At 38.6% G+C, this 230,686-nt stretch carries 191 protein-coding genes, 2 tRNA genes, 1 other RNA gene and 1 pseudogene (2 of these 195 running past the window's edge); 109 read left to right on the top strand and 86 right to left on the bottom strand.

The window, feature by feature from the left end; all coding sequences use genetic code 11:
- From mtgA to I8T81_RS14065, 3 genes are all read left to right on the top strand, one after another.
- A protein-coding gene (gene mtgA / locus I8T81_RS14075) for a monofunctional biosynthetic peptidoglycan transglycosylase (RefSeq protein WP_004703111.1) crosses the window boundary here: on the top strand, positions 1-72 show its final stretch. The gene continues 606 nt to the left of window position 1, outside the view; 72 of the gene's 678 nt are visible here — the last part of the coding sequence; its start codon lies beyond the left edge, outside the window; it ends in the stop codon at positions 70-72.
- Positions 73-176: 104 nt separating this feature from the next.
- Complete coding sequence (gene ppk1, locus I8T81_RS14070) at positions 177-2,255, top strand: polyphosphate kinase 1 (protein WP_198071485.1); 2,079 nt, start codon at positions 177-179, stop codon at positions 2,253-2,255.
- Between the two features lie 238 nt (positions 2,256-2,493).
- A complete protein-coding gene (locus I8T81_RS14065; RefSeq protein ID WP_025469181.1) occupies positions 2,494-3,084 on the top strand; it encodes an SPOR domain-containing protein in 591 nt (196 codons plus the stop codon).
- Positions 3,085-3,113: 29 nt separating this feature from the next.
- Here I8T81_RS14065 and oxyR read toward each other — a convergent pair whose 3' ends face one another.
- From oxyR to rubA, 4 genes are all read right to left on the bottom strand, one after another.
- Positions 3,114-4,022 (bottom strand): LysR family transcriptional regulator OxyR, encoded by a 909-nt coding sequence (gene oxyR / locus I8T81_RS14060; RefSeq protein WP_004703104.1) that lies wholly within the window; start codon positions 4,020-4,022, stop codon positions 3,114-3,116.
- Positions 4,023-4,028: 6 nt separating this feature from the next.
- Positions 4,029-4,973, bottom strand: coding sequence for an esterase EstB (gene estB, locus I8T81_RS14055; protein ID WP_004703103.1), 945 nt, complete (start codon positions 4,971-4,973; stop codon positions 4,029-4,031).
- A 52-nt stretch (positions 4,974-5,025) separates the two neighbouring features.
- Positions 5,026-6,207, bottom strand: a complete 1,182-nt coding sequence (rubB, locus tag I8T81_RS14050) for a rubredoxin reductase RubB (RefSeq protein ID WP_198071484.1) — start codon at positions 6,205-6,207, stop codon at positions 5,026-5,028.
- 92 nt (positions 6,208-6,299) lie between these two features.
- Positions 6,300-6,464, bottom strand: a complete 165-nt coding sequence (gene rubA, locus I8T81_RS14045; RefSeq protein ID WP_000760495.1) for a rubredoxin RubA — start codon at positions 6,462-6,464, stop codon at positions 6,300-6,302.
- Between the two features lie 442 nt (positions 6,465-6,906).
- Between rubA and I8T81_RS14040 the strand changes: the two genes are divergently transcribed.
- Entirely contained in the window at positions 6,907-7,347 is a 441-nt protein-coding gene (locus tag I8T81_RS14040; protein ID WP_049065778.1) for an SRPBCC family protein, read from the top strand.
- Between the two features lie 22 nt (positions 7,348-7,369).
- Here I8T81_RS14040 and I8T81_RS14035 read toward each other — a convergent pair whose 3' ends face one another.
- On the bottom strand, positions 7,370-7,858 hold the full coding sequence (locus tag I8T81_RS14035) for a YqiA/YcfP family alpha/beta fold hydrolase (protein ID WP_004703099.1): 489 nt from the start codon (positions 7,856-7,858) through the stop codon (positions 7,370-7,372).
- Between the two features lie 256 nt (positions 7,859-8,114).
- Between I8T81_RS14035 and lysS the strand changes: the two genes are divergently transcribed.
- The 5 genes from lysS to cysN all read left to right on the top strand — a co-directional run bounded on the left by lysS (position 8,115) and on the right by cysN (position 14,226).
- Entirely contained in the window at positions 8,115-9,644 is a 1,530-nt protein-coding gene (gene lysS, locus I8T81_RS14030) for a lysine--tRNA ligase (protein WP_004703097.1), read from the top strand.
- A gap of 190 nt (positions 9,645-9,834) precedes the next feature.
- A complete protein-coding gene (locus I8T81_RS14025) occupies positions 9,835-11,292 on the top strand; it encodes a capsule assembly Wzi family protein (protein ID WP_198071483.1) in 1,458 nt (485 codons plus the stop codon).
- Between the two features lie 257 nt (positions 11,293-11,549).
- A complete protein-coding gene (locus I8T81_RS14020; RefSeq protein ID WP_002054314.1) occupies positions 11,550-11,681 on the top strand; it encodes a hypothetical protein in 132 nt (43 codons plus the stop codon).
- Complete coding sequence (gene cysD, locus I8T81_RS14015; RefSeq protein ID WP_000140408.1) at positions 11,674-12,582, top strand: sulfate adenylyltransferase subunit CysD; 909 nt, start codon at positions 11,674-11,676, stop codon at positions 12,580-12,582. Before I8T81_RS14020 ends, cysD begins: the two co-directional genes overlap by 8 nt.
- Positions 12,583-12,612: 30 nt before the next feature.
- Positions 12,613-14,226 (top strand): sulfate adenylyltransferase subunit CysN, encoded by a 1,614-nt coding sequence (gene cysN, locus I8T81_RS14010; protein ID WP_198071482.1) that lies wholly within the window; start codon positions 12,613-12,615, stop codon positions 14,224-14,226.
- Positions 14,227-14,279: 53 nt separating this feature from the next.
- Here the strand turns inward: cysN and I8T81_RS14005 are convergent, their stop codons facing one another.
- Positions 14,280-14,837, bottom strand: a complete 558-nt coding sequence (locus I8T81_RS14005; RefSeq protein ID WP_198071481.1) for a DUF2239 family protein — start codon at positions 14,835-14,837, stop codon at positions 14,280-14,282.
- A 213-nt stretch (positions 14,838-15,050) separates the two neighbouring features.
- On the opposite strand from I8T81_RS14005, the gene I8T81_RS14000 reads away from it, so the two are divergent.
- Complete coding sequence (locus tag I8T81_RS14000; RefSeq protein ID WP_191012783.1) at positions 15,051-15,563, top strand: hypothetical protein; 513 nt, start codon at positions 15,051-15,053, stop codon at positions 15,561-15,563.
- Between the two features lie 48 nt (positions 15,564-15,611).
- On the opposite strand, the gene I8T81_RS13995 is transcribed toward I8T81_RS14000, so the two are convergent.
- The 3 genes from I8T81_RS13995 to I8T81_RS13985 form a co-directional block, all read right to left on the bottom strand.
- Positions 15,612-16,949: a CitMHS family transporter gene (locus tag I8T81_RS13995; protein ID WP_004703084.1), complete on the bottom strand. Its 1,338-nt coding sequence runs from the start codon at positions 16,947-16,949 to the stop codon at positions 15,612-15,614.
- Positions 16,950-17,500: 551 nt separating this feature from the next.
- The gene (locus I8T81_RS13990) at positions 17,501-18,826 is read right to left on the bottom strand and encodes a hemolysin family protein (RefSeq protein WP_019456855.1); all 1,326 of its coding nucleotides are present in this window, start codon (positions 18,824-18,826) and stop codon (positions 17,501-17,503) included.
- A 123-nt stretch (positions 18,827-18,949) separates the two neighbouring features.
- Complete coding sequence (locus tag I8T81_RS13985) at positions 18,950-19,939, bottom strand: LysR family transcriptional regulator (protein WP_004703082.1); 990 nt, start codon at positions 19,937-19,939, stop codon at positions 18,950-18,952.
- A 588-nt stretch (positions 19,940-20,527) separates the two neighbouring features.
- Here I8T81_RS13985 and I8T81_RS13980 point away from each other — a divergent pair.
- Positions 20,528-22,132, top strand: a complete 1,605-nt coding sequence (locus tag I8T81_RS13980) for an isocitrate lyase (RefSeq protein ID WP_004703081.1) — start codon at positions 20,528-20,530, stop codon at positions 22,130-22,132.
- Between the two features lie 57 nt (positions 22,133-22,189).
- Here I8T81_RS13980 and I8T81_RS13975 read toward each other — a convergent pair whose 3' ends face one another.
- Together I8T81_RS13975 and I8T81_RS13970 are read right to left on the bottom strand one after the other, a co-directional pair.
- Positions 22,190-22,669, bottom strand: a complete 480-nt coding sequence (locus I8T81_RS13975; RefSeq protein WP_086496318.1) for a copper resistance protein NlpE — start codon at positions 22,667-22,669, stop codon at positions 22,190-22,192.
- A gap of 201 nt (positions 22,670-22,870) precedes the next feature.
- Positions 22,871-23,194 (bottom strand): hypothetical protein, encoded by a 324-nt coding sequence (locus I8T81_RS13970; protein WP_198071480.1) that lies wholly within the window; start codon positions 23,192-23,194, stop codon positions 22,871-22,873.
- Between the two features lie 196 nt (positions 23,195-23,390).
- Here I8T81_RS13970 and I8T81_RS13965 point away from each other — a divergent pair, with 196 nt between their 5' ends.
- The 9 genes from I8T81_RS13965 to I8T81_RS13925 all read left to right on the top strand — a co-directional run bounded on the left by I8T81_RS13965 (position 23,391) and on the right by I8T81_RS13925 (position 29,663).
- Positions 23,391-24,266, top strand: a complete 876-nt coding sequence (locus tag I8T81_RS13965; protein ID WP_019456857.1) for an urease accessory protein UreD — start codon at positions 23,391-23,393, stop codon at positions 24,264-24,266.
- 100 nt (positions 24,267-24,366) lie between these two features.
- Positions 24,367-24,669, top strand: coding sequence for an urease subunit gamma (ureA, locus tag I8T81_RS13960; protein WP_002054385.1), 303 nt, complete (start codon positions 24,367-24,369; stop codon positions 24,667-24,669).
- 11 nt (positions 24,670-24,680) lie between these two features.
- Positions 24,681-24,989 carry an urease subunit beta gene (locus I8T81_RS13955; protein ID WP_019456858.1) on the top strand — a complete coding sequence of 103 codons (309 nt, stop codon included), beginning with the start codon at positions 24,681-24,683 and terminating at the stop codon, positions 24,987-24,989.
- Positions 24,990-25,026: 37 nt separating this feature from the next.
- The gene (ureC, locus tag I8T81_RS13950) at positions 25,027-26,727 is read left to right on the top strand and encodes an urease subunit alpha (RefSeq protein ID WP_151740841.1); all 1,701 of its coding nucleotides are present in this window, start codon (positions 25,027-25,029) and stop codon (positions 26,725-26,727) included.
- 70 nt (positions 26,728-26,797) lie between these two features.
- A complete protein-coding gene (gene ureE / locus I8T81_RS13945; RefSeq protein WP_198071479.1) occupies positions 26,798-27,280 on the top strand; it encodes an urease accessory protein UreE in 483 nt (160 codons plus the stop codon).
- Positions 27,267-27,932: an urease accessory protein UreF gene (locus I8T81_RS13940; protein WP_077163548.1), complete on the top strand. Its 666-nt coding sequence runs from the start codon at positions 27,267-27,269 to the stop codon at positions 27,930-27,932. Before ureE ends, I8T81_RS13940 begins: the two co-directional genes overlap by 14 nt.
- 24 nt (positions 27,933-27,956) lie before the next feature.
- Positions 27,957-28,571, top strand: coding sequence for an urease accessory protein UreG (gene ureG, locus I8T81_RS13935; protein ID WP_039248672.1), 615 nt, complete (start codon positions 27,957-27,959; stop codon positions 28,569-28,571).
- Positions 28,572-28,580: 9 nt separating this feature from the next.
- Positions 28,581-29,150, top strand: coding sequence for a HupE/UreJ family protein (locus I8T81_RS13930; protein WP_151740838.1), 570 nt, complete (start codon positions 28,581-28,583; stop codon positions 29,148-29,150).
- Between the two features lie 57 nt (positions 29,151-29,207).
- Positions 29,208-29,663, top strand: a complete 456-nt coding sequence (locus tag I8T81_RS13925) for a hypothetical protein (protein ID WP_151740892.1) — start codon at positions 29,208-29,210, stop codon at positions 29,661-29,663.
- A gap of 72 nt (positions 29,664-29,735) precedes the next feature.
- On the opposite strand, the gene rsmD is transcribed toward I8T81_RS13925, so the two are convergent.
- Together rsmD and mrdA are read right to left on the bottom strand one after the other, a co-directional pair.
- Complete coding sequence (gene rsmD / locus I8T81_RS13920) at positions 29,736-30,281, bottom strand: 16S rRNA (guanine(966)-N(2))-methyltransferase RsmD (RefSeq protein WP_151740837.1); 546 nt, start codon at positions 30,279-30,281, stop codon at positions 29,736-29,738.
- On the bottom strand, positions 30,281-32,293 hold the full coding sequence (mrdA, locus tag I8T81_RS13915; RefSeq protein ID WP_198071478.1) for a penicillin-binding protein 2: 2,013 nt from the start codon (positions 32,291-32,293) through the stop codon (positions 30,281-30,283). Before mrdA ends, rsmD begins: the two co-directional genes overlap by 1 nt.
- Positions 32,294-32,529: 236 nt before the next feature.
- Here mrdA and I8T81_RS13910 point away from each other — a divergent pair, with 236 nt between their 5' ends.
- The 4 genes from I8T81_RS13910 (at position 32,530) to I8T81_RS13895 (ending at position 35,412) form a co-directional block, all read left to right on the top strand.
- Positions 32,530-33,048, top strand: a complete 519-nt coding sequence (locus I8T81_RS13910) for a hypothetical protein (RefSeq protein WP_004703061.1) — start codon at positions 32,530-32,532, stop codon at positions 33,046-33,048.
- A 61-nt stretch (positions 33,049-33,109) separates the two neighbouring features.
- Complete coding sequence (locus tag I8T81_RS13905) at positions 33,110-34,423, top strand: hypothetical protein (RefSeq protein ID WP_004703059.1); 1,314 nt, start codon at positions 33,110-33,112, stop codon at positions 34,421-34,423.
- An 84-nt stretch (positions 34,424-34,507) separates the two neighbouring features.
- Positions 34,508-35,161, top strand: coding sequence for an adenylate kinase (gene adk / locus I8T81_RS13900; protein ID WP_002117671.1), 654 nt, complete (start codon positions 34,508-34,510; stop codon positions 35,159-35,161).
- A gap of 71 nt (positions 35,162-35,232) precedes the next feature.
- Positions 35,233-35,412, top strand: coding sequence for a hypothetical protein (locus I8T81_RS13895; protein ID WP_004703056.1), 180 nt, complete (start codon positions 35,233-35,235; stop codon positions 35,410-35,412).
- Here I8T81_RS13895 and nth read toward each other — a convergent pair.
- Both nth and I8T81_RS13885 read right to left on the bottom strand, forming a co-directional pair.
- Positions 35,409-36,095: an endonuclease III gene (nth, locus tag I8T81_RS13890; RefSeq protein WP_004703053.1), complete on the bottom strand. Its 687-nt coding sequence runs from the start codon at positions 36,093-36,095 to the stop codon at positions 35,409-35,411. The two genes, I8T81_RS13895 and nth, sit on opposite strands and share 4 nt — an antisense overlap.
- Positions 36,096-36,887, bottom strand: coding sequence for an RnfABCDGE type electron transport complex subunit B (locus I8T81_RS13885; protein WP_198071477.1), 792 nt, complete (start codon positions 36,885-36,887; stop codon positions 36,096-36,098). It lies immediately after the preceding gene.
- 271 nt (positions 36,888-37,158) lie between these two features.
- Here I8T81_RS13885 and gdhA point away from each other — a divergent pair, with 271 nt between their 5' ends.
- The gene (gdhA, locus tag I8T81_RS13880; protein ID WP_198071476.1) at positions 37,159-38,562 is read left to right on the top strand and encodes an NADP-specific glutamate dehydrogenase; all 1,404 of its coding nucleotides are present in this window, start codon (positions 37,159-37,161) and stop codon (positions 38,560-38,562) included.
- 54 nt (positions 38,563-38,616) lie between these two features.
- Here gdhA and I8T81_RS13875 read toward each other — a convergent pair whose 3' ends face one another.
- The 4 genes from I8T81_RS13875 to lon all read right to left on the bottom strand — a co-directional run bounded on the left by I8T81_RS13875 (position 38,617) and on the right by lon (position 43,994).
- Positions 38,617-39,726 carry an META and DUF4377 domain-containing protein gene (locus I8T81_RS13875; protein ID WP_198071475.1) on the bottom strand — a complete coding sequence of 370 codons (1,110 nt, stop codon included), beginning with the start codon at positions 39,724-39,726 and terminating at the stop codon, positions 38,617-38,619.
- 169 nt (positions 39,727-39,895) lie between these two features.
- Positions 39,896-40,672, bottom strand: coding sequence for a dioxygenase family protein (locus I8T81_RS13870; protein ID WP_198071474.1), 777 nt, complete (start codon positions 40,670-40,672; stop codon positions 39,896-39,898).
- 112 nt (positions 40,673-40,784) lie between these two features.
- Entirely contained in the window at positions 40,785-41,264 is a 480-nt protein-coding gene (gene rlmH / locus I8T81_RS13865) for a 23S rRNA (pseudouridine(1915)-N(3))-methyltransferase RlmH (protein ID WP_004703042.1), read from the bottom strand.
- 300 nt (positions 41,265-41,564) lie between these two features.
- Positions 41,565-43,994 (bottom strand): endopeptidase La, encoded by a 2,430-nt coding sequence (gene lon, locus I8T81_RS13860; RefSeq protein ID WP_004703041.1) that lies wholly within the window; start codon positions 43,992-43,994, stop codon positions 41,565-41,567.
- Positions 43,995-44,782: 788 nt separating this feature from the next.
- On the opposite strand from lon, the gene ata reads away from it, so the two are divergent.
- The 6 genes and pseudogenes from ata to tpgA (I8T81_RS13830) all read left to right on the top strand — a co-directional run bounded on the left by ata (position 44,783) and on the right by tpgA (I8T81_RS13830) (position 73,087).
- Positions 44,783-52,030, top strand: coding sequence for a trimeric autotransporter adhesin Ata (gene ata / locus I8T81_RS13855; RefSeq protein WP_198071473.1), 7,248 nt, complete (start codon positions 44,783-44,785; stop codon positions 52,028-52,030).
- A 60-nt stretch (positions 52,031-52,090) separates the two neighbouring features.
- On the top strand, positions 52,091-52,870 hold the full coding sequence (gene tpgA / locus I8T81_RS13850; RefSeq protein WP_077163554.1) for a trimeric autotransporter adhesin/peptidogylcan-associated protein TpgA: 780 nt from the start codon (positions 52,091-52,093) through the stop codon (positions 52,868-52,870).
- 561 nt (positions 52,871-53,431) lie between these two features.
- Positions 53,432-62,092, top strand: a complete 8,661-nt coding sequence (locus I8T81_RS13845) for an ESPR-type extended signal peptide-containing protein (RefSeq protein WP_198071472.1) — start codon at positions 53,432-53,434, stop codon at positions 62,090-62,092.
- Between the two features lie 55 nt (positions 62,093-62,147).
- Positions 62,148-62,914 (top strand): annotated as a pseudogene (gene tpgA / locus I8T81_RS13840) (trimeric autotransporter adhesin/peptidogylcan-associated protein TpgA).
- Positions 62,915-63,565: 651 nt separating this feature from the next.
- Positions 63,566-72,247: an ESPR-type extended signal peptide-containing protein gene (locus I8T81_RS13835; protein ID WP_198071471.1), complete on the top strand. Its 8,682-nt coding sequence runs from the start codon at positions 63,566-63,568 to the stop codon at positions 72,245-72,247.
- Positions 72,248-72,304: 57 nt separating this feature from the next.
- Entirely contained in the window at positions 72,305-73,087 is a 783-nt protein-coding gene (gene tpgA / locus I8T81_RS13830) for a trimeric autotransporter adhesin/peptidogylcan-associated protein TpgA (RefSeq protein WP_198071470.1), read from the top strand.
- Positions 73,088-73,204: 117 nt separating this feature from the next.
- Here the strand turns inward: tpgA (I8T81_RS13830) and I8T81_RS13825 are convergent, their stop codons facing one another.
- Positions 73,205-73,789 (bottom strand): 5-formyltetrahydrofolate cyclo-ligase, encoded by a 585-nt coding sequence (locus tag I8T81_RS13825; protein WP_198071469.1) that lies wholly within the window; start codon positions 73,787-73,789, stop codon positions 73,205-73,207.
- A gap of 236 nt (positions 73,790-74,025) precedes the next feature.
- On the opposite strand from I8T81_RS13825, the gene I8T81_RS13820 reads away from it, so the two are divergent.
- The 3 genes from I8T81_RS13820 (at position 74,026) to I8T81_RS13815 (ending at position 74,983) form a co-directional block, all read left to right on the top strand.
- Positions 74,026-74,367, top strand: a complete 342-nt coding sequence (locus I8T81_RS13820) for a hypothetical protein (protein WP_004703025.1) — start codon at positions 74,026-74,028, stop codon at positions 74,365-74,367.
- Positions 74,368-74,474: 107 nt separating this feature from the next.
- The gene (locus I8T81_RS18960; RefSeq protein ID WP_077162674.1) at positions 74,475-74,588 is read left to right on the top strand and encodes a hypothetical protein; all 114 of its coding nucleotides are present in this window, start codon (positions 74,475-74,477) and stop codon (positions 74,586-74,588) included.
- A gap of 74 nt (positions 74,589-74,662) precedes the next feature.
- The gene (locus tag I8T81_RS13815) at positions 74,663-74,983 is read left to right on the top strand and encodes a hypothetical protein (protein ID WP_039250276.1); all 321 of its coding nucleotides are present in this window, start codon (positions 74,663-74,665) and stop codon (positions 74,981-74,983) included.
- A gap of 121 nt (positions 74,984-75,104) precedes the next feature.
- On the opposite strand, the gene ssrS is transcribed toward I8T81_RS13815, so the two are convergent.
- The 3 genes from ssrS to I8T81_RS13800 form a co-directional block, all read right to left on the bottom strand.
- Positions 75,105-75,289: non-coding RNA, 6S RNA (ssrS, locus tag I8T81_RS13810), on the bottom strand.
- Positions 75,290-75,480: 191 nt separating this feature from the next.
- Complete coding sequence (locus tag I8T81_RS13805; RefSeq protein WP_004703022.1) at positions 75,481-75,765, bottom strand: cell division protein ZapA; 285 nt, start codon at positions 75,763-75,765, stop codon at positions 75,481-75,483.
- Positions 75,762-76,322, bottom strand: coding sequence for a hypothetical protein (locus tag I8T81_RS13800; RefSeq protein WP_198071468.1), 561 nt, complete (start codon positions 76,320-76,322; stop codon positions 75,762-75,764). The genes I8T81_RS13805 and I8T81_RS13800 overlap by 4 nt, the downstream gene beginning before the upstream one ends.
- A 64-nt stretch (positions 76,323-76,386) precedes the next feature.
- Here I8T81_RS13800 and I8T81_RS13795 point away from each other — a divergent pair, with 64 nt between their 5' ends.
- From I8T81_RS13795 to I8T81_RS13775, 5 genes are all read left to right on the top strand, one after another.
- The gene (locus I8T81_RS13795) at positions 76,387-77,019 is read left to right on the top strand and encodes a UPF0149 family protein (RefSeq protein ID WP_004703017.1); all 633 of its coding nucleotides are present in this window, start codon (positions 76,387-76,389) and stop codon (positions 77,017-77,019) included.
- 67 nt (positions 77,020-77,086) lie between these two features.
- Positions 77,087-78,409: a Xaa-Pro aminopeptidase gene (pepP, locus tag I8T81_RS13790; RefSeq protein WP_198071467.1), complete on the top strand. Its 1,323-nt coding sequence runs from the start codon at positions 77,087-77,089 to the stop codon at positions 78,407-78,409.
- 30 nt (positions 78,410-78,439) lie between these two features.
- Complete coding sequence (gene ubiH / locus I8T81_RS13785) at positions 78,440-79,648, top strand: 2-octaprenyl-6-methoxyphenyl hydroxylase (protein WP_198071466.1); 1,209 nt, start codon at positions 78,440-78,442, stop codon at positions 79,646-79,648.
- Positions 79,645-80,877 (top strand): FAD-dependent monooxygenase, encoded by a 1,233-nt coding sequence (locus I8T81_RS13780; protein ID WP_114271979.1) that lies wholly within the window; start codon positions 79,645-79,647, stop codon positions 80,875-80,877. The genes ubiH and I8T81_RS13780 overlap by 4 nt, the downstream gene beginning before the upstream one ends.
- 209 nt (positions 80,878-81,086) lie before the next feature.
- On the top strand, positions 81,087-81,338 hold the full coding sequence (locus I8T81_RS13775; RefSeq protein ID WP_004703010.1) for a hypothetical protein: 252 nt from the start codon (positions 81,087-81,089) through the stop codon (positions 81,336-81,338).
- Between the two features lie 52 nt (positions 81,339-81,390).
- On the opposite strand, the gene I8T81_RS13770 is transcribed toward I8T81_RS13775, so the two are convergent.
- Positions 81,391-81,792, bottom strand: a complete 402-nt coding sequence (locus I8T81_RS13770) for a MerR family transcriptional regulator (RefSeq protein WP_019458262.1) — start codon at positions 81,790-81,792, stop codon at positions 81,391-81,393.
- Positions 81,793-81,857: 65 nt separating this feature from the next.
- Between I8T81_RS13770 and I8T81_RS13765 the strand changes: the two genes are divergently transcribed.
- On the top strand, positions 81,858-82,499 hold the full coding sequence (locus tag I8T81_RS13765) for a cation transporter (protein WP_019458261.1): 642 nt from the start codon (positions 81,858-81,860) through the stop codon (positions 82,497-82,499).
- A 60-nt stretch (positions 82,500-82,559) separates the two neighbouring features.
- Here I8T81_RS13765 and I8T81_RS13760 read toward each other — a convergent pair whose 3' ends face one another.
- On the bottom strand, positions 82,560-83,162 hold the full coding sequence (locus I8T81_RS13760) for a LysE/ArgO family amino acid transporter (RefSeq protein ID WP_077162691.1): 603 nt from the start codon (positions 83,160-83,162) through the stop codon (positions 82,560-82,562).
- A 107-nt stretch (positions 83,163-83,269) separates the two neighbouring features.
- Here I8T81_RS13760 and I8T81_RS13755 point away from each other — a divergent pair, with 107 nt between their 5' ends.
- A complete protein-coding gene (locus I8T81_RS13755) occupies positions 83,270-84,160 on the top strand; it encodes a LysR family transcriptional regulator ArgP (RefSeq protein WP_198071465.1) in 891 nt (296 codons plus the stop codon).
- Between the two features lie 2 nt (positions 84,161-84,162).
- Here the strand turns inward: I8T81_RS13755 and I8T81_RS13750 are convergent, their stop codons facing one another.
- Both I8T81_RS13750 and rsmI read right to left on the bottom strand, forming a co-directional pair.
- On the bottom strand, positions 84,163-84,549 hold the full coding sequence (locus I8T81_RS13750) for a hemin receptor (protein ID WP_198071464.1): 387 nt from the start codon (positions 84,547-84,549) through the stop codon (positions 84,163-84,165).
- Positions 84,550-84,640: 91 nt separating this feature from the next.
- Complete coding sequence (rsmI, locus tag I8T81_RS13745; RefSeq protein ID WP_198071463.1) at positions 84,641-85,477, bottom strand: 16S rRNA (cytidine(1402)-2'-O)-methyltransferase; 837 nt, start codon at positions 85,475-85,477, stop codon at positions 84,641-84,643.
- A 188-nt stretch (positions 85,478-85,665) separates the two neighbouring features.
- Between rsmI and I8T81_RS13740 the strand changes: the two genes are divergently transcribed.
- The 3 genes from I8T81_RS13740 to I8T81_RS13730 all read left to right on the top strand — a co-directional run bounded on the left by I8T81_RS13740 (position 85,666) and on the right by I8T81_RS13730 (position 87,723).
- Complete coding sequence (locus I8T81_RS13740) at positions 85,666-86,067, top strand: YraN family protein (protein WP_198071462.1); 402 nt, start codon at positions 85,666-85,668, stop codon at positions 86,065-86,067.
- Positions 86,068-86,145: 78 nt separating this feature from the next.
- Entirely contained in the window at positions 86,146-86,856 is a 711-nt protein-coding gene (locus I8T81_RS13735; RefSeq protein WP_191000528.1) for a BON domain-containing protein, read from the top strand.
- 3 nt (positions 86,857-86,859) lie between these two features.
- Complete coding sequence (locus I8T81_RS13730) at positions 86,860-87,723, top strand: alpha/beta hydrolase (RefSeq protein ID WP_198071461.1); 864 nt, start codon at positions 86,860-86,862, stop codon at positions 87,721-87,723.
- Positions 87,724-87,749: 26 nt separating this feature from the next.
- Here I8T81_RS13730 and nudC read toward each other — a convergent pair whose 3' ends face one another.
- The 3 genes from nudC to dnaQ all read right to left on the bottom strand — a co-directional run bounded on the left by nudC (position 87,750) and on the right by dnaQ (position 91,649).
- Entirely contained in the window at positions 87,750-88,493 is a 744-nt protein-coding gene (nudC, locus tag I8T81_RS13725) for an NAD(+) diphosphatase (protein WP_198071460.1), read from the bottom strand.
- The gene (locus I8T81_RS13720; protein WP_198071459.1) at positions 88,493-90,136 is read right to left on the bottom strand and encodes a chemotaxis protein; all 1,644 of its coding nucleotides are present in this window, start codon (positions 90,134-90,136) and stop codon (positions 88,493-88,495) included. Before I8T81_RS13720 ends, nudC begins: the two co-directional genes overlap by 1 nt.
- 133 nt (positions 90,137-90,269) lie before the next feature.
- Positions 90,270-91,649, bottom strand: a complete 1,380-nt coding sequence (dnaQ, locus tag I8T81_RS13715; protein WP_191028545.1) for a DNA polymerase III subunit epsilon — start codon at positions 91,647-91,649, stop codon at positions 90,270-90,272.
- A 232-nt stretch (positions 91,650-91,881) separates the two neighbouring features.
- On the opposite strand from dnaQ, the gene I8T81_RS13710 reads away from it, so the two are divergent.
- From I8T81_RS13710 to I8T81_RS13685, 6 genes are all read left to right on the top strand, one after another.
- Positions 91,882-95,097, top strand: coding sequence for a lytic transglycosylase (locus tag I8T81_RS13710; protein ID WP_191028544.1), 3,216 nt, complete (start codon positions 91,882-91,884; stop codon positions 95,095-95,097).
- 15 nt (positions 95,098-95,112) lie between these two features.
- A complete protein-coding gene (locus I8T81_RS13705; RefSeq protein WP_198071458.1) occupies positions 95,113-96,948 on the top strand; it encodes an extracellular solute-binding protein in 1,836 nt (611 codons plus the stop codon).
- A 29-nt stretch (positions 96,949-96,977) separates the two neighbouring features.
- Positions 96,978-98,030, top strand: a complete 1,053-nt coding sequence (gene yejB / locus I8T81_RS13700) for a microcin C ABC transporter permease YejB (RefSeq protein ID WP_198071457.1) — start codon at positions 96,978-96,980, stop codon at positions 98,028-98,030.
- Positions 98,030-99,040 (top strand): ABC transporter permease, encoded by a 1,011-nt coding sequence (locus tag I8T81_RS13695; RefSeq protein ID WP_198071456.1) that lies wholly within the window; start codon positions 98,030-98,032, stop codon positions 99,038-99,040. Before yejB ends, I8T81_RS13695 begins: the two co-directional genes overlap by 1 nt.
- Positions 99,018-100,607, top strand: coding sequence for an ABC transporter ATP-binding protein (locus tag I8T81_RS13690; protein WP_198071455.1), 1,590 nt, complete (start codon positions 99,018-99,020; stop codon positions 100,605-100,607). Before I8T81_RS13695 ends, I8T81_RS13690 begins: the two co-directional genes overlap by 23 nt.
- Before the next feature lie 185 nt (positions 100,608-100,792).
- Positions 100,793-102,037: an NADH:flavin oxidoreductase/NADH oxidase family protein gene (locus tag I8T81_RS13685; RefSeq protein ID WP_032051500.1), complete on the top strand. Its 1,245-nt coding sequence runs from the start codon at positions 100,793-100,795 to the stop codon at positions 102,035-102,037.
- 5 nt (positions 102,038-102,042) lie between these two features.
- Here the strand turns inward: I8T81_RS13685 and I8T81_RS13680 are convergent, their stop codons facing one another.
- A complete protein-coding gene (locus I8T81_RS13680) occupies positions 102,043-102,726 on the bottom strand; it encodes a glutathione S-transferase N-terminal domain-containing protein (protein WP_198071454.1) in 684 nt (227 codons plus the stop codon).
- A 327-nt stretch (positions 102,727-103,053) separates the two neighbouring features.
- Here I8T81_RS13680 and I8T81_RS13675 point away from each other — a divergent pair, with 327 nt between their 5' ends.
- A complete protein-coding gene (locus I8T81_RS13675) occupies positions 103,054-103,641 on the top strand; it encodes a DUF2726 domain-containing protein (RefSeq protein WP_077162654.1) in 588 nt (195 codons plus the stop codon).
- Positions 103,642-103,726: 85 nt separating this feature from the next.
- Here I8T81_RS13675 and I8T81_RS13670 read toward each other — a convergent pair.
- From I8T81_RS13670 to pyrC, 3 genes are all read right to left on the bottom strand, one after another.
- Positions 103,727-103,802, bottom strand: a tRNA-Glu gene (locus I8T81_RS13670).
- Positions 103,803-103,820: 18 nt separating this feature from the next.
- Positions 103,821-104,483 (bottom strand): ribonuclease T, encoded by a 663-nt coding sequence (rnt, locus tag I8T81_RS13665; protein WP_004702976.1) that lies wholly within the window; start codon positions 104,481-104,483, stop codon positions 103,821-103,823.
- Positions 104,468-105,502, bottom strand: coding sequence for a dihydroorotase (pyrC, locus tag I8T81_RS13660; protein ID WP_039250233.1), 1,035 nt, complete (start codon positions 105,500-105,502; stop codon positions 104,468-104,470). Before pyrC ends, rnt begins: the two co-directional genes overlap by 16 nt.
- Before the next feature lie 149 nt (positions 105,503-105,651).
- Between pyrC and I8T81_RS13655 the strand changes: the two genes are divergently transcribed.
- Positions 105,652-106,914 (top strand): diguanylate cyclase, encoded by a 1,263-nt coding sequence (locus I8T81_RS13655; protein WP_019458244.1) that lies wholly within the window; start codon positions 105,652-105,654, stop codon positions 106,912-106,914.
- A 60-nt stretch (positions 106,915-106,974) separates the two neighbouring features.
- Here the strand turns inward: I8T81_RS13655 and argG are convergent, their stop codons facing one another.
- Positions 106,975-108,333 (bottom strand): argininosuccinate synthase, encoded by a 1,359-nt coding sequence (argG, locus tag I8T81_RS13650; protein ID WP_086496291.1) that lies wholly within the window; start codon positions 108,331-108,333, stop codon positions 106,975-106,977.
- A 261-nt stretch (positions 108,334-108,594) separates the two neighbouring features.
- Between argG and I8T81_RS13645 the strand changes: the two genes are divergently transcribed.
- From I8T81_RS13645 to I8T81_RS13635, 3 genes are all read left to right on the top strand, one after another.
- Complete coding sequence (locus tag I8T81_RS13645; RefSeq protein WP_151683198.1) at positions 108,595-110,625, top strand: NADPH-dependent 2,4-dienoyl-CoA reductase; 2,031 nt, start codon at positions 108,595-108,597, stop codon at positions 110,623-110,625.
- An 85-nt stretch (positions 110,626-110,710) separates the two neighbouring features.
- A tRNA-Ser gene (locus tag I8T81_RS13640) sits at positions 110,711-110,800 on the top strand.
- 114 nt (positions 110,801-110,914) lie between these two features.
- Complete coding sequence (locus I8T81_RS13635; protein ID WP_198071453.1) at positions 110,915-111,508, top strand: hypothetical protein; 594 nt, start codon at positions 110,915-110,917, stop codon at positions 111,506-111,508.
- Positions 111,509-111,869: 361 nt separating this feature from the next.
- Here the strand turns inward: I8T81_RS13635 and I8T81_RS13630 are convergent, their stop codons facing one another.
- The 3 genes from I8T81_RS13630 to I8T81_RS13620 all read right to left on the bottom strand — a co-directional run bounded on the left by I8T81_RS13630 (position 111,870) and on the right by I8T81_RS13620 (position 114,431).
- Positions 111,870-112,229 (bottom strand): RidA family protein, encoded by a 360-nt coding sequence (locus I8T81_RS13630; RefSeq protein WP_134262777.1) that lies wholly within the window; start codon positions 112,227-112,229, stop codon positions 111,870-111,872.
- Between the two features lies 1 nt (position 112,230).
- On the bottom strand, positions 112,231-113,472 hold the full coding sequence (locus tag I8T81_RS13625; RefSeq protein WP_198071452.1) for a D-amino acid dehydrogenase: 1,242 nt from the start codon (positions 113,470-113,472) through the stop codon (positions 112,231-112,233).
- An 89-nt stretch (positions 113,473-113,561) separates the two neighbouring features.
- On the bottom strand, positions 113,562-114,431 hold the full coding sequence (locus I8T81_RS13620) for a LysR family transcriptional regulator (protein WP_198071451.1): 870 nt from the start codon (positions 114,429-114,431) through the stop codon (positions 113,562-113,564).
- Between the two features lie 114 nt (positions 114,432-114,545).
- Between I8T81_RS13620 and I8T81_RS13615 the strand changes: the two genes are divergently transcribed.
- From I8T81_RS13615 to I8T81_RS13600, 4 genes are all read left to right on the top strand, one after another.
- Positions 114,546-115,973 (top strand): Na+/H+ antiporter NhaC family protein, encoded by a 1,428-nt coding sequence (locus tag I8T81_RS13615; RefSeq protein WP_151741662.1) that lies wholly within the window; start codon positions 114,546-114,548, stop codon positions 115,971-115,973.
- A 680-nt stretch (positions 115,974-116,653) separates the two neighbouring features.
- Positions 116,654-118,402 carry an FAD-dependent oxidoreductase gene (locus I8T81_RS13610; RefSeq protein ID WP_198071450.1) on the top strand — a complete coding sequence of 583 codons (1,749 nt, stop codon included), beginning with the start codon at positions 116,654-116,656 and terminating at the stop codon, positions 118,400-118,402.
- Positions 118,403-118,768: 366 nt separating this feature from the next.
- Positions 118,769-119,113 carry a DUF3969 family protein gene (locus I8T81_RS13605; protein ID WP_019458231.1) on the top strand — a complete coding sequence of 115 codons (345 nt, stop codon included), beginning with the start codon at positions 118,769-118,771 and terminating at the stop codon, positions 119,111-119,113.
- 540 nt (positions 119,114-119,653) lie between these two features.
- Positions 119,654-120,532 carry a MetQ/NlpA family ABC transporter substrate-binding protein gene (locus I8T81_RS13600; RefSeq protein ID WP_004702956.1) on the top strand — a complete coding sequence of 293 codons (879 nt, stop codon included), beginning with the start codon at positions 119,654-119,656 and terminating at the stop codon, positions 120,530-120,532.
- Between the two features lie 157 nt (positions 120,533-120,689).
- On the opposite strand, the gene I8T81_RS13595 is transcribed toward I8T81_RS13600, so the two are convergent.
- The 3 genes from I8T81_RS13595 to I8T81_RS13585 form a co-directional block, all read right to left on the bottom strand.
- Positions 120,690-121,433 carry a TSUP family transporter gene (locus I8T81_RS13595; protein WP_198072780.1) on the bottom strand — a complete coding sequence of 248 codons (744 nt, stop codon included), beginning with the start codon at positions 121,431-121,433 and terminating at the stop codon, positions 120,690-120,692.
- A 43-nt stretch (positions 121,434-121,476) separates the two neighbouring features.
- Positions 121,477-122,541, bottom strand: coding sequence for a hypothetical protein (locus I8T81_RS13590; protein ID WP_019458229.1), 1,065 nt, complete (start codon positions 122,539-122,541; stop codon positions 121,477-121,479).
- Between the two features lie 67 nt (positions 122,542-122,608).
- Positions 122,609-123,427, bottom strand: a complete 819-nt coding sequence (locus I8T81_RS13585) for an alpha/beta fold hydrolase (RefSeq protein WP_077162643.1) — start codon at positions 123,425-123,427, stop codon at positions 122,609-122,611.
- 425 nt (positions 123,428-123,852) lie between these two features.
- Between I8T81_RS13585 and I8T81_RS13580 the strand changes: the two genes are divergently transcribed.
- The 9 genes from I8T81_RS13580 to I8T81_RS13540 all read left to right on the top strand — a co-directional run bounded on the left by I8T81_RS13580 (position 123,853) and on the right by I8T81_RS13540 (position 130,433).
- Positions 123,853-124,236, top strand: coding sequence for a hypothetical protein (locus I8T81_RS13580; protein WP_198071449.1), 384 nt, complete (start codon positions 123,853-123,855; stop codon positions 124,234-124,236).
- Positions 124,237-124,409: 173 nt separating this feature from the next.
- Positions 124,410-124,856: a DUF6334 family protein gene (locus I8T81_RS13575; RefSeq protein ID WP_077162641.1), complete on the top strand. Its 447-nt coding sequence runs from the start codon at positions 124,410-124,412 to the stop codon at positions 124,854-124,856.
- 90 nt (positions 124,857-124,946) lie between these two features.
- A complete protein-coding gene (locus I8T81_RS13570) occupies positions 124,947-125,717 on the top strand; it encodes a hypothetical protein (RefSeq protein ID WP_077162689.1) in 771 nt (256 codons plus the stop codon).
- A gap of 48 nt (positions 125,718-125,765) precedes the next feature.
- Complete coding sequence (locus tag I8T81_RS13565; protein ID WP_077162640.1) at positions 125,766-126,518, top strand: barstar family protein; 753 nt, start codon at positions 125,766-125,768, stop codon at positions 126,516-126,518.
- Between the two features lie 27 nt (positions 126,519-126,545).
- Positions 126,546-126,923: a hypothetical protein gene (locus I8T81_RS13560; protein WP_198071448.1), complete on the top strand. Its 378-nt coding sequence runs from the start codon at positions 126,546-126,548 to the stop codon at positions 126,921-126,923.
- Between the two features lie 172 nt (positions 126,924-127,095).
- Entirely contained in the window at positions 127,096-127,428 is a 333-nt protein-coding gene (locus I8T81_RS13555) for a hypothetical protein (protein ID WP_077162638.1), read from the top strand.
- Between the two features lie 39 nt (positions 127,429-127,467).
- Positions 127,468-127,743 carry a hypothetical protein gene (locus I8T81_RS13550; RefSeq protein WP_198071447.1) on the top strand — a complete coding sequence of 92 codons (276 nt, stop codon included), beginning with the start codon at positions 127,468-127,470 and terminating at the stop codon, positions 127,741-127,743.
- Between the two features lie 95 nt (positions 127,744-127,838).
- Positions 127,839-129,098, top strand: a complete 1,260-nt coding sequence (locus I8T81_RS13545) for a ParB/Srx family N-terminal domain-containing protein (protein WP_198071446.1) — start codon at positions 127,839-127,841, stop codon at positions 129,096-129,098.
- Between the two features lie 777 nt (positions 129,099-129,875).
- Positions 129,876-130,433, top strand: a complete 558-nt coding sequence (locus I8T81_RS13540; protein ID WP_198071445.1) for a TetR/AcrR family transcriptional regulator — start codon at positions 129,876-129,878, stop codon at positions 130,431-130,433.
- A 184-nt stretch (positions 130,434-130,617) separates the two neighbouring features.
- Here the strand turns inward: I8T81_RS13540 and I8T81_RS13535 are convergent, their stop codons facing one another.
- Positions 130,618-131,040: a MarR family winged helix-turn-helix transcriptional regulator gene (locus I8T81_RS13535; RefSeq protein WP_004702909.1), complete on the bottom strand. Its 423-nt coding sequence runs from the start codon at positions 131,038-131,040 to the stop codon at positions 130,618-130,620.
- Positions 131,041-131,451: 411 nt separating this feature from the next.
- Between I8T81_RS13535 and I8T81_RS13530 the strand changes: the two genes are divergently transcribed.
- Complete coding sequence (locus tag I8T81_RS13530) at positions 131,452-132,282, top strand: alpha/beta fold hydrolase (RefSeq protein ID WP_004702907.1); 831 nt, start codon at positions 131,452-131,454, stop codon at positions 132,280-132,282.
- Positions 132,283-132,370: 88 nt separating this feature from the next.
- Here the strand turns inward: I8T81_RS13530 and I8T81_RS13525 are convergent, their stop codons facing one another.
- Positions 132,371-132,841, bottom strand: a complete 471-nt coding sequence (locus I8T81_RS13525) for a hypothetical protein (protein WP_198071444.1) — start codon at positions 132,839-132,841, stop codon at positions 132,371-132,373.
- A 294-nt stretch (positions 132,842-133,135) separates the two neighbouring features.
- Between I8T81_RS13525 and I8T81_RS13520 the strand changes: the two genes are divergently transcribed.
- Genes I8T81_RS13520 through I8T81_RS13510 form a run of 3 tightly spaced genes read left to right on the top strand, consistent with a single transcriptional unit; the run spans position 133,136 to position 134,867 of the window.
- A complete protein-coding gene (locus I8T81_RS13520; protein WP_002048002.1) occupies positions 133,136-133,807 on the top strand; it encodes a CsgG/HfaB family protein in 672 nt (223 codons plus the stop codon).
- Between the two features lie 17 nt (positions 133,808-133,824).
- Complete coding sequence (locus I8T81_RS13515; RefSeq protein WP_198071443.1) at positions 133,825-134,193, top strand: DUF4810 domain-containing protein; 369 nt, start codon at positions 133,825-133,827, stop codon at positions 134,191-134,193.
- Positions 134,190-134,867 carry a DUF799 domain-containing protein gene (locus I8T81_RS13510; RefSeq protein WP_114272002.1) on the top strand — a complete coding sequence of 226 codons (678 nt, stop codon included), beginning with the start codon at positions 134,190-134,192 and terminating at the stop codon, positions 134,865-134,867. Before I8T81_RS13515 ends, I8T81_RS13510 begins: the two co-directional genes overlap by 4 nt.
- Positions 134,868-135,008: 141 nt before the next feature.
- Here the strand turns inward: I8T81_RS13510 and I8T81_RS13505 are convergent, their stop codons facing one another.
- The 9 genes from I8T81_RS13505 to I8T81_RS13465 form a co-directional block, all read right to left on the bottom strand.
- Positions 135,009-135,368 carry a hypothetical protein gene (locus tag I8T81_RS13505; protein ID WP_000416091.1) on the bottom strand — a complete coding sequence of 120 codons (360 nt, stop codon included), beginning with the start codon at positions 135,366-135,368 and terminating at the stop codon, positions 135,009-135,011.
- A 378-nt stretch (positions 135,369-135,746) separates the two neighbouring features.
- Complete coding sequence (locus tag I8T81_RS13500; RefSeq protein WP_080961340.1) at positions 135,747-137,105, bottom strand: amino acid permease; 1,359 nt, start codon at positions 137,103-137,105, stop codon at positions 135,747-135,749.
- Between the two features lie 143 nt (positions 137,106-137,248).
- Positions 137,249-138,694: an NAD(P)/FAD-dependent oxidoreductase gene (locus I8T81_RS13495; RefSeq protein WP_198071442.1), complete on the bottom strand. Its 1,446-nt coding sequence runs from the start codon at positions 138,692-138,694 to the stop codon at positions 137,249-137,251.
- Between the two features lie 19 nt (positions 138,695-138,713).
- Positions 138,714-140,045 carry an APC family permease gene (locus I8T81_RS13490; RefSeq protein ID WP_198071441.1) on the bottom strand — a complete coding sequence of 444 codons (1,332 nt, stop codon included), beginning with the start codon at positions 140,043-140,045 and terminating at the stop codon, positions 138,714-138,716.
- 195 nt (positions 140,046-140,240) lie between these two features.
- Positions 140,241-140,954, bottom strand: a complete 714-nt coding sequence (locus I8T81_RS13485) for a cache domain-containing protein (protein ID WP_198071440.1) — start codon at positions 140,952-140,954, stop codon at positions 140,241-140,243.
- A 65-nt stretch (positions 140,955-141,019) separates the two neighbouring features.
- A complete protein-coding gene (locus I8T81_RS13480; protein WP_151761772.1) occupies positions 141,020-141,739 on the bottom strand; it encodes a FadR/GntR family transcriptional regulator in 720 nt (239 codons plus the stop codon).
- A gap of 59 nt (positions 141,740-141,798) precedes the next feature.
- Positions 141,799-142,569, bottom strand: a complete 771-nt coding sequence (locus tag I8T81_RS13475; protein WP_198071439.1) for a nuclear transport factor 2 family protein — start codon at positions 142,567-142,569, stop codon at positions 141,799-141,801.
- A gap of 28 nt (positions 142,570-142,597) precedes the next feature.
- Entirely contained in the window at positions 142,598-144,028 is a 1,431-nt protein-coding gene (locus I8T81_RS13470; protein WP_198071438.1) for a gamma-aminobutyraldehyde dehydrogenase, read from the bottom strand.
- 318 nt (positions 144,029-144,346) lie between these two features.
- The gene (locus I8T81_RS13465) at positions 144,347-144,769 is read right to left on the bottom strand and encodes an Lrp/AsnC family transcriptional regulator (protein ID WP_198071437.1); all 423 of its coding nucleotides are present in this window, start codon (positions 144,767-144,769) and stop codon (positions 144,347-144,349) included.
- Between the two features lie 135 nt (positions 144,770-144,904).
- On the opposite strand from I8T81_RS13465, the gene I8T81_RS13460 reads away from it, so the two are divergent.
- The 3 genes from I8T81_RS13460 (at position 144,905) to I8T81_RS13450 (ending at position 149,026) form a co-directional block, all read left to right on the top strand.
- Entirely contained in the window at positions 144,905-146,140 is a 1,236-nt protein-coding gene (locus I8T81_RS13460) for an aspartate aminotransferase family protein (protein WP_198071436.1), read from the top strand.
- Positions 146,137-147,231, top strand: coding sequence for an arginine N-succinyltransferase (astA, locus tag I8T81_RS13455; RefSeq protein ID WP_198071435.1), 1,095 nt, complete (start codon positions 146,137-146,139; stop codon positions 147,229-147,231). The genes I8T81_RS13460 and astA overlap by 4 nt, the downstream gene beginning before the upstream one ends.
- 331 nt (positions 147,232-147,562) lie before the next feature.
- A complete protein-coding gene (locus I8T81_RS13450; protein ID WP_198071434.1) occupies positions 147,563-149,026 on the top strand; it encodes an amino acid permease in 1,464 nt (487 codons plus the stop codon).
- A gap of 83 nt (positions 149,027-149,109) precedes the next feature.
- Here the strand turns inward: I8T81_RS13450 and I8T81_RS13445 are convergent, their stop codons facing one another.
- Entirely contained in the window at positions 149,110-150,570 is a 1,461-nt protein-coding gene (locus tag I8T81_RS13445) for a coniferyl aldehyde dehydrogenase (protein ID WP_198071433.1), read from the bottom strand.
- Between the two features lie 129 nt (positions 150,571-150,699).
- Between I8T81_RS13445 and I8T81_RS13440 the strand changes: the two genes are divergently transcribed.
- Both I8T81_RS13440 and I8T81_RS13435 read left to right on the top strand, forming a co-directional pair.
- Positions 150,700-151,770: an AraC family transcriptional regulator gene (locus I8T81_RS13440; protein ID WP_198071432.1), complete on the top strand. Its 1,071-nt coding sequence runs from the start codon at positions 150,700-150,702 to the stop codon at positions 151,768-151,770.
- Positions 151,771-151,790: 20 nt separating this feature from the next.
- Positions 151,791-152,231, top strand: a complete 441-nt coding sequence (locus I8T81_RS13435) for a hypothetical protein (RefSeq protein WP_198071431.1) — start codon at positions 151,791-151,793, stop codon at positions 152,229-152,231.
- 41 nt (positions 152,232-152,272) lie between these two features.
- Here the strand turns inward: I8T81_RS13435 and I8T81_RS13430 are convergent, their stop codons facing one another.
- The 9 genes from I8T81_RS13430 to I8T81_RS13390 form a co-directional block, all read right to left on the bottom strand.
- Positions 152,273-153,172: a DMT family transporter gene (locus I8T81_RS13430; RefSeq protein ID WP_198071430.1), complete on the bottom strand. Its 900-nt coding sequence runs from the start codon at positions 153,170-153,172 to the stop codon at positions 152,273-152,275.
- A 144-nt stretch (positions 153,173-153,316) separates the two neighbouring features.
- Positions 153,317-155,068 (bottom strand): tannase/feruloyl esterase family alpha/beta hydrolase, encoded by a 1,752-nt coding sequence (locus I8T81_RS13425; protein ID WP_198071429.1) that lies wholly within the window; start codon positions 155,066-155,068, stop codon positions 153,317-153,319.
- Between the two features lie 33 nt (positions 155,069-155,101).
- The gene (locus tag I8T81_RS13420; protein ID WP_198071428.1) at positions 155,102-155,491 is read right to left on the bottom strand and encodes a PaaI family thioesterase; all 390 of its coding nucleotides are present in this window, start codon (positions 155,489-155,491) and stop codon (positions 155,102-155,104) included.
- Between the two features lie 40 nt (positions 155,492-155,531).
- Positions 155,532-156,068 (bottom strand): DUF3237 domain-containing protein, encoded by a 537-nt coding sequence (locus I8T81_RS13415; protein ID WP_004702853.1) that lies wholly within the window; start codon positions 156,066-156,068, stop codon positions 155,532-155,534.
- Positions 156,069-156,126: 58 nt separating this feature from the next.
- Positions 156,127-157,377 carry an OprD family porin gene (locus I8T81_RS13410; protein WP_198071427.1) on the bottom strand — a complete coding sequence of 417 codons (1,251 nt, stop codon included), beginning with the start codon at positions 157,375-157,377 and terminating at the stop codon, positions 156,127-156,129.
- An 82-nt stretch (positions 157,378-157,459) separates the two neighbouring features.
- Complete coding sequence (locus I8T81_RS13405) at positions 157,460-158,599, bottom strand: acyl-CoA dehydrogenase family protein (RefSeq protein WP_198071426.1); 1,140 nt, start codon at positions 158,597-158,599, stop codon at positions 157,460-157,462.
- Positions 158,600-158,674: 75 nt separating this feature from the next.
- Complete coding sequence (locus tag I8T81_RS13400; protein ID WP_198071425.1) at positions 158,675-160,561, bottom strand: feruloyl-CoA synthase; 1,887 nt, start codon at positions 160,559-160,561, stop codon at positions 158,675-158,677.
- A gap of 82 nt (positions 160,562-160,643) precedes the next feature.
- Positions 160,644-162,095, bottom strand: a complete 1,452-nt coding sequence (locus tag I8T81_RS13395) for an aldehyde dehydrogenase (protein WP_198071424.1) — start codon at positions 162,093-162,095, stop codon at positions 160,644-160,646.
- A 37-nt stretch (positions 162,096-162,132) separates the two neighbouring features.
- Positions 162,133-162,972: a p-hydroxycinnamoyl CoA hydratase/lyase gene (locus tag I8T81_RS13390; RefSeq protein WP_169538806.1), complete on the bottom strand. Its 840-nt coding sequence runs from the start codon at positions 162,970-162,972 to the stop codon at positions 162,133-162,135.
- A gap of 248 nt (positions 162,973-163,220) precedes the next feature.
- Between I8T81_RS13390 and mhpT the strand changes: the two genes are divergently transcribed.
- From mhpT to I8T81_RS13375, 3 genes are all read left to right on the top strand, one after another.
- On the top strand, positions 163,221-164,453 hold the full coding sequence (mhpT, locus tag I8T81_RS13385) for a 3-(3-hydroxy-phenyl)propionate transporter MhpT (protein WP_174742927.1): 1,233 nt from the start codon (positions 163,221-163,223) through the stop codon (positions 164,451-164,453).
- Between the two features lie 69 nt (positions 164,454-164,522).
- Entirely contained in the window at positions 164,523-164,978 is a 456-nt protein-coding gene (locus tag I8T81_RS13380; protein ID WP_107973148.1) for a MarR family winged helix-turn-helix transcriptional regulator, read from the top strand.
- Between the two features lie 123 nt (positions 164,979-165,101).
- Positions 165,102-165,794 carry a GntR family transcriptional regulator gene (locus I8T81_RS13375; RefSeq protein ID WP_198071423.1) on the top strand — a complete coding sequence of 231 codons (693 nt, stop codon included), beginning with the start codon at positions 165,102-165,104 and terminating at the stop codon, positions 165,792-165,794.
- A 43-nt stretch (positions 165,795-165,837) separates the two neighbouring features.
- Here I8T81_RS13375 and I8T81_RS13370 read toward each other — a convergent pair whose 3' ends face one another.
- The 5 genes from I8T81_RS13370 to I8T81_RS13350 all read right to left on the bottom strand — a co-directional run bounded on the left by I8T81_RS13370 (position 165,838) and on the right by I8T81_RS13350 (position 171,971).
- On the bottom strand, positions 165,838-166,782 hold the full coding sequence (locus tag I8T81_RS13370) for a PDR/VanB family oxidoreductase (protein WP_198071422.1): 945 nt from the start codon (positions 166,780-166,782) through the stop codon (positions 165,838-165,840).
- Positions 166,783-166,794: 12 nt separating this feature from the next.
- A complete protein-coding gene (locus tag I8T81_RS13365) occupies positions 166,795-167,871 on the bottom strand; it encodes an aromatic ring-hydroxylating dioxygenase subunit alpha (protein ID WP_198071421.1) in 1,077 nt (358 codons plus the stop codon).
- Between the two features lie 235 nt (positions 167,872-168,106).
- Positions 168,107-169,294 (bottom strand): OprD family outer membrane porin, encoded by a 1,188-nt coding sequence (locus tag I8T81_RS13360; RefSeq protein WP_198071420.1) that lies wholly within the window; start codon positions 169,292-169,294, stop codon positions 168,107-168,109.
- Between the two features lie 12 nt (positions 169,295-169,306).
- Positions 169,307-170,260, bottom strand: coding sequence for a formylglycine-generating enzyme family protein (locus tag I8T81_RS13355; RefSeq protein WP_198072779.1), 954 nt, complete (start codon positions 170,258-170,260; stop codon positions 169,307-169,309).
- Between the two features lie 25 nt (positions 170,261-170,285).
- Positions 170,286-171,971, bottom strand: a complete 1,686-nt coding sequence (locus tag I8T81_RS13350; RefSeq protein ID WP_198071419.1) for an arylsulfatase — start codon at positions 171,969-171,971, stop codon at positions 170,286-170,288.
- Between the two features lie 370 nt (positions 171,972-172,341).
- Here I8T81_RS13350 and I8T81_RS13345 point away from each other — a divergent pair, with 370 nt between their 5' ends.
- The 3 genes from I8T81_RS13345 to I8T81_RS13335 all read left to right on the top strand — a co-directional run bounded on the left by I8T81_RS13345 (position 172,342) and on the right by I8T81_RS13335 (position 177,450).
- A complete protein-coding gene (locus I8T81_RS13345) occupies positions 172,342-173,688 on the top strand; it encodes an MFS transporter (protein WP_198071418.1) in 1,347 nt (448 codons plus the stop codon).
- A gap of 31 nt (positions 173,689-173,719) precedes the next feature.
- Positions 173,720-175,000: an OprD family outer membrane porin gene (locus I8T81_RS13340; RefSeq protein ID WP_198071417.1), complete on the top strand. Its 1,281-nt coding sequence runs from the start codon at positions 173,720-173,722 to the stop codon at positions 174,998-175,000.
- 251 nt (positions 175,001-175,251) lie between these two features.
- Complete coding sequence (locus tag I8T81_RS13335; protein WP_107973620.1) at positions 175,252-177,450, top strand: OsmC domain/YcaO domain-containing protein; 2,199 nt, start codon at positions 175,252-175,254, stop codon at positions 177,448-177,450.
- A gap of 65 nt (positions 177,451-177,515) precedes the next feature.
- Here the strand turns inward: I8T81_RS13335 and I8T81_RS13330 are convergent, their stop codons facing one another.
- From I8T81_RS13330 to I8T81_RS13315, 4 genes are all read right to left on the bottom strand, one after another.
- Positions 177,516-179,186 carry a GMC family oxidoreductase gene (locus tag I8T81_RS13330; protein ID WP_198071416.1) on the bottom strand — a complete coding sequence of 557 codons (1,671 nt, stop codon included), beginning with the start codon at positions 179,184-179,186 and terminating at the stop codon, positions 177,516-177,518.
- A 27-nt stretch (positions 179,187-179,213) separates the two neighbouring features.
- Positions 179,214-180,107, bottom strand: a complete 894-nt coding sequence (locus I8T81_RS13325) for an alpha/beta hydrolase (RefSeq protein ID WP_198071415.1) — start codon at positions 180,105-180,107, stop codon at positions 179,214-179,216.
- A 70-nt stretch (positions 180,108-180,177) separates the two neighbouring features.
- The gene (locus I8T81_RS13320; protein ID WP_198071414.1) at positions 180,178-181,032 is read right to left on the bottom strand and encodes an SDR family NAD(P)-dependent oxidoreductase; all 855 of its coding nucleotides are present in this window, start codon (positions 181,030-181,032) and stop codon (positions 180,178-180,180) included.
- A gap of 44 nt (positions 181,033-181,076) precedes the next feature.
- Positions 181,077-182,564, bottom strand: a complete 1,488-nt coding sequence (locus I8T81_RS13315; protein WP_198071413.1) for a flavin-containing monooxygenase — start codon at positions 182,562-182,564, stop codon at positions 181,077-181,079.
- A gap of 134 nt (positions 182,565-182,698) precedes the next feature.
- Here I8T81_RS13315 and I8T81_RS13310 point away from each other — a divergent pair, with 134 nt between their 5' ends.
- Positions 182,699-183,712 (top strand): AraC family transcriptional regulator, encoded by a 1,014-nt coding sequence (locus tag I8T81_RS13310; RefSeq protein ID WP_198071412.1) that lies wholly within the window; start codon positions 182,699-182,701, stop codon positions 183,710-183,712.
- Positions 183,713-183,720: 8 nt separating this feature from the next.
- Here the strand turns inward: I8T81_RS13310 and I8T81_RS13305 are convergent, their stop codons facing one another.
- The 4 genes from I8T81_RS13305 to I8T81_RS13290 form a co-directional block, all read right to left on the bottom strand.
- Positions 183,721-184,596 (bottom strand): class I SAM-dependent methyltransferase, encoded by an 876-nt coding sequence (locus I8T81_RS13305; protein WP_198071411.1) that lies wholly within the window; start codon positions 184,594-184,596, stop codon positions 183,721-183,723.
- A gap of 111 nt (positions 184,597-184,707) precedes the next feature.
- A complete protein-coding gene (locus I8T81_RS13300; protein WP_068934834.1) occupies positions 184,708-186,231 on the bottom strand; it encodes a flavin-containing monooxygenase in 1,524 nt (507 codons plus the stop codon).
- 22 nt (positions 186,232-186,253) lie between these two features.
- On the bottom strand, positions 186,254-187,087 hold the full coding sequence (locus I8T81_RS13295; RefSeq protein ID WP_198071410.1) for an SDR family NAD(P)-dependent oxidoreductase: 834 nt from the start codon (positions 187,085-187,087) through the stop codon (positions 186,254-186,256).
- Between the two features lie 62 nt (positions 187,088-187,149).
- Positions 187,150-188,109: a metal-dependent hydrolase gene (locus tag I8T81_RS13290; protein ID WP_004702813.1), complete on the bottom strand. Its 960-nt coding sequence runs from the start codon at positions 188,107-188,109 to the stop codon at positions 187,150-187,152.
- A gap of 524 nt (positions 188,110-188,633) precedes the next feature.
- Between I8T81_RS13290 and I8T81_RS13285 the strand changes: the two genes are divergently transcribed.
- On the top strand, positions 188,634-189,257 hold the full coding sequence (locus I8T81_RS13285) for a TetR/AcrR family transcriptional regulator (RefSeq protein ID WP_002156858.1): 624 nt from the start codon (positions 188,634-188,636) through the stop codon (positions 189,255-189,257).
- Positions 189,258-189,315: 58 nt separating this feature from the next.
- Here the strand turns inward: I8T81_RS13285 and I8T81_RS13280 are convergent, their stop codons facing one another.
- Entirely contained in the window at positions 189,316-190,038 is a 723-nt protein-coding gene (locus tag I8T81_RS13280; RefSeq protein WP_198071409.1) for a pirin family protein, read from the bottom strand.
- 557 nt (positions 190,039-190,595) lie between these two features.
- On the opposite strand from I8T81_RS13280, the gene I8T81_RS13275 reads away from it, so the two are divergent.
- The 6 genes from I8T81_RS13275 to I8T81_RS13250 all read left to right on the top strand — a co-directional run bounded on the left by I8T81_RS13275 (position 190,596) and on the right by I8T81_RS13250 (position 197,333).
- A complete protein-coding gene (locus I8T81_RS13275) occupies positions 190,596-191,513 on the top strand; it encodes a metal-dependent hydrolase (protein ID WP_227602171.1) in 918 nt (305 codons plus the stop codon).
- Positions 191,514-191,578: 65 nt separating this feature from the next.
- Entirely contained in the window at positions 191,579-192,409 is an 831-nt protein-coding gene (locus I8T81_RS13270) for an SDR family NAD(P)-dependent oxidoreductase (RefSeq protein WP_198071407.1), read from the top strand.
- 23 nt (positions 192,410-192,432) lie between these two features.
- A complete protein-coding gene (locus tag I8T81_RS13265) occupies positions 192,433-193,983 on the top strand; it encodes a flavin-containing monooxygenase (RefSeq protein WP_198071406.1) in 1,551 nt (516 codons plus the stop codon).
- Positions 193,984-194,351: 368 nt separating this feature from the next.
- A complete protein-coding gene (locus I8T81_RS13260) occupies positions 194,352-194,579 on the top strand; it encodes a hypothetical protein (RefSeq protein WP_004702801.1) in 228 nt (75 codons plus the stop codon).
- A 323-nt stretch (positions 194,580-194,902) separates the two neighbouring features.
- Positions 194,903-196,222, top strand: coding sequence for an NCS2 family permease (locus I8T81_RS13255; protein ID WP_198071405.1), 1,320 nt, complete (start codon positions 194,903-194,905; stop codon positions 196,220-196,222).
- A gap of 112 nt (positions 196,223-196,334) precedes the next feature.
- On the top strand, positions 196,335-197,333 hold the full coding sequence (locus tag I8T81_RS13250) for an adenosine deaminase (RefSeq protein ID WP_198071404.1): 999 nt from the start codon (positions 196,335-196,337) through the stop codon (positions 197,331-197,333).
- A 43-nt stretch (positions 197,334-197,376) separates the two neighbouring features.
- Here I8T81_RS13250 and I8T81_RS13245 read toward each other — a convergent pair whose 3' ends face one another.
- A complete protein-coding gene (locus tag I8T81_RS13245; protein WP_086496971.1) occupies positions 197,377-197,934 on the bottom strand; it encodes a cytochrome b in 558 nt (185 codons plus the stop codon).
- Positions 197,935-198,172: 238 nt separating this feature from the next.
- On the opposite strand from I8T81_RS13245, the gene I8T81_RS13240 reads away from it, so the two are divergent.
- Together I8T81_RS13240 and rnhB are read left to right on the top strand one after the other, a co-directional pair.
- The gene (locus I8T81_RS13240; protein WP_004702793.1) at positions 198,173-198,550 is read left to right on the top strand and encodes a hypothetical protein; all 378 of its coding nucleotides are present in this window, start codon (positions 198,173-198,175) and stop codon (positions 198,548-198,550) included.
- A gap of 67 nt (positions 198,551-198,617) precedes the next feature.
- Complete coding sequence (gene rnhB / locus I8T81_RS13235; protein ID WP_004702791.1) at positions 198,618-199,184, top strand: ribonuclease HII; 567 nt, start codon at positions 198,618-198,620, stop codon at positions 199,182-199,184.
- Positions 199,185-199,253: 69 nt separating this feature from the next.
- Here rnhB and csrA read toward each other — a convergent pair whose 3' ends face one another.
- The 3 genes from csrA to alaS form a co-directional block, all read right to left on the bottom strand.
- Entirely contained in the window at positions 199,254-199,508 is a 255-nt protein-coding gene (gene csrA, locus I8T81_RS13230; protein WP_000906487.1) for a carbon storage regulator CsrA, read from the bottom strand.
- A 245-nt stretch (positions 199,509-199,753) separates the two neighbouring features.
- Positions 199,754-201,034 carry an aspartate kinase gene (locus I8T81_RS13225; protein ID WP_004702788.1) on the bottom strand — a complete coding sequence of 427 codons (1,281 nt, stop codon included), beginning with the start codon at positions 201,032-201,034 and terminating at the stop codon, positions 199,754-199,756.
- Positions 201,035-201,099: 65 nt separating this feature from the next.
- Entirely contained in the window at positions 201,100-203,736 is a 2,637-nt protein-coding gene (gene alaS, locus I8T81_RS13220; protein WP_025465194.1) for an alanine--tRNA ligase, read from the bottom strand.
- Positions 203,737-204,005: 269 nt separating this feature from the next.
- Between alaS and I8T81_RS13215 the strand changes: the two genes are divergently transcribed.
- The 6 genes from I8T81_RS13215 to I8T81_RS13190 all read left to right on the top strand — a co-directional run bounded on the left by I8T81_RS13215 (position 204,006) and on the right by I8T81_RS13190 (position 210,357).
- A complete protein-coding gene (locus tag I8T81_RS13215; RefSeq protein ID WP_004702784.1) occupies positions 204,006-205,025 on the top strand; it encodes a type I glyceraldehyde-3-phosphate dehydrogenase in 1,020 nt (339 codons plus the stop codon).
- 172 nt (positions 205,026-205,197) lie between these two features.
- Positions 205,198-206,286: a hypothetical protein gene (locus I8T81_RS13210; RefSeq protein WP_198071403.1), complete on the top strand. Its 1,089-nt coding sequence runs from the start codon at positions 205,198-205,200 to the stop codon at positions 206,284-206,286.
- Between the two features lie 183 nt (positions 206,287-206,469).
- Positions 206,470-207,636: an ATP phosphoribosyltransferase regulatory subunit gene (locus I8T81_RS13205; protein WP_019458153.1), complete on the top strand. Its 1,167-nt coding sequence runs from the start codon at positions 206,470-206,472 to the stop codon at positions 207,634-207,636.
- Positions 207,637-207,696: 60 nt separating this feature from the next.
- Positions 207,697-209,016, top strand: coding sequence for an adenylosuccinate synthase (locus tag I8T81_RS13200; protein WP_004702779.1), 1,320 nt, complete (start codon positions 207,697-207,699; stop codon positions 209,014-209,016).
- 126 nt (positions 209,017-209,142) lie between these two features.
- Positions 209,143-209,460, top strand: a complete 318-nt coding sequence (locus tag I8T81_RS13195; RefSeq protein WP_004702777.1) for a hypothetical protein — start codon at positions 209,143-209,145, stop codon at positions 209,458-209,460.
- A 117-nt stretch (positions 209,461-209,577) separates the two neighbouring features.
- Positions 209,578-210,357 (top strand): M48 family metallopeptidase, encoded by a 780-nt coding sequence (locus I8T81_RS13190; protein ID WP_019458152.1) that lies wholly within the window; start codon positions 209,578-209,580, stop codon positions 210,355-210,357.
- A 55-nt stretch (positions 210,358-210,412) separates the two neighbouring features.
- Here the strand turns inward: I8T81_RS13190 and I8T81_RS13185 are convergent, their stop codons facing one another.
- Positions 210,413-211,462, bottom strand: a complete 1,050-nt coding sequence (locus I8T81_RS13185; RefSeq protein WP_019458151.1) for an NADP(H)-dependent aldo-keto reductase — start codon at positions 211,460-211,462, stop codon at positions 210,413-210,415.
- A gap of 159 nt (positions 211,463-211,621) precedes the next feature.
- The gene (gene crp, locus I8T81_RS13180) at positions 211,622-212,329 is read right to left on the bottom strand and encodes a cAMP-activated global transcriptional regulator CRP (protein WP_004702771.1); all 708 of its coding nucleotides are present in this window, start codon (positions 212,327-212,329) and stop codon (positions 211,622-211,624) included.
- A 439-nt stretch (positions 212,330-212,768) separates the two neighbouring features.
- Between crp and I8T81_RS13175 the strand changes: the two genes are divergently transcribed.
- Both I8T81_RS13175 and I8T81_RS13170 read left to right on the top strand, forming a co-directional pair.
- Positions 212,769-213,191, top strand: coding sequence for an OsmC family protein (locus I8T81_RS13175; protein ID WP_039253874.1), 423 nt, complete (start codon positions 212,769-212,771; stop codon positions 213,189-213,191).
- A 92-nt stretch (positions 213,192-213,283) separates the two neighbouring features.
- The gene (locus I8T81_RS13170; RefSeq protein WP_198071402.1) at positions 213,284-213,712 is read left to right on the top strand and encodes a GNAT family N-acetyltransferase; all 429 of its coding nucleotides are present in this window, start codon (positions 213,284-213,286) and stop codon (positions 213,710-213,712) included.
- On the opposite strand, the gene I8T81_RS13165 is transcribed toward I8T81_RS13170, so the two are convergent.
- Positions 213,706-214,515 (bottom strand): peptidoglycan DD-metalloendopeptidase family protein, encoded by an 810-nt coding sequence (locus I8T81_RS13165; RefSeq protein WP_198071401.1) that lies wholly within the window; start codon positions 214,513-214,515, stop codon positions 213,706-213,708. The two genes, I8T81_RS13170 and I8T81_RS13165, sit on opposite strands and share 7 nt — an antisense overlap.
- A 345-nt stretch (positions 214,516-214,860) precedes the next feature.
- Between I8T81_RS13165 and I8T81_RS13160 the strand changes: the two genes are divergently transcribed.
- Complete coding sequence (locus tag I8T81_RS13160) at positions 214,861-218,769, top strand: Dyp-type peroxidase (protein WP_198071400.1); 3,909 nt, start codon at positions 214,861-214,863, stop codon at positions 218,767-218,769.
- Between the two features lie 322 nt (positions 218,770-219,091).
- Positions 219,092-221,671, top strand: a complete 2,580-nt coding sequence (gene clpB / locus I8T81_RS13155; protein ID WP_019458146.1) for an ATP-dependent chaperone ClpB — start codon at positions 219,092-219,094, stop codon at positions 221,669-221,671.
- Positions 221,672-221,727: 56 nt separating this feature from the next.
- Here the strand turns inward: clpB and I8T81_RS13150 are convergent, their stop codons facing one another.
- Entirely contained in the window at positions 221,728-222,216 is a 489-nt protein-coding gene (locus I8T81_RS13150; protein WP_198071399.1) for a CinA family protein, read from the bottom strand.
- A gap of 266 nt (positions 222,217-222,482) precedes the next feature.
- On the opposite strand from I8T81_RS13150, the gene I8T81_RS13145 reads away from it, so the two are divergent.
- Positions 222,483-222,899, top strand: a complete 417-nt coding sequence (locus I8T81_RS13145; RefSeq protein WP_004702759.1) for a hypothetical protein — start codon at positions 222,483-222,485, stop codon at positions 222,897-222,899.
- A gap of 24 nt (positions 222,900-222,923) precedes the next feature.
- Here I8T81_RS13145 and rlmKL read toward each other — a convergent pair whose 3' ends face one another.
- Positions 222,924-225,128 carry a bifunctional 23S rRNA (guanine(2069)-N(7))-methyltransferase RlmK/23S rRNA (guanine(2445)-N(2))-methyltransferase RlmL gene (rlmKL, locus tag I8T81_RS13140; protein WP_019458144.1) on the bottom strand — a complete coding sequence of 735 codons (2,205 nt, stop codon included), beginning with the start codon at positions 225,126-225,128 and terminating at the stop codon, positions 222,924-222,926.
- Between the two features lie 228 nt (positions 225,129-225,356).
- Here rlmKL and I8T81_RS13135 point away from each other — a divergent pair, with 228 nt between their 5' ends.
- From I8T81_RS13135 to I8T81_RS13115, 5 genes are all read left to right on the top strand, one after another.
- Positions 225,357-225,701, top strand: coding sequence for a hypothetical protein (locus I8T81_RS13135; RefSeq protein WP_151741674.1), 345 nt, complete (start codon positions 225,357-225,359; stop codon positions 225,699-225,701).
- A 123-nt stretch (positions 225,702-225,824) separates the two neighbouring features.
- Positions 225,825-226,841, top strand: a complete 1,017-nt coding sequence (locus I8T81_RS13130) for an aspartate carbamoyltransferase catalytic subunit (protein ID WP_004702756.1) — start codon at positions 225,825-225,827, stop codon at positions 226,839-226,841.
- Between the two features lie 12 nt (positions 226,842-226,853).
- Entirely contained in the window at positions 226,854-228,089 is a 1,236-nt protein-coding gene (locus tag I8T81_RS13125; protein WP_068935954.1) for a dihydroorotase, read from the top strand.
- Positions 228,090-228,302: 213 nt separating this feature from the next.
- Positions 228,303-229,721 carry an OmpA family protein gene (locus I8T81_RS13120; protein ID WP_198071398.1) on the top strand — a complete coding sequence of 473 codons (1,419 nt, stop codon included), beginning with the start codon at positions 228,303-228,305 and terminating at the stop codon, positions 229,719-229,721.
- A 102-nt stretch (positions 229,722-229,823) separates the two neighbouring features.
- Positions 229,824-230,603, top strand: a complete 780-nt coding sequence (locus I8T81_RS13115; RefSeq protein ID WP_198071397.1) for a Rossmann-like and DUF2520 domain-containing protein — start codon at positions 229,824-229,826, stop codon at positions 230,601-230,603.
- Between the two features lie 14 nt (positions 230,604-230,617).
- Here I8T81_RS13115 and I8T81_RS13110 read toward each other — a convergent pair whose 3' ends face one another.
- A protein-coding gene (locus I8T81_RS13110) for a glutathione S-transferase family protein (RefSeq protein ID WP_004702752.1) crosses the window boundary here: on the bottom strand, positions 230,618-230,686 show its final stretch. The gene runs 558 nt beyond the window's last position; only the last 69 of its 627 coding nucleotides appear in the window; its start codon lies off the right edge, out of view; it ends in the stop codon at positions 230,618-230,620.

Here is a 230,686-nt window from a genome sequence, read left to right as displayed (position 1 = left end):
AATGACCATAAACTACAATATCGAAAACGCGTTATTTTACGTTATATGAATAGCACCCAGATTCCTGAATAACTTTGTCTTAAAGATGTGTTATTTTTTTAGTTTTTATCAAATTGACATAATTTTGCAGCATACTATTTTGCAGAGATTTTGGTTGGAAAGAGATTAAGTTAGACATGAATACAGCGATTACAGCAACGACCCCAACAGAATATAGTTATAACGACCGTTATATTAATCGTGAATTGTCTATTCTTGACTTTCATTTGCGCGTATTGGAACAGGCAGTTGACCCTTTACATCCATTACTTGAACGAATGAATTTCTTACTTATTTTTTCACGTAATTTAGATGAGTTTTTTGAAATTCGTGTAGCTGGTGTCATGGAGCAATATGCTTTAGGCAATGAAAGTCGAAGTCCAGATGGTTTAACACCTAGACAAGTCTTACAAAAAATCTCTGAGACTGCTCATGCTGCAATTGAACGTCAATATCGTATTTTAAATGAAGAAATCTTGCCTAAACTCCGTGAAGAAGACATTTGTTTCTTGCGTCGTGGGGAATTAACGCCAGCTCAATCAGCTTGGGTTAAAAAATATTTTCAGGAACAAGTTGCGCCTGTTCTAACACCAATTAGTCTAGATCCAGCTCATCCATTTCCGCGTTTAGTCAATAAAAGCCTGAACTTTATTGTGACCTTAGAAGGTAAAGATGCATTTGGTCGTCAAATTGATTTAGCCGTTGTACCAGCACCACGCTCATTACCTCGGGTTGTACGATTACCAGATGAGTTGACAGGCGGTAAAGAGCATCATGTCATGCTGTCTGCCATTATTCATGAACATGTATCAGACTTGTTCCCAGGCATGACAGCAACGGGTTGTTACCAATTCCGTGTAACCCGTAATGCCGATTTGGCGCTTAATGAAGACGTTGAAGATTTAGCTAAAGCTTTAAAAGGTGAGTTAAGTTCACGCCGTTTTGGTCGTGCAGTTCGCTTAGAAGTGACTCATAACTGTCCACAGCATATTTATGAATATTTATTAGAAGAATTCGATTTAACCGATGAGCAACTATACAAAGTTGATGGTCCTGTAAACTTGGCACGTCTGGTTTCAAACTTTAAACGTCCTCATTTGCGTTATGACTCGCATACACCGGTCGTACCAAAAGTATTTAAAAAGACTGAGAGTATTTTCTCGGCTATGCAAAAGCAGGATATTTTGCTTCATCACCCATTTGAATCTTTTGCTCCAGTTATTCAGTTACTCCGCGAAGCAGCACGTGATCCACAAGTACTTGCAATTAAACAAACGCTTTACCGTAGTGGTGTTGATTCGGAAATTGTACAAGTCTTGGCCGAAGCTGCACGTAATGGAAAAGAAGTAACGGCAGTTATTGAGTTACGTGCCCGTTTTGATGAAGAATCAAATATTGAAGTGGCGAATGTACTTCAAGAAGCAGGAGCGGTAGTCGTTTATGGCATTGTGGGTTATAAAACTCATGCCAAAATGATTATGGTAGTACGCCGTGAAAATAATAAATTGGTACGTTATGTTCATTTAGGAACAGGTAACTACCATGCGATGAATGCCCGTATTTATACTGATTATGGTCTTATGACGACCGATAAAGACTTATGTGAAGACGTACATCGTATCTTCCAAGAGTTAACAGGTATGGGAAAAATGGCAAAACTGAAAAAGTTGCTCCATGCACCTTTTACTTTGCATGCTCAGCTCATCAACTTTATTGATGAAGAAATTGCCAATGCTAAGGCTGGTCGTAAAGCCCAAATTATTGTGAAAGTAAATGCTTTAACTGAAGTTCAGTTAATCAATAAATTGTATGAAGGTTCTCAAGCAGGGGTGCAGGTAGATCTGATTATTCGTTCGATTTGTTGCTTACGTCCAGGATTACCGAATTTATCGGAAAACATTCGAGTACGTTCAATCGTAGGGCGCTTCCTTGAGCATACGCGTGTTTATTACTTTAGTAATAACGGCGATGCACGTATTTACTGTTCAAGTGCAGACTGGATGGATCGTAACCTATTTAATCGTGTTGAAGCATGTTTCCCAATTGAAGACCCAGCATTGAAGAAACGAATTTATCAACAAGGTCTTCTTAATTATTTGCAAGATAATCAGCAAGCTTGGTTATTACAAGGTGATGGTACTTGGGTTCGTGCCCAACCTGCTGAAGGTGAAAAATTGCATAATGCTCAAAGGGAATTATTAGAAACATTTAAATAAAACTTAATATTAGAAAACCGACTTTATGTCGGTTTTTTTAATTATATGAAATTCAAAGTATTTTAGTCTGAATACTTAAATGGTTGCAGGATATACAATAATAATTTGAATTAACGCAAGATGTTTAAAAAATATGTGATTCTTTGCATAAAACTTTGAATATTAAAAATATACAAATCACGAGAAATCTACTTTAATACGCCGCATTAAATATACTTAACTTTGGTAAGTGAATAATATGCAATGCTTTATTAAAAGTTTATTTATTAGAATATTTTTAGGGGTAATGCCAGTGACTGCTTATGCAGATCAAAAGTGCTATGGAGATATTATTGTATTTCATAAATATGATGATCAAATGATATATCCCTATTTTGTACAGCCGCCTAGGGAAAAAAATAAGAAGAATGAAACACAAAATAAATCTATAAACATTCAAAAAAGAAAAACGACTCAAGATGAGCAGTTAACACAAAAGAAGGCCGAAGAGACTCAATCAAAAAAAATAGAAGAAAAGAAAACTCTTGAGAATAAAAAACAGCTTGATGCAGCAGTGGCTAAAGAAATTTTAGAAAATGGTGAAAAAAAATGGATGGTACAAGTCGCATTAGCACCTAATCAAAATAAAGCAAATATGCTCCAGTCACAATTGCACGCTAAAGGATATAAGGTTGTGACTAGTCCAACCACAAAAGGAATACGTGTCATGATAGACCCAGCCAATGATTATGCGATTGCACAAATCATTCGAGAAAAAATCATTTCAGATGAGAATTTAGATTTGAAATCAGCTTGGGTTTTCAAATGGGCATCTTTAACAGCGCAGTAAAAGAAAAAGGAGTCCGAAGACTCCTTTTTTTATTCATGTAAATTTGTTGTGATTTTCTGCATGATTTGCAGGAGTACATCAAATTCGCTTTGTAGTGGTGTACTTTTACGTGTAACGAGTGCCAGAGTACGACTTGGTGCATCTTCAATTGGTTTTGCAGTAATCTGATCATTAAACTTGATCATACTATTTTCAATTGCGATTTCTGGTAAAAGCGTAAAACCTAAATTAGAAGACACCATCTCAACTAAGGTAGGTAATGAACTTGCTTTTAAACGGTTATCGTTTTTACGCTCACCAATTGGACACGCACTTAATACGTGGTCACGTAAGCAATGGCCTTCTTCAAGTAAAATCAGTCGTGACAAATCGAGGTCATCTAGAGAGTTTGCTTGAAGCGCATTTGTATCTTGTTTACTGCAAACGAGATACAAATTTTCTTTTGAAATTTCAGCTACTTTTAGACTTCTTGTGTCAAAAGGTAGTGCAAGAACGATCATGTCCAAATTACCATGCTCTAATCGCTCTACAATTTTCTCGCTTTGAGCTTCATGTAAATGCAACTGAATTTTTGGTAATTGGTGATGCACTTCATCAAGTAACCGTGTCAGGATAAAAGGTGCAATGGTTGGAATAACACCCAAATGAAGATCACCAGTTAATGGTTCACTCATTTCACGGCTTAAACGCATTAAATCCTGAGCATCTGCTAGCAATACACGGGCTCGAGCAACGACTTGCTCACCTAATGGCGTTAAACGCACATTCTGACGGTCACGTTCAACCAGAACGCCACCTAGTAGCCTTTCTAGCTCCATAATGCCGCCCGATAAAGTCGATTGGGTAACAAAAGAGCGACGTGCTGCTTCAGTAAAATGCAAAGTTTCCGACAACGTAACTAAATATGATAGCTGTCTTAGTGAGGGTAATGCAGCCATAGTGTCCTAGTATGATGATTTAAAATGATGCGCAAATAAACCGCTAAGCTGTGGAATAAAATGGGCAGGGATATCATGCCCCATTCCATCAATTAATTCAAACTTAGCACCGGAAATTGCTTTTGCTACAGCCTTACCGTGGCTCGGTGGAAGTAAGCGATCACGAGAGCCATGTAAGACTATTGTGGGTTGCTTAATTTCACGGTCCAGTTGCAGTAAGGAACCTGTACATAATATTGCTAAAAACTGTTGAAGTACACCAGCAGGATAATAGCTACGTTGATAAAGTTTTCGTGCGGTTTGAACGGCTTCAATATGGTTAATATAACCAGGAGAACCAATTAACTGGAATAATTTTAAGCTGTGATTAACAATCCCTTCTTCATCACGTGATTCTGGTTTGCCAATCAAACTTAAAAGCTGTTTAGGAAACGGTGGGGGTAAAAACGGTTGATTGTTACTTGTAAACATCAAACCTAACTTTTCTACTTTTTCTGGATATTTTGCAGCAAGAATTTGGGCAATCATACCGCCCATTGATGCACCGACTACATGAGTCTTACTTACGCCTAAACGGTCAAGAAGCATCGATACGTCGTCAGCCATATCATACAATGTATAAGGTGCGCCCTGATTACTTAACCCTAAAGCAAAACGTCCCATCAACTTCATGGTATTTAAACGTTTACCCTGATGACGTACTTTTGAAGAAAGGCCAATATCACGGTTATCAAAACGAATAACACGAAAACCTTGATCAATGAGCGATTTACAGAAAAAGTCCGGCCAAAATAGCATTTGAGCACCTAAGCCCATAATCAGCAAAATGGTCGGGTGTTCTGGTTTTCCACCTACTTCTACATGCAATTCAATACCGTTGCCTAAATTGACTTTGGTTTCCTGCATAAAAGGAGTGTAGGGTGAAATACTAAATTGTAAGGCGCTATTCATGTTATTCATACCTTAAAGGAATACTCTTTAACGAGTATTCCTAATTTAAACTTTATGCTTGGGCAGGAATAAGATCTGGAACAAGCTTAGTTAAATTTAAACGTTGCTTGCCTGCTGTCGCACCTAACAATACGAAACCACGTAATGTTCCGTCATTATCAAGTGCTTTGGCAAGCATACCATCGTCGAATTCTTCAGTTTCCCAATTTACATCGACATCAACTGGTGCCGGTAAAACTGTAAGTGGTGCAGCCGGGGTTTTTACCGCAACTGGCATTGCAGGGTAATGTACATTTGTCTGTTGACCGCTTAATGTTTTTGCTAAAGCACGCGCTTGCTGCATAATTGGCATTACATAAGGAAGTAGGGTACCGTTAACTTCTGCACAGTCACCAATTGCATAAATATCTGCTTGATTCGTTTCAAGCAAGCTATTGGTAATTACACCACGGCTGGTTTGAATATTTGCGCTTTGAGCAAGAGAAATATTTGGTTGTAGGCCAATTGCTGAAAGTACGATATCAGCAACTAAAGTTTGACCATTTGCTAATGTAACGGCGTAATCATCCCCGTTATTGATTTTACTTACTTTTTCAACGGTTGTGCCTAATGCAAATTTAACCCCAGCTTCTTCAAGATTTTCTTGGAAAGCTGAAGCAATGTGTGACGGTAATAAACGACCCAATGGTTGAGGCGCTAAATCAATTACCGTTACATCATATTCACTATGAAGTAAGTCATTGGCAAATTCACAACCGATTAAACCAGCACCCAAAATTACAACACGTTTATCTTTACGTTGAGCAAGGTTTTCGCGGAAGGTACGATAGTCAATTAGTGAGTTCACTACATGAATGTCATCACTGCCATCTCCTGCAATTGCAAGACGAATCGGGTTGGCACCAATAGCCAAAATTAATTTTGAATAGGGTTGTTGAGAAACAACACCATCTTTTTCTAGAACAAGCTCATGACGCTCAGCTAAAATTTCTTTCACCCATGTAAAAGGTTCAATACGCATATTGAGCTGTGCACTCATTTTTGCAGCATCACCTAACGGAATTTGTTCCGGAGCCTTTTTACCTGCAAAGGCATTAGATAACGTTGGTTTTGCATAGTTCACCGCATCATCCGCACAAATCATTACAAGTTCTTGCTCTGGGTTAAGCTTACGGAACTCACGTGCTAAGGTATAACCCGCCATGCCTGATCCGATAATGACGATTGGATGCATTTTTTTCTCCAGAATTAGAATTGTTCATTTAATACGGTGATTGATGATATATAAAAAAGACCATGTAAATCATGGCCTTTTCATTTAAGACATTAGATTTCGATCATTTCAAAGTCAGCTTTTGAAACGCCACAATCAGGGCAAGTCCAATCATCAGGGATATCTTCCCATTTTGTTCCAGCTGCAATGCCGTCTTGTGGCCAACCTTCTGCTTCATCGTAAATCCATCCACAAACGATACATTGATATTTTTTCATGAGACTCTCCGCACTGATAAGTTTGCTCAAAGCTGCCTTTCAGTAAAACTATTTCATCTATTAATAATGTAACTACGATCCGTTCAATAATAACTAATGTAGCTTTGATCGGGTATCAAATTTTTACGCAGTTCTACATTTAAAGTAAAGCACATAAGGGAGTTTAATCATTCGTAAGCAAAGATGAATGGCATATCGAGACAAATAACTGGTTATTTAGGCAAAACTTCAACATAAACACATAATAAATCATATTTTTTTATTCACTTATTGATCTAATAAGGTTTTAAGTGATATGAAGGGTTACAAAAAGAACAAAGCATTTATATAAATAAAGTTCTTAAAAACATAAGCTGATTAATAAATAGACAGATAAATTGATATTTATATAAAGCGATAAAGTTTGTTGAATACTTGAGTAACAGAGATAAGGAAGTTGAGTATGGAAATTCTAGTATATGAAGTAGAGATTAACGCGCCTATAGAAAAAGTATGGAACGTACTCTGGAATAGCGAGACATATAATGCGTGGACGAAATTCTTTGCGCCGGATTCTTCAATGCGCACTGACTGGAAAATTGGTGGTAAAACATATTTTCTAGACGGAGAAGGAAATGGAATGGTTTCGACCATTGAAGAAATGAACAAGCCTGAAGTGCTAATTTTTAAACATTTAGGAATGATTAAAGAGGGTAAGGAAGACTTAGAAAGTGAAGAGGTGAAGGGCTGGAGTGGTTCGCTAGAAAAATATTTTTTAAGCCAAAATGGGAATACTACAACTTTAAAAGTTGAATTGGCCACCTTACCTGAATATATCGGTATGTTAAAAAGTGGCTTTATTCAAGGTTTTGAAGTTGTAAAACATATTGCTGAAGGGAGCTAGTTCATCTTACTCAGTTCGTTGTTTAGGCAAAGTATTTTTTATGAATTTTAGAAATCAGATCATTGAGACGAGAAGGATAAGCAAGACGATGATGGCCTCCGTCATATGTTTCTACTGTCATATAAGGTGAAAGCTTTTCCTGTACTTGATACATATCAAGTTGCTCGTCTCCTAACTCTAAATAAGCCATTTTAGGATGAGAGTGATCAAGATCTTCATCACAAAGGTGAGGATAATCATTACGAAAACTAGGATTAAGGCTTGGGTTAGCAACAATCACCGCTAATTTATGTTGAGCGGCTGTTTTCAATGCCCAGTAGCCGCCAAGACTATGTCCAACCAATAAGTCAGGTTTAATTGTTTCGATCGCTTGGTGATAAAAATCTTTAACTGAAGAGTAGCTTAGGTTTCGATAATCAACATCAATACAAAATTTTTCAGGATGCAAGATGGCATGGAACTTTGTTGATTCACGAGAAGAATCCAAGCCATGTAAAAATAGAATTTTCATTATTTACTACACAATCTCATGGATAAAATAAAAGGCAAAAAAAGCCTTTTAATATCGAGGTCATTTGGATTTTTTTATATTTTACTTAAAGCAAAAAAAAATGATCTTAGCGATTGGTCTAAGTAATTTTCGTCATTGAATACTGATTTAGTGTGAATGGTTTGACTTTTTTCATTTTTGTTTTGTTGAAATCTTTCGAAAAACTCCTGCAATCTGTTAGGATATAGCACTTAATTTTTACTTAATCGAGGCAGAGATGACGCAACAAAACGCTCAATCGACTTCTGAACCAACTATTTCCGAAAACGATTTAATCGCACAGCGTCATGCCAAATTAAAGCAAATCCAAGATGTTGCAAAGGATACTGGAAAGAGTCCTTGGCCAAATACATTTAAACGTGAACACTACGCTGCCGATTTACAAGAACAATTTAAAGATCAGTCGAAAGAACAAATTGAAAGCGCTGAACATGTCTATGTAAAAGTTGCTGGCCGTGTCATGTTAAACCGTGGTTCTTTCATGGTGATTCAAGATATGACTGGGCGTATCCAGTTATATGTTGACCGTAAAGGTTTACCAAAAGATATTCTTGAGACCATTAAGGGTTTGGACCTAGGCGATATTATTGCTGCTGAAGGTTATATTGGTCGTTCTGGCAAAGGTGACTTATATGTACACCTTGAAAGCTTTGAACTTCTTACAAAATCGCTTCGTCCATTACCAGATAAATTTCATGGTTTGAACGATACAGAAGTTAAGTACCGTAAGCGTTACCTCGACTTAATCGTGAATGAAGAAACTCGTAAGACTTTTGAAATTCGTGCCAAAGTTGTTGCAGGTATTCGTGCATTTTTAACAAATGAGCGTTTCATGGAAGTCGAAACGCCAATGATGCATGTAATTCCGGGTGGTGCATCTGCACGTCCGTTTGAAACGCATCACAATGCTTTAGATATGCCGCTATTCTTGCGTATCGCACCTGAGCTTTACTTAAAGCGTTTGGTTGTTGGTGGTTTTGAGCGTGTGTTTGAAATTAACCGTAACTTCCGTAATGAAGGGGTGTCAACACGTCATAACCCTGAATTTACAATGATCGAGTTTTATCAGGCATATGCTGATTATAAAGACTTGATGGCTTTGACTGAAAACATGCTTGAAAAGCTAGCCCTTGATATTTTAGGTACGACTGATGTGCCTTACCAAGGTGAAGTGTTTAGCTTTAAAGGGCCATTCAAGAAAATCTCTATGTTTGATGCCATTTTAGAGAATAACCCTCAATTTACGCCAGAAAATGTAGGTGACCGCGAATTCCTTGCAAAATTTGTGCGTGAGGAATTAAAAGAGCAAGTTAAACCTGGTTTTGGTTTAGGTAAACTTCAAACAATCGTATTTGAAGAAACAGTGGAAACTAAACTGCGTCAACCTACCTTTATCACTGAATATCCAGCGGAAACGTCTCCACTTGCTCGTCGTAATGATGATAATCCGCACATTACCGATCGTTTTGAGTTTTTCATCGGCGGACGTGAATTGGCAAATGGCTTTAGCGAGTTAAATGACCCAATTGATCAGGCAGAGCGTTTCCAAGCTCAGGTTGCTGAAAAAGATGCGGGCGATGACGAAGCAATGCATTACGATGCAGAGTTTGTTGAAGCGCTTGAATACGGTTTACCTCCAACAGCTGGTGAAGGTATTGGTATTGACCGTTTGGTTATGCTTTTTGCTGATGCGCCAAGTATTCGTGATGTAATTTTATTCCCGCATATGCGTCGTAAAGAAGGTTAATTTAATCTTCAAAGAACAAAAAGGCAGTTTATACTGCCTTTTTTTATTCACTCTTTATATATAAAAAACACTAAAATTATAGAAAACTTAAGACCACGTTAAAAAATGTAATTGCACAGTTTAACAATTGCAAATTTGTGATAAAAAAATTAATGTGTTGCTCATAAATAACTTTGAGAATTGTGCTGACATGTTTTTAAGAAAAACACTTTCAATTGCATTATTAACAGCTGCCTCTTCAGCTGTTTTTGCCCAAGGTTTGGTGCTTAATAATGATGATTTGCGTACAGATTTAAATTGGTTGAATCAACAAGGTGTTATTAACATCAGCACTTCTACTTGGCCTTTAAGCGGTGATGAAATTCAGCGCGCACTCTCTCAGGCTAAAGTAACTCATCCAGCTCAACAAAAAGTTATTAATTCAGTTCTTAATGCATTAAAAGCAGATAACGATACAGTTAAAGTAGGTGCTTTTGTAGGAACAGATATCAAAGATATTCCTCAAGCATTTGGAAATAATCATAAATCACAGTATGAAGGGTCTGTAGAGTTTAATGCGGGCGGTGAAAACTGGGACGCAAAAATTCGTGTAAACGCTGAAAAAGATCCACAAATTGATAGTGGGCATGATGCGAATGTAGAAGGTTCGTATGTTGCTGGCAAGCTCTGGAATCAATGGGTTGTTGCAGGTCAAATTCCAACGTGGTGGGGACCTGGACATGATGGCAGCTTAATCCGTGGTGATGCGAGTCGTCCCGTTTATGGGGTAACCATGCAACGAGCTGTACAAGATGCATTTGAAAATAAATGGTTGTCTTGGATTGGGCCTTGGCAATACCAATTATTTGCAGGTCAGTTAGATGACTATAAGGCTGTTCCTAATGCTAAATTATTGGGGATGCGTGTAACTGCACGTCCAGTTCCAGCTTTGGAGTTAGGTGCTTCACGTACACTTCAGATTGGTGGTGATGGGCAACCAAACAGCTTCAAGGCATATTGGAATGCAATTATTGGTAAAGATAATGGCTGTACAAACACTGATTGTATTGGTGTAGATAATCCGTCTAACCAGTTAGCTGGTTTTGATGCTCGCTTACACCTACAACCTTTATTTAATATTCCAGTCAGTGTTTATGGACAATACATTGGTGAAGACGAAGCAGGTTACTTACCATCGAAAAAAATGTATTTAGCTGGTGCTGATTATTCTTCAATTGTTAAAAATATGCCTTACCAACTTTATGCTGAATGGGCAGATACGCGTACTAATGGCGATGTAAAAGGCATTTCATATAGTCATCATCAATATACTGACGGTTATTATCAGCATGGTTTCCCTCTAGGGCATGCAATTGGTGGTGATGGTCAAATGTACTCTGTCGGTGGTGATATTCGCTTTGACACGATGAATCGCTTAAGTGGCCGTGCAATGGTTGTGAAGGTAAATGAATCTAACTTGGCAATCAATAAAGCCTTCCCTAAAGAAGATAAAATCAAAGCACTTGATTTAACTTGGACGCATTACATCAAACCAGATCTTCCATTAAAAATTAATGGTTGGATTAGCGACTCTGACCTAGAAGGTAATGATTCAGGTGCATCTATTGGTATTGAAATTCCATTAGAACGTAAAATGTTTGGTTTCTAATTAATTAAATAGTGCTATAGCAAGAGAGAAGCTAAAATGGCTTCTCTTTTTTATTGTATTTAAAGAAATCTAAAGATGAGATCGTGATTTGCTTCAGCTAATAATGCGAGCTACGATAGACAGGTTAGCTATGCAAATCAGTATTTTACATTTATATGATGAATTTGAATATCAATATGAAAAAACAAGCAAAAGAAAACAGTTTTAAATCACTATAATGCATAACTAATGCTATAAGCCTCATAAAGGGCTTGTGGTTGGATTATTTATCACAAAAAATTGGAGTTGTTATGGCACTCGTTCCTCCACATGGTCTTCTAAGTGGTGGTTTAATACCACTTCTAGATTTTATGGGCAAAATGGATAGAGAAGGGCGTGTTCATGACTGAATCAAGACTTACACATCTCAAGCAACTTGAAGCTGAAAGTATTCATATTATCCGTGAAGTTGCAGCAGAATTTGAAAATCCAGTCATGCTTTACTCAATTGGTAAAGATTCGGCTGTGATGCTTCATCTTGCATTAAAAGCATTTTATCCTGCGAAACTTCCTTTTCCTTTATTACATGTTGATACGGGTTGGAAGTTTAAAGACATGATCGCGTTTCGCGATAACATGGCAAAAACCCATGGCTTTGATTTAATTGTTCATCAAAATAAAGAAGGCCGTGAAGCAGGGATTAATCCATTTGATCACGGTAGCTCAAAATATACAGATATTATGAAAACCCAAGCTTTAAAACAGGCTTTGGATAAATATCAATTTGATGCTGCTTTTGGTGGTGCGCGCCGTGACGAAGAAAAATCGCGTGCGAAAGAGCGTGTGTATTCATTCCGTGATAGTAAGCATCGTTGGGACCCTAAAAACCAACGTCCTGAACTTTGGAACCTTTACAACGGTAAAGTAAACAAAGGCGAAAGTATTCGTGTATTCCCTTTATCTAACTGGACAGAGTTAGATATCTGGCAATATATCTATTTAGAAAATATTCAAATTGTTCCTCTTTATTTCTCTGCTGTTCGTCCAGTAGTTGAGCGTAGTGGCACGCTCATTATGGTGGATGATGAACGCATGCGCTTAAAAGAGGGTGAAGTTCCACAAATGAAGTCTGTACGTTTCCGTACACTAGGCTGTTATCCATTAACAGGGGCAGTCGAGTCTGAAGCTGATACATTGCCAGAAATTATTCAGGAAATGTTATTGGCAACAAGTTCTGAGCGTCAAGGTCGTATGATTGACCATGATGAAGCAGGCTCAATGGAAAAGAAAAAGCAAGAAGGCTATTTCTAAGACAGTTTCTAAATTTGTGGAGTTTGAGCAATGTCTCATCAATCAGACTTAATCAGCCAAGACATTCTGGCTTATTTAAAACAGCATGAACAAAAAGACCTTTTGCGTTTTTTGACTTGCGGTAACGTAGATGATGGTAAAAGTACCTTAATTGGCCGTTTACTTTACGATTCAAAATTGATTTATGAAGATCAATTACAAGCTGTAACACGTGACAGTAAAAAAGTAGGTACGACGGGTGATGCACCAGATTTGGCGTTGCTTGTAGATGGTTTGCAGGCTGAGCGTGAGCAAGGTATTACTATTGATGTAGCTTATCGCTATTTCTCGACTGAAAAGCGTAAGTTTATTATTGCCGATACACCGGGACATGAACAATATACCCGCAACATGGCTACTGGTGCATCGACTGCTGATCTTGCAATTATTTTGATTGATGCGCGCTATGGTGTTCAAACTCAAACGCGTCGTCATACATTTATTGCTAGTTTGCTTGGTATTAAAAATATTGTTGTTGCCATTAATAAAATGGACTTGGTTGAATATTCACCTGAGCGTTTTAATGAGATTCAGATTGAATATGATGCGTTCGTGAGCCAGTTAGGTGAGCGTCGCCCAGCTAATATCTTATTTGTTCCGATTTCTGCTTTAAATGGCGATAACGTTGTAAATCCATCTGCTCATACTCCTTGGTACAAGGGTCAAACCTTGATGAGTATTCTTGAGTCTGTGGAAATTAGCCGCGAATCAAACAAACACGAATTCCGTTTCCCTGTTCAGTATGTGAACCGTCCAAACCTCGACTTCCGTGGTTTTGCGGGTACTGTAGCTTTAGGTGAAATTAAAGTCGGTGACGAAATTGTAGCGTTACCTTCTGGTAAGCGTTCTACGGTTAAAGAAATCGTTACTTTTGACGGTAACCTTGAGCAAGCAGTGGCTGGTCAAGCAGTTACATTAACGTTAAACGATGAAATTGATATTAGCCGTGGTAACGTGCTGGTACGTGCAGGTGAGGAACCATTAATTTCACGTAGCGTTCGTGCTTCTGTGGTATGGATGAATGAGCACCCGCTTGTAAAAGGTAAGTTGTACAACATTAAGATTGGTACACAAACCGTTCCAGCAAAAGTGACGAACATTCACTACCGTGTGAATGTAAATACACTTGAGCATACTCAAGTAGAAGAGCTTGAGTTAAATGCAATTGCCGATGTGGTAGTTGAGTTCGATGCTCCAGTGGTATGTGACCAATATCAAGACTCTCGTTACACAGGTTCATTTATTTTTATTGACCGTTTAAGTAACGTGACTGTTGGCGCGGGCATGGTAGAAGCTGCTGTAGAGTGGACTGCTCATAACAATGCTGTTACTGCCGAAGACCGTGCTGCTCGTTTAGGTCAAAAACCTGCTGCTATTGGTGTTTCTGCACAATTAATTGAAAAAGCTCAAGTCTTAGAAAGTTTGCTGATTCAGCAAGGTGTAGTTGCGATCGCGAAAGCAAGTTTAACAGCTGAGCAATTGGTTCTGTTACGTGAGACAGGTGTTGTAACTATTACAACTTCTGTGGATGGTACAGATACTGAGATAACTGCTGAAACAGTAGAAGAAGCAGTAGAAAAAATCGTGGAATTGGTTCGTCTTTAATAGATTGAAAATGAGTTCCAAAAAACCCGCGTAAGCGGGTTTTTTTATTGAGTTTATAAAATACTTTGAGTTTTTAAAGTTAAATATTCTCTTAAATCTTTAGGGTAGTTCTGAATCATCTTTAAGAATGTATCTCGATCACCTTGATATAAGGCGCGTGTTGCTTCCTCGTAATTTGGCATATTGCCTAACATAGCAGACATAAAACGGTCGATGGCTTGTTTGGCAAGCATAATATTGCCTTCAGAATTTGGATTATTTAACTCTTTATCAATTAACTTACGAATTACTGCTGATGCACTCGCACTTTGTTGATCTAACCAATCCCAATGTTTTTTCTGTAAAGTGATTTCACGCGAAATTACGCCAAGTTTAGGTCGACCAACTTTTTTAATTTCTTCAGGTTCAGCATAACGTTGTTGAAAATCTTGTTCTGAACCAGAAAGATCAAGATCAATTTGTTGACCTGTTTGATCATTAAAAATCAGAATATTTTCCGTTGTTTTAGGAAGATGTTTTAGTTTTTTTGCAAGTTCAACAAGGGAGTCGCTTGCAATAAGTGTGCTTCCAGTAAAAGCGGTATAGGTGATTGTTATATTCATTTTTGCCACATATTTTTATCAGGGTAAAATAATATTATCAGGGTAAAACTAATTTGGCAAACATTAAAATTTATAACCAAAGAATTATCTGATTTTATGAGTAGTATCTCTGAAATTAAGGCTATAAAAATAGTCAAGGTAAGAGGCTATTTAAAATTTTGTTCTGCTTTAATATCGCTTTTATGAGAGAATGTGCCTTTAGTTGTATGTATAAGGACTCCTATGTTTGAGCAATCTCCTGAATCTTTAAGCGATATCGAAATTTTAGACATTTTACAGTCGATGAAAAAAGATAAGCTGGATACGGAAGCAAATGAGATTATCCGTAGCGGGGGAAAAGCAGGACGTCAGGAAGCGCATAAACAGGCTTTGGTGGCACTAAATTCAAATTTTGAAGAGAAGTTTGTAGAGGCAGTGACTCTTGCACTAGGTTTAAATGCAGCTCAAGCTAAAAAAATTCGCTATAAAAAAGATCGAATTCGTATTTTAAAAGCGCGTGGTATTGATTATTTAGCTATTGATGGGGCAGAAACAGCGCAAGTTTTGGCACAAATTTCACAAGCAATTGTTCGTGAAGATGCAATAGTTACCCATGACTTACATGATATCTTCCCATTTTGGAAAGAAGGTTGGCCAATGGTGCAATTTGATAATGCCTATAAAATTTTAGAAGAAGATATTACCTTGCACTTTCATGCGTTCTTAGATGCGATGATTGAGTACGTAAATAAATAAAAAATAAAAGCCCCAATTGGGGCTTTTATTTTTTATAGCAGAGTAGAGTTAGATCGCACTAAAAAGTGGAAAAACACCAATCACCAAAGCTGTACCCATTAACACCATACAAGTAATAAATGCCCACTTAAAAGTGAACTTTTGATGATCTGCAAAATCGACTTTAGCAAGACCACATAGTAAGTATGTTGAAGGAACAAGTGGTGATAATAAGTGTACAGGTTGGCCTACAATTGATGCACGAGCAATCGCTTCTGGACTAATACCATAATGTGAAGCAGCTTCAGCAAGAATAGGTAATACACCATAGAAGAATGCATCATTTGACATAAAGAACGTCAAAGGCATGCTTACCAACGCTGTAATTGGTGCCAGATATGGACCCATACTTGCAGGAATCATTGCGACAAACTCTTTAGACATCGCTTCAACCATGCCTGTGCCAGATAAAATACCTGTAAAAATACCAGCCGCAAAAATTAAACCTACCACAGCCAAGATACTATCAGCATGCATAGCGATACGTTTCTTCTGCATATCAACATCTGGATAGTTGATAAGCATCGCAATACAGAACGCAAGCATGAATAACACTGACATTGGTAAAATACCTTTGATCAACGCAATCATAAGAATAATGGTGAGTACCATATTTACTTTACGTAAATGTGGACGAGTCGCTTCTGGATCTTTTGAAACAGTAATATTGTCACCATGATGGCTTTCAAGCTCAATCACGCCTAAACGTTTTTGCTCATAGCGACCATATAAATATGCCAAGAAGAATAACCAGCCAATACTAATAATCATTGGAAGAATCATTGGTACAAAAATATGGCTTGGGTCGACTTGAAGTGCACTCGCTGCGCGGGCAGTAGGTCCACCCCATGGTGTAAGGTTCATTACACCGCTACATAACAACATAAGTGCTGTCATGATCAGTGTATTCATACCAAGTCGCTGATAGAGAGGAAGCATCGCTGCGACACAAATCATATATGTCGTTGAACCATCACCATCAAGAGAAACTAATGTCGTTAAAAAAACGGTCCCTAATGTAATTTTTAGAGGATCGCCTTTAACCTTTTTTAAAATCCATTTAACTGGGGGATCGAAAAGACCTGCATCGATCATTAAGGCAAAATATAAAATTGCAAATAATAGCATTACACCAGTAGGTGCAAGTTTTTTGATGCCTTCTAGCATCATCTCGCTGAGACCTTTAAGCTCAATATGACTTAAGCTTTCAAAGTAGTGACCTAGGCCCCAAGCAATAAGAGAAAAAATAAATGGGATAAGAATTAAAGCAATAATAGGGCTTAAACGTTTGGACATGATTAAGTACATGAAGCACAAAATCATGCCAACACCAAGTAATGTCAGCATACAATCAATCCTTTGCCTTTAGTTTTACTGAACAAGTTTATTCCAAACTTTGACTTTTATTATTCTTATGAATTTTTATTAAAAAAACAAATAATATATTTAGTTTATTTGGTTAATATATATTCAATTAAAAAGGTATATTCTCAGGAAATACTGAACATATATATTAATGGCTTAGTTTATTTATTATATATAGTAGCTTTTATATTTATATAAAGGTTTTATCATATTTAAAATTATCATATATTTTGAAGAATTATACTTGCTTTGAGCGTTGAGATGAGAAGAAGATCCATTTACAAGGCTTGTAATGTCTACGTTACCTAAGGCTGATGGGGTTGTAAATGCTTTATTCGCAAATTTTCATTTCAATTGAACTTAATTTTTTTATTTTAATTAAGAGGTTAATCTTTATATTTATAAATATGATTAGCATAATTAATTAAACTTTTAATAATGAAGAATATTAAATGAAAGCGTGAATTTAATAATTACTTATTCATATTAAAAAAATATCCTGCATTTGGCAGGATATTTTGCACCAAAATAAATCAATTTTCGTCAGGCGGGGAATGTAATTCAGATTTTTCTAATACGCGAGTAACTAATAGTTGATCGATTTTAAAATGATCCACATCGACAACTTCAAATTTATAACCACCAAATTCGACAAAATCGGCTGGACGAGGAATTTTGCGTAAACGATACATCATAAAACCTGCTAGCGTTTCATAATTCTCTTCATCGGGCATTTCGTCAATTTCGAGAGCATGTCTCAGGTCATCAATTGGTGTGCTGCCATCAATTAACCAAGAGTTATTGTCACGTTTAATGATTTGCTGTTCTTCTTCAATTGGGGTGACCCAGTCACCCATTACGGTAATCATGATATCGCTTAAGGTGATAACACCAACTACAAGCGCATATTCATTAATTACAACAGCGAACTTTTCTTTTGTTGATCGGAAGCGATCAAGTAATTCAGAAAGCGTTAATGTGTCAGGAATAATCAGAACATTACGAATAGTAGACTCATTTAATTGAGTGGGTGATTGGTTATTTAAAATACGAACAAGAAAATCTTTGGCATCTACATACCCAATAACCTGATCAATATTTTCATTACACACTAAAAATTTAGAATAAGGATATTCTGCTAATTTTTGTCGAATACTGTCTTCATGTTCGTTTAAAGTGAAATAAACAACATTTTCACGCGTTGTCATACTCGATGGTACGTTGCGTTCCTCTAGTTCAAAAACATTTTCAATAAAATGATGTTCTTGTTTTTGAAGTACACCTGCTTGGGCACCTGCATCCATAACAGCTGAGATATCGTCAAAAGTAATATTGTCTTCGCGAGTTGTATTTACTTTGAATAAGCGGAATAACAGGTTCGCGATGGCATTAATTCCCCAAGCTAAAGGTTTGCAAACTTTAATAAAAACCTGAATTGGATTGATAACACTAATTGCAATTTTTTCTGGGGCAATCATAGCCAAGCGTTTTGGCATAAGATCGGCAAATAAAATAAATAGCGATGTTACTAAAGTAAAAGATAGAGCAAAACCAATTGTTTGCGACCAGGGACCTACATAGAAGCGGTCAACTAAAGTCACAAAAAAAGGACGGAAAGCAGCTTCGCCTAAAATACCGCCTAAAATTGCAACAGCATTTAGTCCAATTTGGGATGCTGCAAAAAAGTCTGCAGATTGTTCTTGTAAATCAAGTACCTGTTGAGCACGTTCCTCACCAGCTTCAGCTAAAATTTTTAACTTCACTTTTCTGGCGCCAGCCAGTGCAATTTCAGTTAAAGATAAAAAGCCTGCTGCGATGATGAGCAGTACGATGATAATGATATTTTGAAAGAGACTCACAAATCACCCGAGGTTCATCATTATTATGACTATGTTTTAACACAAAAAAGCGCTGAGGTAATCAGATTGATTGCTCAGCGCTTAAAGATAATGTTTGAAAGAGACAATTAAATTAAAATTTATTTAATAGTGAGAAAATTGTGAATTGTTGGTAAGAAATTCACGATTTTCTTCTTCGATCATTTGGCGAGCAACGAATAGAATAAGTTGGCGTAACCAGCGATGAGCAGGGTGATGGTGTAATAGTGGGCACCAAGCCATTTTAAGTTCAAATTCTGGAATATAAAAAGGAGGATCCTTTATAACCAGTTTTGGATTTTGAGTTTGTAGGCGCGCCATTCGAGTTGGAAGCGTTGCAATGAGGTCAACATTTTGAGCAAGCAATGCTGGCATTTGGTAGTGGCGAGTAAATACTGAAATTTTACGGCGTTGACCAATACGTTCTAATGCTTGATCAATCCAGCCTAAACCACCTTGTTTATCTGGGTTTACGCCAAAACCAACACCCATACCTGTTTTAGATACCCAAATATGCTGTGCATCTAGGTAACTTTTAAGATTTAAATGAGTAACAGCAGGGTGTTTGTCATTCAAAATACAGCTGAAACTATCACGCCAAACTAACACTTGGTGGAAACTTTGCGGTATTTCATTAAATCTATTAATTGCCAGATCAACTTTACCTTGTTCCATGTCTCTATATGACACATCACTTGGGGTAAGAAAGTCGAGCACTACATTTGGAGCTTCAGAACGTAAAGCTTTTACAAGACGAGGGACCAGAGTAGCTTCTGCATAATCAGAAGTCATAATGCGAAAAACGCGATTGCTGGTATAAGGGCGGAATTCGGTACGCGGTTCCAAAATCATGGAAAGATCAGAAAGGGCATCGCGAATACGTGGTTGTAATTCGAGTGCGCGTTCTGTCGGTGTCATTCCTTCCGATGAACGGATTAGAAGAGGGTCGTTAAATAAATTACGCAAGCGACGTAAAATATTACTCATGGCTGGTTGAGTAACGCCAAGCTGTTCTGCTGCGCGTGTAACATTTTTTTCACGAAGAAGAACATCAAGATATATTAATAGATTAAGATCTACCCGTTCCAGATTCATAAAAAAAATACCGAAAATAAAACCCTAAAATTGTTTCAAATTATGCCATATTTAAAGAACATTGTGTGAAAAAATGATGAGAAAAACAACATTTTTTGTTGAAATTAAGTATGCTTGAAAAGGACCTCAAATGCTCGATTTTATTATCTTTGATCTGTTTTTGACTTTATGTTTATAGACGTAAAATTTTTCTCTTATATTTAACCATGTTCTATCATTAAAATTGACTTTTTACATTGGCAAAAGTCGCCTAATTTACAATTGACTTTTGACACTAAAAATGAATGGAAAAATCTCAAAAATTGTATAAAAATAAAACTTGGAGAGTTTTTTGATCAAAATACTATACTCCTTTAGGATTATTTTGTTTTTATAAACAAAGTGTTATGTTTTTTAGTTTTACTTATAATATCGATTTATTGGTATATTTTTTAAATAAATACTGAAGATTAACGAAGGATATTGGATTAATTGATTGGCTAAGTCTAAGCTGTGTTCATGAGGAAGCAGCTGGTGTCATAAGAAATTTAAGTAACGTGACTCTAGGCTTCAATCGATGAAATCCTAAAATGAATACAGGACAATATCATGACTACATATCAAACAGCGATTGATGCAGTACGTCAATTAAAAGCAAAATTTGGCAACACTTGGGCAGACATTAGCCCAGAAGATGCTGCTCGTATGCAACTTCAAAACCGTTTCAAAACTGGTTTAGATATTGCTAAGTATACAGCTGCGATTATGCGTCGTGATATGGCTGAATACGATGCTGACTCAAGCAAATACACTCAATCATTAGGTTGCTGGCATGGTTTCATCGCACAACAAAAAATGATTGCGAACAAAAAATACTTCGGTACTACAAGCAAACGTTATATCTACCTTTCTGGTTGGATGGTTGCTGCTCTTCGTTCAGAGTTCGGTCCACTTCCTGACCAATCTATGCACGAAAAAACTTCTGTTCCTGCTTTGATCGAAGAAATTTACACTTTCTTACGTCAAGCTGACGCAAAAGAATTAAACGATTTATTCCGTGCCCTTAAAAAAGCACAAGAAGCTGGTGATACTGCTAAAGCAGCTGAAATCACAGCTCAAATCGACAACTTTGAAACTCACGTTGTGCCAATTATTGCTGACATCGATGCTGGTTTCGGTAACGAAGAAGCAACTTACTTACTTGCTAAGAAAATGATCGAAGCTGGTGCTTGTGCGCTTCAAATCGAAAACCAAGTATCTGATGCTAAACAATGTGGTCACCAAGCTGGTAAAGTAACTGTTCCACACGAAGACTTTATTGCTAAGATCCATGCATTACGTTATGCATTCTTAGAAATGGGTCTTGAAGAAGGTATCATTGTTGCGCGTACTGACTCTGAAGGCGCTGACTTGACTCAAAAAATCCCAGTGGTTAAAGAGCCAGGTGACATCGCTTCTCAATACATCAGCTACTTAGATACTCAAGAAATTGACATTGCTGATGCGCAAGAAGATGAAATTTTAATCAAGCGTGATGGTAAGTTACACCGTCCTAAACGTTTACCTTCAGGTTTATATCAGTTCCGTGCTGACACTCAAATTGACCGTGTTGTACTTGACTGTGTATCTAGCCTTCAAAATGGTGCTGACCTTCTTTGGATCGAAACTGCGACTCCAAACGTAGAAGAAATCGCACACATGGTTAACCGTGTTAAAGAAGTTGTTCCAAATGCTAAGCTTGTTTATAACAACAGCCCATCATTTAACTGGACTTTAAACTTCCGTCAACAAGCTTACGACCGTTGGGTTGCTGAAGGTAAAGATGTTTCTGCATATGACCGCGCTAAATTAATGAGTGCTGAATATGACAATACTGAATTAGCTGCTGATGCTGATGACAAGATCCGTACATTCCAAGCAGATGCTTCCCGTGAAGCAGGTGTGTTCCATCACTTGATCACACTTCCGACTTACCACACTGCTGCTCTTTCTACTCATGAGCTTGCACAAGGTTACTTCGGTTCAGAAGGTATGTTGGCTTATGTTGCTGGCGTACAACGTAAAGAAATCCGTGGTGGTATCGCTTGTGTGAAACACCAAGCAATGGCGGGTTCTGACATCGGTGATGATCACAAAGAAATCTTCTCTGGTGATAACGCTCTTAAAGCACATGACGATGCTAAAAACACAATGAACCAATTCGCAGCTAACTAAGAATTGATTCCATAAAAAACCCGCTCAAATGAGCGGGTTTTTTATATTAAAACTTTATTAATCTTCTTTTTTCAACACATAGTGCTCTGCCAAAGAACCTTCAATTTTTTTACCTTCCATATCTAAAGCAGTTGCAGTATTTTCGCCAATAAAGAATTTACGATTTTCAGCTTTATTATCTAAGGTAATGATAGAAGTGTTGTCTTTATCGAAAGCAAACTTACCATGAGTTTCAAATGGTTTTGTATCACCTTTGCCTAAGTAAGTTTCAGTCAATTCATAAGTTTTATCATCTTTTAATTTTAGTTCTGTTTTGATGCCTTCACAGTCTGCACATGGAAGGGTACCTGTATATTTACCATTCCAATCTAAAGAATTTTCTGCTGTGTGCTCAGTATCTACAGCAACAGCACTACTTGCTTCACTTGTTTGTACAGGGGCAGAAGCATCAGAAGTTGTTTCTGTTTTATTTTCATGTTTGTTACATGCGACAAGAAGAGTACTCATAAGTGCAATTGCTAATAATGATTTTTTCATGATTAAGAAAACCTCAAAAATAAAAATAAAAAGTCTTTAAAGCCTAGAAAAAGATCATAAAAAATAAAAGCGTTTGTATGTAGTCAAAATTTAACAAAAGGTAAAGTGTATATTTTTTTGTTCATTTAAACGATTTTTATTGAAATATATAACGAGTAAAAAAAGTATCCACTAACTGAGTTAATGGATACATCTAAAAAATTATAGATGAGCAGAAACTCCACCTAGAGAATCACACGCTGATTTATAGAGTTCATATTGTTTTTTTACTACCTCGTCTAAAGGCATTGCAAATAATTCCTCACCATCTTTATAACTTTCTACATAAGAGGTCGCTTTTTCTTTACTTACTGCTAAAGTTTGTTGGTAATAAGAATTAATTGAGCTATTTGAAATCTCCCTAGTTTCTACGTTTTTACATTGGAAATTATTTAGAAGTTTTTCTGCGCGTTTGACCTCACTAGATTGGCCAAAAATACACCCAGTTAAAAATACAAAAGGTACTAACACGAAAAAGATTTTCATGGAAAAAAATTTATAAGAGCGAGGATGGGCGCTATTGTATAAATAATTCCATGCTTTACTGTGGTTTTATGTTAGACATTGATGATTTTTTAACTCATTAAAATAAAAAAATTGTTTCCAAGTTTGTAATGACCTCTTTTTGTATATGGTGCATATTTTGCTTATTAAATAAAGCCATTAATAAAAATGAGCCAAAATGAATCGGATTCAACAATTTTCTCATACTTCTTTAGCACCATTTTGGTATGCGCAATTAGAACTAGGTTTTTGTTTTAAAGAAAGTCGCACCATAATGAATCATAGAAAACATTATGGCCCTGTTCGGGTGCAAAAAATGCTCTGGCCTGAAAAAACTGGAGTTTGCCACGCTATTATTGTTCATCCACCAGCTGGCATTGCAGGAGGCGACCATCTTACTTTTCAAATTGAAACAGCTGAACAGGCGCATGCCGTTATTACCACGCCTGGGGCTGGAAAATGGTATAGAACAAATGGTAAACAGGCTTTTCAACATATTTATTTGACTGTAAAAAATGACTCTATTCTAGAGTGGATGCCTCAAGAGACGATGTTGTTTGATGGTGCTGTAGCGCACTCAGAAACACATATTCACCTTGAACAAACAGCAAGTTTCATTGGTTGGGATATGCTGGTATTGGGACGGCAAGCTCGAGCTGAAAATTTTGTTCAGGGCAGTTATCACAACCAGTTTAAGTTATGGCGTGAAAATAAATTATTAGTTGCCGATACATTATATTTTGAGGGAGGAGATCGCTGGTTAAGCTCATGTTTAGGAATGAATAATCAGGCTGTAATGGCAAGTTTCTGGGCTGTACCGCCTGAAAAATTTCGCTCTCCATTTTATTTAGAACAACATGTTGAACTTGTCCGTGAGTTAATCATGCGTATGGATGCTCCGGTTACTTTGACTTTATTGGAAGATGTGCTCTGTGCACGTTTTTTAGGGAATGATGTACGGCATTGTCATGATGCATTTGCGGCCATACGCGCAAGATTAAGACGTTATTGGTTTGATTTAGATGAAGAATTTCCAAGAATTTGGAAAACCTAACTTACGTTAAATTGCGTATTTTAAAAACGATTAGAACAAGTATGCTGCTTTTGAGCACGCATTTTGCTTAAAGAAAACTAGATGCTATTAGGAAAGAGATATGGAACTCAATCCAACAGAGAAAGATAAGTTACTCATTTTTACCGCAGGCTTGGTGGCTGAGCGTCGTAAAGCACGAGGTTTAAAGCTGAATTATCCGGAAGCAGTTGCCTTTATTTCAGCCGCCTTACTTGAAGGTGCACGAGATGGAATGACAGTGAGTGAACTCATGCACTTTGGAACGACTTTGTTAAAGCGTGAAGATGTTATGGATGGTGTAGCGGAAATGATTGCTGAGGTTCAGGTCGAAGCAACTTTTCCGGATGGTTCGAAATTAGTCACTGTTCATCAGCCAATCGTATAAAAGGAGCAGTTATGATCCCCGGCGAAATCATTACTCCAGAGACTGACATTGAGCTAAATGTTGGGCGTGAAACTTTAAAAGTTATGGTGGCTAATGTTGGTGATCGACCTATTCAGGTAGGTTCGCATTTTCATTTTTATGAAGCCAATGATGCACTACAGTTCGACCGTGAAGCTGCAAAGGGTTTTCGGTTAAATATTGCGGCGGGCACAGCAATCCGTTTTGAACCGGGCCAAAGCCGAGAAGTGGAACTTGTCGCTTTAGCTGGTAAGCGAGAAGTATATGGTTTTGCAGGCCGAGTCATGGGTAAGTTGGATTAAACATAACAACTATAATGAAAGATATGAGTAAAAAATTATGAAAATGTCACGTCGTGCATATGCTGAGATGTTTGGTCCAACGGTCGGAGATCGTATTCGTCTAGCTGATACAGAGCTCTTTATTGAAGTTGAGCAAGATTTAACGACTTATGGTGAAGAAGTTAAGTTCGGTGGTGGTAAAGTCATTCGTGATGGCATGGGACAATCTCAACTTTTAGCTGATGAAGTTGCTGACACGGTCATTACCAATGCTTTAATTGTAGATTGGTGGGGAATTGTAAAAGCTGATGTTGGCTTAAAAAATGGCCGAATCTGGAAAATAGGAAAAGCCGGCAACCCCGATATTCAACCTGACATTACCATTCCTCTAGGTGCAGCAACAGAAGTGATTGCGGGTGAAGGGCAAATTTTAACAGCAGGTGGTATTGATACCCACATTCACTGGATTTGTCCTCAACAAGTTGAAACCGCGCTGATGTCTGGTACAACAACAATGGTGGGCGGCGGTACAGGACCAGCAGCAGGAACTTCGGCAACCACAGTGACTCCAGGTCCTTGGCATATTGCGACCATGTTGCAGGCGATAGATGATTTACCTATGAATATTGGTCTGTTAGGTAAAGGTAACCTGAGTTTGCCAGACCCAATTCGTGAGCAAATTAAGGCTGGGGTAATTGGGCTAAAACTGCATGAAGACTGGGGTTCAACACCAGCAGCGATTGATAACTGTTTGAGTGTGGCAGATGAGTTTGATGTTCAGGTCGCTATTCATACGGATACATTAAATGAGGGCGGCTTTTTAGAAGAAACACTGGCCGCATTTAAAGACCGTACCATTCATACGTACCATACAGAAGGTGCGGGTGGTGGACATGCTCCAGACATTTTAAAAGCAATTGGACAAAGTAACGTGTTGCCATCTTCAACGAATCCAACGCGACCTTATACCATTAATACTATTGATGAGCATTTAGATATGCTCATGGTTTGTCACCATTTAGACCCTGCAATTGCTGAAGATATTGCTTTTGCAGAAAGTCGTATTCGCCGTGAAACCATTGCTGCCGAAGATATTCTGCAAGACCTAGGTGCAATTGCCATGATGTCTTCTGATTCTCAGGCGATGGGGCGCGTGGGTGAGGTGATTTTACGAACTTGGCAAACTGCACACAAAATGAAAATTCAACGTGGCCCTCTAGAGGGTGACAACGAGTTTCATGATAACAATCGCGTTAAACGTTACATTGCTAAATATACAATTAACCCAGCCATTACCCATGGTTTAAGTCATGAAATTGGTTCGATTGAGGTCGGAAAACTTGCTGATCTGGTGTTATGGAAGCCGGCTTTTTTTGGTGTAAAACCTTCCATGATTATTAAAGGCGGTATGATCGCGGCGGCGCCGATGGGTGACATTAATGCCTCCATTCCGACACCTCAACCAGTTCATTATCGTCCAATGTTTGGCGCCTATCCGCGTGGTGTGCATAACACTTGTATTACCTTTTTATCTCAAGCAGCCATTGATGAAAAAGTTGCTGAAAAATTAAACCTCAAGAAGTTAATTAGTCCGTGTAAAAACACACGCGAAATTAGCAAAACTGACATGAAACACAACACATATTGCCCTGTTATGCATGTACATCCCGAAACTTACGAGGTACGAGCTGATGGTGAACTATTAACCTGTGAACCTGCTGACGTATTACCAATGGCTCAGCGTTATTTCTTGTTTTGATAAGTTTTATTGAAATGATTTTGTTTTATGAATTTATACATATGAACTGAATAAAGGAGAGAAAAATTAAATGAAAATCTATACCCAACGTCTTGAAGATATTTCTCCTGATCAGGCATTTGAAACGGTTGAACTAACTTTTGATACCCGTCAAAAATCACGTTTTCGAGCGGCCTTGGCAAGTGGCGTAGATATTGGAGTTGATTTGCCACGTACTGGAATTTTGCGTAGTGGTTCATATATTGCAACCCAAGAGGGTGATGTATTACGTGTTGACGCAAAACCTGAACGTTTAATGCAAGTTAGTGCTAAAACCGATTTTGATTTACTTAAAGCTGCCTATCACTTAGGTAATAGACATGTACCATTAATGCTCACACCTACAGCTTTGTATTTTGAGCCTGATCATGTGCTTGCAGAAATGGTAGAAGGATTGGGGCTTATAGTGACTGAAACAGATCATCCTTTTGAACCTGAAAGCGGTGCCTATGCTCAGCATAGTCATGACCATCGCTTAAGCCCAATCAAAGCTTTACACCATGTCCATTCATAATGCTGCGCAATTACTGCAATTGCTGACACTGTCTTCAACGGCACTGCCAGTTGGAGCGTATTGTTATTCACAAGGTGTGGAAACAGCCATCGATATTGGCTTAATACACGATGAAAGCTCGGCAATTGCTTACTTTGAAGAAGTTCTTGAAATGCTGTTAGTACGGTTTGAGCTACCGGTACTCAAACGTCTTATGCAACATTATGATGAACCAGATGAGTTCCTGATTTGGGCAAATTTATATAAGGCGAGTCGAGAAAGTAAAGAACTTTTGGCTGAATCGCAGCAGTTGGCATTTTCTTTGAATGCATGGATTAAAGATGTTTTAAAAAAAACGGTTGAGGTTAAAAAGCAGTTTGGTTTTGTGCCTGTCTATGCGCAGCTTTGTGGGCGTTTAGAGCTTAAAGAAGAGGATGTGCTTACCGCTTATACTTTTACTGTTTTAGAAAATCAGGTTTTGGCAGCAGTAAAAACGGTTCCATTGGGACAAATGGCTGGGCAAAGAATTTTATGGCACTTGCATGGTTTAGTACCAGAGGCAGTACAGAAAGCTTTGAAACTTAATGATGAACAATTAAGCAGCGCTTTACCTCGTTATGCCATGTTGAGTATGAAACACGAAACACAATATTCACGGTTATTCAGATCTTAAGTTTAGGAAAAAAGGATAAAAATCATGACAGAACGTAGCCCGTTAAGAGTTGGGATTGGTGGACCAGTAGGTTCGGGTAAAACAGCACTTACGCTTAACTTATGCCGTGCCTTGCGTGATAAATACAATATGGCTGTAGTGACAAATGATATTTATACCAAAGAAGACTCAAACTTTTTAACCCGTAATGAAGCGATGTCGCCAGATCGTATTGTGGGTGTGGAAACAGGTGGTTGCCCACACACAGCAATTCGTGAAGATGCCTCAATTAACTTGGCTGCGATTGATGATCTATGCGAAAAATTTGATGGCTTAGAGCTTATTATTATTGAAAGTGGTGGTGATAATTTAGCCGCGACATTTAGCCCAGAGCTCTCTGATTTAACTTTGTATGTTATTGATGTGGCAGGTGGAGAAAAAATCCCTCGTAAAGGCGGGCCGGGTATTACCAAGTCAGATTTACTGATTATTAATAAAACTGACCTTGCACCAATGGTCGGTGCAAACCTTGATGTCATGGACCAAGATGCGAAACGCATGCGCGGTGAAAAGCCATTTTTATTTTCAAACATGAAAACACAAGATGGTCTTGAACAAATTATTCAATTTATTGAGAAACAAGGGCTGTTTAAGGCTTAAGGAGTAACTATGAACTTCATTAAGAAATGGGGCATTGGGCTCCTTAGCATGTTACCGGCATTAGCCATGGCACATCCGGGACATGATCATGCACATTCAGGGTTTATGGCAGGTTTTATTCACCCTTTTACTGGGCTTGATCATTTAGTCATGGCTTTAGGTTTTGGTATCTTGTTATGGTCAGCCGCTAAACAATGGAAAATTGCTGGTGTCATTACACTAAGCATTACTTTGATTGTAGGTTTTTTAGTAGGTGCTCAAGGTTTAGTGCCAGCCAGTATTGCTGAATACGGCATTATTGCTTCTTTGATTGTTACAGCGATTGCACTATGGACAAAATCAAATCGAATTTTGCCTATTGCTGCCGCATTACTCGCAAGCTTTCATGGTATAGCGCATGGTGTTGAACTCGCACATGCGGGACATATTGCTGCATTAGTAGCTGGTATGGTTACTGGTATGGCACTTATCTATTGCTGTGGCTTAGCACTAGGTGCATTGTTTACGCGATATGTTCCTTATGGCAAAAAAATTATGGGTACTTGCGCAGCAATTGTTGCAGTAATTGGTTTAAGTTAATTAAACCCTTGCAAAAAAAGGTAGCTTTAAGCTACCTTTTTGGATTTGCAAAATAAAATGTGTGTGCATAAAAATATTTATCCTGTTTTTACAGCGCTGATTATCTTTTACAGTGGATATGTTCAGGCCTATGATTTTTTTCAACCAGAAAGTGATTCTACTTTACTAGATACAGAGCAGTTATTAGATCAATCAGATTTAAACTTGGAACAAAGGCGGTTAGCCATTGAGCATGATGATGAAGTTAATAACTATAATGTGCTCAAAAACGAGTTTTATTCAAATGAGCGTTGGGTAATTTATAATTATACGGCCTATGATACCGGGCAACTTCAGAACAAAAACAGTAATGGTTTAACGAATCATTTTAATATTCAAGATTTATCTATTTCAGTTGGATATGGAGTTAATTATAGTGTTAATCCAAGACTGAAAATTGGTTATGAATATATTTCGAGTTTTCCTTATGATCGAGGTCAACTCATACGATTTTTTACGATCTATTTATTCTGAAATAAAAAAATAAAATAATCTAATTCAAATAAATAGATCAGGTAAATTAATTCTTTATAAAATTCTACATGTTTAAATTTTCTGATAAAGCCCTGCGTGGACAGTACCTGCTTTAGTGGTTTTCACTTGTTGCCATGATGCAGGAAGATGAAGCTGGGATAAATCTCGGTCAGCTTCAATATAAATGTATCCATTATTTTTGATATGTGAATCTGCCAATTGAGCGAGCTCTTGCCATAGATCGAGACTATAAGGCGGATCTAAAAAAACGACATCAAATTGTTCTTTTAAGCGCGGTAATGCTTGCTGAGCAGTTGCGTTGAATAAATGACAATTCTGCGCTTTTAAAAGCTGGATATTCTCTTTTAAAAATCGTGCTTGAGTCTTATCAGGTTCAATCATATAAACAGATGCGGCACCGCGTGAAAGTGCTTCAAAGCCTAATGCACCAGAACCTGTACAGATATCGAGAACCTGAGCATTTTGAATGTCCCACATGAGCCAATTAAATAACGTTTCACGAACACGATCTGGGGTGGGTCTTAAACCTTCAATACTTGCGAATGGTAAAACTCGTCTTTTCCATTCGCCCCCAATAATGCGTAATTGATTTTTCATTATTCATCGATCTCATTTGTAGCAGGGCGAGCAGGAGTAGCTTGTGGAGCAGATGCTGCGGTAGTTGTAGCAGGTGCAGGCGTAGAGCTAGCAGTTTCGCCGCCACTTGGAAGCTCACCCGGTTTAATTCCTGCTGTCATAAGGCCACCATTAATTTGATGGTTGGCTGGACGAATCGGATTTTTATTGCGGGTTAATAACCAGTAATCAAATATCGGCTTAGCAAGTTGAGCTGCGGAACCACCATGACGACCATTTTCCCAAATCACCGCAATAGCAATTTCAGGTTTGTCAGCAGGTGCAAACCCAACGAATAAACCATGGTCAAGTTGGCGTTCACTAAGCGCAGCTTCGTTATAACGTTTACCCTGTGCAATACTTTTAACCTGTGCTGTACCTGTTTTTCCGGCAATTTGATAAAGCGATGTACGGATACCACGTCCAGTACCTGATTGAATTACATCAATCATGGCTTCTCGCATTTTTACCCAGTCTTCGTCTGTACCGTTGAAATTAATTTTTCCATCAGGCGCATTACGGACTGTAAAAGGTTTTGCACCATGCGATGCACGTAAAACATGTGGAACTACATGAGAGCCGTGATTCGCTGTAATAGCAGTTGCCATTGCAAGTTGTAATGGAGTTGCAGTAAATGCACCTTGACCAATACTGACTGAAATTGTTTCACCTTTCATCCATTTAGTTTTGCGTGTACGCATTTTCCATTCTGGACTTGGGTATAAACCTTCACTTTCACTTGGTAAGTCGACACCTGTTTTTTGACCAAAGCCAAATTGGCGCATCCATTGGTTCATCTGGTCGATGCCCATTTGATTTGCCAAAATATAAAAATAGGTATCGCAAGACATGATAATGGCTTTGTGCATGTTCACGATGCCATGACCAGTTTTTTTCCAGTCACGGAATTTGTGAGAGTCACCAGGTAAATGGAAGTAACCTGGGTCAGAAATAGCAGTAGACCAGTCGACAATACCATAATGTAAACCGCCCATCGCTTCCATTGGTTTAATGGTCGAACCAGGAGGGTATGCCCCTTGAACAGCACGGTTATAAAGAGGTTGGTCGATGTTATCACGTAGAGAGCTATAATCTTTATGATTAATACCCGTCACAAATAAGTTTGGGTTAAAGCTTGGGCTTGAAACCAATGCAAGAATTTCGCCAGTACGTGGGTCTATTGCAACAATTGCACCACGGCGACCAGCAAGTTGCTGTGATGCTACAACTTGTAAACCATAATCTAATGATAAATAGAGATCATTACCACGAGTTGGATCTTTACGTCCTAAATGACGCAATACATTACTATGTGCATCGGCTTCTACAGATTCATAACCCGGTGTTCCATGAAGTAAATCTTCATAGCTTTTCTCTACGCCAATTTTACCAATCAGGTTTGTTCCAGCATATAAATCTTTATCAATACTTTTTAATTCTTTATCGTTAATACGGCCAACATATCCAATCACATGAGCAAACAACTCACCATGCGGATAATAGCGCGTCATTTGGGTTTCAATTCTCACCCCAGGGAATTTGTATTTAACTTCACTAAACTTGGCAATATTTGTCTCGGTCAAATTTAGTTTAATGGCAACACGTTCAGTTTTACGCGCCGTTTTAATACGACTTTTAAAACGGTCTACATCTTCTTGAGTAAGTTCTAAAATTGGTTGTAATTGTTCAATAACGGCATCAGGATCTTCAACGTCTGCCTTACTTAATGTTGCGGTAAAAACAGGATAGTTATCTGCTAATAAAACGCCATTACGGTCATAAATATAACCACGAGCAGGGGGGAGAGGTTGTAAGCGAATACGGTTTTTATCCGATGCGGTCGAGAACTCATCGTAATGAAAAATTTGCAGATAAGCGTATCGGCTGGCTAGTACCAATAGACAGATAATCACAAGACCTACGGCAAAAAATATACGACCTCGATAAATGCGCTTTTCTTGCTGGATATCTTTTAAAGGAAAGTGCTGTTTCATACGGATCGACTTAATGACATAGGGTGAGAAAAATAGCTGCTTATTCTAACGCAAGCGCAGTTAAAATATCGCATAATTTTCAAAGTTTCAGTGAAGAGGAAAATTGGCTTTTTTGACTTTGTAGACAACAAAATTGTAGAGTCTTGTATATAAGAAGCAAAATAATTCTGTTAAAGTCTTTCATTCAATAGAATAGGGTTATTCTCACTATACGATTAGGGAAAATGGAGAAAATAATGAGAAAAATTTATCCCTTACTTGCAGTTTTGACAGTAAGCAGTTGGGCGAATGCTCAAGATTATTCATTTCTTCCAGAAGCAAAATTAGCAGATCACAAAGCGTCTACTTGGAATGTAGGTGCAGGTTTTACTCAAAAATTGTTACATCTTAACGGTGAGTGGGTAAATCCTTATGGTATTGCCTATGCCAAGGTTGGTGCATTTTTAAATGGTGATAAAACGGCTGGTGGACAGGTTGGATTTCGCTATCCTTACTATCTGACTGGAACAGATAAAAATGGCTACTATATTGGCTTTTATGCTGGACACCTTGATAGCAAGCCGGTAGATGGAGAGTATAAATCTCGTTTAGGTGCTGGTGTCGATTTGGCATATGTATTGTTGAATTCAGAAAGAATTAGTACTTTTAGTGTCGGTATTGGTGCAGCTGAAAAACTAACTGACCAGAACGGAGCAGTTGCTGCGAAGACTAAACCACAAATTCAATTTTCTTATTCTCTAAGTTTTGGTTTATAAAACAAAGCAGTTTATCGTTAACTCGCCATAAGCAGAGCACAAATAAATACGAGAGTCTTACATGTTAGAGTACGTCAGCGGATTGTGGCAGACCTTTTTACACAGACCTGATTTTTGGGCCGTTTTAAGTATCATCCCAGTTACTGCCTTTGTCACATGGGCACATGTGTGGATGGCGTTAAAAATGGTATTTTACCCAATCAAATTTTGGGGATTCCATTTAGGTCCATTACCAGTAGGTTGGCAAGGTATTGTGCCACGTAAAGCTGGACGTATCTCGGGTATTATTACCGACAATACATTATCTAAGTTAGGTTCATTGCGTGAATTTTTAGAAGCAATGGACCCTGAAGATATGGCACGCATTATTGGTGAGCAGGTTGGATTTGAACTTGAACATCTGATTGATGAAGTCATGATCGATCGTAATGCCGTACTTTGGGAAAATTTACCTTATTCAATTAAACGCCGTATTTATGCACAGGCGCATAAACAATTACCCGGTGTATTAAGAGAATTAGTGACTGAGCTGACTATGAACGTCGAGTCACTGGTGAATATGCGTGAAATGGTCGTGAGCCAGATGGAAGGTGATCGCCGTTTAATGGTACGTATGTTTTTAAAAGTAGGCCAAAAAGAGATCAACTTTATTTGGCATATTAGTGCTTTAATCGGGATGTTCTTTGGTATTTTCCAAATGGTTGTCTGGTTCGTTGTACCTTGGCACTGGACTGTTCCGTTTTGGGCTTCAATTTGGGGTTTTTTAACCAACTGGATTGCAATCTGGATGGTATTTAATCCAATTGAACCAAATTATATTCGTTACCCACAGATTTTTAGATTAACAAAAGACCGTAAGTTCCCTTGGATTGTGCCAGTTCTTCGAATTGGGACGTATAATTTCCAAGGTGCTTTCATGAAGCGTCAAGAAGAAGTCTCTGATGTGTTCTCAAGTGTAGTTACAGAAGATCTGATCACCTTAAAATCGATTATGACTGAAATGATGTATGGGCCGCGTAAAGATAAGACGCGCCGTATCGTGAAGCGTCATATTAACGAAATTATGGAAACACCACTTGTTCGTACATCTTTACAGCTTTCTTTAGGGCCAAGAGAGTACGCAAGATTAAAGACGGACTTGATTGATCGTTCAATTGAAATTACGATGGGACCCGTATGTGACCCTGCACTAAATGCAAGCCGGGCACAGAAGATTTTTCAAATGTTTAAAGAGCGTATTCGTGAACTAACACCAAAAGAGTTTCAGAATTTATTACGTCCTGCATTTCAAGAGGACGAGTGGATTCTTATTGTATTAGGTGGGGTAACCGGATTTATTGCTGGTACAATACATTTGTTTGTAGCTTTCTTATAATTCGACGTCGGGCAGGATCTATTGAAGATTAATGAGACTTTTTCTGCCAGACTTCATTCATTGTTTTAAATGAGGATGTTTTTTATGCGCATTATCTTACTCGGACCACCTGGGGCAGGCAAAGGTACTCAGGCTCAGTTGATCTGTAAGCGCTACAATGTCCCACAAATTTCAACCGGTGATATGCTCCGTGCTGCGATTCGTGAAGGTACTGAACTTGGTCTAAAAGCTAAAAGCGTAATGGAATCTGGCGGTTTAGTTTCAGATGAACTTATTATCGGTTTAGTAAAAGAACGTATTGCTCAACCTGACTGTGCAAATGGCTGCATTTTCGATGGTTTCCCACGTACTATTCCTCAAGCAGAAGCATTGGAAAAAGAAGGCATCAGCATTGATCACGTGATTGAAATTGATGTGCCTGACGAAGAAATCGTAAAACGTCTTTCTGGCCGCCGTCAGCACCCAGCTTCTGGTCGTGTTTACCACACTGTATACAATCCACCTAAAGTGGAAGGTAAAGATGACGAAACTGGTGAAGATCTTGTTCAACGTCCAGATGACCAAGAAGAAACAATCCGTAAGCGTCTAGCGTCTTATCATACTGAAACAGAGCAATTAGTTGGTTTCTATCAAGGCCGTGCTGCTTCTGGTGAAAATGCGCCAACTTATGACAAGCTTGATGGCTTGCGTACAATTGAAGATGTACAAAAAGATTTGTTCAACATCTTAGACAAATAATTTAATATTATCTGTGATAAAGAGCCCTCTTTGTGAGGGCTCTTTTCTTTCATCAAGTGCGGGAGAACGATATGAAAATCATTTTGATTTTAGTGGTATTGCTGAGTCTGGCACTATTGTTATTTTTACTATATCAAAGTCAAAAAATGCTACGTCATGTGCAGAAACAACAGGCTTTGGAAAATAAAAAGAACGGACGAGAACGTCAACTACATCCCAAATTGCAGCAGATTAAAAAACCTCAGGATTAACTGAGGTTCTTTGTTGGAATTGCTTTTATAGCACCAAATTCAAAGCGGTCTGGCCAGTTACATACATCGGCAACCACACACTCTGAGCATTTCGGTTTACGGGCAATACAGCAGTAACGGCCATGTAATATCAACCAATGATGTGCATCTATAATAAATTCTTTCGGAATCACCTTAACTAAACGGTGTTCAACCTCAAGTACATTTTTGCCTACTGCTAAGCCGGTACGGTTTCCCACACGAAAAATGTGCGTGTCGACAGCCATAGTTGGTTGTCCGAAAGCAGTATTTAAAACCACATTGGCTGTTTTACGTCCAACACCCGGTAAAGCTTCCAAGTCTTTTCTATTGCTTGGAACCTCACCGTTAAATTGTTCCATTAAAATCTTACAGGTCTTAATGACATTTTCAGCTTTCGCGTTATAAAGGCCAATGGTCTTTATATATTCTTTTAAACCGTCTACACCTAAGTTATAGATTTTTTCAGCAGTATTAGCGACAGGATAAAGCTTATCAGTGGCTTTGTTTACGCTAACGTCAGTTGCTTGAGCCGATAACATGACAGCAATTAATAATTCGAATGGAGATGAATATTTTAATTCGGTCTCAGGAGAAGGTCTTTGTTCACGAAGGCGTTCAAAGAAAATTTGAATCTGCTTTTTCGTCATATTTTTGACGGCCATTCAGATCTCCTGTAATTGAGTGAGTTGCTGTTGTAGTTCATCAAGTTGAAGACGTTTTTTTGCATCTTCTCGAACACTGAGCTGTTTTTCCAACTTTTTAATTTGTGTGCGAATTTTAGCTAATTCAATAGTCGTTTTTGCGTCATTTACAATTACTTCTTTCGGCTTCTCAATGATTTGAATTGAAGGCAGATCATCAAGTGCTTGAGAGAACTTTGCAAAAAGTTGTGTGTCAATTTCAGCGCGTACGACAGGGCCTTTGCGATGTATACGACGTTTCTCTTCACGTTGAATATGCGCATAGTAACGTTGTCTTAAATCATTTTGTTCTGCAATTCTTTGCTGTTCATTTGGTAAAGCTTGAGTGTCTTCGACCAGATCAATACAGTCAACTGGGCAGGGTGGAATACATAACTCACAACCTGTGCATAGATCAGTCAAAATGGTATGCATGAGCTTACCACTACCAATAATGGCATCTACAGGGCAGGCATTAATGCATTTTGTACATCCGATACATTCGTCTTCACGAATAATCGCTTTCATACGTTGTGGGCGTCCATCTGCTTGTAGAGGCCAGACACTTGTTTCAGCAGGCAATGACGAACGATTTAATAGTTGTGCGAGCGCATCGGCCACTGGCTGTCCACCAGGAACACATTTATTTGCATCTTCACCTTCAGCAATGGACTTTGCGTAAGGTAGACAACCGTCACGGTGTCCACATAAACCACATTGTGTTTGTGGCAATAACGCATCGATCTCGCGTATGAGAGAAATAGATGGATTCATAGAGGAAAATAGCTTGTTTAAAACGATGCGATAATGAAGAAAAACCTAAGTAAGGTCAATGGATTTTAACGAATTTATAGGCTTTTTGATTGACCTAAAATGTAGCTAATATTGCACAATAATAGATCAAAAAAATTGAAATGATAAATGACTATTATTGATTTTTAGATAGTTTTTCTAAAATTAACTTTATGATAATTAAGAAAAATAAAATAATTTAAAATAACTATTGTTAAAATTGATGGAAAGGGATTTAATATTTTGCTGCTAAATGATGCATTTTAAAATGTATTGCACCAATTTAATTCATTACTATGCTGAGGACCGTGCATTGAAATATAACAACCTGAATGAATTCCTGAATTACGTGCAAGCGCGTGATCCGCATCAACCTGAGTTTTTACAAGCTGTCGAAGAAGTCATGACAAGCTTGTGGCCATTTATTGAAAAAAATCCGGAATATGCAGAGCATGGATTGTTAGAGCGTTTGGTTGAACCAGAGCGTGTAATTCAATTTCGTGTTTCATGGATGGATGATCAAGGCCAGACTCAAGTGAACCGTGCTTTTCGTGTTCAATATAATTCAGCAATTGGTCCATTTAAGGGTGGAATGCGTTTCCATCCATCGGTCAACCTATCTATTTTGAAATTTTTAGGTTTTGAGCAAACTTTTAAAAACTCACTGACCACTTTACCAATGGGTGGTGGGAAAGGTGGTTCAGATTTTAACCCTAAAGGTAAATCTGATGCTGAAATTATGCGATTCTGTCAGGCTCTGATGATTGAGCTTTACCGTCATTTAGGTCCAAATACCGATATCCCTGCTGGAGATATTGGTGTGGGTGCGCGTGAAGTAGGCTACATGGCTGGCATGATGAAAAAACTCAGTAATGACACTGCATGTGTATTTACTGGTAAAGGAATTTCATTTGGCGGTAGCTTAATGCGTCCGGAGGCTACAGGCTATGGTACGGTTTATTTTGCAGAAGAAATGCTAAAAACACGTGGGCTATCTTTTGCTGGTAAAACTGTTTCGGTCTCTGGTTCTGGTAACGTTGCTCAATATGCTGCGGAAAAGGCAATGTTCTTGGGCGCAAAAGTGGTCAGCTTATCGGACTCTAATGGTACTGTTTATCTAAAAAATGGTTTTACAGATGAGTTGCTGGCTGAAGTTATGGAGTTGAAAAACGTTAAACGTGGACGTATTTCAGAGTTTGCTTCTAAGCATGGCTTTGAATATTTTGAAGGTAAAACACCTTGGCATATTCCTGTAGATATTGCTTTACCATGTGCAACACAAAATGAATTAACCGATGAAGATGCTAAAACACTGATCGCTAATGGTGTCATTTGTGTAGCTGAAGGCGCTAACATGCCATCTACACTTGAAGCTGTTGAACATTTTATTGAAGCTAAGATTTTATATGCTCCGGGTAAAGCATCTAATGCGGGTGGGGTAGCAACTTCTGGTTTAGAAATGTCTCAAAATGCAATTCGTTTGGGCTGGACACATGCTGAGGTTGATGAACGCTTACATGCAATCATGAAAGACATCCATGCCAATTGTGTTAGATACGGTACTAAAGAAGACGGTACTGTGAACTATGTAGATGGTGCCAATATTGCAGGCTTTGTAAAAGTTGCTGATGCGATGCTTGCACAAGGTGTTTATTAAAATATAGAAATAAAAAATCCGATGCAAAAGCATCGGATTTTTTTAGTCTAAAAATTATTTTTTAGGCTTTTTAACCATTTCTTGTTCTACAACCATATCTAACACATCTGCTTGGCTAGATTGATCTGCTGCTGGGTTTTTCACTTCAAAACGTTTTACACGTAAAATTACGCGTTGGTTTGGATTGTGTTCAAAACCTTCGATTTGACCATAATATAATGACCAGTTTTTGTCGGCATAAGTTTTAACGCCTTTGTCATCATATTTAACTTCACGAACTTGCAAGCAAGTTTGTGGCGCAACACCCGTACAAGATTTAGTCTCTGGCGCTACTTCAAGAAAAATAGTTTTACCTTCAGACTGGTATTTTGCTTCAGGTGTCATTTTACCTGTGAACGTATATTTCTGACCTTGAGCATCAACGATTGTCAATGTTGGTTGATCGGCATTTGATGTATTAAGTTCAAATGGAATCGCACGTTTTTGGAACAGGCTGCTAGAGAATTGTTCCTGTTTCATTAATGCAGGTTCACACGCCATCATAGTCGACATTACATCAGCAGTTACGATGGTATTGTTTTCAACTTTCCAAGTAGTACCTTGGCGGTTACAACCTGTTGCTATAGACAAACGGTCGTTTGTGAAGTTAAGAACAATCGGCTTTTTAGTATTTTCAGGTTGGTATGACCATGAATAATCAGTTAAAGCTTGAGTATTAGTTGCTTTTACGCCTTGGAAAATATGCTTTTGACCTGCTTTGTCTGTCACGCTTAAGATTACCTGACCATTGCTGTTACTAATTTCAATTGGTAATTTTGCTTCACTAAAGATGCTATTAGACAATTGTTCTTGTTTCATTAAATCGTCTTGGCAAGCCATCATTGTTGATGCAAGTGGAGAGGTTACAAGCTGGTTACCTTCAACTTTCCAAGTACCACCTTGACCATTACAACCTGTGTTAATTGCTAATTTGCCGTCTGCATTAAAGTTAAGAACAAGTGGCTTAGATGCTTTTACATTTTGGTAAGTCCAAGTATATTCACTTAGAGTTGCTGCAAGATTTTGTTGTTGCTCAGATACAATTGGAGCTTGAGTATGTGAAACTGTTTGACACGCCATCAAAGAAAAAGGTAATAACGCAAGAATTAAATATTTAATTTTCATTTAAAAACTTCAAGTAAAAAAACAACAGCACTAAGCTTAAAACATTCTTAAAAAAAGAAAATGTAAACATATGATTGTTTCGGTTTTTAAAATGTATAAGTTTGTAAATTATTCGAATTTTTAATAAAAATAATGCTATACCCCGCGAAAACGGGGTATTTCCTAAAAATTAATCAAAACGATATATATCCATACCTAATGAACCCATTGTGAAGCTGCTATGAACAATCGTAAAACGATGACCAGTTCCCATAGCGAAAAATAACGGTGCAAAATGTTCAAGAGTTGGATGATTACGTTTTATATAAGGCAGTGATTGCCATTCCAACACGCCATCGTAATCTTGATGTGAAAGCTTATTAACGACAGTATTTCTAAAAGTTGAAGCCCATTCAGGAACATTTGAATTGTCACCTTGCCAAGACAACTCAGCAAGATTATGGGTAATACTTCCAGAACCAATCAATAAGATTTGCTTTTCACGTAAAGGCGCAAGCGTTTGTCCAATTCGATAAATTTCTTGAGCGCTTAAGGTCATCGGTAAAGAAATTTCAACAACGGGAATGTCTGCATCTGGATACATGTGTAAAAGAGGCATCCATACACCGTGGTCGCGAGGACGAGTACTATTGGCATGTGCAACAAAATGAGCGTCTGCTAATAACTTCAATATTTCTTCGGCAAGTTCGGGTTGACCAGGTGCACTATAGCGAATCTCGTATAACTCGGGCGGGAATCCACGGAAGTCATGCCATGTTTCTGGTCGTGTCGAACTACTTACTTCAACTGCTTTACTTTCCCAATGAGCAGACATCACGATGATTGCTTTTGGAGTTGGTAGATTTATACCAAGACGGTGTAAAGCAGGACCCACTTGTTCTGGATCAAGTGCAAGCATGGGTGAACCATGTGAAATAAACAGTCCGGGAAGGGTTTGTAGTTCCATTTCATTACACCTGAGTTGAAAAGCAGAATAGTATTCATTATGCCAAAATCAAGACATGTTAAAAGTATCTAGATTTCAACGGATTGTTCTTTAAATGAAACGCTTGTTCCATTTATGCGCGGTGATACGGATGGTTGTGATTAATACTCATTGCTCGGTATAACTGCTCAATTAATAAAACACGCACCAAAGGGTGAGGCATAGTTAGTTTTGAGAGTGACCAATGCCAAGCAGCAGCTTTACGTACCTGATCTGATAAGCCATCTGGACCGCCAATAGCCAGTACCACATCATTTCCTTCAAGCATCCATTGTTTCATGGTGTCAGCTAGCTTTTCTGTGCTGAGTTCGCGGCCACCCACCTCTAAAGCGATGAGTGTCTCGTTTGGTTTTAACGCATTTAAAATACTTTCACCTTCAATTTGACAGTATTTTAAAATATCCGCTTCCGAGTCATTTTTACCGCGTTTTGCCATTGGAAGTTCAATCACTTGAGTCTGGACAAAAGGCTGGATGCGTTTGAAATAATCTTCAAAACCAGTAAGTACCCAAGCAGGCATTTTTTGACCAATGGTCAGAATACGAATTTTCATGTGGTCTATTCAGTCAAAACAGCTGACACATTATACCTGAGGAGATGATAACCGCGGGGTGCAACTGGGCATAAAAAACGCAGTCCAAAAAATGGTGTTGGACTGCGATCAAATGATCATCTGTCTGGAGTTCAGATGACCATAGAGAATAAAAACAAGGCTATCTGTAACATAAGATAGATAAGAGTAAATAATAAAATTAATCACTCTTACTTCTTATTATGAGGATGGTTGGATATTTTTCAATCAAATTATGTAACAAAAAAAGAGAGCCGAAGCTCTCTTTTTTTTATTTTTCAATTAGTGACGCGCTGCTTTTGAACCTTCCACCGGTTTTACAATCGGTGTTTTGGGTAAAGGCTTTGGCATTGCAGTTAATGCTAAAGGTAAGATTTCATCAATGCTTTTCACAGGTTTGATTTCTAATCCTTCTTTAACATTGTCAGGAATCTCTGCCAAATCACGAACGTTATCTTGAGGAATAAAGACAAGCTTAATTCCACCACGATGTGCAGCAAGAAGTTTCTCTTTCAAGCCACCGATACGCATCGCACGACCACCAAGACTTGTTTCACCTGTCATTGCGATGTCTGGACGAATCGCAATACCAGTAAATGCTGATACAAGTGCAGTTGTTAATGCCAAACCAGCAGATGGTCCATCTTTTGGAGTTGCACCTTCAGGTAAGTGAACGTGTACATCAGTTTCTTCAAACCGAGACGCTTCAATACCAAGTTCATCAGCACGTGTACGTACTACAGTCATTGCTGCAGTAATCGATTCTTTCATTACGTCACCGAGTGAACCGGTTGTAATAAATTTACCTTTACCTTTAACAGCTGCAACTTCAATAGTAAGTAACTCGCCACCTACAGAAGTCCATGCCAAGCCATTTACACGGCCTACTTGTGCTTCATCTTCAGCAATACCAAAGTCAAACTTATGTGGACCTAGATATTCAGGAAGATTGGCAGAGGTAATGTCAAGCTGTAAGTTTTTAGACTTTTTACTTACTGCTTCTTTTACCACTTTACGCGCAATTTTAGAAACTTCACGTTCTAAACTACGAACACCAGCTTCACGTGTATAGCGTTGAACAATGTCACGAATCGCTTCTTCATGAATTGTTAACTCTTTTGCACGTAAACCGTTGTTCTTTATTGCTTTAGGAACAAGGTAACGTTCAGCAATGTTTACTTTTTCATCTTCGGTATAACCTGGTAGACGAATGACTTCCATACGGTCCAGTAACGCTTCTGGAATATTCATACTGTTTGCAGTACAGATGAACATGACTTCAGAAAGGTCAAGATCAAGATCTAAATAGTGATCGTTGAACTTACTGTTTTGTGATGGGTCAAGTACTTCAAGTAATGCAGAAGCTGGGTCACCACGATAGTCTTGTGCCATCTTGTCAATTTCGTCGAGTAAGAACAATGGGTTCTTCACGCCAACTTTTGTTAAAGACTGCACAATTTTACCCGGCATCGCACCTATATAAGTACGACGGTGTCCACGAATTTCTGCTTCATCACGTACGCCACCAAGCGCCATCCGAACAAATTCACGACCTGTTGCTTTAGCTACTGATTCACCGAGAGAAGTTTTACCAACCCCTGGAGGACCTACTAAACAGAGGATAGGGCCTTTGAGTTTTTTCACACGTGATTGAACAGCTAAATATTCAACAATACGGTCTTTGACATCATCAAGACCATAGTGGTCAGCATCAAGAATCTCTTGTGCTTTTGCTAAGTTAATACTGACTTTGCTCGCTTTGTTCCACGGCGTATCTAAAATTACTTCTAGATAGTTACGTACAACGGCAGCTTCACTAGATGCTGGCTGCATTGCTTTAAGTTTACGGAACTCAGCTTCAGCTTTTTTGCGTACGTGTTCAGGTAAATCAGCTTCAGCAAGACGTTTCTCTATTTCAGCTACGTCATCTTCAGCACCGCCATTCATATCGGAAAGTTCACGTTGAATGACTTTCATTTTTTCATTTAGAAAGTATTCACGTTGGTTCTTTTCCATTTGGCGTTTTACGCTGTCATGTAAAGTTTGCTCAATTTGCTGTTCAGCAGATTGATTCATCAAGTAGTTCATTAACTCTTGCAAATGTGCTTCAAACTCATCGTGCTCTAAAAACTTCTGTTTAATTTCAATATTTAGAGGTACACGAGTTGCTACGAAGAACATAAGTTGCAATAAGTCTTCGATTTTATTGGCAGCAGCAACAAGTTCACGTGCATTACGTAATTTTGCTTCTGCATATTGAGCAAATAAGTTACGTAACTCTTGTAAACGAGTTTCTTGAGTTGCCTTATCTACATTAATAGTCATTGGACTTAGATCATGTTCAGCAGTCAAATAACTATCTTCATCGATAATTTTTGTGAGCTTAGAACGATGTAAGCCTTCAATAAGTACTTTAATGCAGTTTTCATCATTTTCATGATTAACTACTTGTACAATCTTAGCGACTGTACCGTACTGATATAAATTGTCGTGATCAATTTCTTCTGTAAGCGAATCTTTTTGCGCAACTACAAATACTAAATTGTCACTGTTACGAGCCACATCAACTGCATTGATCGATTTTTCACGACCCACGAATAGCGCAATTTGCATGTGTGGATAAACCACGACATCACGTAAGGCTAATAGTGGTAATACACTTGGAACCTGAGGCTCTAAGTCAGTTTTTTCATTCATAATAAGTTCAGACATGGGCACTCCTAATGAGTGACAACGAGGTTGCCATGTTTTTTATAGTGATGTGTATTTCAAAAATTACAAGGGCATGACAATAGAAAATGTTGAAAAAATGACTAATTTAGTCAACTTTTTTTTAAAAATGTTATGAATCAATAGATTAATTCTTAAGAAGAATAAAATTTTGTAGTCAAGCTAAGCATTTTTACTTAATAATTAGTCTTTGCTGTACAAGTAAGGAAATCAGTTTTCGAAACAAATGTTTTGTTCAGTTTTATTTTATAATAAGTTTTTTTGTTAAGTATATTTAAAAATTTATTTATTTTATAATTTATTGTGAGTAGAATAAACATACTATTATTTATAATATACAGCTGTATTTTAAATGGATAATTATTGCTGAATAATTATATTAATAATGATATTTATTTTAGAGTTAATATTCTATTTTTATAATATACAGATGTATTTTAAAATGTATCTGTTTTTATTAATTTTATAAAAATTAATCATATATTTAGAGTTATTATTCTATTTTAAAATAAGTTTACTTATTTTTAACAAAAACAAAACACTTTGTCGTTAATTAATTTTTTATTTATTAAATTCAGTAAATTAAAATTAATTATAAAAATATAATTTGTGATTAAAATCACAATTTTTCTTCTCGTTATTTTGTTTTTATATTTACCCTTTAGATTTATTCAATTAGGATGCCGCCTCTTTTTTTGGGCCGAAAATTTTAAAAATGTATTTGTACATTTTTATTGGTCTTTGAGTTTGGTATTTGTCTGAGAAGTTTTATGAATAAAGTTTATAAGGTCATTTGGAATGCTTCAATTGGAGCATGGGTTGCAACATCTGAAATTGCAAAAGGTAAAACAAAGACTAAATCAAAAACTTTAAATGCATCAGCGATTATTTTAACTAGTTTAATTAGTTTTACGCCAAATGCTTTCGCAGGGACAAATACCGAGGGTGGAGCAGGCCAAGGAACATCTATTTCAGGAACAACTTCTTGTCGTGAAGGAAATGCGAGTACTGCCAATGAAAAAGATGTTGCTATTGGTTGTGGAGCCCAAACTCAAGACCGAACAGGCTCTAACATCGCAAACCGTAACAATCCTTATAATAATTCTACTGGTGCTTATGCTGGTGCAATGAAACAAGGTGGAGCAATCAGTGTCGGTACTGGCGCTGTAGTTGAGAAAGGTTTAGGTACTGCAATTGGTTCTTATGCTACAACTCAAGGTATTTCAGGTGTAGCAATTGGTACAGGTGCTTTATCTTCTGGAAATACTGCTCTTGCGGTTGGGCGCCAATCTGCCGCGACTGCCGATTTTTCTCAAGCCATTGGTAATGTTGCAGCAGCTACAGGTAAAGGCTCTTTAGCAATTGGTCACTCGGCAACGGCAGAAGGTTACCGTTCAATTGCAATTGGTTCACCAGATATTGAAAACGCTGACCCAGTTGCGGGGCAAGCAGGTGCTGCTTATCAACCTAAAATGGCAACAAAAGCAACCGGTAAAGACTCGATTGCTTTTGGTGGTGGCGCAGTGGCCACTGAGGAAAATGCTTTAGCGATTGGTGCATTTTCAGAATCTAAAGGTAAAAAATCTGTTGCAATTGGTACAGGCGCAAAAGCACAAAAAGATAATGCCGTTGTGATTGGAGACCAAGCTGAAGCTACTTTTGATGGTGGTGTCGCAATTGGTAAAGGTGCACGTTCAGAAGCTGAAAATAGTATTGCTGTAGGTAAAGATTCAAAAGCAGTGCAAGCTACAGGTGAAAGTTTCTTAACTAAACAATCAGCTCCAATTGGTGTTTTATCAATTGGTGATGTGGGAAGTGAGCGTCGTATTCAAAATGTAGCAGACGGTTCAGCAGATTCGGATGCTGCCACCATACGTCAGTTAAAAGCGGCTCGTACTCACTATGTCAGTATCAATGATAATGGTCAGCAAGGTGGCAACTTTGAAAATGATGGGGCGACTGGACGTAATGCAATTGCTGTGGGGATGAATACTTCTGCTACTGCTCGTGATGCAATGGCGATTGGTGGATATGCACGAGCAACGGGAATTGGTGCAATTTCAATGGGTAGTAGCAGCCAAACGGTTGGTAGTGGGGATGTTGCGATTGGCCGTAATGCTTCGACAAAAGGTGCAGAAGGGACACCGTCTGGTTATAGCAACCAATCAATTGCGATTGGTGACCAGACCAAAGCGATTGGAGATCAATCGATTGCGATTGGTGCCGATGTTATTGCAAGAGGAAACTCTTCTGTTGCCATTGGTGGTGATGATGTAGATAAAATCGCACAAGATGCTGAGCTGAGTAAAACCTATACAGAAATTACGGGAGGGATACTTAAAGCAGGTAAGTATCCAACAACTGAAGCGAATCACGGCTCAACTGCTGTAGGTACTCAAGCTGTAGGTACTGGTGCATTTTCTTCGGCTTTTGGTATGACTTCTAAAGCTACGGGTGATGCTTCATCTGCTTTTGGCGTCATGTCAAATGCTTCAGGTAAAGGTGCCGCTGCATTTGGTGCGGTTGCTCAAGCAACAGGTGATGGTGCATCGGCAATGGGTATTAACTCATTGGCATCGGGTACAAATTCAACAGCAATTGGTTCTGGTAACAAACCTGGTGAAGGTGCAAAAGCAACTGGAAACAGTGCTGCTGCGATTGGTAGCGGTGCCCAAGCAACAGGCGATAACTCGGCTGCAATTGGTAAAGGGGCTGAGGCTACCAATGAAAATGCTGCAGCTGTAGGCGGCGGTGCAAAAGCAGCGGGTAAAAATGCTGCAGCCATTGGTGGTGGTGCAATTGCCGACCAAGAAAATGCTGTTGCAGTTGGTCAAGGTGCCCAGTCTTTAGTTGAAGGTGGTGTCGCTTTAGGTGCACGTAGTAAAGTAGAAGCTAAAAATAGTGTTGCTTTAGGCCAAGATGCTGTAGCAACCGAAGCGACAGGAAGCTCTTTTCTGACCAATCGTGATGCTTCTAAATCTAATGGTGTTATTTCTGTTGGGGCGGCTGGAAAAGAACGCCGTATTACCAATGTTGAAGATGGCTCAGCTGACTCAGATGCGGTAACAGTACGCCAGCTTAAGAATGTGGATGGACGTGTAAATCAAAATGCGAGCAATATTAGTAAAAACGCTCAGAATATTACTAATCTTAATCAAAAGTTAGATGATACAAAAACTGAATTTGGTAACCAGATTACTGATACCAACACTAAGTTAAATAACACTAAAGATCAGTTAACAACTCAGATTAACGATACCAAGACCGAGTTAAACAACACGATTGGTAACACGAAAACTGAACTGAATACCAAAATTGACAACACCAAAACCGAGCTTGAAAACAAAGGCTTGAACTTTGCTGGCAACAGTGGAGCAGATGTCCACCGTAAACTTGGCGAGAAGCTCAATATTGTAGGTGGTGCAGCTGCCTCAACACCAGCTGCGAAAACAAGCGGTGAAAATGTCATTACCCGTACTACTCAAGATGGCATCCAGATTGAGTTATTAAAAGACTCGAAGTTTGACAGTGTGACTACCGGTAACACGACTATAAATAACAATGGTTTAACTATTAAAGATGGTCCAAGCATTACCAAAGAAGGCATTAATGCGGGCGGTAAACAGATTACCAATGTGGCAGATGGTGTAAATGCTAAAGATGCAGTGAATGTTGATCAGCTAAGCAAAGTAAAAGAGAGCTTAAATGGCAAAATCACTGATACGAATAATCATTTAAATGATGCGAAAAACGATTTAGGTAATCAGATCGCTGATACCAACACCAAATTAGACACTACTAAAGATCAGTTAACGACTCAGATTAACGATACCAAGACTGAGTTAAACAACACGATTGGTAATACGAAAACTGAACTGAATACCAAAATTGACAACACCAAAACCGAGCTTGAAAACAAAGGCTTGAACTTTGCTGGCAACAGTGGAGCAGATGTCCACCGTAAACTTAGCGAGAAGCTCAATATTGTGGGTGGTGCGGCTGCTTCAACGCCAGCTGCGAAAACAAGTGGTGAAAATGTTATTACCCGTACCACTCAAGATGGTATCCAGATTGAGTTATTAAAAGACTCGAAGTTTGACAGTGTAACTACTGGCAATACCACTTTAAACAATAATGGTCTGACGATTAAAGACGGTCCAAGCATTACTAAAGAAGGTATTAATGCTGGTGGTAAACAAATTACGAATGTTGCAGATGGTGTAAATGCTAAAGATGCAGTGAATGTTGATCAGCTCACCAAAGTAAAAGATAACTTAAATGGCAAAATCACTGATACCAATAATCAGTTAAATGATGCGAAAAAAGATTTAGGTAATCAGATCGTTGATACCAACAAGAATTTAAATGATGCTAAAAATGATCTTGGTAATCAGATTACCGATACCAATACCAAGTTAAACAATGCCAAAGATCAGTTAACGACTCAGATTAACGACACTAAAACTGAGTTAAACAACACGATTGGTAACACCAAAACTGAACTAAATACCAAAATCGACAATACCAAAACCGAGCTTGAAAACAAAGGTTTGAACTTTGCTGGTAACAGTGGAGCAGATGTCCACCGTAAACTTGGTGAGAGGCTCAATATTGTAGGTGGTGCAGCTGCTTCAACTCCAGCAGGCAAGACTAGTGGTGAAAATGTTATTACCCGTACTACTCAAGATGGTATTCAGATAGAACTGTTAAAAGACTCGAAGTTTGACAGTGTGACTACTGGCAATACCACTTTGAACAATAACGGTTTGACGATTAAAGAAGGTCCAAGCATTACTAAAGAAGGTATTAATGCTGGTGGTAAACAAATTACGAATGTTGCAGATGGTGTAAACGCTAAAGATGCAGTGAATAAAGGTCAGTTAGATGATCTTGCTGCCAAGCAAAATGCAACTGATGATGCTGCGGTGAAATACGATGATGCCAAAATTAAAGATAAAGTTACCTTAAAAGGTAAAGACGGTACGGTTTTAGATAATGTGAAAGCAGGCAACATTTCATCAACTTCAAAAGAAGCAGTAAATGGTAGCCAGATTCATAATATTTCAAACAGTATTAAAAACAGCATTGGTGGAAATACAGTTGTAAATCCAGATGGTAGCCTGACGACCAATAACATTGGCGGCACGGGTAAAAACAACATCAATGATGCAATTAATGAAGTAAAACATACTGCGACTAAAGCAAAAACGACCGTAACTGAAGGCGATAATGTCGTTGTAAAAGAAACTGTTAATAAAGATGGTAGTACTAACTACGAAGTATCGACTAAAAAAGATCTGACATTAAACAGCGTAACTTCAGGCGATAGCGTACTTACTAATAATGGCTTAACTATTAAAGATGGTCCAAGCATGACTAAAGAAGGTATTAATGGAGGTGGTAAACAAATTACCAATGTGGCAGATGGTGTAAATGCTAAAGATGCAGTGAATGTTGATCAACTAACTAAAATCAAAGACAGCTTAAATGGCAAAATCACTGATACCAATACCAAGCTAGACACGACCAAAGATCAGTTAACGACTCAGATTAAGGATACCAAGACTGAGTTAAACAACACGATTGGTAACACCAAAACTGAACTAAATACCAAAATCGACAATACCAAAACCGAGCTTGAAAACAAAGGCTTGAACTTTGCTGGTAACAGTGGAGCAGATGTCCACCGTAAACTTGGTGATAAGCTCAATATTGTAGGTGGTGCAACTGCTTCAACTCCAGCAGGCAAGACTAGTGGTGAAAATGTTATTACCCGTACGACTCAAGATGGTATTCAGATAGAACTGTTAAAAGACTCGAAGTTTGACAGTGTGACTACTGGTAACACGACTATAAGCAACAATGGTTTAACTATTAAAGAAGGTCCAAGCATTACTAAAGACGGTATTAATGCTGGTGGTAAACAAATTACCAATGTAGCTGATGGTGTAAATGCTAAAGATGCAGTCAATAAAGGTCAGTTAGATGATCTTGCTACTAAACAGAACGCAACTGATGATGCTGCGGTGAAATATGATGATTCCAAAACCAAAGACAAAGTTACCTTAAAAGGTAAGGATGGTACGGTTTTAGATAACATGAAAGCAGGTAACATTTCATCGACTTCAAAAGAAGCGATAAATGGTAGCCAGATTCACAATATTTCAAACAGTATTAAAAACAGCATTGGTGGAAATACAGTTGTAAATCCAGATGGTAGTTTGACTACGAATAACATTGGTGGAACGGGCAAAAACAACATCAATGATGCAATTAGTGAAGTGAAAAATACTGCAACTAAAGCAAAAACGACTGTAACTGAAGGTGACAACATTGTAGTAAAAGAAACTGTAAATAAAGATGGCAGTACTAACTACGAAGTATCAACCAAAAAAGATCTGACACTAGACAGCGTAACTGCGGGCGATAGCGTACTTAATCATAATGGTTTGACTATTAAAGATGGTCCAAGCATGACGAAAGATGGCATTAATGCTGGCGGTAAGAAAATTACTGATGTCGCGAACGGTGTGATTGCACAAAACTCTAAAGATGCTGTAAATGGCGGTCAGGTTCATAACATTTCGACGAGTATTAAAAACAGTATTGGTGGCAATACTGTTGTAAACCCAGACGGTAGCCTGACGACCAATAACATTGGTGGAACGGGTAAAAATAACATCAATGATGCAATCAAATCGGTAGATGACAAAGTCACAAATGGTGTAAATGACTTGACCCAAAAAGGGCTGAATTTTGGTGCAAATGACCAGAAAGCAACTCAGGGTAAAGCTGTTCATCGTAAGCTCGGTGACACCGTTAATATTGTAGGTGGTGCTAATCCAGAAACTGCTGAAGATAAAACCAGTGGCGAAAACATTATTACTCGTACCACAGAAGATGGCGTCAAAATTGAGATGCTAAAAGATGTGAAATTCGACAGTGTAAATGTTGGTGGTCATATCTTGAATCAGCAAGGTCTCATCATTAAAGGCGGTCCAAGCATCACAATTAATGGTATTGATGCTGGAAGTAAGCAAATCACCAATGTTGCAGATGGGGTTAATGCAAAAGACGCAGTCAATAAAGGCCAGTTAGATAAGCAAATTAATGAAGTTAAAGATCAAATTGGTAAAGATATTGGCAAACTTTCTGATCATGCTGTGCAGTATGACAAAGATAAAAATGGCAATGTCGACAAGAACTCAGTCACTTTAGGTGGGGGAGATAAAGGTACAAACCTGAAAAATGTAGCTGATGGTAAAGTTGCTGAAGGCTCTAAAGACGCCGTAAATGGAGGACAATTGTGGAATGTTCAAAATCAGGTCGATAAGAATTCGAATGATATTAAGAACATTCAGAACAACATTGACAACATTTCTAATGGTAAAGCAGGTTTAGTTCAACAGCAAAAACCAAATGGTGAAATCACGGTCGGTAAAGACACGGGTGGTACTAGCGTAAATATGGCTGGTAAAGACGGTGATCGAGTTGTCCAAGGTGTCAAAGATGGCGAGATTAAAGCTGGTTCAAACCAAGCCGTAAATGGTGGTCAGATTCACAATATTTCAGACAGTATTAAAAACAGTATTGGTGGAAATACATCAGTAAATAGTGATGGTTCAATCACGACTAAGAATATTGGTGGAACGGGTAAAGACAATATTAATGATGCCATTGGTACGTTAAATCAGTCGAACCAAGAATTAGGCAACAAAATTACCAATCTGGGAGATCAGTTACAACAAGTGTTTTATGACACCAATAAACGTATTGATGACGTTGAGAAAAAAGCCAATGCGGGTATTGCTGCTGCGATGGCTTTAGAAAATGCGCCGTTTGTAGCAGGTAAATATACCTATGCTGTGGGTGCTGCATATCATGGTGGTGAAAATGCTGTCGGTGTGACCTTACGTAAAACCTCTGATAATGGTCGTTGGTCAATCACAGGTGGTGTAGCAGCTGCTTCTCAAGGTGAGCCAAGCGTTCGTATTGGTATTAGTGGTGTTATTAACTAAGAAACTGGTTAGGAGAGTAGCAATGCTCTCCTTGCTCGACAGATTAAAGAGATTATAGAAATGAATAAAACAATCCAAAGCTTGGTCGTAGCAGCTTTTGCTGGTTTCGCGGTAACAACTTATGCAAATGAACCAGCTCAGCCACAGGAAATTCATTTTCCAGCGATTGAAAAAAGTTATTTGAAACAAGTAAAACGCTATGAATACCAAGATGTTGCTCGTTTAGACCAAGGACTAAATAAAGACCAAATTCGAGCTTTACTAGGCAATCCACAATTTAGTGAAGGACTTTTTGCAGTAAAAGTTTGGAACTATGTATTAGATATCCGTGTTCCTAACACAAACCAGTACCAACGTTGTCAGTTACGTGTTGATTTTGATAAACGCTATTTAGCAGAACGTTTATCTTGGAAAGGTGAGGCGTGTGAAGGTTTGGTTGCTTGGGGAGAAAATAATCAGGCAACAGCACATAGCACTGTAATTGCAGATCGTACAGCGAGTGTCTTATTTGCCTTTGATCGATTCGATGTTAATGCTATTGAAGAGGGTACTGACAGCATTACTAAAATTGCCGAGCAGATTAAGAAAAGTGAAACAACGAGCCCTATTATTGTTTCAGGCTTTACGGATCGGTTAGGTAAATTTAGCTATAACCAACAATTGTCTTCACAACGTGCTAATACTGTTGCCAAATTATTGGTGCAACAGGGCATTGTAGCAAGTCGAATCCAAATACAGGCAAATAGTCAGACCGACTTATATAAGCAGTGTAGCGATAACAATAGTTCACAACTTATTCAATGTTTAGCACCAAATAGACGTGTTAATATCAATTGGTGAAGCGGTCTGTCAGGTAAAAGTAACCACTTTTAAAGTGGTTACTTTTATTCTTTTAGTAAACTGAAAAATAAATCAATCAGCTACATTTTGAGTCATATAATCCTTCAATTGCCTATAAAATCATAAACCGAAAGTGATGTTAGAACTCCACCGAATATTGACTCTAGCTTTAATCTTTAAATAAACGCTTCTAAACAATCAGTCTTTAAAAATGATTATTTATCAAAAATAATTAAACTTTTTTAATAAAAATAAAACGATAGTTTTTAACTATAAATTCAAATTCAACATTTTGTTTTTATTAACTTTTTAATCTAAAATAGTCTGATTTTACCTGCAAAGTTTTATTTAGAGAAAAAAATCATAATATCTTTTATATATTTATTTGATTATATATTGTTCTTTTCCTTGTTTTTCATCGCATTACAAGTTTTTTTTGTGATTTACCTCTCATTTTTTCTTTGATATATTTCGCGAAATTTGCCAAACCTTTTGTTTTTTGAAACTTTATGTAACTTAAGGTAAGCATTGTCTATTTTTTGTAAAAATGCGAGTAAGTATATGAATAAAATATACAAAGTAATTTGGAACGCTTCATTAGGAATTTGGGTTGCTGTTTCAGAAATTGCAAAGGGTCATTCAAAAACTCGTAGTCAAAGAACAAATAATGCTTTGATGCCTTCTACTGAAGCCACCGATTTTCTACAGTCCTCAACTTCAATTAATTTTAAAATTAAACCACTTACTTGGGGAATATTAACTGTACTCGTTCCATCTATTACTTTTGGTGAGGTTGGAGTGTCAGGAGGTTTTGCTACTGGAAATAATGCCACGGCAATTTCTGCATGTACTGGAACAGGAGTGGGGGGAACTGGAGACAGAGCTACTGCAGGAGGAGAACGTGCATTAGCAATAGGTTGTGGTGCAGTAACAGATTCAGATAGAGATATTGCAATAGGTAGTCAAGCTTCTACTGCAAATCCAGCAAATGCTACAGGAACTTATAATGAGTCGATAGCTATTGGTGCTGAATCTAGAGCAAGTGGATCTCAGGCTCTTGCAATAGGTGGTCAGGCGACAGCAACAGGTAATTCATCTGTAGCGATCGGTGCTGACGATATGGATAAAGTTGCTAGTACAAACCCGCCAGCTTATAACTACACACCAACTGCCGGAGATAACGCTCTATATAATAATACTGCTACAGCGGCTGCATATAAAAATTTGACAGGCGATTACTTAGTTGACTTTGAAAAAACAAATGGCGGTGCATCTGGGGTAGGAAATCGTTATACCAGAGTACAAACAGGTGAAGCTGCAGTTGCGGTAGGCCCTAAGGCTACAGCTACTGATTTGGGTACAGCTTTGGGTCCTGTAGCGACAGCTGGGTCAATCGCTTCAGTTGCGGTAGGCGTAAAAGCAGAAGCACGTGGACAAGGTAGTTTATCTATTGGTTCACTAGCTTATACCGCAAATACAGGTGATGTTGCTGTAGGTATTAACTCTGCTGCTACAGGAGGTGATTCGATTGCTATTGGTGCTGGAAGTGACTTAAAAGGTACTCCCTATGTTCAATCAGGTGCATCAGCGAGTAAAAAGGGTGCCAGTGCGTCTGGGGTAAATTCGATATCAATAGGTACTAACACTGCGGCGACTGGCACAAATGCAGTAGTTGTAGGTACGCAATCATCCGCTTCAAATTTGGCTGTAGCGGTTGGTTCGGTTGCCACAGCTGGAGACCAAAGCGTTTCTATTGGTTCAAATAGTGCGGCTTCCTCTCAAACATCTGTAGCAATTGGTGCAAGAGCACAAGCCTTACAAGCTAACTCTGTTGCTCTAGGTAGTGATTCAGTGTCTGATCGAGCTTCAGGTTCATTCGGATATGACCCTTTAACTGAAACGAGCACTACAAGTACGAATAGTACCTGGAAGGCGACAGATGCTGCTGTTTCAGTTGGAAATGGAACGACACGAACTCGTCAGATTACTAGTGTTGCGGCTGGAACAAATGATACAGATGCAGCCAACGTTGCACAGTTAAAAAAAGCAACTTCTAAAGTTTTAGCCGGAACAGGTACAACTGTTGCTCAGGGAACTGATAGTAACGGTATAACGACTTATACTGTAAATGCGAATACATTTACAGTACGTCAAGGAACAACAAATAAAGCAACTATTGGCGATAGTACCACTGATAAAGTTAGCTTTATCAATGGTAAAAATACTGTTGCTAAAGTAGCGGACGAATTAAATAGCAATACTGATGTTACTTTTGATTTAGCCGATGATATTTCATTAAATAGTGTAACAACTGGTAATACGACCCTGAATAGTTCAGGAGTTACAGTTAATGGTGGAGCGAATGGTCCAGTAAAATTAACAAATACTGGGCTAGATAATGGTGGAAATAAAATCACCAATGTCGCAGCAGGAACAGTTTCTTCTACCTCTACAGATGCAGTGAATGGTAGCCAGTTAAATACCACGAACCAGAATGTAACCACTGCTCAGAATACTGCAAACACAGCAGTCACCAATGCATCTGCTGCCCAAGCGACAGCAGACAAAGGCCTGAACTTTAGTGTGAATGGCGGTACGGCTGACAATGTGAAGCTGGGTGAAACGGTTAACTTTGCCAATGGCACCAACACCACAGCAGTTTATGACCCTGCAACCAATACTTATAAATACAATGTAAATGACAATATTGCATTAACCAATGCGGGTAGCTTAACAGTTGGGAATAGCAAAGTTGATAACAGTGGTTTAACCATTACCGGTGGTCCAAGTGTAACGACTGCAGGGATTAATGCGGGTAATCAGAAAATTACCAATGTTAAAGCAGGCACTAATGCGACTGATGCAGTCAATTTTGGCCAGTTAAATGCAACCAACCAGAATGTAACCACTGCACAAAACACAGCAAATACCGCATTGAACAATGCAGCAGCAGCGCAAGCGACGGCAGATAAAGGCCTGAACTTTAGTGTGAATGGTGGTACAACTGACAATGTGAAGTTAGGTGAAACGGTTAACTTTGCAGATGGGACGAACACAACAGCAGAGTATGACCCTGCAACCAATACCTATAAATACAGTGTCAATGACAACATTGCATTAACCAATGCGGGCAGTTTAACGGTCGGTAACACTAAGGTTGATGACAGTGGCTTAACCATTACAGGCGGTCCAAGTATAACGACTGCGGGTATCAATGCTGCTAACCAGAAGATTACTAATGTCGCAGCAGGAACAGTTTCTTCTACCTCTACAGATGCAGTAAACGGTAGCCAGTTAAATGCAACCAACCAGAATGTAACGACTGCTCAGAACACCGCAAACACAGCGGTGACGAATGCAGCAGCAGCCCAAAATACGGCAAACACGGCAGTCACCAATGCAGCTGCTGCCCAAGCGACAGCAGACAAAGGTCTGAACTTTAGTGTCAATGGTGGCACAGCTGACAATGTGAAGTTGGGTGAAACGGTTAACTTTGCCAATGGAACCAACACCACAGCAACCTATGACCCTGCAACCAATACCTATAAATACAGTGTCAATGACAACATTGCATTAACCAATGCAGGTAGCTTAACAGTAGGAAATACTAAAGTTGATAACAGTGGATTAAGCATTACTGGTGGCCCAAGTGTAACCACAGCAGGGATTAATGCGGGTAATCAGAAAATTACCAATGTTAAAGCAGGCACTAATGCGACTGATGCAGTCAATTTTAGCCAGTTAAATGCAACCAACCAGAATGTAACCACTGCACAAAACACAGCAAATACCGCATTGACCAATGCAACAGCAGCCCAAGCGACGGCAGATAAAGGCCTGAACTTTAGTGTGAATGGTGGTACAACTGACAACGTGAAGTTAGGTGAAACGGTTAACTTTGCAGATGGGACGAACACAACAGTAGAGTATGACCCTGCAACCAATACCTATAAATATAATGTGAATGACAACATTGCATTAACCAATGCGGGTAGCTTAACGGTCGGTAACACCAAGGTTGATAACAGCGGATTAAGCATTACTGGTGGCCCAAGTGTAACAACTGCGGGTATCAATGCTGCTAACCAGAAAGTGACTAACGTTGCAGCAGGCACCATTTCATCTACATCCACAGATGCAGTGAATGGTAGTCAGTTAGATGCGACCAACCAGAATGTAACGACTGCCCAAAATACTGCAAACACAGCGGTGACCAATGCAGCAGCAGCACAAGCGACGGCAGACAAAGGTCTGAACTTTAGTGTGAATGGCGGTACAGCTGACAACGTGAAGTTGGGTGAAACGGTTAACTTTGCAGATGGCACCAATACGACAGCAGTGTATGACCCTGCCACCAATACCTATAAATACAATGTGAATGACAACATTGCATTAACCAATGCAGGTAGCTTAAGGGTCGGTAACACCAAGGTTGATAACAGTGGTTTAACCATTACTGGTGGCCCAAGTGTAACAACTGCAGGTATTAATGCTGCTAACCAGAAGATTACCAATGTCGCAGCAGGAACGAATGCAACTGATGCTGTTAATGTAAGCCAGTTGGGTGCAGTAACTACAGCAGCGAATACCAAGACAGATGCTTTAGGTATCAGTACCGCGAGTAACTTGGGTGGTGGCGCAGTTTATAATCCGGTTACAGGCGCAGTCAGTTCACCAGTCTATAGTGTGAATGGCAACAACGTGAATAACGTTGGTGACGCGATCATAGCACTGGATAAAGGCTGGACCTTGCAAAGTAATGGTGTCAATGCAGGTGCAGTGAAAGCTGGCGATACCGTAGATATTGGTACGGTTGCAGGCGAAAGCAACCTCAAAGTAACCAAGACTGGTAACAATATCCAGTATGGTTTAAACCGTGATCTGAATATTGACAGTGTAACGGCAGCTGACAGCAAGCTAGACACCAATGGTCTTACCATTGCTGGTGGTCCAAGTGTAACCAAGTCTGGTATTGATGCAGCTAACCAGAAAATTACTAACGTTGGTGCAGGTAGTATTTCTGCTACATCAACAGATGCAGTGAATGGTAGCCAGTTAAATGCGACCAACCAGAATGTAACGACTGCCCAGAACACTGCAAACACAGCAGTCAGCAATGCAGCAGCAGCCCAAGCCACAGCAGACAAAGGTCTGAACTTTAGTGTCAATGGTGGTACGACAAACAATGTGAAGTTAGGTGAAACAGTTAACTTTGCAGATGGTACCAACACCACAGCAGTGTATGACCCAGCAACCAATACCTATAAATACAATGTGAATGACAACATTGCATTAACCAATGCGGGCAGTTTAACGGTCGGTAACACCAAGGTTGATAACAGTGGCCTAACCATTACTGGTGGCCCAAGTGTAACAACTGCAGGTATTAATGCTGCTAACCAGAAGGTTACCAATGTCGCAGCAGGAACCAATGCGACTGATGCTGTAAATGTTAGCCAATTGGGTGCTATTACTACAGCAGCGAATAGTAAGACAGATGCTTTAGGTACCAGTACCGCGAGTAACTTAGGTGGCGGAGCAGTTTATAATCCAGTTACAGGCGCAGTCAGTTCACCAGTCTATAGCGTGAATGGCAACAACGTGAATAACGTTGGTGACGCGATCATAGCACTGGATAAAGGCTGGACCTTGCAAAGCAATGGTGCCAATGCAGGTGCAGTGAAAGCTGGTGATACAGTTGACATTGGTACGGTTGCAGGCGAAAGCAACCTGAAAGTAACCAAGACTGGTAACAAGATCCAATATGGACTGAACCGTGATCTTAATATTGATAGTGTAACGGCAGGCGACAGCAAGTTAGACACCAATGGTTTAATCATTGCAGGTGGCCCAAGTGTAACCAAGTCTGGTATTGATGCAGCTAACCAGAAAATTACTAACGTTGGTGCAGGTAGTATTTCTGCTACATCAACAGATGCAGTGAATGGTAGCCAGTTAAATGCGACCAACCAGAATGTAACGACTGCCCAGAACACTGCAAACACGGCTGTGACCAGTGCAGCAGCAGCACAAGCGACGGCAGACAAGGGTCTGAACTTTAGTGTCAATGGTGGTACGGCTAAGAACGTGAAGCTGGGTGAAACGGTTAACTTCGCAGATGGTACCAACACCACAGCAGTGTATGACCCAGCAACCAATACCTATAAATACAATGTGAATGACAACATTGCATTAACCAATGCGGGCAGTTTAACGGTCGGCAACACTAAAGTTGATAACAGTGGTTTAACCATTACTGGTGGCCCAAGTGTAACGACTGCTGGAATTAATGCAGGTAACCAAAAGATTACCAATGTTGCAGCAGGGACAAATGCGACTGATGCTGTAAATGTTAGCCAATTGGGTGCTATTACTACAGCAGCGAATAGTAAGACAGATGCTTTAGGTACCAGTACCGCGAGTAACTTAGGTGGCGGAGCAGTTTATAATCCAGTTACAGGCGCAGTCAGTTCACCAGTCTATAGCGTGAATGGCAACAACGTGAATAACGTTGGTGACGCGATCATAGCACTGGATAAAGGCTGGACCTTGCAAAGCAATGGTGCCAATGCAGGTGCAGTGAAAGCTGGTGATACAGTTGACATTGGTACGGTTGCAGGCGAAAGCAACCTGAAAGTAACCAAGACTGGTAACAAGATCCAATATGGACTGAACCGTGATCTTAATATTGATAGTGTAACGGCAGGCGACAGCAAGTTAGACACCAATGGTTTAATCATTGCAGGTGGCCCAAGTGTAACCAAGTCTGGTATTGATGCAGCTAACCAGAAAATTACTAACGTTGGTGCAGGTAGTATTTCTGCTACATCAACAGATGCAGTGAATGGTAGCCAGTTAAATGCGACCAACCAGAATGTAACGACTGCCCAGAACACTGCAAACACAGCAGTCAGCAATGCAGCAGCAGCCCAAGCCACAGCAGACAAAGGTCTGAACTTTAGTGTCAATGGTGGTACGACAAACAATGTGAAGTTAGGTGAAACAGTTAACTTTGCAGATGGTACCAACACCACAGCAGTGTATGACCCAGCAACCAATACCTATAAATACAATGTGAATGACAACATTGCATTAACCAATGCGGGCAGTTTAACGGTCGGTAACACCAAGGTTGATAACAGTGGCCTAACCATTACTGGTGGCCCAAGTGTAACAACTGCAGGTATTAATGCTGCTAACCAGAAGGTTACCAATGTCGCAGCAGGAACCAATGCGACTGATGCTGTAAATGTTAGCCAATTGGGTGCTATTACTACAGCAGCGAATAGTAAGACAGATGCTTTAGGTACCAGTACCGCGAGTAACTTAGGTGGCGGAGCAGTTTATAATCCAGTTACAGGCGCAGTCAGTTCACCAGTCTATAGCGTGAATGGCAACAACGTGAATAACGTTGGTGACGCGATCATAGCACTGGATAAAGGCTGGACCTTACAAAGCAATGGTGCCAATGCAGGTGCAGTGAAAGCTGGCGATACCGTAGATATTGGTACGGCTACAGGTGAAGCCAACCTGAAAGTCACCAAAACTGGAAACAAGATTCAGTATGGTTTAAACCGTGACCTGAATGTGGATAGCGTAACGGCAGGCGACAGCAAGCTAGACACTAATGGTTTAACCATTGCTGGCGGTCCAAGTGTAAGCCAATCTGGTATTGATGCAGCTAACCAGAAGATTACTAACGTAGCAGCAGGGACTATTTCTGCGACCTCTACAGATGCAGTAAATGGTAGTCAGTTACATACTCTCGATAGTCGTGTAACTAAGAATGGTGATTCTACAGCCAATATTTTTGGTGGTGGTGCCAAAGCTAATCCAGATGGTTCGATTTCTAACCCGACTTATACTGTTGCAGGTACAAGTGCAAACAATGTAGGCGATGCTTTAATAGCACTTGATAAAGCAGTCAATGATGCAGGTACAGCAGCAAATGCGGGCTGGACAGTTTCAGCTAATGGTGATGCAGCGACTGCTAAAAAGATTAAACCAAATGGCAAAGTTAACTTTACAGGTGATGATAACTTAACTGTTGCTCAAAGCAGTGAAACTGATAATGAAGGTAATATCAAAGTTGCGTTGAACAAAAATTTGAAAGTTGATAGCGTCACGACTGGTAATACAGTTATCGATACGACTGGAGTAAAAGTTGGCGATAACGTTCAGTTGGGATCAACAGGTCTAATCATTGCTGGTGGTCCTAGTATCACTGCTTCTGGAATCAATGCAGGCAATAAGGTTATTACCAATGTAGCTGCTGGCGTTAACACGACAGATGCAGTGAACAAAGGCCAACTTGATAGTGTAATCACTAACATTAATAACAATGTTGGTGCTTTGGCTAATAGTGCAGTTCAGTATGACAAAAATGCAGATGGTACAGTCAATAAAGACTCTGTCACTTTAGCAGGTGGTGCTAATGGTACAGCACTTAAGAATGTCGCAAATGGTACTGTAGCAGAAAGTTCTAAAGATGCTGTAAATGGAGGCCAGTTGTGGAGTGTTCAACAACAGGTTGACAAAAATACGGGTGATATCTCGAACCTTCAAAATAACATTAACAATGGTAAAACTGGTCTAGTTCAACAAGCGGATAAAGATGCTGCGATTACTGTTGGTAAAGACACGGGTGGTACACAAGTTAATGTTGCTGGAACAGCAGGTGACCGCACGGTGACTGGCGTTAAAGCGGGTGCAGTGACTGCATCTTCAAAAGATGCAGTAAATGGTTCTCAGCTTAATACCACAAACCAAGCACTTGTAAACTACTTAGGTGGTGGAGCTGGTTATAACAATATTACCGAAAGCTTCTCAAACCCGACCTATAACGTGGCTGATAAGTCCTACAACAATGTCGGTGATGCATTAGGTGCATTAAATCAAGCTGATCAAACATTAAATACCAAAATTGACAATGTGAACAACAAACTTGAGCAAGCGTTCTATGCAACAAATCAGCGTATCGACAACTTGGAAGAAAAAATGTCTGCGGGTATTGCTGCAAATGCTGCACTTGAAAATGCGCCATTTATTGCAGGGAAAGTTACCATGGCTGTTGGTGCAGCTTACTATAATCAGCAAAATGCTGTAGGTGTGACTTTACGTAAAACAGCTGACAACGGCCGCTGGTCACTTACAACAGGTGCAGCGCTTGGTAGTCAGGGTAGTCCATTAGTTCGTGTTGGCGTAAGTACAGTAATTGACTGAGTGCCTAACTAAGGAGAGTTTATCTCTCCTTTAAAGTAATATTGTGAGTATGAAAATGAAACAAAATATTCAAATTTTGGTAATGGGCATCTTGGTAAGTTTAAGTATTACTGGATTTACGGATACTGACGTAGCAATTCAACGGAATGAGGTAAAATTTCCAGCAATTGAAAAGAGTTATCTTAAACAAATAAAACGTTATGAGTATGACGACGTTGCTCGTTTGGATAAAGGATTGGATAAAAATCAAATTCGAGCTTTACTAGGAAATCCACAATTTAGTGAAGGGGTTTTTGCAGTAAAAGTATGGAATTATGTATTAGATATCCGTGTTCCTAACACAAACCAATATCAACGCTGTCAATTACGCATTGATTTTAATGAAAAATATTTAGCTGAACATTTATCTTGGAAGGGTGAGGTGTGCGAAGGTTTGGTCGCTTGGGGTGAGAATAATCAGTCGCCAGAGCATAGCACTGTAATTGCAGATCGTACAGCGAGTGTCTTATTTGCGTTTGATCGATTTGATGCGAGTGGGAGCATTACCAAAATTGCTGAGCAGATTAAAAAAGTCAAATAACGAATCCTATTGTTGTTTCAGGCTTTACAGATCGGTTAGGCAAATTTAGCTATAACCAACAATTGTCTTCACAACGTGCTAATACGGTAGCCAAATTATTGGTACAACAAGGCATTGAATCAAGCCGGATACAGATACAGGCGAATAGCCAGACTGATCTATACAAGCAGTGTTCAGGGAAAAATAGCTCGCAACTTATCGAATGTTTAGCGCCAAATAGACGCGTTAATATTATTTGGTAAAACGGTCTGTCATGAAAAAAGTAATCATCCCTAAGATGGTTACTTTTTTTCATTTTAAGGATCTAAAAACAATTTAAGATATAAGTAAGGTATTGATTAATAATAATTTATTTAATGTTGTTTAGCTCTTTACGTATAAATCTTTCAATCGCTGATTTCTAAAAGCTTATTTTAGTATATTAATACATAAAATTGATTAAATAATAATCAAAAAAATTGCAAATTACTGTACGTTTAAGCTGATTTTTTTAAGTAGCACGATATTTTTATTTTAAATTTATTCTAATGAAAATGGATTTTATATATTAAATATTAATAACTTAAGTTTAATTAAAACTAATTTCTTAATTTTTGTGAAATATATCTAATAAATCGAAATGACGAAAAATCTTTATTCGTAAAAAAATGTAACAAAGCTCGATTGAAAATAGACCGTTAAGAAAAATTAAAAAATTGATAAATCTGTTATTTTTTAATTGATTTTTGAAATTATTATCTTTATTGAATTCTAATGTGAATTGGTTTGATTTTAATATTTATAAATGTGATTTACTTCTCGAAATAAAAGCGATATTTTTACAAAAAATAAGCAATTTAAATATTTGATTGCAAATCTTTACAAATGTAAGCGGGAAGTTTACGGGTGGAAATATGAATAAGATATACAAAGTGGTTTGGAATGCTTCTATTGGTACATGGACTGTTGTATCAGAATTAGCTAAAAGCAAAACGAGAACAGGTTCTGTTTCATCTTCCACTGAATCGAGTGGTCAACAAAACGAGATAGTTTCTAGAGAAAAAAGATTTAGACCTAAGGCTCTTGTATTATCTATCATTTCCTGTTTAGCCGTATCTCATGTGTGGGCTGACTACACAAACTTGTATGGTTCAATTATTGATACAAGTCCAACCATTAGTAATGGTATCGCAATAGGAGCAAATACGGGTACTCCTGCTACTGCAAATGATTCTAATGGATTAGCCGTGGGATCAAGAGCAAATGCCAGCGCAGCAGATTCAACTGCATTAGGAAATTATGTAAATGCGACAGGGGTAAACTCAACAGTAGTTGGTGGACAAGCTAGTGCTGCTGGTGCGCAATCAATTGCACTTCAAAATAACAGTGATGCAGATCTTGTTGCAGAGGGGTTGGCAACAGGGTCATCTTTTACAGCAGTTGATAGTGCTTCTAGCTACAGTGTTGCAATTGGTGCGATGAGTCAAGTCGTTGGTTCAACAGCTGCAATGGCAATAGGAAAAAATGCTCAAGTTAACAGTGGTGCAAATAATGCTACTGCCATTGGTAATACAGCGACTGTAGACACAAATGCAGTTGATGGTGTTGCTATAGGTACTAACAGCTTAACCTCTGCAGCAAATAGCATAGCTCTCGGACCAAGATCAACTGCGAATGTAACAAATTCAGTTGCTTTGGGTGCAGGATCAACAACTACGGTACAAAGTGGCAACTCATATATAACGAATGTTGCAGCATCTACGACAAATGGTGTTGTTTCAGTGGGTTCAGCCACAAATACTCGACGTATTCAAAACGTAGCCGATGGTGCTGCCGATTCAGATGCGGTTACGGTTGCTCAGTTAAAGGATGTAAATAATCGTGCTGTAGGTAATACAACAGCATTAGGTGGTGGCGCAGCATATAATCCTGCAACAGACGTATATACACCTCCAAGTTATACAATAACAAAAACAGATGGAACAACTTATACTCCTGTTAATACCGTGTCTGGTGCACTAACTAATTTAAATAATGAAGTTGTAAAACCTATTACTTTTGCTGGTAATACAGGGAGTTCAGCAAATAATTTAGGTACAACACTTAATATCACTGGAGGAGGTTCAACTGCTGGAACCTATTCTGGAAATAACTTAAAAACGGCTGTGACTGGTAATACAGTTAATATTCAGATGGCTGATGCACCTGTATTTTCTGGTACTGTCACAGCGGGTAACTTAACGACTGGCGGCTCATTAAATGTTACTGGTGCAAGTAACTTAAACGGTGGTGCTAACCTTAATAATCAGAAAATTACTAATTTAGCAGCAGGTACTATTTCTGCAAGTTCTACAGATGCAGTGAATGGTAGCCAATTAAATACCACGAACCAGAATGTAACCACTGCTCAGAACACCGCAAACACAGCGGTTACGAATGCAGCGGCAGCACAAAATACGGCAAATACAGCGGTAACGAATGCAGCAGCAGCTCAAAATACGGCAAACACGGCAGTCACCAATGCAGCTGCTGCCCAGGCGACAGCAGACAAAGGCCTGAACTTTAGTGTGAATGGCGGTACGGCTGACAATGTGAAGCTGGGTGAAACGGTTAACTTTGCCAATGGCACCAACACCACAGCAGTTTATGACCCTGCAACCAATACTTATAAATACAATGTGAATGACAACATTAGCTTAACGAACGCAGGCAGTTTAACGGTTGGGAATAGCAAGGTTGATAACAGTGGATTAACCATTACAGGTGGTCCAAGTGTAACGACTGCAGGAATTAATGCTGCTAACCAGAAGATTACCAATGTTGCTGCAGGTACTATTTCTGCAAGTTCTACAGATGCAGTGAATGGTAGCCAATTAAATACCACGAATCAGAATGTAACCACTGCTCAGAACACCGCAAACACAGCGGTAACGAATGCAGCGGCAGCACAAAATACGGCAAATACAGCGGTAACGAATGCAGCAGCAGCTCAAAATACGGCAAACACGGCAGTCACCAATGCAGCTGCTGCCCAGGCGACAGCAGACAAAGGCCTGAACTTTACTGTCAATGGTGGCACGGCAGACAATGTGAAGCTGGGTGAAACGGTTAACTTTGCCAATGGCACCAACACCACAGCAGTTTATGACCCTGCCACTAATACCTATAAATACAATGTAAATGACAACATTAGTTTAACGAACGCAGGCAGTTTAACGGTTGGGAATAGCAAAGTTGATAACAGTGGTTTGACGATTACAGGTGGTCCAAGTGTCACAACTGCAGGTATTAACGCGGGCAACCAGAAGATTACCAATGTGGCGGCTGGAACTATTTCTGCAAGTTCTACAGACGCAGTGAATGGTAGCCAGTTAAATACCACAAATCAGAATGTAACCACTGCTCAGAACACAGCAAACACAGCGGTAACGAATGCAGCAGCAGCTCAAAATACTGCAAACACAGCAGTCACCAATGCTGCTGCTGCCCAAGCGACAGCAGACAAAGGCCTGAACTTTAGTGTGAATGGCGGTACGGCTGACAATGTGAAGCTGGGCGAAACGGTTAACTTTGCCAATGGTACCAACACCACAGCAGTTTATGACCCTGCCACCAATACCTATAAATACAATGTAAATGACAACATTGCATTGACCAATGCGGGTAGCTTAACGGTTGGCAATAGTAAGGTAGATAACAATGGATTAACCATTACTGGTGGTCCAAGTGTAACCACAGCCGGTATTAATGCGGCTAACCAGAAGATTACCAATGTTGCCGCAGGAACTATTTCTGCGAGTTCTACAGACGCAGTGAATGGTAGTCAGTTAAATACCACGAACCAGAATGTAACCACTGCTCAAAATACTGCTAATACAGCGGTAACGAATGCGGCAGCAGCACAAAATACGGCAAATACAGCGGTAACGAATGCAGCAGCAGCTCAAAATACGGCAAACACGGCAGTCACCAATGCAGCTGCTGCCCAGGCGACAGCAGACAAAGGCCTGAACTTTAGTGCGAATGGCGGTACGGCTGACAATGTGAAGCTGGGTGAAACGGTTAACTTTGCCAATGGCACCAACACCACAGCAGTGTATGACCCTGCCACCAACACCTATAAATACAATGTAAATGACAACATTGCATTAACCAATGCGGGTAGCTTAACAGTTGGGAATAGCAAAGTTGATAACAGTGGTTTAACCATTACTGGTGGTCCAAGTGTAACGACTGCAGGTATTAATGCGGCTAACCAGAAGATTACGAATGTCGCGGCAGGAACTAATTCGACTGATGCTGTCAATGTTAGTCAGCTTGAGGCATTAAGCACGTCAAGCAACAACAAGACTGATGCCTTGGGCAACAGCACAGCTAACAATCTGGGTGGTGGATCAAGCTATGACAGCACAACAGGTGCTGTAAGTTCACCAACCTATGTCACCACCAAAACTGACGGTACAACAGTTAATGCCAGCAATGTGGGTGACGCTTTAACTAACCTGAACAATGAAGTGGTTAAACCGATTACCTTTGCAGGTAACAGTGGCAGTGTTGACCGTAAGTTGGGTGAAACTCTGAATATCACAGGTGGTCTGACAGCGTCAGGTTCGAACTCGAATGTGAAGACGGTGATCAGTGGCAATACGGTTGACATTCAACTTGCAGATGCGCCTGTATTTGCAGGGAAGTTGACAGCAAACGGACTGGATGCCAATGGTGAGAAAGTTACCAATGTCGGTGCGGGCACAGCAGCCACTGATGCAGTGAACAAAGGCCAGCTTGATGCATTAAGCACGTCAAGCAATAACAAGACCGATGCTTTGGGCAACAGCACAGCCAACAATCTGGGTGGTGGATCAAGCTATGACAGCACTACCGGTGCAGTCAGCTCGCCAACCTATACCGTAAATGGCAACAACGTCAATAACGTGGGCGATGCGATCACGGCATTAGACAAAGGCTGGACTTTACAAAGTAATGGATCAAATGCGGCTGCAGTCAAAGCTGGCGATACGGTAGATATTGGTACAGTTGCGGGTGAAACCAACCTGAAAGTGACCAAGACCGGCAATACGATTCAGTATGGACTGAATCGTGATCTGGATCTGGACAGCGTAACCACAGGTGACAGCAAGCTGGATAGCAATGGTTTAACTATCGCTGGTGGACCAAGTGTGACCAAGACCGGTATTGATGCTGCTGGGAACACCATCAGTAACGTAGCAGCGGGCACCAATGCTACCGATGCAGTGAACAAAGGCCAGCTTGATGCATTAAGCACGTCAAGCAACAACAAGACTGATGCCTTGGGCAACAGCACAGCCAACAATCTGGGTGGTGGTGCAAGCTATGACAGCACAACAGGTGCTGTAAGTTCACCAACCTATGTCACCACCAAAACTGACGGTACAACAGTTAATGCCAGCAATGTGGGTGACGCTTTAACTAACCTGAACAATGAAGTGGTTAAACCGATTACCTTTGCAGGTAACAGTGGCAGTGTTGACCGTAAGTTGGGTGAAACTCTGAATATCACAGGTGGTCTGACAGCGTCAGGTTCGAACTCGAATGTGAAGACGGTGATCAGTGGCAATACGGTTGACATTCAACTTGCAGATGCGCCTGTATTTGCAGGGAAGTTGACAGCAAACGGACTGGATGCCAATGGTGAGAAAGTTACCAATGTCGGTGCGGGCACAGCAGCCACTGATGCAGTGAACAAAGGCCAGCTTGATGCATTAAGCACGTCAAGCAATAACAAGACCGATGCTTTGGGCAACAGCACAGCCAACAATCTGGGTGGTGGATCAAGCTATGACAGCACTACCGGTGCAGTCAGCTCGCCAACCTATACCGTAAATGGCAACAACGTCAATAACGTGGGCGATGCGATCACGGCATTAGACAAAGGCTGGACTTTACAAAGTAATGGATCAAATGCGGCTGCAGTCAAAGCTGGCGATACGGTAGATATTGGTACAGTTGCGGGTGAAACCAACCTGAAAGTGACCAAGACCGGCAATACGATTCAGTATGGACTGAATCGTGATCTGGATCTGGACAGCGTAACCACAGGTGACAGCAAGCTGGATAGCAATGGTTTAACTATCGCTGGTGGACCAAGTGTGACCAAGACCGGTATTGATGCTGCTGGGAACACCATCAGTAACGTAGCAGCGGGCACCAATGCTACCGATGCAGTGAACAAAGGCCAGCTTGATGCATTAAGCACGTCAAGCAACAACAAGACTGATGCCTTGGGCAACAGCACAGCCAACAATCTGGGTGGTGGTGCAAGCTATGACAGCACAACAGGTGCTGTAAGTTCACCAACCTATGTCACCACCAAAACTGACGGTACAACAGTTAATGCCAGCAATGTGGGTGACGCTTTAACTAACCTGAACAATGAAGTGGTTAAACCGATTACCTTTGCAGGTAACAGTGGCAGTGTTGACCGTAAGTTGGGTGAAACTCTGAATATCACAGGTGGTCTGACAGCGTCAGGTTCGAACTCGAATGTGAAGACGGTGATCAGTGGCAATACGGTTGACATTCAACTTGCAGATGCGCCTGTATTTGCAGGGAAGTTGACAGCAAACGGACTGGATGCCAATGGTGAGAAAGTTACCAATGTCGGTGCGGGCACAGCAGCCACTGATGCAGTGAACAAAGGCCAGCTTGATGCATTAAGCACGTCAAGCAATAACAAGACCGATGCTTTGGGCAACAGCACAGCCAACAATCTGGGTGGTGGATCAAGCTATGACAGCACTACCGGTGCAGTCAGCTCGCCAACCTATACCGTAAATGGCAACAACGTCAATAACGTGGGCGATGCGATCACGGCATTAGACAAAGGCTGGACTTTACAAAGTAATGGATCAAATGCGGCTGCAGTCAAAGCTGGCGATACGGTAGATATTGGTACAGTTGCGGGTGAAACCAACCTGAAAGTGACCAAGACCGGCAATACGATTCAGTATGGACTGAATCGTGATCTGGATCTGGACAGCGTAACCACAGGTGACAGCAAGCTGGATAGCAATGGTTTAACTATCGCTGGTGGACCAAGTGTGACCAAGACCGGTATTGATGCTGCTGGGAACACCATCAGTAACGTAGCAGCGGGCACCAATGCTACCGATGCAGTGAACAAAGGCCAGCTTGATGCATTAAGCACGTCAAGCAACAACAAGACTGATGCCTTGGGCAACAGCACAGCCAACAATCTGGGTGGTGGTGCAAGCTATGACAGCACAACAGGTGCTGTAAGTTCACCAACCTATGTCACCACCAAAACTGACGGTACAACAGTTAATGCCAGCAATGTGGGTGACGCTTTAACTAACCTGAACAATGAAGTGGTTAAACCGATTACCTTTGCAGGTAACAGTGGCAGTGTTGACCGTAAGTTGGGTGAAACTCTGAATATCACAGGTGGTCTGACAGCGTCAGGTTCGAACTCGAATGTGAAGACGGTGATCAGTGGCAATACGGTTGACATTCAACTTGCAGATGCGCCTGTATTTGCAGGGAAGTTGACAGCAAACGGACTGGATGCCAATGGTGAGAAAGTTACCAATGTCGGTGCGGGCACAGCAGCCACTGATGCAGTGAACAAAGGCCAGCTTGATGCATTAAGCACGTCAAGCAATAACAAGACCGATGCTTTGGGCAACAGCACAGCCAACAATCTGGGTGGTGGATCAAGCTATGACAGCACTACCGGTGCAGTCAGCTCGCCAACCTATACCGTAAATGGCAACAACGTCAATAACGTGGGCGATGCGATCACGGCATTAGACAAAGGCTGGACTTTACAAAGTAATGGATCAAATGCGGCTGCAGTCAAAGCTGGCGATACGGTTGATATTGGTACAGTTGCGGGTGAAACCAACCTGAAAGTGACCAAGACCGGCAATACGATTCAGTATGGACTGAATCGTGATCTGGATCTGGACAGCGTAACCACAGGTGACAGCAAGCTGGATAGCAATGGTTTAACCATCGCTGGTGGACCAAGTGTGACCAAGACAGGTATTGATGCTGCTGGGAACACCATCAGTAACGTAGCAGCGGGCACCAATGCTACCGATGCAGTGAACAAAGGCCAGCTTGATCATGTAGATAATCGTGTAACACAGGTTACAAATACAACTGCAAGTATTTTTGGCGGTGGTGCTAAAGCTAATACAGATGGTTCAATTTCTAACCCGACTTATAATGTTGCAGGTACAAGTGCAAATAATGTCGGTGACGCTTTAACAGCCTTGGATAAAGCAGTCACTGATGCAGGTAATGCAGCAAATGCAGGCTGGACAGTTTCAGCTAATGGTGATGGTGCGACTGCTAAAAACATCAAGCCAAATGGTAAAGTGAACTTTACTGGTGATGATAACTTAACTGTTGCTCAAACTAGTGAGACGGACAACGAAGGCAATATTAAAGTTGCACTAAACAAAAACCTGAAGGTTGATAGTGTCACGACTGGTAATACGGTTATCGATACGACTGGCGTAAAAGTTGGTGATAATGTTCAGTTAGGATCAACAGGCTTAATTATTGCTGGCGGTCCGAGTATCACTACTTCTGGAATTAGTGCTGGTAATAAAACGATAACTAATGTAGCAGCAGGTGTTTCTTCTACAGATGCCGTAAACAAAGGACAACTAGATAGCGCAATAAGTAGCATAAACAATAACGTTGGTGCTCTTGCTAATAGTGCTGTGCAATACGATAAAAATAGTGATGGATCAGTTAACAAAGACTCTATTACTTTAGCTGGCGGTACTAATGGTACAACCATTAAAAATGTAGCAAACGGTACTATAGCAGAAGGTTCTAAAGATGCTGTTAATGGAGGTCAGTTATGGACTGTTCAACAACAGGTCAATAAGAATACGGGGGATATTTCGAATCTCCAGACAGACATCAGCAATATTAACAATGGTAAATCAGGTTTAGTTCAGCAAGCTGATAAAGATGCAGTGATTACTGTTGGTAAAGATACTGGTGGTACTCAGGTTAATGTTGCTGGAACAGCAGGTGACCGTACGGTAACTGGTGTTAAAGCGGGAGCCGTTACGACGACTTCAAAAGATGCAGTAAATGGTTCTCAACTTAATACCACAAATCAGGCACTTGTAAACTACTTAGGTGGTGGAGCTGGTTATGACAATATTACCCAAAGCTTCTCAAATCCAACATATAACGTAGGTGATAAATCTTACAACAATGTTGGTGATGCGATAGGTGCATTGAATCAAGCGGACCAAACATTAAATACCAAAATTGATAATGTAAGTAACAAGCTTGAACAAGCATTCTATGCGACAAACCAACGTATTGACGATGTTGAGAAAAGAGCGAATGCAGGTATTGCCGCTGCGATGGCATTAGAAAATGCACCATTTGTAGCTGGTAAATACACTTATGCTGTTGGCGCTGCTTATCATGGTGGTGAGAATGCTGTCGGTGTGACTTTACGTAAAACTGCTGATAATGGACGTTGGTCACTAACTGGTGGTGTAGCTGCAGCTTCTCAAGGTGATCCAAGTGTTCGTATCGGTATTAGTGGTGTAATTGACTAATTTCGCTAGGCGAGGAAGGCATAGTCCTTCCTCATTCTCCATTTCGAGAGTAAAAATATGAAAAATACAGTTAAAGCGTTATTTATTGCTGTTCTTTCTGGCCTAGCAATGGTTAGTTATGCACAAGAAGAAGCAGTATCTCAAAAAAATGTCACGTTTCCTAAAGTATCAGATAGTTATCTTAAGCAAGTAAAACGTTATGAGTATGATGACGTTGCGCGTTTAGATTTAGGGCTGAATAAAGACCAGATTCGAGCTTTACTCGGCAATCCACAATTTAGTGAAGGACTTTTTGCAGTAAAAGTCTGGAACTATGTACTAGATATACGTGTACCAAATAGTAATCAATACCAACGTTGTCAGTTACGCATTGATTTTAATAAAAAACATTTGGCTGAACGTTTATCTTGGAAAGGTGAATCATGTGAAGGATTGATGGCTTGGGGTGAAAATAATCAGCCTCCTGCAAGTAGTACTGCGGTTAATGGACGTACAGCGAGTGTTTTATTTGCTTTTGATCGATCTGATGCTAGTGCAATACAGCAAGGTCTAAACAATATAGACAACGTTGTCGATCAGATTAAGCAAATCCCATCAACAACACCTATTATTGTTTCTGGATTCGCAGATCCATTAGGTAAATTTAGTTATAACCAAGAGTTATCATCTAAACGAGCGAATACAGTTGCCAAATTACTTGTAAAACAAGGGATAGACCCAAACCGTATTCAAATACAAGCGAATAGCCAGACTGATTTATATCAGCAATGTTCAGGTGGTAATAATTCTCAAGTTATTCAATGTTTAGCGCCGAATAGACGTGTTAATATAAGCTGGTAAACAGCCTGTCACGAAAAAGTAATCATCCCTAGGATGGTTACTTTTTTCGTTTTAAGGGATTAACAAATTAAAAGGATATATTTAAAGTTATTAAGTTTTATAAATTTTATATAAAAATCATCTTTTAAAATAATAAAAGTGCTGTGGTGTGAGTAAACCATCTAAGGGCTGATCCCAGGTTTGACGTTCTAAAGTATGTTCAATAAATTGAAATTGATGAGCCAGCCCTAAACGGTAAGGTTTATGATTAGCACTTGCCAATGTACGATCATAATAACCACCTCCCATACCAATACGTGTCCCGTAGTGATCACAAGCTAAAAGCGGCATAAGCAGTAAATCAAGCTCTGAGACATGTTTTCCTCGCGTTGCCATAGGTTCTTTCATACCGAGTGGATGATGAGAAAAACGTCGACTTAAATATTGGTTTTTATTGATCTTTACCCATACTAAACGTTGATTCATTGAGCAGATCATTGGTAAATAGACTTGTTTATTCTTTTTAAAACATAATTTGATAAGAAGGTCGGTATGAATTTCACCGAAAGCATGTAGATATAAGCCAATTTTTTTTGAGGAGTGAAAAATAGGAAGTCTATTTAGGTAATGTAAAACGTTAAGTTGAGCCTGTTTTTGCTCAAATTGGGTTAAAGAACGTCTTTTAGATCTTAAATTTTTTCTAATAAAACTTAGTTCGTTCATGTATAAATCTAATAAAGATTTGAAATCAGTCGTCCAAAATTATACCTATTTTTCTATAGTTTTACCGAAATTTAAGTACTATAAAAAACAATATAGTTTAATCGATAACATAAAAATTACTTTTCTCTAGAAAAGGCATCTATATAAGTTTTTTAGCTTTTTTACGTATCTACAGTATTTATTTACATGTAATCAGGATAAGTATATTTAAAGATGAATATGAAACCGTGAAGGCTATGAAGTTAAAAATTTTAACGATGATGATGTGTACTGCTTTACTGAGTGCCTGTACCAAACAGGCAGACTCAGAAGCTCCTCAAGTTGACTATAAAGCTCAATTTGAAGAATCTGACCGAAAAATTGGTGAGTATTTAGATCAATTGGATAATCCTAAAACACCACAGGAAGTTAAGGTGAAAATTTTATGTCACGACTATCCTGATCTGTACAAAAAACAGTACATGCCCGCCTTAATCAAAATTTCACCAAAGCCCTATACTGAAGAGAAACTACTTTCAGATTTGAAAAGTGCAACGGATTACTATAAAGGAAGTTTAGGAATAAAATGCGATAATTAAAAATTGTATAGTGTCACGTAAAAATTTATAATTGTGAATTGATTGGCATTATTTAGATATGCTAAATTTATTGATGTTCATTATTTAAATTTTTCATTGGACTTGAAATGCAAATCATAAAACTTTTGCAGAGTTTTAATACGATTGGTACCTATTTAATACTTGCTTCTATCTTGTTAGGGGTCATGATGATTTACTTTTATGTCATCAATCCTGCATGAACATTTAAAGAAAAATCGTTTTTATCTATTGGTTATCTTAAATGGAAGTTGAATAATTAATACAAGGTAGGGTTATGAAATTTAAAATATTATTAATAAGTTTTATTGCAACGGGTTGCTATGCTAATGAGAATACAGATGATCCAGATATTTGTAATATCGTGAAAAAAGTTGCTTACAACGTAATGGAAGCTCGACAGAAAAAAGTACCAGCGCAGGAATTGCAACAAATTGCTGATAGTCTTACAGATCAAAAAGCAAAGCAGTTTTATCAAGACTTAATTAACTCAGCTTATGCTGCAAAAGTATTCAAAACGAGTTTTTTTAAACGGAAAGCTATCGAAGATTTTCAAACAGGTTGGTATCAAGAATGTTTGAAAAGAAATGCACAATAATTAATAAATGATAATTCACTAATTTTTAAGTTTAACTAATAAATGAATACTAGACTGACAGGTCTGTATACAGACTTTAATTTGAAATAAAAATTATATTTATACTTATTTTCTAGAAAATAAATACTCCGAAGATGCCGCTGCATGTGTCGTTACCCTGAACCCGATGAGTTCAAGGTGGACGCGACGTATACTTGCTGGGTTTCCTACTCGAAGGTAGGCATACACTCTAAATATACAGAACACAATCCATAAGTTTAAGTATCGGCAGGGGAATAGACCCGCTGGCGAACATCCCAGAGATAGCTTAATTATAAACGATCTTATTCAGTTGGCAATCGTCTGAGTTTATTGAACTGTAAAGTTAGTCTTCATTTGATGAAGCTTTGTACACTAAAAGTACATATAGTAATCATGAGACACACGAGGTAACTTCAATAAAAAATGCCTTGCTCTATTAACTTATAGCGCAAAGCATTTTTGTTGAAAGATGTTAATTAAACAGTTTGTTCAACATCTTCTAAAATCGCCTGTAGTAGACGTTCACAGTGTGTATATTCTTGCAAAGATTTATTCAAGCTTAATACTTCTTGGGTGAGCTGTAGGGCAACCATAATGACCAGTTTGTTGTGCTCAACACGGGGAGCACTGCGACGCATTTCGTTAAATTTCTCATTGAGAAGTTCAGCTGCACGCTCAAGTTCTTCTCTTTTATCAGAGGTAGTCGCAAGTCTAAAAGTTTGCTCAATAAGCCGAAGCTCTACCATGACTTGTTCACTCATGATTGCGTCTCCTCGCCAGTTTCAGCATTTGGGTGAGCAAGTTGCTGAATTTCTTGTGTATTTTGATCTTGAGCTGTACCTAAAATTGCTAAACGTTGAATAATCGCTTCAACTTTGGCTTTGGCAAGTTCATTTTTTTGTAACAAACGGTCACGATCTTGCTGTAAATCATGCAACTCTTGTTGAGTCTGTCGTTGATGTGACTGAAGTTTTTCTTTGGTTACACGTAACTCATTACGTTCTGCCAAAATTTCTTGAAAACGATTTTTTAAATCAGTGGTACTTTTTTCTAGACGGCTATAACGTTCAGCAAGTGTATTAGCATCTTGATTCAATTGTTGAAATTGGCCTTGTAACTGAGTCAATTGCTCAGTTAATGTCTCAATTTCCTCTTGTTTTTTAGTAATGATGCTATTTTTTTGCACAACTTGTGCGTGATGCTCTGTCTCAGCCAGTTCTTTAGCTTCCGAGAGAGTAGAATTTTCACTCTCTAGATGATGTAAGCGTGTTTTTAAAACGCCAATATGCGCTTGTAGCCGCTGTAATTGTTCTAACATAACGAGGTCGCACAGAATTGCAATCAAAGGTAATATATACGAAGTATAGAGATTGGATAAACGAATGCAAGACGATATTTCAGGCTGGACAGAATGGAACGCTCATTTTGAAGGAATTGAAGAAATTTCAAGCCCTAGTGAGTTACATGGTTTACTAACAGGTATTGTTTGTGTGACAGAAGCACCAACGCGTGAAGAATGGACACAAATTTTAACAACTCTTAATGTACCTGATTTAAATGAAGAAGCTTTAGCGCTTTTAACTGATGAAACAGAAGATGTAGCTCATGCTTTATCGGAAGATGAATTGGACTATTTACCAATGCTTCCAGATGATGAGCATACCCTACAAGATCGCGTACAAGCATTATCAGACTGGTGTGCGGGTGTTGTTCTTGGCTTTGGTTTGGCATCGGGTCATGTCCGTGCTGATGAGCGCGAATTGATTGAACATCTACAAGATGTCGCAGCAGTAGAGTTTGAAGACTCTGATAACGACGAAGAAGGCGAAAGCAGTTACGAAGAATTGTACGAATTTGTACGCCTTATTCCTGTAAGTTTATCTATTGGCAGAAAGAAAGTAACAGTTGCTGAAAGTTCATTATTGAAAAACTTTTATGCAAAAAGTAAAACTTCTGCTGTAGGCACTACAGATCAAAATATTGTAGAAATGTTTACACCACATCGCCCAAGTTAATTGAGGCGATGTGTTATTGGCTGTGTTTAATTTTTTGACTTTAAAATTCTAAATCAAGTAGATCATTATGAAATTGCCTCAAGCTGATTTTCAACATCGCAGAAACCGTCTAGCAGAAAAAATGGGTCCAAACAGCATTGCGATTATTGCAACGCGTGAGGAAATGTACCGTAATCGTGATGCGGATTATAAATTCCGTGCCGATAGTAGTTTTTTCTATTTGACTGGTTTTGCAGAGCCTGAGGCAGTAGCTGTTATAGAAACCTTTGATGACGTTACTGACTATAGCTATAGTCTCTTTTGCCGTGAGCGTAACCGTGAGATGGAAATCTGGAATGGTTATCGTGCGGGAATCGATGGCGCAATTGAAGAGTACGAAGCAGATGAAGCTTATGCAATTGATCTGCTTGATGAAGAAATTATTGAAAAATTATTAAATAAAGAACGCCTTTATTATCGAATCGGACACAATGCTGCATTTGACGCCAGAGTAAGCCAATGGATTAAAAAAGCAAATGCAGAGCACCGTCATGAAGCTGCTCCAGCCCAGTTAATTCAACTTGATCGCATTATTGATGAAATGCGGTTAATTAAATCACCGCAAGAAATTGAGCTGATGCAAATTGCCTCAAAAATTAGTGCTAAAGCACATACCCGTGCGATGCAAACTGTTCGCCCTGGCATGATGGAATATGCACTAGAAGCCGAGCTCAATTATATATTTGGGCAAAACGGCTGTGTGCCTTCATATAACAGTATTGTTGGTGGTGGGGTTAACGCTTGCATTTTGCACTATGTTGAAAATAATCAGCCACTCAAAGATGGTGATTTAGTTTTAATTGATGCTGCTTGTGAATATGAATTTTATGCATCGGACATTACCCGTACTTTTCCAGTGAACGGAAAATTTAGTCCAGAACAAAAAGCATTATATGAAGTGGTACTGGCCTCTCAATATGCTGCGATTGATTCAGTACGTATTGGTAATGCGTACCGTGAGCCTCATGAGGTTGCGGTCAAAATTTTAACTGAAGGCTTAGTTGATTTAGGTTTGCTCAAAGGTAATGTGAGCGAATTGATTGAAAATGAAGCATATCGACAGTTTTATATGCATGGTACAGGCCACTGGTTGGGTATGGATGTGCATGATGTCGGTTCTTATAAAAAAGATGACGAGTGGCGCCAATATGAAGAGGGCATGGTTGTTACTGTTGAACCAGGTTTATATATTGCACCAGATGACGAAACTGTAGATAAAAAATGGCGTGGTATTGGTATTCGTATTGAAGATGATGTGGTCGCAACGTCAAAAGGCCCACGAGTTTTAACTGCTGACGTAGTTAAAGATATTGCAGATATTGAACATTTAATGGCGCAAGCTAAAGCATAATTAAACGTATTCGCCAAAGGAGCAAATTCGATGCAACAACAAGTGATTATTGTAGGTGGGGGTATGGTGGGTTTGAGCCTTTCCCTGATGCTGGCGAAGGCTAATATCGCAGTCAAGCTATTAGAAGCTGTGAAATACCCAAACTATGATGATCAGAATGTTGCCCCTTACCATTCCAGTTTCGATGCACGTAATACGGCTTTATCGCGTCGTAGCGTACAGATTTATCAGAAGCTGGGGTTATGGGATGCATTACAACAACATGCCACTCCAATTTTGCAAGTTCACATTACTGAGCAAGGCAGTTTTGGTAAAGCACGTTTAGTTGCAGAACAAGAAAAAGTCGAAAGCTTTGGACAAGTCATTGAGAATGCGTGGCTCGGTCGTGTTTTATTAACTCAAGTACGCCAACAACCTTTGATTGAGCTAATTGATGGCGTACAAGTCACTGCTTTAACTCAAGATGCTGAACAGGTACATATCGAAGCTCAGCGTGGTGATGAAGTCTTAAAGCTTGAGCCAAAATTATTAATTGCAGCAGATGGGCGTGATTCTTTCTGTCGTCAAGCAATTGGTGTGGGTGTTGATGTCCACGACTATGATCAGGTTGCGATCGTTACGACTGTTCAGACTTCAAAACCGCATGAGCAGGTAGGGTTTGAGCGTTTTAGTGCATTAGGACCTTTAGCTTTATTGCCGTTACCGGGTGAATATCGTCGCTCAGTGGTATGGCCTGTTAAAAAGGGTACTGAAGATGAGTGGTTAGGTGAAGAAAACGACCAGCATTTTTTAAGTGCCTTGCAACAAACCTATGGTGACAGAGCAGGTAAATTTGAAAAAACAGGCAAACGTTTTAGCTATCCGCTTTCACAAGTGCTTGCGCATAAACAAGCGGTTGGGCGCGTTATTTTAATGGGTAATGCAGCGCACACCATTCATCCAGTTGCAGGGCAAGGTTTTAATTTATGCCTGCGTGATGCAGATGTGTTGCTACGTTATTTGGTAAATCAGCTAAGTGCATCTGATGATATTGGTAACCCAGATAATTTGCTTGCCTATGAACAAGCACGTTTATCAGACCAACAGCGAGTAATTAAGTTCTGCGATACTGTTGTTCGCGGTTTTAGTAACCAAAACCCATTATTAAAATTAATCCGTAATACGGGATTAATTGCATTTGATGTGATTCCAGGTGTTAAGCCACTGGTAGCGAACTATGCAATGGGGCTAAAAGCATGAGTGAAGTCTTAGATGTCGTTATTGTTGGTGGTGGGCTAGTTGGTGGCTTAACTGCTTTATTACTTGCACAAGGTGGAGTACAGCCTACTGTGCTGGATGCTGCTCCTGTACTGGATGTTGAAAAAACATTAAGTGTGATGAACCCACGTGTTTTAGCACTTAGCCAAGCGACCATTCATTTACTTAAAACAGTCAAGGTTTGGGATCATTTAGCACGTCAAATGCCTTATACCGGCATGCAGGTGTGGAATCTAAATGGCTATGGTGAAATTAATTTTGGCCATGAGTCTGTACAAAGACCAATGCCAGAGCAAGCCTTGGGTTCTATGGTTGAGCCGAGTGTATTGAATGTTGCCATTCAGCAAAAAATGCTAGAGCAGTTAACCGATTATCGTACTCAAGTGCGCGTGACACGTATTGAGCAAGGTGTTGGGTGCTGGCATATTCAATTGGCAGATGGCACGACACTTAAAACTAAACTGCTTATTGGCGCAGATGGCGCCAATTCATTTGTACGTGAGCAAGCTTTTATTGACCTCGATGTACTAGATTACAAACAAGCAGCCATCAGCTGTGCAATTAAAACGTCTAAGCCCCATCACTATGTTGCTCGTCAAATCTTCTTACCTACAGGGCCTTTAGCATATTTGCCGATGGCGAGTCTTGAAGAAAGTGAAAACGGCTACTGGCAGTCAATTGTCTGGACACTGCCAGATGATTATGCCGATGAATATTCGGCTTTAAGTGATGTTGAATTTATGCAGCTTCTAACTCGCGAAAGCCAGCATATGTTGGGTGAAGTGCTCGATGTTCGTTCAAGAGCACAGTTCCCACTTAAGGCTCGTGCTGCAAAACAATATGTTAAGGCGGGTTTAGCCCTAATCGGTGATGCCGCTCATGTTATCCATCCGCTTGCTGGACAAGGGGTAAATATTGGCTGTTTAGATGCCGCTGTACTCTGTGATGCGCTACTGCATGATTTAGGCCGTGGTGTGTGGGCGCATGAACAAACATTAAGACGTTATGAACACCGTCGTAAAGGACAAAACGATGCGATGATGCATAGTATGTCTGCGATTGGTTGGCTAGAAAGTTCTGAGTTGTTCCCATTTATTTTGGCTCGAAATGCAGGACTTAAGCAGGTTGAACAAATTTCGTTCTTAAAAGAGCGTTTTATGCAACAAGCGAACGGTTTAGGGGCTTTACAAAACACCCTGTATAGTCGTTAAAATAATTACGAAGTTTATGCTCTACTGGTCTAAATAAATATCAGTAGATATTTTTTAAACAATCATTTATATATCATTACCAATTCGGTCAGAAAAGATACGGATTTGACCAATTTGGCTCTTTGCTAAATGCAAAGAGATTGCTAAATTTCTGAGGTCTCAAAGGCCATAGCGATGATGCAATACAAATCATTGTGGGGAGTGTAAATATGACAGATATCAATGATTATGAAGATGCAGAAGATTCTGCTGTAGATGAAGATGAAGCCAAAGCGGCTGAGAGCGGCGCGGCTGATGAAGAAGCAGGCAACTTAACAGATGCCGATCTTGCAGAAGCAGAAACGCTTACCGTAACTGCGAAACAAAAACAGCGCCAAGCATTGGAAGATGAGGTTGCTGCGTTTTTAGCTCGCGGTGGGAGAATTACTGAAGTTCCGCCAGACGAACATAGCGACCATTAATATTAAAAAAGCATCACATGAGTGATGCTTTTTTATTGGCTTCTAAATTGAGTTAAAGGTTATTTTGCAGTTCTTTTAAAATACCGCATTCGTCTACTGTGCGGTCGGTAGAGCAGTGCTGTTTTAAATCGATGAGTGTTTCTTTTAAAAGCAAAAGTCGTTCAATTTTTTCCGATACTTCGATCAAATATTTATTCACCAAATTATCAACTTCCGTACAAGCCTGTTTCGGCTGAGCTTTCATCTGTTTTAGCGTTTTAATGTCGTTAAGGGAAATATCTAATTCGCGGCAATGTTTAATAAATAATAGGTCTGCGAGCGTTTGATCTGTGTAAATACGATAATTATTTTCTGAGCGCTGAATACGGTCCAGCACACCTACTTTTTCGTAATAACGAATAGTATCGATAGGAATATCCGCTTTTTTTGATAATTGGCCAATAGAAAGACTCATAAGACTTGACTCTGGAGCTACTCAAGGGTTTTTAATCACTATAAAAGAGTTTTTGAGGAAATAAAATGGCCGGATGTGGATGTGCTTCAACATGTTCCCCTACAAAGAAAGTCAGCCCACGTTTTAGAAAGGCGTTGTGGATTGCACTTGTGATTAATGCACTCATGTTTGTGGTTGAAATAGTAGGCGGTTATAAAGCCCAATCTGTTTCATTGTGGGCAGATGCACTCGATTTTGCAGGAGATTCAGCAAATTATGCTTTGTCTTTAGTTGTACTTTCGATGAGCCTTTACTGGCGCGCAACCGCAGCACTGGTTAAAGGATTAACCATGGCAGCTTTTGGTTTCTTCGTCATTGCAAAAGTCGTATGGTCATTTTTTCATGGCGTTTCACCTGAACCGATGGTCATGGGCACAATTGGGGTAATCGCCTTAATTGCTAACGTTTCTGTTGCGCTTATGCTTTATGCATTTAGGGATGGTGATGCCAATATGCGCTCTGTTTGGCTGTGTAGTCGAAATGACTCTATTGCGAACATTGCTGTTATTTTTGCTGCTGTAGGTGTGTTTGGAACAGGCACCGTATTTCCGGATTTATTGGTAGCCTTTGTGATTGCATACTTAGGTGTATCTTCCGGCTATGCTGTGATTAAGCAATCATTACAGGAAAGAAAACAGTCAAAAGTGATGTTAGGTTCAGAAGCTTAATTGTGATTGCATAAATAAAAAGTACCATTCAATCATGGTACTTTTTAATGGTTGAATGCATTAGATGAGAAGAGAAATCGCAATACTCCACATAACGCAACCAATAAGAAAGTCTAAAATTTTCCAAGCTTTTGGATTGGTAAATAACGGTTTTAGTAATCTTGCACCATAACCTAAACTGAAAAAGAAAATCCAAGAAGCAAGAATACTGCCTAAAGCAAAACTAAGTTTGTCTTCTAGCTGGGTTGCAACCGAACCCATCAGCACAATGGTGTCTAAATAGACATGTGGATTTAACCAAGTAAAGGCAAGGCAGGTCACTAGTGCTTGGGTTAAAGTTTGTTTTGGGCTGCCTCCAAGTTCCATGCCTTGGTTCGTTTTAAACGCTGCATAGAATGCTTTTGCACCGTAGACGAATAAAAACGTTGCCCCTAAATATTTAGCGACCGAGATTAAGATGGGTGATGCAGTCATAATTTCGGCAAAACCTAATACACCGCAAGCAATTAAAATCGAGTCAGACAAGGCACAGATTAAACATAGCCAAAATACATATTGCTGTTTAAGTCCTTGCTTTAGAACAAAAGCGTTTTGGGCACCAATCGCTACGATTAGGCCGCTACCAATACCTAAACCTTTAAAAAACACACTCAGAGAAAGCATAACCATTAAGCAGAAAAAATCAGATGCAGGAATTATCTGACTTTTTATTGGGAAATAAGTAAAATTAAGAATATTTAGGTTTGGCTAAAAATAATTTAGGTTTGTATATGTTAGATAGTAAGCAATCTGAAGCTTTTCTCGCAGTTGCAGAAGTCGGGAGTTTCGATGCAGCAGGAGAGCATTTATGTATAACTCCTTCTGCTGTATCACTACGTGTACAAGCACTAGAAAAATATTTGGGTCAGATTTTAATTATACGGGGCCGCCCTTGTGTACTCACACAAGCAGGACAAACCTTGCTCCAGCATTTACGTCATACAAGGTTAATGGAGCAAAATCTTTTACAAGGTTTAATGGGCAAATCTTCTGAATCGGAATTTTATAAAATTGCTTTAGCTTCAAATGCAGACTCATTAGCAACTTGGCTTTTACCAACTATTCAGCAAACATTGTTTAAAGAAAAAATAGTGTTAGAGCTAAAAATTGATGATCAATCACACACGCATACTTTGCTAGAAACGGGCCAGGTTAATGCATGTATCACAGCAGAAGAGCAGGTTATGGCGGGTTGCTTAGCTCAGCCTCTTGGTAAAATGCGCTATAAAATGCTGGCATCGGCCGAATTTGTAAACCAGTGGTTTAGTGGTGGAATTAACCGAGAAAATTTAAGAAAAACACCAGCAGTTATTTTTAATCATAAAGATTTAATGCATTCGGAAGTTTTATTAAAAGGATACGGTTTACCGATGCAGAGTTATCCTTATAGTTTTATTCCGGCAACAGATGCTTTCGTTAAAGCAATTCAGCTGGGTTTAGGTTACGGAATGGTGCCAGAGCTTCAAGTTCAACCATTACTCGAAAACGGAACACTTATTGATATTATGCCTGAGGCTCAACTTGATGTTCCTTTGTATTGGCACCACTGGAAAAGACAGTCGAAACAACTTGATGTACTGACCGAAACAATTGTTCAATCAGCAAGACATATCTTGAGATAAACTCAAGAACGAGAACGTGCATAAAAGTTTGAAACGTGTTGAATGTAAAACTCTATGTCTTGCGCTGAATAACCTAAAAGTTGTCCGATTCTACGGTCTAATGCTAAGCGGTCTTCAAGTTGAGTTTCTTTTATTGATTTTTCAATACATAACACGAGTTCATTCAAATCTGCTAAAGAGGCATCTTTATAGATCAGCATAATTGAAAAAGGTACGGGTAAAGATGTTTCAATATCTTTACTGAGCATAGTTAAAGTACCTTGCTCAAGGTGCTTTACAAATTCAGTAGGTAATAAGTCATAAAATAAAGCAATCGATTTATGACCAGACAATAATAATTCTAGTTCTTGCCCTTCATGAGGGCCAAGTTTCCCAAGCTGTTCAGCCATATCAATACTCTTGTTTTTATGATTAATATTATTATGCAAAATTCATGCACGGTGATGACAAATTGTTAGTCATCACCGTGTTGTTAAAAAATTAAGATTGTGTCAGCTCAAGTGCACGTTGATAAGCAACTTTTTTCTTAATACCCGTTAAATCGGCTGCAAGTTGAGATGCCGCTTTAACAGATAAGTCTTGAAGTAAACGCTTTAGAAGTTCGTCTAGTTTTTCTTGTTCCAGATCTGTCTTTTCTGGTGCACCGCCAACTACCAGAACAATTTCACCTTTTTCTTGATTGTGGTCATTTTCAATAAAACTGACCAAGTCTTTTAAAGTCATTTTTTTGATGGTTTCAAAAGTTTTGGTAATTTCACGTGCGAAACCCACAGGGCGGTTTTCACCAAATACTTCAGTCATATTTTTTACGCATTCTAAAATACGGTGAGGTGCTTCATAAAAAATTAACGTTTGAGTTTCATTTTTAAGCTTTTCAAGTTGCGTAATACGTTGAGAAGCTTTTGATGGTAAAAAGCCTTCAAAACTAAAACGGTCACTTGGTAAGCCCACCGCACTTAACGCAGCAATTGCAGCACATGCACCGGGTACAGGTACAACTCTAATACCATGTTCTTGTGCAGCTCGAACCAGTTTAAAACCGGGATCACTAATAAGCGGCGTACCTGCATCGCTAATCAAAGCAATATTTTCACCAGCAAGTAACTTTTGAACTAACTGTTCAATTTTATTGCTTTCGTTGTGGTCATGGCATGCTGTAAGTGGAGTAGATATATTATAGTGCTTAAATAATTGAGCTGACTGGCGTGTATCTTCGGCAGCCACAATAGAAACTGATTTTAAGATATCAATTGCACGGAAAGTCATATCATCTAAGTGCCCGATAGGGGTGGCTACAACAAATAACTGAGCACTCATTTGGTTTTTACTCCGTACAGATAAACAATTTTAATCGGTTAGTGTACCCGAAATTATCTTTTTGGCGTGAACAATGTCATTGGGCTTTTTTACTTTTTAAGACATCTGCTTTTGATTTGCTCAATTGAAAAAATTAAAAATGTATAGAGCAAGCATTGAGAGTATTTACATTTCTAATGGGGAAAATTATGTTAGTCGCGCAGCAGCTCGGGCAATGGGCTGAACGAACAGCTTTAAAACTTTTAAAAGAACAAAATTATGAATGGGTCGCCAGTAATTATCATTCACGCCGTGGAGAGGTTGATCTGATTGTAAAACGCGGTAACGAATTGATTTTTGTTGAGGTAAAAGCGCGTGGACAGGGCAATTATGGACAAGCTAGTGAAATGGTCACTGTGAGCAAACAGAAAAAAATAATTAAAACGGCGATGAGGTTTTTACAGCGCTACCCATCTTATCAGGATTTTTATTGTCGTTTTGATGTGATTTGTTTTGATTTTCCACAGAAAATTGCAAAAACAGTACAGCAAGACTTTTCGAAATTCCATTATGATCTGCAATGGATCGAAAATGCATTTACTTTGGATTAAGAGTTCATTACTCTTTTGAGCAAATTAAAACCGATGTTTATGATCAAGCCAAGAAGAGATTGATAGGAGTCTGGTGGAGTGTTGAAACGTATTGCTGTAACAGCGCTTTGTGTCGCAAGTTTGTCAGGTTGCGCAAGTTTTATTTCTGGTGGAACAGGTACAGCTCCAGTTGGAACAGATAGTGGTGTACGTAGCTTAGGTCAGGTATTCATTGACTCTTCAATTAAACGTACAGCGAATATTAACCTCTATAAGCTTGATCAGCGTTTTAAACAATCTCGTATTAACATCGAAAGCTTTCATAGCACAGTATTGTTAACTGGTCAGGTACCAGACCCATACTTGAAACAGCTGGCAGAAGATAATGTTAAAGCGATGAGCGATGTGAAAGCCGTACATAACTATATTACGGTAGGTAACAAAGTAAGCTATAACACGATCATGCAAGATGCTGGTGTAACTGCAAATACACGTGCTCTATTAATGAAAGCACCAGTTGTATCGGACAGTAAAGTACTCGTTCATACCGAAGATGGTGTTTTATATGTGATGGGCCGTTTAAATACTGCTGAAATTAATGATTTAAACAGTGTGCTTCAAAATGTGGGTAACGTGACCAAAATTGTGACGCTTATTGATAACATTGATTTAATGCCTGCTCCAGCAGCATCGACTGGCAACGCAACGACTACGCCAGTGATAAATAATGTTCTTGCTCAACCAACAGTTCAAACTCCTGTTGCAATTGATCCGGACCAAGCAGATCCAGCATCATCTACTGCACAATAAAATATGAACTTGATTGAACAATTACAAAGCAAAATTGAGCAGGCGAGAACTCTTTATAAAGAGTTCCGTCTGTATGATTTGGGGAGCTTTGCTTTAAACCGTTTTACACCAAAAGATGGTTTCGAGCAGGTTTTAAATGTGCGTTATGGCTTAAAGCCTCGCCATCGTCTAGATATTTATCGTTCTACTAAGCGCTTAGCTCATCGACCACTCATTGTTTTTGTACATGGTGGTGCTTGGCAACATGGTAATAAACGAGACTATTTATTTGTTGGTGAAGCTTTTGCAAAAGAAGGTTATGACGTTGCTGTCATTAACTATCAGCTTGCGCCAAAGAATATTTTTCCAAGTTATGTAGAGGACTTAACGCAAGCGTTAAATTATTTGCATCAAAATCAGGAAAAATTAGAAATCTCGACAGAGAATACTGTGCTTATGGGACATTCGGCAGGTGCATTTAATGTAATGTCGGCTGTTTATCACCCTGACTCAACTAAGATTGAATGTTTAGGGAAAATTAAGGCAATAGTTGGATTAGCTGGACCATATCATTTTGATTATAAAGGTGATCCGCTTGCTGAAGATGCTTTTGACCAAGGTATCTCTTATAAAGAAGTAATGCCTTATTATTTTGTAAATCAAAATAATATTAAGCATTATCTACTCATGGCTGAAAATGATCAGCTCGTAAAGCAACATAATACTTTGGATATGGATCAAGCTCTTAGGGAGAAGGGGAATCATAGTCATATTGCTATTATCCCTAAAACTGGCCATATCACGATTTTGGCCAGTCTATCGAGTTTTGTAAGTCACTACTTCAGAACAAAACGAACCATTTTGCATTTTCTTGATGAAGTATTTTAAAACCATTGAGTTTTAGAAAGCGCAGATTACTTTGCTTGAGTAATCTGCGTAATCATTGCGTGTGCAATACTGCCTTTAAATGGAATTTCAGGAAGCTGATCAAATTTAAAGAATTGTGCATCGGCAATTTCATCTTCTTGCAAAGAAATCTCGCCTGACTCATATTCAGCTTTAAATGCAATCATAAGATTACTTGGAAATGGCCAAGGCTGGCTTGACATATATTGAATATTTTTAAGTTTAAGGCCCACTTCTTCTAAAGCTTCGCGTTGAACAGCCTCTTCAAGAGTTTCCCCAACTTCTACAAAACCTGCAATCAAACCATACATGTTGGTTTTATTGTGAATTGATTTTGCTAATAAGATTTCATCATCACCTTTAGTAATGATGGTAATGATGCAGGGGTTTACACGAGGGTACTGGTGATAACCACAAGCAGGACATACCATCGCATATTCACTTGAGTGTACTTCGGTGGCATGTCCACAGTGGCTGCAAAACTTGTGGTTACGTCGCCATTCGAGCAACTGTACAGCACGACTCGCCTGTAAAAATTGCTCTTTTGACCAGTTAGAAATAAGTTGACGAATTGGAACGAGTTGCAGACCTTCTGGTATAGCTTCTTCACTCAGCAGGTCACGTGCAATGACCTGTTCATCATGAGTGAAAAGCAGATCACTTGCTAACTTTTCGACTTTGGGTAATTGAAAGTTTTGGTCAACCAATAGTTGTTGGTGATGAAAAATATAAGCAAGTGATAATTCAGACATTAAGCTGCCTTTTTTTGAAGTTGTTGACTACTTAGCAATGCTACATCAAACATGGATTGTAGAACAGGCTGTTTATTTTTTAAATTGTCAACTAACATATCTAGTCCAGCTAATACGTTAAAAATACAGTGAATCTGATCATGACTAAAAGCTTGGTTCTGATCGATTTGCTGCTGTACAAATTTAGCAGTTTCAAGCAGAGCATTTTGTTGAACCGTACTTCCTAAAAATTCAGCCGCACCAGCCAATTCTTTTAATGAGCCTGCAATTGCTTCAATATTTTGGGTTTGATCGTTGGCATATAAAGTCAAACTTTGACATACAAAATCGATTAAATTTTTTGTTTCATTTAATAATGTTTCATGTGCTTCATCTAAACGATCTAAAGAAATATTAGTGTTGTTCACACGAATTTGTAGACGGTTAGATGAGTAATGACGTACCAAAATACCAATTGCGTTCATGGCAGATAAAATGCTCTTCATGAGCTGCTGAGCGTAGTTTTCATTACTCAATATATTGATTTGACTTAAGCTGCTTGCTTGATGAGAAAGCTCGGCTGCTGCTTCATTTAAATTAAGTAATTTAAATGTATGTGCGAGTTGCATAAGGCTGTTTTGTAATTGCTGTGCCTTTTCTGGTGACATGTTTTGGTAGTTGTATTCAATATCATTACGAACTTTATTCATTTCGTTTAAGATCAATTGGCTTACCGTTTCCATGGTGTCAAAGTCTGGACCATACAAATGCTGACTTAAGGCTTTAAGCTGAGCATCGGTGAGAAATTCATAACCAATATTCAGTTGCTTACGAATTTGCTTTGCAAGTTGATCTTCTTGTCCAATCACAATACTAATTATATCTGCTAGGGCATTTGAATCTGCTTCAAAGCTTTCAGGTGCTGCTAAAAATAGACTTATAGAATTTTCAAGATTAATCAATACACGTAAGCGAGCATCATTTAAAACAAGTTCATCAATGTGATTAAAGGCAGAATTAACCAATTGCCAATATTGTTGACTTGGTTGGCCATGCGCCATGCTGACTAAATAACTACCAATCAGTTTAAATGCTTGGAAATCTTGAGTAGTTTCAGTTTTATTTAAAAATTTAAGCAAAGACAACTTATAAAGCTGATGAATAAACTGAGTCTTTTCATTAATAACTACCTCGGATAAAGGTAAATCAAGTGAAGCTACTGTAAGATTTGCAGAAATCTGTTGTCCAGATGATGTTAATGGCTTGTTTAAAGCTTTTTCTAAATTGTTTAGAGTGTCCAAAAGAAACTGTGGTACTTCAACTTCGCGTAAACAGATAAATTCGATATAGCGTTTAACCATGGTAGTGCCTTCACTGAGAGCAACCACCTCATTGGTATTGATGTGCTCTGGCTTGGCCATAATCTTTTGCATTAATTCTGTCGAATACTGTGTGATCTTTGCCAAATAAGGGATATCAATGAGGCGTAATACCTGAGTGCATTGTTTAAATTGTTCTAATGCATCATCAATACCAAAAGGGAGAGCCTGTTCTTCAATTAACGTACTTACAGCGCCTTCCACAAGTTTTATTGAGTTATCAATTTCATTCTTGATGATAAGCAACGCTGTCGGATCAAATTGAATCGAATTATGCTCAGACATAAAAATTCCCCTTTGCAAAAAAAATCAATTGTTATATTCGTCATGGCTCAATATTTTGAGCTAAAAATCTATACGACTAATATAACTTAACTTGCAAAAGGGGAAACCAAAAAAACACTAGAGAATCAAAAATTTATTTTGCAAAAAGGCAAGGTTCTCCATGTTTTTTCTCAAATTCTTTGACCCAAGTCTCATGTGTGCTTAACTCTTCATCTGAAGGGTAAATGACGGGTAAATCAATTTGAACTCTAGTTCTTGTTGTATTTTGCTGATCTTTTTCACTTTGCGATAGTGCATCCATATCAAACGATACTTGACCACCTGTCATTGCCAAGTAAACATCAGACAGAATTTCAGCATCAAGTAACGCACCATGGAAGGTACGGTCACGCGCTGGAATTTCATAACGTCTGACTAGGGCATCGAGTGAGTTTTTCTGTCCTGGATGCTTGTTTTTTGCAAGTGCTAAAGTATCCGTAACTTCACAAACTTCGGAAAGAGCAGGTAACCCAACACGTCTAAACTCCATATCCAAGAAGTTCATATCGAAGGTCGCGTTATGAGCGATAATTTCTGCGCCTTTTAGATACTCAAATAAAGTATCTGCGATGTCTGCATAGAGGGGTTTATCTTTTAAGAAATCATCACTGATACCGTGAATGTTTTCTGAATCGCCCACTGGTTTTTCAGGGTTAATATAAATGTGAATTGAACTACCCGTAAGCTTACGGTTAATCATTTCGATTGCGCCGACTTCAATAATGCGGTCGCCATCTTGGAAATAGAAACCAGTCGTTTCAGTATCGAGAATGAGCTGACGAGGGCCTTGCAATTTAAGCTTTGCTTCTGTCACCACAATCTGTGGATGAATGTTGCTAATTTGCTGCTTAGTTTCTTGCTCTACAGCTTCAACTTCATTTACTTGCTCGTCTACAGTAATCATCTCAACTTCTTGTGATGGTTCAAGAGCGATATCTTCATCATCGGTTGTTTCAACCAGATCAAATCCAAAAGGGTCGTCTAGCAACCAGTCCTGTTCAGGCTTTTTTATATCTTGCGGTGCAGCAACAGGCTGTGGTTGCTTGAGTTCTTGAGCAGTCTTGTCTGCACCTAAATTGGCAAGTTGGTCTGCCATTTCATTGCCCGCATGTCCTGCGTGGCCTTTAATCCAATTCCACTCAATATTTCTGCCTGCGCAAACAGCATCAAGTTTTTGCCATAGGTCAGGGTTTTTAACATCTTTCCAATTTTTCTTTTTCCAGCCATGAATCCACTCTGTAATACCTTGTTTTACATAGTTTGAGTCGGTCCAGATAATTAATTGTGCATCGGGTGGGCAAAAAGAAACACCTTCAATTGCCGCAGTAAGTTCCATACGATTATTGGTTGTATCGGGTTCACCGCCAAATAATTTATGTTCACCCTGTTCGGTAATGACATATGCACCCCAACCGCCTAAACCGGGATTGCCACGACATGCACCATCAACATACAGTGTGATTGTTTGAGACATAAATCGAAACCTAAACTGAAAGAAAAAGAGCTGAATATGGTGTATTGTATACGCAAAAAGTTCGGTTCCATCGTTACAAAGCAAGCTTTTTTTAATTTCTTGTAACATTTCCATGCAAATGACATTAAATTATTGCCTTGTCTATCTTGCATGCTTTACTACAATGGCATCGAAGACCTAGGGTTTGTGGGCAGACCCCAAGAAATATTACGCGAGTTGTTTGGAAGTTTTTATGTATAAACCAACCACATTTGTGTGGCAGCCATCTGCAGCATCATTATTCAAAATTACAGTCCTTAGCTCTGCTTTAGCTGCGTTGGGTATTACAACTGGCTGTTCTTCGACTCCGCAATCTGCAAAAACCTCGAAAACAAAACAGGTTAGTGGAGCAGGTTATCTTGATGCAAGCAGTCTAGACTCGTTAGAAGATTTACTTTCAGCAACAGATATGCGTGCTGTAGAGGGTGACCGTCTACTTATCTTAAAACACGGTGACGTTTGGAAACGTATGGCTGTCGGCTTTAAAATGGATTTAAACCATTGGGACTCTCGTATTGAAGCGCAGCGTAGTTGGTTTATTTCACGTCAGCCCTACCTTGACCGTTTAAGTGCTCGCGCAAGTCGTTATTTATATCATACTGTTAAAGAAGCAGAACGCCGTGGTCTTCCAACTGAACTTGCGTTATTACCAGTAATTGAAAGCTCGTATGACCCTGCTGCAACAAGTAGTGCAGCAGCAGCAGGTTTATGGCAGTTTATTCCAAGTACCGGCCGTATTTATGGTTTACAACAAACGGGCATGTATGATGGTCGTCGTGACGTTGTTGAGTCTACACGTGCTGCATATGAGTTTTTAGGTAGCTTATATAACCAGTTTGGTTCGTGGGAATTGGCTTTGGCAGCTTATAACGCTGGTCCGGGTCGTATCCAACAGGCGATTAACCGTAACCAAGCTGCGGGTTTACCAACTGACTACTGGTCATTAAAACTTCCACAAGAAACCATGAACTATGTTCCTCGTTTCTTGGCAGTTGCTCAAATTATTAAAAATCCTCGTGCTTACGGGGTTTCATTACCACCAATTGCGAACAGACCCCATTTCCGTGAAGTGACATTGTCTGCGCCGTTGTCTTTAAATGAGATTGCTTCGGTCAGTGGTCTTAGCCGCGCCGAGTTATATGCATTAAACCCAGGCTATCGTGGTGAAACAGTAGACCCTGCAAGTCCAATGCGTATTTTAATTCCGGCTGATGTAAGTCCATCAGTTGATAATAAATTGAAAGGAATGAAAGCGGGTGGTGGTTCAGGTTGGTGGGCAAATGTCACATCGCCATCTAAGCCAACTACAACGACTTCAACCTCGGTCACTGTTAAAACATCACCAGCGACTCAAGTTCAGCCTGTAAGACCAACAACACCTGCTAAAACGACCAGCAGTTCTGTAACTGTAAAAAGTTCAACACCGCGTGGTTCTGATGCTTTAGCTGCTTTTGCAGCCTCAGCTGATGTGCCAAGTGCACCTCGTATTCCAGTTGCAGTAACGCCTGCAACCAATGTTAAGCCCGTAAGAACAGAACCGCCAATTTCAGCAGTTGAGCGTGAGAAAATTTTAGCGGCGGTTCGTGCTGAAGGTGAGAAAGAAACTGTTGAGCAAGCTTTACAGCCACAGGCTACTCAAGCTGAAAAAGACCAAGTGGTTGCTGAGTTAAAGGCAATTGCACCACAAGGTACCGAAATTGTTGACCCTTATGATGGCAAAATTAAGTTAACTGCGATTCAGACAAGTCAATCCGTTGCTGAACAGCAAGGTAAAGAGTTAAGTAAGGGCTTTGCTTATCCAAAAACGTTAACTGAAGATGCAAGTGTTGCAAATTCTGAAGAAGCACAGCGTAATAAAGATAAGCCTTACATTAAAACCGATACTGATGTTGTTGTTGTACAACCTAAAGGCAAGCGTAGTACCTATACCGTACAGCCGGGCGATACATTAGCAATTATTGCAATGAAAAATGGAGTCAACTGGCGTGATGTTGCCAAGTGGAATCAGATTGATCCAGAAAAGACGCTGTTTGTAGGAACTAGCCTGTATTTATACGATGCTAAACCACAAGAGGTTGAGTCTACGGCTAAATCAACAGTTAAACCTGATGTTTACGTTGTTCAGGCAAATGACAGTTTAACAGGTGTGGCAAATCAATTTAATTTGTCTGTGAAACAGCTTGCTGAATATAACGATTTATCTGTAAGTGATGGTCTATTTGTTGGTCAGAAGTTGCATTTGAAAGAGCCTAAAGGTAACCGTAATTCTGCTAAGGCAGAGCCTAAAACTATTCAGGCAAGTACACGTCGTATTGCAACAAAGAGCTATACGGTTAAACGTGGCGAATACTTAAAGTTAATTGCAGATCGTTATGCATTATCTAATCAGGAATTGGCAGAGTTAACACCAGGGTTATCAGCTGGTAGTAATTTAATGGCTGGTCAGAAAATTAATGTACCTGCAAAAGAAGTTGCTGTTGATGAATCTGATGACAACAAAGCTTCTGGCAAGTATGAAAAACTTGCAGCAGGGCCGTCGTATAAGACTGAAAGCTATAAAGTGCAACGCGGTGATACATTATCAAGCATTGCGACCAAGTCTAAAATTAGCTTAGCTGAACTTGCAGAACTGAATAACTTAAAAGCCAGTAGCCATGTCCAGCTTGGCCAAAACTTGAAAGTACCTGCGGGTGTAAGTGTTCCTGAACACTATGTTGTGCAGTCTGGTGATAGCTTACATGCGATTGCAGCTAAATATAACTTACAAACAAGTTATTTGGCCGATTTAAACGGATTATCACGTACAGCAGGTGTTCGTGCTGGTCAGCGTTTAAAATTGACAGGTGAGGTTGAAACACCGAGCAAGGCTGCTACTAAAAATGCTAAAGATGAAACACCAGATACTTACACCGTTAAGTCTGGTGATAACTTACGAAGCATCGCTAGCCGTTATCATTTACAGTTAGATTATCTAACTGCATTAAATGGATTGTCTCGTAACAGTACTGTACGTGTTGGTCAGCATTTAAAACTAACAGGTGATGTGCCTGTAGAAACAGCGAAAGCTGATACCGCAAAATCATCGGCTAAACCTGTTGCAGCAGGTAAGAATACTGAAAAGTATACGGTTAAAGCGGGCGAGTCGTTAAATGCGATTGCGAGTCGTGCAGGTATTTCAGTTCGTGAACTTGCTGAAATGAATGCATTAAAAGCAAATGCTAGTCTACAGCGCGGTCAAAATATTGTGATTCCAAAAACTGTAGTGGAATACAAAGTTAAACGTGGCGATACCTTAATTGGTCTTGCAAGCAAATATGGTCTAGAAACCAGTTTACTCGCGGAGCTCAATAACCTAACACCGTCGACGCAATTGCGTATTGGCGATATCATAAAAGTGCCTAATTTATAGAATAATTAGAACTTTATGCAAAAGTTATATTGTCAACTGAGCCTGCTAGTCGGGCTCAGTGTTTTTTCAGAAGTTGTATTCTCTGCACAGCAAATCACGCCTTATATCGCAATTCATTCTAAGGCTAAATACCTTGCAATGGCTGCTATGCCTTATGCCAACCCAAATGCACCTAAGGGTGGATTGTTGAGTCAGGCCGCGCAAGGGACATTTGATAATTTAAATAGCATGAATGGTAAGGGGAACGCGACAGAAGGGGTAAATTATCTTTTTGATACTTTAATGACTCAGTCACTCAATGAAGTTGGGGTTTTATACCCACTTTTAGCCGATAAAGTTTCGTATGACCCAGAAAGAACTCAATCCGTTACTTTTTATTTAAATCCTAAAGCTCGTTTTAATAATGGTCAGCCCTTAACAGCAGCAGACGTAAAATTTAGCTTTGATGTCTATCAAACTAAATCTAATTTTGGTCTACAAATGTATCTTGCTGACTTGGCAAAAACAGAAGTGATCAACCCACATCAAGTTAAATTCACTTTTAAGTCTAGTCATAATCCCAAAATGCCTTTTGTTGTGGCGAGCTTACCGATTTACTCAAAAGCAGATTGGCAGAACCGTGATTTTACCCGTATTACCTTGCAACCCATAGTAGGTTCAGGGCCGTATGTTGTTGAAAAAATTGATGCTGGACGTAGTATTAGCTATAAACGAAATCCGAATTATTGGGCAAAAGATTTGCCTATTAATAAAGGGCGCTATAACTTCGACCATTTAAAATATGTTTATTACCGCAATTGGAATATTGCATTCGAAGGTTTTAAATCTGGGCAATATACCTTGCATGAAGAAACTAATCCTAAAAAATGGGTCACTGATTACAAGTTTCCAGCGGTAAAAGCAGGTTTAGTCACTCTATATAAATTTAGACACCATAACCCGATTGCAACTGAAAGTTATGTGTTTAATACACGACGAAAACCTTTAAACGATATTCGCTTTAGACAAGCTTTAACCTATGCCTATGATTTTGAATGGCAGAACAAAGCTTTGTTTTATGGACAATATCAACGACTACAAAGTTATTTTGAAAATAGTGAGTTGGTAGCAACAGGTCGTCCTTCAAACAGTGAGCTCACGATATTAAAACCACTTTTACCAAAGCTTTCACCAGTTATGCAAAAAACTGTTTTGGCAGACTGGAAATATCCAGTTTCGGACGCCAGTGGTTTTAACCGTCAAAATTTATTAATCGCAAGACAATTACTCATTCAGGCCGGTTATAAAATTAAAGAAGGACAGTTATATACGCCTGAAGGCAAGCCTGTACAAATTGAGTTTCTTATTCAGCAAGATGGCAAACAACGAACACTCATGCCATTTGTAAGAAATTTAAAAAAATTAGGAATTAATATTAATTTACGGCAAGTCGATGCACCGCAATATTTAGAACGTACACGCCGTTATGATTTTGACATGACCACCATGAACTTGCCGCAATCTTTAAATCCGGGCAATGAACAGGCTCAGTTCTGGGGCAGCGCAGCAGCCATTCAAGATGGCAACTATAACTACGCTGGTATTCGTAATCCGGTTATTGATGAAGTCATTTCAAAACTGGTCACTGCTAAAGACCGTGAACAGCAAATTACCTATACTCATGTTCTTGATCGATTACTTCGCGCAGGGTATTACCAAATTCCGACTTATGGAAAAGGTGATTATTGGTATGCATACTGGAATATGTATCAGCAACCTAAAGTGAAACCTGTGCTCTCAGCCGGTATAGAGTATTGGTGGATTAATCCAAACCAAGCCAAAAAAGTTGCCCAATATTTACATCAACAATAAAAGCACGTACCTAAAGGAAATCCTGTTATATGGGTTCATATATTCTGAAGCGACTTCTTTTAATGATTCCAACGTTGTTCATTATTTTATTGATCAACTTTGTGGTCGTGCAAATTGCGCCGGGTGGACCTGTAGAACAAGCAATCCATGAGGTAGAAAGTGGCGTAGGAGCAGGGCGGATATTAGGTACTGAAATGTACTATCAAGGTGCTAAAGGATTAAGCCCCGAAATGGTAGAGCAAATTAAAGCACAATACGGTTTTGACCATCCTCCAGTAGAACGTTTCTTGTTGATGTTAAAAGGTTATTTAACTCTAGACTTTGGACAAAGCTTTTTTAAAGATAAACCAGTAGTTGAGTTGCTTTGGGAAAAAATGCCTGTGTCGATCTCGATTGGGCTATGGAGCACTTTGCTGATTTATCTTATTTCAATTCCGCTGGGTATTAAAAAAGCCAAACAACAAGGTTCTTGGTTTGACCGTTCTACTTCACTGTTACTGGTAGTGGGTTATGCGGTGCCAAGTTTTGTTTTTGCTATCTTACTTATTGTTTTCTTCGCAGGTGGGTCATATTTTCACTGGTTTCCATTGCAAAATCTTGTGTCGGATAATTTTCATCAATTAAGTTTTTTTGAAAAAATTACAGACTACTTATGGCACATGACTTTGCCGCTTATTACCATGGTGTTTGGTGGTTTTGCCAGCCTAACTTATCTAACCAAATATTCATTTTTAGAAGAGCTTAATAAACCTTATGTCTTGGCAGCTTATGCAAAAGGTTTAAATAGCCAGCAAGTTTTATATAAACATGTATTTCGTAATGCCATTTTAGTGGTTCTTGCTGGATTGCCAGAGGCTTTAGCAGGCATTTTCTTTGTGGGAAATCTTTTTATTGAAATTATTTTTCATCTAGATGGTGTCGGTTTATTAGGCTTTGAAGCCATTGTTCAGCGAGACTATCCAGTTATTTTTGGCGTATTGTTTTTCTTCACGCTGTTTAGTCTGCTTTTACGACTTATTTGCGATGTGCTGTATCAATGGATTGATCCGCGTATTCACTTTGATGCACAAGGAGGCAAATAATGTCTTTGATTGTGCGGTCACGACTGCAAAAGTTTAGGAAACATAGACTTGGTTGGATAAGCTTTATCTTGTTTAGCCTTATTTTGATGATTTCTTTAGCTGCTGAACTCATTGCTAACGACAAACCATTGTTGGTGAAATATGAGGACGCTTATTATTTACCTGTTTTTAAGGCATATCCCGAAACTACTTTTGGTGGTGTATTTGAAACAGAAGCAGATTATAAAGACCCTGCTGTACAAGAGCTAATTAATCATAAAGGTTGGGCGGTTTGGCCGCTCATTCAGTTTTCTTATCAGACACCTAATTTAGATTTAGCTGTACCTGTGCCTTCGCCACCTTCCAAGCAGAATTGGTTAGGAACAGATGACCAAGGGCGAGATGTGCTGGCACGTATTCTCTATGGGCTAAGAGTCTCATTACTTTTCGGCTTGGCTTTAACAGCTTGTGCAGCACTACTTGGGATTTTTGTAGGTGCTATACAAGGCTACTATGGTGGCTGGGTCGATTTGTTAGGGCAACGACTGGTAGAAGTCTGGAATGGTTTACCCATGCTGTTTATGGTCATGATTTTGGTCAGCATGTTTACCCCAAATGTATATTGGCTATTTTTTATTATGTTGTTCTTTAGCTGGACTGTGCTTGTGGGAATTGTCCGTGCTGAATTTCTAAAAGCGCGTCAACTTGACTATGTCCATGCAGCTCAGGCTTTGGGTGTAAATGATCGCGGAATTATTTTTAAGCACATTCTGCCAAATGCTATAAGCTCTAGCCTATCGCAATTACCTTTTATTTTGACCACCAATATTGTTGCTTTAACCGCACTCGATTTTTTGGGCTATGGCTTACCGCCAGATGCAGCTTCTTTAGGTGAATTATTGCTACAAGGCAAAAATAACTTAGATGCACCTTGGTTGGCTTTATCTGGGTTTTTTAGCTTAGCTTTTGTGTTGTCATTATTAATTTATATTGGGGAGGCTGCACGCGATGCATTTGACCCAAGAAAATAAATTGAACTCAGATACTACCTTGCTAAAAATAGAAAACCTTTCAATTTCTACGCAAGATCAGACTTTATTGGAGGGTCTCAGTCTACACTTACAAGCTGGAGATACGCTTGCAATTGTAGGTGAAAGTGGTTCAGGTAAAACAATAAGCTGTTTGGCGATGATGGGGTTATTACCAGAAAAATTAAAAACATCTGGTCGTATTATTATTGATTCAAAAAATATTTTAGACGCAGACGAAAAGACTAGAACTTATTTACGTGGCCATCATATTGCCATGATTTTTCAGGAGCCTTCTACGGCTTTAAACCCATTGCATCAGGTTGAGAAAATTGTTGGTGAAAATTTTATTTTACAAGGTTGGTCAAAATCGAAAGCTCAGCCGCAAGTGATTCAATTATTAAAAGATGTAGGAATTGCTAATCCTGAGCACATTTTAAAGCGTTATCCGCATGAGCTTTCAGGTGGACAAAAGCAAAGGGTTATGATTGCAGCTGCGCTTGCACTTCAACCTAAGATTTTAATTGCAGATGAACCAACTACCGCGCTTGATGTCATTTTACAGACGCAAATTTTAGAATTATTAAAATCTTTGCAAAACAAATATGGCATGGCGCTGATTTTAATTAGCCATGATTTAAATTTGGTGCGCCGTTATGCCAATGAACTCATTGTATTGCACGAGGGGCAAGTTGTAGAGCAAGGTCAGCTTGAACAGATCTTTGAAAATCCTGTATCAATTTATACTAAGCAATTGTTAGAACATGACCTTGGTTTTACTCAGCCACTTTCCTCCAGTTATAAAATTTTATCTGTTCAACAACTCAATGTTAAATATCCAATTCGGAGTGGTATTTTTAACCGAATTCAAAGCTATACCACTGCTATTGAAAATATAACTTTTGAGCTTACTCAAGGCGAAGCGTTAGGTGTTGTAGGTGAAAGTGGTTCAGGTAAAACCTCATTGGCTTTAGCGCTGGTTCGATTACTCAAAAGTGATGGGCAAATTATCTTTTTAGGGCAAGACATAAACCGCTTAGAACAAAAAGCTTTGCGTAAGATTAGGTCAGACTTACAAATTGTTTTCCAAGACCCATTTGGTAGTTTAAACCCGCGTATGACGGTAGGGCAGATTATTGCTGAAGGCTTAAAAGTGAAAGCTGTAGCTGATAGTGAGATACAGCGACAAGTTGAATCAGTCTTGGTAAAAGTTGAGTTGGCTGAAGACTTTCAACATCGCTATCCGCACGAGCTTTCGGGTGGACAACGTCAGCGCGTTGGTCTAGCACGAGCTTTAGTGGTTCAACCTAAACTTTTAATTTTAGATGAACCAACATCTGCCTTGGACCAAACCACGCAAAAAGCCATGATTCAATTATTGCGACGTTTACAGCAAACAGAGCATCTAAGCTATATTTTTATTAGTCATGATTTAAATGTGGTCAAAGCACTGTGTCATAAAGTGATGGTATTACGACATGCAAAAGTTGTTGAATATCAGCCGACTGAACAGTTATTTAATGATCCTCAAACTGAATATACCATGCAATTAATTAGGGCGAGTCTTTAATTTATTTAAATAAAATTATGTTTTATAAGCATAAATATAATTTAAATTTTCAATGCAAAAAGTTGCATTTCTCTATACTTTTTAAATTTGACATGTGCTATTGTCAGTTATCGATTTTCCCTTGACATGACCTATAACTCATCTAAATTAGAGTAATTGCTCTAAAATATTAAAAGAGGTTAACCATGAGCCAGATTGCACAACCAATCACGATTCGAAATACCACATTTAAAAACCGAATTATTAAAGGTGCAATGAGTGAGGCACTTGCAAACTATGAGGGACAGCCAAATGACTTACATTTAGGCCTGTACGGTGCATGGGCTAAAGGTGGTTTAGGCTGTGCGATTACTGGTAATGTGATGGTCAATTTCGAAGCCAAAAACGAACCAGGCGTGGTGGTGATTGAAACTGAGCGTGACCTAGAGCGTTTAAAAGAATGGGCAGCGGTTGGTAAACAATATGGAATGGTACAGCTTATTCAATTGTCTCACCCAGGTCGTCAGTGCCCTAAAGGCTTAAATAAAGAAACAGTCGCACCTTCAGCAGTTCCTTTTAGTCCAGCTTTAGCGACGATGTTTGGCACTCCACGTGCGCTTACACATGAAGAAATTTTGGATATTATTAAACGCTTTGCAACAGCTGCCAGCATTTGTGAGAAAGCTGGTTTTGAAGGGGTACAGTTACATGGTGCACACGGCTATTTAATTAGCCAGTTTTTATCGCCATTAACCAATAAACGTACAGATCAGTGGGGTGGTTCAGTTGAAAACCGTACTCGCTTTTTACTAGAAGTTTATAAAGCGGTACGTGAAGCAACTTCAGAGAATTTTATTATTTCAGTTAAGCTCAACTCTGCCGACTTCCAGCGCGGTGGTATTAGCGAAGAAGATGTGATTTCGGTATTTAAAGCAGTTGATGAAGCTGGGATTGACTTAATTGAAATTTCAGGTGGTACTTATGAAGCACCTGCAATGGCTGGCGCTAAAGCTGATAAACGTAAAGCAAGTACCATTGCACGTGAAGCATACTTCTTAGACTTCGCTGAAAAAATCCGTCAGCATGTAAAATGTAAACTTATGGTGACAGGTGGCTTCCGTACTGTAGAAGGCATGAATGCTGCTCTCGCAAGTGGGGCATGCGACTTTATTGGTATTGCTCGTCCACTTGCTGTTGAAACAGATTTGACTGACCGTTTAATCGCAGGCCAAGATGTTCGCTATGCCGTGAAACCAATTAAAACAGGTTTACCTTTTGTTGACAAAATGGCGATTATGGAAATTATTTGGTACGCAGCACAATTTAAAGCTATTGGGCAGGGCAAAAAGCCAAATCCAAAGCTATCGCCTTTAATTGTGTTTTTAAATTACGCGAAGGGCAATATTAAGGCCGTTGTTCAAGGGCGTGTGAATTCACGTAAATCTGCATAAATAAATTACCAAGCAATAGCCCAGTAAGTCTGAAACGTAGAAGCAGACCATTGACCTTTAATTAAAGCATTTTTAAAGGCTGGTCTGTTTTCTATTTGAGCCAGATAACGCTGTATATGTTTAAACTGGCTGTAATTTGGTGAGCAAGCCAATAACGGAAACCACATCAAAATATCAGCAGTAGTAAACTGATCTCCAGCAAACCATAAGTGGTGCTTTAAATGTTTATCGATCATGCTCATGTGTTGTTGTAATGATTGATTGAGATATCCTTGATCGAATGCATATTTTAAAAGCTTTGGAATGAAACGTACTGGAAAAGGCGTACGCTCAGCAATTTGTTGAAAGATTTGTTTGAGTACCAGATCGGGAATGAATGTCGCCTCACAGTAATTTTTCCAATAATAAAAATTTTTTAGTTGCTGATTTCCTAAATTATTCTGTCCCAATTGTGGGTGTAAATGAGATAAATAATCTAGGATTGCTGAAGTTTCGGCCAAAATTGAAGATTGCTCGTGTTCAATAATTTCGAGGGTTGGAAATTTTGATAACTGATGCGGCGAGTTATTATTTTTGTCTTCGTCCGAATGATATTTAGTGATGAGCTCATAGTTGAGTCCTAATTCTTCTAAAAACCAAATAATGCGTTGAGAGCGTGAATTTTGTAAATGAAATAATCGAATTTGCATGTCATGTTCAAATTATAGTTTTGATTTAATTTTAGTATAGGGTAGAAAAGAATTTAAGTATAATAAAATATTTATAAATCATAAATTTATAATGTTTTTGAGAGGTTTGGCATAGAAATTACTGCTGGTAAAGTTATGGGTCTTAAAACCGATTAGATCTTGATCACCGAAGTTGCTAACATGCGTTATACTGCTGGCTCAAATATGTACAATTATGTTTTAGCCTGCTAAAAGAATAAAATCGTTTCACAGCAGATGATATAACTAACGGTTTTTAATTGTATTTTAAAATCAAAATAGTTTTTATACTTATTTAGGGGAAATTCGATGTTTGCGATAGTTGGCATATTTTTAATAGCCATAATGGTATTAGCGATTTTAAGTGTTTTAAAGAAAGGGGAAAGCAAAAATAGAAATGCAAAACGTAACCCAATCAAGGGAAAGCGTATCATTACTATGAATGAACAACCTACTTTTATGAAACTAAAGGAAGCTTTGCCTGAATATACTATTTTGGCGCAAGTCGCTTTCAGTGCTTTTATGACAGCGCAAGGATACGCGACGCGTAATTTATTTAATCGAAAAGTTGCTGATTTTGTTGTGTTGGATAAAGCATTTAATATCGTTGCTATTGTTGAACTAGATGATTCTAGCCACAAAGGGAAAGAAAAGTTCGATGCAGAGCGAGATACTTTAATTCAAGAAGCAGGTTTTAAAGTCATACGTTATAAACGAACACCAGAACTGGCACAAATACATCGTGATTTTAATATTACATCAAGTTCATTAGCTCAAGTTTCAATAGAACCAGATTTAACAAAAACAAAGTTAGTAGCTGATGCAATAATTATTGAGAAAGATGATCCAACTATGCAACCTGCACAACACATTGATGAAGTAAAGTTGAAGTCTTGATTTTGAAAATAAGAAATTTATCTCATGGATGAAATTTGAAGTGAGATAAAATAATTTGAAGCGATGATTCTTTATAGAAAGAATATGGCGTCCCTACGGGGATTCGAACCCCGGTTACCGCCGTGAAAGGGCGATGTCCTAGGCCTCTAGACGATAGGGACGTTGAGGATGGCGGTATCTTAAGAAGCCGCCACTAAACTGTCAAGTAGGTAAGGAGACAGTTTGTTCAAAATATAGCAAAACAGTTCAGCAGTCTTCTGAGTATCGTATAAAGCAGAGTGTGCTTCTTTACCATCGAACTCAATTCCAGCTTGAATACATGCTTTAGCAAGCACGGTTTGTCCAAACATAACAGCACTTAAAGTAACCGTATCCATGACTGAGAAACTATGAAATGGGTTTTGGTTTTTCGTGCTTGTACGTGCAATTGCTGCTTGTAAAAAACCAAGGTCAAAATGCGCGTTGTGACCTACAAGTACCGCATGAGTACAGTGTTGCTGTTTACGAACTTCATTGACCGATTTAAAAATACGACGTAGCGCAGTTCTCTCGTCTTCAGCCATTGCTATACGCATTGGATTGAATGGATCAATACCAATAAAGTCGAGCGAACGGCGATCGAGGTTTGCACCTTCAAACGGGTTAATATGTGCATGAAATGCAGGACCAGGGACAAATTGTCCCTGAGCATCATACACAATTGGAATGCACGCGATTTCTAGCAATGCATCTGTCTGGGCATTAAAACCTGCCGTTTCAACATCGACAACAACAGGTAAGAAGCCACGAAAACGTTGGCCAATGACCGGGACAGAATTTTCTTGTGTCACACTTTTCTCCATTGCAGCGTTTTCCCGGCATGCAGCGGGATAATTTTCTGATCATCTAAATAATCAAAAGATTCGGGAACGAGGTTGTCTTCTTTAACCAAAGTAATGGTAGAAGTATTACGTGGTAGACCGTAGAAGTCTGCACCAAAGTGACTTGCAAAACCTTCTAAACGCTCTAATTTACCAACTTGATCAAAAGCTTGTGCATAAAGCTCAATTGCATTAGGAGCACTATAGCAGCCTGCACAGCCACAAGCATTCTCTTTTGCGTTTTGTGCATGAGGGGCACTGTCTGTACCTAAGAAAAACTTAGGATTACCGCTTGTCGCAACTTCAAGTAAAGTCGTTTGATGTGTTTGACGTTTTAAAATTGGCAAACAGTAGAAATGCGGTTTAACACCACCAACCAACATATCATTACGGTTAAATAATAAATGCTGAGGAGTGATTGTTGCTGCAACATTACGGTCTTGTTCTAAAACAAAGTGTGCTGCATCACTTGTCGTAATGTGTTCAAGCACAACTTTAAGTTTCGGGAACTGTTTCAATAATGGTGATAATACCTCATCTAGGAAGCGTTTTTCACGATCAAAAATATCTACATGATTGTGAGTCACTTCACCATGAAGCAATAACGGCACTTGATGCTCTTCTAGTTGCTCAATGACTGCATAAACCTTACGAATGTCACTCACGCCATTGTCGGAATTTGTGGTCGCACCCGCAGGGTAAAGTTTAATTGCATTTACATGTTCTGATTCTTTAATTTTACGAACTTCATCTGGTGAAGTGTGATCAGTAAAATAAAGCACCATGCGAGGGTCAAAATTATTGCCTTCTGGAACATGTGCAAGAATACGTTCGCGATAAGCTAAAGCTTCATCTACTGTTTTTACAGGCGGTACAAGGTTAGGCATACAAATCGCGCGAGCGAATTGTTTAGCCAAATCTGGAACAGTACGTTTTAATGCTAAACCATCACGTAAATGTGCATGCCAATCATCTGGCTGGAGCAGGGTAATAGAGTTCAAGGCAGTTCAAACTTCGAAATAAAACAAATGATAATCGATAAAGTGTGAAAATGGTAACGAGAATTACGGACAAATGGCAAAATAAAGCGCAGGGAGCTTTAAAAAATAATGTTATATTTTGTTAACGCGGAATATGTGGGAATCGACTAGTGGCAAATAGGGGAAATGTACATCAATTACTCAAATCTAAAGAAGAAATCGAGTATTTGGTTACTCTACATACCCATCGTTATGCCAATATGCCTTTGCCAAAACAACTTGAAAAAAAATTCTGGCTTTTAAACCTCGATCGAACTCGGCAAAACATCTCAAAATTTTTAGCAAGTGGTGTACTCACTTATATCATTTTTATTTTACTGGTGTTGCCTACAGACTACTTTGTAATCGGGGTGCCTTATATAACTTTAGATTTCGTCTACTGTTTGTTAAGTGCAATGAATATTGCATTTGCACTTTTAGTATTTTGGGTATTTGCTAGGTTTAAAAAACTCTCTAAGCATTTTTATTTTGCTGCCTGTAGCATTGTTTTTTTATCCATTATTACAAGTGCCATGCTGTTGCTCAGTGTTGGAAATATGGCTCTTAAAAATCAGTCGATGTTGCTTCTTTCATTTTTATATATGCTTGGGTTTATTTTGAGCGGCATAAAACCTTTACATATGCTTTATGTTGGCTTATCGGCGGCAATATTGGTTTTTGTGTTACTCATTTTATTAAATGTGAACTGTGACTATATTGCACTTGGGCGTGCTTTGTTTGGTAGTTGTATTTTGGGTTTTTCTATAAGTACCATGCTTATTTCAAGAGAGCGCAGTCTTTTTTTAAGTAATCAGCTTGCTGAAATTAATGAACAAATTTTACGTATTGAAGCATCTGAATTGCTTCAATTGAGCCAGCAAGATGCGCTGACTCAAATTTCAAACCGTCGTACTTTTGACGAAATGTTTGATTTTTACTATTACCGTGCGAATCAAGAAAAACGTCCTTTAGCTGTCTTATTTATTGATATTGATTTTTTTAAAAACTATAACGATTTTTATGGGCATCAGATGGGGGATAAGGTTATTTCATCTATTGCTTCTGCAATTAAAAACTCAATTCGCCATGTCGACTTTGTCGCACGCTATGGAGGTGAAGAGTTTGTCGTACTTTTACCTGAAACACCGGCACAGGGTGCTTATTCAGTGGCAGCAAATATTTATAAAGCGATAGAGCGCCAAGCTATTCCGCATGCTGCTTCCTTAGTCTCGAAATATGTCACCATCAGTCTAGGTTTTACTGTATATACAGGTGGGCTAAAAATGGGGCAAGATGAATTAATTCATGCCGCAGATCAGGCTTTATATCGAGCAAAGCAGCTTGGTCGTAACCAAATTTATTATCAACCCTTACAAATCGTAGAAACTGCCTGAATTAATTTTAAATATAAAAAAGCCACCTCTATAGGTGGCTTTTTTGACGTCATAAGAAAATTATTTTTTCTTACTGTCTAATTGAGGAATAGCAGAACCTTGACCGATTGAAAGTAAACCAGCATCTGTATAGATACCAAGTTTTGCACGTGTATCGGTAATATCGAGATTACGCATAGTCAACTGACCAATACGGTCCATTGGCGTAAACATTGAATCGCCTTTTTCCATTGTTAAACGTTCAGCTTCGTACGTTAAGTTTGGAGATTCAGTGTTCATGATGGTGTAGTCATTACCACGACGAAGTTCAAGCGTCACTTCACCAGTAATCGCTTTAGCAACCCAACGTTGTGCAGTTTCACGCAACATAAGTGCTTGAGAGTCGAACCAACGACCTTGGTAAAGTAAACGACCTAAACGTAAACCATTAATACGGTATTGTTCGATCGTATCTTCGTTATGAATACCAGTAACCAAACGCTCGTAAGCAATATGAAGAAGGGCCATACCCGGTGCTTCATAAATACCACGAGATTTCGCTTCGATAATACGGTTTTCGATTTGGTCAGACATACCTAAACCATGGCGACCACCAATACGGTTTGCTTCAAGAATAAGTTCAACCGGATTGTTAAAAGTTTGACCGTTTAACGCAACAGGTACACCTTCTTCAAAACGTACAGTGACTTCTTCTGGTTTGATTTCAACTTCTTCTTTCCAGAAAGCAACGCCCATAATTGGGTCAACGATTTTGATACCAGCATTTAGGTATTCAAGATCTTTTGCTTCGTGAGTCGCGCCCAACATATTTGAGTCAGTTGAGTACGCTTTTTCTTTTGACATTTTATAGTCAAAACCGTTGTCGATGAGGAACTGTGACATTTCTGCACGGCCACCAAGCTCATCAATAAAGTTTTGATCTAACCAAGGCTTATAAATTTTAAGATTTGGGTTAGTCAACAAACCATAACGATAGAAACGTTCAATATCGTTACCTTTATAAGTTGAACCGTCACCCCAGATGTTTACATCATCTTCTTTCATTGCAGTAACGAGCATAGTACCTGTTACTGCGCGACCGAGTGGAGTCGTATTGAAATAAGGAACGCCACCTGTACTGATATGGAATGCACCACACTGAATTGCAGCAATACCTTCAAGCGCCAATTGTAAGCGGCAGTCAATTAAGCGAGCTTTTACAGCGCCGTATTGTTCTGCTTTCTTTGGAATTGCATCGTAGTCATCTTCATCTGGCTGGCCTAAGTTTGCAGTATATGCATAAGGCTCAGCGCCTTTTTGTTTCATCCACAATAAAGCAGCTGAAGTGTCTAGACCACCGGAGAAGGCAATCCCAACTTTTTTGCCTACTGGTACATGCTGCAAGATAGTTGCATTATCAGTCATTGCTAATCCTAACATTTATGAAAAAGACCCCGTTGAGGTGGTCTCGAGAATTCTGAATGGCGGCTATTGTAGCACTATTCATGGTGCTTTTTTGGCAAAAAAAGCATTAATTCACTTGTTATGATTGGTATTTATTATTTAATAAAATATGGGATTGTCATCTATATAGGTAGATTGACCATAATCTCAAATAAAAAATAATTCTTGGTCATCCAAAATTATTAAAAAAGTATTAAAGTACTATGCAACAAGTTGCAAAAACTATTGGGACGCAGCATGACAAGTTACGCCAATTTATTAAAACCATTACATTTAGGCTTCACTACCATTAAAAACCGTGTGGTGATGGGTTCTATGCATACGGGACTTGAAGATCGTTTTTTTAATTACCCAAAACTCGCAGCTTATTTTGAAGAGCGTGCAAAAGGTGGGGTTGGTCTGATTGTGACGGGAGGTATTTCTCCGAACCGTCAAGGCTGGTTGGCTCCAGCTGGCGGTACTATGAATAGCTTATTTGATATTCCTCAGCATCGCTTAGTGACTCACGCTGTCCATAAACATGGTTCAAAAATTTTAATGCAAATTTTGCATGCAGGACGTTATGGTTATCAGCCATTTGTTGTGTCTTCAACAGCAATTAAATCGCCAATTTCACCATTTAAACCGCGTCAACTTTCTGAAAAAAATATTCTCAGCACCATTGAAGACTACGCACAGTGCGCTGACATTGCTAAAAAAGCAGGCTACGACGGCGTTGAAATTATGGGGTCGGAAGGATATCTGATTAACCAATTTTTAAGTCGCCATGTAAACCAGCGTACTGACCGTTGGGGCGGTGAAATCGAAAACCGTATGCGCTTTCCGATTGAAATTGTCAAAGCGATCCGTGCAAAAGTAGGCGAAAAATTTATTATTTGCTTCCGTTTATCGCTACTTGACCTTGTGCATGATGGTAATACCATGCAAGAAGTGGTAATTGTTGCCAAGGCTTTAGAAAAAGCAGGTGTAACCTTATTAAATACGGGTATTGGTTGGCATGAAGCACGTGTACCAACTATTGTAACCTCTGTACCACGTGCAGCGTTTGTCGATTACACAGCTCATGTAAAACAACATATTTCAATTCCAGTCATTGCATCTAACCGTATTAACATGCCTGAAACTGCCGAAGAGATTTTGGCAAAAGGCAAGGCAGATATGATTCAAATGGCTCGTCCTTTATTGGCCGATGCTTTTTGGGTAAATAAAACTGCGACCAACCGTGTAGATGAAATTAATACTTGTATTGCCTGTAACCAGGCGTGTTTAGACCATGCATTTAAAAATAAACGTGTGTCTTGTTTAGTCAACCCACGTGCAGGCCATGAAACAGAACTGGTCTATTTAAAAACTAAACAGCCTAAGCGTATTGCAGTTGTTGGTGGTGGTGTGGCAGGTATGTCTGCTGCAACTGTTGCCGCAAGCCGTGGTCATGCAGTGACTTTGTTTGAAGCTAATAAAGATGTAGGTGGTCAGTTTAACTTTGCCAAGGTTGTACCAGGTAAAGAGGAATTCCACGAGACGATTCGCTACTTTAAAGTACAGCTTCAAAAAACAGGTGTAGATGTACGCTTAAATACGCGTGTAAATCGTGAGCAACTTGAGCGTGAAGGTTTTGACGAAGTTATTGTGGCAACGGGTGTAATACCACGTGCTTTAAAAATTGAAGGAAGTAATGCACCACAAGTTCTTTCCTATGCTCAAGTTTTACAAGGTGCAGAAGTGGGACAAAAAGTTGCAGTGATTGGGGCAGGTGGTATTGGTTTTGATGTATCAGAGTTCTTACTTAAACCACCACATCAGCCACAGCCTCAACCTTTGGCTGAATGGCAACGTGAATGGGGTGTAGATCCAGATCCGAACTATATTTCTGAAGGTGGTATGCAACCACCAGTAGTTGAACCAGCAATCCGCGAGATTTATTTACTGCAACGTAAAACAACACCGCTCGGTATTGGTCTTGGTAAGACTTCGGGGTGGGTACATCGCGCTCAGCTTAAAAAGCATGGTGTACGCATGTTGCGTGGTGTGCAATATAAAGCAGTTACCGATGAAGGACTGTGGATTGAGCATAATGGTCAAGACCAGCTTTTACGCGTAGACACTGTTGTGGTGTGTGCAGGCCAAGAGTCGGTAAAAGACTTAATGCCAAAAGAAGGTGAATCGACTATAGCAAATTACTATATTATTGGTGGTGCAAAGCTTGCAGCAGAGCTAGATGCGAAGCGTGCGATCAAAGAAGGAGCAGAATTAGCGGCTCAACTGTAAAATTGATGAAACAATATGCACTTGAACACAAAGCGATGATATTTTTCTTGAATAAAATGAATAAGCTTTGTATTCTTACGCACATGGAAGCGTGGCAGAGCGGTTTAATGCACCGGTCTTGAAAACCGACGAGGGTGTGAGTCCTCCGTGAGTTCGAATCTCACCGCTTCCGCCAAATTCGAAAAGCCCCTGTTAATAGCAGGGGCTTTTTTTATCTATGCTTTTACCCCTCAAATACCCCACATCAAAATCTAGGTGCATTAATTCTTAGTTTATTAAAGGTGGAAAAATGAAAATAAAAAACTACACACCATCTAAAGGTTTTATATGGACTTTGCTTTTACTAGTTTTTATAGCTTGGATTGTATATAAGTGTGTTCCTTTAACAAAAGAGGAACAGGAGGGAGAAATTCGGCTACTGATGGAGGCGCAGAATAGAAGATTGGCTCGGGAATTTGATGCTATTACAGATGCAGATAGAGCAAGATTGCCCAAATATGACTCACGTAAATTTAATTTGATAAAACGTAATAAACGCTTTTGGTTAGTCCCTAAAGAATATTATGGAGGTGATGGGTTAAATGTAATTTGGCCTGATACTGTAAATGATCTGCTAAAAAGAAAATGGAAAAATGAATTTGGTCCTGGAACTTTTTTTAAGATATTTATGTATTCAAAACAATATTACGATGATGGGGAATTGAATGCATTTAATCATGCTTCATGTACTTCTAAAATGAATCGATTTAAATGGAATGGGATTCTTATTAGGATTTATAATGCTCATTTTATTAATATTACAGATGAACAATATCAGGATGTTTGTTTAACCACTTTAAAAATATTAAACGAAAAAATAAAGGAATTACATTTTGTTAATTAATATAATTTAATTTTTAGTAAATTTCATCTAAAAAATTATTTGAATATATTGTATTTTCTCATCAAATTATTACAGTAGATATTGTTAGGCTCTAATTTTTTACTATTTCAGGCTCAGTGGTTTTTACTAGACCCATTTCAAGTTTTTGGAATGGTTTTTTATTTTAAAAATATCTTTTGAAAATTTATTTTGTCTCAGCCTAACTAGCTGGTCAGATTAAAATCAATTCGTAAACTATTTAGTAAGGATAAGGTGATCAGCGTTAACTATAAATATATGTAACATCGAGTTGACGACTGATTATATTTGAAGATGAAATTAATAAAACCAGTAAATTCACTGGCTTTATTTAAGGCAAATATTATTTAACACTCGCCGTAACCATTACTTCTACTAATACTTGCGGACGAGCCAAATCTGCTTGAATAGCCGCACGTGCTGGTGCTGCTCCATCTGGCAACCACGCTTCCCAACATTCATTGAATACTGCGAAATCTTCGGCAATATTTTTAATCCAAATTTGTGCAGTTAAAATACGGCTTTTATCACTACCGGCTTGTTGCAGTAAAGCATCAATTTTTGCCAGAACTTCTAAAGTTTGCTGCTTAGCGTCAGCATCTAAAGTTGTTGGAACTTGGCCCGAAACATACACTAAACCGTTATGAAGGACACAACCTGATAAACGTGCATTTGTGTCAATACGTTGAATATCATGACTCATTTTATTTCTCCAGAGATAAACCATCTAATGTAATTGGTGAGGTTGCTTGGCTAATTAATTGACTAATGACCATGGCACAACCAGCAGCCAATGTGAAACCTAAACTACCTTGGCCAATATTTGCCCATAAATTCAAATATTTCGTACGACCCAAAATGGGTAAACCTGTAGGGGTGGATGGACGTAAACCACTCCATTCTTGTGCTGTATTTACCCCCAATAAATCAGGAAATGTTTTTCGTACCATATCTTTCAATGCATTTATACGTTCTTTTCGAATGTAGATATCTTGATAGCCAATATCGACCATTGCGGCAATACGAAGCTGATTCCCTAATTTTGCATATACAATTTTATTCGCATAATCGGTTACGCTTATATTGGGTACAATATTGGCTTTTTCTGGGAATGGTAAAGTCAGGCTATATCCTTTTAATGGATAAACTGGGACTGAAATACCCACCATTTTAAAAATTGCAGTACTACCATTGCCCGCAGCAACGACAAATTCATCTGCTTCTATACGCCCTTGATTTGTTTCAATTGCAGTAATTTGATTATTTTCCGCAAAAAAATCTGTCACTTCATGTGCATATAAACATCTGAAGTTTTTACTCTCTTTTAGTGCTTTATACAGTGCTAAACAAAATTTGTAGCAATCTGCTGTTTCATCATCAGGTGTATAAATTGAACCCACTAATGTAGATTCAATACCTCTTAATGCGGGTTCAAGTTGAACGGTTTCTTCTGGTGACAGCACTTTTTGTACAGTTGGATCTATCGCTAATGCTGCTTTTTTAAATGCTTTTTCATTGCGATGAATAATCATTTTTCCCGATTTTACCCAGTCAAAATTATCAATTTCATCACGCCATTTAGACATAATACTTTGACTATATAGGGACAACCGTAAAATATGATTTCCATTCACAATGTTATCTTTGCGATTACATGCCATGAGGAATTGGAATAACCAAGACCATTGAAGAGGTGAAAAGTTCAATTTAAAGTTTAAAGGCGAGTGGGCTTTTCCTAACCATTGCAGTGCCTGAAATGGAACGCCTGCATCCGCTAAAGGTGCAACATAGCGATAACTGAGTTGACCACCATTTGCAAAACTTGTTTGGCAGCCAATCTGGTCTTTTTCTTCGACTATTGTAACTTTATGGCCTGCTTGAATAAGTGCATAGGCTGTACTTAAACCAATGACTCCACCACCAATGACAACGACATGTTTTTTCATTCTTCCATGCTATATCTGCAACACACATTTGCATTAAAGAAGAAGATAAAACGTTAAACAAATGAGTTTTTAGATACTACTCATAACTTTTAGTTAATCGATGGCGTCATCGAAGCAATTTCTCTTTTAATTAATTCAATAAAATCTTCAGTCGCTTTGGTCGTGCTCACATTGGCATTTTCTAAAATATAAATTGTGGTAGATAAACTTGGTTTTATTTCGTGAATCATATGATTTGGTAAGGAGTGTGCAGCAGTATAAATATCGGTAATGCTACATCCCAAACCTTCGCGTACCAGTTCACTCGCCATATAATAGGTTTGTACATTCACTATACTTTTATTAAATGTTCTGTACTTTTTTACAACTTGCATCAGGGAGTCTGAGTAGGGTTGAATCCATCTATTTTCATCAATTGAGTGAATATCTTGTTTTGCATCAATAGGCTGAGAGTCGATGTAAACCAAAGGAATATCCAGAATAGGCGTAGCAATAATTCCATGTTGAGTATGAGGTTGGAATGTCACTGCAATATCAATTTCACGTCTTAATAATTTCTGCTCTAATGCTTGAGTATGATCTGTACCAATATTGACAAAAACATCAGGATATTTTTTTAGAAATTTTGCAGTTAATTTGGGAATGAGACTCAAACCTAAACTGGGCAAACACCCGAGTGTGATTTGACCTTGAGTACTTCTTGCTAAGTTATCCGTTAATTTATTTAATTCATTTATTTTTTCATAAATTGGCTTAATTTCATCATATAAGATATAGGCCTCTTTTGTTGGCTGTAATTTACCTTTGACTCGCTTAAATAGAGAAAAACCAAGTCGTTGTTCCGCATGTTTGAGTAGTTTACTTGCCGCAGGCTGTGAAATACATAACGATGATGCCGCCTCTGTGAGTGAACCAAAAAGCATGACTAAATAGAAGATTTCTAGGTGTCGAAGATTCATAAATGAGCACATAACTAATAGTTATAGGTAATCTATTAGAATTCATTATTTAATGTCAATAAACCCTTGTAAATTGGTGTGAAATTCAATGCCAATGATCAAGGAGTGATACATATGTCAGTTGAGCAATCTTCTATAACAATACCTAATATCAGGACACCTAAAAATATTGTCCTTATTGCAATTATTATTCTTAGCTTTGTTTTAGCATTTTATGCAAAAGGCTTACCCATAGAGGAGGTCGGTTTAATTGGGTTATTGCCTATTTTTGCCTTAGCACTCTTAACTGTTATCGGTCTAGATATTGTGCTTGCAGTGATTATTGCGATTATTATCAGTGTGATAATGACATCTACCAGTGTATTTGAATTAGGTGGAATTCTTGCAAAGTCTACAGGTTCATTTATTGCAACTGTCGGTCTTATTATTATGTTGGGTGCTGGGGTTGGTGAAGTCGCCAACCGAACAGGTGCAGCGAAAGAGTTGGTCAAATTTATTGTCAATAAAGTTGGGCTTTCAAGTATTCCTCGCGTGAAACTTGGCATCATGATTTCATCAGTTGTTATTTGTGGTTCATTGGGGACTATGGCAGGTGGTAATGCCATTATTGTTGCTGTCATTATTCCCATTGCAGCAGCTGTTGGTTTAACGCCACCCACCGTTGCATTACTGTTGATGACAGCAGGTTCGGTCGGTCTTTTTATAGGACCATTTACACCAAGTACAGTGACTATTTTAGAGTTGGGAGGCTTGACTTACCCGCAATACTTAAGTGCTTGTGCCATTCCTATGAGTGTTGTCACACTTCTTACAGGTTGGTTCATGTCTGGCTATATACAAAAGTGGACTTTTGGAAAATATACCTATAATGAAAACTTCTTAGAGCCTTCTGAAAAAATAGAAAGTGCCTCCGAATTGAAAAGAAGTAAACGTGCGGCGATTGTATTTATTGGCACAATTATCGTGATGGCAATTCTTGGAATTATTTTTAAAGCAGGTTTTAGTTTTGCAATTATTGTGATGCTCACTGTTGCCACATTAACTGGGTTAGTTGCGGGGTTTAGTCCTAAACAAATTTTGGAAGCACTCTACGAGGGATGCGGTAAATTAGTCTGGATGTTTATTCTTTACTGGTTATACAATCCTATTTTAGTTCTTGTTGAAAAACTCAATGCTTATCAAACACTGTTAGATAATGCGACACCGTATTTGGTTGACTTAAGTCCTGCGATGCTCTGTTTTGGTATTTTCTTATTTAATATTGTGGGGCATATTCCAGGGGCAGCTGTTGCACAAATGACCTTTACCAATAAAATTTTTGGACCAATTTTACTGGCAAATGGCGTTCCACCTGTTGCGGTTACAGCAGTTCTATTATCAAGTTCCCAAGTAGACTGGTTTGGCCCTTTCCCATCTTCTGATATGTTTGGTCAAATGGGCTTAGCACGCTCAAGTCAACTTAAATACATGCTATATGGTGGTTGGGCCATAGTGATCGCAAATATTCTACTTTTTGCAGTATTGTTCCAGATTTTGAATTAGCTCCTACAAATTAAAAGTATTTCTTATTTAAATGAATATTAAAAGCCTTTTAAACTAAAAAGTTTAAAAGGCTTTATTTTGTACTGCATAATTGATAGGTCTTTTTAAAATAAAATAGTTTTTTTATTTTGCTAATTTACTTCATAAGTACCAAAGTTGTGTGTAAAAATAATTTTAATTTTCAATAGATTTATTATTTTTTTAGTTTATATATTGAGAAATCTTTTGGATTGGAAATAGTATTGTAAAATATCTATCTATAATCGATAATATTGTTTTCTTTTTTATGGTTCATATTTCTATTGATGGTGTAAAATATTTGTTTTGTAATTTTATTTTTAAAGGTATGGCTCATATAATTTTAATAAATAAAAAATCCTGCTTAAAAAATATAAATTTAATCGGAGATTTAGGTGTGTCTAAAAGATATATTGTGTAGGGATTTGCCAATGTAACCAATAAAATCAAATGTTATATTTATGCAAATGATAGACCTGTGAATATGTGGAAATTTATTTTATCTATTTTATAAATCTATTGGAAAATTAATATAGTGAAGCTTTTATTTCCAATTGGTCTTAAAGAGTTTTTGAAGCAATATTATGTTTAAGATAGTTATTTGCTTTAAATATGTGTAATAACTATTTAGATGCTAAAAATATGTAAGTAATAGGATAAAAATGTTAGAAACTGATGTTTTAATTGTTGGGAGTGGTCCAGCTGGTTCTTCGGCTGCACTTATGTTAAGTACTTATGGAATTAGAAATATCATAATAACTAAATATAGATGGCTAGCAAACAGTCCTCGTGCCCATTATATCAGTCAAAGAACAATGGAAGTTGTCCGAGACTTAGGCATCTCAGATGAAGTAATCGCAAAAGCAGCACCAAAAGAAGTTATGGGAGATGTGGTTTATTGCACATCTTTAACTAGTGATGAAATTGGACGTTTTCCTTATGGAATGAATCATCCAGAAAGAATGTCTGAGTATGCTAAAGCGAGCCCTTGTGAACAGTGTGATCTTCCTCAACACCTATTTGAACCTATTTTGCTTTCAAATGCGGCATCACGAGGAAGCCATCCAAGATTTGATACGGAATATCTATCTCATGTGCAAGATGAAGATGGTGTAACAGTCACTGTTTTAGATAGATTAACTAAACAAACATACTTAATCCGATGTAAGTATCTAATCGGAGCTGATGGTGCAAGCAGCCAAGTGGTAAAAGATTTAGATTTACCTATGGCTGGTAAAATGGGGAAAAGTGGCAGTATCAGCATTATTTTTAAAGCCGATTTAACAAAATATGTTTCGCATCGACCTGGATACCTCTGGTGGATTATACAACCCGGAGCAAACATTGGAGGGATTGGGTTAGGCTTACTGCGAATGGTCAGACCTTGGAATGAATGGCAGATTGTTTGGGGTTACGACATTGAAAAGGAAGAGCCATCTCTTACCGATAATGAGGCGATTGCGATTTGCAAACAGCTTATTGGCGATAACGACATTGAAATAAATATAAGTAGTAAATCATTGTGGACAGTCAATGAAATGTATGCAGAGCAATATTCGAAAGGTCGAGTTTTCTGTATTGGTGATGCTATCCATCGCCATCCACCTTCTAATGGACTCGGTTCAAACTCATCTATACAAGATGCTTATAACTTATGTTGGAAATTAGCATTTGTATTAAATGGCAAAGCGAGTAGAGGTTTATTAGACAGTTTTAATGAAGAAAGAGCACCTGTTGGTGAGCGAATTGTTAAACGAGCGAATCAAAGTGTTAGAGAGTTCTCTACTATATTTTCTGCTTTAGAGTTAGATGGAAAGTACAGTACAGAGACAATGCAAAAAAGCATTAATGCTTTAAGTGAGAGTAATGAAAAAGGTGCTGTTAAACGCCGTGATTTAAGATCTGCAATTGAATATAAAGCTTATGAATTTGCTGCTTTAGGTGTAGAAACTAATGTGCGATATCATTCATCTGCAATTATTGGAGCAGTATATCATAATGAAAATAAAATAGATTCTTGTCGAGATGAAGATCTTTATTACTATCCCTCATTTACTTCTGGCCATAAACTTCCTCATGTATGGTTAGTCAAAAATCATAGAAAAATCTCAACTTTGGATTTAATTGGCAATGGAAAATTTACGCTTTTCTGTTGGTTGCAAGTTGATAAATGGAAGCTTGCTGTAGATCATATTAATAGACAGCTTAACTTGGATATTAAAGTTATACAGGTAGGGCCAAAAAGAGATGTTGAAGACTCTTATGGAGAGCTTTCACGCTGTTGGACTAATGATGAAAATGAATGCATGCTGATTAGACCAGATGGCTATATTGCTTGGATAAGCAATGAAATTGAAAATGCAGAAGATGAATTGTATAGAGCTATATCATCCATACTTAGTTTGAGCTAACTGCTCACCAAGGAAATAAACTTTAATAAAATCTATTGAGAAGTATTTTACTGAACTTGGATTTCATCGTATCCATCAAATTTTGAAAGCCTCTGTTACAAGCAGGGGCTTTTTTATTTCTATAACATAAATTGATTCAGTTGAAACAACATATGGCCTTGATGTCAGTGGCTATCATACTTATTCCGTAGTTTTATAAATACATCTAACAGACTCAAAAAGTACCTAACTATTCTGTAAAATTTTAAATAGTTCAAAAAAGAAAAATTTAATATAGTGACTCGGATGTGAAGTGAATATATCCATTATTACTAAAGAACTTTTGTTTAGGTTTTTGAAGCTAAGATAGGATTTTTGGAGGGAAAAATGAATAAATCAGGAAAAACTGATTTGGAAAAGTTAATTTTACTAGTTAATCTCGGGCTTTTGCATTCTTTAAAAAATAATTATATAGATATAAATGAAGCTGAACATTTTTTGTATACACCATATATGCTTAGACTTTTGAAAGAAAATAATTGTTCTATGGACTTAATTAATATAATTCATAGAGGGACTGAGCTAGAAGATTTAGAAGGATTTAATATTGATTTTAAAGATGAAGTCGAAAAAATGTTTAAGGAAAGTGAGGACATGATCAAAAAATTGCCTGTAACCAGTTTTGAATTTGAAAAGTGGTATGATCAAAAATTATTCGATAAATATGATTAAAATATTTGTAATATATAAAAATATTGCTGATATCTCAGATGTGGCTTTACATCTGGTGATAAATGTAAGAAATGAAAACCTATCTGTTTTGCATTAATTAAAATCGCATATTGCTCAAATGAAAGTTTATGAGATACGTTGTCTAACTTAAGCACATGATTAACGAACAAATTAAATCTATATTTAGCTTAAATATTGATAACAAATCCTGAAAATTTCATATAAATCAAATATGTATGTGGTATTTAAAAAATGTTTATGTTTTCAATATGTTGCTGTGAGCATGACTATATATCAGAATTGAACAAGTTATTTGTAGAATATTCACTTGTTGATATATGATGATCCCATATTTAGAGGCTGTTTCAAAACATAATTCTATTGTTTAGCGAGCAAGTTCAAGGAATGAATAGTGCTGAATTCAGGCTTCTAAACCCTATATCTGGAAATTATTTCCGGCCAAATATTGCATTTCGACCCAATGGTTGGAAATGTCTCACTCTTTTGTAGGGTAGGCGTTTCCTATTTTAGGATGTACCTATGAAAAAATTATTTAGTGTATTGTTCAGCGCATCTGTACTAACACTGACTGCATGTAATAAACAACCTGCACAAACTGAAAATACTGCAACAACCAAAGACAAAACTGAGTCTGTTCGAACAATTAAACTGGTTTCAACAGGTTCAGATACGGATGTATGGAAATATGTTGCAACGCTTCCTGAGACTAAAGAAGCGGGTATTAAACTTCAAGTTACCAATTTGACTGACTATGTTGTGCTCAATACATCTGTCGCAAATGGTGAGCAAGATGTAAATGCGTTCCAGTCATTTAACTATTTGGCAGCTTACAATGCTTCAAATACAGCGAAAGTTGCAGCTATTGCGACAACTTACTTGGAACCAATGGGTATTTATGCAGATAAAATTAAAACTGTTGAAGAGTTCCCACAAGGCGCGACGATTGCAATTCCAAACGATACTGCTAACGAAGCTCGTGCATTAACATTATTACAATCTGCTAAACTGATTAAACTTAAACCAAACTTTGATCCTATAAAAGGGACTACGAACGACATTGCTGAAAACCCTAAAAATTTACAATTAAAACCAATTCAAATGACTACAGCAGTTCGTGTTAAAAACGATGTAGATGCAATTGTACTTGGTAATACATTGGCACTTGAGGGTGGTCTTAATGTAATGAAAGACGCTATCTTCCGTGAGCCTGTTGACCAGTCTACTAAGCTTTATGTCAATTTATTGGGCGTAGCTGAAGCAAACAAAAATGACCCGATCTATACGAAACTTGGTGAACTTTACCACTTACCGAAAGTGCAAAAATTCGTAAGTGAAAAATTCGGTGGTACAAAAGTCGAAGTGAACAAACCTGTTTCTGAATTTGCAGACATCAAATAAGTAATTTTTAAATTAGAATTACTTTTTAAAAGCTAAGCCCCGCTAATCGGGGCTTAGCTTTTTTTATAATATGTATTTTTGAGAGTGGTAAGCTTTTAACAAATATAAGAGCTGTTAGAAAACAAACTATTGAGATGCAGACAAATTAATAAATAGACTAAAAGAAATGGCTTAAATATATAAAAATTGGGTTTTTAGAGTCTAATAGTAACTTTAAAGCCATACATAAGCTGATGATTATGAGTAAGGGCTTGATCACTCTTGAGCCAAATCTTACTGCAAATTTTGCGCCTATCGAGGCACCAATAAAAGCTCCACCAGCCATCACAAAAGCTATTGGAAAAATGACGTATCCTTTAATGATAAATATAGATAACGAACCTAGGTTACAAGCCACATTTGCTAACTTGGTATAAGATAAAGCGCTTACTAACTTAAATCCTAATAACAGTACAAATGCAACGATGAAAAATGAACCAACCCCGGGACCAAAAACGCCATCATAGAACCCTAGTAACGGCGCCACTAGAAGTGCAAATAAAAAATAAGGAATAAGAGGTTTTTTATCAACATCACTGAGCTTTGGTGAAAAAATAAAATATAAAGCAACCAAAATTAAAAGTATTGGTACGATAGTTAAAAGAACATTTTTAGGCATCAGGGTAACTGAAAGTGCCCCTAATGTTCCCCCTAAAAAAGACATACAAGCGATAGGGATTGCCTTACGCCACTCGATAAGCCCTTTTCTTGCAAAACTAATAGTTGCTGAAAGTGTTGCGGAGGCTGCTTGTAATTTATTGGTTGCTATTGCAGATACGGGAGGGACACCTGATAAGAGCAATGCAGGTAGAGTGATTAAACCTCCTCCACCTGCAATAGCGTCAATAAATCCAGCTACCATAGCCACTAAGCCTAAGATAAGGAGGAGTTCAAAATTCAATTTATTAGCCTTTCACAATAAGTGGATTTTTTTGCAGCACAATATAATCAAGATTTTTTCTATAACCAAATAATCGAACTAATGTTCTACGGTTATCTTTAATAATATCTCGGCAATGTAAGCATAAACTATTATTAATAATTAAAACTGTATTAGGATTTAAATTAATTGAATCAACAATATGAGCTTGTCGAACAATTGATTCAAATTTATAAAAAGCATTTTTAATTTTTAAAGAAGCATTTTCATTTGGAGTGAATCTATAGGAATTATATTTCATGGCTATATAACCATGTTTATCTACTTCTAAAATAGAAACGTTTTCTCCACCAGATCCTTGGCCTTCATTAAAAGTTTCACTTCTAGTAAAGTTAAAACTTTCTGTTGTTAAAGCCATTGTCTCTTCAAGAGTTAATTGACTTAATATTCTTGAGATTGGAATTAAACTAGTAGGTTCATTTAAGGGATTCCATCTTGCTGTTAAAATTAAAGAAGAGGGAGCAGGTGAATGATTATTAACAACTTTAGTCACTGTATGATAGGGAGCTTCGGTGTGTGCAGTTAGTGCTATACCTGAATGTGAACTCTTGTCAGGATTCTCATTTTCAATTTTTGTGATTCCACCACCTTTTAAGTTTGCAACAACTCTAACGATTTTGCCTAAATTATCTATATCAAATGCGAAAGCATCTTCCTCGAGCAGTGCCAATATGATTTGTTCAGAAGAAGCGAGTGTTAATATATCTATATCTGTTTCAAGTAATTCAAGTGACGGTAATTGTGTTGATTGAGTAATATCAATTTTACTACGATCTAACTTTTTAATATTGAGTCCTTCAAGAACGAGATAAGGTATTTCTCTACGAATATATTTTTCAATAATACTTTTTTCATATGAGTTTAACTTTGCAATTAGTATTTCTTTAAAAGCTAGAATTTTATCTTGAACATGTAAAGAATCAGGGCCTCCTAGTAAAGCCAGTTCATATGACATTTCACTAATTAAATGAGAAATTTCGGGAGAAAGATAAAGATGATAAGTGTCTAAGTTTTTAACTATTTGATTCATGGCTAGTTTATTGTGATTAAAATTCAGCTAAAGACTAGAGCGTCTCTTTTAAAAAATCAATATTTTTTTAAATATTATATTTTCTTATATTTTTTATTAAATAATGATCTTTGTCTTTCTCAATTATTAAATTGAAGTTTGCTTTTCGCATAGAAATTGTTTTGAAAGTTTGAACTATTTCATACGGAATAGGAGAGTACTTCGTAACTTCATTAATCTCATAAAATCCTTTTGACTTACCATTGTTAGTTTTTACCCCATCCAGTTCACCATAAATAATTAATACATTTTTTCTATAACTCATTAAGAAGTTCCAAATTGATGAATAATAAAAACTATAAGGTTTTGAAATTTCATTTTTAAAATCTGGCCCATACATTTTATTTATTGCCAGATCTGAATATATGGCTGGGCATAATAAAATTAATTCATCTATTTGAAATTTTTTTGCTAAATGAATTGCAATATAACCACCCAAACTATATCCAATAACAATATCTACTTTTTTTAAAAGACTATAAAAAGTCATACTTTCATTTATGTTTTGAGATAACGATGACTTTGTTTCGCTTGTATTATTTAAACCGCTTAAGTTAAAGGAAAGTGTTGCAATATTTTTACTTCTAAGAAGCTCTTCTAAAGGGGTTAAAGAGCTTAGATCAGAGTTACCCCCATGTATAAGTAATGCTACTTTCTGTGGGGAACCCTCGCAATAACTAAATTTAGCCTCTAACTCATAAGTACCAAAGTCATGAGTAAAAAAGAACGAATTTACATTTTCGGCTGTGTTGTAATTTTTCAGCTCATGTGTGGGCAAGCTTGTTACTTTTGAAATAGTATTAGAAAGATATCTATGAGCAATTGATAAGTTATCTTGCTTTTCCATGACTTATTATTCCTGTTAGAACTGTAAAAACTTTGTTATATAAAATAAAATTTAAATAATAATGAGCTTAAATTTTTATATTCTATTTGAATAAATATTATTTGGATAGATATATTGAACTCAATATATTTTTTCCAAGTAGCAAATAATATCTAGATTCAGTTGTACTAGGCAAAGTAGCGGCTGTTGAGAATAGTGTCAATGTAATAAAAAATTTTAACGACCGTGAGCTTGTTGCAGAGTTTACAAAGCTCTACAACATGCAACATTTAGTAGGATAGTTGATACTAAGCCTATGATTGGAAAGATAGAATGTATCCATATGGATTAAAAATTTGGGGCACAAAAGCCAAGGATAGTGCCGATATTCTTGTTATAATTGATGATCATAGTTTGATTCATTTTACGAACAGGAGCAAACATTGGTGCTGCAAATAGATAAAGAATTAAAGAAAATTTTCACTGAAGATATTGTGTTTAACGATGCAAAAAAGCACCTACAGTCTTTTGTTAAAAGCTCAGAAAATTTAGTATTAATTTATGATGATATTGGCGAAAAAGAGTTAGATACTTTGGGTGGTTTAGGTGATATCACCTTAAAAATTGAAGCAATTGTATATCAGTATAATGTATTATTGGGGTATAGCACAGTTCGTGTTTATTTATCATTAGGTGATTGTTTTGTTGATAAAGCTACAGGTACAGTTTCTTCAAAATTAGGGAATTTAATTTTATATTATAGTATGGAGAGTGTAGGTGAAGGGGAAATATTTGCTTATTCTTCAGATCTTATCTATCAATATTTGTAATTCAAAAATTTAATGTGTTTTGCATGGATGTTTTTATTAGTCATATGAATATTTAATTTTAGTATGAAATATTGATTAAGCATAGTAGAGAATATTAATTAATTGAATTTATGAATAGATTTTTTTGTTGAAAATAATTGAAAAGACGATAATAAGATACATGAGGTAAGAATATGATACAAAGCGATATTTTTGATGCAATTAAAAATATTGATGAAGTTCGGAAAATAGATGATCTTTATTTAGTTGTAGATGAAAATTCAAATTCTGAAGACCCAGTCGAAACTATAATATTTGAAATTAATAAAAAGTTTTGGGTTATTACAGTTAATCATAATTTTGATGAAATTGAATTAAAGGTCTACTCTTGCTTACCAGAGAAGACGATTCAACAGCGATGTTCGAATAATTTATCAAGTCTAAAAGGATTAGAAATTGGAACAATGTTCGCTATAGTCAATGAAAGAGGATATACAGATGGCATTAAGCTTATGCTTTACGATCATTCATTGAAAGAATCTAAGACGAATCCATTTTTTGCTGTATTAACGATTGTTGCTTTGGCTTCTGGATTGCAATATGAGTTAAGAGAATCAGGAGTTGATACATATCTGATTTAGTTCATGCATGTATCCATAAAAATTATTCAATATTAGGTATATATGATAAGATATTTAACAAATATATCTGAAAATTGGGGCAATCGGAAATTGTTTGAACTAAACTTATGTAAGTACATTTATGAAGAAGAAAAAAAAGAAATTATTGATGAAATTTATTTTGAAAAAATATGCGTTGATAATAATAAAGTTGTAGTAAGTAATTTTAATGATTTGCAACAGGTTGAAAAGTCTTTGGAGATTTTTAATAGTTATCTTGGAAAAAATAATTATTGCTATTGTTATATAATGATTGAATCTCGGCATAAGCTCACTACAGAATTAAAAGAAAATAATATAGCAAATCGTTTAATTCTTTCGGAAAACTTTACTTTTAATGGTGAAGAACTCTCTATTGAATTTGATCCAGATTTTGATCTTATAGCAAAAAACAACTTAGAAGATTTTGAAAAATTTAAAGAGAAAGAAGAGCTATTGATTCGTCTTTCAAATGAAACTATAGGGAAAAAGAGATGGCTAAATTTTACAAAGCTAGAAAAAAAATGCTGGTTAGATTTTGCTTATTTTAGAATGAACGAAAGAGGGGAACCTTTATCATTAAATATAACAGTTGATGGTAAATACCTACTGTGTGAAGAAGATGTGTATTGTTATTTTGGAGAGGAGGTTTATGGGGTATTAGGATACTTAGGTTATAACTTTAATGCATTTGCTGATGTACTGTGGGATTTGCCTTTAAAAGTTAAATGGATAAATTTTCAGTACTCTAAAGATAATTTTGAGTCGAAAGAAGATTTTTCTGATTTAGATGATTTTATTGAAGTTTTAAAAAAATACTCGTCATTAGAAATTTCATATTAGTAACCAATCAAAATTTAAAAATAAAGCAGAGATAGAGGAAAATATTATATGAGTTCTGAACTTACAGAAGAGTATATTTTTTATATTGAAATAAGTGAATTTAGTGAGTTTGATGATGATGTAACTATTTGGAGCGGATATCTTTCAGAAAATTGTGTAATCACTGATACTCAAGTTGTTTTTCATGGTTTTTTTGGTGAGGGTGAAATAAATAAAGATAAAAAAAGTAAAAAATATAAGTATGATATCTATGGCATTAATTTATTCTTCTTAAAAGAAAATAACGAATATTTCGGTGTTTTAGGTTCTAGTATTGAATCTTTTGAAGTGAAAGATAATAAATTGATATTAAATTTATGCGAAGAGGAGACTTATTTTGATGAGTTTAAATTTGATTTAATTAAGAAATATCGAAAAAATCAGCTTAAATTACAAGATTGGTGCAATTTAAACGAAGAACAGAAAAAGAAGTGGATGAAAGTTTCGAATTGGATTCAACAGTACAAGCCTACAAACTTAGTAAGTTCAATAGTTATAGATGGTAGAAATATTAAGTCCTTTAATGATTTCTTATGCTGTATAGGTGAGGAAGTGAATGGATTGATGGGCTACTTTGGTTCTAGTTTTGGTGGTTTGTCTGATAGTCTCACTGGTGGGATTGGTTGTATAACTATACCTTTGAACATTACTTGGAAGTACTTTGAAGAAACCAAGTATTCTTTTAATAACTATGATAACCCTGATGATTTTGAGTACTTGATTGAGCTTTTAAATGAGAAAGCTACTTTAAATATTACGTAAAGCTAGATTGAAGGTATTGGATATAATATGGATGCTAAAACATTAATTAATAGCTATTTGAATTCTGCAGTTACTCTCTTAAGTGAGTGTGATATAACATTCAAAGATTTCGATTATGATGCTATTGATATTACTAAAAGAAGATTAAATGGTTGTATAGTTAGTAAAGATAGAGAAGATGCTTTATATTGGTATTGGAATTATATTGATGAACGAAAAGCTCCTATGGAATTCTATAATAAAGATATCTTAAGAGTAAGATTGGGTATTTGTTTGCTAGCTAAAGATATAGACCAAGTTGAAGATTTTAATGAGCATGTTTCTTGGTTTGTAACCTTAATGAAAAATTATGGAGTTAGTGATGATAAACTTCAAATTTTAACCAATTTATATTTAAAAAAATGAGTAAATACATCAGTTTCTAAATCTATGATCAAAGTGAAGGGTATTTGAAATTCACATGAATATGTCCTATAGATTTAACTTTGAATATAGCAAAGTAAATATAATTTATTTTATTTGTGCTTAAAAACTGATCTTTATTGTTATTTTAATAATACAATCTTAGGGTTATAAAATGCTTACTTATGAGTGTTCCGAATTTAAACTATTGGTTATGCATGAATTGGATAATTTTAATGTGGCTGAGCAAAATATAGACTTTAATGTTACTGTAGATAATATTAAATATGCTGGAACAGCAGTAACGCTTAAAAATATTGAATATTTAATGGAAAAATTTAGAACAAGTGGTGATTGTCATTTTGGTCGTTATTTTTTGCAATCTAACATGCTAATTTTAGAGGAAATGACGATTGATTGTTTGCGTGATGCATTATTAGATATTGTTAAAGATAAGACACTAAATACTCTTGATGATATGTTTTATAGAATCAATTGTGATAGTTGAAATTGGAGTAAATAGATTGTTAATATAAGGAAATATGAAATGAATAATATTTTCATTGAAAGCATTTCAATAGAAAAGTTAAAAAAGCTTCTTAATGAAAATAATGCTCATGATTTAGATATATTTGAAGATGTTAATTCTCTAGTTTTTAAATTAGATAGTATTAGTCTAGAAACTGATCTATATGAAGTATTGGTCTATGTTTGTAAGATAGATATTTTATCAATGCATAATTTGAAAATAGCCTATTACAAGAATATTTTTGATATGGACTATAATATTATTGACGATTTTTTCGTTACTCTAATCGATTGATCTATAACTATATTCATCAAAATGACATCGATTGGTCATATAAATGAAATCCTGCTGTACAAAAATAATGCAATTTATTGGGGTAAATTCCAGTCATGCAGAAAAAATCTTATAAAGTTCTAAGTTTGGTATTTCTTGTTGCGAGCATGATGGCTATAACTGCTTGCAATGATAGTAATGAACAGCAATCTACGGCAGTTTCTCCAACACCTACAGATACCCGTGACCAGCGTTTTCTTACAGTCAAAACCAATGATGTAATTCAAGTTACGATTGCTGATTTGATCCCAACGCAGGGTGCAATTGGTTATGATCAAATTTATTATAAATTAGGGCGTTGGCAAGGTGATTTGCAGCGCCCAACTTGGCAAGCAGATCCAGTCAATCAATTAGTTTATTTAAATAAAACCATTGGTAAGAAGTTTAGCGATTATTGTGAAGCGATTGGTGCAAAAGGTCGTGATGATTTTACAAGTCTGCAAGACCTACAAAAGGCCAATTTAAAACAATTGGAGACATTTAACTGTCAAGAACAGCCGGGCACTGAAACAGCTGATTTGAAAACAGTTGTTGTTGGTTATGATGGGCGCCTTTATTTGACCGATGGTCATCATACAATGACCGAATTCCGTGAGCTGCCTGATGGCGGTGGTCAACTTAAAGTATGGGTGAAAGTTGTTGGGAATTATAGTGATAGTAAAACTGCGGATGAGTTTTGGGCGAAAATGCTTGCCAATGGCCAAGCATGGTTAAGAGATGGAAAAAACCAACCGATTTCATATCAACAATTACCTAAAAACTTAGGCCTGAAATCTGCAACTAACCCTGACGGTATGCAAAATAATCCATATCGTTCACTGGTCTATTTCACACGTGATATTGGTTATAGCAAAGTTGCTAATGCAACGGACTATACTGAGTTTTTATGGGAAGATTGGTTTAACAAGCAAATCGCTAATAATCTGGTTCATCCTTTAAGTTTTTATCATACCGATGCGAGTGTGTATGGTGCTGCAGATGTATTGGCAACTACTGAAATAAAAAGTGACTTAACTGTATCGGGCAGTGTAACAGGCTATCAGGCAGCGGTTGCTGATTATTCCTTACTGATGGGAAGTACCAAACCGACTGATATTATTTATGGTACTTCAACTGCCGCAGATTTGGGCGCATTACAGCTTATGAAAAATGCCGCTAAAGGTTCTGTTACGGCGATTTCAATTTCTAATCTTGCAGATTTGACCCGTGACGAAATTAAGAAAGATAAAACACCGCGTACAGGTGGAAGTATTTGGTATGCGGTAAACTACAAGTTATGTGGAAAACCGGCTACAGGAACGTGCTGGGGTTGGTAATTCACGAATATTTAATAAGAAAGGGGTGAGTAAATTCACTCCTTTTTTGTATGGATAAATCATTAGCGTTTGATCAGAATAGAATTAATTATTTAAAAATAAAAAAATATAACTTGCTCTCACTTAAATCCTAAACACCTCACCTTGCACACGTTATTAAGATTTTTTCTATTTTTATAAACCTCAAATTAACAATAACTTGTCAATTATTTATCCTTACTTTTTAATGATCTAATTTAAAACAAATGTCATTTTGTGTGCTTGACTGTAAGAGGGTTGGGCACTATTCTTTGCCTGCTGGCCACATTGCCAGTCGGTCGTCGCAGACCGGGAAAACAAAGTCGATATGCAAAATGCTTATTTTGTGTGTCGGGAACTCGTTCGCCCCCTTTTTCTCTACGGTAGGGCGGAAGGGGGACACCTTCGGGTGTGCTGGTTCCTTTGTTTCCAGTCTGCGAACCCCCTTTCGTTCTGCCACCATAATTTTAATGTCTTGGCAGAACTCCCTATAAAAAGGAGTTGGCTTTGCACATCCATTATTTCTTGGCAGCCTTTGCCAAAAGCTATAACGACACAACTTAAATCATCTTTAAACAGTTTGTTGGCCTTTAAGGTTCTCAGGCTTTAAGTCATTACGGCTCAAAAAATTGTATCAACAATAAAACTTGAGATGTGCCAAGCACAGTCTTTATGGCTTTGCTGTGCCTTTTTTTCTCCCAAAAAGGGCACAGGCTTTTTTCTCGTTTAGAAACAACAAGAATTTATAACGGTAAAACTATGTCAAATGATTTAGAAATCTCTTCCAAAAAATTACACATTATTCGAACAGCTATTGGTCTATTTACAATCTACGGGTTTCATACAGCAGGTGTAGACCTGATTACCAAAGAGTGCGACGTTCCAAAAGCTACGCTATATAACTATTTTCGCTCAAAAGAAGGTTTGATTGAAATGTGCATTGCCTTTCAAAAAAGCCTGCTTAAAGAAGAGGTGCTCGCCATTATTTACTCAAGTCATTACCGCACACCAACTGATAAAATCAAAGAAATTGTAGTTTTACATGTCAATTACAACAGTCTGTATCACTTATTACTTAAAGCTTTTTTTGAAATTAAAGTGACTTACCCTCAGGCTTACCGTATGGCAATTGAGTATAGAAAATGGCTGACTAGAGAACTTTTTGATTTGGTATTTTCTCTAGAAACTCGTGATTTAAGACCAAGTGCTGACATGGTTTTAAACTTAATAGATGGCTTAATGTTTGAGTTTTTAAGTACAAATAATTTGGACGAAAGAGATAAGGTTGTGGAGCGGTTTTTTAATACTTTGCGTTAAATTACATCTAAGTTCTATGCGTGGATGTGACAAACAACAGAATTTATCATTTTATAAATTTCAGCATAAATATTGGATAATGATTTAATTAATTTCTTTGTTAATGTTATGCAAGTAAATGCGATAAATATAGATCATTAAAGGCGTTACATCTTTAATGATCTTTTATGAATGAAGGATCAATTTATAAGTCAACCAGTAATTTCTTTGATAAGTGTATGATTAGATCTAATTCTTCGTCATTCATGCTCATTGAGCATCGAATTTTATCTGGAATATCAATAATCTGTTCTTTTAAATCAGCTGCCTTTTGTGTAAGGACAACTTTTTTCATTCTTTCATCTTCAGGTACGGGTATTCTCTTTAAAAAGTCGTTTGCTTCTAATTTTTGGACTAAAGGTGTGAGCGTACCTGCATCTATTAAAGTATTCTCACTTAACTCTTTAAGTGAAATATTATCCTTATCGTATAAGCTCAATAAAACAATAAATTGAGGGTAAGTTAAATCGAACTCTTTAAGATAAGGGCGGTATTTACGAGTCAATGCATTCGCAACTGTGTATAGCGAAAAACAAAGCTGACTATCTAAAGTACGGTTTTTATTCATATTGTGAAAAATGATTTCAGGCTTCAAGTAGTTAGTATAAAAAATATTTGACTTAATTAATAATGTATGCAAATAATAATTATACAAATAGTTTGATATCAAATTATTTGAGATAAAACTAAATTATCTCTATTTAAAAATAGGTTTGATATAAGAAAACTATCTCTTTCAATAGCTAAATGTTGCTCGCGGTAGTTGTATCAAGTCAGGCAATTAGTACTTCTAGTTGACGGTAGAGATAAATAAGTTTTTGAAAACTCTAACGAGTTGAGGGTAAATTTGTTACGCCTTCTTAAAAAACATCAACATGAAATTTAGTGTTGATATTCCTAGGTTGTAGGTTAGCAATTTGCAGCTTATAGCTTTCAATTGAATGAATTAAAAGTGATAACTTCTATTTAGGAGCATAAAATGGGCTATGTAACTACAAAAGATAATGTAGAAATTTTTTATAAAGATTGGGGGCCGAAAGATGCTCCTGTTATTTTCTTCCATCATGGCTGGCCACTAAGCTCAGATGATTGGGATGCACAATTACTTTTCTTTCTTAAAGAAGGTTTCCGCGTCGTTGCTCATGATCGACGTGGTCACGGTCGATCATCTCAAGTTTGGGATGGTCATGATATGGACCATTATGCTTCTGATGTTGCCGCAGTAGTTGATCATCTCGGTGTTCATGGAGCAGTGCACGTTGGCCATTCTACAGGAGGGGGAGAAGTAGCACATTATGTTGCTAATTATCAAAATGATCCAGTTGCTAAAGCTGTGCTTATTAGTGCAGTTCCTCCGCTAATGGTTAAAACTGAGAATAATCCAAATGGTTTACCAAAAGAGGTTTTTGACGATCTTCAAAATCAACTTTTTAAAAATCGTTCTCAGTTTTATTACGATGTGCCAGCAGGTCCTTTCTATGGGTACAACCGTCCAGGTGCAAAAGTATCAGAGCCAGTTATCTTAAATTGGTGGCGCCAAGGAATGATGGGTGGAGCTAAAGCTCATTATGATGGAATTGTTGCGTTTTCTCAGACTGATTTCACCGAAGATTTAAAGAAAATTAAGATTCCTGTTCTTGTTATGCATGGTGAAGATGATCAAATTGTTCCTATTGAAATTTCGGGTAAATTATCTGCAGAGCTTGTTCAAAATGGTAAGTTAATTACTTATCCAGGATTCCCTCATGGAATGCCGACTACTGAAGCAGAAACAATTAATAAAGATCTGTTGGAATTCATTAGATCTTAGTTTTAATAAGAAAGACAGACAAAGATATTTGTCTGTCTTTCTCAGAGATTTTAAAAACTATTATTTATTTTCAGATTTTAATTTTAATTCATTCAGACTGAGCTAAGTTACGTTCACGGCAAGATAATTCATAATAATTACCTTTTGGTAGAGAACGAATTTTAAAGCCATAGTAAGTACTATCGGTTTCTATTGGAGTAATATTACATTGATTCTTTTTTGCAAATTTCTCAATCAATTTCAAATTAGAAGTTTGCTTAAATACAGCTCCCCAACCTTCACTCACACAACAGCCAACATATTCAGACATATATTCATCTGAAATGAGTACAACATTTTGTCCCATAAACTCATAAGGCTTTTTGAGTTTGTATATATCGTTATAGTCTGCTCGTGAAATATTAGGTTTTTTTGCTAAAAAGCCTTTTTGTTTGAGTATTTGGAACTTTAGGAAATCCTGCGGTCCAGTACCAAGTCCTCTATAAACCGAATTATTATCTTCTGCAAAGCTATACGAGCTAAACATACTGACTAAACTTAAAAATAATATTTTTCTCATTTTAAATTTCAAAAGTTATATAAGGCCGTAATTCTTTCATATCTAATAAGTAGCGTAAAGTAAGTAGCTGATTTTGAATTTCTCTAACTGACTTCGTAGGTATATACAGCTCATTTGAGTGACTATTTATATGATTCTTATGATTAACTATTCATAAAATAATAAGTAGGTTACTTAAAAGTTTTAATTTAATTGATTAGATTTTTGCTCTTAGATTAATTTAGAAGCTCATTTGATAGCCTTTTTGTATATAATATGTATTCTTTGTATTTTAGTTATCTTTATAGAGTAAACATGAAAAAAATATTAATCATTACTATGGCGAGTTCTTTTGGTTTAATCGCATGTTCAACCACTGAAACATCAAGAACGATACAAAGTCCTCAAGTAACAGCAGCTACTTCTGCAATTAAATATAATGGGGTAAAAGCTCCTGTTTCCATTGGTAAGTTTGATAACCGCTCTAGTTATATGAGAGGAGTTTTCTCAGATAATGTAGACCGTTTAGGTGGCCAAGCGAAAACGATTCTTGAGACACATTTACAGCAAACTGGTTATTTCTCAGTTTTAAATCGCGACAATTTATCTGAAATTAAACAAGAAGTAGGTTATAGCAATACTGCTCAATCTATTAAAGGTGCTCGTTATGTGATTACTGGCGATGTATCTGAGTTTGGCCGTAAAGAAGTTGGTGATCAGCAACTATTTGGTATTTTAGGCCGCGGTAAACAGCAAGTTGCTTATGCAAAAGTTAATTTAAATATTATTGATGTAAAAACTTCAGAAGTTGTGCACTCAGTACAAGGTGCTGGTGAATATGCATTAGGCGCACGTGAAGTTTTAGGCTTTGGTTCTACTGCCTCTTATGATTCTACTTTAAATGGTAAAGTGCTCGATTTAGCTGTTCGTGAAGCAGTAAATAATCTTGTAACAGATATTCAAAATAACCGTTGGTCAATTCAATAATTTTGGATATGTGTTAGATGAAAAAAATTGTTTTAAGTAGTGTTCTTGCTTTGGGATTGGTGGGCTGTGCCACTGGTCCTCAATCTTTATATAATTGGGGAAGTTATCCGCATCAAACTTATTTGATGTATACCGCACCTGAAAAAGCGACACCAAGTGCACAAATAACGACATTAGAAGCTGAGATTCAAAAAACTAAAGGTAAGGGCCTAGCTGTTCCGCCGGGGTTATATGCGCATTTAGGGTTATTGTATTTACAAGAAGATAATTCTCAAAAAGCAATCGAGTATTTCCAGCTTGAACGTCAAGTCTATCCAGAGTCTACAGTTTTAATGGATCGCTTATTGCAAAAAATGAATGCGAATGGTGGGAATACAAAATCATGATTAAGAAGTTGCTAATTGCTGGTTTGGTTATTTCTAGCATTACATTTACTGGATGTGCAGTTACTCCAGCACCGAATAAAGACATAACCGCTTATAAAGCTCATATGCCAAAGTCAATTTTGGTATTGCCACCAGTCAATGATTCACCGGATGTAAAAGCGACTTACAGTTATTGGCCAACCGTAATCGCACCTGTAGCAGAAGCTGGCTATTATGTTTTTCCCATCTCTGTTGTAGACAACATGTTTAAAGAGAATGGTGTCACCAATGGCAGTGATGCGCAGTCTATTGCTCCTCAAAAATTACAAGAGATTTTTGGTGCAGATGCCGCTTTATACATTCGAATTAAAGAATATGGCTCTAAATATCAAGTGATCCAAAGTGTTGCTACAGTAAGTGCAGATGCAAAACTTGTAGATTTAAAAACAGGCGATGTGATTTGGACTGGTGAGAAAAAATTATCCCAATCAAGTAGTGATAATAACTCTGGTTTACTTGGTGCTGTAGTCGGTGCTTTGGTTGAACAGATCTCTAGCAACTTTAATGATCGCGCTTATCCAATAGCAAGTATGGTAAATGCTCAACTGTTTACCCCGACTCCTTATAGTCCGGGTACAGGCTTATTATATGGCCCACGCTCACCTCAGTACCAACAGGATGGAATTGCGAAGTAAATTAAAATCTAAATTTAGGTTTTAATTTATTAGACAAGTTGCTTCATATCTTTATGATTTGGAGCACTTTATAAAATTTGAGTTTAAGCAGGAGAGTCAGTTGAAAATTGATTTTACCTGCTTAATTCAATTGAAATTAGTTTATTTCTTTACTTTAAAACGGTATTTGCATTTTAGGCAGCGGTAGTCCTGAAATATATTTTTATCGATCATTACACCTGCTTTTTTACCAAAAATATTACCCACTACACCGCCAGTAATACCTGCACTGATTGCACCGACAAATGTGCCTACAGTACCGCCAACAATTACACCTAATGGTCCCGCTACAGTACCAATCGCTGCTCCTATAGAAGCACCTGTTGCAGCACCACCTACGGTACCCGCTGTAGTCCCTGCAGCTGTTAGTAAAACACCGCCAGTGGTTTTAAGTAGTTTGTCATGGTCACGTGTTTCAATTTCTGTAGAACCACACTTTGGGCATTGCAGCGTTTTTTCCATAAAATTTTTCCTGTCTTTCATCATTAAGCGACGCAGTGAATGGAGCAAAATCAGTAAAGTGGATAAAAGAGCTATTTATGAAGCGTCTTTTCCTGATTGATGATCGCGATATATCTGGTCAGCCACGATTTTAGCTGAACATTGACACAAATATTTATAGATCATGTAAACACTTGTACCTTAATAATCATCTCTTAAAAATGTCTTAAGCACTATTTTTAAATGGATAGCATATAACTAAAAACTACTAAGTGATGGATGATTGATCAGACGAGATGCAGATATTTGGTCTGATCAGATTTGTAAAGAGGTGAGACTTGTTTACAGCCGCTTAAAACAATAAAGGCTTATTCTGTTTGAATAAGCCTTTTAGAACGTTCAGAGTGATTTATCTAACCTTAAAACTTTATATAAACCAAGCATTAAAGTAATCCAGATTGGAATTAAAATTACTGATTCTTTAAAGCCTTGAGTCCACATAATGTATAAAATCATGCCGATAAAAATGAGCACGACATAGTTACTCAAAGGCGAAAATAGAGCAGGGAATTTGGCAACTTTTCCATCTAGTTTCATAGCTTGCTTAAACTTTAAATGGGTAAAGCTAATAATCGCCCAGTTCAAAACCAAAGCTGCAACAGCCATATACATAAGATGGCTTAAAGCTTCTTCGGGTACAAAGTAGTTGAGTAAAACACACCCAAAAATCAGGATAGAAGAGAAGACGACAGCAGCTGTGGGTACACCTTGTTTGCTTACTTTGGCAAAGACTTTAGGGGCATTGCCTTGTACTGCCAGTCCATACAACATTCGGCTGTTGGCATACATGCCGCTGTTATAAACTGAAAGTGCAGCAGTCAAAATAATAAAGTTAAGTAAATGTGCCGCCCAACCAATGCCAAGCTGACTAAAAATCATGACAAAGGGGCTTTTATCTAAACCACCAAGGTCCAGTTGGTTCCATGGAATAAGCGACATAATAATTGCGAGCGAGGCCACGTAAAAAACCAAAATTCGAAAAATAACTTGGTTGATCGCTTGTGGAATACTTTTTTCAGGATTTTCTGCTTCAGCAGCGGTCATTCCAATCAGTTCAATACCGCCAAATGCAAACATTAAAAAGGCGAGCATATAGAACAAACCCGAAAAGCCATGCGGGAAAAATCCGCCATGCTGCCACAGGTTTGAAAAGCTCGCTATAGAATCATTGCCTGCTGTAAGCAATAAATATAAGCCAAACACAATCATTGAAATGACTGCGGTAACTTTAATAATGGCTAACCAAAATTCAGATTCGCCATAAAATTTAACATTGCCTAAGTTCAAGCACGTGACCAGCACAAAGAAAAATAAAACCGAAACCCATGCTGGGATATGAGGCCACCAATAATGTACATATTTAGCCACGGCGGTAAGCTCAGTCATCGCAACTAAAATGTACACAACCCAATAGTTCCAGCCCGATAAAAAACCGGGAAATCTTCCCCAATACTTTTGTGCAAAGTAGCTAAAAGAGCCAACTACAGGTTCTTCGACAATCATTTCACCCATTTGGCGCATAATTAAAAATGCAACCAAACCAACAATGGCATAACCCAAAATGATTGAAGGACCAGCAGACTGAATGACTTGTGCAGAGCCTAAAAAAAGTCCTGTGCCCACAGCACCACCCATAGCGATTAACTGGATGTGACGATTTTTAAGTCCACGTTTTAATTGGGAAGATGAGTTACTCAAAATACTATGCGCTGTCTAAAAAAGCTGGCGCTATTGTAATGGATTGAATAGGGATAACCTAGTTTGAAAAGCAATATTGCCTTTATATAAAAAGATTCGCACAAAACTGTACGAATCTTTTTAGAAAATGATGTTTTTATAAATTAGAAAGATACCATTTTGCCCGGGTTAATCATTGCACCGATGCCATACATACTTTTTGCGAGTGGAATAACGACAGGGGCAAGCGTACGGCCAAAAATAATATTTTGATGGTCAATTTTAGATAACATTTCAAAGTCATTAGATTGCCCAACAAAGTCATTTGCAATGGCTTTACCAATACGTACTGTCTGTGCCACGCCGTGACCGCTCCAGCCGTGAACTGCATAAATCGGGAATTTATTGCCGAATTTACGACTGTCGACTGCACCATTAACGGTTAAATCAGTAGTGCCACTCCAGACAAAATCCATTTCTAGATTTTTAATTTGAGGGAAAACGGTATGAATTCGATGCTCTAGGTAATTTAAAGTTTTCTCTGGCCCCCAGCATGTGCCAGTACCTTGCCCACCAAATAATAAGCGGTTGTTAAACACAGGTCGGTAGTAATCAATCTGGAACTGAGTGTCATAAACCGGATGTCCAAATGGCAGAAGCTCTTTGGTGTCAAACTCTAAAGGAGCGGTGGTCGCGACATAGGTATAAAACGGAATAGTGGTATTGTTCTGTTCAGATAAAAGTTTAAACGAGGCATGGTGTACTGCCAGAACTACAGATTTTTTAGCTTTTACGACAGCATTTGCTGTGTGAACATAAATACCATCTGCTTTTTCTTCTATTGAAATAACTTCTGTTTGTTCATAAACAGTACCGCCGTTTTGGCAAAAACCATAAATTAAACCACGGTTTAGAGCCAACGGATGAATTTGTCCACCTAACTCATCAATTAAACCGCCTGTATAGTAGTCAGATTTAATATAGTCCATAAGTTCGTGTTTACCCACAATACGGGTATGGTCTTCGCCTAAATACTTTCGGGCATCGGCACCTTGTGTTAAGCCAACCAAATGTCCTTCATGAACAGCGGCGGTAATATGCCCGTATTTACGGTCAAAATCGAGTTGGTATTTTTCTGAGATATCATCAATCAGTTGCATCGCTTCAGTAGAGGTAAAATGCCAGAGTTTTTTGGCATCTTCATAGCTTAAGCGATCGGCCATTTCTTGAGCTTCCCAGCGTGCTAAACCGGGAGTAAGTTGTCCACCATTTCGTCCTGAAGCTGCACTACCAATACGGTTTTTTTCTAATAAAACCGTATCTACACCTTGTTCAGCTAAATGTAATGCACTTGATGAACCTAATAAACCACCGCCAATAACCACGACATCACATTCAATGTCGGCATTTAAACTATCAAAAGTATGCCAAGCAGACAGTGAGCTTTCATAGTAGTTGGCTGGGTTATCTACCGACGCATCATTAACCGTGGCTGTATCAAATTTCGCATGTTTGGGATTTAACCAACTCCACTCTTTGCCTACCTGTAGAGATTTACTTGGTTTGTATTCCACATCTTTTAAAAGTTGAGGTTTAGAAATAATTTTCATAGAGAAGTTCCTTAAAAAATTAATAAGCATTACTAATGGCAATACTTTGTTTTTTAATCGTTTTATAAATAAATAGAAGAATGCCTAAAGATAACCAGAAGCATCCAAAAATCAGTGAAGATGAGTCAAGATTGAGCCATAAGCAAATAATGCTAATGACTGATAACAGCGGTAAAAATAGATTTAGAAATTTATTTTTAAAACCTGAGCGCTGTTTATCTTTAATATAAAATTTCATAAAAACTGAGAAGTTGACAGCTGTAAAAGCAACGAGCGCACCAAAACTGATCAGACTAACAACTTGAGCTAAATCTAAGAAAATAGCCGACATTGAAATAAGCCCGACAAATAAAACCGAGAAAAATGGCGTACCTAAAGAGCTATGGATAGTCCCAAAATACTTTTTAGGGAAAATATTGTCAGTTCCCATTATATACAGTAAACGCGAAGCACTGGCATGTGAGGCAAGACCAGAGGCGACTGTGTTCATAATTTGTCCGCATAAGAAGATAGACTGAAACAAAGCACCGCCGACATAAAGCACAATTTCAGGAAGTGCTTCTGAAGGATGGTGAAAACGAATATTGTTTGGAAAATAAAGCTGAATAAACCAAGCGGCTGTGAAGAAAATAAGCCCACCAGTAAGTGTTGTTAACATGACTGCTCGGGGAATATTTTTGGTGGGTTGTTTTGTTTCATTTGAAAGCGTAGTAACTGCATCAAAACCTAAAAATGAAAAACATAAAACCGAAGCGCCAGCAACGAGCGGTAATAGCGATTGTTCGCCATGCCATAGCGGAGCCAAGGTCAGCACGTGTTCGTAGCCTTGAGTCGAGCCAATACCACTAACCACTAAATATACAAAAATGACCATGAGTATGATCGGTGCAAACACAAACACGAGGCTTAGGTTGGCAAGTAATCGAATACGGAAACAGTTGACTAAAGTCACAAGGCCCGCCGCTACCAGCACCCAAAACCAATAAGGCATACTCGGAATGAGTGCAGTAAGATAAATTGCAGCCAGTAACACGTTAATAAGTGGTAATAACAGATAGTCGAGTAGAGAGCACCAGCCAACAAAAAAACCACTTTTAGGCCCTAAACTTTCAGCTGTATAACTATAGGCCGAACCTGATCTTTCTGAGTTTTTACTAAACCTCGCATAGCTCCAAGCAGTAAGCAGCATCGCGCCTAAAGCAAGTAAATATGCGAGTGGCACATGCCCATTGGTAATTCCGGAAACAATACCGAAAGTATCAAAAACCGTCATGGGGGTCATATAGGCAATACCAATAATCGTGACTTGCCATAGCGATAGTTTTTTTAAGGAAGACGCTTTATTTTCCATGTCTTTTCAACCTCAAATTTCGTTGTTTTTGCTTTTCATCCAGAAAGGCGATGCTATTTTTAGGCCAAAACTTCCCCGTGACCTGAATAAACAAGTCTGATTGAAGAAAGTTTGAACAGTAGCTAGAGGCTTAAAGTGCTATTTCACCTTGGTGGCACACTAAAGTTAGAATAAAGAGCTATTATTCTTTGCTTTTTAAATCACTACTAACTGGAAAGACTGACATGGTCGCGAGAAAAACTGTTGAGCAGTCTTTTCTTTAAATAATGTTCCAGTTCGGATGCTAATGTCGTTTGAAGTAATGACCCGAGATGAATCATTCATAATGATTGCTTTTTGTTTGATATTTTTGAGTTTTGGCATAAGTAGCTTTTCAAGCGCCGAAACTAAAATATCGGTCGCAATGACACCAATAAACTGATCATGAATCATGACAGGGTGGGCAATGGTGATGGTGTAGGCGCCGTTACAAATATAATCAACGTAAGGGCCATGTATGCACGGGCTTTTATCTTGAGCAGGTTTGTGGAACCATTCAAAAGAGCGGAAATCTAAAAAGCGTTGCGCATTTTGGTAGTTTTCAAGTTTCGCTTGTTGTAACTGGTCTTCTTTTTTATACCACCATTCGAGTGTCCAGTAGTCTTGTTCGTCTTGCGTTGCTGGACTATAACTTGCAAAACCAGTTCCTTGACTATAATGGCTCTGATTTAGCGCATTTTTAATTTCCTTCTGCAAAGCAGAGCGTTCTGAAGTTGAAAGCTTAATATCTGCATTTTTTTCAGATGCATGCTTTGACAGAATTTTGCTTGCTTTAGCCGCCAGTGTTTCCGTAATCGTTGTTGTTTCCTCAACAACACTTTTTAATAAACTTTGAAGCTCTTCTATATCTAAATCTAAGTGCTGGGTCATTCCGATAACTCCTAAAATTCCATATTCCTAACTTGATTATTGATAAGCCATCTCATTTATTATTTTTATTCACTCGATAACTTATAGCGAAGCATTTGGTCAGTGAGCATTGAAACTATTTTTCTGGCTTGAATCACAGCTTCATTTTCATTGTTTTCAATAAAAGATGACAAAAGATGGTGATATTGCTTTACAACTTCACGGTGAAAATCGTTGTCTTGATAAAGTACAGCTATCAGTGGAGCCCATTCAGCCTGAATGGTGAGTTCCTGATTTGCGAGTCTTGCAGATTGGGCAAATGAGGTGAGTGTCAGCAAACAACGTAAATCAAGTTGTGCACGTGTATCTGCTTCAACGGCTTTCTCAAATTGCTCAATGAGTTCTTTGATTTTGCCTAGTTCATATTCAGTGGTTCTTTGAGCGGCTAAATATGCACTATGACTTAAAATTGCACTGTGAAACTCTCCTAAATCGGCAAGATACTCATTTGAAGCTTGGCGCAATGGATGTTGGTTTAACAGTAAATCTGAAGGTAGCTCACAAACAAAACTTCCTCCATTTCTGCCGCGACGTGTATCAATTAAACCTTTTACACGTAAAGTATTTAAAGCTTCGCGAACGGTAATGGGTGAAACGCCCATTAAGCGTGCTAAGTCTGCTTCATTAGGAAGTTGTTCATTGCTTTTGAGCAAACCAGAGATAATTGCATTTTCCAAGCGTTCTACAACTTGTTCAGAACGAGTTGCTTGAGCAATAGGTGCAAAAATTATCGTATATGCTGACATGGCGAATTCTCTAAAAGCTAAGTCAAAAGACTTAGCTTAATGAAGCGGATAAATAATTATTAAAACACGCCATAACCATGGACAGCCTGTTCATCTTCAGGCACGGCTGGTATTGCATCCCAAAGTTCAACAATTTTGCCATTATCTACACGCCATAATTCAAAATAGGCATGTCGATTTCCGGCAATACTACCTTCGGAATGAGTCAATACAAATTGACCATCAGCAATGGAGCGATGCGTTTTTGAGTATACCAAACCTTGTCCTTCATTACGGATATTGTTCAAAAAATCAATGACGGCTTTAACGCCATCTCCAATATCTGGACTATGTTGAATGAACTGATCGCCGTGGGTGTATTCTTTGAAAGCATCGTAATTTCCATCAATTAATGACTCCTTAAAGAAAGACGTCACAATCTCACGGTTTTTCTCTGCGTCATGGTGAGTGACGATTTCGGTTGGGCCGTCTAATTGGGTTCTACCACTTACATTTGGCTCTGCTTCTGCTACAAGCCCATCCCAATGTTCCACAATTTTGCCGTCTTTTACTCGGTAAATATCAAAGCCAACCAAAGGGTTTTCATCTAATCCCTGAAAGCGGCCATGAATTGCAACCAAATCACCATCTGCGAGCACGCGTACAGCTTCGTGTTGCATATCGGGACAATCTTCTACCAGTTGACGCAAACCTGAAATACCATTGGCAACCAGTGGTGAGTGCTCTATAAAGTCTTCAGAGAAATAACGGTCTAGAGCAGTGGTGTCATGCAAATTAAACAGCTCATGATGGGCTTTAGTCACCAAGTCTTTTATTTGTTGTTTATTCATTTTGATCTCCTTTCAAAGCTCATTGTTATTATTCGTTTGAACTCATCACATGTTTAACGCGGGTATATTCTTCAAAACCATAGCCAGATAAATCTTTACCATAACCTGATTTTTTGAAACCGCCGTGTGGCATTTCCGCGGTTAAAGGAATATGGGTATTAATCCAAACTGTACCGAAATCAAGTTCACGTGACAGGCGAGTTGCGCGAGCATGATCTTTGGTCCAAACACTTGAAGCTAGGCCATATTCAACATCATTGGCTTTTTCAATGGCATCATTTTCATCTGTAAATTTCTGAACGGTAATGACTGGTCCAAAAATTTCTTTTTGAATGGCTTCATCATGTTGTTTTAGGCCACTAATAACAGTCGGTTCAAAATAGAAACCTGGGCGGTCTGCTTGTTTTCCGCCTGTTTCAACTTTGGCATGAGCAGGTAAGTTATCGATAAAGGCTTTAACATTCTTTAATTGATTGGCATTGTTGAGTGGACCATAAAGAGCGTCTTGATCATCTGGATCACCAAAACGAGTATTTTTGGCAGCTTCAACTAACTTTCTTAAAAATTCATCATGAACAGATTCAGCCACAATGACACGTGTTGCAGCAGTACAGTCTTGGCCTGCGTTGAAATAGCCTGTTAAAGCAATCATTTCCACTGCTTTATCAAGATCCGCATCTTCAAAAACCAGTACAGGCGCTTTACCGCCAAGTTCAAGGTGAGCTTTTGCTAAGTTCGCAGCAGCAGAAGCTGCAACTTGTAATCCGGCACGAACCGAACCTGTAATCGAAACGAGTGCAGGGGTTTTGTGTGATACTACTTTTGAACCGACTTGCGCTTGGCCTAACACTACGTTAAATGCACCTTTAGGGAAGAATGGTGCAGCAATTTCAGCAAGTAAAAGAGTACTTTCAGGAGTGGTATCACTTGGTTTAAGTACCACTGTGTTACCAGCAGCTAAAGCAGGAGCAATTTTCCAGATTGCCATCATAAGTGGATAGTTCCAAGGTGTAACTTGGCCAACTACACCGATGGGTTCACGGCGAATAGAAGACGTTAAACCTTCTAAATATTCACCAGTTGCTGAACCATCAAGTAAACGGGCAGCACCTGCAAAAAAACGAACTTGATCTGCCGATATACCGACTTCTTCAGATGCAATTAAGTGTTTTAACTGACCTGTATTGCGACTTTGCGCTTCAATTAAACGCTCAGCATTTGCTTCGATAGCATCTGCCAGCTTAAGTAATGCTTTTTGACGCATTGATGGTGTACTGCGTCCCCAAATTTTAAATGCTTCTTTGGCAGCGGCATACGCTGCATCAACTTCTGCTTCGGTTGCATTAGGTGATTGTGCATAAACTTCACCAGTCACTGGGCTCACCAAGTCGAAATAATCATTTGCTTTGCTAGCAACATATTCGCCGTTAATAAAGTGTTGTAGTTGAGTTTTAGCCATTTTCTTATACCTTGTCCTTAGGTTTTAACATATAACATATAATACTATATGTATTATGTTTTAATTTTTCTGTCAAATGCCTTGATGAGGGGAATGAGTGAAAAAAGTGAGAATTCAAATCAAATTGAATTTTAAGTTTTTGATTTGATTATTTAAAAAAAATTAAAAATTTATTGAGGTTTTTAGAGTGGACTGTGGTTGTGATGGTTTTTAATTTTAATAGAGGGTACTTAAGGAAATTTCTTTGTAGGAATGAGAGGGTGAGCCAAACTTTATGGTTAGCCCATCAATTCTTATTCTTTGAAATCAAAGTCAATGTTAGGTTTTATGGCTGGCAAGTAAGATGCTGGTTTCACTATTATAAATACCTGAAATATTTCTGATTCTTTCTAAAACTTTGTCAAAGTTTTCTAAGGTGTCAGAGCGTAGCTCGACTAAAATGTCCCATTTCCCATTAGTTTTATGCAGACATTCCACCGCACTTTCTAGGCGTAGTTCTTTAATCACAGACTGTGCTTTGGTGCCTTCGACCATAATGCTCATCCATGCACGGATGACATTGCGTTCCGCATTTGGTTTAAAACGAACCGTATATCCGGTAATGACGCCCGAAGATTCAAGATACTCCATTCTCTTTTTAATGGTTGCTCTTGAGACGTGAACTTTTTCGGCTAACTCAGTTACAGACATCCGTGCATTGTCTTTGAGTAAACCTAAAATAATTTGATCAATATTGTCCATAATGTCATTGTCAATTATCAAATTGGTAAAAAATAATTCATTTTTTGCTGAATTACAAATTTTGTGAATCAATTTGATTTTGAATAATAGGGGCATTAGCTCACCCGAATAATTCAATTTAATGGACTAGATAAGATGAATAATTTTCCAGTTTCTCGCGGCAACTTTAATGAGTGGATGGTTCCAGTTTTTGCACCGGCAAATTTCATTCCGGTACGTGGTGAAGGTTCACGTATTTGGGATCAAGAAAATAAAGAATATATCGATTTTGCAGGTGGCATTGCAGTAAATGCATTAGGTCATGCGCATCCAGTGGCAGTCAATGCGTTAACAGAACAAGCAACAAAACTTTGGCATGTAGGTAACGGTTATACCAATGAACCCGTTCTACGTCTTGCTAAACAACTCACCGAAAATACATTTGCAGACAAAGTATTCTTCTGTAACTCAGGTGCAGAAGCGAATGAAGCAGCATTAAAGCTTGCTCGTAAAGTAGGACTCGACAGCGGTGTTGCGGGTAAAAGTGGCATCGTGGCATTTAATAATGCTTTTCACGGTCGTACTTTATTTACCGTTTCAGCAGGTGGTCAGCCAAAATATTCACAAGACTTTGCACCACTTCCAAACGGCATTAATCATGTTGCTTTTAACGATTTAGAAGCTGCCAAAGCAGTCATTAATGAACAAACATGTGCAGTGATTGTTGAACCGATCCAAGGTGAAGGCGGTGTTATTCCTGCTGACATCGAATTTTTAAAAGGTTTACGTGCACTGTGTGATGAGTTTGATGCCTTACTTATTTTTGATGAAGTACAAACTGGTGTAGGCCGTACAGGTTCACTTTATGCTTACATGAACTCAGGTGTTACTCCGGATATTCTTACCACTGCAAAAGCATTAGGCGGTGGTTTCCCAGTGGGTGCAATGTTAACGACTGATAAATTTGCGACGCATTTTTCAGTGGGTACGCACGGTACGACTTATGGTGGTAACCCGTTGGCAAGTGCTGTTGCTGGTGCAGTATTTGAATTTATTAATACACCAGAAGTGCTTGAAGGCGTAAAAGAGCGTCATGATTACTATAAAAACGCTTTAAATAAATTAAATGAAAAATATGAAGTCTTTAAAACGATTCGTGCAGAAGGTTTGCTAATAGGTTGTGCCTTAAAAGACAAATTCGCTGGTAAAGCAAAAGATATTAATAACCTTGCGGGTGAGGAAGGTTTACTGAGTCTGATTGCTGGTCCAAACGTTGTACGTTTTACGCCGTCTTTAATTATTCCATTTGCTGATATTGATGAGGGTCTAAAACGCTTCGAACGTGCACTTGCTCGCTTTGTAGAAATTCAAAAGGATGAACAAGCCGCATGATGATTATTCGCTACATTGAACCTAAGGATGTTAATGATCTTTACCTTTTGGCTCAAAAAGCGGGTTTTGGTTTGACATCTTTGCAGCCAAATATGGAAAAGTTGGCTGCACGTATTGAACGAGCATGTAAAACGGTAGCAGGCGAATTACCGAAGGCAGATCAGGTTTACTTATTTGTTTTGGAAGATAGTGAACTCAACAAAGTCGTGGGTGTTTGCGGTATTGAAGTGGCGCTCGGGTTAAAAGAGCCTTGGTATAACTTCCATGTGGGTACTCAAGTTCACGCGTCTGAACCTTTAAGTGTTTATAACGCTTTACCGACTTTGTACTTGAGTAATGACCATACCAACTGTAGTGAGCTTTGTACGTTATTTTTAGACCCAGACTATCGTTTAAATAAAAATGGCAAGTTTTTATCTAAAGTACGCTTCTTATTTTTGTCCACATTTCGCCAATACTTTGAAGAAACGATTGTGGCTGAAATGCGTGGCTATTCCGATGTAAATGGGCAGTCTCCATTTTGGAATGCAGTAGGTCATAAATTTTTTAATATTGAATTTACCAAAGCGGACTATTTAAGCGGAATAGGGCAAAAGGCCTTTATTGCCGAGCTGATGCCGAGACATCCGCTTTATGTCGATATGTTGCCAGACGATGCTAAAGCCGCAATTGGTATGGTTCATCCAAATACGCGGCCAGCCTACAATCTTTTGCTAGAAGAAGGGCTTCGCTACAAAGGCTATGTAGATATTTTTGATGGCGGCGCAACCCTACAGGCCGATATTGAAAATTTACGTGCCATTAAAGAAAGTGAGATTTTAACTGTACAAGTTGTAGAGTCTACTGATTTAAGTATAGGTGATGAACCTTATATTGTTGCCAATGATGATTATGAAAATTATCGGGCAATTGTAGTGTATAGCGCACCTTATCAAAATCGAATACAGCTTAGTTTAGAGCAAGCTAAACAGTTGAATGTTCAAAATGGGGCAGAAGTTCGAATATTGAGTATTAATGTTCAACAGGCTTCAAAATCAAAAGCTGTAAATAGATTGGAAAATATTCAATATTTGCAAATGGCGGTTAATTAGGCAGTGAGTTTTTACAACTCACCACATTTTATGAGGAATATTATATTATCCCTGAGTCAAAAAATTGATATGGATATACATCATCTTAATTGAATGAATGGAACTTATTATTTCATTTTAGATATTCAGATGATGAGATATAACGGGATAATTCTATGGTTTATATTTTATTGTTTTAAATAACTATTTTAAGATTTAAAAATGGAATTTACTAAATTATAAGTGGTTTTAATAATATTGGTAAGATGATTTATTCGGCTTAATCGAAGCTTATATCACTCATATTATTAAAACCTTTATAACGGTTGCTATAAATTGGAGCTAATATTACATGAGTAATAATAAAGGAAAGCAGTTCCTGGAAGGAGATCTCCTAGGCAGTCAGCATATGACTGAGCAAGAGGAGGAAAAGTTGCAACGCTCATTGACCAATCGTCATATTCAAATGATTGCGATTGGCGGTGCAATTGGTACCGGATTATTTATGGGTTCTGGAAAAACATTAAGTGTTTCCGGGACTTCAATTATTTTAACCTATTTAATTATTGGCTTTTTCTTTTTCTTCGTGATGAGAGCAATGGGTGAGTTATTGCTTGCTAACACGAACTTTAAAACATTTGCCGATTTTGCAACCGCTTATTTAGGTCCATGGGCAGGCTTTTTTCTAGGTTGGTCTTATTGGTGTAACTGGATTATTACAGCGATTGCCGATGTGATTGTGATTGGAGGGTACATGCAGTTTTGGTATCCCGATTTACCTGTCTGGATTCCAGCATTTACATCATTGGCAGTTTTAACCATACTCAACTTTGTGGCCGTTCGGCTGTTTGGTGAGCTTGAGTTTTGGTTCTCACTCATCAAAATTACTGCAATTATCCTGTTTATTTTGGCTGGTATTTATTTAATTAGTACGGGCTTTACTTCTCCAAATGGCGTCAAAGCTTCGATGAGCCATTTGTTTGAAACACAATCTATGTTTCCTTATGGTGTAACAGGTTTCTTAGCGGGCTTCCAAATTGCCATATTTGCATTTGTGGGTATCGAACTGGTGGGTACAACTGCCGCAGAAACAAAAGACCCACATACTTCACTTCCAAAAGCGATTAATTCTATTCCTTTACGTATTTTATTGTTCTACGTAGGCGCATTGGTTTGTATTATTGCAGTTACCTCTTGGGCAAAAATTTCACCAGAAAAAAGCCCATTTGTGGAAATGTTTACCTTAGTTGGCTTACCAATTGCGGCAGGTTTAATTAACTTCGTTGTCGCAACCTCAGCTCTTTCTTCGGCAAATAGTGGAATCTTTGCAACCAGCCGTATGCTATATGGTTTAGCTTTAGACAATGATGCACCGAAAAGCTTTAGTAAGCTGTCTAAAAGAAAAGTTCCAATTCGAGGGCTTGTGTTTTCAATGGCTTGTGTAACGCTTGGGACATCAATTCTATTCATTGTTCCAAATGTTATGACGGCGTTTACGATTATCTCAGCACTCACTTCAATTTTATGTATTTTTACATTTATGCTGATTGTACTTTCATATATTTATTATCGTAAGAAAAGCCCTGAATTACATATTCAGTCAAAATATAAAATGCCGGGTGGTTTATTTATGGCATGGCTGACGATGCTATTTTTAGTTTTTACTATCGTCATTTTAGCTTTAGATCATGATACGCTGATTGCTTTAGAGTTTTCACCAGTATGGTTTGTTGGATTATTTATTGCCTATAAATATAAAAAGAAAAAGATGTTGCAGCTTGATATTTTAAAAGCACAAAAGGTTGATTATATTTAGATAAATTTTAGTGGTTTTATTAGAAATTTTATTATTTTAAACCCCATAAAAAAGCCTCATTACGAGGCTTTTTTTATAATCTATTATTTAATATTTGGATCGCCTTTTTTCAAGAAAAAGCGAATTGCCAGTTTTTGCAAGAATGTTCCATAAGGAGGGTGGAAAAGCTGGGTCGGGAAAAACCGATGGCGAATAAATACAGTTTTTGCATGTGAAAGTTCACGAAAACCTTCTTCACCATGATATGACCCCATGCCTGAGTTACCGATACCACCGAAAGGAGCATCATGGTTAACTACATGCCAACCCCAGTCATTGATAGTTACACCACCCGAATGAGTTTCACGTAAAATACGGTCACGTTCTACGGAGCTATGTGTAAAGCAATAAAGTGCTAAAGGTCGTTCGTCCGATTTCACGTAGGTAATTGCATCATCTAAAGAATCATAAGCCACCACAGGTAAAATAGGGCCAAAGAGTTCTTCTTTCATAATGCGCATATCTGGTGTGCAATTCAGCACAATCTGTACAGGCATTCTGCGGCCTTGTTGGTCAAAGCTATACGTGTCGCAAGGAATAACACGAGCACCTTTTTCTTGTGCATCGGTCAAGATATCTTGAATACGTTTTAAATGACGGTCATTTACAATCGAAGTGTAATTCTCATTGGTTGTAATGTTTTGACCAAACATTTTTATAAAGCTGGATTTCGCAGCATCTACAAATTCTTCAATACTTTCTTTTGGAACCAATGCATAGTCAGGCGCTACACAGATTTGACCACTATTGGTTGCTTTACCATGCGTAATACGTTTTGCTGCATCGGCAATCGGGTAATTGTGGCTTACAATTGCTGGTGATTTTCCGCCTAATTCGAGAGTAACTGGAGTCAAATTTTCAGCAGCTGCTCGCATGACGACTTTGCCAATCGCAGGAGAGCCAGTAAACACAATATGGTTAAATGGCAAAGTGGTAAATCTAGCAGGATCTGTAATTTCTTCACCAAAAACCGCCACTTCATCTTCGTTAAAGACTTCTGCCAGCATACGTCGAAGCATTGCATTAGTATTGGGGGTAATTTCAGGCAGTTTAATCATAACTCGGTTGCCTGCAGCTAATGCGGCAATGAGTGGGCCAAGTGCTAAATAAACGGGGAAGTTCCAAGGAACAATGACACCCACCACACCTTTAGGTTGGTATTGCACACTTAAACGATTTGATAAAAATAAAAGCTCGGTACGGCGTTTACTTGGACGCATCCAGCGACGTAAATGATGAATCGCATGATCGGCTTCTAACACAGAACCAAGCAAATCGAGTAATTTGGATTCATCGAGTGATCTTGAACTAAAGTCAGCATTAATCGCGGTAGCTAAAGCATCTTGATAACGAATAATTTGTTTTTTGAGTTGATGTAGCTTTGTGCGGCGTGCTTCAAGGCTTGGGTAGGGATCTGCCTCAAAATTGGCACGTTGTTTGGAAAAAATAAGTTCCATATGTTCAGTGGCAGAGCCGCTATATTCTTTTAAAGTGGAGCTTTCCATTATTGTTCCTTCCATACTTTTGCTTATCATACTTTATGCTTGAAGCACGGTATGGTCGATGTTAAATTGAGACAACAAGAGGTAGTTTAGTGCCATTATGCACGTCACTCTAGGGATGGTGTGAGTTAAATGCCTAAAAAGCTTTATAAAAGTGCAAATGCTATTATCGAAGGAAACTATGATAATACATCCTTAGGCTCGAATACATATTTGCTGGGTTTGACCAGTTTATTTGATGAAATGGGCTTGCAAGGTCATTCAATAGTAGAAGTTCTGTCGGGCACAAATATTTTGCCAGATGCTATAAGTCAGCCTTCTTTATATATTTCTCAAGTCCAAAAAATTCAGTTATTTCAAAATATTCAAAAACTATCTCATGATCCCTTAATTGGACTACGTGCAGGACAAAAGCAGCGGCTGTCAGATTTTGGGGTGTATGGCTATGCGCTATATTCTTCGCGCAATTTTAGACAAGCGGTAGAGCTTGGTATTCGACACATTAAGCTTGCTGGTCCTATTTTAAAGAAATCTTTTTATATTCGAGATGACGCTGCCGTTTTTGAAGGGCAGGACATTATTGCACTAGGTAAGCTTCTACCTTTAGTGTGCGAGTTTTGGTTTAGCTCCATGCAAACCTTAATTGAACGGGTGCTTGAAAGACCATTTCAAGCGAAGAAGCTTTTATTACCTTATCCAGCGCCTGACTATGCAGAAGAATATGAAAAAGTTTTTCATTGTCCCGTTCAGTTTAATGCTGGGGTGATGCAATGGCACTTTGATTTAAAATGGCTCGATGTACCTTGCCCAAATGCCAACCCGATTACTGCGGACATGTGTAAGTCCTTTTGTGAGCGGATGTTAGGTGCAGCAGTAGTCGAAGAGCCTGAGTTGGTTAAAACAATCCGTTTAATATTATTGGATGGAACGGGGCTTTTTCCGTCGGCTCAAGAAATGGCTGAACGGTTACATATGTCAAAGCGAACCTTACATCGGCGCTTGGCAGGTTTTGATTTAACCTATCAAGAACTTTTAGATGAGACTCGGCGCCGTCTTGCTGATGAATATTTGCGAGAGACGACTTTAACCGTAGATGAAATTGCCGAAAGAATTGGCTTTTCAGATACCTCTAATTTTAGAAAAGCCTATCGTCATTGGACAGGTATTTCACCAAATGAGTATCGTGAGAAATTAGTTTTATAAATAGTGATGGGTTGACTTGTATGGATGAAAAAGATAGTGATTTAAGTTTTGAAAGTTTTAAAAATATAAATAAGCCAAACTTCTTTGGTGATACTGAATATATTTACTCAATTTTTAAAATTAAAGAACTACCCGTAGATTTACTTTTTAAGATTCTAAACTTGATTTTTCCTGATTTCCTTATAATTGAAAATCATATTTTTTTAGAGAGTGAGTTTGATCAAGACAAATTTAATAATTTAAAAAAAGTAGAAGAGACAAACAAAGTTCAGTTTTGGATGAATCTCATAGAATTGACGAGCCTACATGACGAGATGACAGCGGAGCAGGCTTTATTAATCGCGCAAAAAATCGTTGATTCTTGGAATGCAAAAATTAAATATGAGGGGTTAAATGCACACGGCAGAGCTAGAGTTTTTGAAGAAATTGAATATGGTGAGATTTTTATAACAATTGATTAGCTTTCAATTGTTATAAAAACTAATATTAGAATGGGTTATATCTAGACCTTAAATCGAGAGAGTAACTTTTTCTGCAAAAATGGATTACAGAGCAAAATCGCAAATAAAATAATAAATATACCGATAATACTGAATAGATCCGGTAATTCATGCCAAAAAACAAATCCCCAAACTCCTGCAAAAATAATAGCAATATAGTTCATTGGGCCAATTTGGCCTGCTGGCGCTAGGCTATAAGCATAAGACATAAACAGTTGGCTAATGTTTGCTAAAAGTCCTGCGGCAATGAGTAGAGCTAGTTCATGCCAAGTGAAAATACGCCAATGCCAAAACATTGGAATAGAGGAAATTAAACTACCAAAAATACAGAAGTAAAAAACGATACGCTCAGGCGGCTCTGTACTGGTTAAAGCTCTTACAGTGACAAAAGCCATTGCTGATAAAAAGCATGCACCCAAGCCAATAAAAGATAGTGCGTTAAATAAACCTTGGTCGGGTTTAGCAACAAATAACACCCCAACAAGCCCAATAACAGCGGCAAAAATCATCGATTTGGTAATTTTTTCTTTTAAGAAAAGCCATGCAATCAGTGGAATAAAGATAGGGGATGAATAACTAAAAACCATGGCATTTGAGAGTTTTAAGTTCGCAATCGCATAGAAAAAACCATACATAGCAGCAAGTCCCACTAGACTTCGCCACGTGTGCATCCACAATTTATCGGTTTTAATAAAGTCTAGCCCTTGTTTAAAGAGCATCGGAATAAAAATAAATAAGCCGACTGCATTTCTAAAAAATACGACGGTCGCGTTGTCTACCGTTTGTGAAGCAAAACGAATGCACACCCCCATAATGGAAAATAATAATGCGGATGTCATAAGACAAAGCAGCGCTTTTCCAAGTTGAGTTGAGGGGGGATTTGAAGCAGTCTGATTTTGCATAGAGAAATGAGTTTTTGGTTTTCGGTGTTATCTTAGCAGCGATGCAGGCATTGGACGAAATATCATTTGATAATGATTTAATAGTGATATTTATTAAAATAAAAAAAGAGAGCCTAGGTCAGCTCTCTTTTAATTTTTAGGGTGCTATTTACAGCTAAAATTTTCAGCTTTTTCGCTATCACCTTGACCATTGTAACGAGCAATGAGTGGGTAAGGGCAAAGTGGGCGGGTACGATCAGGTGCCCAGTCTTGTGGAAGCTCAGTATTCACTTGACCACTTGGGTTACCTGCGCCGCGTGCAGTCGCAATAATTTTGTCAGGTGCTTGCCCATATTCAACCCAGTTGACCAAAGCAGTCAATGCGTCAAATTGATCAGTCGCTATGCCATCACGGGTATGGTTCATGCCCGGAACTCTAAAGAAACGTGCAAATTCAGGTGCTGTACCTTTCGCATCATTTTTATAGTGTTGGAGCAGTTGATCGTACCAATTTTGGGTGTCATCCACAGAGAAAACGCCGTCTGCTGTGCCTTGTACAACAATCATTTTTCCACCGTGATTACGGAGTTTATCTAGGTTAAGTTCATCGGGTGGCATCATGAATGACATCGAACTTTCTGTGTATATATCATTAGTTGCCGATAGTTTTGGATAGTCGGTATCGAAGTTAAAATTAAAGGCAAATTGTCTAGAGTTTTGAGTCACGGTTGGGTCTGGTGGAACTTGAAAAAGAATGCCGACTGCAACTGGGTCACGTGCTGTTCCCACCGAAGATTCAAATTTCCAGCTTGCCCAGTTACTACCGACTAAACCGGGGTCGAAAGGCTGGGTTGCATAGAGCGCTTGTCCAGCCGAATTTACAGGGCCGCGGTAAATGTTGGCTAATACATCAATTTGTTCGGTGCTTAAACAAGTACCATCTCTTGTGCTTGAGCAAACGGGTACATGCTTATGAATATCAAAAGCTGTACGGCAAGCCTCGACATCTTGAACCAAGCCATCCGCAACACCGTCTAAGGCATCGCATCGATCTAAAATTGCTTTTGCTAATACTTTGCGCTCTGAAAGGGTAAGAGCCGTACTTAGGTCATTTTCATCTGTTGCGACACGACGAAGCTGCTGTGCTGTGTAGAGTTGAGCTGCGGCCGCACGAGGTAAATGAAAGCCCGGTGTACTTGCTAAAATTCCATCATATTGGTCGCCCAAACGGGTTGCAGCAATCATGGCATGACGTCCGCCGTTCGATGTACCACCTGCATATGAGCGGTCTGGCAATTTACCATATGCGGCTTTAATTAGGTTTTTTGCCATAGGCGTGAGCTTGGTAATCGCACCGTAGCCGTAGTTAATTCTGGCTTGAGGGTCTAAACCAAACATTGGATTTTGTGAAGCGTTATGTCCAGCGTCGGAGGAAATAACAGCAAAACCATCATGTAGAGCATTGGTGAGTGGTCCACCGCTACCAACCTGACCTGTTGCAGGGACTAAATTACCATCGGTTCCGCCATTACCTTGATAGAGAAAACGTCCATTCCAGTCAACAGGTAGGCGCATTTCAAAACCAATTTGATAGGTTTGTCCATCAACAGGGCTTATACGTTGATCCATATAACCTTTAACCAAACAATGAGCGCCAATCGGTTTATTGGCGACAGTCAATGTGCCTGCCTCTTGAAGAGTGGAGGAGCTAATGACCGTGTTGTTGTATTGAAATCCGAGTAAGTCCGTACAGCTTCCTGTCATTTTTACGCCAACAGCAGGAGATAACTGTGGTGGTTTGGTTGTTGAGGGAGCCGTTGTGTCAGCATTATCACTTCCACAGCCTGCCAAAGCACCAAGCATGGCAAGCACTAAAGCGGAGCGGGTCAAAATTCGTTTATTGTTGGTGTAATTCATTTATTCATATCCTTATTGAATGAATGTTTGTAATTAATCTAAAACCAAAAAATTAGCTGTGCTTCGTGCGATCATTTTGTTGTTTTGCCAAGCTTCACTTTCGAGATTCAGTACAGTTTTGCCTTGTTTAATGAATCGGCATTTTGTAATGACTTCGCCTACAGCACAGGGCCTTAAAAAATCCATGGTTAAGTTAATTGTGGTAGCGGGTTTATGGTCATTGGCGAGATATGCAAAAAGTCCCATCACGTCGTCAAGCATGGCGCAGATCATGCCACCTTCAACTGTGCCGCGTGGATTGGTAAAGCTTTCTAGTGCTGTGTAGTGAATGTTAAGTTCAGTGTTTTTTTCATTCCAATGGATATTATGGCCACCCAAATGGTGATGGATGGGCGGTAAGTGTTCTAAAGTTTTTTGATCCATAATGAAGGCTCCATTCTTTTTGTAAGTGTTATAAAAATTATTATTTCACCGTATAGGCATCATAAATAACCGCTTTGCCCAAGCGCATTGCACTACCTACTGCAACGGTCTGGTTCAGCCATGAGTATTTGGGTGAGCTGGTTTCAAACTGCATGGTAATTTTGAAATAGTAATTTTTCGGGTCAACATCTTTGCCTTGAGCAAGCTGTTTTAGTGTTTCGGCTGAGCCATGTCGGTAACCTTTGGTTTGAAGATAAATCAGTGCGCCGTCATCGGTTTCTAATAAATATCGCGTATCAATAATCGCTAGACCTTTACTGTCAACGATTTGCCAATCTGCACCATTATTTAAAATACGGCCTTTAAGTGTTTTGCCTTCGAATGTCCCACCTGTAATAGGAATAATTCGGCGTTTACCTGCATCACTGGTTGTGCCTAACTCCCAAACAGGCGCATTTAAATCAACACTAAATTTTGCTAGAGGTTCAAGCTGAATAGGTGGAGGGCTATATTGAGTTTCAGCGTGAGTCAGGGCAATCAGACTCATTGTGCAGAGTAGCGTTACAACTTTCTTCATGATGAATTTCTCGAAATTAAAAAGAGGTTCTATATGTGACAGAACCTCTTGTTTTGAATTATTTAAATTTCCATGTGTAGTCGATGTTGATACGGGTTTCGTTTACAGGTTTGATATTGGCTGTAGAGAGCATGTTATTGTCATAAATGGCGTAGCGCGCGCGTAACCCTAGATTTTTTAACCAGCCACTTTGAACGGTGTAGCCTAAATCGAAGTCTGTTTCTCGCTCTTTTAGATTGGTTCCACCTAAGTTAGGTGCATAAATATTGTGACCTGTGGTGTAACGGGTCATAAAACGTAAACCCGGTACATAATCTTTAAAGTCATATTCATAGCGGAAGCTATAGGCTTTTTCTTTTGCGTTTAAAAACTCACCCGGCCATGTATCAATAAGGAGTCCAGTTTCACCGCCAGTCAAATAGGGAAACGCGGTGTCGCCGTGATGTTGGAAGGTTCCAAAAATAAATTTATGGTTTTGATGTTTGAGTTCGAAATGCGCATGGTAAAGGTCATTATCGACTAAGCCAGCTTTTGCTTGTCCGTCGTCTCGGCTACGGTAGTAACGTAATTGTGAACTCAGGTTGGTGGTGTCATTAATTTTGTATTGGTGTAATGCACCCACCATGGTTTGGTTATAAAGATCATCAACATCCATATAAAAAGCGGTGAGTTTGAGTGAAGGGTTAAACTGATAGTTTCCACCTAAATAATAAAGGCCGCTCGTCTCAGCACTTTTGTATCGACCATTTACCCCAGAAATTTTAATTTTTTCATAGTTGGTTGAATCTCTTTGATTTACCTTATCGATATAGGCTGCCTGTAAATCGAAATCTTTAATATCTTTACTGGTCAGTGAAATTCCTCGATAGGTTTGAGGAAGCAATCGAGCAGGTGAAGCCACTAAAACAGGGTTCATTGGCATTAGGGTACCAATGTGTAGTTCAGTTTGACTCATTTTAGCTTTTGCTGTGACGCCAATTTCTCCATAAGAGTCTGCTGGTTCATTGGTACGCGTGTCTCTAGGTAAATTGCCTGTACCTGCGTATTTGGCGCTTGCATCTAGTTTAAAACCTGCTGTTGCCAGTACATCTAACCCAAAACCAACGGTTCCTTCGGTATAGCCTGAATTTGCTTTGAGAATAAACCCTTGTGTCCAGTCCCTCGCTGCTGGATAAGTTGATGGGACTTGATAGTCTCGGTCAAAGTAGAAATTTCGTGTGGTGAGTTCTACTGAACTGTTATCAATAAAATTGCCAGCCCACACTGAACTTGAGAGCATAAGGGTAGAGTACATCCATAATTTCGACATCGCATTTCTTCCTGAAATAACATTTTTTGTTTTCAAATAAGGCATAGTTGTTGTGTCTGCCTTATTTGGTTTTTAAATCGAATTATTTTCCGAGCAGTTCTCGGGCCACGATTTCTTTCATAATTTCATTGGTTCCCCCATAGATTTTTTGTACCCGTGCATCCACAAAAAAGCGTGAGATTGGGTATTCCTGCATGTAGCCGTAGCCGCCAAAAAGCTGAAGTAATTGATCAATCACTTCACATTGGACATCGGTAATAAAGCACTTCAGTGCGGCAACTTGAGTGACGCTTAACAGGTGTTGTTGATACAGCGCTGCACATTGGTCTACAAAAGCTTGGGCGGCTTTCGCTTTGATTTGCGCGTTTGCCAGCACAAAGCGTGTGTTTTGCATTTGGCTTAAAGGTTGTCCGAAAGCTTTACGCTCCAGCACATAGTCTTTAGTAATTTCAATGGCGCCTAAAATTGACCCCAACGCCATCATGGAAATACTCAAACGTTCGCGAGGTAACTCTTGCATTAAATAAGCAAAACCTTGTCCTTCTTCACCCAAACGCTGAGTTGCAGGCACACAAACATCATCAAAAAATAGTTCGGCTGTATCTTGGGCATGCAATCCAATTTTTTGCAAAGACCGACCTTTTTTAACGCCATCTAACGCAGCATCGACTAGAAAAATCGAAATGCCTTTTGCTTTAGCTTGCGGATCAGTTTTCGCAACCAGAATGATCAGATCGGCATGCAAACCATTTGAAATAAAAGTTTTTGAACCATTCACGCGGTAGTGATCATTTTCTAAAATGGCTTGAGTGCGTATAGCCTGTAAGTCTGAACCAGCATTCGCTTCGGTCATGGCAATAGCAGTGACGACTTCACCTGTCACCATTTTTGGTAACCAATAACGTTTTTGCTCTTCGGAACCGATATTTTGTAGATAAGGAGAGACCAGCTCATTTTGCCCGCCAATGGCAACCGCCAAAGATGCAAAACCAGCTTGAGCAGTTTCTTGAACCAGCATGAGTGAGTAATGAACAGGAGCACCGTAGCCACCATATTCTTCGGGTACATCGACGCACAAAAAGCCATTTTCCCCAAGACGAAGCCACAGATCACGCGGGATGAGGCCATCGTGTTCCCACTGTTCATAATACGGAGCAACCTGTTCTTTTAAGAACCTGCGGTAGCTGTCTCGAAATATTTCAAATTCTGTATCGTGTGGCATGTTGAACCTTTTTTTAGGCAAAAGTGAGGCTAAGGCCCAAACCGAAGTTTGAGCTTCCTTTTTTATTTCAATTGCTTATTGCTTTAAGGTGGGTACCCGAATAATCAGTGGGTTTTCGGCCTGTTTTTGATAAAGCTCATCAATTAAAGCAGCACGACGCTTGGTAATATTGCCTTGATTAAGGTTGCCTTTATCGGTCACTTCACCTGCATCGAGTTGAGGTGGCTCGGTCATTAAATAAAGCATAGAGACTGTATTTGAACTTCCAGTCGCATCTTTATTAAAGGTCGTTAAAAATTGGCGGAACCATTGTTGGACTTTAGGGTGTTGCAATATCTCTATTGCAGAATGTTCACTAAGCTTAAGGCCAGCATATTGAGCACACGCTTCTAATTTTGGAAAAATCAAAAAACCAACTGCATTTAGGTTTGAACCTGTAATACAAACATCTTGAACCAGTAAATTACCTTGAATGAGTACTTTGTTGCGTAGTGTGCCCACATTCACAAAAGTACCCGTATTAAGTTTAAAGTCTTCGGCAATACGTCCGTCGTACATGAGGCCTTTGGTTGGATCATTGATGTCGACTAAACGAACAGCATCGCCTGTATGGAAAAAACCTTCATCATCAAAAATAGTGCTTTGCTGGTCCGCCTTTAAGCGCCAATAACCTTTCATGACATGTTTGCCACGAACGCAAAACTCAAGTTTGTCACCACATGGCACCAGCTTAATTTCGCATCCCGGAGCAGGGTAGCCAATAAAGCCTGCCATCACGCGTGGACCAGTGGTAAATGCACAAGAGGGTGCAGTTTCAGTCATGCCTAATCCGCTCATAATGCGAATTTTCTCTCCGCAATGTTGCTGAGCAATTTTATCGAGTCTGTTCCAGCCCGCTTCTGAAAGCGCTGCACCTGCAAAGAATAAAATTTTAACTTTGGCAAAAAAGCGATCTCTTAATTCTTCATCTTTTTCTAACGCTTCAGTGAGTTCTTCCCAGCCTCTTGGCACATTTAAATAAACGGTTGGAGAAATTTCTTTGAGGTTACGAATGGTTTCGTCAAATTTTCCTGCAACGGGTTTGCCATCATCAATGTAAATGGTGCCTCCGTTATAGAGCGCAATGCCGACATTGTGACTGCCGCCAAAGGTGTGGTGCCAAGACAGCCAGTCGAGTAGGACAGGCGGCGTTTCTTCAAACTCAGGGAAAGTTTGTAATAACATTTGCTGATTAACACACAACATTAAATGTGTGGTCGGTACAGCTTTAGGCAATTTGGTTGAACCTGATGTAAACAGAAATTTGGCAATCTGGTTTTCATCAAGGGTTTGATAAAACTCTTGGACATTTGAAACTGGCGTATCTAATAGCGACTGAAAAGATGTGCAGATCTGATCGCCTACAATTCCTTTATTGGTCACCACTTCAATATCAGGCGTAATACATGCCTGAATCGCTTTGGCAAAAGCTTGCCCATCGCTGGCATAGACCATACCAGGAGTGAGCACTTCAAACACATGTTTGAGTTTGCCAAAGTCTTGGGAAATCAGAGAGTAGGCAGGGGAAATAGCAGAGAAAGGCACACCTGCCAACATGGCACCCATAGACAGAGTTAAATGTTCGAGATCATTACCACTTAAAATAACGAGTGGTCGTTCTTGGCTTAAATTACGGTCATGTAATGTCTGAGCAATGTGCCATGCACGTTGTAAAACTTCTGCATAACTCAGTTTGACCCATTCGCCTTGAGCATTGCGTTTCGCTGCAAAAATATGGTCGGGTTTGGTTTGTGCAAAATGAATTAACCGATCTGTCAGTTTTTGTGGATACGGTTTTAATTGCTCTTTGGGGCTGATATAGAGCGTGTCATCTTTGTGGTGATAATGAATATCATGTTGCCCTAATTTTACGAACCGTTCGCGGTCTTGTGATTGAGTGGCATTCATTTGCATTTCTTTCACTCCATGGAAAGCGCATCACTGCGCTTTATTTTTTTGCATCATGCAATTTTTATTTAATATGTTGTTGTCTGCATTAGCCTGACTAAATCGGGTAATGACGCGATTGGGTTTGAATGGTAATCCAGCGTAGTTCGGTAAATTCGGCAACGGAGACTTTACTACCAAAACGTCCGTAACCACTCGATTTGGTTCCGCCAAATGGCATTTGAGCTTCGTCATGTACGGTTGCGCCGTTAATGTGACAAATACCCGAATCAATCTGGTGAGCGACTTCCAGTGCTTGCGAAATATTTTGACTAAACACTGCCGAAGAAAGGCCGAACTCGCTGTCATTTGCCAGTGCTACGCCTTCTTCAATGCTTGAAAAGCGTTGAACTGTGCATAAAGGTCCAAATGATTCTTCGCGGTAAAGCAGCATGTCAGGTTTAATATTGAGTACTAGCGTCGGTTGCATGGTGGTGTCTTCAATATGAATGCCTAAAGGTAAGTCAGCCCCTTTGTTTTGAGCATCTTCCAATAAATGCTGAATACGGTTCGCAGCACGGCGACTTTCCAAAACACCGAGTACATTGTCTTTTGAAGTTGGATTACCTGCTTGAATAGAGCGGGTTTTTTCAATCAGTTTTTCAATAAATTGGTCGGCAATTTTGTCTTGAACCAAAACACGTTCGGTCGACATACAAATTTGCCCCTGATTAAAGAATGCTCCAAAAGCGACTGCATTTACGGCTTCATTAATGTCAGCTTCATTTAAAACCACAACAGGGGCTTTACCACCCAATTCAAGTAAAACAGGTTTTAAATACTTAGCAGCAGTCTCGGCAATAATTTTTCCGACTTTGGTTGAACCCGTAAAATTAATACGTTTGACGGCTGGATGAGACACTAAACGTTCCACTATTTGTGGTGCATCTTCGGCAGTATGCGTAATTACATTTACCACACCTTCACCAAGGCCCGCTTCATGTAACACTTCACCAATGAGACGATGTGTTGCTGGACAAGCTTCTGAGGCTTTTAACACTACTGTGTTACCACAAGCCAAAGGCATAGCAAGCGCACGTGTTGCCAAAATCACAGGGGCATTCCAAGGTGCAATGCCAACAATGACACCACAAGGAACTCGCACACCCATTGCAAGATTGCCCGGCACATCTGACGGAATTAAGCTTCCGTCAATTTGTGTGGTCATGGCTGCGGCTTCACGTAACATGTTTGCAGCAAGGTGAACGTTAAACCCATACCATGTCGCAGTTGAACCTGTTTCTTGCATTCCAGTTTCAATGAATTGCTCGGTTTTTTGGTCCATTAAATCGGCTGCTTTTAACAAACGTAAGCGACGTTCGGTAGGCGAGAGTTTCGACCATACTTTAAAAGCTTGTTGTGCCGATTCGATTGCACGGTCAACATCTTCCAGTGTTGCGGCAGCAGCTTTACTGGCTACTGATCCATCAATGGGACTAGTACGCTCAAAAGTTGCCTGATTTGATGCATCAACAGATTGACCGTGAATAAGTAACTGTACATTTTGCATGGGTTGTGTCCTTACATTGCCATTAGAGAATCAAAAGTTAACCAGTACGTTTATAGCTCTGTAAACCCGGTTTAATTGATTTTTCATCTAAAAATTGTTTCAAACCTTCTTGGCGGCCATTTTCCGTATCGCGGTGGATACATTGATCAAGCTTGGCATATAAGTAGTCTTCGTTTTGATCCCAGGTGAGTTCACGACAACGCTTAAATCCATTTTTAGCTGTACGAAGAACCACAGGGTTTTTCTCAAGTAGACAGTTTGCAAGCTCAGTCACTTCTGCTTTTAACTGGGCAAGCGGTACGCTTTTATTTACAAGGCCCATCGTTTCAGCTTCTTTACCGCTAAAGGTTTTACCCGTCATGATGTAGTACAAAGATGCTCGATGACCAACAGTGTCAGCCATTGCTTTGCTTACAAGGTTACCCGGCGGGATACCCCAGTTAATTTCAGATAAACCGAAAGTTGCTTCATCTGCTGCAATTGCGAGGTCACAAGCCACTAAAGGTGAGAAACCGCCTCCAAAGCACCAGCCGTTGACCATAGCAATGGTTGGTTTTGAATACATACGAAGAAGTTGCCACTGCCAGCGACAAGAGTCACGGCGAATACGTTCTTGAAAAATTTCAGGCTGAGTATCGACTTCACGGAAATATTCTTTCAAATCCATACCCGCTGTCCAAGAGTCACCAGCACCCGTCAAAACTAAAACACGCGCATCTTGATCAAGCTCAAGAGTTTCAAGTACATCAATCATTTCACGATTGAGTGTTGGGCTCATGGCATTTTTCTTTTCCGGACGGTTTAGGGTGACCCATGCAATTCCATCTTCAACTTTAACATCTACTGTTTCCCAGCGGTTTTCATAACTCATCTTCATACTCCTTGAATGATTTTTTGCTGTTCTGGGATTTAATCTAATATCAGTTAAACTTACATTCAAGTCTTTTTTATAAAATTTCATAAATATTTTTTAATTCATTGTATTTTAAGTATTAATTATTATTTAAATTAATTTAATATAAAAATATGTTGATTTTTTAGTAAGTTTAACTGATATTTTTGGTGTGTTTAAACAATAATACACAAAGGGCTAAATGGAACGACTAGTCAATAAAGGACAACACAATGGAAAAAATATTAGGACAGCCTTCAAGGGCAAAAATCACGTTGCTACTGTGCTTTGCCATAGCAATTTTTGAAGGTTTTGATCTTCAATCAATGGGGGTAGCCGCTCCACGAATGCGGGCTGAGTTTATGTTGGACAATGCCCAGATGGCGTGGGCATTTAGTGCCGCAATTTTAGGAACACTACCAGGTGCCATATTAGGCGGCAGATTTGCCGATATTGTCGGGCGCAAGAAAATTCTGATTTTCAGTATTTTACTTTTTGGAATAATGTCTTTGCTAACGGCTTATGCTGCTAACTTTAGTTTGCTATTACTCATTCGTTTTTGTACTGGTTTAGGAATGGGTGGGGCATTACCAATGATGATTACACTTGCCTCTGAAGCTGTACCTGACCAGCATAAAGGTACCGCAGTGAGCATTATGTATAGCGGTATTCCTTTTGGCGGATTACTCACTTCTGTGGTTGCGATGTCATTGGCAGGCGATGCAGAGTGGCGTCATATTTTCTATATTGGTGGGATTGCGCCTATTTTACTCATTCCACTGATTATGCGCTTTTTACCTGAGTCAAATGACTATTTACAACGTAAAGTTCAAGCGCAAAAAACGACACCTTTTTTGGAAGTTTTATTTGCGAAAGAACGCCGTATGTCGACGATTCAGCTTTGGATAAGTTTTTTCTGTACGCTGGTGGTGCTGTACTTCTTGTTGAACTGGTTGCCATTGCTGATGGGTGCGCAAGGTCTATCAAAACTACAGGCAAACTATGTGCAAATGGGCTACAACGTTGGCGGAATTTTAGGCTCAATCCTCATGGGCGTATTGCTTGATAAATTACGCATGAGCTTTGTAATTAAACTAATTTATCTAGGTATTTTATTTTCGCTTTGTTGTTTAGCAATTTCTCCGACCGTGGCTTTACTTGCACTTTCGGCAGTGGGTTGTGGCTTATTCATTGTGGGCGGACAATCGGCATTATACGGTCTGGCTGCCATGTATTATCCAACCGAAATGCGTGGAACTGGTGTAGGTTCAGCAGTTGCAATTGGCCGTATTGGTTCTTTTGCAGGGCCTTTAATGGCAGGATTTTTACTCTCGCTTGGACAAAGCTCGACCATTGTAATTGGTTCAAGCATTCCAGTGATTTTAATTGCAGCGATCTCTGCATTACTTCTTGTCAAAAAACCTAAACAGCCTGTACATTTAGTACAAAGCTCAGGTGCTCGCTAAGTTTTAACGAAAGTATGAGGTAGATCCTCATACTTTCACTACAGATTTTCTTATGATGAATGAAAGGTTATGGTACGTTCGAATTTAGTTCCAAAAAAAGTAGAAGATGAGCCTAAGCTAAGTTACATGATTGCTCGTGTTGACCGAATTATTAGTAAACATTTAACAGAACATTTAAAAGAGCTTGAAATTACCTTACCGCAATTTACCGCACTTTCTGTTTTAGCTTCAAAAAGTAATGTATCCAATGCCAAACTTGCTGAGCGGTCTTTCATTAAGCCGCAATCGGCCAACAAAATCTTGCAAGATTTATTAGTCAATGGTTGGATTGAGAAAAAACCGGACCCAACACATGGTCGCCGTATTTTAATTACCCTGACTGAAAGCGGTATTGAAAAGCTAAATAAATGCAATGAAGTGGTTTTAAAAGTTGAAGAAAAAATGCTTGAAGGCATTGATATTAACTTGGCTTATTTAATTCGCAATAACCTCGATATTATGGTGAATAATCTTAAAAACCTTTAATTGAATGTGGTTTGTAAATTAATTTTTTAAAATCTACAGAAATGCTTAAGCACTGATTCACACAGAAAATTTATTTCATTTTGCAAATGAACTTGCTAGCATCAAAGAGACGTTTTTGGTGATGTGTGGCAGCGAATGTCTTCAGGACAACAAGTTTTACTAAAACTAAGAAAAATGATTATTTCAGGGGAACTTGAAGGCGGTGCCAGAATTGCCGAAATCCCGACTGCCGAGTTACTTGGTGTTTCAAGGCAGCCTGTTCGTATTGCCTTTCGCTTGCTCGAGCAAGAAGGCCTCCTCATTAAAAATCCAACTCGTGGTTACACGGTTCGTGAAATTTCAGAACAACTTGTTCATGATGCGCTCGAAGTACGCGGTGTGCTGGAAGGGTTAGCTGCGAAAACTTTGGCAGAACAAGGCTTAAGCGAAGAGCAGAAAAAGACGCTGCAACATTGCATTCAAGAAACTGAAAAACTCTTTAATGAAAAAGACGAGTTTGGCGATACCGAACTGGAACGTTACCATCATTTTAATGTCATTTTTCATGACACGATTATTGAGGGCGCGCAAAACGTTGCCCTCATACAAGCCTTAGCGAAAAACAACCAATTGCCGATGGCTTCTGCTCAAGCCATTACCTATGACCAGAATCAAGCTTTGTCGGAATATCGCCGTTTGCACTATGCACATTTACAGCATTGCTCGATTTTCGATGCGTTGGTACATCGTCAGGCAGGGCGTGCTGAAACCTTAATGCGTGAACACAGTAGTGTGGTGATTTTGGGTGAAACGCTAAGAAATGTTCTCAGCGCTTAAGATGAAAGAAGTTCCTTTATTTCTGAATAAAGGAACTTGAGTATTAAAGCTCAATCACAAGATTTTTAGTTTTTGCACGAGAACAGCAGGGCGTAAACTGGTCATTCAATGCATGTTCCTCATCGGTCATAAATAGATCCCGATGATCAGGTGTGCCTTCTACTACGCGGGTAATACAGGTCCCGCAAATGCCTTGTTCACATGAAACAGGAATATCAAAACCATTTGCAATTAATGCCTCAGTAGCAGTTTGCTCTGGTAATACTTTAATTCGGCGGCCCGTACCTTTAACTTCAATAGTAAAAGCTTCATCGTTAGACGTATCTACTTTTTGAGCAACAAAATGCTCTTGATGTAACTGTTCATTGTACCAGCCAGATTGTTCAGCAGAGCTCGTGACAAACTGCATAAACCCTGTAGGTCCACATACATATAAGTGTTTATCAGGTGAAGCTTGGCCTAAAGCTTCTGCCATATTACATTCTGTATCTGGCTGATCTTGAATGTGAAAATGGACTTGGTTACCAAAGTGCTCGGTTAGGTTGCCATAGAAGGCAATCATTTCATGACTACGAACGAAGTAATGTAATTCAAAAGGAATATTGGCCGACCTAAGCCGATACGCCATCGACAAAATAGGGGTAATACCGATACCACCCGCAAATAAAACCGCTTGTTTTGTTTTAGGATGGATTTCAAATAAATTGCGAGGTTCACCAATCTTTAAATGGTCGCCTTCACGATATTCAGTGTGGATGCAACGTGAACCACCGCGTGAATTGGCATCATGTAAAACACCAATCACATAGCGATGCTTTTCAGTGCAGCAGTTTGAAAGTGAATATTGGCGGGTTAGACCATTTTTAAGATGCACATCAATATGTGCACCTGCCTCAAAATTTGGTAGCTCTGTACCGTTTGCTGCAACCAATTCAAAAGCACGAATGGTCGGGGTAAGCTGGTGAATTTTTTGAATAATAACGTCCATGTTCTTACTCCTTTAAATAATCCGAATATTTGGAAACTTCTGCGCGGATGTTGCAGGAGGTGTTTTATTTTCTTCAGCAAGCAGTCGCTCAATCACTTTACGAGACTGTACACCGCCTGCGTCGATGTTGAGCATCAGTAATTTGCGATGTGGGTTGTTTAAAATATTTTGTTGTTGTTGCTCCAGCATTTCTAAATCTTCAGTAAAGATTTTGCCTTGGCCTTCACGAATTTGATCGGTGAGTTCAGCATTATCTGGCTGGAAGTTACGCGCCATTCCCCAGAAATACCAGTGCGAAGTTTCAGTTTCTGGCGTAATAAAATCGACCACAATTGAGGAAACTTTTTTGTCTTTCGGTGCGTGATAACCACCATGTCCAGCATGTGCGACACCCACTTCAATGTGAACATTACTTGGTGCAAAGAAGTGGCAACGTTGCCAACGGTCAACAGGTACATCATCAGCCAAGTGATTGCCGCGAAGGGCCATTTGCCAAAATGGAGGTGCAATCACATTTTCCATGTAGCGTTCGGTAATGACATGATCACCATCAACTTTAGTGACTGGTAATGATTCATCAATTTCTTTTTGTCCGATGCTGCTTGAGTGAACATAGGTCTCGTGGGTTAAATCCATCAGATTATCGACCATCAAGCGATAGTCACACTGAATGTGAAACAGGCCTCCGCCATAGCTCCATTCAGGATGATCTGCCCATTCTAAAGTTGGCAGTTTTGCTTCATCTGCTAAAGCTTTTTCGCCTGGCCATATCCAAATAAAACCGAACTTTTCAATAACTGCATATGCTTTGTTACAAGGAAAGCCATTTACACGTTGGGCTGGCATTGAAACGGTCTTTCCGTCACAACCCATAACTAAGCCATGATAACCACAAACAAGGTTGCCATCTTCGACATAGCCAAGTGAAAGTGGGGCACCGCGATGGGGACAAAAATCTTCAACGGCTGCAACTTGGTTTTCTTTACCACGGTAAAGAACAATTTTTTCACCACAAATAGTGCGACCTAATGGTTTGTCTTGGATTTCTTCTGGGCGGCAGGCAACATACCAAGCATTTTTAATAAACATTTGTGACGACTCCTTATCACTTATTGGATCCAATTTATAATAAATAGAAATATTGGTCAATTGATAAGCAGTATATTTTTTAAAAAATATTGATCTTTTAATTTGGTTGTTCTGTAGATTTTTAATTACTATTAAAGACTTTTGTATTTACTTTGAATTTTAAAGGCTAAATTTTTATTTATCTTAATTTGGATCCATAATGGCTACGGTTAAGCCATTATGGGAGTGTAGAGATTTAGAAATTAACAGTGTAGTGAAGCATCATGCGCTGTTCATCCAGACTTTTGCCATGTTTGGTGTCGTAGTTAATATTTAAGAAAAGAAACTTAAGATTTTTAATCCAAGCATTTAGGTCGTATTGAATCAACACATCACTTTCTTGCTCAAAATCATTTTGATTCATTGTTTGAAATGAATCGCCATAAATATATTTGTAGGTCACTTTTAGACCCTTGATGTAGTCTTTAAAGTCATACGAAGCAACGAAATGATAAGATTTTTCATCTGCTTTGGTAAACGCGCCTAAGGTCCAGTTCACCATGTGCGGAATGGGCATATTGTCGAGTTTTGGAATACCATCTTTGCCGAAGTTTTCTTGATAGCCAATTCCAGTTGTAAAGTTTCCATGTTTAATGAAATGCATGGCCCCTACAGATGTATTGTCATATTCGCCAAGCTTTGATTTGCCGACATCATTGTGGCGAAACACACGTAATTTTGTGGTGTGCTGTTTTGTCCATTGATAATCAAAAGCAAAGTAACTTTGATTAATGAGATCTGTTAAGTAACCATTGTAAAATTTCCAATGATATCTAGGTGTTTTGCCGTCCCATTGAAAGAAATAGAGCCCGTCAGATTCATGTTTTGAGATGGCAAGTTTGTGGTAGTCCTCCTCATTTTTTGGCGAATAACGGTTAATCAAACCCAACTCGAAATTTTGTTGTGGTGTCTTATATTTTAATTCCAAGCCTTTATAGTTCACCCGTAATTGATGTGTATCCACTTGTGGAGTAAGTGGTGAATCGGGAGTGATTTCACCTATATTCATGCGAAAGTTTTGATATTCAACTCCAGCACCTAAGCCATATTTAACTTGGTCTTGTGCTTGTTTTTTGGTGTTAGGGTCAAATGGTATGACCATATCATTGGTGTGTTGGTCGTTGCTTAGGCGATAAGCATATTGGATGCTTGGATTGAAGTGTAGTTGAACCTCATTCAGTTTGGTTGACCAGTCGCCACGATAAATCAAGCCTTGGCTCAAGCTATGAGTATCGGGGCTGGTGCCATTTTCATATTGTCTGTCGAAGTTAAATGTTTTGAGTGTGAGTGTATTTTGAAAATTAACATCTGTTTCACTATGAGCTAAACAGCAGGCAAGGGTTGTCCCTGAGAATAAAATCCCATAAATAAAAATATGCTTCATTTTTAAATCCGTTTAAAAGCGTTTTACTGTTCTAAATCCGACATGGCTGGTGGCAAGGTCGAGTTCCTGTGGATGCCTCGCGGCAGCACGATAACGCGCGCAATAGTTGGTTGCGCATAAATAAGACCCACCTTTAATCGTGTATTGCAAAATCTGTTCGTGACTTTGCCGATATTTCGATGGATCGCCCATATGGTGATCTCGTGGTCCTGTATAGGGTGTTTGCGTCCATTCCCATACATTGCCAATCAAGTCATACAAACCAAATGGGTTTTTACTAAAACAACCCACAGGGGCAACATCCTTAAAACCATCTTCCTGAATGTTTTTATAAGGAAATTCGCCTTGCCAGAAATTGGCTACAATATGGCCTTCATGGGTAGGGCCAATATCGGATTTTTGCTGAAAACCTTTGGCTGCATATTCCCACTCAAGCTCAGTCGGTAAGTCATGACCCAGCCAGTTTGCATAAGCGTAGGCATCATTCCATGTCACCAAGCGAACAGGTTCATGAGGCGCGGGGTGTTTAGAGTTGTTTAGGCCCCATGGATGTTTCCAATTGGCACCTTTTTCAAATCGCCACCATTGTAGTTCTTCAACTGGATGATCTGGCTTTACAAACATAGCTGCGCCGCCTTGCTTCTCTGCATCGGTGACATAACCCGTTTGTTTAACAAACTCTTGAAATTGAGCGTTGGTGACTTCAGTTGCATCAATTAAAAAAGCGGGAACTGAAGTTGCCTGTAAGTTTAATGGGCGTTCATCTTCATAACCTTGTGTGGTGCCTAAAACAATTTTTCCTTGCGGAAGTTTAACCATGCCTGCTTCTTTATTGTTAGGCCATCCCGAAGGAAGGCCTGAATAGGAAGAGCATTTAGCTTTAGTGCCTAGGTCGGGCAAAGGATTTTGTTCTAGTCGAGGTGTAGTTTTTTGGCATGCACAAAGTAAGAGGAAAGATGAAAGCATTATGATTTGTTTCATCTGGTTTTCTCTACTTTTTGTTGTATTGCTCAAAATCCACAACGCCGTTTTCATCGGCATATCTTAAATATTTGTCATTTAAGACTTTGACGATCTCAGGATGGGCTGCATAAACATTATGTTGCTCATTAAAATCTGTTTTTAAATTGTAGAGTTCCCAGCCATGACTCTTAAATTTAGAAGGTGAGTTTTCAACAAGTTTCCATTCATCAGTTTTGGCGTAGCGGCTGCCATGTAATTCTTTGAAGTCATAATAATTAACAGGACGAATACGGGCTGTATTATCTTTAAAAGCAGGAATTAAACTAAAACCTAATGGTTTGATTTTGGTACTAGTTGCTGGATAGATTTGATTATTTTGAATACCCGCTAGTTCCATAACGGTTGGGAATATATCTCTGATTGTCGCAAAGTTATTGTTAATTCCATGTTGTTTAGAAACCTGAGTTGGTGATTTAACAATAAATGGAACTCGAACTCCGCCTTCTGAAGCGGCTGATTTCCAGTAAGTAAATGGCGTACTGCTTACTTCGGCCCAGCGTGGTCCCATGTATAGATATGAGCTAGCGTTACCTATATTTTCATAGCGATTGTCGGCATCACCCATTGGGAAATTATGATCACCACCCTCAGCGCCGTTATCTGACATAAATACAATTAAAGTATTGTCATATAAATGATGCTTTTTAAGATATTGAATGACATCACCCACGCGGTCGTCTAACTGGGTGACCATGCCCGCATAAACTTCCATTTTGCGCGCTTCGTATTTGCGCTCTTGTGGTGTAAGTTCATTCCAGCTTTTGGTGCCTAAAGCTTGATTGCCACGTTCGACTGGGTATTCTGCATTTGCAGGAATTAATCCTAGTTGCTTTTGTCTCTTAAAGCGTTGCTTACGAATTGCATCGTAGCCTTGATCGTATTTACCTTTATATAAGTCTCTGTAATGAGCAGGTGCCTGTATCGGCCAGTGTGGAGCGGTATAGGCGAGGTAGGCAAAAAATGGTTTTTGCGCTTTATTTTTGTCTAAATACTCAAACGCTTTTTGTGTAAAAAAGTCGGTCGAATAGTAGTTATCAGGCAGTGTGACTTTTTGACCATTTTCTGTGTATTGGGTATTACGCGGATAGTTTTTAGGTTGGTCTTTAAAGTGTAAATCGAAGCCATCGAGCAGAGCAAAAGATTGATCAAAACCACGGGCTTTAGGGTTTTGGTTGGGAGCATAGCCTAAGTGCCATTTACCGACCATGAAGGTGTAATAATTTTTTGTCTTTAAAATCTCTGCGAGTGTGTAAGCATTTTGCGTTAAGTGCCCTGAATAGCCATCAATTTTGAGGAGTGCACGCGGGCTATCGGCTCCAACCAATTTTTCTTGTCGTTTTGACGTTTCATACATCGCACCTAAACCCACCAAGTGGTTATCTGCACCTGTCATAAGCTGTGCACGGGTAGGTGAGCACATTGATGAAGCATGAAAATTAAAAAGCATTTTTCCTTGCTTTAACAGGCTATCAATATGAGGGGTTTTAATTTCGCCGCCATAAGCGCCAATATCTGAAAAGCCAAGATCATCGGCCAAAATAATCATGATATTGGGTGGTTGTTGATTTTTTGGAGGTGCTGCTTGCGTTGTGTAAAACAATTGGCTGGCAAAAAAAAGTCCCAATGTAACCTGGCTTACTCTTTTGAGTTTCATAACAACAATCCTTTGAAGTTTCTAAATGCATCTTGCATTTCCTAGAAATAAACTGAGCTTTTTTGGCTAAAAAATGCTCTGGAATCGATCATAATAGATTTTTTAATATGGATCCATAAAAATATTCAAGCATTCTAATTTTATGTTTTTAATAATTTTATACTTATATAATTTATGTGTTTATATACTTTTTAATAATCCATTTATAATTTTAGTTGATTTTTTGGATCCAAATATTCAGTATAGAAAAAGAGCAGGATGCTCAAAAACAAATATTCCTCTAGGTCATTATGGATACGGATATGCATAACCACCCAATCGCTTATATCAGCAATGTCGTGTGTATGTCTTATCCAAGGGAGATACACAAATGGAAAGAGATGTTCTAAGTGAGATCAATCAAAACAACATGAGCCGTTACCAATGGTTCGTCATTTTGATCTGTATTTGTCTCAATATTATTGATGGCTTTGACGTGATGGTAATGGCATTTACCGCTCCATCCGTGTCAGCAGAATGGTCACTTTCAGGCGCACAAATTGGCTTGTTGCTTAGTTCAGGTCTTTTTGGGATGGCTGCCGGTTCCATTTTTCTTGCACCTTTAGCCGATAAAATCGGTCGCCGTTTACTCATCTTAGTTTGTCTTGTCATTGCAGGTCTTAGCATGCTGGGCTGTGCTTTTGTACAAAGCCACGGCATGTTAGCTGCACTTCGGTTTATTACTGGAATTGGGGTGGGTGGCATCCTTGCGAGTAGTAATGTATTGGCGAGTGAATATGCCAATGCACGTTGGCGAAGTCTTGCTGTGAGCTTAATGTCTACCGGTTACGGAATTGGTGCGACACTGGGCGGTGTACTATCACTGGCATTGATTGAGCACTTAGGTTGGCGCTCAATCTTTTTAGCAGGTGGGGTTACAACCATTGCAATGCTGCTAATTAGCGCATGGTTATTACCAGAATCTTTAGATTATTTACTCGCAAAACGACCAAAACAGGCATTAGAACGAATTAATGCAACTGTAAATCGTATGGGGCTAAACGAATTACCCGTTATGCCGCATTATGAAAAAAGCAGCACGCAAAATGGTAGTGAACTGGGCAAACTATTTGCAGGACAACTTGGATTTCAAACACTTTGTTTATGGTTTACATTCTTTTTAGTGATGTTTGGCTTTTACTTTGTCATGAGCTGGACACCAAAAATTCTTATTTCAATGGGGATGTCGCCACACCAAGGTGTAAGTACAGGTATTTTAATTAGTATTGGCGGGATTTTCGGGGCAGCCATTATTGGTTTATTGGCATCACGTATGAAAATCTTCTATGCCTTAAGTCTGTTTTTAGGGCTAACGTCTGCATGTGTTTTCCTATTTGTTGCCGTTTCATCTCAAGTGAGCATTGCACTTATGGTGGGGTTATTACTTGGCACACTCATTAATGGCTGTGTGGCAGGTTTATATTCGATTTCTCCAACAATTTATGATGCTGAAATCCGTAGTCGTGGCGTGGGCTATGCAATTGGTTTTGGACGAATTGGGGCAATTTTATCGCCAACGGTTGCAGGCATTTTTCTGGATAAAGGTATAGCACCCGCAACACTGTATGCCTATTACGGTGTGGTGTTTATTTTGGCTATTTTCCTGATTTTAAGTTTAGGTAATGCTTTTTACCGTAGTCAAAAAGAGCAAAACTACTCGCTTAAAACAGCACCTTAATCCATTAAAAATTAAATAGTTGAGATAAAAAATGAAAAAGACACCATTATGGGTGGGGGTATGCTTGTGCCCATTATTTAGTCAAGTTGTGCATGCCGAGTTTATTGCAGACAGTAAAGCTGAGCTGACACTACGTAATTTTTACTTTGACCGAGACTATAAAAAAGACCCATATCCCTATACAGCAGCCAAAGACTGGGCGCAGGGTCTAATTTTTAAAGGACAGTCTGGTTATACTGAAGGTACGGTTGGGTTCGGTGTTGATGTACTGGCAATGGCAGGTTTTAACCTGATGGGAAGCCGTGTTGATGACTATGCGCGTAGTGGCTTATTACCAGTGAATACAGATAACTCACGTGACGATTATTATGGAAAAATCGGCATTACAGGGAAGGCTAAATTTAGAAAAAATGAGCTTTTTGTAGGGGATTTAGTTCCACAATTACCAACCATATTTTCATCGCCAGCGCGTTTGTTCCCTCAGACTTATCGCGGTATTCGATTTGTTTCAAATGAAATTCCAAATCTTCAACTCGAAGGCTTTTATGTCGACGAAGTGCGTCAACGTGACTCAATCCGTTATACCGATGTTGGAACAGACAATATCAACCATCGTTTTGACAAAGCGGCAACTACTGATTCTTTTTATACATTAGGTGGAAGCTATCAGTTAAAGGATTACTGTTTACGTGCTTATCATGCCGAACTCAAAGACATTTACCAGCAACAATTTTTAGGATTTAACGGTAAACAGCCTTTAAATGACCAGCTTAGTTTTTTAAGTGATGTACGTTTTTTTAATAGTGAGGAAACTGGAAGTAAAAAAATAGGAGAAGTCGATAACCGACATATTAGCGGCCTATTTGGTTTGAACTATCAAAATCATACCGTTTCTTTGGGCTACATGCAGTCATTTGGCTCGACTGGTTTACCGTTTTTGTCGGGAACTGAAAGTCCAGTCGTGCTTGACTTTATGAGTTCGGACTATTCAAATAAAGATGAAAAAGTCTATTCGATTCGTTATGAATATGACTTTAAAAATGCCCGATTAGGTGATGTTTCATTAAATGGACTACGCTTTATGACTCGCTATGCAAAAGGTCAAGACATTGATTTGTTGCAATATGGCGACCAACGTTTTAAAGAAGAGTCGATGGAATTTGATTTGGGCTATAAAATTCCTGAAGGTAAGTTAAAAGGTTTGGGAATGCGGGCTCGTTTTTCTCACTACCGTAACGATATGCCTACCAATATGACCTTTCATTCGGCAAATGAAACACGTTTGAATGTCGATTACACCTTTAAATTTTAATGCTCAATATTTATTAAATTAAAGACAAGTTAAAACATTGTGAGCAGCAATGTTTTAACTTTAGTTATCAACTGCACAAAATCCCTCTATAATACCGCCAATCTTATTAAAGCCACTTGAGTCGTTCATTAAACACATGGCTTTAATCTCTCATTTTTTTAAGTCAATTTCTTCGCTGTGATTCGGCTTATTTTTCAATATTTAGAATTTTATGTGTCTGTGCTGACACATAAAAATATTTAGGTGCCAGCATGGAAATCAAGGTTAATTATCTCGACAATCTTCGACAGGAAGCTAAGTTCGATGACTTTACGGTAATTGCCGATCAACCAATTCGCTACAAGGGTGACGGTTCGGCACCGGGCCCATTTGACTACTTTTTAGCATCGTCAGCATTGTGCGCAGCATACTTTGTAAAAGTGTATTGTGCTGCTCGAGATATCCCAACCGATAATATTCGTTTATCGCAAAATAATATTGTTGATCCTGAAAACCGCTATAAGCAAACCTTTAAAATTCAAATTGAATTACCAGCCGATATTTCAGAGAAAGATCGCCAAGGGATTTTACGTTCGATTGACCGTTGTACTGTTAAAAAAGTGATTCAAACGGGTCCCGAATTTATTATCGAAGAAGTGGAAAGCATCGACGCAGATGCGCAAGCACTGTTATTGCCAAGCTTAACTTCAGAAAGTCATACCTATATTCAAGGTAAAGACCTGCCATTAGAAGAAACCATTGCCAATATGTCAGCTATTTTGGCAAATTTGGGCATGAAGATTGAAATCGCATCTTGGCGTAATATTGTCCCAAATGTATGGTCGTTACACATTCGTGATGCACAGTCTCCGATGTGTTTTACCAACGGTAAAGGTGCAACTAAAGAAAGCGCTTTAGCGTCTGCTTTAGGCGAGTTTATTGAACGTTTAAACTGTAACTTCTTCTATAACGACCAGTTCTGGGGTGAAGAAATTGCCAATGCCGAATTTGTGCATTATCCAGATGAAAAATGGTTTAAACCGGGTCCAAATGGTGAATTACCTAAAGAAATCTTAGATGAATACTGTCTTGAGATTTACAACCCAGATGATGAGTTACTTGGCACACATTTATATGATACCAACTCAGGTAACGTAGAGCGCGGCATTTGCTCGTTACCTTTTGTACGCCAGTCTGACGATGAAGTTGTATATTTCCCATCAAATTTAATTGAAAACTTGTACTTAAGTAATGGTATGAGTGCGGGTAATACTTTGGCAGAAGCTCAAGTTCAATGTTTGTCTGAAATTTTTGAACGTGCTGTAAAACGTGAAATTTTAGAAGGTGAAATCGCACTTCCAGATGTTCCTGAAGACGTATTAGCAAAATACCCAAGTATTGTTGCTGGTATTAAAGGTCTAGAAGAGCAAGGCTTCCCAGTATTAGTTAAAGATGCATCGCTAGGTGGTCAGTTCCCAGTAATGTGTGTGACTTTAATGAATCCGCGCACGGGTGGGGTGTTTGCATCTTTCGGTGCGCATCCAAGTTTTGAAGTTGCGTTAGAACGTAGTCTGACTGAATTACTTCAAGGCCGTAGTTTTGAAGGCTTAAATGATTTGCCTCAACCAACTTTCCAAAGTAATGCGGTCACTGAGCCGAACAACTTTGTTGAGCACTTTATTGACTCAAGCGGTTTGGTATCTTGGCGCTTCTTTAGCTCTAAATCTGACTATGACTTTGTTGAATGGGATTTTTCTGGCGAAGGCGAAGAGTCGAACGCAGAAGAAGCTGCAACATTGTTCGGCATTCTCGAAGAGATGGGCAAAGAAGTATATATGGCAGTGTACGAGCATTTAGGTGCGACTGCTTGCCGTATTTTAGTACCAGATTATTCAGAAATTTATCTTGTTGAAGATTTGATTTGGGATAATACCAATAAAGCACTTTCATTCCGTGAAGATATTCTAAATCTACATCGTTTGGATGATGAACAGCTTGAGGCATTGGTTGAGCGTTTAGAAGAATGCGAGTTAGACGATTACACAGAAATCACCACGCTGATTGGTATTGAGTTTGATGACAATACAGTTTGGGGACAGCTCACCATTTTAGAACTGAAATTGCTAATTTATGTGGCTTTACAACAGTTTGAAGAAGCAAAAGAGCTTGTAGAAACTTACTTGCAATACAACACCAACACCGTTGAGCGTGGCTTGTTCTATCAGTGCATGAACGTGGTGCTTGAAGTGATGTTAGATGAAGAACTAGAGCTTGAAGACTACCTTACGAATTTCCGTCGTATGTTTGGTGACACACGAATGGATGCAGTATTAGGTTCTGTCGATGGTAGCGTTCGTTTCTATGGTTTAACACCAACAAGCATGAAACTAGAAGGGCTTGATCGCCATTTACGTCTGATCGAGAGCTATAAAAAATTGCATGCAGCTCGTGCTAAAGCCGTGGCGATGTAATTTAAAAAGCGAAATAAAAAAAGCCTATTTTTAAATAGGCTTTTTTTATAAAACAACTTGCTAGTTTAAGCAGAAGCTTTGGTGATCTCTATGGTTTCTGCCTCTACTCTATGATCTTGTTGCTCACCCAAAGTATGTTTAGCCGGAATATAAGACATTGCGCGTTCTGCAAGAGCTGTAATGGTAAGACTTGGATTAACGCCTAAATTGGCACCTAACATTGAACCATCTACAACGTATAAATTTTTATAGTTAAAGACACGGTTTTGTCCATCTACCACGCCGCGCTCTGGGCTTGAGGCGATTGCGCAACCACCCATACAGTGGGCTGTAAAAGGCACGTTAAATAAAATTTCGGTAATGGTTGTCATAGGATGACCATTGAACATTTTGGCAACTTTTTCGGTAAATGCATTGGCCTGCGGAATATACACAGGGAGTTTTTTACCTTCGCTCGATAACACCTTGCCAAAAGGCCAGAACCAATTACGTTTCAAGCGCATGTTAATTGAGGCATCAGCGGTTTGCATCACCAAGAAAATTAAAGTCTGGCGTGCAAAACTGACAGGGTTACTCATGCGAAGGAAAATAAATGGATGGCAAATAAGTGCCCATAGCCAAAAGAATATACGTGTCCAACCCGGTTTGCCTTTAGCCATGTAAGTACACATGAGGCCCATGGCATCTGAGCCAGTTTGGTAACGTGTCGCTTCAATGTGGGTGTCATGGTCAAGGTAAATACTTGAACCAATGGCAACACCTTTACTCATGTCGACATCTTTACCAAAAAAGCGAACGCCTAAAATAGACTCGGCATTGGTACGTACTCGGTTGCCCAAGTCATCAGAAATATTTGGCAGAGAACCAGACTGTTTTAAACGGAATAACATCTCTTGTGTCCCTAAAGAAGATGCCGAGAAAATCACATTACGAACTCGCCAAGTACGACGCTGTTTGTTAAACCATGAGCTTGAACATTCAGTCGTAACTTCATAGCCATCGCTGCCATCGGCTTTACCATTGAGTGGTTTCACATTAACGACTTTGGTTTCTTCGTAAACCTTGGCACCATTTTTTTCGGCAAAGTACAAATAGTTTTTATCTAAGGTATTTTTTGCGTTGTGTTTACAACCCGTCATACAGCCGCCACATGCGGTACAGGTTCCGCGGTCTGGACCTTCGCCGTTAAAGTACGGGTCAGGATAGGTTTTACCACCTTGTTCACCTTCGGGTGGAAAGAAAGTTGCAACGCGCGTCGGCTTAAACGTATGCCCAACACCAACTGCTTCACCCATCTTTTTTAGCATATGATCGGCAGGGCCGAAAATTTTATTATCAGTCACACCAAGCATACGTTCTGCTTCAGCATAGTGCTGCGGCATTTCATTTTTCCAGTCCGCGGCATCTGCCCAAGTGCCTTCATCCCAAATATGTTCAGGTGGAACCAGTAGGGTATTGGCATAGGTAATTGAGCCACCACCTACGGCGTTCCCGCAAATAATGGTGACATGGCGAAAAAAACGCATGTTGAAATAACCGAAAAGTTTCATGCCCGGGCGCCAAATCCAGCGGCGGGTATTCCAGTTATTTTTAGCAAAATCTTTAGCTTCCCAGCGTCGCCCCATTTCCATTACAGCAACAGAGTAGCCCTTTTCGGTTAGACGGCAAGCGGAAACACTACCACCAAAGCCTGAACCAATAATGAGGTAATCATAGTCATAATTGTTTGTTGTCATGCCGAGGACTCCTCTCTGGCGATATTTTTATATTGACTGTGTATGTTTATCAATGAATTGCCCAATGCGCTCAATCGAGTCATTAGATTCATTTAGTATACCCGCGTGGAACTGAAAAACATGCCCGACTCGGTCATAAACCTTCAAGTTCGTCGGAATACCGTATTTTTCAGTTTGTTTAGCAAGGCGTTTTGCATCATCTAATAAGACTTCTTCGGTACCGACATGAATTAAAACAGGTGGTAATCCAGTTAAGTCGGCATAGAGTGGGGAACAGGTTGGATCGGTTACCGATTTTTGTTCGCAATAGTTTTTTGCACACCAAGTTAACCAATCTTCTGACAACATCGCATCTTGAGCAGCATGAGTTTTCATCGTGCTTCCAGAGAGGCTTAAGTCAACCCAAGGTGAAAGTAAAACTAACACCGCTGGTAACGGTAACCCTGCATCCCGTATTGTAATTGCAGTACTTAAACTCAGTCCGCCGCCAGCAGAATCCCCAGCAATCACAAGTTTTTTCGGGTCTTGTCCTTGAGCAAGTAAGACTTTATAAACCGCAATTACATCTTCAAGAGCAGCCGGGCTTGGGTGTTCAGGGGCTAGTCGATATTCAGGTAACCAGACTTGTGCTTGAGCTGCATGTCCAATTTGAGCAGCAAGCTTAGTGTGACTTTTTGAGCTACCCACGACATAGCCTCCGCCATGTAAATACAAGATGCCGAGTCCTGATTGAGTCGTTTTGGGCTGAATATGGACTGTCGGTACTTGAGCAATTGTTTGCTTTTTTGTTTTATAGCCACGTGGCCCAAGCACAATTGCACTGGCTGCATCGCTACAAAAACGTTGTAGCTTTAGTGGGATTTTAGGGGATAAAGCTGGACGTAGCGTGGTACGAATAGTCCATGCAAGAAGCTGCTTCATAATAAGGACTCATACTAAGCCTAATGTCAGTCAGCATCTCTTAAAATGAAGAGTATGCTGACCACTATTTTTATTTTGCTGATTTGTTGAGTAGGTGAGTTTGCAAGGCAGTCACAGTTGCAAAAATCTTTTGGTAACCCTGTGGAAGAATACGTTGAATCACATCAACGGCTTTCGCATCGGCTCCGATCAGTAAACGGCGACGGTCTTTACGAACAGCTTCTAAAATTTGTTGAGCTGCATCTTCAGCAGGGGTGCGAAGTAATTTATCGAAAGCATCTTGGCTTTTTAGCGGGTCCATTCCTAAAGACTGGACGCTATTGTTCATACGGGCAGCTTTGGCAATATTGGTACGAATACCACCCGGATGCACACAGGTCGCACTCACTCCAGCATTTTGTAGATCGAGTTCTTGGCGTAGGGATTCAGTGAAGCCACGAACGGCAAATTTACTGGCATTATAAGCACTTTGAGTTGGTTGAGCTGTTAAGCCAAACATACTAGAAATATTAATAATATGTCCGTCACCACTTTGCTTTAAGTAAGGCAAAAATTCTTTGGTGCCATAAACCACGCCCCAAAAATTAATCCCAATGAGCCATTCAAGATCTTCATAGCTCACACCTTCAGCTGTGCTGCCTATTGCAACACCAGCATTATTAAAAATCAGGTTAACTTGGCCATGTTCATCTACAACTGCCTTTGCCCAAGTTGCAACCTCATCACGCTTAGCGACATCGACTTTCTGAGTGGTTACTTTGACTGAATAAGGCTTTAACAGCTCGACTGCTTTCGCTAATCCAGCTTCACTAATATCGGAAAGTGCCAGATGGCAACCTTGTTTTGCGAGTGCTATAGCAATTGCTTGTCCAATACCAGAGCCAGCACCTGTCACAGCTGCAACTTTATTTTTAAAAGACTTCATAAAATTCTCCGTTTATTTTTCTCATTTCCTATGGTGAAGCTTGTTTAAGAAATAGCCGAAACCTGCGTGTAGTTTTCAACATCGAAGCGACGAGTACGTTGTCGATATTCAAGAGTAAAACCTGGCCAGTTATTGGTATTTTTGCCATCAGCAGTTTGGTACCAACTGGTACAACCTTGCGCCCAGACAGTTTTTTTTATTTTTTCTTGAATGCTTTGATTAAACTCATGTTGAACTTCTGCACGAACATTGGTGAACAGAAGTTTGTTTTGTAGGGTTGTTTGAATGGCATCTAAAATATAATTCACCTGACTTTCAATCATATAGACAATTGAGTTGTGCCCAAGATTGGTGTTTGGACCATAGAGCATAAAGAAGTTTGGAAAGCCGCTCACAGTTAAACCGAGATAAGCTTCTGCACCATCTTTCCATGTGTCTTTTAAGGTACGACCATCAAGACCTGTAATCTGCATTGGCGCCATAAACTCTGTTGCGGCAAAGCCTGTACCATAAATAATGGTGTCGACTTCACGCAGATTTCCTTCAGTATCTAAAATACCGTTTTCAGTAATTTCTTGAATGCCAGTATTAATCACGTCTACATGAGGCTGGGTCAGTGTTTCATACCAATGGTTAGAGATTAAAATACGCTTACAACCAATTGGATAATCCGGCATTAAGCGGTGGCGCAACTTCCCATCTTTAACGACTTTACGGATGTGGCGCTGGAATAAATATTCCACCAAAGGCATTTCATTAAGTGAAGTTGTAAAAGCAAGTAGGCGAATTTCATGATGACCATATTGCAAAGCACGGTCTAGACTTTGCAAAATCGGCAGTTTACGGAAAGCTTTTTTCTCTAAAGGTTGGTAAACCCGATCTGGTTTAGGAATAACATACGGTGCCGAACGTTGATAAACGTCTAGATGTGCTACTTGTTTTGCAATTTCAGGTACGAACTGAATTGCGCTTGCACCTGTACCAATCACAGCAACACGTTTGCCAGTTAAGTCATAATCATGATCCCAACGCGCTGAGTGAAATGCATTACCTTTAAAGGTTTCAATCCCTTTAAGTTTTGGATAAGCAGGGCGGTTAAGTTGGCCTACAGCGCCCACTAAGAATTCAGCCTCAAACTGTTCACCTGTCGTACTTTGGATGTGCCATACACCTTGCAGAGCATCAAATTCTGCACTGGCTATTTCAGTATTAAATTGAATATGTGGGCGAATGTCATATTTATCGGTGCAGTGGCGTAAATATTGATAAATCTCTTGAGAGGTTCCGTAGCGATTTTTCCAACCCAGCTCTTGTTCAAAAGAAAAAGAATACAGATGAGAAGGCACATCGCATGCAGCACCCGGATACGTGTTGTCACGCCAGACACCGCCGACATCAGCAGCTTTTTCAAATAGGGTAAATTGTTCAAAACCTGCTTGCTTGAGACGAATGGCAAGTCCTAGACCACCAAAGCCAGTGCCAATAATGGCCATGCGTACATTTTTATTTGAATTAGTCGACGAATTAAACATGGGCTGCTCTAAATCCTTAAAAACAGTGAGCGAAAAATCGCAATTTCCTGTATGCAGAATAGACGTTTATTTGCTTGATTTAGAGGATGGATGAGGACAAAATATTGTGATTCGAGGACATTCTGAGCAATACAGTGAAGTATGCATGGGCTTTTGAACGCAGTGTACATAGTGTTCGGTTAATGGCTGATTTTGCGGTGGAATCAGGCATTTCTTATCAGACGATTTTAAAAGGGACTGGGCTTAGTCAACAACAATTACTCGACCCAAATATGGTGGTGACAGGCCATCAGGAATTACAGCTCATTCAAAACTTGGTTGAGCAACTAGGAGACAGACCGACACTAGGCTTAGAAGTAGGTACACGCTATCATTTCACCACATTTGGGCCATTAGGTATGGCTCTGATGAGTAGTGCTAGCATTCGTGAAGCACTAGATTTGGCTTTAACCTATTTTACTTTAACTTTTGCGTTTACCCGCTTTGATGTATCCGATACACCACAGGGCGTTCGCATTGAAATTGATGAGCAAGATATTCCCTTATCAGTTCGTCAATTCATTATTGAACGAGATGCCGCTGCGCTGATTACGGTACAGCGAGATTTGGTGCAGGATAACTTTTGCCAGTATTTGGCTTTTTCTTTTCAACCCAAAGGTGATGTTCAGCCTTATCAAGACTTATTTCGCGTAATACCAGCATTTGGCTCAGCTAAAAGCTTTGTAATTCTTGATCCACAAAAAGTAGATCAAAAGCTACTTATGGCAAATGATTTGGTGCTATATACAGCCGAAGAACAGTGCCGCCAAATATTGGAGAAACGCCAATCACAAAATAAATTTACAACCTTGGTGCAACAGCAACTTATGAATGTGCGAGGGGAAATGCCTTCTATGGAAATAGTCGCTGACCGATTGCATTTAAACGTGCGTACTCTACGCCGTCACTTGGCGTTAGAGGAAATGACTTTTATTCAAATTCGTGAAGAGGTTAGGCAAGTTCTAGCAGAGCAGTATTTGGCATTACCCAAAACTTCGGTTGAACAGATTGCCGAGTGGCTAGGCTATGCAGAACCTGCCAGTTTTATTCATGCTTATAAAAGATGGCATGGGAAAACACCTCATGCCATGCGGTTAAACAACCAATAAAAATATCTTTATTTCTTCAAACGTAGATGCAGTAAGCGTGTTGCCGATGTATGGCGTATATTGTCTGCGCGATTATAAAAATAACGTTCAGTAATAGCTTCACCAGATAGGTCTTCTACGACTTCAAAACCCATTTTTTCAACGGCCTGATGTAAATCTGAGGGTTTAAATTGGCCTAATAAAGGTTCTTTCAGTAAATGGGTAAACTGTGCAACGCCTATACTTCCAAGTCGCTCAATACCCTTTAATTCCTGAAAATCAGTTGAATAATCGAGTACTAGTTCACTACCGTTTGTAGCAAATTCGGCAATACTTTTTAAAGTTTGCAGGGTGGTTTCGGGGTTTAAATAATGAGTTGTGCCTAACCATGAAAAAAAAGCAGGAGCAGATGAATTATAGATACTTCTAGTCAGAGCTTCTGAAATAGATTCTTTTTCAAAGTTAATGGCAACAAATTCAATCGTGGAAGGGAGTTTGCCTAGCTTTTTTAGCTTGGCCTGTTTAGTCGCTTGAGTATCTGGATGATCGACTTCAAAAATTTTTAACGTTGGATAATGCTGTGACTCACGTAGTACAAAAGAGTCTAGACCCGCCCCAACCAAAACATATTGGTGAATGTTGTGTTGAACAGCCTGATCCAGTAAATCTTCGGCATAACGAGAGCGACCGACCACTTGCCCAGTAAGTAAACCTAAAGTACGATTTAAAACCGAAGAATTCATCACTTTAACAATCAGTGGGTTAGAGAGCAGTTTTTTCCAGCCTTTACTCGTTAGTTCAAAAGCATAAGGATCTGAAAATACAGGGTTCGTCGTATTTTTAAAGTGATTTGCGCGTAAGGCTGCAGCAGCTTCGGCAGTACGGCTTGATTGACCTTCTTTCATCTTTAACCTGTTCTTTTATTTCTTGAAGATTCAATGAAGAAAGCAGTGTATTTTATAAAAAACAAAAATACACTGCTCATTCCTAATAACGGATTTGGTCAAAATTACAAGTTAATGTGTTTTTGACGTTTGATATGTGACTTCATAATCTTTTAAATCTAGCTTTTTCAAACGTTGTTTTAGCTTTTTCAATGACCATGGCCATGCAGCAAAGTTGCGACCGTTAGCATCAAGATAATAACTCTTACATCCGCCGCTATTAAATACCGTTGTTTGTAAGTGCTTTTGCACCAAGTCGTTGTGCTTTTTAATTACATCGGACTTAACGTTTAACTTGCTAATTCCTTTATTTTTAATTTTCAATAAGCCATCTACGATATAGTCGAGTTGTGCTTCTGCCAAACCAATAAACGAGTCATAAACCAGTACGTTAGGACCTAAAATTAAAAATGCATTCGGCACATTTTCAATGTTGGTTCCTAAGTAAGCTTCTGGTGAAGTGTTTTTCCATAAATCATTTAAACGTTGTCCTTTTTCATTAAACACACGTTTACCGATTGGTGGGTGAGATACTTCAAAGCCTGTACCCCAAATAATCACATCAACTTCGTGGCGTTCACCATTTGCAGCAATAACAGTATTGCCTTCAACTTTTACTAAACCATGAGGAATTAGAGTCGTGTTTGGTGCTTGTAGTGCAGGGTAGTAGTTATTGGCAAATAAAATACGTTTACAGCCAATATCAAAATTAGGCGTTACGTTTTTGCGTAATTCAGGGTCTGCAATTTGAAGTTTAAGTAATTGCTTGCCGAGTACATTGACTGGTTTTAGAGCAAGTGGATTACGTAAACCAAAGTTAATTGCATTTAGCGTTAGCGCTACACTTTTACGCCAGCTCGCTTGAATAGATGGATATTTTGCAATGACGGATTTACTCAACTCGCCCAAGTCAGTATCTGGTTTTGGCAGCACCCAAGGAGCTGTACGTTGGAACACAAATAGCTCTTTTGCTTTGGGTTGAATTTGTGGCACAAATTGGATGGCAGATGCACCAGTACCAATCACGGCAATACGTTTACCAGTTAAGTCATAATCATGATTCCATTTCGCTGAATGGAACATTTCACCTGTAAATGTTTCTAAGCCTTCAAGACGTGGAATTTGAGCTTCGGTAATTGGACCTGTGGCAAAAATAACGGTTTTAGATAAATATTGGCCAGTAGTGGTATCAAGTACCCATACATGACGTGAGTCATCCCAAGCTGCGTTAAGCAACTCGTTGTTAAACTCGATTTTAGATGTAACATTAAATTCGTTACTTACGTCTTCCAAGTAACTTAAGATTTCTGGTTGGCGTGCAAATAAATGGCTCCATTTTGCACTTGGGGCAAACGAGTAAGAATACAGAGCTGAAGGTACATCACAGCCACAACCTGGGTAGGTATTTTCACGCCAAGTACCACCTACACGTCCTGCTTTTTCAATAATTTTGTAGTTGGTATAGCCAACTTGGTCGAGACGAATCGCTGTTGCAATACCTGAAATGCCAGCGCCCACAATAAAAGTATCGAAAATATGCTGAGGTGAATTGACAGCTTTTTTTGCTGATGCATTTGTTTTCATTTGAGCAGTCATATGTGTACTACCTATAAATTTCTTATTTAAATAATTTGTAAGACGTACCAAGGAACTTGGTATACAAGCTTGGAGATGCACGTTTCATGAGCCAGAATAACTTCGCATCGATTTGAGGAATGGTATAAAGCTCATCCTGATCAAGACGGTTAAGAGTGAGTTTGGCGACGTCATCACTTGTGGTGAGTGCATAGTTCATAAGTGCATGGTCTGCAAGCTTCGAATAACGACCCGGAATACGACCATTTTTAATGATATTGGTGGGAACCAAAGTCGGGCAGAGTACATTGACTTTAATATTAAACTTACGCAGTTCGGCCGAAAGTGTTTCAGATAGCGCACGTACACCCGCTTTTGTTACGTTATACGCGGTCATTTCTGGAGCAGCAGTGTAAGATGCCGCCGAAGCCACATTAATAATCGCGCCGTAACCTAACTTTTTAAACTTTGGTACAAAAGCATGACAACCATGAATAACACCCCAAAGGTTAATATTCATGACCCAGTTCCAGTCTTCTAGACTGAGTTCGTCAAACTTGCCTCCTAAACCCACTCCTGCATTATTAATGACAAGAGTTACAGGGTGCCCAAGCAAAATTTCAGCAGTTTCAGCTAAATGATTTACTTGGTCTGCATTACTCACATCACAACGCATAGCAAAAGCTTTTGCGCCTTCTTGTTCAAGAAGCTTTACGGTTTCTTCTGCGGCTTCTAAATTAATATCTGCACACACTACGCTGCCACCACGTTTTGCCAGTTCAATTGCAAAACTCCGACCAATTCCGCTACCTGCACCCGTCACGACGGCATAAGCTTTTTGGCTTGGTTTAACTCTCTTTTTGCCAAATAAAATCATGATTCATCCCGAAATAGATTTAAGGAAAACCAGCCATTGAGTAGTGACTGGTTACAAGCCAATTAAGACATGCGTACAGGAGGGGTAAATTCCTTCACAAAGTAAGGTGCAATTGCACCGCCTTCGCTTAGTAATTTGTTTTTGTAATATTCTAGATATTCAGTCGTATCATGATCATTTGGGTGGAAATCAGGGCGTAAGTAGTCAAGAATTTGACCAATGGTGCTACCAAATACGCCATCTTTTGGACCAAAAATAAGTCCTACACCTCGGCGAGCGTCTTTCCAGAATTTTCTAGTTAACATTTCCTGTGGTTTTCTTAAAACCGGAATAAACAAGGTAGTTGCTGGGATTAAACCTAAAATAGTGAACAAAGCTAAGAAGAAGCCAGAAGCTCGTAATGGGTAGCTACCATTGAGTAATTGATAAACATCATAGGCAATATCTTTATGCTCAGATTCTTCAAGCATATGCCACATCCATAACGCACGACTTTTCGCATCGTCCGAATAGTAAAAGTTCTTCTCGTGCTTCATCATGTATTCAGCAAGTACAGCCGTAAAATGCTCAATACCAGCCATCATCGATAATTTCAGTGGTTGCGGAAATTTTAAAAACACATATTTGAAGAAGTTCTCGCCCAAGAAACGATATAAATCGACAGGGTACTCAACATCTTTAAGTGCATCGTTATATTCATTGTGCAATTTTGAATGGATGGCTTCTTGACCAATGAGAGAGGTAACACGCTGTTTTAAAACTGGGTCTTGAATAAATTCGCGGTGGTGACGAGCAGTTTCAATCACCAAATCTTCACCATAGGTTAGAAATACTGAAAGCGTAGCAAAAAAAATCGTCGCAAATTGGTTGTCCATATAGAATCTGACATCAATTTCCTTTCCATCAAAACCAATATTTAAATGACGGATTGGGATAGATTTTTTACTGGCAAAATCTGGTAACTCGATTTCACGGTAAAATTTAATTTTGTTTAGTGATTTTTTAACTGTGGTCGAGATCATGGCGACACCTTCAGATCAATCAGTGATAGTGCGATGTTGTCGAAAACCAAAAAGCTTTGATTTCCAACAGGGCACTGTAAATTCCATTTTCAAAAAGCAGTTTTTCTGCTTACTGAGTACGGTGATGTTGCTCCGTTATTTGTTTGATTATTTGACTGAATAACGGAAAAGAGGCGAATTGGTAAAACGGATCAACCTCTTTTTTAGATTTTTTCATGTTAATCTGAGTTTATGTTCGGATTCAATTCGGGTAACTTTTCAATTTATTTAAGCTCAAATCTAATGTATAAATAAAATAAAAAATTAGTTTAAAATTTTATTAATACATTGATTTTTATTTGAATATTTTAGTTTCTTTTAAAAGTAATTGCCTAACAATAAAAGAACTCATAACTATGTTTTGCGATACCTCTAAAGAAATTGCGTCATGAAATTTGACAAGTATTCGGATTTTGTTTTTTTATTAGGGTAGGGCTAAATTACATGCTAACCTGAGCTTATGTTCGGATTATTTATAAGAAAATATGTCTACGCGAAAACCCCGTCAGGCACGAGCCAAAGTTACTGTTGATACTATTATTGAAGCAGGTTTTATTGCCGTAGCATTGCATGGACCAAGTGGTACCACTACACGTCATATTGCAGAAATTGCAGGGGTGAGTGTTGGGTCACTTTATGAGTATTTTAAAAATAAAGAAGAAATCTATGATGCGATGAATCATTACTTTGTGAGTGAAATTCTCGACATGATTAAAGAGTTAACTCCTACAATTCTAGAGTTGGAGTTAGAGCCTGTTATCGAAATGATCTTTTATACATTTAGTGATTTATTAAAGAAAAATAATGACCGTTACTTAACCGTTTTACGTTATGCAGGTGAGTTGCAATACGACAAATATATTCCAAAAATTGAACAGGCTTTAATGGAAGTCATCATGAAATATATGATGCATAATCCTAAATATTTAAAAATTAATAACTTACCTGTCATTACTTACATTTGTATAAATAGTGGTATTTTTAACGTAGCAAGGCATCTTATTTTACCTAACCCATTTATTAGTTTTGATGAAATGGTGCAAGGGTTAACCACTATGATTATGAGCTATATCAATACAGAAATGGCACGCTCGGAAGACCATTCATAGTTTTTAATTTTTAATATATAAAAAACACCTGCATATATCTATGCAGGTGTTTTGTTGATTATGGCATGGTTGGAACTTCTTCCGGACGCATATCAAAAATCAGAATTTCAGCATTATCACCATTAGTAAATGATAACTTGCCTCCATCACGAATTCGCGCAGCATCACCCGTGTTAAAGGTTTTACCGTTTACATCAATACGGCCTTTTGCCACATGTAGGTAAACATAACGACCTTCAGGAATTGCAAACTCTGCTGTTTCTTCGCCGTCAAAAAGACCTGAATAAATATTAATGTCTTGTTTGATCGACAAAGTTTTTTCGCCACCTGTTGGTGAAATCATCAAATGCAATTTACCGCGTTTGTCTTCCTCAGAAACATGCAATTGTTGATAGCCCGGTGTGGTGTTCACTTCGTTTGGAACAACCCAAATTTGCAAGAAGTGCACGTTTTCTTGTGCAGAGTGGTTAAATTCACTATGAGCAACACCACGACCTGCGCTCATTAATTGAATATCACCAGGCACAATCACCGAACCTGTACCCATTGAATCTTTATGTTCTAACGCACCTTCAAGCACATAAGAAATAATTTCCATATTGCGGTGAGGGTGAGTACCAAAACCTTTCGATGGAGCAACAGTATCATCATTAATCACAAGCAAATCTGAAAAGCCTACTTGTTTCGGGTCCCAAAAATTTGCAAATGAAAACGTGTGTTTTGACTGTAACCAGCCATGATGTGCTGCACCACGCTCATGAGATAAACGCATATCAAACATGATTTATTATCCTCATTCAATTTTTTTCTCTGAATGCAGTTTATCGTTTTCATTTATGCAATGAAGCTCTAAAAACAGAAAGCTTAGTGTGATTTTTGGAACGCTGAAGTATTAAAATGATATACTATCAAAAACAGGCATAATGTTTCATTTATTATCTTTTTAAGCCATCTTTTTGTCATTTTAGGACAAGTGTCTTTTATTTAAATTGTTATGAATAATATTAGCTTATATAAGTTGTTTGAAATAATCAAAAAATATTTGAATTGGCAAAAAGTTTCAATGTGGGTTGGCTTTTTTTGTCCTTGTTCGAGTAATGCATCAAGCGCACTATTTAACCTGATTTGGTGAATTTAACCTCGCTTAAGTTCATAAAACATGGCAAGGCAGATGTATTCGAGCAAATTTTTGTTCTAGAGCAGTTAAAGATTGCAAGAAATAATTTAAAGACAACTTTATCTGTTTGATTCGACGCTGCCTTGTATTTAACAAATTTTATAGGGTGTCAAAAAATGGTCGCTCAAGCTATCCGAAATATTATTTCTCCTAAATCAGTTATGGCTCAGTATCAAAAGATAGACTTTTCAAATAAAGGATCTATCCCAATCCGCCATCTAAATATCGGATTTGATGGCAAAGAAATTGATATCGAGTTTTACGTCAACAATCAGTTTGCAACTTTGTTCTTTGCAACGCTTTCGGTTTTTTTGACCTATGGTGAAGATCTTGTCATCGAAACTGCTCGCCATCACCGTGAATTTATTCAAGATCCGATTTTAAAACAGCGTGTTACTTCTCTTATTGGTCAAGAGGCTATCCATTCAAAATTGCATAATGAATTCAATGATGCAATTAAAGAGCTAGAATATCCGGTCGATTTATATCGTTTCTTAGGTGAAAACTTTTTTAAATATGTGTTTTTAAAATTCCCACAGCCATTAAAGCTTTCACTTATGGCAGGCATTGAGCACTTTACGGCAGTTCTCGCTGAATACATGATGAAGCATGAAAAGAACTTTTATTATACCGACGATGCGAAAAGCCGAGCGTTATGGATGTGGCATATGCTTGAAGAGTCTGAGCACAAAGATATTGCTTATGATGTCTATCAGGTTTTGAACGGTAACTATCCATTGCGTGCAACCGGTTTTCTAATGGCTTTCATTACCATTTTAGGGCTTATTCCAACCGCAACATTATTTGTGCCTGTATTGCGTAAGCCACAAGAAATGCTAACCAGAAAATTTTGGAAAGATGCACGTCGTGGCGTCAACTTAATTTTTAGTCCAAAAGATGGCGTATTCGGTAGCACCGTTGGCCAGATTCTGGATTATTTACGTCCAAGCTTTCATCCAAATGATCATGACACAACTCAATATCTTGAGTACTACAAACAGAAATTACTTAACGAGGGCGGTGCAATTGCACCTTACTTTGTGAAGGAATTTACTCCACCAGTTCGTGCAGTTTCATAAGGCTGTTGGTCACGGCAGTAATACCCAAATTACTGTCGTCTCCCTAAAATTTTTTAGGATTTACTATGATTCTATTTGGTAAGAAAGACCAGCCTAGCAGAAACGCATATGCTGTTGTGACAGGGGCAGGTAGTGGAATTGGCCGTAGCTTTGCACTTGAATTGGCAAAACGCGGTGGCAACGTGGTATGTGCGGATATTAATTTAGAAGCTGCTGAAGAAACCGTACGGTTAGTTGAACAGCTTGGACAAAAAGCTTTTGCAGTCAAGTGCGATGTTGGACAAGCAGAACAAGTACAGGTTTTGGCTGATCAAGCAGAGCAATTATTAGAGCATCCAGTAACACTGATTATTAATAATGCTGGCGTAGGTCTAGGCGGCAAATTTGATGAAATGAGCTTGGAAGACTGGAAATGGTGTATGCATGTAAACCTATGGGGTGTTATTCATGGTTGTCATGCATTTGTACCAAAGCTCAAAAAATTAGGTTACGGCGCAATTATTAATGTGGCTTCTGCCGCGTCTTATACTGCAGCACCAGAAATGAGTGTCTATAACGTAACGAAAGCCGGTGTATTGGCATTATCAGAAACCCTTTCAGCTGAGCTTCGCAAATTCAATATTAAAGTGAATGTGCTGTGCCCGACTTTGGTTCCGACCAATATCATTAAAAATGGTCGTATTCCAGGGCGCTATTCAAAACTTGCAGATCATGCACTCATGAATTATGCCATGACCACCAGTGACGCAGTTGCAACGTTAACATTGAACCGATTAGATCGAGGGCAGCTCTATACCACGCCACAGATCGATGCCAAATTATTCTGGCTTATGAAAAGAACGTCTCCAACCCTATATGCAAAGTTCCTTGGGCTTTCGTATCAGCTATTTAAATAAAATTTTGTATAGGCAGAAAAATTATGGTCACTAAACCTAGAACAAATACACGTACACGTAAAACCCAAGAAGTTGCACATATTTATGACACTTTTATTGTCGGTGCAGGTATTTCTGGCTTAGCTGCAGCAATCAAGCTAAATGAAGCAGGCTTAACCAATTTTAAAATTATTGAAAAAGCGAGCCGCGTCGGTGGTACTTGGCGTGAAAATACTTATCCGGGTTGTGGTTGTGATGTACCATCATCGCTTTATTCTTATTCATTTGCCCCAAGTGCAAAATGGAGTCATTTATTTGCGCGCCAACCTGAAATCTTAAGTTATTTAGAAGATGTAAGCCGTGAGTTTGATATTGAGTCTTCTATTGAATTTAATACCGATCTATTAAAAGCTGAGTGGGACAATCTAGAAAATGTCTGGAAACTTGAAACAAGCTCTGGCTTATATAAAGCTAAAACTGTTTTATTCGCTACTGGTCCAATTACCGAAGCTCAAATTCCACGTCTTGAAGGCTTGGAAACTTTTACAGGTGAGATGTTCCATTCAGCCAAATGGAACCATGATTATGACTTAACGGATAAGCGTATTGCCGTGATTGGTACTGGTGCATCTGCTATTCAGTTTGTGCCACAAATCCAACCTAAAGCAAAAGAGCTGTTTGTGTTCCAACGTACAGCACCTTGGGTACTGCCAAAACCAGATACCGACTTGGGTGAGTTAAGTAAATCCGTCATTGCTAAATATCCAGCTATTCAAGCGACTTGGCGACAGACTGTGGCGAGTACTTTAAATGTCATTAATTTTGGCTTACGCAATCCAAAAGCTTTAAAGCCTGTCAATTTTGCTGCGAAACAACTATTAAAGTTGCAAATTAAAGATCCGGTTTTACGTCGAAACGTAACACCTAATTTTGATATTGGCTGTAAACGTATTTTATTTGCTAACAATTACTACCCTGCACTACAAGCACCAAACACGACTCTGATTCCTCATGGTTTAGTAAAAGTTGAAGGCAATACGGTGGTTGCTGCAAATGGTGAACGCCACGAAGTTGATGTGATTATTTGGGGCACTGGTTTCGAGGTATCTCATCCTCCAATTGGTAAACGCGTATACAATGAGCAAGGGCAATGTTTGGCTGATCTTTGGAAAGACTCTTCACCAGAAGCTTACTTAGGTACCAATATTGAAAATGTGCCGAATGCATTTCTTATGCTAGGACCTAATGTGTTGGTTTACGACTCCTTTATTGGTCTTGCTGAAGCACAACTGCAATATATTGTTGATGGTTTGCTACAAATGAAGGCAAAGGGGATTTCTAAACTTTCCGTTAAGTCAGAAGTGATTAAAAAGCATAATGAGCTTGTACAAAAACATCTGCAAACCACTGTATTTAATAGTGGCGGATGTAAAAGTTACTATCTCGATGCTAATGGCCGTAATTTTGCCGCATGGCCATGGTCTTTGAAAAAACTTAGACAGCGTTTAAAACATTTAAAGTTAGAAGAATATGAATTGGTGTATGAGGCTGATTTGATAAAGGCAAAACCTAAAGTTGAAGAAATTGTCGGTTAATTAATTTATAAAAGCCCATTTTGATTGATTGAAATGGGCTTTTTATTATTTGGGAATTGAATAAATAAATTAAAATTCAATCAATAATATAGTGAAGTTAAATTGAAAAATAAATTTAAATATACTTAAAAATAAAAGAGGGAAAGCAGTGTATATAAGTTTTTAATAAAAAAATATAGTGATTTTTAAAAATGAATTTTTAAGTGAAAAGTTTCCTTTTTAAGCTTTTTTAAAATTGTAAATTAGAAAACATTTTTTATATCAATAGCTTGAGTGATTGGTAATTATTGTAAATAAATGTGAAAGTATTCACAAACTGGTTATTTTTTGTTAAGATCATTAACATTAAAAACATAGAGATAATAATAATGATCAATAAAGTATTAATAGTGTTGTGTGTGAGTATCGTGTTTGTATTAGGATATTGGGCGTATTTAGATAGCCAAAATAAAAAACACCAAGAACTTATGCGAATTATTCAAGAAGCAGAAAAAAACTTGCAAACGATTGAGCGAAATCCTAATCGTGTTAGTCATAGCAATTTAGCTTCTTATACTTTGCAAAACTATCTCAGTGATAAAAAAGTTTTTTTCTAGTCAAAACTGTTGTTGTAATTTGCTTTAAAAAAGACTGTCATTGGTCATATCTTTTCATAAATTTTGATCATGTTGCGATTGAATCTGTTAAACTTATTTAACGTATAGTAAAAAAGCTGCATAGGGGTTATGCAGCTTTTTTGTGTTTCAAGAGGGGCTGTGTCTATTTTCTATGTATGAAATCAAAATTCAAATGAGTGGCATATTTGTTGCTTCATCTATTTGAGGTTTTTGTTTAGAGATCTGATCAGAAAAACAAGATTGCTCAGATACCTACATAGAAGTACATATTCCACAGCTCAGATTTTGCATAGAGGCTACTTATGGCGGCGCCCAATTCTTCGGCAGGCTGGTTAGAGCGTTTATTTAAGTTAAGCGACAATAAAACCACGTTTCGAACAGAAGTTCTTGCTGGTGTAACTACGTTTTTAACGATGTGTTACATCATCATTGTCAATCCACTCATTTTATCTGAAACCGGCATGGATCATGGCGCCGTATTCGTTGCAACCTGTTTGGCGGCAGCAATCGGTTGTTTAGTGATGGGTATTATTGCCAATTATCCAATTGCATTGGCACCGGGCATGGGGCTTAACGCTTATTTTACCTATTCGGTATGTATGGGCATGGGAGTGCCATGGCAGACGGCTTTAGCTGCTGTTTTTGTTTCAGGAATTGTCTTTCTTGCTATTAGCTTCTTTAAAGTTCGTGAAGCGATTGTCAATGCAATTCCAATGTCGCTTAAATTTGCGATAGGCGGGGGTATTGGTTTATTCCTTGCACTTATTGCGCTAAAAAATGCCGGCATTATTGTTGCCAATCAAGCGACATTGGTAGGTTTGGGTGATATTAAACAACCTACAGTGTTGTTGGCTTTATTTGGATTTTTATTGATTGTAGTTTTACATCAGCTTAAAGTTCGCGGTGCCATCATTATTAGTATTTTAGTCGTTACAGCAATTGCGACTGCTTTAGGCTTGAATCAATTTAAAGGTGTAGTAGGTCAAATCCCTTCAATTGCACCAACATTCATCCAAATGGACTTTAAAGGCCTATTTACTGCAAGTATGGTCGGTGTGATCTTCGTATTCTTCATTGTTGACTTGTTTGACAGTACGGGTACTTTGGTTGGCGTTTCACACCGTGCTGGCCTTTTAAAAGATGGTAAATTACCACGTTTGAAAAAAGCATTATTTGCTGACTCTACGGCTATTGTTGCTGGTGCTGCATTAGGTACTTCATCAACTACGCCATATATCGAATCAGCTTCAGGTGTAGCGGCAGGTGGGCGTACTGGTTTAACTGCAGTCGTTGTTGCTGTTTTATTTATCTGCTGTTTATTTTTAGCTCCTCTTGCTCAATCTGTGCCAGGTTTTGCAACAGCCCCAGCTTTATTATTTATCGGTGTACTTATGATCCAAGGGATCACGCACATTGATTGGGATGATATTACAGAAGCTGTTCCAGCCTTTTTAACGATTGTATTTATGCCATTCGCGTACTCAATTGCAGATGGTATTGCAATGGGCTTTATCAGCTATGCATTAGTTAAATTATTCACAGGTAAGGCAAAAACTGTTCCATACATGGTGTGGATTATTGCTGCTCTTTGGGTATTTAAATTTATCGCTTTTGGCGGTTAATACGATTTTTTATAATTTCCTTCTAGAACTATATTTCGTAATCGTTATATAAGAAGGAAGTTATTGAAGGGTGTGTTACCACACCCTTTTTTTCTTTAGATGTGGAGTTAATATGAATCAAGTCGAGCTGATTCAGGCCTTACCAAAAGCCGAGTTGCATGTGCATATTGAAGGGACGTTTGAACCTGAATTAATGTTTGCTATTGCACAGCGTAATCAGATTCAGATTCCTTACAAATCTGTTGAAGAAGTAAAGCAAGCTTATAACTTTCATAATCTTCAATCATTTCTAGATATTTATTATGCTGGTGCAAATGTTCTTGTTCATGAGCAAGATTTTTATGATTTAGCATGGGCATATTTTGAGAAATGTGCAGAAGATCGTGTCGTTCATACAGAAATGTTCTTTGACCCGCAAACCCATACTGACCGTGGTGTTACTTTTGCGACAGTAATCAATGGGCTTAAACGTGCATGTGCTGATGCAAAAGCTAAATTTGGTATTAGCTCTCAGCTCATTATGTGTTTCTTACGTCATTTAAGCGAAGAAGCTGCATTTGAAACGCTTGAGCAAGCTTTACCGTTTAAAGAAGACATTATTGCCGTAGGGCTTGACTCAAGTGAAGTAGGTCATCCACCAGCTAAATTTGAACGTGTTTTTGCTAAGGCACGTGAAGAAGGCTTCTTAATCGTGGCTCACGCAGGCGAAGAAGGCCCACCTGAATATGTGTGGGAAGCTTTGGACTTGCTTAAAGTAAACCGTATTGACCACGGCGTGCGTTCTGAAGAAGACGAACAATTAATGGCTCGTTTAATTAATGAAAAAATGCCATTAACCGTTTGCCCTTTAAGTAACTTAAAGCTATGTGTTGTTAAGGATATGAAAGATCACAATATCCGTCGTCTGTTGCAAAAAGGCGTACACGTGACTGTTAACTCGGATGATCCTTCATATTTTGGGGGATATATGAATGATAACTTCATTGCTATTCAGCAAGCCTTAGATTTAAGTAATGATGAGTTGAAGCAACTCGCAATTAACTCTTTTGAAGCTTCTTTCATTTCAGATGAAGAAAAACAAAAGTGGATTTCAGAAATCCAAAAAATCTAAATAAAAAAACCGCCTTTAATAGGCGGTTTTTTTAACATTGAAGTTATTTAGGTTGTTTGGTCATGCTGTTTAAAACATTGTCTTTATCCACAAAGTGATGTTTTAAAGCTGCCAGAACATGTCCAACAATAAGCAAACCTGCAAACCATGAAATATAAATATGTAATGGTTTAACAATCGCTAATAACTCGGGGTTGTCTTGTACTAAGCGTGGAATATTAAATAAATATAAAACTGGTGCAGGGTGACCAGCACTCCAGCTAAATAAGCAACCAGTAATAGGTAACGCTACTAAAATCACATAGAGTAATAAATGCCCAATGTGAGCCAAAGTTTTCATTGTTGGCGACATAGTATCAGGCAACTTTGGGGCTGGATGGGTGTAACGCCAGAAAAGGCGAATAACCACTAGAAAGATAATGGTTGTGGCGATGTTTTTATGTAGTGTAATGACATCACCTTTAAAGCTGCCATCAGTATCATAACTTAAAAAATTTCCACTGTAGAAACCAATCACCCAAGCCGTAATGAAAATGATTGCCATAACCCAATGCAAAATCTGTGCAGTGCGGGTGTAGTATTGAGAGGATGAGGCAGGCATAAAAGACCCTAATTTTTTGTCATTTTAGCGCTAGATTTTATGGTAAAGCAGTATTTTTGAGAAATGTTGTTCTCGTAACGGAGCGTACTATAAACAGAACGCTTTAGCTGAAGTGCATGATTAAATCAAACTGGAGTGTAGGAAAATTAGATTGCATAAATGCATCAATTTATTTGTTTCTTCTAAGCACGAGTTTAGGCAAAATACGCGCTGCTTACGTTCGATCAAAGGAAAAATGATGAAAAAATTGATGCTTGCTGTGGCACCAGTTGTTTTAGCTTTAACTGCATGTGCAACCACGCCTGGAGCAGGTTCTGCAGAAACTACAACTCAACAGTTAGGTATGGCTGCATTGAAAGTTGCTGTAAATGCGAAATGTATTACAGAAATTAATAATGTTCCTGCATGGAAAACAGCAACAAAGCTTATGACGGCTGAACAACGTGATAGTATTCAAACTAATGTTTGTGGCTGCGTAAGTGAAAAGGCACCAAACAGTGTTACTGCAGTTGATTTGGCTACTGCTGCACTTGACCCAGCTGCACGTGCAACAATAGTAACCCAAGTCGTTTCTAATACTGTAAATGCTTGCGTGGCTGAAGCTTTACAAAAGTAATTAATAATTTAAGTTTTAAAGAAGGCTGATTCATATTGATCAGCCTCTTTTTTTCATTGGAGTATACATGTTCGTTGCAGGCGTAGATGAGGCGGGGCGAGGCCCATTAGTGGGGTCGGTTGTTGCCGCAGCTGTTATTTTAGATCCGGAAAATCCGATTTTAGGACTAAACGATTCTAAAAAATTAACTGAAAAAAAACGTGAAAAGTTGTTTATTGAAATTCAGGAAAAAGCTTTAGCATGGTCAATTGCGGAAGCGACGCATGCAGAAATTGATGAGCTAAATATCCTACAAGCAACATTTCTAGCAATGAAGCGAGCAGTGGACGGCCTTAAAACACTGCCTGAAAAAGTTATTGTAGATGGCAACCAAATTCCAAAAGGAATCATTATTCCTTGTGAAGCAATTGTTGGTGGAGATGCGAGCCACGCTGAAATTAGTGCTGCCAGTATCTTGGCAAAAGTCACACGTGATCGCCAAATGGCAGAATTAGATCAACAGTATCCATTATTTGGATTTGCCAAACATAAAGGCTATCCAACAAAAGCACACTTTGAAGCGATTGCAGCTCACGGGGTGATCGATCAACACCGTCGTAGTTATGCACCAGTAAAACGTGCATTAGGACTATAAATTTATATACTCCCAAAAAATTTAAAGCGACTAGAAAGTCGCTTTAATTAGGGAGAGAATAACTTCATACTAACGATTGAAGTTTTTCTGTGCATAATTATCATCTTCATATGAAACTTGATAATCTTGATCAAGATGTTGAAGGTGTTCATGCATTGCACGTTCATGTTGAATACGTTGATAAATTTCTTCGCGATGAACAGAAACCTCTTTTGGCGCATTCACACCAATTCGAACCTGGTTTCCTTTGACGCCAAGCACAGTAACACTGACTTGATCCCCAATCATTAATGTTTCCCCGACACGGCGGGTCAGAATCAGCATGTTTATCTCCTTGCTAAACGCTTAAAACTGCAATATTGGTACCCAAATAAAAGCTCAACCTCAGTTTTCAGTCAGATTCTAACAGAAATATGAGAACAAAGTCATATTTTGATAATCACTGCCAAAAAACTTTCCGTTTAATATAACAGAGCCGCTATAAAAAAAACTATAGCGGCTCTGTGTTTTCTTTGATTATTGTCGGACAAGTAAACATTTTTTAATGAATTCTTGACCGTTTGGTAAAATTAAGCGCGGGCGCTGCTTTCACCATGTTCGCGGTCTAAACCAAATGCGGTATGTAGGCAACGAACTGCAAGTTCAAGGTATTTCTCATCAATAATGACAGAAACTTTAATTTCAGAAGTTGAAATCATAAGGATGTTAATGCCTTCATCAGCAAGGGCAGTGAACATTTTGCTCGCTACACCTGCGTGTGAACGCATACCAACACCAACGATAGATACTTTAACGATATCATCACGTGTTGAAACTTCACGCGCGCCAATATTTTTAGCAGTTTCGTTTAAGATTTTTTCAGCTTTCGCTAAATCAACACGGTTTACAGTGAAAGTGAAATCTGTTGTGCCATCTTCTTCAACATTTTGCACTATCATATCGACTTCGATATTGGCATCACTTACTGGTGATAAGATTTTAGAAGCAATGCCTGGTTCATCAGGCACACCTAAAATCGTTAATTTTGCTTCGTCACGGTTAAAAGCAATACCTGCAATGATTGGCTGTTCCATATTGTCTTCCGCCTCAGTCGTAATGAGTGTACCTACATTTTCTTTAAATTCGTCGTCAAAAACGCCATCGTTATCATTATCAAAGCTTGATAATACACGTAAAGGAACTTGATATTTCCCGGCAAACTCTACTGAGCGAATTTGTAAAACTTTAGAACCTAATGATGCCATTTCTAGCATTTCTTCAAAAGAAATACGGTCGATTTTTTTGGCTTTAGGAGCAACGCGAGGGTCAGTGGTGTAAACGCCATCTACATCGGTATAGATCTGACATTCGTCAGCTTTTAAAGCAGCAGCAAGAGCAACACCAGAAGTATCTGAACCACCTCGGCCTAGTGTTGTGGTATTTCCATTTGCATCAAAGCCTTGGAAACCAGCAACCACAATAACACGGCCTGCATCTAGGTCATTGGTCATGACATCTGTATCAATAGACTCGATACGCGCCTTGGTAAATGCACTGTCAGTTTTAATACCGACTTGACGTCCGGTATAGGATTTAGCTTCCACACCAATCGAATTAAGTGCCATAGCTAACATGGAAATCGTCACCTGTTCACCGGTTGAAACCATTTGGTCTAACTCACGTGGGTCAGGTGTTTCGGTAATGGCTTTAGCGAGGGCAAGTAAGCGGTTTGTTTCACCACTCATTGCAGATACGACCACAACAACCTTGTGACCGTGATCATGCCAACGCTTCACACGACGAGCAACATTTAAAATGCGCTCGGGGGTACCCATAGAAGTACCGCCATATTTTTGAACGATTAATGCCATAGTTGTTCCATATAAGCCATGACCCTGAGAGGCTTTTCAGGGTCAGTTACACAAAAAGTGAAGTCTTATTTTTGTTCAAGCCAAGCAGGCAATGCTGCAATAACTTGTCCAAACTTCTCGTTAAGTGGCGCGCCACCTTGTGCTAAGTCAGGTTTACCACCACCTTTACCACCTAACTCAGTTGCTAGATGTTTGATGATGTCACCTGCTTTTAGATTTGCAGTGTATTGCGACGCGACTGATGCAAGCAGGCTGACCTTGTCACCCTCTACACCTGCTAACACAATCACTGCATTCTCTAATTTTGATTTCACACTGTCATGCAAGTTGCGAAGCGCTTTTGCATCAACACCTTGAACAGTAGTGATAAGCGTTTGACGATCAGCAATCGTTTGTACCTGATCAATCAAGTCAGCCGCTTGGAAGTTTGCCAATTTCTGGTTGAGCTGTTCAATCTGCTTTTGTAATGCAGAAACCAATTCCACATTAGCTTGAACACGCTCAACAGTTTGGTCTTTCTGTGCTTTTAGTAAGCTATTAATGTGCTGAATATCGTTGTCAGCTTTTTGTACCACTTCTAACGCTTTAGTGCCAGTCACTGCTTCAATACGACGTACACCAGCAGCTACACCACCTTCAGAAGTGATTTTGAATAAACCAATATCACCTGTACGTTTTACGTGAATACCACCACAAAGTTCGATTGAGAAGTTTTTCTCATCAATGACTGAACCCATAGAAAGTACACGTACTTCATCACCATATTTTTCACCGAACAACATCATTGCGCCTTTTGCTTTTGCAGCTTCAATGTCGAGAAGTTCAGTCGTTACTGGAGTGTTGGCAATAACTTCAGCATTTACGAGACGTTCAACTTGTTGTAATTGTTCAAATGAAACAGGTTGGTCATTTGCAAAGTCAAAACGTAAGATGTCGCTTGCAACTAAAGAACCTTTTTGTTGTACATGTGAACCTAAGATTTGACGAAGGGCAGCATGTAACAAGTGAGTTGCTGAATGGTTGCGCGCAGTAGCTTCACGAATGTCTGCTTTAACAATCGCTTCTACATTTTGATTTGCTTTGAGGTTACCAACAGTCACAATACCTTGATGAACAAAAGCACCGCCTGACTTTTTGGTGTCTTGAACTTCAAAAATACCAGTTTCGTTTTTGAAGATACCTGTATCACCAATCTGACCACCACTTTCTGCATAGAAAGGAGTTTGGTTTAAAACGATTAGTGCTTCGTCACCTTCAGAAACTTCATCAACTTGTACGCCATCTTTATAGATCGCTACAATTTCACCTTGACCAGTGGTGTTAATGTAACCGTCGAATTGAGTTTCACCTTCAACTTTTACAATGTTGTTATAGTCAACTGCAAACTTACCAGCATCACGTGCACGTTGACGCTGTGCAGCCATTTCAACTTCAAAACCAGCTTCATCAATAATAAAGCCACGTTCACGTGCAATATCAGCCGTTAAGTCTGTCGGGAAGCCATAAGTGTCGTAAAGTTTAAATACAGTCGCACCAGGAATAGTTTTGTCTTTTAACTGAGCAAGTTCACCTTCAAGTAGTTTTAACCCTTGCTCAAGTGTTTTAGCAAACTGTTCTTCTTCACGAATTAAAGTTGCTTCAATAACATCTTTGCGCGCTGCAAGTTCTGGGTATGCATCACCCATAACTTCAATTAAAGGTTGCAACATTTTGTAGAAGAATGTACCAGTTGCGCCAAGCTTGTTACCATGACGAACAGCACGACGGATAATACGGCGAAGTACATAGCCACGGCCTTCATTGCTTGGGTTTACACCATCAGCAATCAAGAAACAGCAAGAACGCGCATGGTCTGCAACAACACGTAAAGAAGGCTGACCTTCGTCTTCAATACCAATGATGTTTGCAGCAGCTTTTAATAAGTGTTGGAACAGGTCAATGTCATAGTTTGAATTAACATGTTGCAATACAGCAGAAATACGCTCTAAGCCCATACCTGTATCTACAGATGGAGCTGGAAGAGGGTGAAGCACGCCATCAGCAGTACGATTGAACTGCATGAAAACGTTGTTCCAGATTTCAATGAATCGGTCGCCATCTTCTTCAGGAGAACCAGGTAAACCACCCCAAATGTGGTCACCGTGGTCAAAGAAAATTTCAGAACATGGACCACATGGACCTGTATCACCCATTGCCCAGAAGTTATCTGAAGCGTATTTTTCGCCTTTGTTATCACCAATACGGATAATACGCTCTGGCGCTAAACCAATTTCTTTATTCCAGATGTCGTAGGCTTCGTCATCGGTGTGATAAACCGTTACATATAGGCGGTCTTTCGGTAAAGCAAGCCATTGTTCGCTGGTTAAAAATTCCCAAGCAAAATTAAGCGCATCACGTTTGAAATAGTCACCAAATGAGAAGTTACCTAACATTTCAAAGAATGTATGGTGACGAGCTGTATAGCCGACGTTATCTAAATCGTTATGTTTACCGCCTGCACGTACACATTTTTGTGATGTTGTGGCACGTACATAGTCACGTTTCTCAAGACCTAAAAAACAGTCTTTAAACTGGTTCATCCCAGCATTTGTAAATAATAAAGTTGGGTCGTTGGCAGGAACAAGAGAACTCGACGCGACACGTGTATGCCCTTGCGTTTCAAAGTAGCGCAAAAATGCTTCACGAATTTCAGCAGATGTCATTAAACGAGTACTCACAACCAAGTCACTCCATATTTTCGAATTTGGCTAAAAGCATCACTACAAGTTTGTTTGTTCACAAATATTGCATGTGATACGGGGCTTATTTTTAAAAAACGCTAAATTGTAACGGAAAAACCCCACCGAACCAACGATTTTAGAGGGAATATCTTACAAAACTGTGATTTGGCTAAAAATCTATATTCAATTAGCCTTCACGTGTTTTACTATATGCCTTCTTTCGTTTCTGGTTTTGTAGATAAGGATAGGTCATGCAACGTATCGCCATTAATGGGTTTGGCCGGATTGGACGTAATGTTTTACGTGCTTGGTTTGAAAGCCCGAAACAATTTCATTTTGAAATCGTGGCGATTAACGATATAGCAGATGTACAAACACTAGTGCATTTATTCAAGTATGATACAACCCATGGCCGTTTTAATGGCAAAGTTGACATAGCTATTGAAAATGAAAAGATTTATTTAAATATTCAATCAAACCAGCGAAATCTGAAAGTTGAAGTTCTTCAGCAAAAACAACCAGAACTTTTACCGTGGGCAAGCTTGCAAATTGATGTTGTACTCGAATGTACTGGATTGTTCCGTTCTCATGCTGATGCAACACGCCACCTAGAAGCAGGGGCGAAGCGGGTCATTATTGGGGCAGCACCTTTTGATCATGTCGATGCGGCAATTGTCTATGGCGTTAACCATGCAGATGTAAAAGCAACTGATCAAATCATATCTAGTGTGTCATGTACTACGCAGGCTTTAGTGCCATTAGTAAAAATTATTGATGATGCATTTGGTATTGAAACTGCGCTCATGACCGAAATTCATGCAGTAACAGCAGATCAGTCTGTGCTTGATCATGCGCATCGTGATTTACGTCGTGCTAGAGCTTCTGGGCAAAATATTATTCCCACTACGTCTAGTGCACTTGGCGCATTAAAACGTGTGATGCCGAAAATGGAAGACCGTATTGATGGCTACTCAATTCGAGTTCCTACTATTAATGTGGCTGCAATTGATTTAACGTTTATCGCACAATCACCAATTACTGTTCATCATATTAATGAATTGCTGATTAAAGCTTCTCAAACAGATTATGCAGAAATTATGGCAGTAACTGATGAACCGCTAGTTTCAAGCGATTTTAATCATTCACCTTATTCACTTATTGTTGATTTAACTCAAACTATGGTTGTGGGGCATCAAGCTAAAGTATTTGCTTGGTACGATAACGAATGGGGTTATGCAAATCGATTATTAGATTTGTGCAATTCTTTTTGAATATATATTTAAATATTTTAAGGATATTAAGTTAACTTAATATCCTTTTTTTAATGGTTAATATAAATCTCTAATAGAAATACTTGAAAATAAAAAATTAGTTTTGGTGTTGTATGTGACTATTTCTGTTTGTATGATTCGCAAACATTAAAATTTTAACTATAGAGTTCATATGAAATTTAACTCAAAAAGAATAAGTGGTTTTTTAATTATCACATCTACTATTATTTTAACTGCATGTACTGGTGAAAGTTCGGATCAAGACACTAATGGTCAAACTGACAGTAATTTAGAAAAAGATACCGCGATTTATCAAGTGTATTATCAACCTTCGGATATCTCTTCTGAGATTTATAGTGATTATTTTGAAATAGCTAAATATCCTATTCAAAATAATGAAATATTTTTTGCAAAGTCACATAACCAACCACTAGAAAAAGAACTTTTAACAGAACAGAAAGTTTTAAATAAGGGAACACTACAAACAAACATTGTAAAAAGGTTAACACCTAGTAGTTGGACTTATGAGCTAACACCAAGTTTAAAACAAAACTTAAATTTTGAAATTGTTAAAATAGATGGCGAAAAAATCTTTGATCGAGTATTGCCAGGCTATAAAGAAAATAAGAATTTAGATACAGGACTTCATAATCAGCTTGATAAAAGTTTAATTGACTTCTATCGAAATTATAAAAATGTTACCTTCCCAAAAGGTAGCTATTGCTATCGTTTAAAAGAAACTCAATGGAATCAATCTTATATTTCTTATATATCTAGTTTTAATTCAAATCCTTCTTTTAGTCAGACAAAACAGTCAATCGGCGAAAGATATAATAACTTAGGTACAGATAAAAAGTATTTTAGGCTTCTAAACTCGCAGTGGTATGGCTATAACTTAACTGTTTTAGAAAACTTGGAAACAGGCGATATTCAAAGTGCGCTGGGAAATAATAATGACCAGTCTGCTTCTATGGATTTTGTATCAAGCAGTTTATGGGATGCTGATAGAAGTTTGGCCTATGAGAAGTCTCATCTGTATTCTGTCGATGATAACCCGCTTAATGAAGTGCATTCATTAATTGCTTTTAGACAAAAGTTAAAAATAGCAAGTCTTGAAAAAGGTTGTTTTGCTTTTAATACTCAAGCAGCTCAAGCTATTCAAAAGCTAAATTTGGTTAATTGGAAACAAGGCGATAGTTCAGATATTGGCCCATTCTTTGGTCGAAGAACTTTTGATTATGATTTAAGCAAAGCGAAGTAAGATATTGAATGTTATTATTAATTGTTTAAATCTTCTTTTTGACTTTAGAGTTTATTCAGAAAGATTTATGCAAATTGTAAGGTGCATGGCACAAAGTATCATGCTACACTAAGAGAAATCGGGTGTGTTCCCGATTTTTTTATGTGGGGTCGTTCCACGTTGATCAGATTTTAGGCTTGAAATATGACCATTTCAGAGACATGGTTGCTGCCTGACGGGGTAGCAGATGTATTGCCGGAACAGGCGCAAGTCATTGAAAAACTTCGCCGTGAAGCTATCGATTTCCTCGCAGTAAGAGGTTATCAACTGGTATATACACCATTTATCGAATACATCGAATCGTTGTCTTCATTATCAGAATTAAATCAAGACTTGGATTTAGTAACTTTTAAAGTCATTGACCAGCTTTCAGGCCGTTTACTTGGCATCCGTGCTGACATGACACCGCAAGTTGCACGTATTGATGCACATGTAAGACCCGTTGAAGGTGTTGCACGTTACTGTTATGCAGGGACTGTATTACATACAAAACCACAAAATTTTAATGCGACTCGTGCACCTTTACAATTGGGTGCAGAGCTATATGGCCACGATAGTATCGAAGCTGACGTCGAAATGGTCGATGTTATGCTCGGGCTAATTGAGAACATTTATACTTTACAAGGCGCTCATCTAGATTTGGGCCATGTAGGTTTGTTCCGTAGTCTAGTAAAGTACGCTGGTCTGTCAAAAAATGAAGAACATGAGCTGTCTGATCTATACCAAAGAAAAGCATTGCCAGAGTTAGCAGAATTTACTCAAAACCTAAATATGGGTTCTGATTTTTATGCGCTTGGTCGCTATTCAAGTGATTTAGATGCACTACAGGCAAATTTAAGTGCAAACATATTACAAGATGCTGAATTTAAAGCAGCATTAGACGCACTTAAAACAACACTTGACCAAATTAAAAATCGTTGGCCAGCACTGAACGTCGGAATTGACGTCGTTGAACTTCGTAGCTACCACTATCACACTGGTTTGATGTATGCAGTTTATGCACCAAACCGTGCTGCACCTTTAGCACAGGGTGGTCGCTATGACGGTATTGGTGAGCACTTTGGTCGTGCGCGTCCTGCTACTGGTTTTAGTTGTGATTTATATGCATTAGGTGCAAATCAATTCGCTGAGATTGAAACAGTAGTTGCACCTAAAGGTACAGATACAGATTTGCTTAAAGCAATTGCAAATGCACGTTCACAAGGCTTACGTGTGGTTCAATTGTTAGGTAATGATGATTTAACTTCTATTCCATATGCCACACATCAATTGGTGTTGCAAAATGGACAATGGAATATTGAAAAGATTTAAACGCCAACAGTATTTTACTGATGGTTTCCAATTTTAACAGCATGATGTAATGAGGCTATTATGGGCAAAAATGTTGTGGTACTTGGTACCCAATGGGGCGACGAAGGTAAAGGTAAAATCGTCGACCTGCTCACAGATCAAGCGGCTGCGGTAGTACGTTATCAAGGCGGACATAACGCAGGTCATACTCTTGTCGTAGGTGGTAAAAAGACTGTATTGCACCTCATTCCATCAGGCATTTTACGTGAAAACGTATTGTGCTTAATTGGTAATGGCGTGGTGCTTTCACCAGCAGCACTAATTGAAGAAATGGGAATTTTGGAAGCTGAAGGTGTTCCAGTTAAGGAACGTCTACGCATTTCTCCAAACTGTCCACTTATTTTGCCTAACCACATTGCTCTTGATCAGGCTCGTGAGAAGAAACGTGGTAACGCTAAAATTGGTACTACAGGTCGTGGTATCGGCCCTGCGTACGAAGACAAAGTAGCTCGCCGTGCAGTGCGTGTTGCTGACCTTGTTCGTGGTGGTGCAGCGCTAGAAGAGAAACTTCAAGAAATGCTTGAGTTACATAACTTCCAGTTAACTCAGTTCTACGGTGTAGAAGCTGTTAAATTTGAAGATGTATTGGCTCTTTGCAACCAATGGCGTGAAGTTCTTGCTCCATTAGTGATTGACGTGACTAAAGTATTGCATGACTACCGTAAAGAAGGTAAAGCTGTGATGTTTGAAGGAGCTCAAGGTTCACTTCTAGACATCGACCACGGTACTTACCCGTATGTGACTAGCTCAAATACAACGGCTGGTGGTGTAAGCTCGGGTTCTGGTATGGGTCCTTTACATCTTGATTATGTATTGGGTATTACTAAAGCTTATACAACACGTGTAGGTGCTGGACCATTCCCAACTGAATTGGTTTACGATGCTGCAACTGACTCTGGTGATGCAATTGGTAAACACCTCGGTACTGTAGGTCATGAATTTGGTGCTTCTACTGGTCGTCAACGTCGTTGTGGTTGGTTTGATGCCGAAATCCTACGTCGTTCTGTAGACGTTAACTCACTTTCAGGTATTTGCTTAACTAAACTTGACGTTTTAGATGGTTTAGAAGAAGTAAAAATCTGTGTAGGTTATGAAAATACTGATTCAGGTTGCGTAGGCTCTTCTGATGCGGTTTCTTTTGAATGTTTGAAACCAATTTATGAAACTATGCCAGGTTGGAGTGAGTCAACTGTTGGTTTAACTAGCATTGACCAATTACCTGCAAATGCTTTGGCTTATGTGAAACGTATTGAACAATTAATCGAATGTCCGATTGATATCGTTTCAACTGGTCCAGACCGCGCAGAAACAATTGTTTTACGTCATCCGTTCTCTGCTTAATTTGCAAAGATGATAAAAGCCTCCTGAAAAGGGGGCTTTTTTTATATCCGACTAAAGTGCAGTTTCTGTTTTGTCTAATTCAGATTACAACATAGACATAGGTTATATCATGGATGATGAACTCAAATGAAATTACAGCCAGCTATTTCAAAAACGATGTTTTATTCTTTTTTGTTTGCTATTGGTGGTTCGCCTACATTAGCAATGTTAGTCATCTATGGGCAAAATTATAATCAAGATTTCTTTATGACTGCCTTTATGAGCTTGTCCGTATTGTTCGCATGTGTGCTCATTCCAGTCGTACTCATACAAAATAGCTATTTGCTGTGGAAAAGGAAAAGTCCTACTCTTGAGGAAAAAGTTAAGACCTTAAGTCATGTATATTTGGGCTTAAACATAATTTGTTTAATTTTCTGGATTTATTTGATGACTTTATCGACTTGATCTTTACATAAATACTATGATCGTGAAGAAATGAGACATTCAAAGCTTGTGTGCTATTTCTTATAATTAGTGCAAAAGAATAAACAGTTTTTTTAACGATTTAGGTGATCCATGTTGATGAATAAAAAACTCTTTTTAAGTTTATGTGCTGCGAGTGTGGTAACAATCTCTGGTTGTGCAACAGTAGCAGACATGGCTGGTGCAGATACTGCAACACTAAATGCGCAATCTGCACAAGGTTTTAATCAAATGGTGCAGGAAGCGCGTGGTAAAGGGACTTTAGATACAAGTTCAAGTACCTATAGCCGTATTAATGCTGTTTTTAACCGTTTGAGACCTTATGCGAACCAAATGAACCAAACAGGTCAGCCATTTAGTTGGCAGTTGGCTGTACTGAAATCAGATACGGTTAACGCTTACGTTGCACCAGGTGGCAAGGTGGTGTTCTATACAGGCATTGTCAATAAATTGAACCTGACCGATGCTGAAATTGCAGCTGTTATGGGCCATGAAATGACGCATGCTTTAGAAGAACATGCGAAAAGTAAAATTGGTGCTCAAGCTCTCACTGATTTAGCTTTAGGCATTGGATTAAGCTATGCGGGTAATAATGTGGGGCAGCTTGGTACTGCTGCTGCTCAGTTAGGCTCGCAAGTGGGTGTAGGCTTACCATATTCACGTAGTTTAGAAAGCCGTGCTGACCAAGGTGGCTTAATGTTAATGGCCCGTGCTGGGTATAATCCAAATGCAGCTATTACATTATGGGAAAAAATGAACAAGCTTGAAGGTGCTGGTGGTTCATCATTCTTATCGACTCACCCATCTAACTCACAGCGTATTAATGATATGCGTAAAAACTTACCTGCTGCATTAGCGATTTACAATGGTCGTAAGTAAGTTTTAAAACTTTCAGTTCATATAAAAACGGATGCTTAAGCATCCGTTTTTTATTTTAAGGAGCGGGGTTTGGCTGTTGTATATGAATAGCTTCAATACCTTGTAAAATTTCTGGTGAAAGATCAATTTCAAAAGCCTGAATATTTTCTTTGAGCTGATCTAGGTTGGTTGCTCCAATAATTGTACTTGTCACAAAGAATTGCTGCTTAATAAACGCTAGAGCCAATTGAGTCAGGCTTAAACCATGCTTTTCAGCGAGTTGTGCATATTGTTCAGTTGCCCATTCACTTTGTGGATTGCTATAGCGACTGAAACGTGGAAATAGAGTAACGCGAGCATTCGCAGGTCGTGCACCATTTCTAAACTTACCAGTTAAATAACCGAAAGCCAGAGGAGAGTAAGCAAGTAATCCTACACCTTCATATTTAGCAATCTCAGACATACCTATTTCATAAGTACGATTAAGCAGGCTATATGGATTTTGTACACTTACAAATTTACTTATTCCTAAATTTTCAGCGAGCTGTAAAAATTTCATGGTGCCCCAAGGTGTTTCGTTAGACAAACCGATATAACGGATACGTCCACGATTAATTTCTTTTTGAAGGGCAAGTAAAGTTTCTTCTAAGGGTGTCGTGTCATAATCATTTTGTGCTTGTTGATTGCCATAAGCGAGCGTTCCAAAGAAGTTAGTATGACGCTCAGGCCAGTGCAGTTGGTAGAGATCAATATAATCAGTTTGTAATCGTTTAAGTGAGCCATCAAGTGCTTGTGAGATATGGTCACTATTGAACTTGGTATGGCCTTCTCGAATATGAGTTCCACCAAAGCCAGGACCTGCAATTTTTGAAGCAAGGAATACTTTATCGCGTTGACCATGCTGTGCAAACCAATGACCTAATATAGTTTCAGTAGCGCCATATGTTTCTGGTTTGGGTGGTACAGAATACATCTCTGCTGTATCCCAAAAATAAAGACCGTGTTCTAAAGCATAATTGAGTTGTTCGAAAGCCTCTTGCTGAGTGTTTTGCTCACCAAATGTCATGGTACCTAAGCAAATTTCTGGAAGGTTAATGCCAGTGTGTCCAAGCGAGTTAAATTGCATATATCGAAATCCTTGAGAAATTTGAGTTAGCCTAATCGCAAATATGTATTCAACTTAAATCATAAAATTAGAATAGTTTGTAAGTTTTGTGTATTAACTCATTGTTGCATATAAAAAAAGCAAACCGAAGTTTGCTTTTTATTAAATCATTGCAATTACTTATTCTTCATCATCATAGTCTTCATCAGTGACTGAATTTTCTTCTAATGAAGCATCAAAAATGAGAATGGCTTTACCATCAGTTTGGATCATGCCTTGATCTTCTAAAGTCTTCAATACACGACCAACCATCTCGCGTGAACATCCGACAATACGTCCAATTTCTTGGCGAGTGATACGAATCTGACGACCATTCGGCAAGATCATTGCTTCTGGCTGTGAAGATAAGTCGATTAAGCAACGAGCAATACGACCAGATACGTCAATGAACGCAAGGTCAGTCATTTTGCGAGTTGTATTTTTTAAGCGACGAACAAGTTGCGCAAAAACAGCGTAGCTAAGATCTGGATACTGCTTGCTCAGTTCGTGGAAGTTGTCATATGAAATTTCTGCAATTTCACAAACATCACGAGTACGGACTTCAGCTGTACGTTGAGGGTTCGGTTCGAAAAGCCCCATTTCCCCAAAGAAGTCACCAGGATTCAAATATGCCACAACAATTTCACGTTCGTCGTCTTCACGCAAAATAATTGAAACTGAGCCTTTTAAAATTAAATATAAAGATTTTGACTCTGTTCCGGCATCAACAATTGTGGTTCGTTTTGGATATCTGTTGATGTGAGCACGCTTTAACAATGCTTTAACGGATTCAGGTAGTTGCCCCGGAGATAAAGCATCTGTGCTGAGTTGTGAAAAATTTGAAGTCATGCTTGATATGTTCCGAATAGGGTAAACAATTCACACAGGCTCGAGATGAGCTATTACACAGAAGAGATGAAATTCCTTATCAACTCATTTTATGTTAGTGTACAAAACAAGGGCCTGTTGACATTTCACAGATGGTTGCGACATAAGACGATTTTTCTAGACGTTACGAAGCAAGAACTATGGAATTTAGTCATTCTAAATAAATAGAGCTTAACAACGAAACGCACAAAAAATCTGGTCTTGCGCTGCTTCTAAGATGCTTAAATCACACCTCAGATTTTGGCTGAAATTTAACAAATTTTATTACAAAACTGGACAAAGGATTGCCCTTGTCTGTGTTTTGCGTTTTTATTTGAATTAATTTTTAGCTATTACGCAATCCATAGATGAAATGTCAACAGACCCTGCTTAAATTTATAATTTTTTTTGGGTAGTTGCAATGCAAACAAGTGTACATTGGCTAGAGAATGTTGCTTTTGAAGCGAAATCGGATAGTGGACATAGTGTCATCATGGATGGCTCACCTGAGTATGGTGGTGAAAACCGTGGACCACGTCCTATGGAGTTGCTATTAATGGGACTTGGTGGGTGTGCTTCGTTTGATATTGTGACGATTTTAAAGAAATCTCGTCAAGATGTGACGAATGTCGTATGTCAGCTTAAAGCTGAGCGTGCCGATGCAATTCCAGCGGTTTTCACAAAAATTCATTTGCACTTTGTGGTAACAGGTAAAGCTGTCAAAGAAAAACAGGTTGCAAAAGCAGTAGAGCTATCAGCTGAAAAATATTGTTCAGCGAGTAAAATGCTTTCTGATGGTGGTGTAGAAATTACTCACGATTTTGAGATTATTGAAGCTGCATAATTTCATATGAATGCCTGAAAAAGAAAAGCTAACAGTGATGTTGGCTTTTTTTAAGATAAGAATAATTTAAAAAATATTATGGAGAATGTTGGGTGAATATCCGTTTAGCACAGTCGCAAGATACCGAGGCCATATGTCACTTGCTGGAGCAAATGGGATACTCGCAGCCTCTAGGATTGGTTCAGGAACAATTTCAAAAGTTAAGTGAAGATCCCAATGCAATTACATTGGTCGCAGCCGATGATTCGCATGTGTATGGAGTTTTGTCTCTCTATTTTATTCCGCAAATTGCCTTAAAAGGAGATTTTGCCAAAATCTGCTATTTGTGCGTTGATCAGAATATACGTCGTAAAGGAGTGGGGCATTTGCTTATGCAAGAAGCAGAGCGTCTAGCTAAACAGCGTGGTTGTGATCGAATGGAATTGCATTCAGGAATACAAAGACCTTTGGCACATCAATTTTATCTAAAAGAAGGTTATGTTGAAGCACCAAAGTATTTTCGTAAACCGTTAAATTATTGAGCTCGTTTTAAAAAAAGCTGAGGATCTACCCGAGCATTGTTAAGACTCATACCCCAATGTAAATGAGGGCCTGTCACGCGGCCTGTTTTGCCCACTAAACCTAAAGTTTCTCCTTGGCGGATATGTTGTCCCTTTTCTACTTTTATCGCGCTTAAATGGCAAAACATGCTAATTAAGCCTTGGCCGTGATCAATTAATACAGTTTGACCATTAAAGAAATAGTTTCTTGTCTGAACGACCACGCCATCTGCTGGTGCAATCACTTTTTGACCTACAGGGGCTGGAATATCAAGACCTGAGTGAGGTGCACGTTCTTCACCATTAAAAAAGCGTTTTCTTCCAAAAGAATTGGTAAATTTCCCTGAAGTGGGACGTATAAATTTGGGTAAGCTTTGCCATGAACTTGATGTGAAAGAGTTATAAACTTCATTTTGTTCTTTCGCTTCTTGAGCATAACGATCTAACTGACTTTGGTTGGGGTTCACATAGTCTTGGTTAGTGACTTTAATCCGTTGCTCAGCATAAGGATAAGACTTAACTTCTATTGGAATAGGCGCTTTATTGGTATTGAGCTGAACACTGCCAAGTGGTGTGGACAACGGAATACCAACGACAGCATAACGTTGATGGCCTTCTTGACTAATTAAAACGGGTTTCTGTTGAAAAGTGACCTGAGTAATATCGGCAGTTAATGGAACGACTGCAATTCCACCGGGTCTTCTTGAGTCTTGAGGAAGCTCGGCAAAGCAGTAAAAAGGTATTGATGTAAAAAGCAAAGTAGAAATAAGTTTTTTTATCAACATAGCGACAATAATTTTCTAAAAGAATGCTAGAAATTATATCAGTAAGCTTTACTTAAAAGTTGTTTTAATTTTTTTAATGATTTTATTTTAATTTTATTTATTATTTTATATTAATAATTGATGACTTGTTTTGTATGGTTGGCTTTATTTTTGTGACTTTTTTCTGTTTTATATTTTAAATTCTCTAAACTTAAATTTTTATTGGGAATGTTTATTAATTCTTACTATTTTTGTTTGATTTTAAATATCTTGTTATTTGAAATTTTATTATGAATAATGCTTTTATAATTAAATTTATAATCATACTTTTAATTATTATATAAAAATTTTAAAGGAACTAATATAATGTTAAATATATCTTATGAAGATCGTTTTACTGAAATATGGAAATATATGCAACGTGGGTTGGTTTATCCTTCACCCCATGCCATTTTTAGTACAGTTTGGCTAAATAAAGAAATTACGCGGGAAAAAATACGACAATTAATGATAGCTGTGCGTCAAGAGGTTAATAAGAATCCAGCACTTTCTAGTAAAAATACAACTTTGGCAATTGGTGTATCTTTTGACAATTGGGATCTGATTTGTGAAAAAGATAAGTTGTCACGACCAAAGGGAATGCAATTACATTATCCAGAAGAAAAGAATCTAAATGTCTCAGAAGTTTTCTCTGATTCGAATGGGAGTTTTAAAAATTCGGATGGTGACATTTGGTTGCATGTAAAAAGCGATGATGCCGATGCGTGTACAGTATTACAGACATATATTGAGCATCTTTTAGCTTCAGATATTAAAGAAATATTTAGTCAAGTTACTGCTTCACAATCTAAAACAGGTCGCAATGGTAAGGTTTTAGGGTGTCGTTTTTCTGAAAATTTAAATAATCCATCTGATCCAATTTCACTGGCAAAACATACTTTAATTGGTGCAGAAGATATTGATCATTTTGGTGGCTCATACGTTTTATCTCAAAGGTTTTTAATTAATTGGGATCAAATCAACATGATGTCAGAAGATCAAATTGAAGATTTGATTGGGCGTAAAACTGACGACACAATTATTCCAGACCGTGATAGCCGTTCGCACATTAAAGCTTCTCGTGTACAAGATGAAAATGGAAATACCACGCCTATTCTGCGTCTAGGTTTACCGTTTGGCCGTGCTGAATCAAATTCAAGTTTTAGAGTGCCAAAATCGGTAACTAAAGCCGATGAAGCAGGAATTTATTTTGCTGGTTTTGCAAAAACTGCTGCCATTTTAGAAGAAGTTATGGCAAGTCAGATTGGTGCAATAGAAGGCTTTATGAATGACCGTCTATTCAATAGCCTTCATTCAGACTTGGGAGGAATATTTTATATTCCAAGTTTAAAAGATTTAGCATTAGATGATGCACCAGAATATTTAAATGATTTTAGTCGATTAGATAAAGATAACTGGAATTTTTTCCCAGGTATGGATTGGAATCGATTTGATCGCCATTATACGAACAGTTCAGATAATGGTTTGATGTACTATAATCATAGTAATTATCTTTTTAATATGGCAACTGGGCTAAATCCCCATAGTGAATTTTTTAAACCACCTTCTAATCGTATTTTAAGTTTACTTGAAAATACATTTTCTTTATGGCAAGACAACTGGTACTTCAACCGTAAACAAGAAGAAATTGAACAAGGGGTAGATTATTATATTGATGAGTTCGATATCAGTGATAAGCCTGAAAATATTATGGGTTTATCTATTATGCTGCGCAAAGGTTGGGCTATCCGATTAAGTTTGCAGTTATTCTCATCAGAAAACTATGGTTTCCGCGGACGGAAAATTTTATTAAAAAATGGTGAAGTCATTCCATATTCAACTGGGCGTGAATGTGAAGGTAAAGTTATTTATGGATCGGACACTTATCGCATTATGCCAGATGAAATTATTGTGGGAGCTATGCCGAATCTGACCTTGGGTGAAGGTCGTTATGTCATGAAGTATTTGTCTGAAGAAGAACGTCTTCAGGGCTTTTTGCGTAACTTAAGTGAAGCATCGGGTGTTGGGCATGTTATTCCAAATTATAAAAAGGCACTAGATTTAGGTTTAGCTGGTCTACAACAAGAAATTGCGAAACATGCAAGCAATGCGCAGACTCCAGAGAAAAAAGACTTCTATGAAGCTTCGAGATTAGCACTAGTTGGTATTTCTGAATATTTCTTAAATTATTCAAAGCTCGCATTTAAAGTCGCAGACCAGATGCAAAAAGGACAAGAGTTCGAAAGAGATAATTTAATTGCGATTGGTCATCGAATGGAAAAGTTATCGAAAGATAAACCGGACACATTTCTTGAAGCAGTTCAATTTATTTTCACATTGCATAGTTGTTTGCATTTAAATGGTGAACCAACAGCATTTGGACGTATGGATCAGCTGTTGCAACCTTTCCTTGACAAAGACGCGATTCCGCCTGAAGAAGCACAGGAAATTATCGATGCCTTCTATATCAAGCTAGACGAAAAAGTACAACAGAACCGTATGTTTATGGAAGACCATCAACCTTTTGGTAATCTCGCAATGGGTGGTAGTTCGGGACCTTATCCTCAAGGAGCATCATTGGGGCAATGGATTCAACAGATTACAGTTGGTGGTACAGTAGCAGATGGTGAAGAAGATTTTTCTAAAACCAAACCAGCTTATAATGAGGTCACAAAATTATTCATTCGTGCGTCAGGCCGTTTACCGTTAAATGCACCGTGTTTGTCTTTAAGAACTCGCAAAGATATTCCAGAAGAAATTTTAGAAGTGGCTGCGCATGCAATTTTATCTGGCGGTGCCCATCCAATTTTATTAAATGATGAAAAACTCATTCCTAGTCTTCACCAAAGTGGAGATGGTGTAGGGGGGGATGCACTCTCTAATTTGCCAAATTGGAATTCTAAAGTCGATATTCGCTCAGCCCAAAATTATGCTTGTGATGGTTGTTATGAACCTCAGTTCCCTGGTGAAAACTGGTTTTCATTAGGTGGTTTCTCGACATTACAGCCTTTGGAATGTGCATTAAATCAGGGTAGAACAATTTCAAGTGCTGGGCAAAGCTATCTGTTTGGGCAAACTGTTTCACTAAATACGAAACCTGCCGATCAGATAGATAGTTTTGAAGAACTATTAGATCTATATAAGCAACATTTTGAATTGCTCAATCGCAAGGCATTTAATGGGCAAATTCTGGGTTATGGTGCCAATACAGATATTTGTCCATCTCCAATTCTAAATGTTTTGATGGATGACTGTTTGGCTAAAGGTCAGGATTTTTATAGTGGTGGTGCTAAATATAATATTTATGGACCGTGTTATATCTCGCTCAGTAATACCATTAATTCACTATATGCGATTAAGGCAATGGTTTTTGATCCATTAACTGCGGTAACTACATTACCGGAACTCCTAGAGTGCTTGTGCTGTGACTGGGGTTATAAAATGACTGAGCCATTCATTAGTAATTTAGCTGGGCATGCTCGTATCGCTGCACAAGCTGATCGCTATAAGCGTTTACGAGAGATTGCTTTGGCACAACCGCGTTATGGACGAGGAAACTCTGAAGTCGATAAATTAGGCGATCAGATTGTTCAAATGATTGCTGAAATTTCAGTCGAAACATTTAGAAAACCATGGCCACAATTTGCGCAAAGTCTTAAAGGCTTAGCTGAACGTTATGGTTCAGAAGAGCATCCTTTTGGTATTCAGATTCAACCTGGTGTGGGAACTTTTGAAAATCATGTGGAGATGGGGGCATGGAATGGGGCGAGCGCTGATGGTCGTCGTTTAGGTACAACAGTAGCATCAGATTTAAGTCCATCACCAAGTCCAGCAGATTTAGTTGTTGATCATCAAATCGCTGAATTCAGTCGGGCTTTGCAAGGTTTTGATGGTACGGGTACAAATTTAATGGCTGATGGTGCACCTACAGACTTTAATATTCGTGAAGACTTTGGCGTTAAAGATTTGATCAAGATATTGAAACAATTCAGCCAAGGTGGGTCATCTAATATTTTAACGATCACGGTCGCTAACCCAGAAACATTTACTCAAGCGGTAACATCACCTGAGCAATATAATTTGTTAAGAGTACGTACTGGTGGTTGGTCAAACTTCTTTACGTCGGTATTTCCTATCATTCAGGAACAGCATCAGCGTCGTCCAATCTCTACGCCAGATATTCCAAAAGAAAAAACAGAGCAAGCTAAGTGTCCGTTCCATCAATGGCATAATTGATTAGCTATCTGATGAGGCAGTCTCTCAAGTGAGGGATTGCCTTCAATCTTTTTAAATTTAAATACGATAATTAATAAAGATATTATGGCTTTAAAATTACCATTTATGATAAAAATTCAGAAGAAATATCACGTTTTTGTTTTCTCTTAAAAATTATACAAAATATACTTGAAATAGATCATTCATAAACCCATATTATAATGGAGTTTTACTTATTGTTATTTTAATAACATTATGAAAAATATATAAAAATTTATTTGAAATCCGAAAAAGTGTTCCCATCTATTAGACAAGTACAAATTTGTTGTGAGGAATAACAAGAATGCGTTTTGAAAAATTTACAAACCGCTTGCAGCAAGCCCTTTCAGATGCTCAATCTTTAGCGATGGGTAAAGACCATACCGCTATAGCAGGTATTCATATTTTGAGTACCTTATTAGAAGAGCCTTCAAATATTAGCTTGTTGCAACAAGCAGGTGCACGGTTACCTGAACTTAAACAAAAGCTTGAGCAAGCTATAAAAGATGCTCCGACTATTGCGAATCCGACAGGCGATGTCAATTTAAACCCAGAAGCAGTTAAAGCGCTTAACTTGGCAGATCGATATGCGCAAAAAGCGGGTGATGAATTTTTGTCAACTGACTGGGTTTTATTGGGCTTGGCAGAAACTGGCGAAACGAAAAATATTTTAAGTGCCGTAGGTGTAACTCCTGACAGCTTACGCAAAGTAATTGAACATATTCGAGGTAGTGACAAAGTCATGAGTAATAATCACGAAGACCAACGTGACTCACTTAATAAATATACGATTGATTTAACTGAGCGGGCTTTATCTGGAAAACTTGATCCAGTTATTGGGCGTGATGATGAGATTCGCCGTACCATTCAAGTCTTGTCACGTCGTACAAAAAACAACCCTGTACTCATCGGTGAGCCAGGAGTTGGTAAAACTGCTATTGTTGAAGGTTTAGCACAGCGTATTGTGAATGGCGAAGTGCCAGAGGGCTTAAAAAATAAACGTGTTTTATCCCTCGACCTCGGTTCGTTACTTGCTGGTGCGAAGTATCGTGGTGAGTTTGAAGAACGATTAAAAGCTGTTTTAAAAGATTTGGCGAAACACGAAGGCGAAATCATCCTGTTTATTGATGAGCTGCATACGCTTGTAGGCGCTGGTAAAGGCGACGGTGCGATGGATGCAGGGAATATGTTAAAACCTGCATTGGCTCGTGGTGAATTACGCTGTGTGGGTGCGACTACTTTAGACGAATACCGCCAATACATTGAAAAAGATGCAGCTTTAGAGCGTCGTTTCCAAAAAGTATTGGTTGATGAGCCAAGTGTAGAAGATACCATTGCGATTTTACGTGGTCTAAAAGAGAAATATGCTACTCACCATGGTGTGCAAATTTTAGACTCAGCGATTATTGCTGCGGCGAAAATGTCTCATCGTTATATTACAGATCGTCAATTACCAGACAAGGCAATTGATTTGATCGATGAAGCAGCTTCTCGTATTAAAATGGAGATTGACTCTAAACCCGAAGCACTTGATAAGCTTGACCGCCGTTTAATCCAGTTGAAAATGCAATTGGAAGCGGTCAAAAAAGATGAAGATGCAGGCAGTAAAGCCGAAGTTACTCATCTTGAAAAGCAGATCGCTGAAGTTCAGAAAGAATACAACGATCTTGAAGAAGTGTGGAAGGCTGAGAAAACTCTAGTAGAGGGTACCAAACAAGCTCAGGTTGAACTTGATAAAGCGCGTATTGCTTTTGAAAAAGCTCAGCGTGAAGGTGATTTGGCTGAAGCGGCACGTTTGCAATATGGTGTAATTCCAGAGCTTCAAAAACAACTTGAGCAAGACGAAGTTGCTGAAGAAAACGAAGAACCAAAACTCATTCGTACTAAAGTGACTGAAAACGAAATTGCTGAAGTGGTTAGTGCTGCAACGGGTATTCCGGTTGCTAAAATGATGCAAGGCGAGCGTGAAAAACTTCTTCATATGGAAGAGTTTTTACATGACCGTGTTGTTGGACAAGATGAAGCAGTCGTTGCTGTATCGAATGCAGTTCGTCGTTCACGTGCAGGTTTATCTGACCCGAATCGTCCTAGTGGATCATTCTTATTCTTAGGTCCAACGGGTGTAGGTAAAACTGAGTTAACTAAAGCTTTAGCTAACTTCTTGTTTGACAGTGATGATGCCATGATTCGTATCGACATGAGTGAATTCATGGAAAAACATTCTGTCAGCCGTTTAGTTGGTGCGCCTCCAGGGTATGTTGGCTATGAAGAAGGTGGTGTTTTAACCGAAGCTGTTCGTCGTAAACCATATAGTGTGGTGTTGTTTGATGAGGTTGAAAAAGCGCATCCAGATGTATTCAATATCTTGCTACAAGTATTGGATGACGGGCGCTTAACCGACTCACAAGGTCGAGTAGTGGACTTTAAAAACACAGTTATTGTGATGACATCAAACTTAGGTTCACAAGATGTACGTGAGCTAGGTGATGGTGCAACTGATGACGAAGTACGTACAGTCGTGATGAATGCAGTAAGTCAGCATTTCCGTCCGGAATTTATTAACCGGATTGATGAGCTTGTGGTTTTCCACTCACTCAAGAAAGCGCAGATTCGTGGTATTGCGGATATTCAGTTAGATCGTTTACGTTCACGTCTGGTTGATCGTGATATGAGCTTGAATGTTGATGACAGTGCATTTGATTTATTGATCGATGCTGGTTTTGATCCTGTGTATGGAGCGCGTCCATTAAAACGTGCAATTCAACAACAGGTTGAAAACACATTAGCTCAAAAAATCTTATCGGGTGATTTTGTCGCAGGTGACACTATTTTAGTTAAAGGCGAGCATGGTCACTTAGTTTTTGATAAGATGAAACTGAGCTAAGCTCTTTCTGCTAAAACCGAAAAGAGAATATGGAAACATATTCTCTTTTTTTATATTTAAATTTTATTTTGATTAGATGATATAAGCGTAATAATTGAGTCTGCTACTTTTTGTGTGAGAGTTTTTAGTTTTTGTTCGGCATGGCCAGATAAAAAATAATGATAATGATAAATACGCTTTTTGTAAGAAATACAGATAAAAAAAGTACCTACAGGCTTTTCTGCGGTTTCACTTCCACCATGTTTGAGTAAACCCGTACAACTTACAATAATATCCGCTTGCTGAAATAAGATTTGACCCTGCTTACACATTTCTTCTGTAACTTGTGGCGATTCAGCTGTGTACATATTAATTAAATTTGGATCGACTTTTAAAATACTAATTTTAATGCTGGGGTCATAACTAACCAAACCGCCTAGTAAAATATCAGCGCCACTATTTTTGTGAATCGAAAACTGACTGGTTAAGTAGCCTGAACTGGCACTTTCAATAAATGCAACTTTAAGTTGAAGATCTTCTAATAATTGGCAGCATTGCTGGAGCATTATTTCACCTCGTATGGTGTGTATTTATAAATAAAATCAAATACAAATGAATTATAAAATTACAGTAAGTGATTTAAAGGTACCCTTCAAGTCTGAGATAACAATCTATAAAACTATTGAATAGTGACGAAATACTTCTGATATATTTTGATTTTAAAATGATCAATGCTAATTATCGGGAAGTTTCTTTATAACATTGCGACAAGGTTAAAAAGTTGCTAGTTTTATTCGATATAACAAACAATAACAATTTTAGGAAGTAGGTAATGAATAATAAGCAAGGGTGTGCGCTAATAATTTTAAGCGGTATGTCTGTATTATTATCAAATACTTGGGCTGCTCAACCCATGAGTGAAAGTGCGCTTTCGACTCAGACAGGAGCGATAACCGCATCTTTACCCGTTATTATTGCTAAAGCCCAAGATGATGCCAAGAAGCCTGAAAAAGAACAGCATCGAGCTCGAAAAGAATTAGGAGATAACTATTTACAAGAAGTTCGCTGGAATTCATTAAGGTCGAGTGTGTTATCACCTTATCAGGAACAAAAACAAAATCAGGTAATAGATATTAAAGAAAAGAAAGAACTAGAGATGGTTGCATTACCAGATCGGGCAGATCGTTTTACACGTTATGAATTTGAGCCAAAAAATGTACGTGGCGAAGTTATCATTACCGTAAAGTAATAATAACTTCTCGCCAAATTTATATTAGTTCAGACCTAGATGCTGAATTTTCCAAGCACGGTGGATTTTTTGATTTCGTTTAAAATCAAGTCCGATCGTTTCAGACGTAATTTCTTCAACGTCGTATAGTGCTTCAATCTCTTCATCCATCTCGAAGCCACGATAGTTATTCGAGAAGTAAAGTGTACCTTCACTTGTTAAACGGTTCATTGCACGTTTAATAAGAGAAACGTGGTCGCGTTGTACGTCGAAAGTACCATAGAACTTTTTAGAGTTAGAGAAGGTAGGTGGGTCAATAAAGATAAGATCATATTGTTCGTGACCTTCTTTTAACCATTCAAAACAGTCGCTTGCAAAGAACATGTGTTGTTCATCTGCATGATCTACAGTTAAACCATTTAAAACGAAGTTTTCTTTTGACCAGCCTAAGTAAGTATTCGATAAGTCGACACTTGTGGTACTAGCAGCACCGCCCAAAGCAGCATGTAAGCTTGCTGTAGAGGTATAACTATATAAGTTCAAGAAATGTTTACCACGAGCTTCTTGAGCAATACGTAAACGCATTTGACGGTGGTCAAGGAATAAACCTGTATCGAGGTAGTCGGTTAGGTTCACTAAAATTTTAGCTTTACCTTCTTGAACGATAAAACGTTTTGAAGCTGTACTTTGTTTCGTATATTGATTAGTTCCTGTTTGACGAGCACGTGTTTTAATAAAGATCGCATCGCGGTTCAAACCAGTCACAGCACGAATTACAGCAAGCGCTAAGTTAAAACGTTTTTTTGCTTTTTCAGGATCGATCGTTTTTGGTGGAGCATATTCCTGAACATGTAAGCGATCGCCATATAAATCTACAGCGACGTTAAAGTCAGGTAAGTCGGCATCGTATAAGCGTAAGCAATAAATATTTTCTTTAGTAGCCCATTTTTTTAAGGCAGTCATATTTTTTTGCAAACGGTTAGCAAAGTCTTGAGCTTCTTCTATTTCCACGGGTTGAGCTTGCCAAGTTGCTAAAAATGGCTGTGTTACTTTTTCTGGTTTGATTGCACCGAAGCGAATGTAAATTGGTAACTTACCATTCATTAAACGTAAAGTTTCAGGCGCTTCAAAAGCTAATACATCCGCTTGTTCAATTTGAGCTGCAATAATAGCGGCATATTGATTTGGGAAATGTTTTTGTAAAAGTGCAGATAGACCTAAATAAAGAGAACGGTTTGATGCTTTATCACCTAAACGTTCACCATATGGCGGGTTAGTTACAATAAAAGCTGTTTTCTTTTCAGCGGCAAAATCTGGCCAGTCAGCTAAAGTACGTTCTTCAATTTGAATTTCGCTTAATAGTTTTTCAAAGCCCGCTGCAATAATATTTTCACGTGTTGCTTTTACCGCTTCCCAGTCAGCATCGTAGGCATAAAATTTAGGTAGAGGTAATTCAAGCGCTTTCTCATGACGTTCTGCTGCTTCAGCTTTGAGCGAAAGCCAAAGTTCACGGTCATGACCATGCCAGCCATTAAAACCAAAACGACGAACAAGACCAGGTGCGCGGTCAGTTAAAATCATTAATGCTTCAATGATAAATGTACCTGAACCACACATTGGGTCGAGTACAAGTTCTGGATTACGTTCTTTAAGCTTAGCTTTTTGTAAAATTGCGGCAGCTAGGTTCTCTTTAATCGGTGCATCTGTCATGTAACGACGGTAGCCGCGTTTATGCAATGAGTCACCAGATAAATCTAGACAGTAAGTATGTTCGGTCTTACCAGCAAGCACATATAAGGTAATTTCTGGTTGTTTAGTATCAATACTTGGGCGACGACCTACAGCTTCCATAAAGGAATCGACGACACCATCTTTTGCTCGAAGCGTTGCAAATTGGGTATTAACTTTAATTTCACGCTCTGCATGTAAGCGAATAGCAAAGGTACTTTGTGGTGCAAAAATAAGTGACCAGTCAAAGCTCATTGCACCTTCGTAAAGCTCTTCTGCTACGTCACGTGCATCATGTGTGTGTTCAAGTTCATAAGTATGAATTGGAAGTAAAACACGAGAAGCGAGACGTGACCACATGCAAATACGATAAGCATGCTCAAGCGTTCCTTCAATGATTAAACGTCCAGCTTTACGTTCTGTCACTTTGGTGCCAAGCTGTTCTATTTCTTCTTGTAAGAGGCTTTCTAAACCATCAGCACAAGTAATCCAATAGTGGTTTAAACGTAAAGAGGTATTCATAAACTCAATTGACCAAAACATATAAATATTAACGATGCAAAGTTTAACTTATTTTGATGTGTAAAGGTCTTTAAATTATTGCAACCTATCACTTGGCAACCAATAAACTGATTTTTAAAGCTTAAAATATATAAACTGGTATGTATTTTGCTAAACCTCTATGAGTAAAGCTTATTTATTAAATGGTTTTTAACCAATTTTATGATTTGAAAGCATAGGGGAATATAAATGAAAGATATGATGGGGAATGGTTTTGTAACCAATGCGGAAGCTTTTTCAATCTCTACACAAATATATGTACGTATGCGTAGAGTCACGGGACGAGTCATAGATGCATTGTATGTAGTCCAAAATAAAGATTATGCAAAGTATGTAATAGCGCTTGCCTTGGAAACAGATGACGATGAATTAAAACGTTTTGTTGAGCGATTAAACTCATTGACTGACTCAATACCCGAGCTTCCTCAAAAACAAATCGCTAACAACGTTCAGTTGAGCGAAGAAACAGAAATCACGGCTGAAGATATTTATCGGGCACAAGTTCCACATCATTATATTGGTGCTTTAAGGTAATCTTTGCGCGACCCTAAATTTTCTGGTCAATTTAGGGTCTTATTCTGTAAAGTTCTTCTGCGAAAAAGCTGGAATTCAGCTACACTATGCACGTTTTCGCGATTCGACCCATAGGAATCCATTATGCATATTGCAGCGTTGCATCAGCCGAGCCAGGTTCAGCTCAATCAAGACGGAAATTTAAAACATTTTTTAACGATTGAGGGCCTTTCAAAAGAAAACCTCACTAAGATTTTAGATACCGCGCAAAGCTTTTTAGATGATAATAATAATTTAATCAACCGCCCGCTTTTAGAAGGACGGACGGTGATGAATCTTTTCTTTGAAAACTCCACCCGTACTCGTACTACTTTTGAAGCAGCAGCAAAGCGTTTGTCTGCCAATGTGCTGAACATTGATATTGCTCGTTCAAGTACATCTAAAGGTGAAACTTTACGAGATACGCTTTGGAACCTTGAGGCAATGGCTGCCGATATTTTTGTAGTCCGCCATTCATCTTCGGGTGCTGCACATTTCATTGCTAAAGATGTATGTCCAAAAGTCGCAATTATTAATGCTGGAGATGGACGTCATGCTCATCCAACGCAAGCGATGCTTGATATGCTGACCATTCGCCGTGAAACCAAAAAACCATTTGAAGAGTTGAGTGTTGCTATTATTGGTGACATTAAGCACTCTCGCGTAGCACGTTCAGATGTGGCTGCACTTCAAACTCTTGGATGTAAAGACATTCGTGTGATTGCACCGAATACATTATTGCCAGTTGGTTTTTCAGAATACGGTGACCATGTTCGTTTGTTCAATAACATGGATGAAGGTGTTACTGGTTGTGATGTGATTATTGCGCTACGTATTCAAAATGAACGTATTGATTCACCAGCATTATCTTCGCAATCTGAATTCTACAGAATGTATGGCTTAAACAAAGAACGCCTAAGTTTAGCTAAACCAGACTGTATTGTTATGCATCCGGGACCAATGAACCGTGGTGTAGAAATTGACTCGAGTATTGCCGATGGTGACCAGTCTGTGATTTTAAAACAGGTCACTAACGGTATTGCAGTTCGTATGGCTGTATTGGCGTTGTCTATGCAAGGGCAACTTCAAGAACAAGGTTTAATTGAAGCAATTGCGTTGTAAGGAATGGATCACATGAGTATTGTAAAAATTGAAAATGTACGTGTGTTAGACCCAATCCAAAAAACAGACAGCGTACAAACTGTATATATTCAAGACGGTAAGTTGGTTGCACCAGTTGACCAAGTTGAACAAACCATTGATGGGCAAGGCAAATGGTTAATGCCGACTATGGTTGATTTGTGCGCACGTTTGCGTGAACCGGGTCAACAACAACACGGTACACTTAAGTCTGAAGGGAAGGCTGCACGTGCTAATGGTATTTTGCATGTCATTACCCCTCCAGACTCAAAGCCAATTGTTCAAGACAATGGCGCCCTCATTCATGGCTTAGTTGAAAAAGCTTGGCTTGATGGTGGTATCCATATGCATATTATCGGTGCTCAAACTCAAGGCTTAAATGGTAAGCAACCAGCAAATATGGCTGGCCTTAAAAAGGGTGGTTGTACTGCTGTTTCAAATGCGAATGCTGCTTTTGAAAATGATGATGTTGTTGTTCGCACGCTTGAGTATGCGGCTGGTCTTGGTTTAACAGTCGTGTTCTATGCTGAAGAACCGCAACTTGCTAAAGACGGATGTGCTCATGAAGGTTTTATCGCATCGCGTCAAGGTTTGCCAATGATTCCTGCAATTGCTGAAACTGTAGCAATTGCAAAATATTTGCTTATGATTGAAGCGACAGGTGTCAAAGCTCACTTTGGCTTGTTGTCTTGCGGTGCGTCGGTTGAATTAATTCGTGCAGCAAAAGCAAAAGGCTTGCCTGTCACTGCCGATGTAGCAATGCATCAGTTACATTTAACTGAGCAATTAACTGATGGCTTCAACTCGCTAGCCCATGTTCGTCCTCCATTACGTTCTGAGCAAGATAAAGAACTTTTACGGCAAGGTTTAAAACAAGGTGTCATTGATGCAATTTGTACGCATCACGAACCATTAAGCAGTTCAGCGAAAATGGCACCATTTGCTGAAACTCAACCGGGTATTACAGCATTCGATACTTATGTAGCTCTAGGTATCCAACTCATTAATGAGGGCTTATTTGAGCCGCTTGAATGGGTTACCAAAGTGACAAGTGCTCCTGCACAAGTAGCAAACATGACTACACGTTGGCAAGCCGAAGCAGGGTGGGTGTTGGTCGATCCTGAATTAAGCTGGACCTTAAGCAAAGACACTATTTTATCGCAAGGGAAAAATACGCCACTACTGGGTCAAAACCTTACTGGTAAAGTGCTACAAACTTTTGCTGTGTAGTTTCCGACGGCTAAAAACTTATTCAAAATATAAACAGGCAGATCTTTTTGATCTGCCTGTTTTGTAAATACTAGATGGAAAATTGTATATAAATTATTTAAAAAACAACAAAAGATTTCGAGCGCATTAGAATAAAAAACTATCAGCAAACAGAAGTATTTGAATAACCAAAAAATTGCTGGTTACGACGTATAAGATTCGGGAGAATAAACAATGTCGATAAACCCTATAGAACTGCTTAAAGAAAAAGTATCTTCAACAATATTAGATAATCAGGATGGATTCCTAGGCGAAAAAACTAACGCGCTTTCTAAGTTTTATCCAATTTTACTTTCATTATTAGCTGCTAAACCTGATCTTATTGGACAATTGAAAAATAGTTTAGCTCCCTCATTATCCGATCTTTTTTCTCATAATGATCAAATTAAAAATACTGTACTGACTCATTTAAGCGGTACTGCGCCATCTGCCGAGATTGAAAGTACACTCAATAGTGCAATAAAACCTAGTCTCAATACGATTTCTGAAGTTGCCGGAAGTGATCAACAAAGTATTGTGAACTATTTGCGTCAACATGCAGAAACGATTCGTTCATATCTACCCGGATGGGCAGTTGGACTATTGGCACCATTAGGTCTTGGTGCAGGTTTATCATCAGTAACGACATCAACTGCACCACCGCTTGCAGCAGCAACCGAAACAACAGGGAAATCTCGCGGAATTTTACCCATTATTGCACTGATTATTCTCGGTTTATTAATCGCTTGGTTGTGGCGCTCTTGCCAGCATAAAGAAGCTACACCTGTACCTGAGACTTCACCTGCAAGTGGTGTGGCAACCGCAGCAGCTGCACCTGCTACTTTAACTTTAAGTACAGACGACAAAGGCGCTGTGAGTCAATGTCAGGCAGGTATTGGTGATCAGGGCTTCTTGGCAACTTTGCAAATGCATGTTAAGAAAGTTCTTTCAGCGACTAAAGACTGTGATGTTGATACTAGCCAGACTTATGCCGCTGCATTTACCGATAAAGATGCATTAGCAGGTGTACTTGGTGCATTGAAAGGTGTTCCAAATGCATCTTTAGAATGGGTAGGTGACAAAATTACATTGAAAGCAGGTGATGCCGCAGCTTTAGAAGCTTTAACTGCTAAGGTAAAAGCGTTGGTGCCACATACTGAAGTTGTTGGTACAGCACCTGCAACAGCTGAGCAATCTGTGAGTAATAGTTTAACGGCTTCGCAAACAGCGTTAGGCTCAATTGACCCGAACAATGTAGACGTAAATGCTTTAGTTAAAGCTCTTAACTTGCAAATCATTAACTTCGCGAGTGGTTCAAGTGAAATTCCTGCAGATAACAAAGCTATTCTTGATCAAGCTGCAACACTGTTAAATAAAGTGACTAGCGTGAAATTAAACGTAGGTGGTCATACTGACTCAACAGGTAATGCTGCTGCCAATAAAGCACTTTCTCAACGCCGTGCTCAAGCTGTAGTAGATTACTTAGTTTCTAAAGGAGTAGATGCTTCTAAGCTTGTTGCCCATGGTCATGGTTCAGAAAACCCTGTTGCTGACAACAAGACTGAAGAAGGTCGCTTTAAAAACCGTCGTATTGAGTTTTCAGTAGCCCAATAATCAATAGATTTATAAGAAATCTTTATTTTACTTAATTCTGATTTGAAAAAAGCTTCTCATTTTGAGAAGCTTTTTTATAGAGATCAATATTGTTGGGTTGACATGAAAATCAGTTTGTTAGGAAGTGGGCGTGTTTCTTTTCATTTGGCAAAGGCACTTTTGGCTAAGGGGCATCACATTGCCCAAGTCTACGCGCGTGATTTTGAGAAAACCCAGAAGTTTGCAGAAAAAATTCAAGCAAAAGCATGTCAGTCTCTTCAAGAGTTTCAAGCAACTGATTTAATTATTTTGGCAGTTTCAGACAGCGCTATTGCGGAGCTTGCAACGCAGGTACATGAGATATTCCCAGAAACGCTTATGGTCCATACATCGGGGAGTACCAATATCGAAGTTATCAGTAATATTCATGAAAAAGCAGGGGTGTTTTATCCTTTGCAAACATTCAGTCTGGAAAGAGACGTTGATTGGCAAGCCACACCATTATTTGTAGAGGCGACAAATAAAGTCGATTTAGCCATGCTCTCTGATTTGGCAAATAGCCTAAGTAATAGAGTGTATGAATACACCTCAAAACAACGTTTAACTTTACATTTAGCGGCTGTGTTTGCCTGTAATTTTAGTAACTACTGTTTTGATATGGCTAAACAGACTGTAGATGCAGAACAAGTCGACTTTAGCTTGCTCTACCCATTAATGGTGGAAACAGCAAAAAAAGCCACTGAAAACGATCCGAAACAAATGCAAACTGGGCCTGCAGTAAGGGGAGATCAGAATATCTTGGCAATGCATGAGGATCTATTGGCTAAAGCAGGGCGAGATGATTTAAAACAGGTCTATCAACTTTTAAGTGATGGCATTGTGAAACACCATCACTCGGACTAAAACTGATTTTAAAATTAAGGTTCGCCGTTATTTCCCCATTTTAAGAAGCCAGCACGCTGATTTAATAGTTCAAAATATTGGTC

This window comes from Acinetobacter seifertii (assembly GCF_016064815.1).
In the GTDB taxonomy this organism is placed as follows: Bacteria; Pseudomonadota; Gammaproteobacteria; order Pseudomonadales; family Moraxellaceae; genus Acinetobacter; species Acinetobacter seifertii.
The sequence above is the reverse complement of the archived record's forward strand: the minus strand, read 5'-3'. Positions and strand labels throughout refer to the sequence as shown.

Coding starts and splice junctions, on each gene's coding strand:
- yejB (WP_198071457.1), top strand. CDS start 96,978: ATGGGTTCATATATTCTGAAGCGACTTCTTTTAATGATTCCAACGTTG.
- crp (WP_004702771.1), bottom strand. CDS start 212,329: ATGACTTCAAATTTTTCACAACTCAGCACAGATGCTTTATCTCCGGGG.
- I8T81_RS13165 (WP_198071401.1), bottom strand. CDS start 214,515: ATGTTGATAAAAAAACTTATTTCTACTTTGCTTTTTACATCAATACCT.
- pepP (WP_198071467.1), top strand. CDS start 77,087: ATGAAATTGCCTCAAGCTGATTTTCAACATCGCAGAAACCGTCTAGCA.
- I8T81_RS13195 (WP_004702777.1), top strand. CDS start 209,143: ATGAAATTACAGCCAGCTATTTCAAAAACGATGTTTTATTCTTTTTTG.
- mrdA (WP_198071478.1), bottom strand. CDS start 32,293: ATGAAACAGCACTTTCCTTTAAAAGATATCCAGCAAGAAAAGCGCATT.
- I8T81_RS13205 (WP_019458153.1), top strand. CDS start 206,470: ATGACCATTTCAGAGACATGGTTGCTGCCTGACGGGGTAGCAGATGTA.
- rubB (WP_198071484.1), bottom strand. CDS start 6,207: ATGCATCCAATCGTCATTATCGGATCAGGCATGGCGGGTTATACCTTA.
- I8T81_RS13835 (WP_198071471.1), top strand. CDS start 63,566: ATGAATAAGATATACAAAGTGGTTTGGAATGCTTCTATTGGTACATGG.
- rnt (WP_004702976.1), bottom strand. CDS start 104,483: ATGGAGAAAAGTGTGACACAAGAAAATTCTGTCCCGGTCATTGGCCAA.
- I8T81_RS13190 (WP_019458152.1), top strand. CDS start 209,578: ATGAATAAAAAACTCTTTTTAAGTTTATGTGCTGCGAGTGTGGTAACA.
- I8T81_RS13870 (WP_198071474.1), bottom strand. CDS start 40,672: ATGGAACTACAAACCCTTCCCGGACTGTTTATTTCACATGGTTCACCC.
- I8T81_RS13285 (WP_002156858.1), top strand. CDS start 188,634: ATGTCTACGCGAAAACCCCGTCAGGCACGAGCCAAAGTTACTGTTGAT.
- I8T81_RS14040 (WP_049065778.1), top strand. CDS start 6,907: ATGGAAATTCTAGTATATGAAGTAGAGATTAACGCGCCTATAGAAAAA.
- I8T81_RS13825 (WP_198071469.1), bottom strand. CDS start 73,789: ATGAACGAACTAAGTTTTATTAGAAAAAATTTAAGATCTAAAAGACGT.
- I8T81_RS13925 (WP_151740892.1), top strand. CDS start 29,208: ATGTGTGTGCATAAAAATATTTATCCTGTTTTTACAGCGCTGATTATC.
- I8T81_RS13675 (WP_077162654.1), top strand. CDS start 103,054: ATGTTTGCGATAGTTGGCATATTTTTAATAGCCATAATGGTATTAGCG.
- I8T81_RS13805 (WP_004703022.1), bottom strand. CDS start 75,765: ATGAGTGAACAAGTCATGGTAGAGCTTCGGCTTATTGAGCAAACTTTT.
- I8T81_RS13365 (WP_198071421.1), bottom strand. CDS start 167,871: ATGTTTATTAAAAATGCTTGGTATGTTGCCTGCCGCCCAGAAGAAATC.
- rubA (WP_000760495.1), bottom strand. CDS start 6,464: ATGAAAAAATATCAATGTATCGTTTGTGGATGGATTTACGATGAAGCA.
- I8T81_RS13625 (WP_198071452.1), bottom strand. CDS start 113,472: ATGAAAAAACATGTCGTTGTCATTGGTGGTGGAGTCATTGGTTTAAGT.
- cysN (WP_198071482.1), top strand. CDS start 12,613: ATGTCTCATCAATCAGACTTAATCAGCCAAGACATTCTGGCTTATTTA.
- I8T81_RS13200 (WP_004702779.1), top strand. CDS start 207,697: ATGGGCAAAAATGTTGTGGTACTTGGTACCCAATGGGGCGACGAAGGT.
- I8T81_RS13485 (WP_198071440.1), bottom strand. CDS start 140,954: ATGACCCAGCACTTAGATTTAGATATAGAAGAGCTTCAAAGTTTATTA.
- adk (WP_002117671.1), top strand. CDS start 34,508: ATGCGCATTATCTTACTCGGACCACCTGGGGCAGGCAAAGGTACTCAG.
- I8T81_RS13185 (WP_019458151.1), bottom strand. CDS start 211,462: ATGCAATTTAACTCGCTTGGACACACTGGCATTAACCTTCCAGAAATT.
- I8T81_RS13160 (WP_198071400.1), top strand. CDS start 214,861: ATGTTAAATATATCTTATGAAGATCGTTTTACTGAAATATGGAAATAT.
- I8T81_RS13705 (WP_198071458.1), top strand. CDS start 95,113: ATGCAAAAGTTATATTGTCAACTGAGCCTGCTAGTCGGGCTCAGTGTT.
- I8T81_RS13505 (WP_000416091.1), bottom strand. CDS start 135,368: ATGGAAAAAACGCTGCAATGCCCAAAGTGTGGTTCTACAGAAATTGAA.
- I8T81_RS13680 (WP_198071454.1), bottom strand. CDS start 102,726: ATGCAAATTCGATTATTTCATTTACAAAATTCACGCTCTCAACGCATT.
- I8T81_RS13885 (WP_198071477.1), bottom strand. CDS start 36,887: ATGAATCCATCTATTTCTCTCATACGCGAGATCGATGCGTTATTGCCA.
- I8T81_RS13380 (WP_107973148.1), top strand. CDS start 164,523: ATGGTACGTTCGAATTTAGTTCCAAAAAAAGTAGAAGATGAGCCTAAG.
- I8T81_RS13360 (WP_198071420.1), bottom strand. CDS start 169,294: ATGAAGCATATTTTTATTTATGGGATTTTATTCTCAGGGACAACCCTT.
- I8T81_RS13630 (WP_134262777.1), bottom strand. CDS start 112,229: ATGAGTCATGATATTCAACGTATTGACACAAATGCACGTTTATCAGGT.
- I8T81_RS13250 (WP_198071404.1), top strand. CDS start 196,335: ATGAATCAAGTCGAGCTGATTCAGGCCTTACCAAAAGCCGAGTTGCAT.
- alaS (WP_025465194.1), bottom strand. CDS start 203,736: ATGACATCTGCTGAAATTCGTGAAGCATTTTTGCGCTACTTTGAAACG.
- cysD (WP_000140408.1), top strand. CDS start 11,674: ATGACTGAATCAAGACTTACACATCTCAAGCAACTTGAAGCTGAAAGT.
- I8T81_RS13465 (WP_198071437.1), bottom strand. CDS start 144,769: ATGGACAATATTGATCAAATTATTTTAGGTTTACTCAAAGACAATGCA.
- dnaQ (WP_191028545.1), bottom strand. CDS start 91,649: ATGTCTCAAACAATCACACTGTATGTTGATGGTGCATGTCGTGGCAAT.
- I8T81_RS13930 (WP_151740838.1), top strand. CDS start 28,581: ATGAACTTCATTAAGAAATGGGGCATTGGGCTCCTTAGCATGTTACCG.
- I8T81_RS13740 (WP_198071462.1), top strand. CDS start 85,666: ATGTTAGTCGCGCAGCAGCTCGGGCAATGGGCTGAACGAACAGCTTTA.
- I8T81_RS13965 (WP_019456857.1), top strand. CDS start 23,391: ATGAATCGGATTCAACAATTTTCTCATACTTCTTTAGCACCATTTTGG.
- I8T81_RS13565 (WP_077162640.1), top strand. CDS start 125,766: ATGAGTTCTGAACTTACAGAAGAGTATATTTTTTATATTGAAATAAGT.
- I8T81_RS13955 (WP_019456858.1), top strand. CDS start 24,681: ATGATCCCCGGCGAAATCATTACTCCAGAGACTGACATTGAGCTAAAT.
- I8T81_RS13150 (WP_198071399.1), bottom strand. CDS start 222,216: ATGCTCCAGCAATGCTGCCAATTATTAGAAGATCTTCAACTTAAAGTT.
- I8T81_RS13515 (WP_198071443.1), top strand. CDS start 133,825: ATGAAAAAAATTGTTTTAAGTAGTGTTCTTGCTTTGGGATTGGTGGGC.
- I8T81_RS13755 (WP_198071465.1), top strand. CDS start 83,270: ATGTTAGATAGTAAGCAATCTGAAGCTTTTCTCGCAGTTGCAGAAGTC.
- I8T81_RS13115 (WP_198071397.1), top strand. CDS start 229,824: ATGAAAATCAGTTTGTTAGGAAGTGGGCGTGTTTCTTTTCATTTGGCA.
- I8T81_RS13690 (WP_198071455.1), top strand. CDS start 99,018: ATGCATTTGACCCAAGAAAATAAATTGAACTCAGATACTACCTTGCTA.
- I8T81_RS13410 (WP_198071427.1), bottom strand. CDS start 157,377: ATGTCGAAATTATGGATGTACTCTACCCTTATGCTCTCAAGTTCAGTG.
- lon (WP_004703041.1), bottom strand. CDS start 43,994: ATGTCTGAACTTATTATGAATGAAAAAACTGACTTAGAGCCTCAGGTT.
- I8T81_RS13430 (WP_198071430.1), bottom strand. CDS start 153,172: ATGCAAAATCAGACTGCTTCAAATCCCCCCTCAACTCAACTTGGAAAA.
- I8T81_RS13495 (WP_198071442.1), bottom strand. CDS start 138,694: ATGAAAATTATTTCTAAACCTCAACTTTTAAAAGATGTGGAATACAAA.
- rlmH (WP_004703042.1), bottom strand. CDS start 41,264: ATGAAAATTCGTATTCTGACCATTGGTCAAAAAATGCCTGCTTGGGTA.
- I8T81_RS13615 (WP_151741662.1), top strand. CDS start 114,546: ATGTCAGTTGAGCAATCTTCTATAACAATACCTAATATCAGGACACCT.
- I8T81_RS13135 (WP_151741674.1), top strand. CDS start 225,357: ATGAAAGATATGATGGGGAATGGTTTTGTAACCAATGCGGAAGCTTTT.
- I8T81_RS13475 (WP_198071439.1), bottom strand. CDS start 142,569: ATGAATAAACAACAAATAAAAGACTTGGTGACTAAAGCCCATCATGAG.
- I8T81_RS13575 (WP_077162641.1), top strand. CDS start 124,410: ATGATACAAAGCGATATTTTTGATGCAATTAAAAATATTGATGAAGTT.
- ata (WP_198071473.1), top strand. CDS start 44,783: ATGAATAAAGTTTATAAGGTCATTTGGAATGCTTCAATTGGAGCATGG.
- I8T81_RS13530 (WP_004702907.1), top strand. CDS start 131,452: ATGGGCTATGTAACTACAAAAGATAATGTAGAAATTTTTTATAAAGAT.
- argG (WP_086496291.1), bottom strand. CDS start 108,333: ATGTTAGGATTAGCAATGACTGATAATGCAACTATCTTGCAGCATGTA.
- I8T81_RS13525 (WP_198071444.1), bottom strand. CDS start 132,841: ATGAGAAAAATATTATTTTTAAGTTTAGTCAGTATGTTTAGCTCGTAT.
- I8T81_RS13780 (WP_114271979.1), top strand. CDS start 79,645: ATGAGTGAAGTCTTAGATGTCGTTATTGTTGGTGGTGGGCTAGTTGGT.
- I8T81_RS13635 (WP_198071453.1), top strand. CDS start 110,915: ATGAAAATAAAAAACTACACACCATCTAAAGGTTTTATATGGACTTTG.
- I8T81_RS13245 (WP_086496971.1), bottom strand. CDS start 197,934: ATGCCTGCCTCATCCTCTCAATACTACACCCGCACTGCACAGATTTTG.
- I8T81_RS13800 (WP_198071468.1), bottom strand. CDS start 76,322: ATGTTAGAACAATTACAGCGGCTACAAGCGCATATTGGCGTTTTAAAA.
- I8T81_RS14035 (WP_004703099.1), bottom strand. CDS start 7,858: ATGAAAATTCTATTTTTACATGGCTTGGATTCTTCTCGTGAATCAACA.
- I8T81_RS13940 (WP_077163548.1), top strand. CDS start 27,267: ATGTCCATTCATAATGCTGCGCAATTACTGCAATTGCTGACACTGTCT.
- oxyR (WP_004703104.1), bottom strand. CDS start 4,022: ATGGCTGCATTACCCTCACTAAGACAGCTATCATATTTAGTTACGTTG.
- I8T81_RS13460 (WP_198071436.1), top strand. CDS start 144,905: ATGAATAATTTTCCAGTTTCTCGCGGCAACTTTAATGAGTGGATGGTT.
- I8T81_RS13270 (WP_198071407.1), top strand. CDS start 191,579: ATGATTCTATTTGGTAAGAAAGACCAGCCTAGCAGAAACGCATATGCT.
- I8T81_RS13130 (WP_004702756.1), top strand. CDS start 225,825: ATGCATATTGCAGCGTTGCATCAGCCGAGCCAGGTTCAGCTCAATCAA.
- I8T81_RS13910 (WP_004703061.1), top strand. CDS start 32,530: ATGAGAAAAATTTATCCCTTACTTGCAGTTTTGACAGTAAGCAGTTGG.
- ureC (WP_151740841.1), top strand. CDS start 25,027: ATGAAAATGTCACGTCGTGCATATGCTGAGATGTTTGGTCCAACGGTC.
- rnhB (WP_004702791.1), top strand. CDS start 198,618: ATGTTCGTTGCAGGCGTAGATGAGGCGGGGCGAGGCCCATTAGTGGGG.
- I8T81_RS13340 (WP_198071417.1), top strand. CDS start 173,720: ATGAAAAAGACACCATTATGGGTGGGGGTATGCTTGTGCCCATTATTT.
- I8T81_RS13415 (WP_004702853.1), bottom strand. CDS start 156,068: ATGAAGAAAGTTGTAACGCTACTCTGCACAATGAGTCTGATTGCCCTG.
- I8T81_RS13215 (WP_004702784.1), top strand. CDS start 204,006: ATGCAACGTATCGCCATTAATGGGTTTGGCCGGATTGGACGTAATGTT.
- I8T81_RS13730 (WP_198071461.1), top strand. CDS start 86,860: ATGAACTTGATTGAACAATTACAAAGCAAAATTGAGCAGGCGAGAACT.
- ureA (WP_002054385.1), top strand. CDS start 24,367: ATGGAACTCAATCCAACAGAGAAAGATAAGTTACTCATTTTTACCGCA.
- I8T81_RS13175 (WP_039253874.1), top strand. CDS start 212,769: ATGCAAACAAGTGTACATTGGCTAGAGAATGTTGCTTTTGAAGCGAAA.
- rlmKL (WP_019458144.1), bottom strand. CDS start 225,128: ATGAATACCTCTTTACGTTTAAACCACTATTGGATTACTTGTGCTGAT.
- I8T81_RS13395 (WP_198071424.1), bottom strand. CDS start 162,095: ATGCAAAATGTACAGTTACTTATTCACGGTCAATCTGTTGATGCATCA.
- ureE (WP_198071479.1), top strand. CDS start 26,798: ATGAAAATCTATACCCAACGTCTTGAAGATATTTCTCCTGATCAGGCA.
- I8T81_RS13620 (WP_198071451.1), bottom strand. CDS start 114,431: ATGAATCTTCGACACCTAGAAATCTTCTATTTAGTCATGCTTTTTGGT.
- I8T81_RS13520 (WP_002048002.1), top strand. CDS start 133,136: ATGAAAAAAATATTAATCATTACTATGGCGAGTTCTTTTGGTTTAATC.
- astA (WP_198071435.1), top strand. CDS start 146,137: ATGATGATTATTCGCTACATTGAACCTAAGGATGTTAATGATCTTTAC.
- nudC (WP_198071460.1), bottom strand. CDS start 88,493: ATGTCTGAATTATCACTTGCTTATATTTTTCATCACCAACAACTATTG.
- I8T81_RS13555 (WP_077162638.1), top strand. CDS start 127,096: ATGCTTACTTATGAGTGTTCCGAATTTAAACTATTGGTTATGCATGAA.
- I8T81_RS13290 (WP_004702813.1), bottom strand. CDS start 188,109: ATGATCTCGACCACAGTTAAAAAATCACTAAACAAAATTAAATTTTAC.
- lysS (WP_004703097.1), top strand. CDS start 8,115: ATGACGCAACAAAACGCTCAATCGACTTCTGAACCAACTATTTCCGAA.
- I8T81_RS13595 (WP_198072780.1), bottom strand. CDS start 121,433: ATGGTAGCTGGATTTATTGACGCTATTGCAGGTGGAGGAGGTTTAATC.
- I8T81_RS13120 (WP_198071398.1), top strand. CDS start 228,303: ATGTCGATAAACCCTATAGAACTGCTTAAAGAAAAAGTATCTTCAACA.
- I8T81_RS13585 (WP_077162643.1), bottom strand. CDS start 123,427: ATGGAAAAGCAAGATAACTTATCAATTGCTCATAGATATCTTTCTAAT.
- I8T81_RS13985 (WP_004703082.1), bottom strand. CDS start 19,939: ATGAATCTGGAACGGGTAGATCTTAATCTATTAATATATCTTGATGTT.
- I8T81_RS13420 (WP_198071428.1), bottom strand. CDS start 155,491: ATGGATCAAAAAACTTTAGAACACTTACCGCCCATCCATCACCATTTG.
- I8T81_RS13275 (WP_227602171.1), top strand. CDS start 190,596: ATGGCTCAGTATCAAAAGATAGACTTTTCAAATAAAGGATCTATCCCA.
- I8T81_RS13610 (WP_198071450.1), top strand. CDS start 116,654: ATGTTAGAAACTGATGTTTTAATTGTTGGGAGTGGTCCAGCTGGTTCT.
- I8T81_RS13480 (WP_151761772.1), bottom strand. CDS start 141,739: ATGTCAGCATATACGATAATTTTTGCACCTATTGCTCAAGCAACTCGT.
- I8T81_RS13545 (WP_198071446.1), top strand. CDS start 127,839: ATGCAGAAAAAATCTTATAAAGTTCTAAGTTTGGTATTTCTTGTTGCG.
- I8T81_RS13845 (WP_198071472.1), top strand. CDS start 53,432: ATGAATAAAATATACAAAGTAATTTGGAACGCTTCATTAGGAATTTGG.
- I8T81_RS13820 (WP_004703025.1), top strand. CDS start 74,026: ATGAAGTTAAAAATTTTAACGATGATGATGTGTACTGCTTTACTGAGT.
- rsmD (WP_151740837.1), bottom strand. CDS start 30,281: ATGAAAAATCAATTACGCATTATTGGGGGCGAATGGAAAAGACGAGTT.
- I8T81_RS13240 (WP_004702793.1), top strand. CDS start 198,173: ATGAAAAAATTGATGCTTGCTGTGGCACCAGTTGTTTTAGCTTTAACT.
- csrA (WP_000906487.1), bottom strand. CDS start 199,508: ATGCTGATTCTGACCCGCCGTGTCGGGGAAACATTAATGATTGGGGAT.
- tpgA (WP_077163554.1), top strand. CDS start 52,091: ATGAATAAAACAATCCAAAGCTTGGTCGTAGCAGCTTTTGCTGGTTTC.
- I8T81_RS13305 (WP_198071411.1), bottom strand. CDS start 184,596: ATGAAAGAAGGTCAATCAAGCCGTACTGCCGAAGCTGCTGCAGCCTTA.
- I8T81_RS13550 (WP_198071447.1), top strand. CDS start 127,468: ATGAATAATATTTTCATTGAAAGCATTTCAATAGAAAAGTTAAAAAAG.
- I8T81_RS18960 (WP_077162674.1), top strand. CDS start 74,475: ATGCAAATCATAAAACTTTTGCAGAGTTTTAATACGATTGGTACCTAT.
- I8T81_RS13980 (WP_004703081.1), top strand. CDS start 20,528: ATGACTACATATCAAACAGCGATTGATGCAGTACGTCAATTAAAAGCA.
- I8T81_RS13815 (WP_039250276.1), top strand. CDS start 74,663: ATGAAATTTAAAATATTATTAATAAGTTTTATTGCAACGGGTTGCTAT.
- I8T81_RS13720 (WP_198071459.1), bottom strand. CDS start 90,136: ATGTCTGAGCATAATTCGATTCAATTTGATCCGACAGCGTTGCTTATC.
- I8T81_RS13405 (WP_198071426.1), bottom strand. CDS start 158,599: ATGCCACACGATACAGAATTTGAAATATTTCGAGACAGCTACCGCAGG.
- I8T81_RS13330 (WP_198071416.1), bottom strand. CDS start 179,186: ATGACAACAAACAATTATGACTATGATTACCTCATTATTGGTTCAGGC.
- I8T81_RS13390 (WP_169538806.1), bottom strand. CDS start 162,972: ATGAAGATGAGTTATGAAAACCGCTGGGAAACAGTAGATGTTAAAGTT.
- I8T81_RS13325 (WP_198071415.1), bottom strand. CDS start 180,107: ATGAAGCAGCTTCTTGCATGGACTATTCGTACCACGCTACGTCCAGCT.
- rsmI (WP_198071463.1), bottom strand. CDS start 85,477: ATGAGTGCTCAGTTATTTGTTGTAGCCACCCCTATCGGGCACTTAGAT.
- I8T81_RS13280 (WP_198071409.1), bottom strand. CDS start 190,038: ATGTTTGATATGCGTTTATCTCATGAGCGTGGTGCAGCACATCATGGC.
- I8T81_RS13225 (WP_004702788.1), bottom strand. CDS start 201,034: ATGGCATTAATCGTTCAAAAATATGGCGGTACTTCTATGGGTACCCCC.
- I8T81_RS13765 (WP_019458261.1), top strand. CDS start 81,858: ATGGCCGGATGTGGATGTGCTTCAACATGTTCCCCTACAAAGAAAGTC.
- ubiH (WP_198071466.1), top strand. CDS start 78,440: ATGCAACAACAAGTGATTATTGTAGGTGGGGGTATGGTGGGTTTGAGC.
- I8T81_RS13605 (WP_019458231.1), top strand. CDS start 118,769: ATGAATAAATCAGGAAAAACTGATTTGGAAAAGTTAATTTTACTAGTT.
- I8T81_RS13905 (WP_004703059.1), top strand. CDS start 33,110: ATGTTAGAGTACGTCAGCGGATTGTGGCAGACCTTTTTACACAGACCT.
- mhpT (WP_174742927.1), top strand. CDS start 163,221: ATGGAAAAAATATTAGGACAGCCTTCAAGGGCAAAAATCACGTTGCTA.
- I8T81_RS13355 (WP_198072779.1), bottom strand. CDS start 170,260: ATGCTTTCATCTTTCCTCTTACTTTGTGCATGCCAAAAAACTACACCT.
- I8T81_RS13490 (WP_198071441.1), bottom strand. CDS start 140,045: ATGGAAAATAAAGCGTCTTCCTTAAAAAAACTATCGCTATGGCAAGTC.
- I8T81_RS13255 (WP_198071405.1), top strand. CDS start 194,903: ATGGCGGCGCCCAATTCTTCGGCAGGCTGGTTAGAGCGTTTATTTAAG.
- I8T81_RS13440 (WP_198071432.1), top strand. CDS start 150,700: ATGCCTAAAAAGCTTTATAAAAGTGCAAATGCTATTATCGAAGGAAAC.
- I8T81_RS13345 (WP_198071418.1), top strand. CDS start 172,342: ATGGAAAGAGATGTTCTAAGTGAGATCAATCAAAACAACATGAGCCGT.
- I8T81_RS13295 (WP_198071410.1), bottom strand. CDS start 187,087: ATGATTTTATTTGGCAAAAAGAGAGTTAAACCAAGCCAAAAAGCTTAT.
- I8T81_RS13695 (WP_198071456.1), top strand. CDS start 98,030: ATGTCTTTGATTGTGCGGTCACGACTGCAAAAGTTTAGGAAACATAGA.
- I8T81_RS13795 (WP_004703017.1), top strand. CDS start 76,387: ATGCAAGACGATATTTCAGGCTGGACAGAATGGAACGCTCATTTTGAA.
- I8T81_RS14000 (WP_191012783.1), top strand. CDS start 15,051: ATGTTTGAGCAATCTCCTGAATCTTTAAGCGATATCGAAATTTTAGAC.
- I8T81_RS14025 (WP_198071483.1), top strand. CDS start 9,835: ATGTTTTTAAGAAAAACACTTTCAATTGCATTATTAACAGCTGCCTCT.
- I8T81_RS13645 (WP_151683198.1), top strand. CDS start 108,595: ATGACAAGTTACGCCAATTTATTAAAACCATTACATTTAGGCTTCACT.
- I8T81_RS13315 (WP_198071413.1), bottom strand. CDS start 182,564: ATGTTTAATTCGTCGACTAATTCAAATAAAAATGTACGCATGGCCATT.
- estB (WP_004703103.1), bottom strand. CDS start 4,973: ATGAATAGCGCCTTACAATTTAGTATTTCACCCTACACTCCTTTTATG.
- I8T81_RS13210 (WP_198071403.1), top strand. CDS start 205,198: ATGAAATTTAACTCAAAAAGAATAAGTGGTTTTTTAATTATCACATCT.
- I8T81_RS13435 (WP_198071431.1), top strand. CDS start 151,791: ATGGATGAAAAAGATAGTGATTTAAGTTTTGAAAGTTTTAAAAATATA.
- ppk1 (WP_198071485.1), top strand. CDS start 177: ATGAATACAGCGATTACAGCAACGACCCCAACAGAATATAGTTATAAC.
- I8T81_RS13760 (WP_077162691.1), bottom strand. CDS start 83,162: ATGCTTTCTCTGAGTGTGTTTTTTAAAGGTTTAGGTATTGGTAGCGGC.
- I8T81_RS13995 (WP_004703084.1), bottom strand. CDS start 16,949: ATGCTGACATTACTTGGTGTTGGCATGATTTTGTGCTTCATGTACTTA.
- I8T81_RS13335 (WP_107973620.1), top strand. CDS start 175,252: ATGGAAATCAAGGTTAATTATCTCGACAATCTTCGACAGGAAGCTAAG.
- I8T81_RS13875 (WP_198071475.1), bottom strand. CDS start 39,726: ATGAAAATTAAATATTTAATTCTTGCGTTATTACCTTTTTCTTTGATG.
- gdhA (WP_198071476.1), top strand. CDS start 37,159: ATGATGCATTTTAAAATGTATTGCACCAATTTAATTCATTACTATGCT.
- I8T81_RS13535 (WP_004702909.1), bottom strand. CDS start 131,040: ATGAATAAAAACCGTACTTTAGATAGTCAGCTTTGTTTTTCGCTATAC.
- I8T81_RS13510 (WP_114272002.1), top strand. CDS start 134,190: ATGATTAAGAAGTTGCTAATTGCTGGTTTGGTTATTTCTAGCATTACA.
- I8T81_RS13750 (WP_198071464.1), bottom strand. CDS start 84,549: ATGGCTGAACAGCTTGGGAAACTTGGCCCTCATGAAGGGCAAGAACTA.
- I8T81_RS13775 (WP_004703010.1), top strand. CDS start 81,087: ATGACAGATATCAATGATTATGAAGATGCAGAAGATTCTGCTGTAGAT.
- I8T81_RS13470 (WP_198071438.1), bottom strand. CDS start 144,028: ATGGCTAAAACTCAACTACAACACTTTATTAACGGCGAATATGTTGCT.
- I8T81_RS13770 (WP_019458262.1), bottom strand. CDS start 81,792: ATGAGTCTTTCTATTGGCCAATTATCAAAAAAAGCGGATATTCCTATC.
- clpB (WP_019458146.1), top strand. CDS start 219,092: ATGCGTTTTGAAAAATTTACAAACCGCTTGCAGCAAGCCCTTTCAGAT.
- I8T81_RS13540 (WP_198071445.1), top strand. CDS start 129,876: ATGTCAAATGATTTAGAAATCTCTTCCAAAAAATTACACATTATTCGA.
- I8T81_RS13560 (WP_198071448.1), top strand. CDS start 126,546: ATGGATGCTAAAACATTAATTAATAGCTATTTGAATTCTGCAGTTACT.
- I8T81_RS13350 (WP_198071419.1), bottom strand. CDS start 171,971: ATGAAACTCAAAAGAGTAAGCCAGGTTACATTGGGACTTTTTTTTGCC.
- I8T81_RS13450 (WP_198071434.1), top strand. CDS start 147,563: ATGAGTAATAATAAAGGAAAGCAGTTCCTGGAAGGAGATCTCCTAGGC.
- nth (WP_004703053.1), bottom strand. CDS start 36,095: ATGGCCGTCAAAAATATGACGAAAAAGCAGATTCAAATTTTCTTTGAA.
- I8T81_RS13300 (WP_068934834.1), bottom strand. CDS start 186,231: ATGACTGCTCAAATGAAAACAAATGCATCAGCAAAAAAAGCTGTCAAT.
- I8T81_RS13685 (WP_032051500.1), top strand. CDS start 100,793: ATGAGCCAGATTGCACAACCAATCACGATTCGAAATACCACATTTAAA.
- I8T81_RS13320 (WP_198071414.1), bottom strand. CDS start 181,032: ATGAAGTCTTTTAAAAATAAAGTTGCAGCTGTGACAGGTGCTGGCTCT.
- I8T81_RS13260 (WP_004702801.1), top strand. CDS start 194,352: ATGATCAATAAAGTATTAATAGTGTTGTGTGTGAGTATCGTGTTTGTA.
- I8T81_RS13425 (WP_198071429.1), bottom strand. CDS start 155,068: ATGAATTACACCAACAATAAACGAATTTTGACCCGCTCCGCTTTAGTG.
- ureG (WP_039248672.1), top strand. CDS start 27,957: ATGACAGAACGTAGCCCGTTAAGAGTTGGGATTGGTGGACCAGTAGGT.
- I8T81_RS13370 (WP_198071422.1), bottom strand. CDS start 166,782: ATGGACGTTATTATTCAAAAAATTCACCAGCTTACCCCGACCATTCGT.
- I8T81_RS13125 (WP_068935954.1), top strand. CDS start 226,854: ATGAGTATTGTAAAAATTGAAAATGTACGTGTGTTAGACCCAATCCAA.
- I8T81_RS13970 (WP_198071480.1), bottom strand. CDS start 23,194: ATGAAAATCTTTTTCGTGTTAGTACCTTTTGTATTTTTAACTGGGTGT.
- I8T81_RS13895 (WP_004703056.1), top strand. CDS start 35,233: ATGAAAATCATTTTGATTTTAGTGGTATTGCTGAGTCTGGCACTATTG.
- I8T81_RS13145 (WP_004702759.1), top strand. CDS start 222,483: ATGAATAATAAGCAAGGGTGTGCGCTAATAATTTTAAGCGGTATGTCT.
- I8T81_RS13445 (WP_198071433.1), bottom strand. CDS start 150,570: ATGGAAAGCTCCACTTTAAAAGAATATAGCGGCTCTGCCACTGAACAT.
- I8T81_RS13600 (WP_004702956.1), top strand. CDS start 119,654: ATGAAAAAATTATTTAGTGTATTGTTCAGCGCATCTGTACTAACACTG.
- I8T81_RS13710 (WP_191028544.1), top strand. CDS start 91,882: ATGTATAAACCAACCACATTTGTGTGGCAGCCATCTGCAGCATCATTA.
- tpgA (WP_198071470.1), top strand. CDS start 72,305: ATGAAAAATACAGTTAAAGCGTTATTTATTGCTGTTCTTTCTGGCCTA.
- I8T81_RS13975 (WP_086496318.1), bottom strand. CDS start 22,669: ATGAAAAAATCATTATTAGCAATTGCACTTATGAGTACTCTTCTTGTC.
- I8T81_RS13590 (WP_019458229.1), bottom strand. CDS start 122,541: ATGAATCAAATAGTTAAAAACTTAGACACTTATCATCTTTATCTTTCT.
- I8T81_RS14065 (WP_025469181.1), top strand. CDS start 2,494: ATGCAATGCTTTATTAAAAGTTTATTTATTAGAATATTTTTAGGGGTA.
- I8T81_RS13265 (WP_198071406.1), top strand. CDS start 192,433: ATGGTCACTAAACCTAGAACAAATACACGTACACGTAAAACCCAAGAA.